This window comes from Duganella kummerowiae (genome assembly GCF_053572355.1).
Map to the genome: position 1 here is coordinate 339,344 of NZ_JBKFEH010000008.1, position 224,771 is coordinate 564,114.

General features: G+C 65.7%; 203 protein-coding genes, 5 tRNA genes and 2 riboswitches (2 of these 210 running past the window's edge). Of the genes, 71 read left to right on the plus strand and 137 right to left on the minus strand.

Annotation, left to right across the window (positions count from 1 at the left end):
* Positions 1-307 carry the 5' portion of a cytochrome c biogenesis protein ResB gene (locus tag ACLB1G_RS09300; RefSeq protein ID WP_491626921.1) on the minus strand. Its footprint begins 1,781 nt before the window's first position, so the window shows 307 of its 2,088 coding nt (coding positions 1-307); it begins with the start codon at positions 305-307; its stop codon lies off the left edge, out of view.
* A gap of 114 nt (positions 308-421) precedes the next feature.
* On the minus strand, positions 422-1,090 hold the full coding sequence (locus tag ACLB1G_RS09305; RefSeq protein ID WP_491626922.1) for a c-type cytochrome: 669 nt from the start codon (positions 1,088-1,090) through the stop codon (positions 422-424).
* A 177-nt stretch (positions 1,091-1,267) separates the two neighbouring features.
* Here ACLB1G_RS09305 and yihA point away from each other — a divergent pair, with 177 nt between their 5' ends.
* Both yihA and hemB read left to right on the plus strand, forming a co-directional pair.
* Positions 1,268-1,969 carry a ribosome biogenesis GTP-binding protein YihA/YsxC gene (gene yihA, locus ACLB1G_RS09310; protein ID WP_491626923.1) on the plus strand — a complete coding sequence of 234 codons (702 nt, stop codon included), beginning with the start codon at positions 1,268-1,270 and terminating at the stop codon, positions 1,967-1,969.
* A gap of 20 nt (positions 1,970-1,989) precedes the next feature.
* On the plus strand, positions 1,990-3,006 hold the full coding sequence (gene hemB / locus ACLB1G_RS09315) for a porphobilinogen synthase (protein WP_491626924.1): 1,017 nt from the start codon (positions 1,990-1,992) through the stop codon (positions 3,004-3,006).
* Positions 3,007-3,051: 45 nt separating this feature from the next.
* Here the strand turns inward: hemB and ACLB1G_RS09320 are convergent, their stop codons facing one another.
* From ACLB1G_RS09320 to ACLB1G_RS09345, 6 genes are all read right to left on the minus strand, one after another.
* A complete protein-coding gene (locus tag ACLB1G_RS09320; protein WP_491626925.1) occupies positions 3,052-3,651 on the minus strand; it encodes a class I SAM-dependent methyltransferase in 600 nt (199 codons plus the stop codon).
* A 17-nt stretch (positions 3,652-3,668) separates the two neighbouring features.
* Entirely contained in the window at positions 3,669-4,904 is a 1,236-nt protein-coding gene (locus ACLB1G_RS09325; protein WP_491626926.1) for an ABC transporter permease, read from the minus strand.
* On the minus strand, positions 4,901-6,085 hold the full coding sequence (locus tag ACLB1G_RS09330; RefSeq protein ID WP_491626927.1) for an efflux RND transporter periplasmic adaptor subunit: 1,185 nt from the start codon (positions 6,083-6,085) through the stop codon (positions 4,901-4,903). Before ACLB1G_RS09330 ends, ACLB1G_RS09325 begins: the two co-directional genes overlap by 4 nt.
* Positions 6,086-6,113: 28 nt before the next feature.
* Positions 6,114-8,228, minus strand: coding sequence for an HlyD family secretion protein (locus ACLB1G_RS09335; protein ID WP_491626928.1), 2,115 nt, complete (start codon positions 8,226-8,228; stop codon positions 6,114-6,116).
* Positions 8,225-8,908, minus strand: coding sequence for an ABC transporter ATP-binding protein (locus ACLB1G_RS09340; RefSeq protein WP_491626929.1), 684 nt, complete (start codon positions 8,906-8,908; stop codon positions 8,225-8,227). Before ACLB1G_RS09340 ends, ACLB1G_RS09335 begins: the two co-directional genes overlap by 4 nt.
* Before the next feature lie 90 nt (positions 8,909-8,998).
* Positions 8,999-9,898, minus strand: coding sequence for a hypothetical protein (locus tag ACLB1G_RS09345; protein WP_491626930.1), 900 nt, complete (start codon positions 9,896-9,898; stop codon positions 8,999-9,001).
* A gap of 236 nt (positions 9,899-10,134) precedes the next feature.
* Here ACLB1G_RS09345 and ACLB1G_RS09350 point away from each other — a divergent pair, with 236 nt between their 5' ends.
* Positions 10,135-10,266, plus strand: coding sequence for a hypothetical protein (locus ACLB1G_RS09350; protein ID WP_491626931.1), 132 nt, complete (start codon positions 10,135-10,137; stop codon positions 10,264-10,266).
* Positions 10,263-11,393 (plus strand): rod shape-determining protein RodA, encoded by a 1,131-nt coding sequence (rodA, locus tag ACLB1G_RS09355; RefSeq protein WP_491626932.1) that lies wholly within the window; start codon positions 10,263-10,265, stop codon positions 11,391-11,393. Before ACLB1G_RS09350 ends, rodA begins: the two co-directional genes overlap by 4 nt.
* Before the next feature lie 61 nt (positions 11,394-11,454).
* Here the strand turns inward: rodA and ACLB1G_RS09360 are convergent, their stop codons facing one another.
* From ACLB1G_RS09360 to ACLB1G_RS09375, 4 genes are all read right to left on the minus strand, one after another.
* Positions 11,455-14,625 (minus strand): efflux RND transporter permease subunit, encoded by a 3,171-nt coding sequence (locus ACLB1G_RS09360; protein ID WP_491626933.1) that lies wholly within the window; start codon positions 14,623-14,625, stop codon positions 11,455-11,457.
* Positions 14,622-15,812: an efflux RND transporter periplasmic adaptor subunit gene (locus ACLB1G_RS09365; RefSeq protein WP_491626934.1), complete on the minus strand. Its 1,191-nt coding sequence runs from the start codon at positions 15,810-15,812 to the stop codon at positions 14,622-14,624. Before ACLB1G_RS09365 ends, ACLB1G_RS09360 begins: the two co-directional genes overlap by 4 nt.
* 118 nt (positions 15,813-15,930) lie before the next feature.
* Complete coding sequence (locus ACLB1G_RS09370; protein ID WP_491626935.1) at positions 15,931-17,289, minus strand: ATP-binding protein; 1,359 nt, start codon at positions 17,287-17,289, stop codon at positions 15,931-15,933.
* On the minus strand, positions 17,286-18,014 hold the full coding sequence (locus ACLB1G_RS09375; protein WP_491626936.1) for a response regulator: 729 nt from the start codon (positions 18,012-18,014) through the stop codon (positions 17,286-17,288). The genes ACLB1G_RS09370 and ACLB1G_RS09375 overlap by 4 nt, the downstream gene beginning before the upstream one ends.
* A gap of 199 nt (positions 18,015-18,213) precedes the next feature.
* Here ACLB1G_RS09375 and ACLB1G_RS09380 point away from each other — a divergent pair, with 199 nt between their 5' ends.
* Positions 18,214-18,690, plus strand: a complete 477-nt coding sequence (locus ACLB1G_RS09380) for a Spy/CpxP family protein refolding chaperone (protein WP_491626937.1) — start codon at positions 18,214-18,216, stop codon at positions 18,688-18,690.
* A gap of 91 nt (positions 18,691-18,781) precedes the next feature.
* Here ACLB1G_RS09380 and dsbD read toward each other — a convergent pair whose 3' ends face one another.
* The 29 genes from dsbD to rplC all read right to left on the minus strand — a co-directional run bounded on the left by dsbD (position 18,782) and on the right by rplC (position 35,011).
* Positions 18,782-20,665 carry a protein-disulfide reductase DsbD gene (dsbD, locus tag ACLB1G_RS09385; RefSeq protein WP_491626938.1) on the minus strand — a complete coding sequence of 628 codons (1,884 nt, stop codon included), beginning with the start codon at positions 20,663-20,665 and terminating at the stop codon, positions 18,782-18,784.
* A gap of 185 nt (positions 20,666-20,850) precedes the next feature.
* Entirely contained in the window at positions 20,851-21,246 is a 396-nt protein-coding gene (gene rplQ / locus ACLB1G_RS09390) for a 50S ribosomal protein L17 (protein ID WP_491626939.1), read from the minus strand.
* A 225-nt stretch (positions 21,247-21,471) separates the two neighbouring features.
* Positions 21,472-22,449 carry a DNA-directed RNA polymerase subunit alpha gene (locus ACLB1G_RS09395; RefSeq protein WP_491626940.1) on the minus strand — a complete coding sequence of 326 codons (978 nt, stop codon included), beginning with the start codon at positions 22,447-22,449 and terminating at the stop codon, positions 21,472-21,474.
* 107 nt (positions 22,450-22,556) lie between these two features.
* A complete protein-coding gene (gene rpsD, locus ACLB1G_RS09400) occupies positions 22,557-23,180 on the minus strand; it encodes a 30S ribosomal protein S4 (protein WP_491626941.1) in 624 nt (207 codons plus the stop codon).
* 217 nt (positions 23,181-23,397) lie between these two features.
* Positions 23,398-23,802, minus strand: a complete 405-nt coding sequence (rpsK, locus tag ACLB1G_RS09405; protein WP_072786827.1) for a 30S ribosomal protein S11 — start codon at positions 23,800-23,802, stop codon at positions 23,398-23,400.
* Between the two features lie 14 nt (positions 23,803-23,816).
* The gene (gene rpsM / locus ACLB1G_RS09410; protein WP_155436377.1) at positions 23,817-24,182 is read right to left on the minus strand and encodes a 30S ribosomal protein S13; all 366 of its coding nucleotides are present in this window, start codon (positions 24,180-24,182) and stop codon (positions 23,817-23,819) included.
* A gap of 26 nt (positions 24,183-24,208) precedes the next feature.
* On the minus strand, positions 24,209-24,322 hold the full coding sequence (gene rpmJ, locus ACLB1G_RS09415) for a 50S ribosomal protein L36 (RefSeq protein WP_005663407.1): 114 nt from the start codon (positions 24,320-24,322) through the stop codon (positions 24,209-24,211).
* Between the two features lie 30 nt (positions 24,323-24,352).
* Complete coding sequence (gene infA, locus ACLB1G_RS09420; RefSeq protein WP_005663428.1) at positions 24,353-24,571, minus strand: translation initiation factor IF-1; 219 nt, start codon at positions 24,569-24,571, stop codon at positions 24,353-24,355.
* An 18-nt stretch (positions 24,572-24,589) separates the two neighbouring features.
* Positions 24,590-25,924: a preprotein translocase subunit SecY gene (gene secY, locus ACLB1G_RS09425; protein ID WP_491626942.1), complete on the minus strand. Its 1,335-nt coding sequence runs from the start codon at positions 25,922-25,924 to the stop codon at positions 24,590-24,592.
* A 27-nt stretch (positions 25,925-25,951) separates the two neighbouring features.
* Positions 25,952-26,383 (minus strand): 50S ribosomal protein L15, encoded by a 432-nt coding sequence (gene rplO, locus ACLB1G_RS09430; protein WP_491626943.1) that lies wholly within the window; start codon positions 26,381-26,383, stop codon positions 25,952-25,954.
* Between the two features lie 25 nt (positions 26,384-26,408).
* Positions 26,409-26,591, minus strand: a complete 183-nt coding sequence (gene rpmD / locus ACLB1G_RS09435) for a 50S ribosomal protein L30 (RefSeq protein ID WP_491626944.1) — start codon at positions 26,589-26,591, stop codon at positions 26,409-26,411.
* A gap of 10 nt (positions 26,592-26,601) precedes the next feature.
* Positions 26,602-27,120: a 30S ribosomal protein S5 gene (gene rpsE / locus ACLB1G_RS09440; RefSeq protein ID WP_491626945.1), complete on the minus strand. Its 519-nt coding sequence runs from the start codon at positions 27,118-27,120 to the stop codon at positions 26,602-26,604.
* A 10-nt stretch (positions 27,121-27,130) separates the two neighbouring features.
* Positions 27,131-27,493, minus strand: coding sequence for a 50S ribosomal protein L18 (rplR, locus tag ACLB1G_RS09445; RefSeq protein WP_107144084.1), 363 nt, complete (start codon positions 27,491-27,493; stop codon positions 27,131-27,133).
* Between the two features lie 13 nt (positions 27,494-27,506).
* Positions 27,507-28,040: a 50S ribosomal protein L6 gene (gene rplF, locus ACLB1G_RS09450; RefSeq protein ID WP_491626946.1), complete on the minus strand. Its 534-nt coding sequence runs from the start codon at positions 28,038-28,040 to the stop codon at positions 27,507-27,509.
* Between the two features lie 12 nt (positions 28,041-28,052).
* On the minus strand, positions 28,053-28,448 hold the full coding sequence (gene rpsH, locus ACLB1G_RS09455) for a 30S ribosomal protein S8 (RefSeq protein WP_491626947.1): 396 nt from the start codon (positions 28,446-28,448) through the stop codon (positions 28,053-28,055).
* A gap of 14 nt (positions 28,449-28,462) precedes the next feature.
* Positions 28,463-28,768 (minus strand): 30S ribosomal protein S14, encoded by a 306-nt coding sequence (gene rpsN / locus ACLB1G_RS09460; RefSeq protein ID WP_491626948.1) that lies wholly within the window; start codon positions 28,766-28,768, stop codon positions 28,463-28,465.
* Positions 28,769-28,772: 4 nt separating this feature from the next.
* Complete coding sequence (gene rplE, locus ACLB1G_RS09465; RefSeq protein ID WP_491626949.1) at positions 28,773-29,312, minus strand: 50S ribosomal protein L5; 540 nt, start codon at positions 29,310-29,312, stop codon at positions 28,773-28,775.
* A 2-nt stretch (positions 29,313-29,314) separates the two neighbouring features.
* Positions 29,315-29,629 (minus strand): 50S ribosomal protein L24, encoded by a 315-nt coding sequence (gene rplX / locus ACLB1G_RS09470; RefSeq protein WP_491626950.1) that lies wholly within the window; start codon positions 29,627-29,629, stop codon positions 29,315-29,317.
* 9 nt (positions 29,630-29,638) lie between these two features.
* Complete coding sequence (gene rplN / locus ACLB1G_RS09475; protein WP_050409761.1) at positions 29,639-30,007, minus strand: 50S ribosomal protein L14; 369 nt, start codon at positions 30,005-30,007, stop codon at positions 29,639-29,641.
* A gap of 257 nt (positions 30,008-30,264) precedes the next feature.
* Complete coding sequence (gene rpsQ, locus ACLB1G_RS09480) at positions 30,265-30,531, minus strand: 30S ribosomal protein S17 (protein WP_491626951.1); 267 nt, start codon at positions 30,529-30,531, stop codon at positions 30,265-30,267.
* Positions 30,528-30,719: a 50S ribosomal protein L29 gene (rpmC, locus tag ACLB1G_RS09485; RefSeq protein ID WP_491626952.1), complete on the minus strand. Its 192-nt coding sequence runs from the start codon at positions 30,717-30,719 to the stop codon at positions 30,528-30,530. The genes rpsQ and rpmC overlap by 4 nt, the downstream gene beginning before the upstream one ends.
* 12 nt (positions 30,720-30,731) lie before the next feature.
* Positions 30,732-31,151, minus strand: coding sequence for a 50S ribosomal protein L16 (gene rplP / locus ACLB1G_RS09490; RefSeq protein ID WP_491626953.1), 420 nt, complete (start codon positions 31,149-31,151; stop codon positions 30,732-30,734).
* A gap of 2 nt (positions 31,152-31,153) precedes the next feature.
* Complete coding sequence (gene rpsC / locus ACLB1G_RS09495) at positions 31,154-31,966, minus strand: 30S ribosomal protein S3 (RefSeq protein ID WP_491626954.1); 813 nt, start codon at positions 31,964-31,966, stop codon at positions 31,154-31,156.
* A gap of 9 nt (positions 31,967-31,975) precedes the next feature.
* Entirely contained in the window at positions 31,976-32,308 is a 333-nt protein-coding gene (gene rplV / locus ACLB1G_RS09500) for a 50S ribosomal protein L22 (RefSeq protein WP_174864456.1), read from the minus strand.
* Positions 32,305-32,580: a 30S ribosomal protein S19 gene (rpsS, locus tag ACLB1G_RS09505; protein WP_050409767.1), complete on the minus strand. Its 276-nt coding sequence runs from the start codon at positions 32,578-32,580 to the stop codon at positions 32,305-32,307. Before rpsS ends, rplV begins: the two co-directional genes overlap by 4 nt.
* A 9-nt stretch (positions 32,581-32,589) precedes the next feature.
* A complete protein-coding gene (gene rplB / locus ACLB1G_RS09510) occupies positions 32,590-33,420 on the minus strand; it encodes a 50S ribosomal protein L2 (RefSeq protein WP_491626955.1) in 831 nt (276 codons plus the stop codon).
* The gene (gene rplW / locus ACLB1G_RS09515) at positions 33,420-33,734 is read right to left on the minus strand and encodes a 50S ribosomal protein L23 (protein WP_491626956.1); all 315 of its coding nucleotides are present in this window, start codon (positions 33,732-33,734) and stop codon (positions 33,420-33,422) included. The genes rplB and rplW overlap by 1 nt, the downstream gene beginning before the upstream one ends.
* On the minus strand, positions 33,731-34,351 hold the full coding sequence (gene rplD / locus ACLB1G_RS09520) for a 50S ribosomal protein L4 (RefSeq protein WP_491626957.1): 621 nt from the start codon (positions 34,349-34,351) through the stop codon (positions 33,731-33,733). Before rplD ends, rplW begins: the two co-directional genes overlap by 4 nt.
* Before the next feature lie 3 nt (positions 34,352-34,354).
* Positions 34,355-35,011, minus strand: coding sequence for a 50S ribosomal protein L3 (gene rplC, locus ACLB1G_RS09525; protein WP_491626958.1), 657 nt, complete (start codon positions 35,009-35,011; stop codon positions 34,355-34,357).
* A gap of 243 nt (positions 35,012-35,254) precedes the next feature.
* Here rplC and ACLB1G_RS09530 point away from each other — a divergent pair, with 243 nt between their 5' ends.
* Positions 35,255-36,067 (plus strand): PEP-CTERM sorting domain-containing protein, encoded by an 813-nt coding sequence (locus ACLB1G_RS09530; RefSeq protein WP_491626959.1) that lies wholly within the window; start codon positions 35,255-35,257, stop codon positions 36,065-36,067.
* Here the strand turns inward: ACLB1G_RS09530 and ACLB1G_RS09535 are convergent.
* The 8 genes from ACLB1G_RS09535 to rpsL all read right to left on the minus strand — a co-directional run bounded on the left by ACLB1G_RS09535 (position 36,003) and on the right by rpsL (position 42,371).
* A complete protein-coding gene (locus ACLB1G_RS09535; protein ID WP_491626960.1) occupies positions 36,003-36,215 on the minus strand; it encodes a type II toxin-antitoxin system HicA family toxin in 213 nt (70 codons plus the stop codon). The two genes, ACLB1G_RS09530 and ACLB1G_RS09535, sit on opposite strands and share 65 nt — an antisense overlap.
* A gap of 4 nt (positions 36,216-36,219) precedes the next feature.
* Positions 36,220-36,417, minus strand: a complete 198-nt coding sequence (locus tag ACLB1G_RS09540) for a type II toxin-antitoxin system HicB family antitoxin (RefSeq protein ID WP_491626961.1) — start codon at positions 36,415-36,417, stop codon at positions 36,220-36,222.
* A gap of 75 nt (positions 36,418-36,492) precedes the next feature.
* Positions 36,493-37,335 carry a DUF817 domain-containing protein gene (locus ACLB1G_RS09545; RefSeq protein ID WP_491626962.1) on the minus strand — a complete coding sequence of 281 codons (843 nt, stop codon included), beginning with the start codon at positions 37,333-37,335 and terminating at the stop codon, positions 36,493-36,495.
* A gap of 148 nt (positions 37,336-37,483) precedes the next feature.
* Positions 37,484-37,801 carry a 30S ribosomal protein S10 gene (rpsJ, locus tag ACLB1G_RS09550; RefSeq protein WP_072786805.1) on the minus strand — a complete coding sequence of 106 codons (318 nt, stop codon included), beginning with the start codon at positions 37,799-37,801 and terminating at the stop codon, positions 37,484-37,486.
* Positions 37,802-37,926: 125 nt separating this feature from the next.
* Positions 37,927-39,117, minus strand: a complete 1,191-nt coding sequence (gene tuf / locus ACLB1G_RS09555; RefSeq protein ID WP_491626963.1) for an elongation factor Tu — start codon at positions 39,115-39,117, stop codon at positions 37,927-37,929.
* A gap of 71 nt (positions 39,118-39,188) precedes the next feature.
* Positions 39,189-41,294 carry an elongation factor G gene (fusA, locus tag ACLB1G_RS09560; RefSeq protein ID WP_491626964.1) on the minus strand — a complete coding sequence of 702 codons (2,106 nt, stop codon included), beginning with the start codon at positions 41,292-41,294 and terminating at the stop codon, positions 39,189-39,191.
* A gap of 111 nt (positions 41,295-41,405) precedes the next feature.
* On the minus strand, positions 41,406-41,876 hold the full coding sequence (rpsG, locus tag ACLB1G_RS09565; RefSeq protein ID WP_491626965.1) for a 30S ribosomal protein S7: 471 nt from the start codon (positions 41,874-41,876) through the stop codon (positions 41,406-41,408).
* Positions 41,877-41,990: 114 nt separating this feature from the next.
* Entirely contained in the window at positions 41,991-42,371 is a 381-nt protein-coding gene (gene rpsL, locus ACLB1G_RS09570) for a 30S ribosomal protein S12 (protein ID WP_072789456.1), read from the minus strand.
* 278 nt (positions 42,372-42,649) lie between these two features.
* On the opposite strand from rpsL, the gene ACLB1G_RS09575 reads away from it, so the two are divergent.
* Positions 42,650-44,515: a phosphoethanolamine transferase gene (locus ACLB1G_RS09575; RefSeq protein ID WP_491626966.1), complete on the plus strand. Its 1,866-nt coding sequence runs from the start codon at positions 42,650-42,652 to the stop codon at positions 44,513-44,515.
* Positions 44,516-44,533: 18 nt separating this feature from the next.
* Here the strand turns inward: ACLB1G_RS09575 and ACLB1G_RS09580 are convergent, their stop codons facing one another.
* The 4 genes from ACLB1G_RS09580 to ACLB1G_RS09595 are packed head-to-tail and all read right to left on the minus strand — an operon-like array spanning position 44,534 to position 48,524.
* Positions 44,534-44,998 (minus strand): DUF2269 family protein, encoded by a 465-nt coding sequence (locus ACLB1G_RS09580; protein WP_491626967.1) that lies wholly within the window; start codon positions 44,996-44,998, stop codon positions 44,534-44,536.
* Between the two features lie 3 nt (positions 44,999-45,001).
* Positions 45,002-46,294 carry an SDR family oxidoreductase gene (locus ACLB1G_RS09585; protein ID WP_491626968.1) on the minus strand — a complete coding sequence of 431 codons (1,293 nt, stop codon included), beginning with the start codon at positions 46,292-46,294 and terminating at the stop codon, positions 45,002-45,004.
* Between the two features lie 58 nt (positions 46,295-46,352).
* Positions 46,353-46,892 (minus strand): GbsR/MarR family transcriptional regulator, encoded by a 540-nt coding sequence (locus ACLB1G_RS09590; protein WP_491626969.1) that lies wholly within the window; start codon positions 46,890-46,892, stop codon positions 46,353-46,355.
* A gap of 54 nt (positions 46,893-46,946) precedes the next feature.
* Positions 46,947-48,524, minus strand: a complete 1,578-nt coding sequence (locus ACLB1G_RS09595; RefSeq protein WP_491626970.1) for a MutS-related protein — start codon at positions 48,522-48,524, stop codon at positions 46,947-46,949.
* 193 nt (positions 48,525-48,717) lie between these two features.
* On the opposite strand from ACLB1G_RS09595, the gene ACLB1G_RS09600 reads away from it, so the two are divergent.
* Genes ACLB1G_RS09600 through ACLB1G_RS09630 form a run of 7 tightly spaced genes read left to right on the plus strand, consistent with a single transcriptional unit; the run spans position 48,718 to position 56,840 of the window.
* Positions 48,718-49,986: an efflux RND transporter periplasmic adaptor subunit gene (locus tag ACLB1G_RS09600; RefSeq protein WP_491626971.1), complete on the plus strand. Its 1,269-nt coding sequence runs from the start codon at positions 48,718-48,720 to the stop codon at positions 49,984-49,986.
* Positions 49,987-50,002: 16 nt separating this feature from the next.
* On the plus strand, positions 50,003-50,710 hold the full coding sequence (locus ACLB1G_RS09605) for an ABC transporter ATP-binding protein (protein WP_491626972.1): 708 nt from the start codon (positions 50,003-50,005) through the stop codon (positions 50,708-50,710).
* A gap of 12 nt (positions 50,711-50,722) precedes the next feature.
* On the plus strand, positions 50,723-52,036 hold the full coding sequence (locus tag ACLB1G_RS09610) for an ABC transporter permease (RefSeq protein WP_491626973.1): 1,314 nt from the start codon (positions 50,723-50,725) through the stop codon (positions 52,034-52,036).
* 11 nt (positions 52,037-52,047) lie between these two features.
* Positions 52,048-53,283 carry an FtsX-like permease family protein gene (locus tag ACLB1G_RS09615; protein ID WP_491626974.1) on the plus strand — a complete coding sequence of 412 codons (1,236 nt, stop codon included), beginning with the start codon at positions 52,048-52,050 and terminating at the stop codon, positions 53,281-53,283.
* 47 nt (positions 53,284-53,330) lie between these two features.
* Positions 53,331-54,677, plus strand: a complete 1,347-nt coding sequence (locus ACLB1G_RS09620; RefSeq protein ID WP_491626975.1) for a sigma-54-dependent transcriptional regulator — start codon at positions 53,331-53,333, stop codon at positions 54,675-54,677.
* Positions 54,678-54,683: 6 nt separating this feature from the next.
* Entirely contained in the window at positions 54,684-56,039 is a 1,356-nt protein-coding gene (locus ACLB1G_RS09625) for a sensor histidine kinase (RefSeq protein WP_491626976.1), read from the plus strand.
* Between the two features lie 33 nt (positions 56,040-56,072).
* The gene (locus tag ACLB1G_RS09630) at positions 56,073-56,840 is read left to right on the plus strand and encodes a spermine/spermidine synthase domain-containing protein (protein ID WP_491626977.1); all 768 of its coding nucleotides are present in this window, start codon (positions 56,073-56,075) and stop codon (positions 56,838-56,840) included.
* On the opposite strand, the gene pdxR is transcribed toward ACLB1G_RS09630, so the two are convergent.
* On the minus strand, positions 56,803-58,332 hold the full coding sequence (gene pdxR, locus ACLB1G_RS09635; protein WP_491626978.1) for a MocR-like pyridoxine biosynthesis transcription factor PdxR: 1,530 nt from the start codon (positions 58,330-58,332) through the stop codon (positions 56,803-56,805). The genes ACLB1G_RS09630 and pdxR overlap by 38 nt on opposite strands.
* 89 nt (positions 58,333-58,421) lie before the next feature.
* On the opposite strand from pdxR, the gene ACLB1G_RS09640 reads away from it, so the two are divergent.
* Positions 58,422-59,093, plus strand: coding sequence for a pyridoxamine 5'-phosphate oxidase family protein (locus ACLB1G_RS09640; RefSeq protein ID WP_491626979.1), 672 nt, complete (start codon positions 58,422-58,424; stop codon positions 59,091-59,093).
* Between the two features lie 31 nt (positions 59,094-59,124).
* Here the strand turns inward: ACLB1G_RS09640 and ACLB1G_RS09645 are convergent, their stop codons facing one another.
* The 12 genes from ACLB1G_RS09645 to ACLB1G_RS09700 form a co-directional block, all read right to left on the minus strand.
* Positions 59,125-59,736 carry an HNH endonuclease family protein gene (locus tag ACLB1G_RS09645; RefSeq protein ID WP_491626980.1) on the minus strand — a complete coding sequence of 204 codons (612 nt, stop codon included), beginning with the start codon at positions 59,734-59,736 and terminating at the stop codon, positions 59,125-59,127.
* Positions 59,733-61,031, minus strand: coding sequence for an AAA family ATPase (locus ACLB1G_RS09650; protein WP_491626981.1), 1,299 nt, complete (start codon positions 61,029-61,031; stop codon positions 59,733-59,735). The genes ACLB1G_RS09645 and ACLB1G_RS09650 overlap by 4 nt, the downstream gene beginning before the upstream one ends.
* A 122-nt stretch (positions 61,032-61,153) precedes the next feature.
* Positions 61,154-62,788 carry a hypothetical protein gene (locus ACLB1G_RS09655; protein WP_491626982.1) on the minus strand — a complete coding sequence of 545 codons (1,635 nt, stop codon included), beginning with the start codon at positions 62,786-62,788 and terminating at the stop codon, positions 61,154-61,156.
* On the minus strand, positions 62,785-64,821 hold the full coding sequence (locus ACLB1G_RS09660; RefSeq protein WP_491626983.1) for a hypothetical protein: 2,037 nt from the start codon (positions 64,819-64,821) through the stop codon (positions 62,785-62,787). The genes ACLB1G_RS09655 and ACLB1G_RS09660 overlap by 4 nt, the downstream gene beginning before the upstream one ends.
* A complete protein-coding gene (locus tag ACLB1G_RS09665; RefSeq protein ID WP_491626984.1) occupies positions 64,805-65,962 on the minus strand; it encodes a hypothetical protein in 1,158 nt (385 codons plus the stop codon). The genes ACLB1G_RS09660 and ACLB1G_RS09665 overlap by 17 nt, the downstream gene beginning before the upstream one ends.
* Complete coding sequence (locus ACLB1G_RS09670; RefSeq protein ID WP_491626985.1) at positions 65,956-66,861, minus strand: DUF58 domain-containing protein; 906 nt, start codon at positions 66,859-66,861, stop codon at positions 65,956-65,958. The genes ACLB1G_RS09665 and ACLB1G_RS09670 overlap by 7 nt, the downstream gene beginning before the upstream one ends.
* Before the next feature lie 3 nt (positions 66,862-66,864).
* Positions 66,865-67,860: an AAA family ATPase gene (locus ACLB1G_RS09675; protein WP_491626986.1), complete on the minus strand. Its 996-nt coding sequence runs from the start codon at positions 67,858-67,860 to the stop codon at positions 66,865-66,867.
* Entirely contained in the window at positions 67,860-68,480 is a 621-nt protein-coding gene (locus ACLB1G_RS09680) for a DUF4159 domain-containing protein (RefSeq protein WP_491626987.1), read from the minus strand. The genes ACLB1G_RS09675 and ACLB1G_RS09680 overlap by 1 nt, the downstream gene beginning before the upstream one ends.
* 14 nt (positions 68,481-68,494) lie before the next feature.
* Entirely contained in the window at positions 68,495-69,832 is a 1,338-nt protein-coding gene (locus ACLB1G_RS09685; protein WP_491626988.1) for a TldD/PmbA family protein, read from the minus strand.
* A gap of 14 nt (positions 69,833-69,846) precedes the next feature.
* Complete coding sequence (locus ACLB1G_RS09690) at positions 69,847-71,484, minus strand: TldD/PmbA family protein (protein ID WP_491626989.1); 1,638 nt, start codon at positions 71,482-71,484, stop codon at positions 69,847-69,849.
* Between the two features lie 125 nt (positions 71,485-71,609).
* Positions 71,610-72,947, minus strand: a complete 1,338-nt coding sequence (locus ACLB1G_RS09695; protein WP_491626990.1) for a TldD/PmbA family protein — start codon at positions 72,945-72,947, stop codon at positions 71,610-71,612.
* A 12-nt stretch (positions 72,948-72,959) separates the two neighbouring features.
* Entirely contained in the window at positions 72,960-74,597 is a 1,638-nt protein-coding gene (locus ACLB1G_RS09700; RefSeq protein WP_491626991.1) for a TldD/PmbA family protein, read from the minus strand.
* A 467-nt stretch (positions 74,598-75,064) separates the two neighbouring features.
* Between ACLB1G_RS09700 and ACLB1G_RS09705 the strand changes: the two genes are divergently transcribed.
* Entirely contained in the window at positions 75,065-75,874 is an 810-nt protein-coding gene (locus ACLB1G_RS09705) for a class I SAM-dependent methyltransferase (RefSeq protein WP_491626992.1), read from the plus strand.
* Here the strand turns inward: ACLB1G_RS09705 and ACLB1G_RS09710 are convergent.
* Positions 75,861-76,967: a protein-glutamate methylesterase/protein-glutamine glutaminase gene (locus ACLB1G_RS09710; RefSeq protein WP_491626993.1), complete on the minus strand. Its 1,107-nt coding sequence runs from the start codon at positions 76,965-76,967 to the stop codon at positions 75,861-75,863. The two genes, ACLB1G_RS09705 and ACLB1G_RS09710, sit on opposite strands and share 14 nt — an antisense overlap.
* A gap of 288 nt (positions 76,968-77,255) precedes the next feature.
* On the opposite strand from ACLB1G_RS09710, the gene ACLB1G_RS09715 reads away from it, so the two are divergent.
* Positions 77,256-77,882, plus strand: a complete 627-nt coding sequence (locus tag ACLB1G_RS09715; protein ID WP_491626994.1) for a Crp/Fnr family transcriptional regulator — start codon at positions 77,256-77,258, stop codon at positions 77,880-77,882.
* 219 nt (positions 77,883-78,101) lie between these two features.
* Here ACLB1G_RS09715 and ACLB1G_RS09720 read toward each other — a convergent pair whose 3' ends face one another.
* Both ACLB1G_RS09720 and ACLB1G_RS09725 read right to left on the minus strand, forming a co-directional pair.
* Positions 78,102-79,700, minus strand: coding sequence for a serine hydrolase (locus tag ACLB1G_RS09720; RefSeq protein WP_491626995.1), 1,599 nt, complete (start codon positions 79,698-79,700; stop codon positions 78,102-78,104).
* Between the two features lie 16 nt (positions 79,701-79,716).
* On the minus strand, positions 79,717-81,564 hold the full coding sequence (locus tag ACLB1G_RS09725; protein WP_491626996.1) for a M1 family metallopeptidase: 1,848 nt from the start codon (positions 81,562-81,564) through the stop codon (positions 79,717-79,719).
* 67 nt (positions 81,565-81,631) lie between these two features.
* Positions 81,632-81,811, plus strand: a riboswitch (yybP-ykoY riboswitch).
* 13 nt (positions 81,812-81,824) lie between these two features.
* On the opposite strand from ACLB1G_RS09725, the gene ACLB1G_RS09730 reads away from it, so the two are divergent.
* Together ACLB1G_RS09730 and ACLB1G_RS09735 are read left to right on the plus strand one after the other, a co-directional pair.
* Positions 81,825-82,394, plus strand: a complete 570-nt coding sequence (locus ACLB1G_RS09730) for a TMEM165/GDT1 family protein (RefSeq protein WP_491626997.1) — start codon at positions 81,825-81,827, stop codon at positions 82,392-82,394.
* Between the two features lie 95 nt (positions 82,395-82,489).
* Complete coding sequence (locus tag ACLB1G_RS09735; protein WP_491626998.1) at positions 82,490-82,855, plus strand: hypothetical protein; 366 nt, start codon at positions 82,490-82,492, stop codon at positions 82,853-82,855.
* Positions 82,856-82,914: 59 nt separating this feature from the next.
* Here ACLB1G_RS09735 and ACLB1G_RS09740 read toward each other — a convergent pair whose 3' ends face one another.
* The gene (locus tag ACLB1G_RS09740; protein WP_491627269.1) at positions 82,915-91,578 is read right to left on the minus strand and encodes a GH36-type glycosyl hydrolase domain-containing protein; all 8,664 of its coding nucleotides are present in this window, start codon (positions 91,576-91,578) and stop codon (positions 82,915-82,917) included.
* Between the two features lie 208 nt (positions 91,579-91,786).
* The gene (locus tag ACLB1G_RS09745; protein WP_491626999.1) at positions 91,787-93,874 is read right to left on the minus strand and encodes an aminotransferase class V-fold PLP-dependent enzyme; all 2,088 of its coding nucleotides are present in this window, start codon (positions 93,872-93,874) and stop codon (positions 91,787-91,789) included.
* 100 nt (positions 93,875-93,974) lie between these two features.
* Between ACLB1G_RS09745 and ACLB1G_RS09750 the strand changes: the two genes are divergently transcribed.
* The 3 genes from ACLB1G_RS09750 to ACLB1G_RS09760 all read left to right on the plus strand — a co-directional run bounded on the left by ACLB1G_RS09750 (position 93,975) and on the right by ACLB1G_RS09760 (position 97,594).
* Positions 93,975-94,454: an Lrp/AsnC family transcriptional regulator gene (locus ACLB1G_RS09750; protein WP_491627000.1), complete on the plus strand. Its 480-nt coding sequence runs from the start codon at positions 93,975-93,977 to the stop codon at positions 94,452-94,454.
* 53 nt (positions 94,455-94,507) lie between these two features.
* Positions 94,508-95,692: an HPP family protein gene (locus tag ACLB1G_RS09755; RefSeq protein ID WP_491627001.1), complete on the plus strand. Its 1,185-nt coding sequence runs from the start codon at positions 94,508-94,510 to the stop codon at positions 95,690-95,692.
* A 93-nt stretch (positions 95,693-95,785) separates the two neighbouring features.
* Entirely contained in the window at positions 95,786-97,594 is a 1,809-nt protein-coding gene (locus ACLB1G_RS09760; protein WP_491627002.1) for a DUF885 domain-containing protein, read from the plus strand.
* 39 nt (positions 97,595-97,633) lie between these two features.
* Here the strand turns inward: ACLB1G_RS09760 and ACLB1G_RS09765 are convergent, their stop codons facing one another.
* Positions 97,634-98,080 (minus strand): acyl-CoA thioesterase, encoded by a 447-nt coding sequence (locus tag ACLB1G_RS09765; RefSeq protein WP_491627003.1) that lies wholly within the window; start codon positions 98,078-98,080, stop codon positions 97,634-97,636.
* Between the two features lie 74 nt (positions 98,081-98,154).
* Between ACLB1G_RS09765 and ACLB1G_RS09770 the strand changes: the two genes are divergently transcribed.
* Positions 98,155-99,600 carry a sensor histidine kinase gene (locus tag ACLB1G_RS09770; protein ID WP_491627004.1) on the plus strand — a complete coding sequence of 482 codons (1,446 nt, stop codon included), beginning with the start codon at positions 98,155-98,157 and terminating at the stop codon, positions 99,598-99,600.
* On the opposite strand, the gene ACLB1G_RS09775 is transcribed toward ACLB1G_RS09770, so the two are convergent.
* From ACLB1G_RS09775 to ACLB1G_RS09840, 14 genes are all read right to left on the minus strand, one after another.
* Positions 99,601-100,197: an ArsR family transcriptional regulator gene (locus ACLB1G_RS09775; RefSeq protein ID WP_491627005.1), complete on the minus strand. Its 597-nt coding sequence runs from the start codon at positions 100,195-100,197 to the stop codon at positions 99,601-99,603. It lies immediately after the preceding gene.
* A 132-nt stretch (positions 100,198-100,329) separates the two neighbouring features.
* Positions 100,330-104,559 (minus strand): DNA-directed RNA polymerase subunit beta', encoded by a 4,230-nt coding sequence (gene rpoC / locus ACLB1G_RS09780; protein ID WP_491627006.1) that lies wholly within the window; start codon positions 104,557-104,559, stop codon positions 100,330-100,332.
* 135 nt (positions 104,560-104,694) lie between these two features.
* Positions 104,695-108,804 (minus strand): DNA-directed RNA polymerase subunit beta, encoded by a 4,110-nt coding sequence (gene rpoB, locus ACLB1G_RS09785; protein WP_491627007.1) that lies wholly within the window; start codon positions 108,802-108,804, stop codon positions 104,695-104,697.
* 245 nt (positions 108,805-109,049) lie between these two features.
* Entirely contained in the window at positions 109,050-109,427 is a 378-nt protein-coding gene (gene rplL, locus ACLB1G_RS09790) for a 50S ribosomal protein L7/L12 (RefSeq protein ID WP_491627008.1), read from the minus strand.
* 67 nt (positions 109,428-109,494) lie between these two features.
* The gene (rplJ, locus tag ACLB1G_RS09795; protein ID WP_491627009.1) at positions 109,495-110,031 is read right to left on the minus strand and encodes a 50S ribosomal protein L10; all 537 of its coding nucleotides are present in this window, start codon (positions 110,029-110,031) and stop codon (positions 109,495-109,497) included.
* A 308-nt stretch (positions 110,032-110,339) separates the two neighbouring features.
* On the minus strand, positions 110,340-111,035 hold the full coding sequence (rplA, locus tag ACLB1G_RS09800) for a 50S ribosomal protein L1 (RefSeq protein WP_491627010.1): 696 nt from the start codon (positions 111,033-111,035) through the stop codon (positions 110,340-110,342).
* Positions 111,036-111,037: 2 nt separating this feature from the next.
* The gene (rplK, locus tag ACLB1G_RS09805) at positions 111,038-111,469 is read right to left on the minus strand and encodes a 50S ribosomal protein L11 (RefSeq protein WP_491627011.1); all 432 of its coding nucleotides are present in this window, start codon (positions 111,467-111,469) and stop codon (positions 111,038-111,040) included.
* Between the two features lie 111 nt (positions 111,470-111,580).
* Positions 111,581-112,195, minus strand: a complete 615-nt coding sequence (nusG, locus tag ACLB1G_RS09810) for a transcription termination/antitermination protein NusG (RefSeq protein WP_491627012.1) — start codon at positions 112,193-112,195, stop codon at positions 111,581-111,583.
* Entirely contained in the window at positions 112,195-112,578 is a 384-nt protein-coding gene (gene secE, locus ACLB1G_RS09815) for a preprotein translocase subunit SecE (protein WP_491627013.1), read from the minus strand. Before secE ends, nusG begins: the two co-directional genes overlap by 1 nt.
* 31 nt (positions 112,579-112,609) lie before the next feature.
* A tRNA-Trp gene (locus tag ACLB1G_RS09820) sits at positions 112,610-112,685 on the minus strand.
* Between the two features lie 68 nt (positions 112,686-112,753).
* Positions 112,754-113,944 carry an elongation factor Tu gene (gene tuf, locus ACLB1G_RS09825; RefSeq protein WP_491626963.1) on the minus strand — a complete coding sequence of 397 codons (1,191 nt, stop codon included), beginning with the start codon at positions 113,942-113,944 and terminating at the stop codon, positions 112,754-112,756.
* 100 nt (positions 113,945-114,044) lie between these two features.
* Positions 114,045-114,119 (minus strand) — tRNA-Thr (locus ACLB1G_RS09830).
* A gap of 46 nt (positions 114,120-114,165) precedes the next feature.
* Positions 114,166-114,239 (minus strand) — tRNA-Gly (locus ACLB1G_RS09835).
* Between the two features lie 44 nt (positions 114,240-114,283).
* Positions 114,284-114,368: transfer RNA gene (locus ACLB1G_RS09840), tRNA-Tyr, on the minus strand.
* A 205-nt stretch (positions 114,369-114,573) separates the two neighbouring features.
* On the opposite strand from ACLB1G_RS09840, the gene ACLB1G_RS09845 reads away from it, so the two are divergent.
* A complete protein-coding gene (locus ACLB1G_RS09845) occupies positions 114,574-117,846 on the plus strand; it encodes a bifunctional diguanylate cyclase/phosphodiesterase (protein ID WP_491627270.1) in 3,273 nt (1,090 codons plus the stop codon).
* Between the two features lie 50 nt (positions 117,847-117,896).
* Here the strand turns inward: ACLB1G_RS09845 and ACLB1G_RS09850 are convergent, their stop codons facing one another.
* On the minus strand, positions 117,897-119,477 hold the full coding sequence (locus ACLB1G_RS09850; protein WP_491627014.1) for a DUF3369 domain-containing protein: 1,581 nt from the start codon (positions 119,475-119,477) through the stop codon (positions 117,897-117,899).
* Between the two features lie 146 nt (positions 119,478-119,623).
* Between ACLB1G_RS09850 and ACLB1G_RS09855 the strand changes: the two genes are divergently transcribed.
* Positions 119,624-120,106: a chemotaxis protein CheW gene (locus tag ACLB1G_RS09855; protein ID WP_491627015.1), complete on the plus strand. Its 483-nt coding sequence runs from the start codon at positions 119,624-119,626 to the stop codon at positions 120,104-120,106.
* A 100-nt stretch (positions 120,107-120,206) separates the two neighbouring features.
* Here the strand turns inward: ACLB1G_RS09855 and ACLB1G_RS09860 are convergent, their stop codons facing one another.
* Entirely contained in the window at positions 120,207-121,208 is a 1,002-nt protein-coding gene (locus tag ACLB1G_RS09860; RefSeq protein ID WP_491627016.1) for a J domain-containing protein, read from the minus strand.
* Between the two features lie 135 nt (positions 121,209-121,343).
* Positions 121,344-122,495: a class I SAM-dependent methyltransferase gene (locus tag ACLB1G_RS09865; RefSeq protein WP_491627017.1), complete on the minus strand. Its 1,152-nt coding sequence runs from the start codon at positions 122,493-122,495 to the stop codon at positions 121,344-121,346.
* Between the two features lie 92 nt (positions 122,496-122,587).
* Between ACLB1G_RS09865 and ACLB1G_RS09870 the strand changes: the two genes are divergently transcribed.
* Genes ACLB1G_RS09870 through ttcA form a run of 3 tightly spaced genes read left to right on the plus strand, consistent with a single transcriptional unit; the run spans position 122,588 to position 124,709 of the window.
* Entirely contained in the window at positions 122,588-123,364 is a 777-nt protein-coding gene (locus tag ACLB1G_RS09870; RefSeq protein ID WP_491627018.1) for an SDR family oxidoreductase, read from the plus strand.
* A 38-nt stretch (positions 123,365-123,402) separates the two neighbouring features.
* Positions 123,403-123,792 (plus strand): dihydroneopterin aldolase, encoded by a 390-nt coding sequence (locus ACLB1G_RS09875; protein ID WP_491627019.1) that lies wholly within the window; start codon positions 123,403-123,405, stop codon positions 123,790-123,792.
* Positions 123,789-124,709 carry a tRNA 2-thiocytidine(32) synthetase TtcA gene (ttcA, locus tag ACLB1G_RS09880; RefSeq protein ID WP_491627020.1) on the plus strand — a complete coding sequence of 307 codons (921 nt, stop codon included), beginning with the start codon at positions 123,789-123,791 and terminating at the stop codon, positions 124,707-124,709. Before ACLB1G_RS09875 ends, ttcA begins: the two co-directional genes overlap by 4 nt.
* Positions 124,710-124,736: 27 nt before the next feature.
* Here ttcA and ACLB1G_RS09885 read toward each other — a convergent pair whose 3' ends face one another.
* Positions 124,737-126,518, minus strand: a complete 1,782-nt coding sequence (locus tag ACLB1G_RS09885) for a M14 family metallopeptidase (protein ID WP_491627021.1) — start codon at positions 126,516-126,518, stop codon at positions 124,737-124,739.
* 237 nt (positions 126,519-126,755) lie between these two features.
* On the opposite strand from ACLB1G_RS09885, the gene ACLB1G_RS09890 reads away from it, so the two are divergent.
* Entirely contained in the window at positions 126,756-127,007 is a 252-nt protein-coding gene (locus ACLB1G_RS09890) for a hypothetical protein (RefSeq protein ID WP_491627022.1), read from the plus strand.
* A gap of 215 nt (positions 127,008-127,222) precedes the next feature.
* Here ACLB1G_RS09890 and ACLB1G_RS09895 read toward each other — a convergent pair whose 3' ends face one another.
* Positions 127,223-130,807, minus strand: coding sequence for an indolepyruvate ferredoxin oxidoreductase family protein (locus tag ACLB1G_RS09895; protein ID WP_491627023.1), 3,585 nt, complete (start codon positions 130,805-130,807; stop codon positions 127,223-127,225).
* A gap of 64 nt (positions 130,808-130,871) precedes the next feature.
* Entirely contained in the window at positions 130,872-131,990 is a 1,119-nt protein-coding gene (hppD, locus tag ACLB1G_RS09900; protein ID WP_491627024.1) for a 4-hydroxyphenylpyruvate dioxygenase, read from the minus strand.
* Positions 131,991-132,117: 127 nt separating this feature from the next.
* On the opposite strand from hppD, the gene ACLB1G_RS09905 reads away from it, so the two are divergent.
* The 4 genes from ACLB1G_RS09905 to ACLB1G_RS09920 all read left to right on the plus strand — a co-directional run bounded on the left by ACLB1G_RS09905 (position 132,118) and on the right by ACLB1G_RS09920 (position 135,909).
* Positions 132,118-132,645: an Lrp/AsnC family transcriptional regulator gene (locus ACLB1G_RS09905; protein WP_491627025.1), complete on the plus strand. Its 528-nt coding sequence runs from the start codon at positions 132,118-132,120 to the stop codon at positions 132,643-132,645.
* Positions 132,646-132,800: 155 nt separating this feature from the next.
* On the plus strand, positions 132,801-134,363 hold the full coding sequence (locus ACLB1G_RS09910; RefSeq protein ID WP_491627026.1) for a methyl-accepting chemotaxis protein: 1,563 nt from the start codon (positions 132,801-132,803) through the stop codon (positions 134,361-134,363).
* Between the two features lie 24 nt (positions 134,364-134,387).
* Positions 134,388-134,792, plus strand: coding sequence for a hypothetical protein (locus ACLB1G_RS09915; RefSeq protein ID WP_491627027.1), 405 nt, complete (start codon positions 134,388-134,390; stop codon positions 134,790-134,792).
* Between the two features lie 13 nt (positions 134,793-134,805).
* A complete protein-coding gene (locus ACLB1G_RS09920; protein ID WP_491627028.1) occupies positions 134,806-135,909 on the plus strand; it encodes a porin in 1,104 nt (367 codons plus the stop codon).
* 16 nt (positions 135,910-135,925) lie between these two features.
* Here the strand turns inward: ACLB1G_RS09920 and ACLB1G_RS09925 are convergent, their stop codons facing one another.
* From ACLB1G_RS09925 to ACLB1G_RS09940, 4 genes are read right to left on the minus strand one after another with little or no spacing between them, the layout of a single operon-like run.
* Positions 135,926-136,612 (minus strand): GNAT family N-acetyltransferase, encoded by a 687-nt coding sequence (locus ACLB1G_RS09925; protein ID WP_491627029.1) that lies wholly within the window; start codon positions 136,610-136,612, stop codon positions 135,926-135,928.
* Positions 136,609-137,886, minus strand: a complete 1,278-nt coding sequence (locus tag ACLB1G_RS09930) for a multifunctional CCA addition/repair protein (RefSeq protein WP_491627030.1) — start codon at positions 137,884-137,886, stop codon at positions 136,609-136,611. The genes ACLB1G_RS09925 and ACLB1G_RS09930 overlap by 4 nt, the downstream gene beginning before the upstream one ends.
* Positions 137,887-137,890: 4 nt before the next feature.
* Positions 137,891-138,607: a glutathione S-transferase family protein gene (locus ACLB1G_RS09935; protein ID WP_491627271.1), complete on the minus strand. Its 717-nt coding sequence runs from the start codon at positions 138,605-138,607 to the stop codon at positions 137,891-137,893.
* A gap of 30 nt (positions 138,608-138,637) precedes the next feature.
* On the minus strand, positions 138,638-140,653 hold the full coding sequence (locus ACLB1G_RS09940) for a lytic transglycosylase domain-containing protein (RefSeq protein ID WP_491627031.1): 2,016 nt from the start codon (positions 140,651-140,653) through the stop codon (positions 138,638-138,640).
* Positions 140,654-140,683: 30 nt separating this feature from the next.
* Here ACLB1G_RS09940 and ACLB1G_RS09945 point away from each other — a divergent pair, with 30 nt between their 5' ends.
* Entirely contained in the window at positions 140,684-141,262 is a 579-nt protein-coding gene (locus tag ACLB1G_RS09945) for a 5-formyltetrahydrofolate cyclo-ligase (protein ID WP_491627032.1), read from the plus strand.
* 100 nt (positions 141,263-141,362) lie between these two features.
* On the opposite strand, the gene metF is transcribed toward ACLB1G_RS09945, so the two are convergent.
* From metF to ACLB1G_RS09965, 4 genes are all read right to left on the minus strand, one after another.
* Positions 141,363-142,190 carry a methylenetetrahydrofolate reductase [NAD(P)H] gene (gene metF / locus ACLB1G_RS09950; protein WP_491627033.1) on the minus strand — a complete coding sequence of 276 codons (828 nt, stop codon included), beginning with the start codon at positions 142,188-142,190 and terminating at the stop codon, positions 141,363-141,365.
* Positions 142,177-142,533: a phage holin family protein gene (locus tag ACLB1G_RS09955; RefSeq protein ID WP_491627034.1), complete on the minus strand. Its 357-nt coding sequence runs from the start codon at positions 142,531-142,533 to the stop codon at positions 142,177-142,179. The genes metF and ACLB1G_RS09955 overlap by 14 nt, the downstream gene beginning before the upstream one ends.
* Before the next feature lie 57 nt (positions 142,534-142,590).
* On the minus strand, positions 142,591-144,018 hold the full coding sequence (gene ahcY, locus ACLB1G_RS09960) for an adenosylhomocysteinase (protein ID WP_491627035.1): 1,428 nt from the start codon (positions 144,016-144,018) through the stop codon (positions 142,591-142,593).
* A gap of 29 nt (positions 144,019-144,047) precedes the next feature.
* Positions 144,048-144,118, minus strand: a riboswitch (S-adenosyl-L-homocysteine riboswitch).
* A 57-nt stretch (positions 144,119-144,175) separates the two neighbouring features.
* Positions 144,176-144,925 (minus strand): hypothetical protein, encoded by a 750-nt coding sequence (locus ACLB1G_RS09965; RefSeq protein ID WP_491627036.1) that lies wholly within the window; start codon positions 144,923-144,925, stop codon positions 144,176-144,178.
* Positions 144,926-145,034: 109 nt separating this feature from the next.
* Here ACLB1G_RS09965 and ACLB1G_RS09970 point away from each other — a divergent pair, with 109 nt between their 5' ends.
* The gene (locus ACLB1G_RS09970; RefSeq protein WP_491627037.1) at positions 145,035-146,180 is read left to right on the plus strand and encodes a helix-turn-helix domain-containing protein; all 1,146 of its coding nucleotides are present in this window, start codon (positions 145,035-145,037) and stop codon (positions 146,178-146,180) included.
* A gap of 51 nt (positions 146,181-146,231) precedes the next feature.
* The gene (locus ACLB1G_RS09975) at positions 146,232-146,777 is read left to right on the plus strand and encodes a hypothetical protein (RefSeq protein WP_491627038.1); all 546 of its coding nucleotides are present in this window, start codon (positions 146,232-146,234) and stop codon (positions 146,775-146,777) included.
* Between the two features lie 3 nt (positions 146,778-146,780).
* Here the strand turns inward: ACLB1G_RS09975 and metK are convergent, their stop codons facing one another.
* Entirely contained in the window at positions 146,781-147,947 is a 1,167-nt protein-coding gene (gene metK, locus ACLB1G_RS09980; RefSeq protein ID WP_491627039.1) for a methionine adenosyltransferase, read from the minus strand.
* A gap of 191 nt (positions 147,948-148,138) precedes the next feature.
* Here metK and ACLB1G_RS09985 point away from each other — a divergent pair, with 191 nt between their 5' ends.
* Genes ACLB1G_RS09985 through dapF form a run of 3 tightly spaced genes read left to right on the plus strand, consistent with a single transcriptional unit; the run spans position 148,139 to position 150,734 of the window.
* Entirely contained in the window at positions 148,139-148,987 is an 849-nt protein-coding gene (locus ACLB1G_RS09985; protein WP_491627040.1) for a lysophospholipid acyltransferase family protein, read from the plus strand.
* Positions 148,984-149,865 (plus strand): LpxL/LpxP family acyltransferase, encoded by an 882-nt coding sequence (locus ACLB1G_RS09990; protein WP_491627041.1) that lies wholly within the window; start codon positions 148,984-148,986, stop codon positions 149,863-149,865. The genes ACLB1G_RS09985 and ACLB1G_RS09990 overlap by 4 nt, the downstream gene beginning before the upstream one ends.
* A gap of 5 nt (positions 149,866-149,870) precedes the next feature.
* Positions 149,871-150,734, plus strand: coding sequence for a diaminopimelate epimerase (gene dapF, locus ACLB1G_RS09995; RefSeq protein ID WP_491627042.1), 864 nt, complete (start codon positions 149,871-149,873; stop codon positions 150,732-150,734).
* A gap of 12 nt (positions 150,735-150,746) precedes the next feature.
* Here dapF and ACLB1G_RS10000 read toward each other — a convergent pair whose 3' ends face one another.
* Complete coding sequence (locus ACLB1G_RS10000; protein ID WP_491627043.1) at positions 150,747-152,228, minus strand: tetratricopeptide repeat protein; 1,482 nt, start codon at positions 152,226-152,228, stop codon at positions 150,747-150,749.
* 422 nt (positions 152,229-152,650) lie between these two features.
* On the opposite strand from ACLB1G_RS10000, the gene ACLB1G_RS10005 reads away from it, so the two are divergent.
* The 8 genes from ACLB1G_RS10005 (at position 152,651) to ACLB1G_RS10040 (ending at position 159,439) form a co-directional block, all read left to right on the plus strand.
* Positions 152,651-153,730, plus strand: coding sequence for a porin (locus ACLB1G_RS10005; RefSeq protein WP_491627044.1), 1,080 nt, complete (start codon positions 152,651-152,653; stop codon positions 153,728-153,730).
* A 104-nt stretch (positions 153,731-153,834) separates the two neighbouring features.
* Complete coding sequence (locus ACLB1G_RS10010) at positions 153,835-154,503, plus strand: DUF484 family protein (protein ID WP_491627045.1); 669 nt, start codon at positions 153,835-153,837, stop codon at positions 154,501-154,503.
* Positions 154,504-154,505: 2 nt separating this feature from the next.
* The gene (locus ACLB1G_RS10015) at positions 154,506-155,447 is read left to right on the plus strand and encodes a tyrosine recombinase XerC (RefSeq protein WP_491627046.1); all 942 of its coding nucleotides are present in this window, start codon (positions 154,506-154,508) and stop codon (positions 155,445-155,447) included.
* A 113-nt stretch (positions 155,448-155,560) separates the two neighbouring features.
* Positions 155,561-156,619, plus strand: a complete 1,059-nt coding sequence (locus tag ACLB1G_RS10020) for a CobW family GTP-binding protein (protein ID WP_491627047.1) — start codon at positions 155,561-155,563, stop codon at positions 156,617-156,619.
* Between the two features lie 117 nt (positions 156,620-156,736).
* Positions 156,737-157,183: an RNA polymerase-binding protein DksA gene (gene dksA / locus ACLB1G_RS10025; RefSeq protein WP_491627048.1), complete on the plus strand. Its 447-nt coding sequence runs from the start codon at positions 156,737-156,739 to the stop codon at positions 157,181-157,183.
* 165 nt (positions 157,184-157,348) lie between these two features.
* Positions 157,349-157,885, plus strand: coding sequence for an ATP-dependent protease subunit HslV (gene hslV / locus ACLB1G_RS10030; RefSeq protein WP_491627049.1), 537 nt, complete (start codon positions 157,349-157,351; stop codon positions 157,883-157,885).
* A gap of 10 nt (positions 157,886-157,895) precedes the next feature.
* Entirely contained in the window at positions 157,896-159,236 is a 1,341-nt protein-coding gene (gene hslU, locus ACLB1G_RS10035; protein WP_491627050.1) for an ATP-dependent protease ATPase subunit HslU, read from the plus strand.
* On the plus strand, positions 159,236-159,439 hold the full coding sequence (locus tag ACLB1G_RS10040) for a hypothetical protein (RefSeq protein WP_491627051.1): 204 nt from the start codon (positions 159,236-159,238) through the stop codon (positions 159,437-159,439). Before hslU ends, ACLB1G_RS10040 begins: the two co-directional genes overlap by 1 nt.
* 41 nt (positions 159,440-159,480) lie before the next feature.
* Here ACLB1G_RS10040 and ACLB1G_RS10045 read toward each other — a convergent pair whose 3' ends face one another.
* Positions 159,481-160,020, minus strand: coding sequence for an outer membrane beta-barrel protein (locus tag ACLB1G_RS10045; protein WP_491627052.1), 540 nt, complete (start codon positions 160,018-160,020; stop codon positions 159,481-159,483).
* 141 nt (positions 160,021-160,161) lie between these two features.
* Between ACLB1G_RS10045 and ACLB1G_RS10050 the strand changes: the two genes are divergently transcribed.
* Positions 160,162-160,899, plus strand: coding sequence for a helix-turn-helix domain-containing protein (locus tag ACLB1G_RS10050; RefSeq protein ID WP_491627053.1), 738 nt, complete (start codon positions 160,162-160,164; stop codon positions 160,897-160,899).
* Between the two features lie 167 nt (positions 160,900-161,066).
* Here ACLB1G_RS10050 and ACLB1G_RS10055 read toward each other — a convergent pair whose 3' ends face one another.
* The 18 genes from ACLB1G_RS10055 to gpmA all read right to left on the minus strand — a co-directional run bounded on the left by ACLB1G_RS10055 (position 161,067) and on the right by gpmA (position 181,709).
* Entirely contained in the window at positions 161,067-163,556 is a 2,490-nt protein-coding gene (locus tag ACLB1G_RS10055) for a patatin-like phospholipase family protein (protein WP_491627054.1), read from the minus strand.
* 12 nt (positions 163,557-163,568) lie between these two features.
* Positions 163,569-164,132 (minus strand): type II secretion system protein N, encoded by a 564-nt coding sequence (locus ACLB1G_RS10060; protein ID WP_491627055.1) that lies wholly within the window; start codon positions 164,130-164,132, stop codon positions 163,569-163,571.
* An 11-nt stretch (positions 164,133-164,143) separates the two neighbouring features.
* Positions 164,144-165,364: a type II secretion system inner membrane protein GspF gene (gspF, locus tag ACLB1G_RS10065; RefSeq protein WP_491627056.1), complete on the minus strand. Its 1,221-nt coding sequence runs from the start codon at positions 165,362-165,364 to the stop codon at positions 164,144-164,146.
* Positions 165,365-165,367: 3 nt separating this feature from the next.
* A complete protein-coding gene (gene gspE, locus ACLB1G_RS10070) occupies positions 165,368-166,801 on the minus strand; it encodes a type II secretion system ATPase GspE (protein ID WP_491627057.1) in 1,434 nt (477 codons plus the stop codon).
* The gene (gene gspD / locus ACLB1G_RS10075; protein ID WP_491627058.1) at positions 166,798-169,062 is read right to left on the minus strand and encodes a type II secretion system secretin GspD; all 2,265 of its coding nucleotides are present in this window, start codon (positions 169,060-169,062) and stop codon (positions 166,798-166,800) included. Before gspD ends, gspE begins: the two co-directional genes overlap by 4 nt.
* A complete protein-coding gene (locus tag ACLB1G_RS10080; protein WP_491627059.1) occupies positions 169,062-169,835 on the minus strand; it encodes a type II secretion system protein N in 774 nt (257 codons plus the stop codon). The genes gspD and ACLB1G_RS10080 overlap by 1 nt, the downstream gene beginning before the upstream one ends.
* Positions 169,832-170,350 (minus strand): type II secretion system protein M, encoded by a 519-nt coding sequence (locus ACLB1G_RS10085; protein WP_491627060.1) that lies wholly within the window; start codon positions 170,348-170,350, stop codon positions 169,832-169,834. The genes ACLB1G_RS10080 and ACLB1G_RS10085 overlap by 4 nt, the downstream gene beginning before the upstream one ends.
* The gene (gspL, locus tag ACLB1G_RS10090; protein ID WP_491627061.1) at positions 170,347-171,591 is read right to left on the minus strand and encodes a type II secretion system protein GspL; all 1,245 of its coding nucleotides are present in this window, start codon (positions 171,589-171,591) and stop codon (positions 170,347-170,349) included. The genes ACLB1G_RS10085 and gspL overlap by 4 nt, the downstream gene beginning before the upstream one ends.
* A gap of 38 nt (positions 171,592-171,629) precedes the next feature.
* Positions 171,630-172,679 carry a type II secretion system minor pseudopilin GspK gene (gene gspK / locus ACLB1G_RS10095; protein ID WP_491627062.1) on the minus strand — a complete coding sequence of 350 codons (1,050 nt, stop codon included), beginning with the start codon at positions 172,677-172,679 and terminating at the stop codon, positions 171,630-171,632.
* Positions 172,676-173,326: a PulJ/GspJ family protein gene (locus ACLB1G_RS10100; RefSeq protein ID WP_491627063.1), complete on the minus strand. Its 651-nt coding sequence runs from the start codon at positions 173,324-173,326 to the stop codon at positions 172,676-172,678. Before ACLB1G_RS10100 ends, gspK begins: the two co-directional genes overlap by 4 nt.
* The gene (gene gspI / locus ACLB1G_RS10105; RefSeq protein WP_491627064.1) at positions 173,323-173,703 is read right to left on the minus strand and encodes a type II secretion system minor pseudopilin GspI; all 381 of its coding nucleotides are present in this window, start codon (positions 173,701-173,703) and stop codon (positions 173,323-173,325) included. Before gspI ends, ACLB1G_RS10100 begins: the two co-directional genes overlap by 4 nt.
* 2 nt (positions 173,704-173,705) lie before the next feature.
* Positions 173,706-174,182 (minus strand): type II secretion system minor pseudopilin GspH, encoded by a 477-nt coding sequence (gene gspH, locus ACLB1G_RS10110; protein ID WP_491627065.1) that lies wholly within the window; start codon positions 174,180-174,182, stop codon positions 173,706-173,708.
* 14 nt (positions 174,183-174,196) lie between these two features.
* Positions 174,197-174,640 (minus strand): type II secretion system major pseudopilin GspG, encoded by a 444-nt coding sequence (gene gspG, locus ACLB1G_RS10115; RefSeq protein ID WP_491627066.1) that lies wholly within the window; start codon positions 174,638-174,640, stop codon positions 174,197-174,199.
* A 179-nt stretch (positions 174,641-174,819) separates the two neighbouring features.
* Positions 174,820-176,952: an amidohydrolase family protein gene (locus ACLB1G_RS10120; RefSeq protein WP_491627067.1), complete on the minus strand. Its 2,133-nt coding sequence runs from the start codon at positions 176,950-176,952 to the stop codon at positions 174,820-174,822.
* Between the two features lie 30 nt (positions 176,953-176,982).
* Entirely contained in the window at positions 176,983-177,738 is a 756-nt protein-coding gene (locus ACLB1G_RS10125; RefSeq protein WP_491627068.1) for a HesA/MoeB/ThiF family protein, read from the minus strand.
* Positions 177,739-177,752: 14 nt separating this feature from the next.
* Positions 177,753-179,303: a S41 family peptidase gene (locus tag ACLB1G_RS10130; protein ID WP_491627069.1), complete on the minus strand. Its 1,551-nt coding sequence runs from the start codon at positions 179,301-179,303 to the stop codon at positions 177,753-177,755.
* Between the two features lie 119 nt (positions 179,304-179,422).
* On the minus strand, positions 179,423-180,886 hold the full coding sequence (locus tag ACLB1G_RS10135) for a murein hydrolase activator EnvC family protein (protein ID WP_491627272.1): 1,464 nt from the start codon (positions 180,884-180,886) through the stop codon (positions 179,423-179,425).
* A gap of 76 nt (positions 180,887-180,962) precedes the next feature.
* The gene (gene gpmA, locus ACLB1G_RS10140) at positions 180,963-181,709 is read right to left on the minus strand and encodes a 2,3-diphosphoglycerate-dependent phosphoglycerate mutase (protein WP_491627070.1); all 747 of its coding nucleotides are present in this window, start codon (positions 181,707-181,709) and stop codon (positions 180,963-180,965) included.
* Positions 181,710-181,825: 116 nt separating this feature from the next.
* Here gpmA and ACLB1G_RS10145 point away from each other — a divergent pair, with 116 nt between their 5' ends.
* From ACLB1G_RS10145 to ACLB1G_RS10165, 5 genes are all read left to right on the plus strand, one after another.
* On the plus strand, positions 181,826-182,227 hold the full coding sequence (locus ACLB1G_RS10145) for a rhodanese-like domain-containing protein (protein WP_491627071.1): 402 nt from the start codon (positions 181,826-181,828) through the stop codon (positions 182,225-182,227).
* Positions 182,228-182,238: 11 nt separating this feature from the next.
* Entirely contained in the window at positions 182,239-182,496 is a 258-nt protein-coding gene (grxC, locus tag ACLB1G_RS10150) for a glutaredoxin 3 (RefSeq protein WP_491627072.1), read from the plus strand.
* A gap of 121 nt (positions 182,497-182,617) precedes the next feature.
* Positions 182,618-183,091 carry a protein-export chaperone SecB gene (gene secB / locus ACLB1G_RS10155; RefSeq protein ID WP_491627073.1) on the plus strand — a complete coding sequence of 158 codons (474 nt, stop codon included), beginning with the start codon at positions 182,618-182,620 and terminating at the stop codon, positions 183,089-183,091.
* 168 nt (positions 183,092-183,259) lie between these two features.
* On the plus strand, positions 183,260-183,703 hold the full coding sequence (locus ACLB1G_RS10160; protein ID WP_491627074.1) for an SH3 domain-containing protein: 444 nt from the start codon (positions 183,260-183,262) through the stop codon (positions 183,701-183,703).
* A 23-nt stretch (positions 183,704-183,726) separates the two neighbouring features.
* A complete protein-coding gene (locus ACLB1G_RS10165) occupies positions 183,727-184,767 on the plus strand; it encodes an NAD(P)H-dependent glycerol-3-phosphate dehydrogenase (RefSeq protein WP_491627075.1) in 1,041 nt (346 codons plus the stop codon).
* Positions 184,768-184,773: 6 nt separating this feature from the next.
* Here ACLB1G_RS10165 and ACLB1G_RS10170 read toward each other — a convergent pair whose 3' ends face one another.
* Genes ACLB1G_RS10170 through mscL form a run of 3 tightly spaced genes read right to left on the minus strand, consistent with a single transcriptional unit; the run spans position 184,774 to position 187,111 of the window.
* Entirely contained in the window at positions 184,774-185,460 is a 687-nt protein-coding gene (locus ACLB1G_RS10170; RefSeq protein WP_491627076.1) for a DUF2461 domain-containing protein, read from the minus strand.
* Between the two features lie 28 nt (positions 185,461-185,488).
* Positions 185,489-186,649, minus strand: a complete 1,161-nt coding sequence (locus tag ACLB1G_RS10175) for a Do family serine endopeptidase (protein WP_491627077.1) — start codon at positions 186,647-186,649, stop codon at positions 185,489-185,491.
* A 27-nt stretch (positions 186,650-186,676) separates the two neighbouring features.
* On the minus strand, positions 186,677-187,111 hold the full coding sequence (gene mscL / locus ACLB1G_RS10180; RefSeq protein WP_491627078.1) for a large conductance mechanosensitive channel protein MscL: 435 nt from the start codon (positions 187,109-187,111) through the stop codon (positions 186,677-186,679).
* Between the two features lie 273 nt (positions 187,112-187,384).
* On the opposite strand from mscL, the gene petA reads away from it, so the two are divergent.
* The 6 genes from petA (at position 187,385) to ACLB1G_RS10210 (ending at position 191,598) form a co-directional block, all read left to right on the plus strand.
* Complete coding sequence (petA, locus tag ACLB1G_RS10185; RefSeq protein WP_491627079.1) at positions 187,385-187,993, plus strand: ubiquinol-cytochrome c reductase iron-sulfur subunit; 609 nt, start codon at positions 187,385-187,387, stop codon at positions 187,991-187,993.
* Positions 187,994-187,995: 2 nt separating this feature from the next.
* The gene (locus ACLB1G_RS10190; protein ID WP_491627080.1) at positions 187,996-189,408 is read left to right on the plus strand and encodes a cytochrome b; all 1,413 of its coding nucleotides are present in this window, start codon (positions 187,996-187,998) and stop codon (positions 189,406-189,408) included.
* Between the two features lie 35 nt (positions 189,409-189,443).
* A complete protein-coding gene (locus ACLB1G_RS10195) occupies positions 189,444-190,208 on the plus strand; it encodes a cytochrome c1 (protein ID WP_491627081.1) in 765 nt (254 codons plus the stop codon).
* Positions 190,209-190,321: 113 nt separating this feature from the next.
* Complete coding sequence (locus ACLB1G_RS10200; protein WP_017877976.1) at positions 190,322-190,933, plus strand: glutathione S-transferase N-terminal domain-containing protein; 612 nt, start codon at positions 190,322-190,324, stop codon at positions 190,931-190,933.
* A 78-nt stretch (positions 190,934-191,011) separates the two neighbouring features.
* Positions 191,012-191,491, plus strand: coding sequence for a ClpXP protease specificity-enhancing factor (locus ACLB1G_RS10205; protein WP_491627082.1), 480 nt, complete (start codon positions 191,012-191,014; stop codon positions 191,489-191,491).
* Between the two features lie 31 nt (positions 191,492-191,522).
* Positions 191,523-191,598 (plus strand) — tRNA-Thr (locus tag ACLB1G_RS10210).
* A gap of 311 nt (positions 191,599-191,909) precedes the next feature.
* Here the strand turns inward: ACLB1G_RS10210 and ACLB1G_RS10215 are convergent.
* Entirely contained in the window at positions 191,910-192,404 is a 495-nt protein-coding gene (locus ACLB1G_RS10215) for a HipA N-terminal domain-containing protein (protein ID WP_491627083.1), read from the minus strand.
* 28 nt (positions 192,405-192,432) lie between these two features.
* Complete coding sequence (locus ACLB1G_RS10220; RefSeq protein WP_491627084.1) at positions 192,433-192,774, minus strand: helix-turn-helix transcriptional regulator; 342 nt, start codon at positions 192,772-192,774, stop codon at positions 192,433-192,435.
* Positions 192,775-192,987: 213 nt separating this feature from the next.
* Between ACLB1G_RS10220 and ACLB1G_RS10225 the strand changes: the two genes are divergently transcribed.
* The 3 genes from ACLB1G_RS10225 (at position 192,988) to ACLB1G_RS10235 (ending at position 194,557) form a co-directional block, all read left to right on the plus strand.
* Positions 192,988-193,869 (plus strand): dienelactone hydrolase family protein, encoded by an 882-nt coding sequence (locus ACLB1G_RS10225; protein ID WP_491627085.1) that lies wholly within the window; start codon positions 192,988-192,990, stop codon positions 193,867-193,869.
* 128 nt (positions 193,870-193,997) lie between these two features.
* Entirely contained in the window at positions 193,998-194,240 is a 243-nt protein-coding gene (locus tag ACLB1G_RS10230; RefSeq protein WP_491627086.1) for a type II toxin-antitoxin system CcdA family antitoxin, read from the plus strand.
* Positions 194,240-194,557, plus strand: coding sequence for a CcdB family protein (locus ACLB1G_RS10235; protein WP_491627087.1), 318 nt, complete (start codon positions 194,240-194,242; stop codon positions 194,555-194,557). Before ACLB1G_RS10230 ends, ACLB1G_RS10235 begins: the two co-directional genes overlap by 1 nt.
* A 9-nt stretch (positions 194,558-194,566) precedes the next feature.
* On the opposite strand, the gene ACLB1G_RS10240 is transcribed toward ACLB1G_RS10235, so the two are convergent.
* The 3 genes from ACLB1G_RS10240 to ssb form a co-directional block, all read right to left on the minus strand.
* A complete protein-coding gene (locus ACLB1G_RS10240) occupies positions 194,567-194,800 on the minus strand; it encodes a hypothetical protein (protein ID WP_491627088.1) in 234 nt (77 codons plus the stop codon).
* 30 nt (positions 194,801-194,830) lie between these two features.
* A complete protein-coding gene (locus tag ACLB1G_RS10245; protein WP_491627089.1) occupies positions 194,831-196,321 on the minus strand; it encodes a S8 family serine peptidase in 1,491 nt (496 codons plus the stop codon).
* A gap of 238 nt (positions 196,322-196,559) precedes the next feature.
* The gene (gene ssb / locus ACLB1G_RS10250; RefSeq protein ID WP_491627090.1) at positions 196,560-197,057 is read right to left on the minus strand and encodes a single-stranded DNA-binding protein; all 498 of its coding nucleotides are present in this window, start codon (positions 197,055-197,057) and stop codon (positions 196,560-196,562) included.
* A gap of 219 nt (positions 197,058-197,276) precedes the next feature.
* Here ssb and uvrA point away from each other — a divergent pair, with 219 nt between their 5' ends.
* The 5 genes from uvrA (at position 197,277) to ACLB1G_RS10275 (ending at position 204,063) form a co-directional block, all read left to right on the plus strand.
* Complete coding sequence (gene uvrA, locus ACLB1G_RS10255) at positions 197,277-200,129, plus strand: excinuclease ABC subunit UvrA (RefSeq protein WP_491627091.1); 2,853 nt, start codon at positions 197,277-197,279, stop codon at positions 200,127-200,129.
* A gap of 10 nt (positions 200,130-200,139) precedes the next feature.
* Positions 200,140-200,472 carry a P-loop NTPase family protein gene (locus ACLB1G_RS10260; RefSeq protein WP_491627092.1) on the plus strand — a complete coding sequence of 111 codons (333 nt, stop codon included), beginning with the start codon at positions 200,140-200,142 and terminating at the stop codon, positions 200,470-200,472.
* Complete coding sequence (locus tag ACLB1G_RS10265; protein WP_491627093.1) at positions 200,469-201,407, plus strand: AraC family transcriptional regulator; 939 nt, start codon at positions 200,469-200,471, stop codon at positions 201,405-201,407. Before ACLB1G_RS10260 ends, ACLB1G_RS10265 begins: the two co-directional genes overlap by 4 nt.
* 58 nt (positions 201,408-201,465) lie before the next feature.
* Positions 201,466-202,899 (plus strand): aldehyde dehydrogenase family protein, encoded by a 1,434-nt coding sequence (locus ACLB1G_RS10270; RefSeq protein ID WP_491627094.1) that lies wholly within the window; start codon positions 201,466-201,468, stop codon positions 202,897-202,899.
* Between the two features lie 96 nt (positions 202,900-202,995).
* Positions 202,996-204,063, plus strand: a complete 1,068-nt coding sequence (locus ACLB1G_RS10275) for a zinc-binding metallopeptidase family protein (RefSeq protein ID WP_491627095.1) — start codon at positions 202,996-202,998, stop codon at positions 204,061-204,063.
* A 184-nt stretch (positions 204,064-204,247) separates the two neighbouring features.
* On the opposite strand, the gene ACLB1G_RS10280 is transcribed toward ACLB1G_RS10275, so the two are convergent.
* Together ACLB1G_RS10280 and ACLB1G_RS10285 are read right to left on the minus strand one after the other, a co-directional pair.
* Entirely contained in the window at positions 204,248-204,865 is a 618-nt protein-coding gene (locus ACLB1G_RS10280) for a TetR/AcrR family transcriptional regulator (RefSeq protein WP_491627096.1), read from the minus strand.
* An 89-nt stretch (positions 204,866-204,954) separates the two neighbouring features.
* Positions 204,955-206,820 (minus strand): phosphoenolpyruvate carboxykinase (GTP), encoded by a 1,866-nt coding sequence (locus tag ACLB1G_RS10285; RefSeq protein ID WP_491627097.1) that lies wholly within the window; start codon positions 206,818-206,820, stop codon positions 204,955-204,957.
* A 345-nt stretch (positions 206,821-207,165) separates the two neighbouring features.
* On the opposite strand from ACLB1G_RS10285, the gene ACLB1G_RS10290 reads away from it, so the two are divergent.
* Entirely contained in the window at positions 207,166-208,161 is a 996-nt protein-coding gene (locus ACLB1G_RS10290; RefSeq protein WP_491627098.1) for a D-2-hydroxyacid dehydrogenase family protein, read from the plus strand.
* Here the strand turns inward: ACLB1G_RS10290 and ACLB1G_RS10295 are convergent.
* Entirely contained in the window at positions 208,158-208,907 is a 750-nt protein-coding gene (locus tag ACLB1G_RS10295; RefSeq protein ID WP_491627099.1) for an L-asparaginase, read from the minus strand. The two genes, ACLB1G_RS10290 and ACLB1G_RS10295, sit on opposite strands and share 4 nt — an antisense overlap.
* Positions 208,908-209,048: 141 nt before the next feature.
* Here ACLB1G_RS10295 and ACLB1G_RS10300 point away from each other — a divergent pair, with 141 nt between their 5' ends.
* On the plus strand, positions 209,049-209,534 hold the full coding sequence (locus tag ACLB1G_RS10300) for an asparaginase domain-containing protein (protein ID WP_491627100.1): 486 nt from the start codon (positions 209,049-209,051) through the stop codon (positions 209,532-209,534).
* 27 nt (positions 209,535-209,561) lie between these two features.
* Here the strand turns inward: ACLB1G_RS10300 and ACLB1G_RS10305 are convergent, their stop codons facing one another.
* The 3 genes from ACLB1G_RS10305 to dinB form a co-directional block, all read right to left on the minus strand.
* Positions 209,562-217,796, minus strand: coding sequence for a beta strand repeat-containing protein (locus ACLB1G_RS10305; RefSeq protein ID WP_491627101.1), 8,235 nt, complete (start codon positions 217,794-217,796; stop codon positions 209,562-209,564).
* Positions 217,797-217,952: 156 nt separating this feature from the next.
* Positions 217,953-218,852 (minus strand): recombination-associated protein RdgC, encoded by a 900-nt coding sequence (locus ACLB1G_RS10310; RefSeq protein ID WP_491627102.1) that lies wholly within the window; start codon positions 218,850-218,852, stop codon positions 217,953-217,955.
* A 170-nt stretch (positions 218,853-219,022) separates the two neighbouring features.
* A complete protein-coding gene (gene dinB / locus ACLB1G_RS10315; protein ID WP_491627103.1) occupies positions 219,023-220,171 on the minus strand; it encodes a DNA polymerase IV in 1,149 nt (382 codons plus the stop codon).
* Positions 220,172-220,555: 384 nt separating this feature from the next.
* On the opposite strand from dinB, the gene ACLB1G_RS10320 reads away from it, so the two are divergent.
* Both ACLB1G_RS10320 and ACLB1G_RS10325 read left to right on the plus strand, forming a co-directional pair.
* Positions 220,556-222,220, plus strand: coding sequence for a methyl-accepting chemotaxis protein (locus ACLB1G_RS10320; protein ID WP_491627104.1), 1,665 nt, complete (start codon positions 220,556-220,558; stop codon positions 222,218-222,220).
* A gap of 156 nt (positions 222,221-222,376) precedes the next feature.
* Positions 222,377-223,207, plus strand: a complete 831-nt coding sequence (locus ACLB1G_RS10325) for a substrate-binding periplasmic protein (RefSeq protein ID WP_491627105.1) — start codon at positions 222,377-222,379, stop codon at positions 223,205-223,207.
* A gap of 59 nt (positions 223,208-223,266) precedes the next feature.
* Here the strand turns inward: ACLB1G_RS10325 and ACLB1G_RS10330 are convergent, their stop codons facing one another.
* Together ACLB1G_RS10330 and ACLB1G_RS10335 are read right to left on the minus strand one after the other, a co-directional pair.
* Positions 223,267-224,529 carry a glycerate kinase type-2 family protein gene (locus ACLB1G_RS10330; RefSeq protein WP_491627106.1) on the minus strand — a complete coding sequence of 421 codons (1,263 nt, stop codon included), beginning with the start codon at positions 224,527-224,529 and terminating at the stop codon, positions 223,267-223,269.
* A protein-coding gene (locus tag ACLB1G_RS10335; protein ID WP_491627107.1) for an MFS transporter crosses the window boundary here: on the minus strand, positions 224,526-224,771 show its end. It continues 1,032 nt past the right edge of the window; the window shows 246 of its 1,278 coding nt (coding positions 1,033-1,278); its start codon lies beyond the right edge, outside the window; the stop codon is at positions 224,526-224,528. The genes ACLB1G_RS10330 and ACLB1G_RS10335 overlap by 4 nt, the downstream gene beginning before the upstream one ends.

Consider the following 224,771-nt stretch of genomic DNA (forward strand, 5'->3'; position numbering starts at 1 on the left):
GCGCGTTGCGGATGATGCACAGGCTGGTGGACAGCACCAAAAAGCCCATGATGGCCAAAAACCACCAGGCTGAATACACGGCATACAGGCCAAGGCGGGCAAACACCTCGTACCAGAACGGCCCGAACTGGTTGATGTAGTTCGGCATGGGCTCGTTCTGCTTCATCACCGTGCCGATGGTGGAGGCAATCGCGATCATGGCCAGCAGCGTGACCGCGAAGCGCATCGACGACAGCAATTCTACAAATTCCGCCACAACGGGGCGGCGGGTGCGAAGTTCGATGCCTGCGGTGCTGGGGCTGCTCATGCGTGACACTATCTCAAAAAAAATCGGCCGCACCATATCGGCGGCGGCATACCAGCGAAAAAGGCAGCCCGATACCGCGGCTGCCCTTTTTCGCGTAAATCAATCTGCTGCCGCTTACTTCAGGCCGGCCACGTAATCGGCCACGGCCTTCATTTCCTCGTCCGACATGCGCTTGGCGATGGTGCTCATCTGCGGGCTGTTGGCGCGGGCGCCAGTCTTGAACAGGCCCAGCTGGGCCACCGTGTAATCCTGGTGCTGGCCGCCGATGCGCGGATACTGGACCGGGATGCCGGCGCCGGACGCGCCGTGGCAGCTGGCGCAGGCAGGCACATTCTTCTCGGCGATGCCGCCGCGGTAGATTTTCTTGCCCAGGTCGATGGTGTCGCGCGATTTGGCCGCGCCCGGCTTGGAGGCCTGGGTGGCCAGGTAGGCCGCCACGTTGTGCTTGTCCTCATCGCTCAGCATCTTGGCGTAGGTCGACATCACCGGCTGGTTGCGCTCGGGGGTTGTGAAGTTCACCAGCTGCTTGTAGATGTAGTTTTCATGCTGGCCGGCCAGCTTGGGGTTGGCGACGATGGTCGAGTTGCCGGCGGCGCCATGGCAGGACACGCAGGCCGGCAGGCCGCGCGCGGCGTCGCCCTCGGCGTACAGGGTGCCGCCCTTGGCGGGATCCGCTTTGGGAGCTGCGGCGGCTTTCTTTTCTTCCGCCCCGGCGGAGAAGGCCGTGACGGCCAGGAGAGCTACAAACAAGGATTTGACCAGCGGCGAGCAAGCACGATTCATTAGGCACCCGTGACGAAAGAAAGTTATGTTTTTCCACTCCATTGTCGCCGGGCCCGCCCTGCACTCCTCCACGAGCCGCGCCCACGCTTGCGGCGCTGGGCAACAAGTGGTAACCCTCGGTATTGTACAATAGCCCCTTGGCGAAACCGCTCCTTATTGTTGCAATTTATCCCACCCATGTCCAAGCTCTGGCAAGCCCGCTTCTTCACCACCGTCAACCACCTGCGCGACCTGCCCGGCACCACCGTGCCGGAAATCGCGTTCGCGGGCCGTTCCAACGCTGGCAAATCGACCGCCATCAACCTGCTGTGCAACCAGAAAAACCTGGCCTTCGCATCCAAGACGCCGGGCCGGACCCAGCACATCAACTTCTTCTCGATCGGCGGCGCGCACGTGGCGCAGCACCGCAAGGACCCCACCATCGTCGAGGACATCGAAGCGCTGCTGGTCGACCTGCCCGGCTATGGCTACGCGGAAGTGTCGGGCAACGCCAAGCTGCACTGGCAGCGCCTGCTGGGCGACTACGTCCAGCGCCGCGAGCAGCTGGCCGCCCTGGTGCTGATGATGGACGCGCGCCGTCCCTTCACCGACCTGGACATCCAGATGCTGGAATGGTTCGCGCCCACCGGCAAGCCCATCCACTGCATCCTGACCAAGGTGGACAAGCTCAACCGCAATGAATCCGTCAACGTGCTGCGCCAGGCCAAGGCCAGGCTGGACAGCTACGTGGATGAGGATGGCGAAGGCTTCCCCTTCACCGTCCAGCTGTTCTCCGCCCTCAAGCGCATCGGCATCGAGGAGGCCAACGACAAGATCCTGGCCCTGGCCGGGCTGGCCCCGCCCGCTGCGGAGGAGGAAGCAGCACCACCCCAGGCATAACCTTTACAAGGAAATCCCCGATGCACACGCCTCACGCCTCCGCCCAGTTCCCGGGTATCCGCATGCGCCGCATGCGCCGCGATCCCTTCTCGCGCGCCCTGATGCGCGAAAATGTCGTCACCGCCGCCGACCTGATCTACCCGGTGTTCATCCTGGAAGGGACCGGGCAGCGCGAGCCGGTGCTGTCCATGCCGGGCGTGGAGCGGGTCTCGGTCGACCTGCTGCTGGGCGTGGCCGAGGAATGCGTGCGGCTGGGCATCCCGGTGCTGGCCCTGTTCCCCGTGATCGACGCCGCAAAAAAAACGCCGGACGGGGTCGAGGCCACCAATCCGGACGGCCTGGTGCCGCGCGCCGTGCGCGCCCTCAAGGACCGCTTCCCCGAGCTGGGTATCCTCACCGACGTGGCGCTGGACCCCTACACCAGCCACGGCCAGGATGGCCTGATCGATGACAACGGCTACGTGCTGAACGACGTCACCACCGCCATGCTGATACGCCAGGCGCTGGCCCAGGCCGACGCCGGGGTGGACGTGGTGGCGCCGTCCGACATGATGGACGGCCGCATCGGCGCCGTGCGCGCGGCGCTGGAAGAAAAAGGCCACATCCACACCCGCATCATGGCCTACTCGGCAAAATATGCGTCGGCGTTCTACGGCCCGTTCCGCGACGCGGTGGGCTCGGCCGCCAACCTGGGCAAGGGCGACAAGAACACCTACCAGATGGACCCCGCCAACAGCGACGAAGCCCTGCGCGAAGTCGGCCTGGACCTGGCCGAAGGCGCCGACATGGTGATGGTCAAGCCCGGCATGCCCTACCTGGACATCGTGCGCCGGGTCAAGGACGAGTTCAAGGTGCCGACCTTCGCCTACCAGGTCAGCGGCGAATACGCCATGATCAAGGCCGCCGCGCAAAACGGCTGGCTGGACCACGACAAGGTCATGATGGAATCCATGCTGGCCTTCAAGCGCGCCGGCGCCGACGGCGTACTGACCTACTTCGCGCTGGATATCGCCCGCAAGCTCAAGGCCCAGGGCTGATGGTTCAAGCGGCAGGCGCAGTCCTTGCGCCTGCCTATAGGCGCGTCATCGCTGCGGCGCAGTGCCACCCTGGCCAGCCAGTGTGGAGTCGAAGTAGTGATTGCCGCCTTCGTCCACGTGGATATCCACCAGACGCATGCCCGCCTCGGCAAGCAGGCGCTGATATCCGGCCTCGCCCAGGGAAATGGACGGGCGCCCGGTCTGCAGGTCATTCCATGCACAGGGGACCCGCGGGGCGCTGAACAGGAAACGTCCGCCTGGATTGAGGGCACGTCCGACACTGCGGATGACCTTGCCCTGATCTTGCTCGGCAAGCAGGAACAGCAGACCGATGGCCACCGCACCATCGAACTTCCGGCCAAACAGGGCGCTGTCCTGCGCCGCTTCGCAAGCTGCGGGCGCGCCGGGAAAGCGGGCGCGGAATGCCGACAGCAGTGTCGGCGATGCGTCTATCCCGGCCACCTTCAGTCCCTGTTCCACCAGCGCCACGGCCACCGGGACGCCGGACCCGCAGCCGATGTCGACCACCTCTCCGCCCGGCCGTACACATGCCGCCCAGCGCCGCACCACGCCAGCGCCTATACTTGATCGGGCAGCCATGAAATCGGCGGCAACCGATTCCCAGCCCGCAGACGGATCATGCATCCTATCCTCCAGAACAGTTAGCCATCGCTGCGCAAGGCGGCGATAGGGTCCAGGGCGGCGGCCTGGCGGGCCGGGAAGACGCCGAAGCCCAGGCCTACCGCCACGCACAGCAGCACCGCCAGGATCAGGCTCAGCGGCGACCAGGCCACCGACCAGCCCGCCAGCGCGGCAATGCTGTAGGCCGCCACCGCGCCCAGCAGCACGCCCAGCAGGGCGCCGCTGACAGCAATCACCAGGGCTTCGGCCAGGAACTGCTCCACCACATCGCGGCGGCGCGCGCCCAAAGCTCGTTTCAGCCCCACTTCGCGGCGCCGCTCCAGCACGTTGGCCAGCATGATGTTCATGATACCGATCCCGCCCACCAGCAGCGACACCGCCGCGATCGAACTCATCACGATGGTGAAAATCCGCTGGGTCTGCTGGTTCTGGCGGTACAAGCCCATGGGCACGATCAGGTTGGTGTCGTCGGCGCCGCCGTGGCGCTGGGTGATCAGCGCCTGCAGCACGCGCGCCGCCGCGTCCGGCGCGGCGCGACCGTCCAGGCGTATGCTGATGCCGTCCACTTCGTCCTCGATGCGCTTGAAGCTGAAGCGGGCACGGCCCGTATCCCAGGGCACGAACAAACGCTCGTCATCCAGCCCCAGCTTGACGCCTTCGAAATCGCTCTTGCTCTGGGCCCGGTCGCCCAGCACGCCCACCACTTCCAGCCACACATGGTTGACCTTGACCCGCTGGCCCAGCGGCGAGGCGTCCCCGAACAGGCTGTGCGCCAGGCGCGCGCCCAGCACGCATACGGGCGACAGGGTGGCGCCGTCGGCCGGCAGCAGCCAGCGCCCGGCCGCCACCCGCAGGCCGCTGTGCGCGGCGTACTCGGGCGAGACGGCGAAGGCACGCCCGCTGGATACCTTGTCGCCCACCAGCAGTTGATCGACCTTGATTTCCTTTTTCAGCGCCACCGAACGCGCGCCCGGCACCACGGCCAGCGCGGCGTCGGCATCGGCCGCCGACAGGCCCAGCGAGCGAGTGCGGATTTCCTTGAGCTGCTCGGCCTCGATGGACTTGCTCTCCAACAGGACGTTGTCCAGTCCCAGCTCGGCCACCAGCCGCAGCGCCTCGCGCCGGCTGCCCTCGCCCACCGCCAGCATGGCGACGATGGCGGCCACGCCGAAGATCATGCCCAGCAGTGTCAACCCGGTGCGCAGCTTGCGCCGCAGCAGTTCGGTGACGGCTTCGCGCAGCAGCGCCATGCTCATGTCTTGCTCTCCGCCTTGGGGGGCAGCAGCAGCACGCGCGCGCCTGCTTCCAGCCCGGATGTCAGTTCGGTGCGCACCGGGCCGCGCTGGCCCAGCTGCACCGCGTGCTTGACCGGCTTGCCATGCTCGTCGGTGTAGACGGCGTAGCTCGCGCCCTCCGGCACCAGCGCGATATTGGGCACGGTCAGGGCGGCCGGACGCGCCACCAGCCGCACCACGCCGCGCAGCGCCTGGCCCGGCTTGAGGCCCAGCTGGCGCGCCGCCTCGACGGGAATGGCGGCGTCGAAATCGCTGTACTTGACGGGCGACTCGGGCGAAATGGTGCTGGCGTTGCTGCCGACCCGCGTTACCTTGAGTTCCAGCGTGGTGCCGGTACCGGCCAGGCGCACCCGCACCGGCTGGCCTGGCTGCAGGCCGTAGGCCTGGCCCTCGGCCACGCTGAAGTGCGCCACCAGCTTTTCCAGGTCGGGCAGGCTGCCGAACTCCTGGCCCGGCCACTGGCTGGAACCGATGGTGGCCTTGGCGCCATCCCAGCGCGAGGCAAGCAGGAAAATGCCGTCATGCGGCGCCACCAGGTCCAGCTCGGCCAGGCTGGTGCGCTGTTGTTCGGCAGTCTTTTGCACGCTGTCACGCTGCGAGTGCAGCACCGCATCCTGGGCCGCCGTGCGCGCCTGGGCCTGGCCGCCCTTCCAGTCCAGGTAGCCGCGCTTGGTGGTCAGGAAGCCGACATCGGCCAGCGCATCCAGGATGGTGTTGCGGGCGAAGATGGACAGGTCGACATTGGCGTAGCGCTGGCTCAGTCCGAGGTCGTCCACCACCTTGGCGCGCTCGCCGGCCAGGGTGCTGCGCTCGACGGCGGCATTCTCGGCCGAGGCTTGCTCGGCCAGGGTCTTGCGCAGCAGTTCATATTCGGCCTGGGACAATTCCATGCGCGATTGCGGCGCATCGAAGCGTGCCACCACGTCGCCCTTGTGCACGGCACTGCCTTCGGCCACCATGGACACCAGCACGCGCCCGCCCCAGCCGCTGCCGGGCACGTTCAGCGGCGTGTTGGCGGCGGCCTTGATTTCGCCGTCCACCGTCAGCGTTTCGGTCCAGGGGCGGGCAGCCAGGGTTTCGATGGCGCCGCTGTTGGCGGATGGTTCGCCGCAGCCGGCCAGCAGCGCGAGCATGCCTGCCATGATTGCAGTCCTCATCGTTTTTTCTCCTCTACCGGGCGGCATCGGCCAGCAGTTCGGCCTGTACGGCGGCGCCCGGCTTGAGGCCCTTGGGCGGCGCATCGAACTGCAGCTCGATATCGCGCACGATGATGGATTGCGCGGCCGGCTTGCTGTGGAAGGTCTGGCCTATGCCGCTGACGCGCGCATTGAGCGCCTGGCTGGCGCCTGGCACCGCGACCCGCGCCCGCTGGCCGATGCGGATCCCGGCCGACTGCGCCTCCGGCACCATGGCGGCGACGTAGAGCTGGTCCGGGTCGGCCAGCGTGGCCACCGACAAGCCCACCCACACCTCGCTGCCGGGCGTGAATTTCTCGCCATTGAAGTTGGTACGGTACACCACCATGCCCTTGCGCCCGGCCTTGACCGTCAAGGCGGCCTGGCCGCGCCGCAGCACATCCACCTGCGCCTGCAGCTTGGCGATTTCGGACTGCAGTCCGGCCCGCTCGGCATGGCGCGCTCGCGCCTGGGCCATGCACAAGTCCTTGGCCAGCCTGGCCAGCGCCTGCTTTTCGGTGCGCTCGATCACCAGCTTGTCGTAATCGACTCGCCGTATCAGCTCCTTGGGCTGGGTGGCCTTGCGCTCGGCCTTGTCGGCGTTGCTGAGCGCTTCCGCCAGCGCCAGCTCGCCCGCCCGTTCGGCTTCGGCCTGGTCCAGGCGCAGCTTGTCCAGCGCGCGCTGTTTTTCCCGCAGATTACCGTCCAGCTGGCTGAGCTGGCTGGCAATCTCGCTGGCGTCGAAGCGCGCGATCACCTGTCCCGGTTCCAGCATGGCGCCTTCCGGCGCCATCTGTGCCAGCTTGTATTTCCACACATAGGGGATGGTGGGCGGCGCCACCGGCAGCTTGACGCGCGAAGCGACTTCGCCTTCCAGCGTCAGCGCATCGCCGCGCGACAGCGGCGCCAGCGCGGCCTTGCCCGGGGCCTGCGGTTCAGCAAACACGCTCATGCCGGCCGCCAGCGGCAGGCCGTGACGCTCGGGCAGGGCGATGCGCACGCGGAAATAGCGACCCTGGCCCCAGCGTGCGCGCGCCTCCGGTGCGCCGGTGATGGTCTCGACCGTGCCGGTCAGGGTGGCGCCGGGCAGCGCGTCGAAACGCAGGGTGAGCTGCTGGCCTTGGGACAGATAGGGCCGGTCGGCCTCCAGCACCCAGGCCGTCACCGCCATCTTGCCAGCGCCCAGTACCACGCCGGCCTCGTTGCCGGGCCAGGCCGAGGAGCCTTCGTCGACGCGCTCGCCCTTCCATGGACTGAAGCCGTGCACCACCACGCCGTCATGCCCGGCCCGCACTTCCGACAGCGCCTGCTCGGCAATCTGGAAGGCCAGGTTGACCTGCAGTTTTTTCACTTCCAGCTCGCCATCCTCATTGCGGCGGCGGACCGCCTGGCGCTGGTTGCGCTCGGTCTCCTGCTTGATGGCCAGGTCGCGCGTGGCGCGGTCCAGCTCGGCCTGGTAGCGGTCGTAGTTGAGGGCCGACACCTGGGCCTTGGGCAGCACGGCGTCGACCTTGGCCTTGGCCAGCGCGGCCTCGGCGCTGGCCAGCGCTTTCTGGCCTTCCACCAGGGCCGCTTCCAGGGTCGCCGCTTCGCGCTCGGCGCGCGAGCGGGCCTGGTCCAGTTCGATGCGCAGGCGGTCGATGTTGGTGGCGTTGCCGGAATCGATGCGCAGCACCACCTCGCCCGCCTTGACGTGGCTGCCTTCAGGGACGAAGGTGCGCAGCACCAGCGGCGAGCTGTTGGAACGCGGCACGATGATGGACTGCGAATCGAGGGCTTCCACTTCGCCGGACAGCAGCACAGGACGGCGCAGCGGCGCGGCCTTGCCGTCCGGCGTGGCGGCCGCTAACGGTGATGCAGCCTGCGCCGCCGAGGGCATGGGGGCGGCGGACGCCGGCAGGGCTGGTCCGGTCGAGGGCGTGGCGGGCGACGCGGCAGCGGCCGAGGTCGCGGACGGTACGGCGGCAGCGGCTGATGGCGCAGATGGCGTGACGCCGGTGGGCGCGGCAGCGGCTGCGGTGGTGGACGGCGTGCCAACGGCGTAGGCAGCGGCGATGGCCAGCGCCAGCACGGGCGCGCCGGCCAGCAGGATCAGGCGGCGGCGCGTCATGCGGCCGGTCTTTCGACGATCTCGGCCACGCGGCCATCGCGCAGGTGTATGGTGCGCTGGGCACCAGCCGCCACTGCCGGATCGTGAGTGACCAGCACCACGGTCTGCCCGCCCGCGTGCAGTTCGTGCAGCAAGGCCAGCACCTCGGCCGCGCTGCGCGAATCGAGGTTGCCGGTGGGCTCGTCGGCCAGCAGCAGTGCCGGCTGGTTGAGCAGGGCGCGCGCGATGGCGGCGCGCTGCAGCTGGCCGCCGGACAGCTGACCCGGCAAGTGATCGGTGCGCTCGCCCAGGCCGATGCGCTCCAGCAGCGCCACGGCGCGCGTCCGCGCCTCCGGGTCGGCCTGGGCCGCATAGCGCTGTGGCAGCAGCACGTTTTCCAGCACGGTCAGGCGCGGCAGCAAATGGAAGGACTGGAACACGAAGCCGATGCGGCGGTTGCGCACCTCGGAGGCGGCGTCGTCATCGAGGGCGCTGACTTCCTCGCTGTCGAGCAGGTAGCGGCCGGAATCGGGCCGGTCCAGCGCCCCCAGCACATTGAGCAGAGTGGATTTGCCGGAGCCGGACGGCCCCATGATGGCGACGAACTCGCCAGGCGCGACCCGCAGGTCTATGCCGTCCAGCGCGTTGATCTGGTTGCCGCCCTGGCGGTAGGTCTTGCGGATGTCGCTGAGCTCTATCATGCGTGGCAGTATTCCTGCCGCGCATCATTTTGTCAATTAAGCAATCATGAAGTTGAGCGCGCCCCCGGGACAGGCAGGCGCATGGGCCGGTCAGCGCCGGTACTCCGGGAACATCTCTTTCATGAGGAAGGCCTGCAGTTCCTTCTCGTCTTCCTTGCGGGCGCTCATGCGCACCACCTTGCCCAGGCGGTGCGAATCCCATTCGAAGTCGCCCGGCTTTTCCTGGCGTATCAGCTCGATCATTTTCTTCACCACGGCGGTTTCGATATCCTGCTCGGCGCCCTGCTCCACGTGCACCTGCTGCAGCCAGCGGCGCTTGAAGTTGGTGTTCCAGCCGCGGAACTTCAGCTCCGCGCTGTGGTAGCTCTTGTCGACCGAGAAGATACCGCCCGAGTCATCCTTTTCACCGCTGGTGCCGGCCTTGGCCTGTGCACCGGCGATGTTGGCGCGGGCGATGCGCAGTGCGCGGTCGTTGTCGCTCTCGGGCGCCGGCGGGGCTGGCGGGGCCGGATTGGCCGCCTCGCGCGCGGCGCGGCGCTTGGCGATCATTTCCGACATATCTTCCTCTGGCGGCGGCTTCATGGTGGCCTGCACCGGCGGCACGAAGGTCTCCAGCTTGGGCCGCTCTGCGGCCGGCGGCGTGATGGACTTGGGCGCCTGGCGCGGCGGCGGCGGCTTGGCGGCCTTGGGCTGCTGCTTGGCGACTTCCTTCTTCTGCGGCTTTTCCGGGGTTGGCTTGATCGGCAGCGGCGCGATATAGGTAATGGCGCCTTCCTTGCGCGGCGGCTTGATCTGGATATGCTCTGATGGTTTCAGGAAGTAATACAGCACCCCGATCAAGTGCAGCGCGATGGAGATGCCGATGCCGATGCGGCGCGACGTGGGGGTACGTTCCCAGGCACCATAGCCGGGATTCGCATCGGGTAGCTTTTGGCCGCAGGTTACGCAGTAACCGGTCTCCGCCGACAGAATGTGGGAATCGTGGTGCAAAATAAACCAGGCTTTCTTGCGGGAAGGTAATCAAATGCGCATCGAAATGCGGCCATACTGCCAGAGTAAACTACTTTTGGGAACGGTGTCACGGGCAGGCCGCCCATCTTTACAGTAGATTACAAGAGCTCGATATTAATGGGTGTTACGGTATGTATCAGTGAGTTTACACCACTCAAATAGCCCATTGGCAATGCTTTCCATTGTGCTATCATTTTGTCCCTGCCGAGGACATCATGACCCCACCCGATTTCGCCCCCGATAACAGCCAGCGCTTCCGCCGCCGGCTATACGTGCTGGCCGCGCTGGCCGCCGCCGGTATGCTGCTGCTGGGCGCCCGCCTGTTCTGGCTGCAGGCCCTGCAATGACGCTGGCGCAACGCCTGCGGCCCTGGCTGAAGGTGCTCGATCCCATCCTGCTGCTGCTGGTCTGCCTGCTGCTGGGCGTCGGGCTGTTCACCCTGTATTCAGCCAGCCTGGACTTTCCTGGCCGCTTCGCCCAGCAGCTGCGCCACGCCGTGGTTGCGCTGGGCGTGATGTGGCTGGTGGCGCGCATCCCGCCGCAGGCCCTGATGCGGCATGCAGCCAAGGTGTACGCCATCGGCGTGGCGTTGCTGGTGGCCGTGGCCCTGTTCGGCATCGTCAAGAAGGGTTCGCGGCGCTGGCTGTACCTGGGCACCGACATCCAGCCGTCCGAACTCATGAAAATCGCCATGCCGCTGATGCTGGCCTGGTTCTTCCATCACTACGGCCATCTGAAGCGCTGGCAATCGTACGCCATCGCCGCCCTGCTGCTGCTCGCGCCCGTCGCCCTGATCGCCAAACAGCCCGACCTGGGCACGGCCCTGCTGGTGCTGGCGGCCGGCTTCTACGTGATCCTGCTGGCCGGACTGCCGTGGCAGGCCCTGGCCGCGCTGGCGCTGGCGGCGGCCATCGCGGTCCCGGCGGCTTGGCCCTTCCTGCACGACTACCAGCGCCAGCGCGTCGAAACCTTTCTCGATCCCACTGCCGATCCATCCGGCAAGGGCTTCCAGATCCTGCAGGCCGGCATCGCCATCGGTTCCGGCGGCGTGACCGGCAAGGGCTGGCAGGAAGGCACGCAAGGGCGGCTGGGCTACATCCCGGAGCGCAGCACGGACTTCATCTTCTCGGTGTATGCGGAGGAATTCGGCTTGGCCGGCAACCTGGTGCTGCTGGTGCTGTACCTGCTGCTGATAGGGCGCGGCTTGGTGATCAGCGCCCGGGCCGCGACACCGTTCTCGCGCCTCCTGGGCGGCGCCATCACCATGATTTACTTCACCTATGCCTTCGTCAACCTAGGCATGGTGAGCGGCGTGGTGCCCGTGGTGGGCGTGCCGCTGCCCTTCATCAGCTACGGCGGCACCGCCCTGGTCACGCTGGGCATAGGCGCCGGCCTGCTGATGGGCATACGACACCAGCAGCGCCAGCTGGGCGGCCGGCTGGCCGGCCCGCTGAGTGCCCGCTTGGCCAGCTGAGCGCCCGCCTAGCCCTGCTGGCCCGCTTGGCCGGTTTGGTGGCCCGCCTTAGTGGCCCGCCTTAGTGGCCCGCCTGGTGCTTGGCCAGGTTGACTGCTTTCAAGGGCGCCGGCTGTGCTTCGCCGTGCGCGGCTTGCGCGGCCACCGCCTTGTCGGCCGCGATCTGCTCATCCGACATGGGACCGGTGCCGCTGTACTTGTCCAGGAACAGGTAGATCACGGGCGTGATGTAAAGCGTGATCACCTGCGAGAAGATCAGCCCGCCCACCACGGCCAGGCCCAGCGGCTGGCGCAGCTCGGCGCCGGCGCCCAGGCCCAGGGCGATGGGCAGCGCGCCCATCAGGGCCGCCATGGTGGTCATCATGATGGGACGGAAGCGCAGGATGCAGGCTTCGCGGATGGCCTGGGCCGGCGTCATGCCCTCGGTGCGCTGGGCATGCAGGGCGAAGTCGATCATCATGATGGCGTTCTTCTTGACGATACCGATCAGCATCAGGATGCCGATGATGGCAATCATGGTCAGGTCCAGGTTGAACAGCCACAGCGTCAGCAGCGCGCCCACCGCCGCCGACGGCAGACCCGCCAATATCGTCAGCGGGTGGATATAGCTTTCGTACAGCACGCCCAGCAGCACGTAGATCACGCCCAGCGCGGCAATGATGAGGATCAGCTGGCTGCCCTGCGAACTCTGGAACACGGCCGCGTCGCCGCCATAGCTGGTGATCACGGTGGCCGGCAGCTTCATGTCGGCGCCCATCTGGTCGATCTTGGCCGTGGCCGTGCCCAGCGGCACGTCCGGCGCCAGGTTGAAGGACAGCGTGATGGCCTGCAGCTGGCCCTGGTGGTTGACGGCCGTCGGGCCTATGGTGCGCTCCACCGTGGCAAAGCTGGACAGTTTGATCAGGTTGCCGGCCTTGTTGCGCACCGATATTTTGGTCAGCGCATCGTCGAACTGGCGGTCCTGGTCGGCCGCTTCCAGTATCACGTAGTAGCTGGCGGCCGGCGCGTAGATGGTCGACACCTGGCGTTCGCCAAAGGCCAGGTAGAGCGCGGTGCGGATGTCGCCAATGGCCACGCCAAGGTTGTTGGCCTTGTCGCGGTCGATGCGCAGGGAGGCCTGCAAGCCCTTTTCCTGCGAATCGCTGGTGACGTCGCGGAAGTCCGGATCGGCGCGCATCCGCTCCACGAACTTGGTGGCCCATTCATTCAGGGCGCCGGCGCTGACCGACTGCAGCGTGTACTGGTAGCGGCTCTTGGACTGGCGTCCGCCCAGCTGCAGGTTCTGCACCGGACTCAGGTAGACGGCAATGCCGGGCACGGCCTTGGTGGCCTTGCGCAGGCTGTCCAGCACCTGCGGCATGGGCTTGCGCTGGCTGCGCGGTTTTAGCACCAGGAACATGCGGCCGCTGTTGCCGCCGCTGACGAAGGAAGTCACGTCCTGCACGTTGGGGTCGGCGCGTATCACGTCCACCACCCGCTCCTGCAGTTTCAGCAGGGCGGCCGAGGAAATGTCTTCCGAGGCTTCCGTGTTGACGCGGATCTGGCCCAGGTCTTCCTCGGGGAAGAAGCCTTTGGGAATGGTGGCGTACAGCACCGCGGTCAGCACGAAGGTGCCGAGCGCGGCCACCAGCACCACGTAGCGGTGGCGCAGCGCCACGTCCAGGGTGGCGGCGTAGCCGTTGCGCAGCCGGGTGAAACCGGCCTCGAACCAGCGGCCGATGAAGCTGCCCTTGTCGTGCTCGGGATCGATGGCGTCGGCCGGCAGCAAACGGCTGGCCAGCATGGGCACCAGCATCAGCGACACGGCCGCCGACACCAGCACCGACAAGCCCACCACCACGGCGAATTCGTGGAACATCAGGCCGATCACGCCCGGCATGAAGAAGATGGGAATGAATACCGCCACCAGCGACACCGAAATCGAGATGATGGTGAAGCCCATCTCCTTGGCGCCCACCAGCGACGCTTCCAGCGGCCGCTTGCCCATCTCGATGTGGCGTACGATGTTTTCCAGCACCACGATGGCGTCGTCCACCACCAGGCCCACGGCCAGGGTGATGCCCAGCAGGGACACGTTGTCCAGGCTGTAGCCGAAGGCATACAGCAGGGCCAGCGCGCCCAGCAGCGAAATCGGCATGGTGATGGCCGGGATGAAGGTGGCGGCGGCGCGGCGCAGGAACAGGAAGATCACCATCACCACCAGGAAGATGGTCAGCAGCAGGGTCAGGTTGACGTCGTGGATGGCCTCGCGGATGGAGACCGAACGGTCGTTGACCAGGTTGATGTTGATCGAGGCCGGCAACTCGGCCTTGAAGCGCGGCAGCAAACGGCGCACGCCGTCCACCACCTGCACCGTGTTGGCGTCCGGCTGGCGCTGCACCAGCAGCACGATGGAGCGCTCGCCGTTGTAGCTGCCGGCGGTCTTGACCGACTGGAAGCTGTCCTCCACCGTGGCCACGTCGCGCAGGCGCACCGGTTCGCCGTTGCGCATGGCGATGATGAGGTCGGCGAATTCGGACGCGTGCATCATCTGGGCGTTGCCCTGGATGGTCAGGGTCTGGCTGGGGCCGTCCAGGATGCCCAGCGGGGTGTTGGCGTTGGCCGACTTGAGCGCCTGCTGCACCTCATCCAGCGTCAGGTTGCGCGCGTTCAGCAGGTCGGAGCGGGCCCGCACCCGTACCGCGAAACGCTTCTGGCCGTTGACCGTGACCTGGGCCACGCCCGGCAGGGTGGACAGGCTGGGGGCGATCAGGTTTTCCGCGTAGTCGTTCAGTTCAGCCAGGGTCAGCGAGGGCGAGGTCATGGTCATGAACAGCACCGGCGCGTCGGCCGGGTTGACCTTGCGGTAGGACGGCAAATCCGTCATTTCCACCGGCAGCTGGCGCTGGGCCCGCAGCAGGGCCGCCTGCACGTCCACGGCAGCCTCGTTGACGTTGATGCTGGGGTCGAACTCCAGGGTCAGCGAGGAATTGCCCAGGGTGTTGGTCGAGGTCACCAGTGACAGGCCGGCAATGGTGGAGAACTGCTTTTCCAGCGGCAGCGCCACCGAGGACGCCATGGTTTCCGGCGAGGCGCCCGGCAGGTCGGCCGACACGTTGATGACCGGCGTGTTATAGCTGGGCAGGGCCGCCACCGGGATGTAGAAATAGGCCAGCACGCCGGCCAGGATCAGGCTCAGCGACAGCAGCACCACCATCACCGGGCGGCGTATGCACAGTTCGGAAATGTTCATTCCACTTTGCCCTTGCCGGTTTCCGCGTTAGCCGAGGCGGATTTATCGGCCGCGCCAGCCTTGTCGCCCTTGTCGGACCGGGCCAGGCGGACCTTGCCGCCCGGGCGCAGGTTCTGCTTGCCGTCCACGATGACTTGCTCGTTGCCGGACAGGCCCAGGACGGCGGCCTGGTCGCCGAAGGAATGCAGGCGCTGGATGTTGACCACCTTGGCGCTCTGCTCCCCGTCCACGGCGTAGACGAAGGTGCCGCGCGTGTTGCTGATGATGGCGGCCTGCGGGATCACGGTGGCGGCCTTGATCACCTGGCTGGTCAGGCGGGTGTTGACGTACTGGCCCGGCCACAGGTTGGTGTCCCTGTTGTCGAACTGGGCCTTGACGCGGATCACGCCGGCCACCGGGTCCACCGTGTTGTCGATGAAGCTGAGCTTGCCGTTCAGGACCTTGTCGCTGGCGCCCAGCGCCACCTGCACCGGCACCGGGCCGGCCTTTTGCGCCTGCAGCAGTCCGGCCAGGGCCGCTTCCGGCAGGGTGAAGGCCACCGTGATCGGGTCGAGCTGGGTCACGGTGGTGAGCGAGGTGGTGGGCTGCACCAGGCTGCCCGGATACACGTTGATGGCGCCGGCCCGGCCCGCCATGGGGGCGCGGATCACGGTGTAGCTGGCGTCCACGCTGACGGCGCGGGCGGCGGCGATGTCGGCGTTCAGCAGGGCGCGCGCGGCATCGACCTGGGCCTTGAGGGTGTCGACCGCGCTGGCGGCGATGAATTTTTGCGCAAACAAATCCTTGCTGCGCTGGTACTGGCGCTCCAGGTCGGCCAGGCTGGCGCGGTCGCGCTCGACCTGGGCCTTGGCTTTCTCCAGGTTGGCCTGTTCGCTGCGGTCGTCCAAAGTGAAGATCAGCTGGCCGGCCTTGACGTAGTCGCCTTCCTTGATGTGCACCTTGGCGATGGTGCTGGTGGTCTGCGGGTGCAGGTCCACGGTGCTGATGGGGGTCACGGTGCCGTTGGCCTGCAGTATCACCGGCACGTCCTGGCGCAGCGGCGCCACCACGCTGACCGTGGTCGGTCCCTGGCCCTTGCCGGCCTCCTTGCCCTTGGCCTGGCCGGCGCCCTGGTGGTTGACGTACCAGATGCCGCCCAGCGCAAGCGCCACGGCGACAGCCACGATTCCCGAAGTAGTCTTTTTCATTATGGTTTGGTCTCGTAAACGACACTATCCGCCGCACGGGCGGAATATTGTCGCATAGTATTTCTCTCAAAAACTGCCGCCCGCTGTGTCGCGGGTCGAATTTTTCCTCAGAGGGTAATTAAGAGCCGGCGTAGTATTCGGGCACTACCAGTGTCACCTCCAGGCCGCCCTCGGGGTGGTTGGCCAGCGTCACGGTGGCGCCGTGCTGCTCGGCGATGTTGCGGGCGATGGTCAGCCCCAGGCCGGTGCCGCCCGACTCGCGCGAGCGCGAGGTCTCGATGCGGTAGAACGGCTCGAACACGCGCGCCATCTGGTCCTGGGCGATGCCGGGGCCGCCGTCGCGGATGCGGATGCGGGCCGAGCCCACCATGCGCTCCACCGTCACCTGGGCGTAGTGGCCGTATTTGACGGCGTTGTCGATCAGGTTGACCAGGCAGCGCCGTATCGCCAGCGGCCGCCCCATCAGGGCCATGCCGGCGCGGCCCTTGAGCTCGACCTGCTGGCCGGCGTCGGAGGCGTCCGAGCACACGCTGTCGAGCAGGGAATCGACATCCAGCGCCTGCATGGTTTCCGTGGTGTCCATGCTGCGCGCCAGGTCCAGGCCCTCGCGCACCATCTGCTGCATGGCCGACAGGTCGCCGATCAGGCGCTCCTGTAGTTCATGGTCTTCCACCTTTTCCAGGCGCAGGCGGATGCGCGTGAGCGGGGTCTGCAGGTCGTGGGTGATGGCGGCCAGCATTTCGGTGCGCTGCGCGATGTGCTGGCGTATGCGGGCCTGCATGGCGTTGAAGGCGGCGCTGGCCTGGCGGATTTCGGCCGCGCCGTTCAGGGCCAGCGGCGGATGGTTGATGTCGTTGCCCAGGTCCTTGGCGGCCTGCGCCAGGACCTTCAGCGGCCGGATGGCCATGCGCGTGACCAGGTAAGCCAGCACGGTGATGCACAGCAGGAAGGGAACCAGGGTCAGCCATTCATTGCGGCCGGCCGGCGGGCCGGCGCGCGGCGGCAGCACGGACAGCTTCATCATCTGGCCATCCTCCATGCGCACCGTCATGGCTTCGCACACGCCGCGCCACTGGGTGGGCGCGAACATATTGTAGGCGGGACGCGGGCGGCTGCAGGCGGCCGGCCGTTCCGCCAGCGGCTGCAGCTTGTAGTTCTGGCCCAGGCGCTGCTGCAGGGCGGACGAGAATTCAGTGGGCGGCAGCGGGCTGCTGCCCACCGGCTGCTCCAGCGGCTCCAGGCGCACGCTGCCCAGGCTGGCCACATTCAGGTAGGCGGCGCGGTCGGCGGCCGGCACCACGTTGGAGGTCGTGATCAGCTGCTCGGCCCGCTCCAGCGCGTGGAAGTCGCGGTAGCGCTCCAGGGTGCGGCTGCGCTCATTGGTGGCCAGCCACTGCGTGAGGGCGGCCGAGGCCACGATGCCCAGCAACAGGACCAGGAACACACGGCCGGTCATGGAGCCGAGGAACGCTTTCACGCGTGCGGCTCCACCGACACCTGTCCGGCCAGGACATAGCCGCCGTTGCGCACCGTCTTGATGATCTGCGGCACGCGGGCGTCCTCGCCCAGCTTCTGGCGCAGGCGGCTGATCTGGATGTCGATCGAGCGGTCGAAGGGGTCGGCGTCGCGGCCCTGGGTCAGGTTCAGCAGCTGGTCGCGGTTGAGCACGCGGTTGGGATGTTCCAGGAACACTTTCAGCAGGCGGAATTCGGCGCCCGACAGCATGATCACCACGCCGTCCGGATTGAGCAGGTGGCGCGCGGTCAGGTCCAGGGTCCAGCCCGAGAAACGCATCTGCTGCGCCTTGTCGGCGCCGGCGCTGGCCGGCATGGTGTTGGCGCGGCGCAGCACGCTGCGGATGCGCGCCAGCAGTTCGCGCGGCTCGAACGGCTTGGGCAGGTAATCGTCGGCGCCCATTTCCAGGCCCAGGATGCGGTCCAGCGGCTCGCTGCGCGCGGTCAGCATGATGACCGGCAAGGTGGACGTGGCGCGCAGCTTGCGGCACAGGGTCAGGCCATCCTCGCCGGGCAGGTTGAGGTCCAGCACCACCAGGTCCGGCTTGCTTTCTTCCAGCAGCTTCCACATGGCTACGCCGTCGGCCGCGCACAGGGCGCGGTAGCCGTTGGACTCCAGGTAATCGGCCAGCAGGGTGCGGATGTCGCGATCGTCGTCGACGATCAGAATAGTCGATGTAGGTTCCATGGCCTCAATTATCCTTAGTTCGGGAACGCCTGACCAACCACTTATTGTATCGTCTTGTATATGCCTGTAGAGCGCCTGCTGGGGCGAAACAAATGGATACAAAAACCGATTTCAGGGAAACGAGAGGGAAATGTGGGACTGCGATGATGTTTCCATGGACCACAGGGTTGGTCCCGCAACATCAACCTAGGAGATCGCCATGAATACCATCCGTAAAACCGCACTGGCCGCACTCGTGCTGGCCCTCGGCACCACCTTTGCCGCCCAGGCCCAGACCCAGGACAACGCGGACCGCCGCGCCAAGTTTGAGGCGCGCGTCGCCGAAATGACCGCCAAGCGCGAAGCCAAACTGCACGACGCCCTCAAGATCACGCCCGCCCAGGAACCGGCATGGGCTGCCTACGTGACCGCCATCAAGCCGGTTGCGCCCACCGGCACCCCGCCGGCGCCCGGAACCAAACTGAGCGCACCGGAGCGCCTGGCCAAGGCCATCGACTTCAGCAAGCAGCGCACCGCCCGGCTGGAAAGCGTACAGCCGGCGCTGACCGCCTTCTACGGCCAGCTGACAGCCGAACAGAAAGCCATCTTCGACAAGCGTGGCGGCGGCTTTGGCGGCCCGGCCCGTGGTCCGCGCGGCCACGGCTTCCACGGCGGCTGGGGCGGCCACCACGGCTAAAACTGCGGCACCGGATTACCCTCTCAGTTGGACTTGGCCGCGCCTTCGCAGGAGGCGCGGTTTTTTTTCGCCTGTCGATGCCGTGCCGCGCCTATTGCAGGCGTGACAGGGACCCCAGGAAAGTGGGCGCGTTCTGGAAGCCGATCACGCGCGCATTCGGGATTTCCCTGCCCTGTGCATCGAACAGGATGATGCCCGGCGGCCCGAACAGCTTGAAGCGCTTCAGCAGCGCCTTGTCATCCTCGTTGTTGGCGGTCACGTCGGCCTGCAGCAGGATGGTGTTGGCCAGCCGCGCGCGCACCTGGGGATCGACAAAGGTCAGCTTCTCCATCTCCTTGCAGGACACGCACCAGTCGGCATAGAAGTCCAGCAGCACGGTCTTGCCGCCGGTGCGCGCCAGCACGGCGTCCAGCTCGGCCACGCTCTTGATGCGCTGGAAGGCCAGCGGCGTTTCGGCGGCGCCGCCGCGCAGCCGGGCCAGCGGCGCCAGCGGATCGCGCGCCCCGCTGACCATGCCCACCAGCTGCACCAGGCCCAGCGCGGCCAGCAGCAGTCCGGCCGCCTTGGCTGCCCACTGTCCGCCGTTCAGCAGCAGGTAGACGCCATAGCCGGCCAGCAGCGCGGCCCAGCCCAGCATCTGCACGGCGCCCGGCAGCACCGGCGACAGCAGCCACCAGGCCATGGCCAGCATCAGCACGCCGAAGAAGCGCTTGACCGATTCCATCCAGCGCCCGGCCCTGGGCAGCAGGGCGCCGGCCGAGACGCCCACCAGCAGCAGCGGCACGCTCATGCCCACCGCCATGGCAAACAGGGCGCCGCCGCCTATCAGTACGTCGCGGGTCTGGCTGATGTACAGCAGCGCGCCTGCCAGCGGCGCCGCCACGCAGGGGCCCACGATCAGGGCCGAGATGGCGCCCATCACGAACACCCCGGCCAGCTTGCCGGCAGCCTGGCGGTTGGACGCTGCGCTCAAGCGCGCCTGCAGCGCGGCTGGCACCTGCAGCTCGTACACGCCGAACATGGACAGCGACAGCGCCGCCATCAGCAAGGCAAAGGCGCCCAGCACCCAGGGATTCTGCAGGGCGGCCGCCAGGCCCTCGCCGATCAGGCCGGCCGCCACGCCCAGCGCCGTGTAGACGATGGCCATGCCCAGCGAGTACGAGACCGACAGCGCCAGTCCCCGCCCCCGGCTGCTGCGCTCGCCCTCGCCCACGATGATGGACGACAGGATGGGCACCATGGGCAGCACGCAGGGCGTGAACGACAGCCCCAGGCCGAGCAGCGCGAACAGCGGCAGGATGGCCAGCAGGCGGCCGCTGCGCAGTGCGGCCTCGATGCGGCCCATGTCGTCCGCCGGGGCGGCGGTCGGCGGCTTGGGCTGCACCTGGGGAATCATGTCCACCTTGGGCGTGGGTACACTGTACACGGTGACACCGGGCGAGACCGGTGCGGATTTTTCCGGAACGGCCGGCGAGGCAGGCGCAACCGGCGTTGCGGCGGCGGCCGGGATGTCTGCGGCGGGCGTGGCCGACAGCGGCGCGGCGGCCGGCAGCGGCACCGAGCCGCTGCCTACCAGGGTGGCGCGCGCATCCTGGGGCGAATAGCACAGGCCCTTGTCCGAGCAGCCCTGGCTGGTGGCGGTCAGGGTGAAGGGGCCGGCCGCGTCCACCGGGATGGTGATGGTGACCATGCGGCGGTAGGTCTCGACATTCTTCTGGAAGGTATCGTCGAAGTGAACCTTGCCAGGCGGGATTTCGGGCGCGCCCAGCTTGGCGCCGCTGGCCGCGAACTTGAAGCGCTCGCGGTACATGTAGTAGCCGTCGGCGATCTGGTAGCTGACCGCGATGGTGTGTCCATCCACCATGCGGGCCGAGAACTTGAAAGCTTGGTCGGGTTCGAGGAAATCGTCGGCGGCCCAGGCCGGGCGCAGGGCCAGCAGGACCAATAGCAGAAATCGTAAGGCGGTACGCAGCATGACAACTTTCAATATGGGAGAGCAAGCGCATAGTACACCGAACCCCGGGGTCAGATCTGCCATTGGTACATGAGTTCGCTTCTTCAGGGCGAGCCCATGTACCAATGGCAGACCTGACACCAATAAAAGATGCCAATAAAAAAAGCCAGGCTGGGCCTGGCTTTCTTCATCCTTGCGGCTGGTTCTTACTCAGCGGTCGGAGCGGCTTCGATGTCGGTCGCTTCCGGACGGTCCAGCAGCTCGACGTAGGCCATGGGGGCATTGTCACCCACGCGGAAACCCATTTTCAGGATGCGCAGGTAGCCGCCGTTGCGGTTGGCGAAACGCGGGCCCAGTTCGGAGAACAGTTTGCCCACGATTTCACGGTCGCGCAGACGCGAGAAGGCCAGACGCTTGTTGGCCAAGGTATCGGTCTTGCCCAGGGTCAGGATGGGCTCGACAACGCGGCGCAGTTCCTTGGCTTTCGGCAGGGTGGTCTTGATGGCTTCGTGACGCAGCAGGGAAACGGTCATGTTGCGCAGCATGGCCAGACGGTGGGACGAGGTACGGTTCAGCTTACGGAGGCCGTGACGGTGACGCATGGTACTTCCTTTCGATAATGTTTAAATCCGAGCTCTTCGATCGTCCGGGGACGCGGGCCGGTTCAAGGTGAATACGCCTATGGCGACATGCCATGGACGGGTGCTGCTGATCATTTGGTGGCAGGGCAGAATACCGCTTTGCGGTAGCTCGCTCTGTCACCCATCTAATCAGTTGGCGACAGAGCATAACATCGCCTTGCGATGTCCAGCACTGTCACCAATTTGTTACTTCTCCAAACCAGCCGGCGGCCAGTTTTCGAGTTTCATGCCCAAGGTCAGGCCGCGCGATGCCAGCACTTCCTTGATTTCGTTCAGCGACTTGCGGCCCAGGTTCGGGGTCTTCAGCAGTTCGTTTTCGGAACGCTGGATCAGGTCGCCGATGTAGTAGATATTTTCCGCTTTCAGGCAGTTGGCCGAACGGACGGTCAGCTCCAGGTCGTCCACCGGACGCAGCAGGATAGGATCGACCAGCGGCGCGCGCGACGGTGCTTCGGCGGCGGCTTCGGTGCCTTCCAGGGCGGCAAACACATTCAGCTGGTCCACCAGCACGCGAGCCGACTGGCGGATCGCTTCCTCGGGCGAAATCACGCCGTTGGTTTCGATGTTGATGATCAGCTTGTCCAGGTCGGTACGCTGTTCGACACGGGCCGATTCCACGGCGTACGACACGCGGCGCACCGGCGAGAACGAGGCGTCCAGGATGATGCGGCCGATGGTCTTGTTGGTGTCTTCCGACAGGCGGCGCACGTTGCCCGGCACATAGCCGCGGCCTTTTTCCACTTTGATCTGCATGTCCAGCTTGCCGCCGGCGGTCAGGTGGGCGATCACGTGATCCGGGTTGATCAGCTCCACGTCGTGCGGCAGGTCGATGTCCGAAGCCAGCACGGCGCCTTCGCCCTCCTTCTTCAGGGTCAGGGTGACGGCGTCGCGGTTGTGCACCTTGAACACCACGCCCTTCAGGTTCAGCAGCAGGTCAACCACGTCTTCCTGCACGCCGTCCAGCGAGGAGTACTCGTGCACGACGCCGGCAATGGTCACCTCGGTCGGGGCGTAGCCCACCATGGACGACAGCAGCACGCGGCGCAGGGCGTTGCCCAGGGTGTGGCCATAGCCGCGCTCGAACGGCTCCATCACCACCTTGGCGTGGCCGGCGCCCAGCGCTTCGACGTCGATGATACGGGGCTTCAACAAACTGTTTTGCATGTAAATGTCCTTTTCAATACCCTCGGCGCGTTAGGCCGATAAGGCTGATGGCATTAGTGAAAACGCCCACTCGCAGGGAGTGGGCGGGGGAACGGCTCAACTACCGATTAACGCGAGTACAGTTCGACGATCAGCGATTCGTTGACGTCGGCAGCGATCTCGTTACGCTCCGGCAGGGACTTGAAGGTGCCTTCCATTTTCTTGGAATCCACCGACACCCAGGCCGGCATGCCGACTTGCTCGGCCAGCGACAGCGCTTCGATGATACGGGTCTGCTTTTTCGACTTTTCGCGCACGGCGATCACGTCGCCCACTTTCACGGCGTAGGAAGCGATGTTCACCACCTGGCCGTTCACGGTGAAGGCCTTGTGCGACACCAGCTGGCGTGCTTCGGCGCGGGTCGAACCGAAGCCCATGCGGTAGGCCACGTTGTCCAGGCGCGATTCCAGCAGTTTCAGCAGGGTTTCACCGGTGTTGCCCTTGCGGCGGTCGGCTTCAGCGAAGTAGCGGCGGAACTGACGCTCCAGCACGCCGTAGATACGCTTGACTTTCTGCTTTTCGCGCAGCTGGTTGCCGTAGTCCGAGGTACGGGCGCCGGATTTGACGCCGTGCTGGCCGGGCTTGACGTCCAGTTTGCATTTGCTGTCCAGCGAGCGGCGGGCGCTCTTCAGGAACAGGTCGGTGCCTTCACGGCGGGAGAGTTTGGCTTTAGGTCCGATATAACGTGCCACAATGCTTCCTTTTTAAAATAATAACGCCCCAGCCGCATCGGTATGCGGTTAGGCGCTAGTCTGGTCCGCGTTTGGCCAGACGTGGCTGAAACGACAAAAAACCTGCCAGCGCGCGGCCGACAGGCAATAACAGCCGGGCAGTATAACCGTTTCCAGCTGCCTGCTCCAGCGTTTTATGGCGGGAGGACGGGTTGCCCCACCCTGCCCGCATACCGCATTAGATGCGGCGGCGCTTCGGCGGACGGCAGCCGTTGTGCGGAACCGGGGTCACGTCCTGGATCTCGGTGATCTTGATGCCCAGGTTGTTCAGGGCGCGCACAGCCGATTCACGGCCCGGGCCGGGGCCCTTGATACGCACTTCCAGGTTCTTCACGCCGCACTCGATCGCCACCTTGCCAGCCGCTTCGGCTGCCACCTGGGCTGCGAACGGGGTCGATTTGCGCGAACCCTTGAAGCCGGCGCCGCCCGAAGTCGCCCACGACAGGGCGTTGCCCTGGCGGTCGGTGATGGTGATGATGGTGTTGTTGAAGGAAGCGTGCACGTGGGCGATGCCCTCGGCGACGTTCTTCTTGACTTTCTTGCGCACGCGGGCTGCTGCGGCGCTGCTCTGTTGCTTAGCCATGTGATTTCCCTAGATTATTTCTTGAGCGATTGAGCAGCCTTGCGCGGACCTTTGCGGGTACGGGCATTGGTGCGGGTACGCTGGCCGCGGACCGGCAGGCCCTTGCGGTGACGCAGGCCGCGGTAGCAGCCCAGGTCCATCAGACGCTTGATGTTCATCGACAGTTCGCGGCGCAGGTCGCCTTCGACGATGAACTTCGCTACTTCGTCACGCAGCTTTTCCAGTTCGCTGTCGTCCAGGTCCTTGACCTTCTTGTCGGTCGCGATACCGGTGGCGGCGCAGATGAACTTGGCGCGGGGACGGCCAACACCGTAGATGGCGGTCAGGCCGATGACGGTGTGTTGATGATTGGGGATATTAACCCCTGCGATACGTGCCATTCGTTATTCCTCGATAAGAACGGTTATTAACCTTGACGCTGCTTGTGACGCGGTTCGACGCAGATGACGCGAACCACACCCTTGCGCTTGATGATCTTGCAGTTGCGGCAGATGCGCTTGACTGAGGCGTTAACTTTCATAATGAACTCTCTTGTTGGTTCGATTGTTTTTTACTTGGTCCGGAACACGATGCGGGCACGGGACAGGTCGTAAGGTGTCAGCTCTACCGTCACCTTGTCGCCAGGGAGGATGCGGATATAGTTCATCCGCATTTTACCCGAAATGTGCCCGAGCACCACGTGCCCGTTTTCCAGTTTTACTCGAAATGTTGCATTTGGGAGATTTTCCAGGATCTCGCCCTGCATTTGTATGACGTCGTCTTTTGCCATTCGGTTTGCTTGCCGCGCTTATCGCGTCGGAATTCCGCCCTTGAAGTTAGCTTTGCGCAGCAGCGATTCATATTGCTGCGACATCACGTAGTTTTGTACCTGGGCCATGAAGTCCATGGTCACCACGACAATAATCAACAGAGAAGTGCCGCCAAAATAGAACGGTACTTTCCACTCGGCTTGCATGAATTCCGGCAGCAAACACACCAGGGTGATGTAGATGGCGCCTGCCAGGGTCAATCGGGTCAGGATCTTGTCGATGTAGCGGGCGGTCTGTTCGCCGGGACGGATCCCGGGCACAAAGGCGCCGCTCTTCTTCAAGTTGTCCGCAGTCTCCTTGCTGTTGAACACCAGAGCGGTGTAGAAGAAGCAGAAGAACACGATTGCGATGGCATACAACAATGCGTGGATAGGCTCACCTGGTCCCATCGATGCAGCCAAATCTTTCAGGAACCGGATCGCCGGGTTGGCCGTATCGGCGCCCGTCGTAAACCAGCCCACGATGGTGGCCGGGAACAAGATAATCGACGATGCGAAGATGGGCGGTATCACGCCAGCCATGTTGAGCTTCAATGGCAGGTGCGAGGTTTGACCACCGTAAATCTTGTTACCAACCTGACGTTTCGCATAGTTCACCAGGATCTTGCGCTGCCCACGTTCCACGAATACCACCAGGAAGGTGACCAGTGCCACCAGGAGCACAATGATGATCGCCGAGAAGCTGCCGATGGCGCCGGTGCTGACCTGGGAGAACAAGCCTCCCAGCGCGCCCGGCAGACCGGCGGCGATACCGGCGAAAATAATGATCGAAATGCCGTTGCCCAGACCGCGCTCGGTGATTTGCTCACCCAGCCACATCAGGAACATGGTGCCGGTCAACAGCGTTACGACCGTGACGAAACGGAAAGCCAGGCCCGGGTCCAGCACCAGGCCCGCCTGCGACTCAAGGGCAACCGCAATGCCCAGCGCCTGGAAGGTCGCCAGCGCCACCGTGAAGTAACGGGTGTACTGGGTGATCTTGCGCCGGCCTGCTTCGCCTTCCTTCTTCAGCGCCTCCATCTGCGGCGACACGATCGACAGCAGCTGCATGATGATCGAGGCCGAGATGTAAGGAGTGATGCCAAGTGCGAAGACGGTGAAGCGCGCCAGTGCGCCACCACTGAACATGTTGAGCATGCCCAGGATGCCGCCCTCTTGCGACTTGAACAGGTCGGCCAGGCGCGCTGGATCGATCCCGGGCACCGGCACGTGCGCGCCGATGCGGTACACCACCAATGCGCCCAGCAGGAACCACAGCCGGCCCCAGGGGAAGCCGGCTGCCGCGCTTTTCGCCAATTGCGGATTAGTCGCCAATTTTCGCTCCGATCAGCGCGGGGGGGCTCAGGCTACCGAGCCGCCGGCCGCCTCGATGGCAGCCTTGGCGCCGGCGGTCACTTTCAGGCCTTTGAGGTTCACCGCTTTGGTGATCTCGCCGGACAGGATGACGCGCACGTCGCGTGCCAGCACGCTCAGAACACCAGCTTGCTTCAGCACCAGGATGTCGACATCGCCCACAGCCAGGTTGTTCAGGTCGGACAGGCGCACTTCAGCTTTGAAGGTGGCGTTGAGCGACTTGAAACCGCGCTTGGGCAGACGGCGTTGCAGGGGCATCTGACCGCCTTCGAAGCCGACTTTGTGGAAGCCGCCCGAACGCGATTTCTGGCCCTTGTGGCCGCGGCCCGCGGTTTTACCCAGGCCGGAGCCGATACCGCGACCGACGCGACGCTTGGCGTGCTTGGCGCCGTCGGCGGGTTGAATGGTATTGAGTTCCATGATTTCTCCGTGAGTAAGCCGGGGCTTACGCAACTACTTTAACGAGATACGAGACTTTGTTGATCATGCCACGCACGGCCGGGGTGTCTTCCAGCTCGCGCACGGAGTTCACACGGCCCAGGCCCAGGCCGCGCACGGTGGCGCGGTGGTCCTGGCGGGTGCCGATCAGGCCTTTGACCAGTTGTACTTTGACGGTTTTGGTAGTCATGTCGTTCACCTTAGCCCAGGATCTCTTCAACCGACTTGCCGCGCTTGGCAGCGATGTCGGCCGGGGTGCTCATTTTCGCCAGGCCGTCCAGGGTGGCGCGGACCAGGTTGTACGGGTTGTTCGAACCGGTGGATTTGGCCACCACGTCGGTCACGCCCATCACCTCGAAAATGGCGCGCATTGCGCCGCCGGCGATGACGCCGGTACCGGGCTTGGCCGGGCTCATCAGGACGCGCGAGGCGCCATGGCGGCCGGACACGGTGTGCTGCAGGGTGCCGTTCTTCAGCGGTACCTTGATCAGGTTGCGGCGCGCTTCTTCCATCGCCTTCTGCACACCGACCGGTACTTCCTTCGACTTGCCCTTGCCCATGCCGATGCGGCCATCGCCGTCACCTACCACGGTCAGCGCGGCGAAGCCCATGATGCGACCACCCTTGACCACTTTGGTCACGCGGTTGATCGCGATCATTTTTTCGCGCATGCCGTCATCCGGCTTGTCGCTTGCCATTTTTGCTTGCATTTTTGCCATGATCGTTTCCTTAGAACTTCAGACCGGCTTCACGCGCGGCTTCAGCCAGCGCCTTGACACGGCCGTGGTAACGGAAACCGGAACGGTCGAAGGCGACTTCGGTGATACCGGCTTTCAGTGCTTTTTCTGCGACGCGCTTGCCGACCAGAGCGGCAGCGGCGGCGTTGCCACCCTTGCCCGACTTACCAGCCAGCTCGGCGCGCACTTCCGCTTCCACGGTCGAGGCCGAAACCAGTACTTTGGCATCCGGGGAGATCAGGTTCGCGTAAATGTGCAGGTTGGTGCGGTGCACCGACAGGCGGTTTACTTTCAGTTGCGCGATCTTGATACGGGTTTGACGTCCGCGGCGCAGACGAGATTCTTTTTTATCCATCGTCAGCCCCTAATTACTTCTTCTTGGTTTCTTTGATCTTGACCACTTCGTCCGAATAACGGACGCCTTTGCCCTTATAAGGCTCAGGAGCGCGGTAAGCACGCACTTCAGCGGCCACCTGGCCGACCTTTTGGCGATCGATACCGCTGATCACGATTTCGGTCGGGGTCGGGGTGGCGACCTTGACGCCTTCAGGCATCGCGTGCACGACCGGGTGCGAGAAGCCCAGCGACAGGTTCAGCTTGTCGCCCTGGGCTTGGGCTTTGTAGCCCACGCCAACCAGGTTCAGCTTTTTCTCGAAACCTTTGGTGACGCCGGTGACCATGTTGTTGACCAGGGCACGCAGGGTGCCGGACATGGCGTTGGCTTCACGCGAGTCGTTGGCCACGTCGAAGGTCAGGGTGCCAGCGTTGTTTTCGACTTTCACCTGGCCGGTCAGTGCCTGCGACAGCACGCCCAGCGGGCCCTTGACGGTGATCGCTTGTGCGGAGATGGCGACTTCGGCGCCGGCCGGCACTGCGATGGGCATTTTAGCTACACGAGACATAGTGTTAACTCCTTAAGCGACGTAGCAGATGACTTCGCCGCCGACGCCGGTGGCGCGGGCTTTGCGGTCGGTCATCACGCCTTGCGGGGTCGACACAATGGCCACACCCAGGCCGTTCATGACGGTCGGGATCTCGTCCTTGCCCTTGTAGACGCGCAGGCCCGGACGGGACACGCGCTCAAGGCGCTCGATGACGGGACGGCCCACGTAGTACTTCAAACCGATCTTCAGTTCCGCTTTGCCATCAGCTTCGGCAACAGCGAAATCTTCAATGTAACCCTCGTCCTTCAGGACGTTGGCAATCGCTACTTTGACTTTCGACGATGGCATGGCCACGGTCGTTTTTTGCACGCCCTGGGCGTTGCGAATGCGGGTCAGCATATCGGCGATAGGATCGCTCATACTCATTGCTTATTCTCCTATTACCAGCTAGCTTTAGTCATACCAGGAATCTCACCACGCATGGCGAATTCACGGAGCTTGATACGGCCCAGACCGAATTTACGGAAGGTGCCGCGCGGACGACCAGTGACGGCGCAACGGTTGCGCTGACGGGTGGGAGCCGAGTTACGGGGCAGGGCCTGCAGTTTCAGGCGCGCTTCGTAACGCTCTTCTTCCGACTTCGACTGGTCATCAATGATGGCCTTCAGCGAGGCGCGCTTGGCGGCGAATTTGTTCGCCAGGGCCACGCGCTTCTGCTCACGGTTAATCAGTGCGAGTTTTGCCATGATCTCAGTTTCTGAACGGGAATTTAAAGGCGGCGAGGAGCGCTTTGGCTTCGTCGTCGGTCTTGGCGGTGGTGGTGATCGAAATGTTCAGGCCACGCAGCGCATCAATCTTGTCGTACTCGATCTCGGGGAAGATGATCTGTTCCTTGACACCGATGTTGTAGTTGCCGCGACCATCGAAGGCACGGCCGTTCACACCACGGAAGTCACGCACGCGCGGCAGGGCCACGGTGATGAAACGGTCCAGGAACTCGTACATGCGGGCGCCGCGCAGGGTCACCATGGTGCCGATCGGATAGCCTTCGCGGATCTTGAAACCGGCGATAGCTTTACGGGCCTTGGTGGTGACCGGCTTCTGGCCGGCGATCTTGGTCAGGTCGCCCACAGCGTGCTCGAGCACTTTCTTGTCGGCGATGGCCTCACCCACACCCATGTTCAGGGTGATCTTGGTCAGACGGGGGACTTCCATCACCGATTTGTAACCGAATTTCTCGGTCAGGTCGGCGACGACCTTGTCTTTGTAGAATTGTTGGAGACGGGCCATTTTTATACCTTCACTACTTCGCCGGAGGACTTGTAGACGCGGACTTTTTTGCCATCCACTTCCTTGAAGCCCACGCGGTCTGCTTTGCCGGTCGCGGCGTTGAACAGCGCGACGTTGGACACGTGAATCGGCATGGTCTTATCGACGATACCACCAGTGACGCCGGTCATCGGGTTCGGTTTGACGGCCTTCTTGGCCACGTTCACACCTTCCACCACGACGTGCTCGGCGTCGACGCGACGCGACACGACGCCGCGCTTGCCCTTGTCTTTCCCGGTCAGCACGATGACTTCGTCGTTTTTACGAATCTTATCCATTACGACTCCTTACAGGACTTCAGGTGCCAGGGACACGATCTTCATGAACTTCTCAGTGCGCAGTTCGCGCGTGACAGGTCCAAAGATACGGGTACCGATCGGCTCCAGCTTGGCATTCAGCAGCACGGCGGCGTTGCCGTCGAACTTGACCAGGGAACCATCCTGGCGACGCACGCCCTTGGCGGTACGAACCACCACGGCGTTATAAATTTCACCTTTTTTGACACGGCCGCGCGGCTGGGCCACCTTTACGGTGACCTTGATCACGTCGCCAATGCCAGCATAACGGCGCTTGGAGCCGCCCAACACCTTGATGCACATGACTTCCTTGGCACCAGTGTTGTCGGCTACTTCGAGCCGGCTTTCAGTTTGAATCATAGTATTCTCTTTCCCAACTTAAGCCGAAGAATCCACACAATGTGAACCCGCGGTCAGTCTTGGTCCCGCCAGAGCGCCCTGCTGGGCCCACTGTTTGGGTGCTTGACCTTCGTACTGCCTTCGACCGCGGATCCGCGTCTGTGGACAGACACTTAGCGGCGATACATGAACGAAGCCCGCAAGTATGTCATACAACCTGCGGGCCTGCAAGAACTAATTGAAAAATGATCCGCCGTTGCCGGCGGACCACACTTCAATTAAACGATTTGTGCGGCTTGCACCACACGGGTCACGGTCCATGCCTTCGTTTTCGAGATCGGACGGCCTTCCACGATTTCCACCGTGTCGCCGGCTTTCACCTGGTTCGACTCGTCATGCGCGTGGTATTTCGCGGAGCGCACGATGATCTTGCCGTACAAAGGATGTTTCACGTGACGTTCGATCAGCACGGTAACGGTCTTGTCCATTTTGTCGGACACCACTTTGCCGATCAGAGTCCGCTTGTTTTTCACTGCGTCGGTCATTTGGCTTCCTTGGTGTTCAGTACCGTCTTCACGCGCGCGATATCGCGGCGCACCTTTTTGAGCTGCGAAGTATTGCTCAGTTGCTGCGTCGCGACTTGCATACGCAGGCCGAACTGGGCCTTCAGCAGATCGTTCAGCTCTTTTTGCAGAGCTGCCTGGTCTTTGCCGCGGAGTTCAGATGCTTTCATATTTCACTCCTGTTATTGGCCGACCTGGCGTACCACGAAGGTGGTGGCCAGGGGCAGTTTGGCGGCAGCCAGGCGGAATGCTTCGCGCGCCAGTTCTTCTGCGACGCCGTCCATCTCGTACAGGACCTTGCCCGGACGGATTTCAGCGACGTAGTACTCGGGATTACCCTTACCGTTACCCATACGGACTTCGGCAGGCTTGTTCGAGATCGGCTTGTCGGGGAACACGCGGATCCAGATACGGCCGCCACGTTTGATGTGACGGGTCATGGCGCGACGTGCTGCTTCGATCTGGCGCGCGGTGATACGGCCGCGGGCCACGGCCTTCAGGCCGAATTCGCCGAACGACACGGCGGTGCCGGTGCCGTGAGAAATGCCGGTGTTACGGCCTTTCTGCTCTTTACGATACTTTCTGCGTGCTGGTTGCAGCATGGTTATTCTCCTGCTTTCTCAGCTGGCGCAGCGGCGGCCGGCTTAGCCGAGCGCACGCGGGCAGCACCTGCCGGGGATGGTTTAGCACCGGCGGGACGGGGGCGGCCGGAAGGCTTGCCATCGTCGCGGCGCGGGCCACGGCTCTTCTTCTCGTCCGGCGGGGTGTCGATCACGGGCGCGTCGCCGTTGGGCGCGCGGTCACCCTTGTAGACCCACACCTTGACACCGATGATGCCGTAGGTGGTCGAGGCTTCCGAGGTGCCGTAGTCGATGTCGGCGCGCAGGGTGTGCAGGGGCACACGGCCTTCGCGGTACCATTCGGTACGGGCGATCTCGATGCCGTTCAGACGGCCCGAGGACATGATCTTGATGCCCAGGGCGCCCAGGCGCATGGCGTTCTGCATGGCGCGTTTCATGGCGCGGCGGAACATGATGCGCTTTTCCAGCTGCTGCGAGATGGAGTCGGCGATCAGCTGCGAATCGATTTCCGGCTTGCGGATCTCTTCGATGTTGACGTGCACGGGCACGCCCATGATCTTGGTCAGGGCCGACTTCAGCACTTCGATGTCTTCGCCTTTTTTACCGATCACGACACCAGGACGCGAGCTGTAGATGGTGAAGCGCGCGTTCTTGGCCGGACGCTCGATGACGATGCGGCCGACCGAAGCGTTTTTCAGCTTGGTCTTCAGGAAAGCGCGGGCTTTCAGGTCTTCGTTCAGCATGGCGGCAAAGTTGCCGTTGCCAGCGTACCAGCGCGACGCCCAGTTACGGGTGACGGCCAGGCGGAAGCCGGTTGGATGTATCTTCTGTCCCATCGTGACTCCTTAGTTGCCAACAGTCACGTAGATGTGACAGGATTGTTTCGAGATACGATCACCCCGGCCCTTGGCGCGTGCAGTGAAGCGCTTCAGGATCGGGCCCTTTTCGACGTAGATCGTTTTCACGAACAGTTCGTCGATGTCGGCGCCGTCATTGTGCTCGGCGTTGGCGATGGCCGACTCCAGCACTTTCTTGATGATGGTGGCGCCTTTTTTCGGGCTGAACTGCAGAATGTTCAGCGCGGCGTCAACCTTCTTGCCACGGATCAGGTCAGCCACCAGGCGGCCTTTTTGATCCGACAGGCGCACGCCTTTGAGGATAGCTTTGGTTTCCATTATTTCTTCGCCTTCTTGTCAGCGGCATGGCCCTTGAACGTGCGGGTCAGCGCGAATTCGCCGAGCTTGTGACCAACCATGTTCTCGGAAACGTACACAGGCACGTGCAGCTTGCCGTTGTGGACAGCGATCGTCAGGCCGATGAAGTCAGGCATGATGGTCGAACGACGGGACCAGGTTTTGATGGGCTTTTTGTCCTTGGTCGCTTGCGCGGCTTCGACTTTTTTCACCAGGTGGGCGTCGCAGAACGGCCCTTTTTTCAATGAACGAGTCATGATTTATCCTTATTTCTTGCCGCGGCGCGAGACGATCATGGAAGAAGTACGCTTGTTGCTGCGGGTCTTCTTGCCCTTGGTCTGTTGACCCCATGGCGACACGGGGTGGCGACCGGCGGCGGTACGGCCCTCACCACCACCGTGCGGGTGGTCGATCGGGTTCATGACCACACCACGCACGGTCGGGCGGACGCCGCGCCAACGCATGGCACCGGCTTTACCGATCTTGCGCAGGCTGTGTTCAGCGTTGCCGACTTCACCGACGGTGGCGCGGCACTCGATGTGCACGCGGCGCACTTCGCCGGAGCGCAGGCGGACCTGGGCGTAGGTGCCTTCGCGGGCCATCAGCACGACGCCGGCGCCGGCGGTACGGGCCATCTGGGCGCCCTTACCTGGCAGCATTTCGACGCAATGGATCACGGTACCGACCGGGATGTTGCGGATCGGCAGGCAGTTACCCGGTTTGATCGGGGCTTCCGAACCGGCCAGCAGGGTATCGCCCACCGCCACGTTTTTCGGGGCGATGATGTAGGCGCGCTCGCCGTCGGCGTAGCACAGCAGGGCGATATGGGCGGTGCGGTTCGGATCGTATTCGATGCGTTCCACTTTGGCCGGGATGCCGTCCTTGCTGTTGCGTTTGAAGTCGACCAGGCGATAGTGCTGCTTGTGGCCACCGCCGATGTGGCGGGTGGTGATGTGGCCGTTGTTGTTACGGCCGGCGGTCTTCGACTTTTTCTCGACCAAGGCGGCGAACGGACGACCCTTGTACAGGTCGGCGTTGACCACTTTCACCATGCCGCGACGGCCTGGCGAAGTCGGTTTCATCTTAACGAGTGCCATTATTTAGCCTCCTCGGAGAAATTGATTTCCTGGCCGGGCTTCAGGCACACGAAAGCGCGCTTGGTATGGTTGCGGCGGCCGATACGGGCGCCGGAACGCTTTTCCTTACCTTCGCGGTTGACGGTCTGCACCGATTCCACTTCGACCTTGAACAGCAGTTCAACGGCGGCCTTGATTTCCGGCTTGGTTGCGTCGGTGGTGACACGGAACACGATCTGCTCGTTCTTTTCCGCCACCAGGGTGGCTTTTTCGGAAATGACGGGAGCCAGCAGCACCTTCAGCAGGCGCTCTTCGCTAATTTTCGCTGCGCTCATGCCAGCATCTCCTCAATCTTGGCCAGGGCAGCCTTGGTCACCAGGATCTTCTTGTAGAAGACCAGCGACATCGGGTCTGCGTGACGCGGTTCAACCACCAGCACGTTCGGCAGGTTGCGCGAAGCCAGCAGCAGGTTTTCGTTGATGGTGTCGGTGATGATCAGGACCGAGTCAAAGCCCAGGCCGGTCAGCTTTTGCGACAGCAGCTTGGTTTTCGGGGCTTCGATGGCCAGGTCTTCGATCACGACCAGACGGTCTTCACGGGCCAGTTGCGACAGGATCGAGCAGATACCTGCGCGATACATCTTCTTGTTGACCTTGTGGGTGAAGTTCTCGTCGGGCGAGTTCGGGAAGGTACGGCCGCCGCCGCGCCACAGAGGCGAGGACGACATACCGGCACGGGCGCGGCCGGTGCCTTTCTGGCGCCATGGCTTCTTGGTCGTGTGGTGGACTTCTTCACGGTCTTTTTGCTTGCGGTTGCCGCTACGGGCGTTGGCAGCATAGGCGACCACGATCTGGTGGATCAGCGCTTCGTTGTAGTCGCGGCCGAACACGGTGTCAGCAGCAGCCACGTTGGAGGCGGCTTGACCTTGGGCGTTCAAGAGCTTGAGTTCCATGAATTAAGCTCCCTTCTTAGCTTTGACTTTAACGGCGGGCGATACCACGACCTGACCGTTTTTGGCGCCAGGAACGGCACCCTTCACCAGCAGCAGCGAGCGCTCGGCGTCGATGCGGGCGATTTCCAGGTTCTGCACGGTGACGGTGACGTCGCCCATGTGACCGGTCATGCGCTTGCCGGGGAACACGCGGCCCGGATCCTGGGCCATACCGATGGAGCCAGGAACGTTGTGCGAACGCGAGTTACCGTGGGTCTGGCGACCCGAGGCGAAGTTGTGACGCTTGATGGTACCGGCATAGCCTTTACCGATGCTGACGCCTTGCACGTCGATCTTTTGACCGACCTCAAACAGCGACACGGCGACGACTTCGCCGGCTTTCAGTTCGGCAGCTTTAGTGGTGTCAACGCGGAACTCTTTCAGCAGAGTACCAGCTTCGACGCCAGCTTTGGCGTGGTGACCAGCGACGGCTTTGGTCACGCGGGAAGCGCGACGTTGACCGAAAGCGACCTGAACAGCGGAGTAACCATCCACTTCAGGGGTTTTGATTTGCGCAACACGGTTGTTCGACACGTCCAGCACGGTGACAGGAATCGAATCCCCGTCATCGGTGAAGATACGCATCATGCCAACCTTGCGACCGAGGAGGCCAAGGCTCATTTTTTCTCCATTCCCACCTACGATTGGGCGGGGATATGTTGAACTACTAAAAAAGTACGGACCATAAAAAGACGTATCCATACCGAAGCCGGCTAGTTTAGCGTGAAAAGACCCTTGACGCAACAACTAAATACGAGGTATGTCGTGGTCTGTTGCACAAAGTTTGCACAGCCGCTGCGCCGCCTCAAGGGGCACCTGGAGACCGGCCGCTAGCATGGCTGTTCCACCACTACCGGAGCTCCCATGAAAGCCCTCTTCCCCGCCCTGCTGCTGGCCCTGGCCGTCCATGGCGGCGGCGCCCAGGCCGCTGCCCAGGCCAGCGCCGGCATCAGCGCCGTCACGCTGGGCGTGATCGACCTGACCCCGGACGACGGCCGCGCCGCCGCCTACCGCATCGACTCGTTTAACAGCCGGCTGATTGCCTACACCGACACCCGCAACAGCGGCGGCAGTTTCGAGCGCGAGATCAGCTACCCGGCGCCATCCACGGCCAGCCGGATCGAGGCTGCGCTGGGTTCCACGCTGGCCGGCGCCGGCGTGACGGGCGCCCTGGGCGCAGTATCGGCCTGGACGGCGGCCAACGCCAGCCTGGGCCTGGACAACGCGGCCAGCGGTGAAAGCGAGCAGCGCCTGTGGCTGACGCTGGCGCCGCACACGCTGCTGACGGTGGGCGGCCAGGTCTGGACCGAGGCCAGCCGCAGCCTGGACGGGGCCGGCTACCGGGTGTTCACCTGGGCGGCGGTCGACATCAGCGACCGCAACATGACCACGGTCAGCTACCTGACCCGCGAGAGCACCCTGGTCTGGGGCGAGAATACGACCTGGGCCGGCAGCGACGACGCCTTCCTGCTGGCCTTTGCCAATCCCGGCAACACCAGCCTGGCGGTCAGCCTGAACTTCTTGGCATACACCGACGTGGCGGTGGCCGCCGTGCCCGAACCGGCCACCTGGGCCATGCTGCTGGCCGGCCTGGCGCTGGGGGCGCTACGCCTCACAGCAAGTCGAGGAATTGCCGTGGCGTCAACCCGGCATCCTTGGCGATACCTGCCCTCGTAAAGGCATGGATGGGGTTATGCCGGGGAATGACAACAACGCGGGCGCCATTGCTCATGATGATATGGCGCCCCTGGCGCTCGATACGGAACCCTGCCTTTTGCAACGCACGCACGGCGTCCAGATGGTTGATCCCGGGGATCTTGACCACGGCCTCACACCAACACTTCCACTTCCTTCACGTCCGGATCGCGGAACTGCTCCTCGATCACGGACAAATACTCCTGGATGGCAATCTTGATGTTTTCAATCGCCTCTTCTTCCGTCGCCCCCTGCGACCAGCAGCCCGGCAAGGCTGGTACGCCCACGCTGTAGCCCTCTTCTGTATATCTCAACAAGACACGGTAACGCATGGCACCTCCTGCAAAACGGCCATTGTACGCCCGCTCCATGGCTGGTCATTTTGCGGCGTATCAGTACCGGCGCCATCACTCGGGCACGTGGATGCTGGCCTTGATGTGCTTGAGGTGGGCCACGATGGTGAAGGTCATCACCACCAGCAGCGACCACGAGCTCCATTTGCTGACGTGGACCGCCGACCAGGCGCCCAGCTGGTTGGGGTAGCTCCACACCTGCCAGAAGGTGCTGATGTTTTCCGCCAGCCAGATGAAGAAGCCGATCAGCACGAAGGACAGCGCCAGCGGCATGCCTCGTTCGCGGTCCAGCGGCCGGAACACCACCGTGGTGCGGGCGTACAGGCCCAACGCACAGGCCGCCAGATACCAGCGGTAGTCGCCGATATAGTGATGGGTGAAGAAGTTGGCGTAGATCAGCAACGCGATCAGCACCGCCATCCAGTACGGCGGGTGATGGCGGATACGCAGATCGAACAGACGCCAGGCCTGGATGATGTAGCTGCCCACGGCCGCGTACATGAAACCGGAGAACAGCGGCACTCCCAGCACCTTGGTGTAGGCGAAGTCGGGATAGCTCCAGGACTGGATGGCGCCCGAGACCTTGAACGCCTCCAAGGCGAAACCGACCAGGTGGAACAGGGTCACGGCCTTGAGCTCGTCGATGGTTTCCAGCCTGGCCCACACCATCCAGGCCTGTATCGCCAGCGCCACCGCCAGCAGCACATCGTAGCGTGGCAGGCCGAACAGGCCGGTGCGCGGCACCAGGAACACGGCGCCGAAGAACAGGCCGGCAAACAGGCAGGCGCGCGCCTCCTTGATGCCGAAGTACAGGAACTCCAGCACAAAGCGCGGCAGGCCGCGCAGCCCGGGCCGGGCGGCGCCGTTCAAGAGATGGAGATCCAGGGCTGCCAGCATGGCGCGGTCCAAGGTGTTGTGAAGCGCCCTACGATAAGGCAGCGTCTGCCGGATGGCAAGCACCCCGGCGCCAACAAAAAAGCCGGTCCGCGCGAGCGGTACCGGCTTCCTGGGGGAGGATGGCGTTGCCGCCACCCAGCCATGAAACTTATTGCAGCTTGATTTCGACGTCCACGCCAGCGGGCAGGTCCAGCTTCATCAGGGCGTCAACGGTCTTGTCGGTCGGATCCACGATGTCCATCAGGCGCTGGTGGGTGCGGATTTCGAACTGGTCGCGCGAGGTCTTGTTCACGTGCGGGGAACGCAGCACGTCGAAACGCTGGATGCGGGTCGGCAGGGGAACCGGGCCTTTGACCACGGCGCCGGTGCGCTTGGCGGTATCCACGATTTCCAGGGCGGACTGGTCGATCAGCTTGTAGTCGAAAGCCTTCAGGCGGATACGGATTTTTTGATTGGTAACGGTCATGATATTTCCTCAAAGAGCGAACTGGCAACTTTGTAGCGCCAGCATTTTTAAAAAGAACGATCTTCTACAGCAAGGGCCGACATGGTAACACACCATGCCAGCCCTTGAACATCAACGCTTAAAAATTAGGCGATGATCTTGGCAACCACGCCGGCGCCGACGGTACGGCCGCCTTCGCGGATAGCGAAGCGCAGGCCTTCTTCCATGGCGATCGGGTTGATCAGCTTGACGGTGATCGACACGTTATCGCCAGGCATCACCATTTCTTTGTCGGCCGGCAGCTCGATCGAGCCGGTCACGTCGGTGGTGCGGAAGTAGAACTGCGGACGGTAGTTGTTGAAGAACGGGGTGTGACGGCCACCTTCGTCTTTCGACAGCACATAGATCTCGCCGGTGAAGTGGTTGTGCGGCTTGATCGAACCCGGCTTGGCCAGCACCTGGCCACGCTGCACGTCTTCACGCTTGGTGCCGCGCAGCAGCAGGCCAACGTTGTCGCCGGCTTGACCCTGGTCCAGCAGCTTGCGGAACATTTCCACGCCGGTGCAGGTGGTTTTCACGGTGTCGGTGATGCCGACGATTTCGATCTCTTCGCCGACCTTGATCACACCGCGCTCGACACGGCCGGTCACCACGGTACCGCGGCCGGAGATCGAGAACACGTCTTCCACTGGCATCAGGAAGGCGCCGTCAACGGCACGTTCCGGGGTCGGGATGTAGGAATCCAGGGCGTCGGCCAGGCGGATGATGCAGTCTTCGCCCAGTTCGCCTTGCTGGCCTTCCAGGGCCATACGGGCCGAACCCTTGATGATGGGCAGGTCGTCGCCGGGGAACTCGTATTTCGACAGCAGTTCGCGCACTTCCATTTCCACCAGTTCCAGCAGCTCGGCGTCGTCCACCAGGTCGCACTTGTTCAGGAACACGATGATGTAGGGAACACCCACCTGGCGGGCCAGCAGGATGTGCTCACGGGTCTGGGGCATCGGGCCGTCGGCGGCCGAGCACACCAGGATCGCGCCGTCCATCTGGGCCGCGCCGGTGATCATGTTCTTGATGTAGTCGGCGTGGCCGGGGCAGTCCACGTGGGCGTAGTGGCGGGTCGCGGTTTCGTACTCGACGTGGGCGGTGTTGATGGTGATGCCGCGTGCTTTTTCTTCAGGAGCAGCGTCGATCTGGTCGTAGGCCTTGGCTTCGCCGCCGAATTTTTTCGACAGCACGGTTGCGATAGCGGCGGTCAGGGTGGTCTTGCCGTGGTCGACGTGACCGATGGTGCCTACGTTGACGTGCGGTTTAGTCCGCTCGAACTTTTCTTTTGCCATTTTGATTCTTCCTTAGAACTATGATTTAAGGTACGCCAGGCCGGGAGGATCTCCCCCGGCCGGTTTAACAATTACTTCGCTTTAGCGGTGACGATCGCGTCGATCACGTGCTTGGGCGCTTCGGAATAGTGCTTGAATTCCATGGTGTAGGTCGCACGGCCCTGGGTTGCGGAACGCAGGGTGGTCGAGTAACCAAACATTTCCGACAGCGGAACTTCGGCCTTGATGATCTTGCCGCCGCCGCCAGGGATTTCGTCCATGCCTTGCACCATGCCGCGGCGGGACGACAGGTCGCCCATCACGGTACCGGCGTAGTCTTCCGGCGTTTCCACTTCCACGGCCATCATCGGCTCCAGGATCACGGGGCTGGCGCGCTTGCAAGCCTCTTTGAAGGCCATCGAGCCAGCCATGCGGAACGCGTTTTCGTTCGAGTCCACGTCGTGGTACGAACCGAAGGTCACGGTCACTTTCACGTCCACCACCGGGTAGCCGGCCAGCACGCCGGTGCTCAGGGTTTCACGCACGCCTTTTTCCACTGCGGGGATGTATTCACGGGGAATCACACCGCCCTTGATGGCGTCCACGAACTCGAAGCCCTTGCCCTGCTCCTGCGGTTCGACGGTCAGCACGGCATGGCCGTATTGGCCGCGGCCGCCGGACTGCTTGACGAACTTGCCTTCGACGTCGGACACACCCTTGCGGATGGTTTCACGGTAGGCCACCTGCGGCTTGCCGACGGTGGCTTCCACGCCGAATTCGCGCTTCATGCGGTCCACGATGATTTCCAGGTGCAGCTCGCCCATACCACCGATGATGGTCTGGCCCGACTCTTCGTCGGTCTTGACGCGGAACGACGGATCTTCCTGTGCCAGGCGGTTCAGCGCCAGGCCCATTTTTTCCTGGTCGGCCTTGGTTTTCGGTTCCACGGCCTGCTGGATCACGGGCTCGGGGAAGACCATTTTCTCCAGGGTGATGATGGAGGCCGGGTCGCACAGGGTTTCACCGGTGGTGACGTCCTTGAGGCCCACGGCGGCGGCGATGTCGCCGGCGCGCACTTCCTTGATCTCTTCACGCTGGTTGGCGTGCATCTGCAGGATACGGCCCAGGCGTTCCTTGCGGCCCTTGACCGAGTTGTAGACGGTGTCGCCGGCGTTGATCACGCCCGAGTACACGCGGAAGAAGGCCAGCTGGCCGACGAACGGGTCGGTCATGATCTTGAAGGCCAGCGCCGAGAATTTCTCGTCGTCGGCTGCCTTGCGGGTGGCCGGCTGTTCGTCTTCATCGGTACCGGCAACGGCGGCGATGTCCACCGGCGACGGCAGGTACTCGATCACGGCGTCCAGCATGGCCTGCACGCCCTTGTTCTTGAAGGCGGTGCCGCACATCATGGGGACGATTTCCGAGGCGATGGTACGGTCGCGCAGGGCTTTCTTGATCTCGGCTTCGGACAGTTCGCCCTCTTCCAGATACTTGTTCATCAGCTCTTCGTTCGCTTCAGCGGCGGCTTCGACCATCTTCTCGCGCCACTCGGCGGCGGAATCGGCCAGCTCGGCCGGGATGTCCACGTAGTCGAACTTCATGCCCTGGGAAGCGTCGTCCCAGATGATGGCTTTCATCTTGACCAGGTCGATCACGCCCTTGAAGTTGTCTTCGGCGCCGATCGGGATCTGGATCAGGACCGGGTTGGCTTTCAGGCGAGCGCGCATCTGCTCGTAGACCTTGAAGAAGTTGGCGCCGGTACGGTCCATCTTGTTCACGAAGGCCAGGCGCGGCACTTTGTACTTGTTAGCCTGGCGCCACACGGTTTCCGACTGCGGCTGCACGCCGCCCACGGCGCAGTAGACCATGCAGGCGCCGTCCAGCACGCGCATGGAACGCTCCACCTCGATGGTGAAGTCCACGTGGCCGGGGGTGTCGATGATGTTGATGTGGTGCTCGGGGAAGTTGTTCGCCATGCCCTTCCAGAAGCAGGTGGTCGCTGCGGAAGTGATGGTGATGCCGCGTTCCTGTTCCTGCTCCATCCAGTCCATGGTGGCGGCGCCGTCGTGAACCTCACCGATCTTGTGGTTCACGCCAGTGTAGAACAGCACGCGCTCGGTGGTGGTGGTCTTACCTGCATCGATGTGAGCGGAGATACCGATGTTGCGGTAGCGCTCGATGGGAGTCTTGCGGGCCATAATTAATCCTAAATCTTTGAATGGACAAAACCGAGCACCATTTTTTTCAGTGAAAAAATGAGCCCGGCCTCGAACAACAGATGACAGCCGGGCACGCCCGGCCGATTTTTATTAGAAGCGGAAGTGCGAGAACGCCTTGTTCGCTTCTGCCATGCGGTGCACTTCATCACGGCGCTTCATCGCGCCGCCGCGGCCTTCAGCCGCTTCCATCAGCTCACCGCCCAGGCGTTGAGGCATGGATTTTTCGCTGCGCTTGTTGGCAGCTTCACGCAGCCAGCGCATCGACAGGGCCATGCGGCGCACCGGACGCACTTCGACGGGCACCTGGTAGTTGGCGCCGCCGACGCGGCGGGATTTCACTTCGACCAGCGGCTTGGCGTTGTTGATGGCGGTGGCGAACACTTCCAGCGGATCTTTGCCGGACTTGGCGGCGATGTGCTCGAAGGCACCGTAGATGATGTTCTCGGCGACCGATTTTTTACCGGACAGCATCAGAACGTTCACGAATTTGGCGACATCAGTGCTGCCGAATTTCGGATCAGGCAGGATCTCGCGCTTGGGTACTTCACGACGACGTGGCATGTTAATTCCTTTATCTTCAGTTGAGTGCTTCTGTTCGGCACTCGCGGGAGGCCATCATAGCCTTCCACTTACTCGGCCTCGCGGCCGGCTCAACTCAATATTTAATGTGCAAGATTACTTCTTGGCCTTGGCGCGCTTGGCGCCGTATTTCGAACGCGCCTGCTTACGGTCTTTGACGCCCTGGGTATCCAGTGCACCGCGAACCATGTGGTAACGCACACCCGGCAAGTCTTTGACACGGCCGCCGCGCAGCAGCACGACACTGTGTTCCTGCAGGTTGTGGCCTTCACCGCCGATGTACGAAATCACTTCGAAACCGTTGGTCAGGCGCACCTTGGCGACTTTACGCAGTGCCGAGTTAGGCTTTTTCGGGGTGGTGGTGTACACACGGGTGCATACGCCACGTTTTTGCGGGCTGTTTTCCAGCGCCGGCGATTTGCTTTTCACGACCAGCTTGGTGCGTGGTTGGCGAATCAGTTGATTGATGGTTGGCATCGTTCTAAATCCAACAAAATTACAACGTTAATAACCCGGACTACCATCCGGGGGCGAAATCTGATTCCCGATTCATGCCCAGCGCAGGCGCGAAAAGCCGCTCTCCAGAGGGAGCGGCTACGATGCGTATACGATGCGCAGAATAAATTGAGAACTCGCGAGTATAGACGGGTGTCAAAAGTCCGTCAATCACTTTTGCCGCTTGTGGCGGCTGGAATACTGGCTGAAAGGGCAAGAAACGACCGATAATAGCAGGCAATCCCATCCTGACAGTAATTATGCGATCCCTGCTGCGCCCGGCCTCCCTGTTCCTGCTGTTGAGCTATCTGCTGCTGTCCGCCGTGCCCTATGTGCCGCTGCTGCTGGGCGGCCACGTCGAGCAACCGTGGCGCATCGCCGCCGCCAGCGCCCTGCTGTGGCTGGCAGTGTGGGCCGTGTTCCAGCGCCCGGCCTGGTTCCATTGGCTGCTGCTGCCGGCCTTCCTGGCCCTGCCGACCGAGCTGTACCTGTTCAAGTTCTACGGCCAGGGCATCAGCACCCACCACCTGGGCATCATTGCCGAGACCAGTCCCAAGGAGTCCATGGAATTCCTGGGCGGGAAAGTGTGGTGGATGGCGGCCGTGATGCTGGCCGTGCTGGCGTGGTGGGCGCTCACCTGGCGCCTGGCCTGGCGCGGCAGCCTGCTGGCGTGGCGCGGCTGGACCCGCTGGGCCGCGCTGGGCGTGCTGCTGGTGCTGGCCGGGGTGCTCGCGTATGGCTGGGAATTCGGGGTGGCGGCCAGGCCGGCCTTTCATGCTTCGGCATCCTCGGCGGCGTCCTCGGCGGCTTCCGCTTCGGCCTCGGACGAGGAGGAGGAAGACGAGGCGCCCTCGGTGCCGGCCATCGCCGCCGCCGGCCATCTGGGCTGGCACTGGACCGCCCTGCCCTGGTGGGCCCGCTCGCCGCTGGACGCCGGCGCCTACAACAGCGCCTGGCCGTTCGGCCTGATGGGACGCGGTTACGACTTCTACAAGGAGCGCGTCTACCTGGCCGACCTGGGCCGGCGCAGCAGCAGCTTCCGTTTCAACGCCCGCCAGGCCGAACCCAGCGAGGAACCGGAAGTGGTGGTGATGGTCATCGGCGAATCGTCGCGCTACGACCGCTGGAGCCTGAACGGCTACAAGCGCGACACCAATCCGCTGCTGAAGAACGAGGCCAACCTGATCACGCTGGCGGACATGATCACCCCGGTATCGGCCACCCGGCTGTCGGTGCCGGTCATCATCTCGCGCAAGCCGGCCATGCAAAGCCTGAAGGATGGCTTCTACGAGAAATCCTTCCTGACCGCCTACAAGGAGGCGGGGTTCAAGACCTGGTGGCTGTCCAACCAGATCTCCTTCGGCCAGTTCGACACGCCGGTGTCGGTGTTCGCCAAGGAAGCCGACGTGATCCAGTTCATGAACCTGGGCGGCTTCACCAACAACTCCAACTTCGACCAGATCCTGCTGGACCCGCTGCGCCTGGCCATGGCCGATCCGGCCAAAAAGAAACTGATCGTGCTGCACACCCTGGGCAACCACTGGAACTACAGCCAGCGCTATCCCAGGGAGTTCGACAAGTGGCAGCCCTCGCTGTTCGGAGTGGACAAGCCGGTCTACACCGACCTCAAGATCAAGCCGCAGCTCAACAACAGCTACGACAATTCCATCCTGTACACCGACTGGTTCCTGTCCCGGGTGGTGGGACAGCTCAAGGATAGCAATCAGCTGGCCGCCATGATGTACGTGGCCGACCACGGCCAGACCCTGTACGACAACAGCTGCAACCTGGCCTTCCATGGCCACAACACGCAGTTCGAATTCCACGTGCCGGCGCTGGTGTGGTACTCCGACCAGTACCGCGAGCGCTATCCCGGCAAGATCGAACAGCTGCAGCGCCACCGCAAGGCGCGCCTGGCCACCGAGAACATCTTCCACACCCTGCTGGACCTGGGCGACATCGTGTATCCGGGCCAGAAGCTGGACTGGAGCTTCGCCAGCGCCGCTTTCAAACCGCACAAGCGCTACGTCGACAGCTACGGCTGGACCAACTACGACAACGCCAGCTTCAAGGGCGACTGCCGCGAAGTCATCGACCGCGCCAAGCCGCTCAGGCAGGAGAAGTAAGCGGGGTCATAAGCCGGATCAGGCCGGCTTGTGCACCATCAGCCAGTACACCACGACCAGCGCGAAGAAGGCCGGGAAGCCCAGCGCGGTCCAGATCTTCTCGTAGCGCCAGTAGCGCGCCGGCAGCGCCTGGCCTTGCGCCGCCGCCAGCCGCGCCATGTCGCGCATGCGCAGCTGCAGCCACACCACCGGCAGCCAGCAGGCGCCGGCCAGCAGGTACAGGGCGAACGACCACATGATCCAGGGCGTGTGCATGGGGTAGCCGGCCAGCCGCATCATCCAGTAGCCGGATAGCGGCTGCAGGATGATGGTGGGCGTGGTGAAGCACCAGTCGGCCAGCGCCACCAATCTCGTCACCACCGAAATGGCCTGCACGTTCCTGCTGCGGTTGGTGAAGAACATGAAAAAGGCCGTGCCCAGGCCGGTCCCGAACAGCAAGGTCGAGAACAGGATGTGGGCCCATTTGATGGCGAGATATTCCATGCTTCAGCTCCTGCGCGCACTCACGCGCCACATGACCGCCATCAATGCCAGCAGCGGCAGGTTTTTACTCAGCGGCCCGAAGGGATGCAGCCAAAAGTCCGGCAGGAAGGCGCTCAGCAGCAGCGTGTACACACCGACCAGCAGCAGCTGCAGCGCCCACACCCAGCTGCGCGGCCGCAGCAGTGAGGCCAACAACAACAGGCCCAGCGCCGCATCGGCCAGGGTCGCGCCCAACAACACCGGCTCCTGCAGCGCGGCCGGGATGCCGCAGGCCGCCAGCCAGGCGCGGCTCTGCTCATGTGGCCAACCGAACCAGGACACATACGCGGTCCACAGCCACAATACTGCCATGGCCAGCGTGAGCAGCGGCGCGCCCCAGGCCAGCACCGCGTCGGCGCGCTGGGACGGCTGGGTGAAACTGCCGGGATCGCGCAGCGGGCGCCCCAGCAGGGCGCGCGCCGGCGCGGCGTCGGCCGTGTTGCTGCCGTCGGTACTGCGCTCCAGCATCAGCTGCGCGTCCGGGGTCAGCGCGCTGGACGGGATCAGCGCCGCCAGCCGCGCGGTCAGGCGGGCGATGGGCAGCGGCAGGTCCAGCACCAGCGCCGCTGGCGCGCGCATGCCGCGCCGCAGCGAGGCCAGATAGCCGGCCATGGTATCGGCGCGCGGCCCGACCAGGGCCAGCTCAGTGGATGCGGCATCCGGCGCCAGCACCAGCTTGACCAGCGCCTCGGCCAGGTCGTCGACATGGATGGGTTGCACCCGCGCGGTATGCGCCACCGGCATGGCCAGCAGCGGCAGCGTGGCCAGGGTGCGGAACATCACGCTGCTGGCGCCATCGTCGCCATACACCAGCGAAGGCCGCACGATGGCGTAGCTGAGGCGGCGCCCGCGCAGGTCGGCCTCGGCCGCGCCCTTGGTGCGCCAGTAGCCGGTCTCCGCGTCCGGATGGCTGCCCAACGCAGACACCTGCACTACGCGCCGCACACCCAGCCGCTCGCAGGCCGCGAACAGCGCCACCGGGGCGGCGCGGTGCAGGCGGTCGAAATCGCCCTCGCGCGCCTCGCGGATGATGCCCACGCAATTGACCACGGCGTCCACGCCGGACAGCACGCCATCCCAGTCACTGGTGTCGGTCATGGCGCCGAAGTCCAGCGCATGCCAGCTGTCCGGCGTTTCGCCCTCGGGCCGGCGCCGGCTGGCGCCCACCGCCACGCAGCCCGCCGCCCGTAATGCCCGCAGCACGTGGCTGCCTATCAGTCCTGTCGCTCCCAGCACCAGCACCTTCAGCACCTTCATATGGCCTCCGAATTCATCTGTAATTTCTGTCGAAACAGAAATTGGTGGGTAAAAAAAATCAGCGTTTGTCGTCGTCGCCCCCCAGCAGGCGCGCCACCTTGCCGCCCATTTTCAGGAAGCGCTGCATGGTGGCGGGCGGCAGGTGCTTGTAGTCGCCATAGGTTGCGGTCAGCATTTCCATGAAGGCCAGCACCTGCTCCATCTTGGCCTTGGTGGCCGCTTCCATGGCGCCATCGTGCTCGGCGTCCTGGGCGCACTCGCGCAGCACGGTCAGGGTCGGGTCGATCTCGCGTTTCTTGCGCTCTTCCACGATGATGCGGAAGATTTCCCAGACATCCTGCAGCGCCACGAAATGGTCGCGCCGGTCGCCCGGCAGGTGCACGATCCGCGCCAGGCCCCAGCTTTGCAGTTCCTTCAGGCTGTTGCTGACGTTGGAGCGGGCTACGCCCAGGGTCTCGGCGATTTGCTCGGCCGGCATGGGCGCGTTGGCCAGGAACAGCAACGCATGGATCTGCGCCACGGTGCGGTTCACGCCCCAGCGCGTACCCATTTCGCCCCAGTGCAGGATGTATTTCTGGATGGTGGGGGTGATGACCATGTCAAGTCCTTATTTCTCTCTTTACAGAAATAATAGAACTTCAGGAGTGCGGCGTCAATCAGATGGAGCGGCAGCCAGCACGTCCCGGCAATCCGCAGGATGGGCGAGGTAGTCGCTCAGCCAGTCATGCACGCGGCGGGCCTTGGACTGGATTCCGGGGTCGAAACCGCGTGTGGCCAGCAGCGCCAGGCCGTTGGTGTCCTGCAGGACGCCGGGCCGCAGCTGCAGGCGGCCGCGGTCGCCGTCCGGGGCGGACACGCACCACGGCTCCAGGCTGTCCGCCAGCAGGGAGGCCAGCACCAGGTTGTGTGAGGACACGATCACCCGCCCCGACTGCGCCAGCGTATCCAGCACGGCGGCCGCCGCCGACACCGATTCCAGGTGATTGGTGCCCCGGAAGATCTCATCAATCAGGAATAGCGCCGCTCCCTGCTGGGACAGCGCCAGCAGTTCCTGCGCGCGCCGCAGTTCGGCCAGGTACAGGCTCTCGCCGCCGCCCAGCGAGTCTTCCGGCTGCATGCTGGAATACACGGGCAGCAGCGGCGTGACCGCCGATTGCGCGTAACAGAAACCGAAGGCGCGCGCCGCCACCAGGTTCAGGCCCACCGTGCGCAGCAGCGTGCTCTTGCCGATGCCGTTCTGGCCCGAGATGAATACGCCCTGGCGCCCGGGCGCGAAGGTCAGCGGCGCGGCCTGCTCCAGCAGCGGATGCACCACCTGCTCCAGCCTCAGCTCCTCGCCCGCCTCGGCCCAGCACCAGCGCGGCGCGGACGACAAATGGCGCGCCAGCGCCAGGTCCGCCTCCAGCCCGGCCACCAGGCGGAAGCTGGCGCGCAGCGATGCAATCTCGCGCCGCACCAGGGCGCGGCTGGCGAAGTAATGGCGGGTATCGGCCAGCATGATCCAGTCCGCATACTCCTTGATCAGCGGTAGCTGCAGGACCGGGTTGACCGGCAAGGCGCGGTTGATACGCCCCACCTGCTCGGCCCCGGCGCGGAAAGGCTCGGCCAGCGCATCGTCCAGCCGCGCCAGCAGGCTGTGGGCGCGCAGCTGCTGCTGCAGCGTGGCGACAATGGGCTTCCAGCCGCTGACCGCCTCATGCCAGCGCGCCTGTATCCCCATCAGCACCAGCCAGACCGCCAGCGCCACGCCCCACAAGGGCAGGAAGCCGGTCACCAGCGCCGCCACGGCGGACAGCAGGAACAAATGCGGGAACCAGGCCAGGGTGGCAACCCAGCCCGGCGTGGCCGGCAGCTCCGGCCCGAACAGGGTCTCGCTGACTTCGCGCTCGGTACGGCGCAGGCCGAGGCAAGCCTGGCGCAAGACTTCCTGCCGCTGCGGGTCCGCCACCAGCTCACGCACCCTCTGCGCCGATGCGGCCACCGTGTCGGGACCGTCGCCGCCATGCAGGCGCCGGTGCAGCTCCTGCTGGCCGTGGATACCGGTCTGGCGCGCCAGCACGGCGCTGTAATCCTGCAGCAGCATATCGTCCCAGGTGGCGGCGTCGACCAGCTGGCGATCCGGCTGCGCGATGCGCCGGTACAGGGCGACGTCGCTGGGCACGAAGGGGAAATCGATGGGTTCGGGCTGCGCGGGGGGCAGAAGGGCGATCAGGCGCGAGGACAGGGACATGCGGGGAGCCGGTGATGGGTATGGCCCCCGACATGGGAACGATTGTGCAATTCACAAGTCCGGCGCCGCCGCGCGGACACGGCCACGGACACTGCGGACAGCGTACACACTCGCCGGCCGCCTTTAAAAATCAATGACTTAAGCGTGGCACGCTTCCTGCATAACGTTGCGCATCCGACCACCACTGAAGATCATGATACGCGACACCTCCCATCAAGACCAGGTCATCGCCGCGCCGCCAGGCCAGCGCACCCGACGCCGCCTGCTGTGGGCCGCCGGCGCCGCCGCCGTGCTGGCCGTGGCGGCCTACCTGGTGCACACCTACCGCGCCAGCGACCACTCCGTGAACATCTCGCGCCTGCGCATCGCCGAGGTGGCACGCGGCACCCTGGTGCGCGACGCCGCCGTCAACGGCCGCATCGTGGCCGCCGTCAGCCCCACCCTGTACGCGCCCTCGCTGGCCACCGTCACGCTCAAGGTCAACGCCGGCGACACGGTCAAGAAGGGCGACGTGCTGGCGGTGCTGGAATCGCCCGACCTGTCCGACGCGCTGAAGAAGGAGCAAGCCGCCTACGCCCAGATCGAGGCCGACGTGGCGCGCCAGCGCATCCTGGCGCGCAAGCAGAAGCTGCTGGCGCAGCGCGACGCCGACACCGCCGAAATCGAACGCCTGTCGGCCCAGCGCACGCTGGAGCGCTACGACGCCGTCAGCAACGAGGGCATCATCGCCAAGATCGAATACCAGAAGGCCAAGGACGCGCTCAATTCGGCCGCGATCCGCGCCAAACACGCGGAGCAGGCTTCCACCCTGGAAGGCGACAACGTGGCGCTGGAACTGGAATCGAAGATCAAGCAGTTGGAGCAGCAGCGCAGCACCCTGGCCAACGCCCAGCGCCGGGTCGACGAGCTGACCGTGCGCGCGCCCGTGGATGGCTTCATCGGCACCCTGTCGGTGGCCAACCGCAGCGTGGTGCCGGCCAATACCCCGCTGATGACGCTGGTCGACCTGTCGCGCCTGGAGGTGGAGCTGGAAGTGCCGGAAACCTATGTGTCCGACCTGGGCCTGGGCATGACGGCGGAAATCAACTATGGCACCGGCACCGCCAGGGGCAAGCTGTCGGCCCTGCCGCCGGAAGTGGTCAAGAACCAGGTGCTGGCGCGGGTGCGCTTTAACGGCGAGCAGCCGGCCGCGCTGCGCCAGAACCAGCGCGTCACGGCGCGCCTGCTGATCGATGAGAAGCCCAATGTGCTGATGGTGCAGCGCGGCCCCTTCGTCGAGTCCGAGGGCGGCCGCTACGCCTATGTGGTGCGCGACGGCCTGGCGGTGCGCGTCCCGGTCAAGCTGGGCGCCACCAGCGTTTCCGCCGTCGAGATCCTCGGCGGGCTGAAACAGGGCGACAGGATAGTCATCGCCGGTACCGAAACCTTTGAGAACGCCGAACGCGTCTCGATCAACCAGTAAACTCCGAGAGGCCCTTATGCTGCGCATGAAAAACCTGAGCAAGGTGTACCGCACCCACATGATCGAGACCCACGCGCTGCGCGGCTTCGAGATCGACGTCAAGCAGGGCGAGTTCGTCACCGTCACCGGACCATCCGGCTCCGGCAAGACCAGCTTCCTGAACATCGCCGGCCTGCTGGAGGAATTCACCGATGGCGAATACGTGCTCGACGGCGTCAACGTCAAGGGCATGGACGATAACGCCCGCTCGCGTCTGCGCAACGAAAAGCTGGGCTTCATCTTCCAGGGCTTCAACCTGATCCCCGACCTGTCGCTGTTCGACAATGTCGACGTGCCGCTGCGCTACCGCGGCTTCAACGCGGCCGAGCGCAAGGAGCGCATCGAGGATGCGCTGGCCAAGGTCGGCCTGTCCTCGCGCATGAAGCACTACCCGGCCGAGCTGTCCGGCGGCCAGCAGCAGCGCGTGGCCATCGCCCGCGCCCTGGCCGGCTCGCCCAAGCTGCTGCTGGCCGACGAACCGACCGGCAACCTGGATACCCAAATGGCGCGCGGCGTGATGGAGCTGCTGGAGGAGATCAACGCGGCCGGCACCACCATCCTGATGGTGACCCACGATCCCGAGCTGGCCGTGCGCACCCAGCGCAATGTGCACATCATCGACGGCCAGGTGTCGGACCTGGTGCGCAAGCCGTCCTCGCTGAACACCGTGGGCCAAGTGGCATAAGGAGATCCCGGCATGTTCCAATACTACTTCCTACTGGGTGTACGCAGCCTGCGCCGCAACCCGGCCCTGACCGCGCTGATGGTGCTGACCCTGGCCATCGGCGTGGCGGCCAGCGTGTCGACCCTGACCATCCTGCACGTGATGTCCGGCGACCCCATACCCGACAAGAGCAGCCGCCTGCTGGTGCCGCTGATCGACAACGCCCCGGCCGACGGCTACAAGCCGGGCGACGAGCCCAACGACGACCAGATGAGCTATCCGGACGCCATGAATCTGCTGGGCAGCCAGGCCGGCCAGCGCCGCACCGCCATCTACGGCATCGCCCAGTCGGTCGAGCCGGAACGCAAGGACCTGGGCGCCTTCATGGCCCAGGGCCTGGCGCCGACCAGCGACTTTTTCAACATGTTCGACGCGCCCTTCCTGTATGGCCAGGGCTGGACCCCGTCCGACGACAAGACCGGCAACGACGTGGTGGTGCTGAGCCGCCGGCTGTCTGAAAAACTGTATGGCAGCACCAATCCGGTGGGGCGGCGCATGAAGATGGGCGGCTTCCAGTTCCAGATCGTGGGCGTGCTCGATACCTGGACCGTGGTGCCGCGCTTCCACCGCATCATCGGCAACGACGACGGCGCCTTCGTCGACGAGGATGAAATGTACATCCCGTTCGCCACCGCCATCCGCCACGAGATGCAGCGCAACGGCAGCACCAGCTGCACCGGCAACGTGGCGCCCGGCTTCAAGTCCTTCCTGGAGTCGGAGTGCACCTGGATACAGTTCTGGTTCGAGATCCGCGCCGGCGGGCGTGCCGAACTGCAAAGCTTCCTGGACAGCTATGCCAACGAACAGCGCAAGCTGGGCCGCCTGAAACGGGCCGCCCCCAACCGGCTGTATGACGTGCGCGAATGGCTGGATCACCTCAAGGTGGTCGGCAACGACAGCAAGCTGTCGGCCTGGCTGGCGTTCGGCTTCCTGGTCCTGTGCCTGGTCAACACCATCGGCCTGCTGCTGGCCAAGTTCTCGGTGCGCGCGGCGGAAGTCGGCATACGCCGCGCGCTGGGCGCCTCGCGCCGCGAAATCTTCACCCAGTTCCTGATCGAGACCACGGTGGTCGGCCTGGTCGGCGGCGTGCTCGGGCTGGCGCTGGCGTTTGGCGCGCTGGCCCTGATCGGCACGCAGTCGAAAGCGCTGACCATGGTGGCGCACATGGATTGGATCATGCTGCTGACCACCTTCGCCATGGCGGTGGCCTCGGCGGTGCTGGCCGGCCTGCTGCCGACCTGGCGCGCCTGCCAGGTCACGCCGGCGCTGCAACTCAAATCCCAATAAGCGAGATCACCATGGAAATCCGTCCCATCCTGTCCGCCCTGTTGCGCAGCAAGACCGGTCCCTTGCTGGTGGCCGTGCAGGTCGCCCTGAGCCTGGCCATCCTTGCCAATGCCCTGTACATCGTGCAGGTGCGGCTGGCCGTCTCGGCGCGCGACAGCGGCCTGGCCAACGAGCAGGACGTGTTCGCGCTGCAGGTGCGCCAGCTCGAAGCCGGCACCCACGAGCAGCAGCTGGCCATCCAGCGGCGCGACACCGCCACCCTGCGCGCCGTCCCCGGCGTGCTGTCCGTGGCCAGTTCCTGGCAAATGCCGCTGTCACGCTCCGGCAGTTACACCAGCATGGCCACCAGCCGCAAGCAAGACAGCGAAACCACCACCGCCAGCATCTACCGCAGTGCCGATTCGCTGGTCAAGACCTGGGGCCTGCAGCTGGTGGAGGGCCGCGACTTCCTGCCCAACGAGGTGCCGGAGATCGACCAGAACATCACCCAGGACGGCGACGGCATCGCCATCGTCACGCGCAAGCTGGCAGCCAAGCTGTGGCCCGGCGCCACCAGCTACGTGGGCAAATCCATGTACTTCGGCACCGGTGAAAAGGCGCGCGAAGCCCGCATCGTCGGCGTGGTCGAGAAGCTGCAGACGCCGAACGCGCAAATCACGGAAAGCGGCGAATACTCGGTGCTGATCCCGCTGCGCGCCACCGGCGGCAGGTCGTTCAACTACACCCTGCGCGCCGAGCCCGGCCAGCTGGACCGCGTGATCAAGGAGGCCGAAGCAGCCATCCGCGCCAACTCCACGCTGCCGGTGATCGTCAAGGTGCGCACCATGAACGAGCTGCGGGCCACCCGCTACCGCGCCGACAAGGGCCTGGCCTGGATGCTGCTGACCGTCAGCGTGCTGCTGCTGCTGGTGACCGCCAGCGGCATCGTCGGCATGGCCAGCCTGTGGGTCACCCAGCGCCGCAAGCAGATCGGCGTGCGGCGCGCCCTGGGCGCGCGCCGCATCGACATCCTGCGCTACTTCCTGACCGAGAACTTCATGATCACCAGCGCCGGCATCGCCGCCGGCGTGCTGCTGGCGCTGGCCCTGAACCAGCTGCTGGTCAGCCAGCTGGAATTGACGCGCCTTCCGCCCGCCTACCTGCTGGGCGGGGCCGGCGTGTTCTGGCTGCTGGGCGTGGCCGCCGTGTACGGCCCGGCGTGGCGCGCCGCCAGCATTTCGCCGGCCACCGCCACCCGCAGCGCATGATGGCGCAACCCGGCCCCGGTCCGGCGCGACAATGCTATGCTAACGGCATGCCTACTGTACTGATCATCGACGACAACGCGGCCGTCTCCGTGGCGCTGGAAGTGCTGTTCTCGCTGCACGACATTGCCGCGCTGTGCGCCTCCTCGCCCGAAGCCGGGCTGGAACTGCTGGAGCGGCACAGCGTCGACCTGGTGCTGCAGGACATGAACTTCACGGCCGACACCACCTCGGGTGAGGAAGGCACGGCCCTGTTCCGCGCCATCCGCGCCCGCCATCCGGAGCTGCCGGTGATATTGCTGACGGCCTGGACTCACCTGGACGCGGCGGTCGACCTGGTCAAGGCAGGCGCCGCCGACTACCTGGCCAAGCCCTGGGACGACAACAAGCTGATCGCCACGGTGCGCAACCTCATCGAGCTGGGGCAGGCCCGGCGCGCACTGCAGCAGCGGGTGCAAAGCGAGCAGCGCCAGCGCCACGAGCTGGAAAGCGGCTACGATTTGCGCGGCATGGTGTGGCAGGACCCGGCCACCGAGCGCGTGGTGCACCTGGCCTGCCAGGTGGCGCGCGCCGACGTGCCGGTGCTGATCGCGGGACCGAACGGCACCGGCAAGGAGCGCATCGCGGACATTATCCAGGCCAATTCCTCGGTGCGCGACGGCCCCTTCGTGGTGCTCAACTGCGGCGCCCTGCCCTCCGAATTGATCGAGGCCGAGCTGTTCGGCGCCGACGCCGGCGCCTACACCGGCGCCTCCAAGGCGCGCGAAGGCAAGTTCGAGGCGGCCGACGGCGGCACCCTGTTCCTGGACGAGATAGGCAATTTGCCGCTGGCCGGCCAAATGAAGCTGCTGCGGGTGCTCGAAACAGGCCGCTTCGAGCGGCTCGGCTCCAACCGCGAACGGCAGGTCAAGGTGCGCGTGATCAGCGCCACCAACGCCGACCTGCAAGCCATGATACGGGCCGGCAGCTTCCGCGAGGACCTGTACTACCGCCTCAACGTGATCGAGCTGCGCCTGCCGGCGCTGGCGGCGCGCCCGGCCGACATCCTGCCGCTGGCTGCCAGCTTCCTGGGGCCGCAAAAGAGCCTGCACCCGTCGGCGCAGGCGGCCCTGCTGGCCCATCCCTGGCCCGGCAACGTGCGCGAGCTGAAGAACGTGATGGCGCGCGCCTCGCTGCTGGCCGGCGGCGATGTGATCAAGGCCGCCGACCTCGGGCTGCCACCCGCACCCGCGCCGCAGGCAGTTGCGGCCGAACCGGAGCGTGAGCTGGACCGCGACACCGTGGCGCGCGCCCTGGCGCGCAGCGGCGGGGTGGTGGCGCAGGCCGCCGCCGAACTGGGATTGTCGCGCCAGGCCCTGTACCGCCGCATGGAGCGGCTCGGCATAGCGCGGCAGTGAAGCGCCATGCCTGACCGCAGCCTCGGCATCCGCCTGTCGCTGCTGACGCGCTGGACGGCGCTGATCGGCACCCTGGTGGCGGTCGGCATCCTGATCGCGCTGGCGCTCACGCACTTCTTCCCGGCCCATCCCGGCTACGTGCTGGCGGTATGCCTGCTGTGCGTGCTGCCGCTGTCCATCATCACCATCCGCGCCCAGCTGGAGACCATGCTGTCGCTGTTCCGCGCCCTGACCGGCACCGTCACCAGCTACCAGGATGGCGACTTTTCCTTCAGCCTGCACTGGCCGCAAAACGATGAACTGAGCGACCTGGTGGCAGCCCACAACAAGCTGGGACAGGTGCTGCGCCAGCAGCGCCTGGACCTGGTGCAGCGCGAACTCCTGCTCGACACCATGGTGCAGAACACCCCGGTGGCCATGCTGCTGACCGGCGAGAACGGCGCCGTGGTGTACGCCAACGTGGCCGCGCGCCAGCTGCTCAACGAGGGCCGCCGCCTGGAAGGCCATCGGCTGGGCGAGATCCTGGAGCACACCGCGCCCGCCCTGCGCGAAGCGCTGGCGCGCGGCGGCGACGGCCTGTTCACCACGCCCTCCACCGGCGAAGGCGCCGAGGATGGCGAAGAAGTGTTCCACCTGGCGCGGCGCCGTTTCAACCTGAACGGACGCCGCCACGAACTGCTGTTGCTGCGCCAGCTGACGCAGGAATTGCGGCGGCAGGAGGTGCAGACGTGGAAAAAGGTCATCCGCGTGATCAGCCATGAACTCAACAACTCGCTGGCGCCCCTGACCTCGCTGGCCCACTCCGGTGCGGAGCTGGTGCGGCGCGGCCAGACCGAACGCCTGCCGCAAATCCTGGCCACCATCGAGGAACGCACGCGCCACCTGGAGAGCTTCATCCTGGGCTATGCCCGCTTCGCCAAGCTGCCCGCGCCGCGCCTGGAGCTGCAGGACTGGCAGCGCTTCCTGGCGCGGCTGTCGGGCGAGGTCGTCTTCACCGTGGCCGGCGAACTGCCGCAGGAACCGGCCCTGTTCGATCCGGCCCAGCTGGAACAGGCCCTGCTCAACCTGCTCAAGAACGCCCATGAATCGGGCTCGCCCGCCGACCAGGTCAGCCTGGAGGTACGCCGCCTCCAGGGCGCGCTGCGCATCGACGTGGCCGACCGCGGCCCGGGCATGAGCGAGGCGGTGCTGACCAATGCGCTGGTGCCGTTCTACTCCACCAAGCGCAGCGGCACCGGTCTGGGACTGGCGCTGGCGCGCGAGATTGCCGAGGCCCACGGCGGCCGCATACACCTGGCCAACCGCGACGACGGCGGCCTGCTGGTCAGCCTGATCCTGCCGGTGGAGCCGGCCACCAACTGACCCCCTTCCCGGCCGGGCTGGTAAACTGGCGCCATGTCCAAGACCTCCCAACTCCGTTTCGACCAGCCCGGCCACCCGCCCGCCACCATCACCGAATTCGAGGGCGTGCGCAGCCTGCACCTCGGCACCTCCTGGGTGCAGGGCGCGATGCGCCTGTCGCGGCCGGACGCCATCGAACTCGAATACGTGCAAATGATGATGATGTGGATGCTGTTCATCGAGCAGCCGCGCCACATCGTTCAGCTGGGACTGGGCAGCTCGGCCCTGACCAAGTTCTGCTACCACCGCTTCCCCGAGGCGCGCGTGACCGCGGTGGAGCTCAATCCCAACGTGATCGCCATCTGCGGCGCCCTGTTCGGCCTGCCGCCCAACGACGCCCGCCTGGACGTGCGCGAACAAAACGCGCTGGATTTCGTGATGGACCCGGCCAACCATGGCAGCGCGGACGTGCTGCAAGTCGACCTGTACGACGAGGAGGCGCGCGGCCCGGTGCTGGACTCGCCCGAGTTCTACCAGGCTTGCTACGACACCTTGCGCGACGGCGGCATCATGACCACCAATGTCTTTGGCGAATTCTCCAACTACGACAAGAACCTGCAGCACATGGAACTGGTGTTCGACGCCGTGGTATGGCTGCCCGAGGTGCACGACGCGAACATCGTCGTGATCGCCTTCAAGCACGCGCCCTCGATCGATTTCAGCGTGCTGTACGAGCGCGCCGGCGCCATCAAGCGGCGCTACAACCTGCCGGCCAAGAACTGGGTCAACGGCTTGAAGGAGTGGATGCAGGACCACCAGTAGGCGGGCGGCGGCGCCTGCCGTCCAGGGCCTCCCGCACCAGCGCCGCCAGCCGGCGCACCGGCTCCTCCATGTATTCTACCGGCACCTGCGCGTAGCCCAGCACCAGTCCCTTCCAGCCAGAATCGCCCTGCACGTCGTGGCGGCTGAGCGGATTGGCCACGATGCCGTAGTCGCGCGCCTGTGCGCTGATGGCGGCATCGTCCAGGCGCGCATCGTCGAAGGCCAGCACCAGGTGCATGCCGGCCGAGCCGCCACGCACCGTCGCCATGCCCGCCATATGGACATGCAACAGCGCTTGCAGCGCATCGCGACGCTGGCGGTACAGGCGGCGCATGCGGCGCAGGTGCAGGGCGAACTGGCCGCTGCGCAGGAATTCGGCCAACGCCAGCTGTTCCGCCACCCGGCCGCGTGCATGCGATTGCGCGCGCATACGCGCCAGCGGCACCGCCAACGCCTCGGGCACCACCACGAAACCGATGCGCAGCGATGGGAACATGGTCTTGCTGAAGGTTCCCAGGTAGAGCACAGGCGCGTCCGGCGCCAGGCCCTGCATGGCGGGCAGCGGCGGACCGTCGTGGCGGAACTCGCTGTCGTAATCATCTTCCACTACCAGGGCGCCGGCCGCGCGCGCGGCCTCGATCAGGGCCAGGCGCCGCCGCAGGCTGAGCACCGTCCCGGCCGGGTACTGGTGCGAGGGCGTGGTGTAGATCAGGCGCGGCGGCCGTTCCATCCAGTCCTGCCGGGTCGGGGCCAGGCCATCGTCGTCGACCGCGATGCCCGCCACCTGCAAGCCGCCGGCGCGGCTGGCCGCCAGGGCGCCCGCGTAGCCGGGATTCTCGATCCAGATGGTGTCGCCGGCATCGGCAAAGGCCTGTACGCACAGATCCAGGCTGCTCTGCGTGCCGTCCGTGATGAACACCTGGCTGGCCGTGCACAGCACGCCGCGCGCGGCGCGCAGGTAATCGGCGATGGCGTCGCGCAGCAGCGGCTCGCCGGCCGCATCGCCGTAGTTCAGCTGCGCCGGCGTCAGGCTGCGCAGGGCGCGCTCCAGCATGCGCCGCCACAGGGTCAGCGGAAAGCGGTCCAGCGCAGGGACGCCGGGTACGAAGGCGCCCATCTGGCCGCCGTTTTCCGAAGGAGGACGCAGGGCACGGGCCCGGCGCGAGAGGCCCGGCGCCGTCACTTCGTCGTTGGCAGCCGCGAGTGGAGTGGCGCCGCGCTGGCGTTCGGGCGCCAGCGCGGCCACCACCGTGCCCTGGCGGTCGGTGTGCAGATAGCCTTCGGAGGCCAGTTGTTCATAGGCGTACAGCACGGTGTTGCGCGACACGCCCAGCTCTTCCGCCAGCGCGCGGGTGGCGACCAGGCGCGATCCGGAGGCCAGCACACCGTCCCGGATCGCGGCGCGCAGGCATTCGTGCAGCAGGCGCTGGCGCGGCCAGCCGGGCTGGCCGTGCTCACGGGCATAGCGTTCCAGCATCAGGACGTAATCCATCGTGGCTCCATGAAATCTTTCATCGCTGGACCTTTTTGCAGGGCCAGCATCGCATTATATTGGCATCTCACACATACCGGATGGAGATCATGAACGAAGCAGCCACCGCCCCCACGGCCCCCAGCGCACGCACCCGTATACGCCGCGTCGCCAAGAACGCCAATTACGACGGCGCCACCTTGCACGCCATCATCGATGCGGCCTACCTGTGCCACATCGCCTTCGGCGACGAGCAAGGCATGCACTGCATCCCGACCGCCTGCTGGCGCCAGGGGGACCATCTGTACATCCACGGCTCCAACGGCAGCCGCATGCTCAAGCGGCTGGCTGAGAGCCAGGCCTGCGTGACCATCACGCACCTGGACGGCCTGGTGATGGCGCGCTCGGCGTTCAGCCATTCGATGAACTACCGCTCGGCCATGATCTACGGCCGGTTCGAGGTGGTGCGCGACGAGGCCGAGCGGCGCCGTGCGATGGAGACGTTCATGGAGCAGCTGGTGCCGGGCCGCCAGGCCGAGGTAAGGCCGGGGAATGACAAGGAATACGCCGCCACCACGGTGCTGCGCATTGCGCTGGATGAAGCGGGCTGTAAATGCCGCAGCGGCGGCCCGAACGACGATGAGGAAGACCTGGCCTGGCCGGCGTGGGCGGGCGTGCTGCCCTTCGCCCAGCAGCGCCAGCCTGCGGTGACGGACCCGCGCTGCGGGCTGGCGGTGCCGGGCTATGTTGAAGCTTGGATAGGCAATAGAACTATGCTATGAACAGTTCTATCCAGAACATCATGAAGCCGGCTCACTGCCGTCCTTGCCTGACAATCTCCGACCAGACAAAGGGATGATATTTCTGCATCAACCAAGCAGAGCGATGGCCATTTTTATATTCGACAAACAATGTCGCCCTCTCATCCCGATTTACCTTGGAGTCCAATTTCAACCGCGAAATTGTTTCTTCCGCCTCGGCCCCGACAACTGTTTTGGCATATATTGGATTAGTCTGGATTTTACCTGTCGCGAGCACGAGGTGAAACACTTCAGGCGGCATGGAAAATGGATCAAGAATCCCGGAAAAATTATTTTTCCTCGAATTCATTAATAAACACGCCAAACGGAAATTGTCCCACTCATATGCAAGGCCTGCCGCTCTGGACTTTGGCGCAAAATGATCCATGCTGGCAGCGCCACCCCCCAGGTTTATGTAAGTTCCCAGATATGCACAGATTCCTCCATAGGCATCGTGAAATTCAGAAAGCACCTTGGTCCAATGAGAGGGGAATCTTGTCCTGGAAGGCGCAGGCAGATTGAGTGGTTGATGCGGATATATTTTTTTAAATAACCACTTCTGCCCTGGCCTTCTAACTTTCTTATCAAAATCAAGAGGCTCAGGCTGCGGCAAGACTGGAATCATTGCCGCTCCAACGCAAGGCGCCATCGAGACCAGAAAATATCTGTGTCGGACAATGCGTTTTCCAATTTTTTTTCGGCAGCCATTATCCTACCCTTGGCCACTGGCTGATTATTTCCAAGTGAATTCATTATTTCGGTAGCTTCGACAAGTGCATCTTCCGCTTCCAGCGAGCGGGCAGCCTCGAGGTCAAACGCTTCACTCACCAGCCATCGGGAAGCATCTCCCATTTTGGTGAAGTGGCGCTCGGTTATCTGGACGTCATTGACGCTACCTGCATGCCTCACCAGATCCAGGTCGAACCAGCCATCGAGATCCTCCTCGAAATGAGGTTCCATGGATGCCATCACCAAGGGCGAATGTGTGGCCACTAGCAGTTGAACCTTGGCAGCCTTACCAAGTACGCTCGCAACGTCTAGCAGGGTACGGACAATAGTGCGTTGCCATCGAGGATGCAAATGCGCCTCAATCTCATCAATGAGAAATATAATCTGCTGAGCGGTATCTTCTTCCAGCAGCCCTGCAGCATTCTTGTGCTCCTGCCAACTCCATACCATTAAGTAGGCAAGAGCAACAATCCTACGGACGCCTGACGAGGCATGGAGAATGCGAACGGGCTTTCCTAGTGGACTGATTAATGTAGGTATATCCCTGACATCATCGATACTCATCCGTTCAAGCGGCCCAGGCCTGAGTAGCTCATCCTTTGATGGAGATAAGCGTGCCAATACCCTGCACAGCAGCTCAAACGTCTCGCCACCTTCCTTCTGCCAGCCAGCCCAATCCTGAATTAGTCCGTTGCACAGTCTTCCTTTCTCACTACTTTGCAGACCATCCCATACATCCCCTGGACTGAACACATACGCGGGAACCCTATCCTGCACATCCACATTCCCTACTTTTTTCCAATAATTCCGTGCAGGATCCCACACCGCAAACCCACCATCGGCCATGGCATATAAAACCAAGCCAGGATTGTGAGGGCGCCCGGACTTTCCTATCCATGCTTCATCTGGCGCAGAGAAAATACTCTTATAGCGGACATCCTTCTTGGTCTTTCCTCCGACTACGAATTCAATGCTGGCCTCTTTCGCCGAAACCGGCCTTGCTATATAACCGCTTACCAGTTCCTTGTTCAGGTCACGCGGCCATCGTCTAGTTAGTGACCACCACGCTATGTCAAGCAGAAAGCTTTTTCCCAGGCCGTTGTCGCCAGTTAAGAGATTAAGCCTGGGCTTGAAGTGAACGTCTAGCGTCTCTGAAGGACCAACCTTTTTAAGATGCAATTCTTTTAACATTTTTCAAGCTTTCTCAAGCGTAGTCGCTTACCTAATCTGATAGTGTCGCATATGTTAGTTGTACATGGCGATTCAGGGAAGATACATACACTTGGCCAACCGTGGCCGTTGCAGGCCGGGGTTTAACGCTGTTCGCGCCACCACAGCGCCAGCATCAGCGCGGCGAAGGCCAGCACCCACGGGGTGGTCGGCATGGGGCGGTCGCCGGCCGGGGCGGCGGCTCCCGCTGCGGCGCGGGCCGCGTATAGTGCAGTCGCTTCGCGGCGCAGGGCGCGCTGCCAGGCCGGCCAGTCGCTGGCCGCGTACACGTATTCCCTGCCTCCCTCCGCCACGCCGGCGCTGCTGAAGTCCAGCCAGCCGGCGCGCTGCGGCCAGATCGCGGCGCAGACCGCGTCGGCCTTGTCGGCGCGCGCCAGCAGCACACTGTCCGGCATGCCGGACACCTGCAGCGCCGCGCCCGGCTTCACGCCCTGGGCGCAGATTTCGCTGCGCAGCCCCGGCACCGGGAAGGGATCGGGCAGGCGCCAGCCGGCCTTCTGCTCGCTGGCCAGCGCAATCTGGTCCATCGCGCCCTGCCACCATGCGGCCAGCGCCTGCGGCGCGCTGATGGCGTAGCGGTGCCAGTCCGCCACGCCTATCCAGAACACCTTGCCCTGCTTCCAGTCGCGCTGCCACAACCAGGGGAGCTTCCTGCTGTTGCGCGCCAGCACGCTCCACGGCGGCGCCGCCTTGTCGTCCGGGTTCAGGCCGGCCGGCGGCAGCGACAGCGCGCCGAAGCTGCGCATGTCTTCCTTCTCCGTGGTGGCAGATTGCGGCTGCAGGCGCAGCCCGAATTCGCCTTGCCACAAGCCGGCGTTGGCGGCGTTCCCGCCCAGCACCACCAGCGGCAATCCTTGCGCCACCCGGGCCAGCAGCGCGGCGCGGCCGGACGGCGCCAGGTGCTCGACATAGGCGGCGTCCACGAACAGGGCGTTGGGCGCGGTCAGCGGCGCGCGCGCCGTCTCGCTGCGGGACACGGCCTTGCCCAGCGTGACTTGCCAGTCGAGGATGGCGCCGCCATCGGCCAGCAGCTGGTTGAGCGTGCGCGCGTCGAATGAGGGCGCGTCGAAGCGGCCCTGGATTTGCAGCGGCAGCGGCTCCTTCACCTGCAGCGGCACCGGTCCCTGGGCCATGGTCTTGCCCCCTGCATCGAGCAGGCGCGCCTGCAGCACCAGGGCTTCGGCCACCGGCGGCAGCCATTGCACCGACAGCTGCGTGGTCGGCGGCAGGCCCTTCCCCGGAGCGATGCTCTCGGCGATGACTTGCTTGTTCTCGGCCAGCAGCTGCAGGCGCCAGCCCACCTGCGGCTGGCCCAGGCGGGCCGTCAGCGTGAACTGGCGGCCCAGCGACATGGTGCGCGGGAAGTCCAGCCACAACAGGTCGGCCTGGCCCGGCTGCCAGTTCAGCGGACGCGCCGGCAGGTCGCGCCATTGCGCCTCGCGCAGGCCGTCGCCGCTCAGGGTGATGGAACCGGCCTGCGGCACGGCCAGCAGGGCCGCCTCGCTGGCGTTGCCGGACGCGCCGGTGGCCAGCGCCACGCTGGGGGCGCCGGCCAGCGGCAGGCGCACGCCGGCCAGCACCACGGCCAGTGCGCAGCCTGCTGCAGCGGCCAGCAGCGCGTCTATCCAGCGCCGCTTGAGCGCGTACAGCAGTGCGCCCAGCAGGCCGGCAGCCAGTACCGACAGCGGCAGCATCAGATGAACGGGATGGTAGATCATGGTCCTTCCTTGCCGCGCCAGGCCTGGCGGAATGGGGTGTCGGCCGATGGCCGGGCTTGCAGCAGCAGCGGGGTATCGGTCAGGGTGCCGCGCAGCCAGGCGCGCAGTTCGCCACGGCAGGCGGTGCAGCCGTCCAGCACATCCTGCACGGCGCGCTGGGCGGCCAGCTTCTGTTCCTGGTCGCTGATGCGGGCGGCGATGGCGTCGCGCGCTGACTTGCTCCATAGCGCGGGCAAGGCGCCCTCCCCGGCCAGCGCCTGCAGCAGCTCGCGCACCTCGGCCGGGGCGCTATCGCTGGCCGCGCCCTGGGCGCGCTTGTAGCTCATCACGCCGACGATGTCGCCGGACAGGCGCTTTTCCTCCTTCAGCGCGGGCGGCACGAAGGCGGTGCGGTGCAGGTACACGCGTTCGGCCTGCTGCAGCTCCTTGATGGCGTCCAGCGCCTTGTATTCAGGCGGCAGCGCGTTTTTCGGGGCGATGGCGCGCAGCGATTTTTCGGCGTCCCACATGGCGGCCAGGGCGCGCTTGAGCACCGCCTTGGTCTGCGGGTCGAAGATGGTGGCGTTGTCTTCCTGGTCGTGGGCGTGGCCGAATTCGGCCAGCACATTGACGGCGCCGGACTTGTCCCCGCGCTTGCCTTCCTGCTCGTGCTCATGTTCGTGCTCATGCTCGTCGCCGAACAGGCTGGATTCCTCGCCCAGGAACTGGCCGTAGCGCAGGCGCAGCTGGGCCTGGTCGGCGGCAATGCCTTCGCTGCGCTGGCGCAGGGTGGCGGCCGGCATGCGCGGGTTGGCCTGCAGGTCTGCCACCAGCTGTTCGGTGTCGATGATGATCTGACGCTGGCTGCGCAGGTTTTCGGGCTTGACCATGGACGGCAGCGCGGTCGAGTCCAGGCTTTCCGCTTCCGGACCAGGCAGGCGCAGGGTATAGGTGGGCGATTGCGCCGTGTGCGGATGTTCCGGCGCGTTGTCGGTGGCGCGCACGAAGAAGTACAGGTCGTCGCCCGGCTCCATGCCCAGTTCGGCCAGGGTCCATTGCTTTTGCCAGCTGCGGCTGCGCGGGTCGGACGATTGCGGCAACGGCACTTCCTTGTCGGTGAAGCGGATGTTTTCGCCGCTGCCGCGCGCCAGGGTCAGGTGCAGGCTGGCGCGCACGATGGCGTAGTCGTCGCGCGCGGACACGCTGAGCTGGACGGTCCTGGCATCCTTGGCCAGCACGTGTATCAGCTCATTCGGCGCGACGATGGCGACCTGCGGCGCCTGGTCGGGCGTGACGCGCACATTGTAGCGGGCGCCGTTACGGCTCCTGGCGCGCCAGAAGATGGATTCGTTGGCCCGCCACGTCGCGCATTCGGACGTGACCGGCAGCACCTGGCCGTCACTGAGCTCCACCTCCGGCGTGGCGCCGCGCGGGTTGCGCACGCACCAGCGCACCTCGGCGTATTGCGGCACCTGGATGTCGCGCGCGGCGGTGTCGAAGGCGGCCACGCCGGTGTAGGCGGGCGGCTTGACGCTGAGGTAGATTTCGCCGTCCACGATGGGTTTGTTGACGGCGCCGGCCGCCGCCGGTGCGGCGGCCGGCTGGCGGCTGCTTTGCCAGCCCCAGGCGGCGCCGGCGGTGGCCAGGCTAAGCAGCAGCGGCGCCACGGCGAAGCGCACGCGCTGGCGGGCAATGGCGCGATAGTCGTCCGGACCGAGTATCTCCATCAGGCGCGCTTGCAGGCGTTGCTGCTGCAGGCGGGCGATCACGCTGGCCGGTTCCGCCGCCAGCAGGGCGCTGCTGTCTTCCAGCCGGGGCACGGCGGCGTCCAGCCAGGAAGCCCAGTGGCGCTCGATGCGGCGCCGCCAGCGCTGGATGTCGATGGCGATCCATACCGCCCAGGCAACCATTGCGGCCAGGGCGGCGGGACGGGCCGACGGCAGCAGCACGGCGGCCAGCACCAGCGGCAGCAGGGCCGCCAGCCAGGCCGGCAGGCGCTGGCGCAGGACGGCGTTGCGCAGCCGGGCGCAAAGCAAATCAGGTTCGCCGTGCATGGGTCAGTATCCGTTCGAGCATGAAGAGCACGGCCAGGGCGTAGGCCAGCCAGGGCGCCGGTTCCGGTGCGTCCATGGGCGGCACGACGCTGCGGGCGGCGGCTAAGGTTTGCGATGGCGCGGGATAGGGCTGTGCGGCGCGTGTCAGGGCCTGCCAGCTTTCGAAGATGGCGCGGGCGCCGTCGGCGTCATGCAGCGGCCAGTTGGCGGACCACAGCCGGCCGCGCGGGCTGTCCGCGTATTGCAGGGTGATGCCGTTGATGACCAGCGTGACCAGCGTGGCTGGCTTGGCCAGTTCGGGCAGCGCGGACACGCTGGCGGCGCCCAGCCACCAGAGCGGGGCGCGCCAGTCGGCAGGCGGACTGCCCGGCTGGTCCCAGATGATGAGTTCCGTGGCGGCGTCGGGCGCCTCGGTCAGTTCGTAGCGTTCGGCGCCGGCGCCCGCCACGGCGAAGGCGGCGAACAGGGCGCGCCAGGCAGGCAGGCGGGCTTCCGGCGCGGCGATGGCGACGTGGTGCGGCTTGCTCGCGGCCGCTGCAGCGGCGGACGGCGCGGCCGGCTGCAGGCGCAGCTCGACCAGGTGCGCGAACTGCGGCACGCGGGCCGGCATGGCGATGCGGTCGGCGCGCGCCACCACCATCAGCCGTGCGCTCGGGTTCCAGTCGCGCTCATTGCGGCGCAGCCAGGACAGGACCGGTACCGGCGCGCTGTCATCGGCCACGCGTAGCGACCTGGCGGCGCCCGCAGGTGTGCCGGCCGCGCGTCCAGTGGCCGCGGCGCGGTCCAGCGCGCCGATCTCGTCCAGCGTGATGCGGCGGGCGCCGCCCATGCCGGCGGCGGCGATCTGTTTTTCGGCCCAGGCGGGCTCCAAGCCACTGTCGAGCAGCACGGTGTCCCCGCGCCAGGGGAAGACCACCAGCGCCAGCCACGCCACCAATGCAATCAGCAGCAGACAGCGCACCAGCAGCAGGATGCGGTCGCGCCACTGCCATACGCGCAGCTGCTCCGGCGGCGCAGAGGGCAGGAAGCGCGCCGTCGCCAGCGGTTCGGCCTTGATGCGCTGGCGCTTCTGGCGGTGCCACCACACGGGCAGCAGCAGCACCGGCAGGGCCAGCAGCCAGACAGGGAAATAACTCAGCATCGCGGCCGCGCTCCCGCCTGTTGCAGCCAGCCGCGCAGCACGCCGGCCAGCGGCTGTTCGACACAGGCTTGCATCTGCACCACGTTGTTCTGGCGGCAGGCCGCCGCCACGCCGGCAAAGTGGGCGCGGCTGCGGCGCAGGTATTCTTCGCGGTCGGCATTGCTCATGCGGTGCAGGCCGTCGGCCTGTTCCGGATCGCGGTAGGCCGAGCCGGATTTGAAGGTGGCGTTGACCTCGGCCTCGGTGCGCACCGTCAGCAGGCGCACGTCATGCCGCATGCGGCGCAGGCGCAGCAGCGCCTCGCCCAAGGCAGAAGGCCAGTCGAGGAAATCGCTGGCGGCAAACACCATGCTGGGCGAGCCGGCGAAGTGCAAATTCGATTTCAGCGTGTCCGCGTCCGGCAGCACGCCTTCCGGCCTGGCGGCCTGCAGCCGGGCCAGCACCCGCTGCAACTGGCGCGGTCCGCGCGAGGCCGGCGTGAACTCGGCCTTGCCGCCACTGAGCACCACCAGCCCGAAGGCGTCGCCCTGGCGCTGCGCCAGCGCCGCCACGCAGGCCAGCGCGGTACGCGCGAACCACAGCTTGTCGACGCCATTGATGTCGCGGCTGGGCTCGGCCATGGAGGCGCTGGCGTCCAGCACCAGCCACACCGCCACATGGCTGTCGCGCTCCGCCTCGCGCACATAGTAGCGGTCCACGCGGGCCAGCAGCTTCCAGTCCACGCGGCGCCATTCGTCGCCCGGCGCATAGGCGCGGTATTCGGAGAATTCCACGCCCGCGCCGCGCTCGCGGCCGGCGTGGATGCCGTGTCCGAGGCCGGCCAGCACATGGCGTATCACCAGGTCCAGGTCCTTGGTCTGCGCCATCAGCGCCGTGGTGGCCTTCGCTTGATCTTGCATCGCTCAGTCTGGACGCACGTGGTCGCGCAGGGCCTGCAGGATGTCGGCAATGGCGATGCCATCGGCCTCGGCCTCGAAATTGCGCAGCACGCGGTGCGCCAGCACCGGCAGCAGCATTTCCGCGATGTCCTCGCGCGTCACGGCCAGGCGGCCGTGCATCAGGGCGCGCGCCTTGGAGGCCAGCACCAGTGCCTGTCCGGCGCGCGGGCCGGCGCCCCAGCCGATATGCTTCTTCACGGCCGGCACGTCGGTGTGGGCCGGCCGGGTGGCGCGCACCAGGCGCGTCGCATACTTGAGCAGGTGTTCGCCGATCTCGATGTCGCGCACCAGCTGCTGCAGGCGCAGCAGGGTGGCCACGTCCATCACCGGTTCGGCATCCTTCAGGCCGCCGTGGGTGGTGGCCGACACCATCTGGACTTCCTCTTCCTCGGTCGGATACACCACGTCGATGCGCAGCAGGAAGCGGTCCAGCTGCGCCTCCGGCAGCGGATAGGTGCCGGCCTGCTCGATCGGGTTCTGGGTCGCCAGCACGAAGAAGGGGCGCGGCAGCGCGTGGGTCTGCCCGGCAAAGGTCACCGAACGTTCCTGCATGGCTTCCAGCAGGGCGGACTGGGTCTTGGGCGGGGCCCGGTTGATCTCGTCGGCCAGCAGCACCTGGGTGAACACCGGCCCTTTCTGGAAGTGGAACTCGCGCTTGCGGGTGGCCGTGTCCTCCTCCAGGATTTCGGTGCCGACAATATCCGACGGCATCAGGTCCGGCGTGAACTGCACGCGGTGGAATTCCATCTCGGTGGCCTGCGACAGCGACTTGACCAGCAGCGTCTTGCCCAGTCCCGGCACGCCCTCGACCAGCGCATGGCCGTTGGCCAGCAGGCAGATGATGAGCGAATCGATCACATTTTCCTGGCCAATGATCACGCGCGCCATGCTGCGCTTGAGCGCCGCCACCTTGGCCGTCAGCTCACCGATTTCCTTTTCACTCCAGTCCTGAGACACCATCACGCTCCCAACGCATATTGAATGATATTGACCGCAAAGCGGGTGTTGTCGACCGCCAGCCAGCGCTTGTTGCGGAAGTCGTAGTCCCACTCGCAGCCGTAGTCCTTGTTGCTGTACAAAAGCCTCACGCGCCCGCCGAACTCCACCGCCTTGAGGTAGTCGTGCACCAGGTCGTCGCCCCAGCCGTTCAGCTCCACGCTGGTGTTGGGCGGGCCGTCGAACTTGAAGAAGCTGGTGTACACCGGATGGTTGTTGGGGATCTTGTGCAACGCCCGGGGGCCGAAGATGCGCGCGATCTCGGCCTCGAAGGACTTGGCGAACAGCCCGTCGATGTCGTGGTTGCAGTCGTCCACGAACAGGAAGCCGCCGCCCTTCACATAGCGCTCCAGGTTCTTGCGCTCGGCCGCCGTGAACTGCACCAGCTTGTGGCCGGCAAAGTAGCAGAACGGCGCCTCCAGCATCTTGGGGTCCGACAGCGCCACGATGCGTTCGACGGGATCGACCCGCAAGGTCGTGTACTCGACCAGCGAGTTGAGCACGTTGCTGGGCATGCGCACATCCACGTCCCAGTCGCCCGACTCGTAGGTCAGGCGGGTGAAATAGAAGTCGTAGCTGGCCATGCCCCTCCCTGCCCTTACACCGCGTCCGACAGCGAGGTGAAGTTGAAGTCGCGCACCTTCATGGGCGGTATCATCATCTGGTACTGCACCTCGTCGCCGCCGATGATCTCGGACTTGCCCAGTTCATCGATGTTGTTCAGCATGGCCACCGGGCTTTCGTTGAAACGGAAGTTCTTGATCGGATGCTTGATCTTGCCGTTCTCGATGTAGAAGGTGCCGTCGCGGGTCAGCCCGGTCAGCAGCACCGACTGCGGATCGACCATGCGGATGTACCAGGTGCGCGTCACCAGGATGCCTTTCTTGGTGCTGGCGATCAGCTCCTCGGTGGACTTGCTGCCGCCGGCGATGATCATGTTGCCGTGGCGCGCAGTCTCCTTCTTGCCCTGCTTCTGGGCCCAGAAGCGCGAATAGTCGAGCGAGACGATCCTGCCATCCTTGACCACGTCGGTGCGCTGGCGCGGCAGCATGCTCTGGCCATCCCAGGGCAGCACCGGCACGTTGGCATCCCAGGGGTCGGCCCAGATGTTGACCTGTTCATCGAACAGCTTCTCGCCCAGGCGGTTGCCGCCGCCCTTCTTGGACAGGAAGCTGCGGCCCTCGTCGGCGCGGCGGGCGTCGAAGCCGCCGAACATGCGGCCGATCAGCTCCGAGGTGGCGGCCGGTTCCAGTATCACGGTGTAGCGGCCCGGCTCCAGCGCCTTGGCGTCCACCGAGCGCAGCGCCTTTTCGATCGCCACTTCGGAGGCGGCGCGCGCATCGAAGCGCTTGGCGTCATAGGCGGAGCGGGTGACCCAGCCGGAGCCACGGCCATCTTCCGTGCGCACGGTGACGGTGAAGTTCAGGTCGTTCAAGGCCTGGTAGCCGAACACGCCGTTCGAATTGGCGATGACCTCGAAGCCGGTGGAGTCGGTGAAGAAGCCGGCCGCCACCAGCTTGTTCTTGCGCGCGGCCAGGATGCTGTGCGACGCCACCTCGGCCCGGAACTCCGGATCGATGGCGGCCACGCTCTCGTTGTAGGTATTCGAGGGGCGGTATTCCTGTTTGCCTATGGCGGGCACGAATTCCGGATTGTCCGGCGCCAGGCGCGCCATTTCCTCGGCGCGGCGCACGGCCTTTTCCAGCGACTTGTCGTCGAACTCGTTGATCGAGGCCGTGCCCTGCTTCTTGCCGAAGGCGACCGACACATTGAGCTGGGTGTTTTCCACCAGCCCGGCGGTGGACACGCTGTTGCGCGCATAGCGGATATTGCCGGTGCGGCTGCCGCTCAGCGACACGCGGCACTCATCGGCCTTGGACAGCGAGATCACCTTGTCGGTGATGCGTTTTGCTTCTTCCTGGTTCAGCAGTTTCATCTGGTCCGTCTCCCTTAGCCGATCTTGCGGCCGGTGTTGATCACATTGATGCCATTGAAGCGCGTGGTGCTCGATCCGTGCGAGACCGCACTGACCTGGCTGGGCTGTCCCTTGCCATCGAAGAAGGAGCCGCCCATGCGCCAGTCGCGCTCATCGCACATGGCGCTGCAGGCGTTCCAGAATTCCTGGGTGTTGGACTGGTAGGCCACATCCTCCAGCATGGCGCCGATCTTGCCATCCTTGATTTCGTAGTACAGCTGGCCGCCGAACTGGAAGTTGTAGCGCTGCTGGTCGATGGAATAGGAACCGCGTCCCAGGATGTAGATGCCCTTCTTGACGTCCTTGACCAGTTCGTCCGGGGTCAGCTTCTTCTTGCCCGCCTCCAGCGACACATTGGGCATGCGCTGGAATTGCACGCTGCTCCAGCTGTCGGCATACGAGCAGCCCTGCGATTCCTTCTCGCCGATGATGTGGGCCTGGTCGCGCGTGGCCTGGTAGTTGACCAGGATGCCGTTGCGTATCAGGTCCCAGCGCTTGGACGGCACGCCCTCGTCGTCGTAGCCGACGCAGCCCAGCGAACCGGGCGTGGTCTTGTCGGCCACGAAGTTGACGATGTCGGAACCGTACTTGAATTTCTTGGACTGCCACTTGTCCAGGGTGGCGAAGCTGGTGCCGGCATAGTTGGCCTCGTAGCCCAGCACGCGATCGAGCTCGGTGGCGTGGCCCACGGATTCATGGATGGTCAGGAACAGGTGTTCGGGCGACAGCACCAGGTCGTACTTGCCCGGCTCGACCGACTTGGCGCCCAGCTTTTCCTTGGCCTGGCGGCCGGCCGCGCGCGCATCCTCGACGATGTCGTAGGCGCCTTTGTACAGCGGGGTGACCTTGCCGGCGGCCGCCACCCGGTGCATGGGCGCCGCCTCGAAGAATTCGTAGCCCATGCTGGCCGGCGAGGACAGGCCGTCGCGGGTGCGGAACTTGCCGCTGGTTTTATCCACGGCGGTGGCGGTCAGGGGCGACCACAGGCGGTGGATGTCCTGGTCGATGTAGGAACCGTCGGTGGAGGCGAAATACTTTTGCTGGTTGACCTGGAACAGGTTGGATTGCATGAAGCTGGCCCCAGCCTCCATGCCGGCCTTGTTGGCGGCCAGCAGCATCTCGGCCTTGTCCTTGATGGGCACCGTTCGCCAATCCTTCTTGAATGGCGTGGCCCAGGCCACCTCGCCCACGCCCTTGACGGGCGCCAGCTGCACCGGCTCGGTCTGCAATTTGGCGTTGGCCCTGGCGATGGCCACGGCCTGGCGCGCGGCGTCGGCAACGGCGTCGGCCGTCATCACGTTGGTCGAGCAGAAGCCGTAGGCGCCGCCCGCGATCACGCGCACGCCGACCCCGCTGGACTCGGTGTTGACGATGTTTTCCACGTTCAGGTCACGGGTGGTGATGAACTGGTTGAGATAGCGGCCTATGCGCACGTCGCAGTAGCTGGCGCCGGCCTTGGTGGCGGCATTGAGCGCGGCGTCGGCCAGCGCTTTCTTGAATTGCACCGCCATGGGGTTGAGCAGCTCCTCGGCGGCGATGGCGTTGCCGAAGACCGGTACCAGCAGGGCGCCGCCGGCGGCCGCGCTGATTTTTAAGAATGAACGTCGTTCCAAATGCATACTCCCTGGTGTTAGCGGCGTCGCTCCTGCGAAGGCAGGAGCCCATGCTGAGTGCGAGTGTATGCGGCTTCAGCATGGACTCCGCAGTGGCGGACCACCGCCTGCGCGGGAGTGACGGCTCAGACTGCGTCGGACAGCGAGGTGAAGTTGAAGTCGCGCACCTTCATGGCCGGGATCACCAGCTGGAAGGGCGATTCGTCACCGGCCAGGATTTCCGGCTTGCCCAGTTCATCGATGTTGTTGAGCATCGTGACCGGGCTTTCATTGAAGCGGAAGTTCTTGATCGGGTGCTTGATCTTGCCATTCTCGATGTAGAAAGTGCCGTCGCGGGTCAGGCCGGTCAGCAGCACCGACTGCGGATCAACCATGCGGATATACCAGGTGCGCGTGACCAGCACGCCCTTCTTGGTATTGGCGATCAGCTCCTCGGTGGACTTGCTGCCGCCCGCCATGATGATGTTGCCCGGCGTGCCGATGGCGCGCTTGCCCTGCTTCTTGGCCCAGAACAGCGAGTAGTCCAGGTAGGCCACCTTGCCGTTCTTGATGATGTCGTGCTTTTCGCGCGCCAGGTAGGAGCCGCCATCCCAGGGCAGCACGGCCACGTCCTTGTCCCAGGGGTCGGCCCAGATGTTGACCTGTTCGTCGAACAGCTTCTCGCCCATCCGGTTGCCGCCGCCCTTCTTGGACAGGAAGCTGCGGCCCTCGTCGGCCGAGCGGGCGTCGAAGCTGCCGAACATGAAGCCCAGCAGGTCGGAGGTGGCGGCCGGCTCCAGTATCACGGTGTAACGGCCCGGCTCCAGCGCCTTGGCGTCCACCGACTTGAGCGCCTTCTCGATCGCGATGTCGGAGGCGGCGCGGGCGTCGAACTTGTTCACGTCGCCCACGCTGCGCTTGACCCAGCCGGAGCCGCGTCCATCCTCGGTGCGCACGGTCAGGGTGAAGTCCAGGCCGGTGTCGCGCTGGTAGCCGAACACACCCTTGGAATTGGCGATCGCCTCGAAGCTGCTGCTGTCGCTGAAGAAGCCGGCCGCGACCAGCTTGTTCTTCTTGCTGTTCTCGATGCTGTAGGCCGCCACCTGGGCACGGAACTCGGGATCGATGGCGTCGGTGGCGGCGTGGAAGGTCTGGGACGGCTTGTACTGCTGTTTCTCCGGGGTCGGCATGAATTCCGGATTTTCCGGCGCCAGGCGCGCCAGGTCCTCGGCGCGGCGCACCGCTTTTTCCAGCGACTTGTCGTCGAATTCATTGATGGTGGCGATGCCCTGCTTCTTGCCGAACGCGACGCTGACAACCAGCTGGGTATCCTCCACCAGGCCCGCGGTGGACACGGCGTTGCGCGCATAGCGCACGTTGCCGCGCCGGCTGCCGTTGATCTTCACTTCGCACTGGTCGCCGGTCGAATACGACAGCACCTTGTCCATTACGCGCTTGGCGTCGTCCTGGTTCAGTTGTTTCATCTGCGCTCCCCCTTAGCCGATCTTGCGTGCGGTGTTGATCACATTGATGCCATTGAAGCGCGTGGTGCTGGCGCCGTGCGACACCGTGCTGACCTGGCTGGGCTGGCCCTTGCCGTCGAAGAAGGAACCGCCCATGCGCCAGTCGCGCTCGTCGCACATGGCGGTGCAGGCATTCCAGAATTCCTGGGTGTTGGACTGGTAGGCCACGTCCTCCAGCATCTGGCCGATCTTGCCATCCTTGATCTCGTAGAACAGCTGGCCGCCGAACTGGAAGTTGTAGCGCTGCTGGTCGATCGAGAACGAACCATCGCCCACGATGTAGATGCCTTTCTTGACGTCCTTCACCAGTTCGTCCGGCGTGATTTTCTTCTTGCCGGCCTGCAGCGAGACATTGGGCATGCGCTGGAATTGCACGCTGCTCCAGTTGTCGGCATACGAGCAGCCATGCGACTCCTTCTCGCCGATGATGTGGGCCTGGTCGCGGGTGGCCTGATAGTTGACCAGGATGCCATCCTTGATGATGTCCCAGCGCTTGCACTTGACGCCTTCGTCGTCATAGCCGACGTAGCCCAGCGAACCGGGGGTGGTCTTGTCGGCCACGATGTTGACCAGGTCGGAGCCATACTTGAATTTCTTGGACTGCCATTTGTCCAGGGTGGCGAAACTGGTGCCGGCGTAGTTGGCCTCGTAGCCCAGCACGCGGTCCAGCTCGGTCGGGTGGCCCACCGATTCGTGGATGGTCAGCCACAGGTGCTCGGGCGACAGCACCAGGTCGTACTTGCCCGGCTCGACCGACTTGGCGGTCAGCTTTTCCTTGGCCTGCTTGCCGGCCGCGCGCGCATCTTCCACCAGGTCGTAGGACTTGGTGTACAGGGTGGTCACGCCGCCGGCCGCCTTGAGCTTGTGCTCGGGGCGGGCGTCCAGGTATTCATAACCCATGCCGACCGGGGCCGACAGGCCCTGGCGCGAACGGAACTTGCCGGACGTCTTGTCCACGGCGGTGGCGGTGACCGGCACCCACAGGCGGTGGATGTCCTGGTCGATATAGGAACCGTCGGTGGAGGCGAAGTATTTTTGCTGGTTGACCTGGAACAGCAGCGACTGCATGAAGTTGGCGCCGCCATCCATGCCGGCCTTGTTGGCGGCAATCAGCAGCTCAGCCTTTTCCTTGATGGGGACGGCGCGCCAATCCTTGGTGTAGGGCGTGGCCCAGCTGACTTCGCCCGCGCCCTTGACCGGGGCCAGCTGCACCGGCTCGCCGCCCAGCTTGGCGTTGGCCTTGGCGATGGCCACCGCCTGGCGGGCCGCGGCGGCCACGCCGTCGGGCGTCATGTCGTTGGTGGCGGCAAAGCCGTAGGCGCCGCCCGCGATCACCCGCACGCCGACCCCGGCCGACTCGGTGTTGACCACGTTTTCCACGTTCAGGTCACGGGTGATGATGAACTGGTTCAGGTAACGGCCGACGCGCACGTCGCAATAGCTGGCCCCGGCCTGGGTGGCCGCCGTCATGGCGGTATCGGCCAACTGCTTCTTGAATTTGGTTTCCACCGGCTTGAGCAGCTCTTCGGCCGCGATGGCGCGCCCGAAGGTCGGCAGCAGCATGCTGCCCAGGGCCAGGCTGCTCATGTTCAGAAATGCACGTCGTTCCATTGTCTCTCCAATCACTGACTTAAGGATCGCGGCTTGTGGCCGCACTGGATTCTTGCTCTGCACTGCAACGCTATCGTCCACCACGCAAGCCGTTTAGAACCCGTTCAAAATGACCATGGCGGCGTTGCGGCTCCTTGCCGTGCACGCGCACTGTCTTCGTCGCCGCGCCTTGCCCTGCTCATTTTAAAACGGGTTCTTAATCAATGTTGGTAGCCGAATAAGCCAGCTCTTAGGCAAAATGTGTGCCAATGCGCAACGATGGTGCAAAAACCAGGCAGGGCCGCCGCTGCAAGCCGTGCACCGCTGCCGCCGGTGTCCGCCAGTGTCCGCCAGTGTCCGGGCAGTGTCCGCGAGTTGTCCGGGGCCGGACAGGCTTGACCTGGTATCGCGCTTGGCCGATCATCGCGCAGGGCCGACGCCGTGACGGACGGCCCGCCACCATAACGACCACCCTTCAGGAGATCTGCATGAAACGATTGCTTGCGGCCGCACTGGCATCCACCCTGCTGCTGGGCGCCGCCCAGGCCGAGGACGCGCAGCTGCGCGCCGCCATCAGCGGCAGCGCCCGCACCCCGGCCAACGTCGAACGCGACGTCTACCGCCATCCCTACGAGACCCTGACCTTCTTCGGCATCCGCCCCGACATGACGGTGGTGGAACTGGCGCCGGGCGGCGGCTGGTACACGGAAATCCTGGCGCCCTACCTGCGCGAACGCGGCAAGCTGATCACCGGGGGCGCCGAACTGTCCGCCCCGGACGCCGGCGAACGGCGCAGCGCCGAGCGCTTCATGGCCAAGCTGAACGGCAACCCGGCCGCGTTCAACAAGGTGCAGCTGGGCGTGTTCGCACCACCGCGCAAGATCGAGCTTGCACCACCAAATAGCGTCGACATGGTGCTCACCTTCCGCAACGTGCACAACTGGATCCCCAACGGACCGGACAAGATGAAGGAATTGTTCGCCAGCCTGTACACCGTGCTCAAGCCGGGCGGCGTGCTGGGCGTGGAGGAACACCGCCTGCCGGCCGGGAAGATGCAGGACGCCACCGCCAGCACCGGCTACATGTCGGAGCAATATGTGATCGGACTGGCGGAAGCGGCCGGCTTCAAGCTGGCCGCCAAGTCCGAGATCAACGCCAATCCCAAGGACACGGCCGACCACAAGGGCGGCGTGTGGGCCCTGCCGCCCACCTATGCCAACAAGGACGTGGACCGCGCCAAATACCAGGCCATCGGCGAGAGCGACCGCATGACCCTGAAGTTCGTCAAGCCGAAGTAAATTGCTCTATCTCGCGGTGGATAGCCTGCAGCGGCAGCTGTTTCTCCACCGCGCCCAGTTTCATGGCCTCCTGCGGCATGCCGTACACCACGCAGCTGGCTTCGTCCTGGCCCACGGTGCGGGCGCCGGCCTGCAGCATTTCCAGCAGGCCGGCGGCGCCGTCGTCGCCCATGCCGGTCAGGATGACACCCAGGGCGTTGGCGCCGGCGCAGCGCGCCACCGAGCGGAACAGCACGTCCACCGAGGGCCGGTGACGGTTCACCAGCGGCCCCTCCACCACGTCCACCACATATTCGCCACCGTCCCGGCGCAGCAGCATATGGCGCCCGCCGGGCGCGATCAGCGCCAGGCCCGGCTGCACGCGGTCGTTGTGGGCCGCTTGCTTGACGCGGATGCGGCAGATGCTGTCCAGGCGCTCGGCGAAGGCGCCGGTGTAGCGCTCCGGCATGTGCTGCACGATGACGATGCCGGGCGCGTCGATCGGCAGCATGGCCAGCACCTCCTCCAGGGCCTGGGTGCCGCCGGTGGAAGCGCCTATCGCCACCACCGGCGCCGTGGTGCGGGCTGGCGCACGCGGGCCGGCGGGCGGCAGCATGGCGTCCGCATCGAGCACGGCCGCCGCCCCGGGCGCAGGCGCCTCCAGGGTCACGGGTGAGGTGCCGGCCGTGTTCGCGTGCATGGGCTTGGGCGCGCTCCTGCGCGGGCTGGCGGCAGCGCGCACGGCGGCCACCAGGGCGGCGGCCAAGTCCGGCGGGCACACGGACAGGTCCGCGCGCGGCTTGACGATGACGGCGGCGCCCGCAGTCAGTCCTTCCACCGAGGACAGCGCCTTGCCGGACAGCGCCGAGCAAACCACCACTGGCGCCAGACGCTCCAGCATCAGGGTACGCAGGAAGCCCAGGCCGTCCGTGTGCGGCATATCCACGTCCAGCACGATCACGTCGGGGCGCTGGACCTTGATGCGCTGCATGGCCAGTTGCGGATTGGCCAGCGCATGGCTGACCTGGATGCCGCCAGCGCCATTGAGCAGGCCGGCCAGCACCTGGCGCGCCACGGCGGAATCATCGACGATCATGACCTGTATCGAGCTCATCCATTTAATGTAGCCGAAGTCCGGGAACGCTTCCAGTGCGCTGCTGTTTTGGCGGGGGCGTTAGTATAGGAAGGACAAAATGGGAACGATATCAACTAGTTTAAATATCAAGATTTTTGCCTCAAAAAAACAGAGTGTTAATTCTAATTTGCAACATACGTATCAAATGTTACAAATACTTGTTGAGGAAAGCCAGGTAACCGGATATATTTATTGGATACAATTTCCAACAGGAAATCACTCTTTCCTTATCCAGGGTTTGCCGAGCCGGTAGCCTGGCCCAGCACCATGACGCAAGAATTTCTAAGCCACCGAGCCAAATACCGCTCCATCATTGCCCGCCGCTATAACGTCAGCGAAGACGTGTACGACGAGATCACGCGCCTGCTGGCCCCGCTGGCCGAGCCCGTCCACCTGCGCAAGGGCGAATACCTGCAGCGCATCGGCAGCGTGGCCCAGACCTTCTGCTGGCTGCACAGCGGCGTGGCGCGTTCCGGCTTCATCACTGAAAGCGGCAATGAAGTCACCCTGCACTTCATGGTGGATGGCGAGACGGCCGCCTCGCACGGCGACCTGCTGCGCGCCCGCAACGGCGAACCGGCCATGCATTTCGTGGTGGCGGAAACGGCGCTGCGCGGCTACCGCATGGACTGGCTGGAAGTGAGCCGCCTGACCGAAACCAACAACACCCTGCGCGACTACTACCTGCGCGTGTCCGAGCGCGGCATCCTGCTGCAGGGCCGCCGCCTCTACATCAGCGCCGCCTCGGCCCAGGGCCGGCTGGCGGCCTTCCGGCGCGAGTATCCTGGCCTGGAGGCGCGCATCTCGCAGAAGGTGATGGCCTCCTTCCTCGGCATCACCCCCCAATACATGTCGCAGCTGCTGCGCCTGGACGGCGAAGCCAAGCCTGAATAATCAATTTCCGGTGCCTGTCTACCCGGTGTCAGGTCTGCCAAGGGTCTACCCGGTGTCAGGTACCCGGTGTCATACCCGGCATACCCGGTGTCAGGTCTGCCATTAGTACATGAGCTCGTCTCTAAGGCGAACTCATGTACCAATGGCAGATCTGACACCAGGTTGCCAGGTTGGACACCAAGTTGGACAGACACCAGGTTGGTTGGACACCAGGTTGGTTTATGGGGTTTTCGGCTTGACCGGCGTGAACAGCAGGTCGGCGAAGTCGTAGCTGAAGTCGGTCTCCTTCGAGACGGGGGCCATCTTCATGCGTTCTATGCTGCCGTCCGGATTCAGGGCGAAGGTCACGTAGGCGTCGGCGTTGAAATTGCGCTCTTTCCAGCGCACGATGAAGGTGTCGTGCTGGAAGTGCTCCAGTTCCCCTTCCAAGTCGGGGGTGCGGCTGAACGCGAACACCTGCTTGCCGCCTTCGCTGCGTATGGTGGCCGTGCCATACCAGGGGTCGCTGTACTCGCCCTCGTAGGCGGCCAGCGGCAGCGAGGGCTGCGAGGCGGCAGCGCGCGCCGCGCCTTCCTTGCCCTGGCGCGCCAGTTCCTCCTGGTGGTCGGCCGCTTCCTGTTCCGCATACAGCCGTATCCAGTCGGACGGCGCCACCTTCAGGTAGTGGTCCAGGATGCGCCACTGCAGCGCCGTCATGGCCGGCCCGTTCTCGGCATTGGTGAGTATCGCGATGCCCAGTTTTTCTTCCGGCACCATCACCACCCGCGAGTAAAAGCCCTGCAGCGCGCCGCCGTGCATGGCCAGCTTGCGGCCGCGGTAGTCGCGCAGCTGGAAGCCCAGGCCATAGCCCATGAAATTCGGACGGGTGGCCGCCAGCGCCGGCTTGGGCTCGCTGATCTTCATCGGGGTCTGCTCGGTCCACAGCTCGCGCGACTGGGCCGCGCTCAGCAAGCGGCTGCCGTCTTCTTTCACGCCGCCGTTCAGCAGCAGCGCCATCCAGCGCGCCATGTCCTCGGCATTGGTATTGATGCCCACCGCACCCACCGCGTTCGGCACCGGCATGGGCTTGACCACCGTCACCTGCTCGCCGACCTTGCTGTGCGGCGCCGCATAGTTGCTGCCGGCCGTCATCTCGGCCACGCTGGTGACCGTGCCATTCATGCCCAGCGGCGCCAGGATGCGCTCGCGGATGGCCGCCCCCCAAGGCTGGCCCGCGTACTTGGCGACGATCTTCCCGGCCACGATGTACAGCAGGTTGTCGTAGGCGTAGCTGTTGCGGAAGCTGGTGGCCGGCTTCACGTAGCGCAGCCTGGCGATGATCTCGTCGGTGCTGAAGATGGTGCTCGGCCACCACAGCAGGTCGCCGGCGCCCAGGCCCAGGCCGCTGCGGTGGGTCAGCAGGTCGCGCACCGTCATCACGCCGGTGACGTAGGAGTCATACATCTGGAAGTCCGGCAAGTGCTTGGTGACCGGATCGTCCCAGGCGATCTTGCCCTCGTCGACCAGCATGGCCAGCGCGGCCGCCGTAAAGGCCTTGGAATTGGAGGCCACCTCGAACAGGGTCTTGCCGTCCACCGGCGCCGGCTGGCCCAGGCGGCGCACCCCATAGCCTTTGGCGGCCAGCACCTTGCCATCCTTGACGATGGCGATCGCCATGCCGGGCACGCCAAAGGCCTTGAGCGCCTGGTTGACGTCGGCGTCGAGGTTGAAGGCTGGCACGGCCGCCGCCGCCGGGGCGGCCAGGGCGGCGGAAACATGGCCCGCGCCCAGCACGGCGCAGGCCAGCAGCGCGGCGGCTGCGAGTCTGGATAATGTCATAAACTATATAAACGATTTATTTTTTGAACAAGCGGTCCACGGATTTCTGCGTCTCGGGGTGGTAGTGCGGCCGCGCCTTCACGTACAGCGCCTGGGCCCAGGCCCGTTCGTTCGGATGGTCCAGCAGCGCCTTGTACAGCGGCACCACGAACTTCTGCCGTCCCACGCTCATGAGGAAACTTTCCAGCGGGGCGCGCACGCCGTAGCCGGCCTTCACCGAGGCCAGGTAGTAGCGGTAGGCGATTTCATTGTTGCCGGTCTTGCCCAGGCCGAATGCCTGATCCAGCTCCGCCATTTTCGCGGCCGTGGCCTTGCCATCGATATCGTTGAGGAAGTGCATCCACTCCAGCGCGATCCAGTTCTTGCCGTTCAGCTCGGCCGTGGGCAGCTCGCCCGCCAGCCAGGCCGTGCGCTGCTGGTCCAGCGCGGCCAGGCGCGCCGATTGCGCATGCACGGCGCTGGCCGGGATGCCGGGGCCGTACAGCCACTCGTCCAGCTCGGCGTCGCTCATCAGGCCGGGCTGCTGGGCCAGCAGGTTCTGCTTCAGGTAGGCCACGAATTCTTCAGAGGTGGCCGACTTGAAGGCGTGCTGGTCGAACCAGCCGCGCAGGAAGGGATCGAAGCGCTCGCGTCCGGCGCGCTGCTCCAGGGTGCGCAGCAGCCAGGCGCCTTTCGGGTAGACCAGGCCGCTGTCGGTGTACAGCTTGGGATCGGTGTCCGGACCGCGCGGGATCAGGGCCTGCTTGGCGGGCGCGATGCCGGCCAGCGAGGCCATGGCTTCCTCCTGCTCGACCTGCAAATTCATCTCGGCCACCTCAGCGCCGTACAGGCTTTCCACGATGCGGGTGGTGACGTAGGTGGTGAAGCCCTCATTGAGCCAGAAGTGTTTCCAGGAGGCGTTGGTGACCAGGTTGCCGGACCAGGAATGCGCCAGCTCGTGGGCGATCAGGTCCACCAGGCTGCGGTCGCCCGCGATCATGGTCGGGGTGACGAAGGTCAGGCGCGGGTTTTCCATGCCGCCGATGGGGAAGGACGGCGGCAGCACCAGCATGTCGTAGCGCTCCCAGCGGTACGGGCCGTACAGCGATTCGGCTGCCGCGATCATCTTCTCGGTGTCGGCCATCTCGCTGGCGGCGGCCTCCAGGCGCGCCGGTTCCGCGTACACGGCCGAACGCGGGCCCACGCTGCGCACGCCGATCTCGCCGATGGCAATGGCCAGCAGGTAGGACGGGATGGGCTGGTTCATGCGGAACTTCCAGCCGCCGGCGCCGGTGGCGCCGGGATCGTTGTCGGCGCTCATCAGCACCCGCAGGCCGGCCGGGGCCTCGATCCGGGCGCCATAAGTGAAGCGCACCGCCGGGGTGTCCTGCAGCGGGGCCCAGGAGCGGGCGTTGATTTCCTCGGACTGGCTGAACATGAAGGGGCGCTTGCCGGACAGGGTCTGCTGCGGCCCCATCCACTGCAGCGCGGCCGCCGTGGGCGCGGTGCGGTAGTAGATGCGTACCTTGGCCGGCTGCACCGGGGTGGCGATGCGCAGCGCGCGGCCCTTCTCCGGATCGGCCTTGTCCAGCATGTAGGAGGCGGGGCGCCAGTTGCCGGCAGCGTCCTGCAGCTGGACGCGGGCGATGGCCAGGTCCTTGGTGTCGAGCACCAGGCTGCGGGCCGACTTGTCCAGCCAGTCCAGGGTCAGTTCGGCATAGCCGGACAGGGTCTTGCGGCCGAAGTCGGCCTTGAGGTCCAGGTACAGGTCCGTGGTGCGGACCTGGTCGTAGCGCGCATAGCTGAGCGGATCGGCGTGGACGGCGGCGCACCACAGTGCAGCCAGCGTCCCCAGCGCGGCGCGCATGGAGCTTGGTGTGGTCATTGTTATCCTTCCGAGTGACAGGGGCCGGCCGGAGCAGGCGTTGCAGCTTAGCACATGTGTTATGATACGCGCCGTTATTGGGGAGTAGTCAGCCCGCGCATCCCCGCGCGGGAACCTGCGTCAACATGATCGGTCCGCAGACCGTGGTGCAGGTGGCCGCCAGGCTAGACGAGACCATGACCAGAGGGCGGCCTGTACGGGCTGGAGCCGCGCTCGGGTCATTGTTTCCGATCCGGCCCGCGTCCTTTTTGAAACTACCCATGGAAGCTTTCCTCGTCTCCACAGGCATCGTCGCCCTCGCCGAAATCGGCGATAAAACCCAGCTGCTCGCCTTCGTCCTGGCCGCCAGGTTCCGCAAACCCCTGCCCATCGTGGCGGCCATTTTTGTCGCCACCATCGCCAACCACGCCTTCGCGGCCGCCATCGGCACCTGGATCACGGGGCTGCTGGGCCCGGACCTGCTGCGCTGGGTGCTGGGCGCCTCCTTCCTGGCCATGGCGGCCTGGACCCTGGTGCCGGATGAAATCGACGAGGACGAGACCCCGGCCGCCAAATACGGCGTATTCCTGACCACCCTGGTGGCCTTCTTCGCGGCTGAAATGGGCGACAAGACCCAGATCGCCACCGTGGCGCTGGCGGCGCGCTACCATGGCCTGGCCGCCGTGGTGGCCGGCACCACCTTCGGCATGATGCTGGCCAACGTGCCGGCGGTCTACCTGGGGGACCGCATTGCCGGCCGCGTCAACCTCAAGCTGGTGCACGGCATCGCCGCCGTGATTTTTGCAGTCCTGGGCGTGCTGACCCTGATTGGTGACGGAAAAATCGTATAAGCACCGTACAAAATATTCGTGCGGCACTGCACAATAATGTGTAAAATTGCTACTTGTACAGTGTTACCTATCCACCAATCTTGCGGAGATCGCCCATGACCCAGTACTCCCGGCTCGCGCTGGCCCTGCTTTGTGCCAGCGCGGTTTTCCAGGCTGACGCCTATGCCAAGGTAGAAGTTGCAGCGCAACATGATTCCCCTGCTCAAGCCCGTTCCGGCGGCGCCGAGGGCAAAGTGCAGAACGCTTCCTGGAGCCAGGGCGGCATGGGCGACAATGGCGATGGTATCGCCCGCGCCAGCGACGAGGTCCCGTCCCGCGCCAAGCCGGCCGCCGCCTCCAGCGCGCAGGAAGGCCCGTCCTACCTGCTGCTGCTGGGCGCCGCCGGGGCCCTGCTGGTGTTCGGCCGCCGCCGCCAGAACAACGACCGCTGGCGCACCATCAAGGTCGAGCACCAGGACTGATTGCAGCTCCCCTAGAAAAAAGCCCCGCGAACACTGCGGGGCTTTTTTTACGTCCGGCCTCAGGCCACGCGCAGCTCCACCAGGTGGTGGGCGCCGCTGTCGTCCAGCGCCAGCGACATATCGGGCTGGGGCACGCCGTCCAGCGCCAGGCCAGGGGCGCCGCGCGAGACGCGGATCTCGTAGCTGGAGGCGCCGTGGCGGTAGGTCAGGGTGTAGCCGTCCCAATCCGAGGGCAGGCGCGGCGCCAGCAGCAGCTGGCCGGCCTGGCGCGTCACGCCCAGCAGCGATTCCACCACCAGGCGGTACATCCAGCCCGAGGAACCGGTGTACCAGCTCCAGCCGCCCCGGCCCACGTGCGGCGGCACGGCGTACACGTCGGCCGTGATCACGTACGGCTCCACCTTGTAGCGCGCGCAGTCCTGCGCAGTCTCGGCATGGCGCACCGGGTTGATCATGCGCGCCAGCTCCCAGGCCTTGTCGGTCTCACCCAGGCGGGCGAAGGCCATGGCGGTCCAGATCGCGGCGTGGGTGTACTGGCCGCCGTTCTCGCGCACGCCCGGCACGTAGCCACGGATGTAGCCCGGATTGGGTCCGGCCTTGTCGAACGGCGGGTCGAGCAGCTGGATGATGCCGGAATCGCGCCGCACCAGGCGCTGGTCGACCTGCTCCATGGCGCCGCGCACGCGCTGCGGATCGGCGGCGCCGGACAGCACGCCCCAGCTCTGCGAGATGGAATCGATCTGGCATTCCTCGTTGGTGTGCGAACCGAGCGGCGTGCCGTCGTCGAAATAGGCGCGCCGGTACCACTCGCCATCCCAGGCGTGTTCCTCGACGTTGGCGGCCAGCTTGCGCGCCTCCTCGCGGCACTCGGCCGCGAATTCCGCATCCTGGCGCAGCTCGGCCACCTCGGCAAAGCGCAGCAGCACTTCGTACAGGAAGAAAGCCAGCCATACGCTCTCGCCCTTGCCATGCTCGCCGACCTTGTCCATGCCATCGTTCCAGTCGCAGGAACCGATCAGCGGCAGGCCGTGGGCGCCGAAGCGCAGGCCGTGGCGGATGGCGCGCACGCAGTGCTCGTACAGGCTGCCGCTTAGGCCCGAGCGGGCCGGCAGGTCGTAATAGGAATCCTCTTCCGGCTTGACCGGGCGGCCTTCCAGGAAGTGGGTCACCTCGTCCAGCACGGCCAGGTCGCCGGTGGCGCTGACATAGCGCCAGGCGCCCAGCGGCAGCCACAGGTAGTCGTCCGAGCAGTGCGTGCGCACGCCGCGGTCGGCCGGCGGATGCCACCAGTGCTGCACGTCGCCTTCCAGGAACTGGTGCGCGGCGCACAGCAGCAGCTGCTCGCGCAGCAGCCTGGGCTGGGTGTGGATGGTGGCCATGGCGTCCTGCAGCTGGTCGCGGAAGCCGAACGCCCCGCCCGACTGGTAATAGCCGCTGCGGGCCCAGATGCGGCAGGCGATGGTCTGGTACATCAGCCAGCCATTGACCAGCACGTCCAGCGACGGCTCCGGGGTGCGCACCTGGACCGCGCCCAGGGTCTGCTCCCAGTACGCGTGCACGGCGGCCAGCGCTTCCTGGGCCGCGCCGGCGCCACGGTGTTTCTGCACCATGGCGCTGGCATCGGCGTTGCGGCGGCCAGCCACGCCCAGCACGAACACGATCTCGCGCTCCTGGCCCGGCAGCAGCTCGACCGGGACCTGGATCGCGGCGCAGGCGTCCAGCCCGGCGCCGACCTTGCCGGCCAGGCGCGCGCGCCGCAGCGCGGCCGGATTCGCCAGGCTGCCGTTACGGCCCAGGAATTCGGTGCGGTCGGCCGTGAGGGTGCGCACCGTGGCGTCGCTGTTGAAGAAGGCCACGCGCCCGGTGAACTCGGTGTTGTAGGCGTTGCGGGCGAACAGGGCGCCGCTGGCCGGATCGACCTCGCTGACGATGTGCATGCCGGACTTGGAGCGCAAGTCGCCCAGCACCCATTCCACATAGCCGGTGACGGACAGGCGGCGCGCCTCGGTGCTGTCGTTGCGCACCTTGATGACGGTGTACTTGATGGGCGCGTCCGGCGCCACGAAGGTGGTCATGCTGCTGGCGATGCCGGCCTCGCTGTGCTCGAACACGCTGTAGCCGAAGCCGTGCCGGGTGACATAGGCGCCAGTGCCGCGCGCCGGCAGCGCCGAGGGCGACCAGAACTGACCGCTCTGCTCGTCGCGCACATAGTAGGCTTCGCCGCTGGCGTCGCTGACCGGGTCGTTGTGCCAGGGCGTGAGGCGGAATTCATGCGCATTCTCGTGCCAGGTGTAGGCCTGGCCGCTTTCCGAGATCACGCTGCCGAACTGCGGGTTGGCCAGCACATTGGACCACGGCGCCGGGGTGCGCTGGCCCTCGTCGGTGACGATCACGTATTCGCGCCCGTCCGGGCTGAAGCCGCCAATGCCGTTGGCCAGTTGCAGGGCCGGCTGCGGACGCGGCGCAGGGGCAGGCGGCTGGCTGTCGGCGCGGCTGTCGGGCAGCAGCGGCGGCATGCGCAGCGGGGATGGTCCCAGGCGCTTGATCTGCTCGGCCAGGGTGCCGCGGCTGTCGGACAGGATGGCGCGCGCCACCGACTGCAGCAGGACGCGGTCCTCGTTGGCGATCTGGTCGGCCAGGCGCACGAAGATGCCGCCCGGACGGTCGATGGCCTGGGCGTCGATGCCGGAAGCGATCAGGCCCATGATCTGCTCGTGCAGCAGCTGGCGGTAGCCGGACTGGTCTTCGTACCAGATCACCAGGTCCACCACCAGGCCCTTCAGGCGCCAGTAGGCGTGGGCCTGCACCAGCTGGCGCGCCAGCTCGATGTTGGCCGGGTCCTTGATCTGCAACAGCACGATGGGCAGGTCGCCCGAGATGGCGTAGGCCCACAGGCCGGACTGGCCGCGCTGGTTGCGTATCAGGATGGCCGGGTCGGCGCGCAGCGCGTTGTTCGGGTAGATCACCGAGTTGCCTAGGCGTGCGTACAGCTGGGCGTCGGCCTCGCTGGCGTTAAGCTGGCGCAGCACCACCTGGCTGTGGGTCCAGGCCAGCTCGAACACGCGGTCGGCCAGGTGGCGGTCCTGGTATTTGTCGACCAGGTGCAGGGCCGCCTCGCGCTGCTCGGTCATGCCGGTCACCACGTCCACGGTGGCGGTCTGGTCGGGCTGCAGCACGATCACGTGGCGTATCGCCACCACCGGGTCCAGCACCGAACCCTGGCCGCCGCCCAGCGCGCCCTGCTCCTGCATGGCGCGCGGCGCCTGCACCGTGTTGCCGCGCCCGATGAATTGCGAGCGGTCGGTCTCGAACGAGATGTCCAGCACCCTGGCGTCGTGCACCGACATGGAGTGCATCAGCCACGGCATCTGGTCATCCTTGCCGCGCGGGCGGCGCGTGCACAGGATGGCGCGCTCGCCCTGCAGGATCTCAGTCTGCACGAACAGCTTGCTGAAGGCCTGGTGCGCGTTGTCGGCGGCGGCCGGCGCCATCACCACCTCGGCGTAGCTGGTGAATTCGATGGTGCGCGGACGGTCCGACTTGTTGGTGATGCGGGTGCGGCGCAGCTCGATGTCGTCTTCCGGCGAGACCACGATCTCGGTGTACAGCTCGATGCCGCGGTCGTGGCGGCGGAACTCGGCCCGGCCCTCGGAGAAGATCACCTCGTACTTGCGCGGCTCGGCCAGGGTGGGCTGGTAGCTAGTGGACCAGTAGGCGCCGTCCTCCAGGTCGCGCACATAGCCATAGCTGCCCCAGTTGTCGCGGGTGGCGTCCTCGCGCCAGCGGGTCACTGCCAAGTCGCGCCAGCGGCTGTAGCTGCCGCCGGCGTTGCTGACCATGACGTGGTAGCGGCCATTGGACAGCAACTGGGTTTCCGGCACCGGCGTGGAGGGCTGGGTCAGGATGCGCATGGGCGACGCCTGCTCCGGCGCGCTGCTGCGGATGGCGGCCTGCTCGGCCGTGTTGGAATAGAAGGCCCCGGCCTGCGGGCTGCGTTCCTGCAGCACCAGCAGGGTCGATTGCAGCAGCGGATCGGACTCGAAGCGGCGCTGCATGGGGCGGTCGTGCAGCAGGTAGCTGAGCGAGAGCAGGCCCATGCCCTGATGGTGCACCATGAAGGAACGGATCACGGCATGGCTCTGGCCGCGCGGCAGGCGCGCCGGGGTGTAGTCGATGGCCTCGTAGAAGCCGTAGCGGCCCATGAAGCCCAGGCCGGCCATCTTCTGCAGGTTGGCGCAGGCCGCTTCCGGCTGCACCATCAGGCCCATCATGGTGGCGTAGGGCGCGATCACCAGGTCGTCGGCCAGGCCGCGCTTGAGGCCCACGCCCGGCACGCCGAAGGCGCGGTACTGGTAATTCAGGCTGGCGTCCACCGTGTTGTAGCCGGATTCGGAGATCCCCCACGGCACATTGCGGCGGCGGCCGTAGTCGATCTGGGCGTCGATCACCGCATGGTAGGTCTGGTCCAGCAGGGTGCTGGGATAGGTCGGCATGACCAGCAGCGGCATCAGGTACTCGAACATGGAGCCGCTCCAGGACAGCAGCACCGGCTTGCCGCCCACGATGCACAGCTGGCGGCCCAGCGCGAACCAGTGTTCCTGCGGCAGCTGGCCCTGGGCGATGGCGACGAAGCTGGCCAGGCGCACCTCGGAAGCCAGCAGGTCGTAGTAGCTGGCGTCCAGGCGGCGTTCGCTGACGTTGTAGCCGATGGCGAGCAGGCTGGTGGTGGGGTTGTACAGGAAGCGGTATTCCATCTGGGCGAAGGCCACCACGCGGCGCGCCAGCTCGGCGATGGCGTCCATGCGGGCCTGGGCGGCGGCGGCGCCCCGCGCCACCAGTTCGGCCACATGCAGCTGGCGGGCACGCTCGTCCGGCGCCAGGTCGGTGGCGGCCACCGCGCCCATGGCCGCAGGCAGCTGGGCCAGCTGGCGCAGGGTGGGCACGCGCGCCAGGCTGGCGTCGAACACGGCGCCGGCGCCCAGCGCCAGCCATGGCGCAAAGCGTTCCAGCTCCTGCAGCGCGGCCTGGCACTGGGCCAGCAGGGAGGCGCTCCACGGCGCCGCGTGCGGATCGGCGTCCAGCTGCGGGTGCAGGGCCTCGGCTGCCTGCGCCACGCGCAACAGCCAGGCTTGCAGCGGCGCCAGCTGGCTGCGGTCGGCCAGTGGTTCCAGGGTAGCCAGCAAGGCCTGCAGGGCTGCGGTCACGGCGGCCGGCGGCGGCGCCGCCTCGGCGCCGGTGGGTGGCGCGATGATGCTTTCCTCCAGCACGCGGCAGGTGGTAACGATGCCGTCCACGATCTGCGGACCCAGGATGGGCTGGTCGCACAGGGCCGACAGGCCGGGCTGCAGGGTCAGCAAATGGCCGGCCAGGTTGCCGCTGTCCACGGTGGAAATGTAGATGGGGTGCAGGGGCTGCAGGGTCAGGGTGTCGTACCAGTTGTAGAAGTGGCCCTGGTGGCGCTCCAGCTTGTCCATGGCGTCCAGGGTCAGGCCGGTGCGCTCGACCAGCTGGCCGGCCGTCACGTAGCCGAAGTCCCAGGCGGTCAGGTTGGCCAGCAGCGCCATGCCGATATTGGTGGGCGAGGTGCGGTGCGCCACCACCTGGGCCGGATGCTCCTGCATGTTATCGGGCGGCAGCCAGTTGTCTTCCGGGCCGACGAAGCGGTCGAACCAGGCCCAGGTGCGGCGCGCCAGCTTGTGCAGGAATTGCAGCTGCTCGGCCGACAGCTCGGCGTGGCGCCGCTCGATGGGCCGGCTGATCCAGGTCGCCACGGCCGGCGCGATCAGCCAGGCCAGCAGGAACAGGGCGGCCGGCGCCAGGCTGGCCGGGCGCCAGCCCCACAGGGCGCCGGCCACGAACAGGGCCAGCACCGGCGACACACCCATGCGGCGCCAGGCGCTGCCGCCGGCGTTGCGCGCCAGGGCCGAGGCGCGCCACTCCAGCAGGTGGCGGCGCGTGACCAGCATGCGCCAGCAGCTGCGCACGATGGCGTCCAGGCTGAACCAGGCTTCGTACGGCAGGAAGGCCAGCATCAGCAGCGCGTGCGAGAACTGCAGCCCGGCGCGGCGCATGGCGGCGCGCAGGTGCTGGCTCCACAGCGTATCCGGCGTGCGGTGCGACAGGTCGTACAGGGTGCTGGCCAGCGGCGGCACGAAGATCACGCACAGCACGGCCAGGGTCCAGGTCCACGGGTTGGGCAGGAAGCGCCAGGCCACGATCAGCGACAGCACCAGGGCCGGCGCGGTCAGGCTGCGGCGCAGGTTGTCGAACAGCTTCCAGCGCGACAGGGCCGACAACGGATTGCGTTCGCGCTTGCGATGGGCCCCGGGCACGCGGCCGAACAGCCAGGACACCAGCTGCCAGTCGCCCCGTATCCAGCGCTGGCGGCGGCTGACGTCGTCGCTGTAGCGGGCCGGGTACTCCTCGTACAGCTGGGCGTCGCTCAGCAGGCCGGCGCGCAGGTAGCAGCCTTCCAGCAGGTCGTGGCTGAGGATCTGGTTGTCCGGCAGCCTGTCGCCCAGCACCTGCTCGAACACGTCGACATCGTAGATGCCCTTGCCGATGAAGGAGCCTTCCGCAAACACGTCCTGGTAGACGTCGGACACGGTGCGGGTGTAGGGGTCGATGCCGGGTTCGCCGCCGCACAGCTTCTCGTAGCGCGAGGCGTTCGCGCTGGGCAGGGCCACCGCCACGCGCGGCTGCAGGATGCCGTAGCCGGCCACCACCCGGTTGCTGCGCGGGTCAATGCGCGGCCGGTTGAGCGGATGCTCCATGGTGGCGATGAACTGCAGGGCGGCGTCGCGCGGCAGCTGGGTGTCGGTGTCCAGCGTGATGACGTACTTGATGCTTTCCAGTTCGGAGGTGTCGCCCACCACCAGCGAGAAGCGCTCGCGCGCGCCGCCGCGCAGGTAGCGGTTCAGGTCTTCCAGTTTGCCGCGCTTGCGCTCGCGGCCCATCCACACGCCCTCGTTGGGGTTCCACAGGCGCGGCCGGTGCAGCAGCAGGAAGGGCTCGCGCGCGCCGCTGCCGGCCGGCGCGTACTTGCGGTTGAGGCGCTCGACGCAGTGCTGCAGCTGCTGCAGCAGGGCGGCGTCGGTGGGCAGGGTCTCGGCGGGGGCGTCGGCGAAGTCGGTCAGCAGCGCGAACACCAGGTTGGGATCGCGGTTGGCCAGGAAGCGCACCTCCAGCTGCTCGCACAGCTGGGAGATGTTGTCGTGGCTGTAGGCCAGGGTCGGCACCACCACCAGGGCGCGCGCGTCGGCCGGCACGCCGTCGCGCAATTCCATGCGCGGCAGCGGGTGCGGACGGGTCACCAGGGTGGCGACCCAGTTCACCAGGCTCAGGGCCAGCTGGCTGCTGCCCAGCAGCGCCAGCAGGCCCAGCGCCCACAGCACCCAGCCATGCACGCCGGCGCGCGCGGCCCAATCCAGCAGCAGCGCCGTGGTGACGCCGGCAATGGCGGCAATGGCGCCCAGGTAGGAGGTCAGCGGCGAGGCGCCGCAGGTCTGCTTGAGCGCCTCCAGCCAAGGCAGGCGCATCCTGGCGCAGCGTTCCAGCGCGGCCAGGCCGTCGCCGATCAGGTAATAGCCGACGTGGCCGTGGCGGGCCGGGTCGCCATGCGCCTCGGCGTTGTCGCGCGCCAGCTGCACGGCCATGCGCGCCACCTCGGTCTCGCTGTGCGGCGAGTGCTTGGCGATTTTCTCGATCACGTGGCGGTACTGGTCGCGGGTGGCGAATTCCATCCTGCCATACACGCCCGACGGATCCCCGCGCAGGGTCTGCTCGACCACGCTCATGCTCTCGACGAATTCCTGCCAGTCCATGGTGCCCAGGAAGCGCAGGCTGCCGATGCTGTTGGCGATGGAGACCTGCTCGGCGGCCTGGTTCTGGATCTCGGCCTGGATCTGCTGTTCGATGGTGAGGCCGGACTCGGCCAAACGGTGCGTGACCCAGGTCAGGGCCAGGGTCAGGTTGGGGCTCTGGCCCTGCAGGCGGCGCGCCAGCTCGGCGACGAAGGCGCTGGTGACGGGCGGATTGGAGCGCGCCATGTCGGCCACTGTCAATATCAGGCCGCTGGGATTTTTTTCCGCCACCTCGGTCATGTTGTCGGCCCAGGTGTTGGCCAGGTCGCGCTGGGCGCGGTTGTCGGCCACCCGCGCCGCCACCCGGCGCAGGTTCTCGATCAGGGCCAGGCGCAGCATGATGGGGATGGCCCACAGTTCGCCCAGTTCCAGGGTGGCGATTTCCTGGTAGGCATCGACGAAGCGGCACAGGCTTTCCGGATCGACCCGGCCATCGCCGTGCGAGATGATTTCCAGCGCCAGCTTGTAGACGCGCGGGCAGCCATCGGAGGCGCCGCGCGCCAGGCGCGGCAGCTGCTTGCTGTAGCCCTTGGGCAGGTGGCGCTTGGCAATGCGGATCTGCTCTTCGATCAGGTAGAAGTTATCCAGCAGCCATTCGGACGCGGGCGTGACCTGGCGCCCGCTCTTGACGGCCGTGGTCAGCCCGTCGCAGGTGGCGCTGATGACGGCGGCGTTTTCCGCCAGGCGCGACAGCAGGCGGTCGCGGCCGCCCTGCTTGCTCAATTCGTGGTGGGCGGCCAGGGTCTTGCCATGGGCCGCCATCTGGGCCGCGCTGAACAGCTCGGCCCGCAGCGGTAAATCTTCTTCCTCGTTATCGGCCAGCGGGGCGCCGGTTGCCGACTCGCGCAAATGAAGTGGCAACAGGTGCTGCAGGGAAAAAGGTGCTTTCAAGTGGGGCCTCGCGTGTCTTGGACGTGCAAAGACACGGCCGCACTTTTACCGATGAGTGTGGCGTGTCTCCGGGAGTAGTATGTTCCAAGGAATGTTACGAGGGCGCACGGCAGTGGACCGTACGTTAGCGTACATAGGCAGCATGCGGCTCATCCATTTGCGCGCCGCGCGACGCCCCTTACGCTGCCGGCGGGACCGAGGCCAGCGCCATGGCGCCGCCCAGGCTGTATGCCTGGCCGTAGCCCAGCGAGCGCAGGCATTGCGTGGCGCGGCTGCTGCGCTTGCCGCTGCGGCAGAAAAACAGCAGCGGCGCCGGCTCGGTGCGCAGCCAGTGCGCGGCCTGGCCGGCCAGTTGGCTCAGCGGCACGCTGTGCACCGGCCTGCCATGCAGCATGCCCCATGGTGCTGCGGCATGCTCATGCGGTTCGCGTACATCGACCAGCATGGCGTCCGGATGGACGCGCAGGAAGTGGTCCAGGGCGGCGGCGTCCAGGACGGCCGCTTCCGGCCGCGGCGCAGCCGCTGCCGGCTGGGCCAGCGCGCGCACGCTGGTGCACACGGTGATTGTGTGATCGCGGCTGGCGCACAGCACGGCGTCGCCGGCCACGCCGGCCAGCCAATCGCGTCCGGCCTGGAACTCGCGCAGCGTGGCGGCAAACGCGTGGCGCACGCCGGCGGACGGCAGCCGCTTGCCGTCCGCCTTACCCAGCAGGTAGGCGCGCTGGCCATCGCGCTGCACGCAGGCCAGCACTTGGGCGCCGAGATGCAAACAGTCGGCGCTGGCGCCATCCTCCAGGGTGATGCTGGCGCCAGCCTGCGGCCAGCCGTACGCATCGATACTGGCGGCAGTATCGGGCAAGACGGCGGGCAGGCCGGCCAGCGCGGCGCCCGGCGCCGTGCCCAGCACCGCCAGCACGCGGCAGCCATGGCGCTTGATGGTGGCCGTTATGCCGTCCACCAGTTCCGGCCGCGCATCGATCACCACGCAGGCGCTGCTGGCGGCGTCAAGCAGCAACCAGGCGCAGGCGCCGTCCGGGCCGATCTGCACCACGCCATCGTGCGCGGCCACGGGCGCACCACCGGGCAGCATCCCGGCCGTGCGCAGGGCCGCGCCACAGCGCGCGATGCAGGCACAGGCGGCGTCCACCGTGGCATCGTCGATCAGGGCGCCGAAGGACAGGCGGATGGAGGCGCTGCTGCGCCATTCCGGCAAGCCCATGGCGTCCAGCACGGCGCTGGGCTTGGCCTTGGCCGCCGAGCAGGCGCTGCCGGCGCTGAGGCTGATGCCGGCCGCGTCGAACACATCCATCAGCTCGCTGCTGGACAAGCCCGGCACGGAAAAATTCAGGGTGGTGGGCAGGCAGCCCTGGGCCGGCTGGTTGAAGCGCACCTCGGGCAAGGCGGCGCGCAGGCTGGCGGCGATGCGCTGGCGGTAGCTTTCCAGCGTGGCGTGGCTGGCGAATACCTGGCCGCTTTCCAGCGCCTCCAGCACGGCGCCCAGGGCGGCGATGCCAGCCATGTTCTCGGTGCCGGAGCGCAGGCCGCCTTCCTGGCCGCCGCCCATGACCAGCGGCGTGTACGGCGCGCCGGCCCGCACGTACAGCATGCCCACACCCTTGGGGGCATACAGCTTGTGGCCGGAGAAAGGAGCGTAATCGATGCGGCTGGCGCCCAGTTGCAGGGGCAGCTTGCCCAGCGCCTGCACGCAGTCGACCATCCACAGGGCGCGCGAGCCGCACTCCGCCAGCACGGCGGCGATGCCGTCCAGGTCGCTGATGACACCGGTTTCATTGTTGGCGGCCATGGTGCACACCATGGCGGCGCGCGGCGCCAGGGCGCGCAGGGCGGCCAGGTCGTGGCAGCCGTCCGCGTCGACCGGAATGGCGCACAGCGGCAAGTCCAGGCCCAGCAGCCGGTTCCAGTGGGCCAGCGCTTCCGGCACCGCCTTGTGCTCGGTGGCGCCGTACAGCAGCAGTTCGCCCGCAGGCTCGCCGCGCGCGCGGCGCTCGCGCACGGCGCACAGGGCCGACAACACGGCCGTCTGTATGCCTTCGGTGGCGCCGCTGTTGAACATGAGTTCGCCGGTATCGGCGCCCAGCACCCGGCGCGCGGCCTGGCGGGCGCGCTCCAGCACCTCGCGGGCCTGCAGGCCCATGCTGTGTGTGCTGCTGGGGTTGCCGTAACGTTGGCCCATGGTGTCCATGGCGGCGGCCATGGCGGCGGGCAGGACGGGGGAAGTGGCGTTGCTGTCGAGATAGATATTCATGTGGAATAGCTTACCCATTGCCATCGAAACAGTTATCCCAAAATACCTGCTTTTGCCGTACTATTTAGCACATTCATCCTATCCTTCTTCCATTTACAGCATGAACTCTCTAGACCGCTACGATTACGCTATTCTGGATGCCCTGCAACACGATGGCACCCTGTCCGTGGCCCAGCTCAGCGACAAGGTCGGCCTGTCCAGCACGCCCTGCTGGAAGCGGCTGCGCCGGCTGGAGGAGGAGGGCTATCTCCAGCACCGGGTGGCGGTGGTCGACCGGCGCAAGGTGGGCTTGCCAGTGACGGTGTTCGTCAGCGTGCGCACCAGCCAGCACGACGAAAAATGGCTGGACCGTTTTGCCGCCGCCGTGACGGCCTTGCCGGAGGTGCAGGAATTCCACCGCATGAGCGGCGACGTGGACTATCTGCTCAAGGTGGTCACGACGGATATCGAAGGATATGACAGCTTTTACAAGAAGTTGATCAAGGTTGCCCAGCTCAACAACGTGTCCTCGGCATTTTCCATGGAACAGATCAAGTCCACCACGGCGTTGCCCCTGGACCTCATCGCACACCGTGGCTGACGGGAATCCCTCACAATGTGATATGGTTTCTCCTCTTCCCGATGAGAATGCCTATGCCGCCTTTCCTGCAACGCTGGCTGCCTGGACCGGCCACCGCCAACCCGCGTGAACAAATGCGCGCCGCCGCCGGCGCCCTGCTGGGACTGGTCTTCACCGGCCTGGTGGGCCATTTCCTGCTGGCCAGCCACGACGCCACCGCCCTCTATCTTGTCGCCCCCATGGGCGCCTCCTCGGTGCTGCTGTTCTGCGTGCCCGCCGGGCCGCTGTCCCAGCCCTGGTCTGTGATCGGCGGCAATGTGGTGAGCGGGCTGGCCGGCACCGCCTGCGTCCAGGTCTTCGGCGACCTGCTGGGCTGGCCGGTGCCGGCCGTGGCCGGCATGGCCGGCGGCTGCGCCATTGCCGCCATGTTCGCCCTGCGCTGCCTGCATCCGCCCGGCGGCGCCGTGGCCCTGACCACCGTGATCGGCGGTCCGGTGGTGCACGCCATGGGTTTCAGCTTCCCGCTAGTGACGGTGCTGGCCGATTCCTGCCTGCTGGTCGGCGCGGCCGTGGTGTACAACAACCTGACCGGGCGCCGCTACCCGCACATGCAGAAGGCGGCCGAGCCGCGCCCGCACGCCACCGCCGACGCCCAGCCCACTTCCCGCCTGGGCTTCACCTTGGGCGACCTGGACGCCGCCCTCAAGCAGTACAACCAGGTGCTGGACATCAGCCGCGACGACCTGGCCGCCCTGTTCATGCGCACCGAACAGCGCGCCTACGAGCGCCGCTTCGGCATCATCGGCTGCGCCGACATCATGTCGCGCGACGTCATCACGGCCGAGTTCGGTACCGGCCTGAACGAAGCCTGGCAGCAGATGCGCGAACACCGCGTGACCGTGCTGCCAGTGCTGAACCGGGCCAGGCGCGTGATCGGCATCGTGACCCAGACCGATTTCCTGGAGCACGGCGGCCTGGACGATTACGGCAGCATACGCCGCCAGCTGCGCCGCTTCCTGCGCCGCAGCGGCATTTCGCACACGGAAAAAGCCGAGGTGGTGGGACAGATCATGAGCACCCGCCCGGCCACGGCCCGCGTCGATACCCCCATCGTGGACCTGGTGCCGCTGATGGCCAATTCCGGCTTCCACCACATCCCCATCGTCGATGCGGAGCAGCGCCTGGCCGGCATCGTCACCCAATCCGACCTGGTGGCGGCCCTGTACGAAAGCCGCTTCGCGGAAGCCAGCGCGGCCTGATACAAAAAAGCTTCCCAAAATAGCTTCCGGCAGGGCGGCGCCTTGACGTATGCTGTGGCCCGATTTGTTCCAACCACCAATCGGGAAACAGACATGACGCACCACCGCACCACCCTGGCGGCCCTGGCCGCCGCCATCGCCCTGGCTTTTGCCCCGGCCACCCAGGCGGCCGCCCCAAATACTGAACCGGCGCCGGCAGTGAGCGCCGCCCCGGCCCACAAACAGCTGCTGGCCCTGGCCGACGCCTATTACGACGCCGTGGCCCGCTACGACCCCATCAGCGCGACCGAGAATGGCGACAGCCGCTACGACGCCCAGCTGGGCCTGTCCATCGCGCCGGCCCGACGGGCCGCCCAGTTCCAGCGCTACCGCCAGTTCAGCAAGCGCCTGCACGCCATCCCGCGCGCCCAGCTGAGCCGCGCCGACCGCGTCAACTACGACATCCTGGCCTACGAACTGCACGGCCTGCTGGCCATGGAGCCCTTCCCCGAGCACCTGCTGCCCATCAGCCAGATGGACAGCGTGCCGGTCACCCTGGCCAACTACGCCAGCGGCCAGGGCTCGCAGCCGCTGACCACGGTCAAGGAATACGAGGCTTACCTGAGCCGCATCTCGCAGCTGCCGGCCTGGATAGACCAGGCCATCGCCAACATGCGCCAGGGCGTGAAACAGGGCGTGACCCAGCCCAGGTCCATCATGGTGTCGGCCCTGCCCCAGTTCCAGAAGCTGGTCAGCGCCACGCCGGAAAGCAATATCTTCTACACCCCGGCCGGCAAGTTCCCGGCCACGTTCTCCGACGCGGACCGACAGCGCCTGGCGGCGGCCTACCGCAAGGTGGTCGGCCAAAAGCTGATGCCTGCCCTGGCCCGCCTGGCCGCTTACCTGGAGCAGGAATATGTGCCGGCCTGCCGCAGCACCAGCGGCCTGGGCGCCCTGCCCAACGGCGCCGCCTGGTACCAGGCCCGGGTTGCCAACGCCACCACCACCTCGCTCAAGCCCGATGAGATCCACGCCATCGGCCTGAAGGAAGTGGCGCGCATCCAGGGCCAGTTTGCCGTGCTCGGTCCCAAGCTGGGCTATGACGGCCCGCCAGCCGGGCTGCCGGTCTGGGTGGCGCAGCAGGCCAAGTTCCGCCCCTTCAAGACCGAGGACGAAGTCCAGGCCGTGTTCCACAAGCTCAACGACGTGCTGGACGCCAAGCTGCCGCAGATGTTCACCCTGGTGCCCAAGTCCAAGCTGGACCTGCGCCTGGAGCCCGAACTGAGCCGCGCAACCGCCTCCGACCACTACACCCCGCCGGCAGGCGACGGCTCGCGTCCGGGGGTATTCTGGTCGGTGGTCAACGATCCCACCAAGTACGGCAGCACCGGCATGACCACCCTGTTCCTGCACGAAGGCAAGCCGGGCCACCACTTCCATATCGCCCTGACGCAGGAATTGAACCTGCCCGACTTCCGCAAGTATGGCGGCAACAATGCCTTTACCGAAGGCTGGGCCTTGTATGCGGAAACCCTGGGCAAGGAAATGGGCTTGTTCGACGACCCGGCCCAGTACTTCGGCCATTTGAACGATGAATTGCTGCGCGCCACCCGTTTGGTGGTGGACACCGGCCTGCACGCACAGGGCTGGAGCCGCGAACAAAGCATCCAGTACATGCAGGACACCCTGGGCTATGACGACTACGCCAAGAGCGAAACCGAGCGCTACATGGCCTGGCCGGGCCAGGCCCTGGGCTACAAGATAGGGTCGCTGAAAATCCAGGAACTGCGCCGCCGCGCGGAGCAGGCCCTGGGGAGCAAGTTCAGCCTGCCGGCCTTCCACGCCGTGGTGCTGGGCGACGGCACCCTGCCGCTGGCACTGCTGGAAGCCAAGGTGGACCGCTGGATCGCCGAACAGCAATGAGTCCGCAGGGCGGGAGCGCGCTCCCGCCCATCCTCTGCCTTAGTTCAGGGCACCGCGCTCATAGCGCCTGATCCGCGCCATGGCCTCGGCCGGCAGCGCGCGGATGCGCTTGTCATGGCCGGCAAACACGATCTGCTGGCGCCCGGTGGAAATCAAGACCTCGCCCGCATAAAAGCGGAATTCCAGCCAGAACGAGCACTTCTTCACCTCCAAGGTGTTCAGCTCGCAGCGCACTTCCTGGAACGGGAAGCTCTCGCGCAGGTAGTCCTGCTCGGCGTGCTTGGTGATGAAGACGCCCTCCCCCTGCAGCATGTCGGGCGAGACGCAATCGTAAAACCATTTTTCGCGGCAGATGCCCTGCCACTCGAAATAGCGGGCGAAATAGGTATTCCCGTAGGCATTGGAATCCTTGAGGTAGATGGTCCAGGCGTGGCTGAAGGTCAGGGCGGCCGCGCTGCTGGCGTGCTGGATGTCGTGCATGTGCATGATGATTTCCTCGAAATGATGGACAGCCGGAAGTCCCGGCCTTCCCACTACAAGCAGCTTGGTCAGCAGAACAATTGATCAAACGCAAAACGTGTGGCGATTCCAAGGCGCAAGGTGTGCATATCGCCAACCACACCGGAGCCAGCGCCGCCATGCACGCCCTTCCGCCAGCCATCGTCTCCCTGCTGTTCCTGTGCTACGGCGGCTACGTGCTGTTGTCGCGCGGGGTCAGCCGCATCAGCCTGACCTTTTTCCTCCTGTGCTGTACCACCTTCTGCTGGCAATTCACCTGGGCCCTGCTGTACCAGTGCACCGACCCGCAGCAAGCGTACGCGCTGGCCAAGACCGGCTATCTGCTGATACTGTTCCTGCCCACCACCCTGTACCATTTCATCACCGAGCTCACCATGCGGCCCGAGGAGCGGCGCCGGGTGCAGCTGTCGTACGCGGTGGCCGCTGTGCTGGGCTGGCTGCTGCTGACCACGGACTGGCTGGTGGCCGGCCTGCACAGTTATTTCTTCGGCTACTATCCGCGCGCCGGCGTCCTGCATCCGCTGCACCTGCTGCAGACGGCGGCCGTGGTGGCGCGCGGCCTGGCCCTGCTGTACGCCAGGCAGCGAGACGCCGTCTCCACCGAGCGCACCCGGCTGCGCTTTTGCCTGGTCAGCGTGCTGATCTATGTGTTTGCCGCCGTCGATTACCTGTGCAACTACGGCTGGGAGTTCTACCCGCCGGGCGCCCTGTTCGTGCTGGCCAGCCTGGGCCTGATCGCCCAGGCCATGGTGCGCCACAACCTGCTGGCCGACCCCATCGAGGTGGCAGCCACCATTGCCCACGAGATGCGTACACCGCTGGCCACCATGCGCAACCAGTCGCGCGCCCTGGCGCGCTGCCTGCCCGGCTTGCTGGGCGCCTACCGCCACGCCCTGGAGCACGGCTACGAGCCGGTGCTGCAGCCGGCCCAGCTGGCCTACCTGGAGCAGCTGGGCCGGCACATCGAGGCCGAGGTCAACCGCGCCAATTTCATCGTCGACATGATGCTGGCTTCGGCCCGGGGCGGCGCCCTGTCGCGCGAGGAATACGCTCACCATTCGGTGCAAAAATGCGTGGAAGAAGCGCTGGCCTGCTATCCATTTGACACGTCCATGCGCGCCAGGGTCACGGTGCGGGCCGGCGAGGACTTCGTGTTCTACGGTTCCGATATATTGCTGGTCTACGTGCTGTATAACCTGTTCAAGAATGCCCTGCAGGCCATTCATGCGGCCGGACGCGGAGAATTGGAAATTGCATTTTTCAGGCGCGGCGATCGGCGCCAGCTGGAAGTGATAGATACCGGCGCCGGGATACCAGCCCATGTATTACCGCATATATTCGATCCGTTTTATACCACACGCCAGCAAGGCGGCGGTACCGGCATGGGATTGGCATTTTGCCGCCGGGTGATGCTATCCTTTGGCGGGAAAATCATGTGCGAATCGCAGGATGGATCATATACCCGGGTAATGATGTTATTTCCCTGATCAGGCGGTATCGATCAATTTATTCAAATCTTCCTCATCGCCCCACACATAGATTTTATCCTCCCTTAATACCTGGAGGATAAAAGCTTGCTGTTCGCGGTAGCGGCGCTTGAAATCGGTGACGGAATACAGATTGGGATTGATCTTGCGCCGTAAAATACGCTCGGCCACCGGCATACGCGACAGCAATTCACCATAGCTCGTATTATCACCGACCAGCATCAATTCCACCGGCGTATCCATGCCCTCCTGCTCCTTGGCGGTGGCGCCGTAGACAAAGGCCACGATCAGCGCATGCTGCAGCGGCGCCAGCGCCGAGTTCAGCACACTGACCAGGCCGAAGGTTTTCTTCACCAGGCCGGCCAGTTCGCCGTACACGATGCAATCCTGGTTGGGCCGGAAGCGGCGCACATTGCCGATGCGCTCGGAGACAATCACGCCGGAGTCGTGCAGGCGCTTGAGTTCACGCTGGGCCGAGGCGCTGCCCAGCCCCGTCAGGCGCATGATCTCGTTCAGGTGGAAGCCCTGGTTGACGCGCACGAACAGCAAACCCAGCAGCTTTTGCTGGGCAGGGGTGAAGAGGGCTTGAGCAATCATGGGCCAGATCTTAGCATGAACGAACTACAAGCTGGCATGAAATACCCGGCGCCGGCAGTGCAGGACGCATGCTGACATCATAAAAAAAACGGCACCCGAAGGTGCCGTTTTGTGTTGCGTGCGACGCTGAGCTTACGCTTCGTCGCCGTGCGGAGCGGCCTGCTCGATGCTCTCCAGCTCGCTGGCCATGGCAGCCTTCTCGGCCGCCAGCAGGGCTTGGCGTTCTTCCACTTCCCACAGTTCTTTCTCTTTGCGGGCGCGGTGGAAGGCCAGGCCGGTACCGCCAGGGATCAAACGGCCCACGATCACGTTTTCTTTCAGGCCACGCAGACCATCGCGTTTGCCCATGATCGCAGCTTCGGTCAGCACGCGGGTGGTTTCCTGGAACGATGCGGCCGAAATGAAGGAATCGGTCGACAGCGAAGCCTTGGTAATACCCAGCAGTACGTTTTCGTAAGTGGCCGGCAGTTTGCCTTCCGCAATCACGCGGTCGTTTTCTTCCAGCAGTTCCGAACGTTCCACCTGCTCGCCAACGATATAGTTGGTGTCGCCGGCATTAACGATCTGCACGCGGCGCAGCATCTGGCGCACGATCACTTCAATGTGCTTGTCGTTAATCTTCACGCCCTGCAGACGGTACACGTCCTGCACTTCGTCGACGATATAACGGGCCAGCGCTTCAATACCCAGCAGACGGAGAATATCCTGCGGATCGGCCGGGCCGTCCACGATCATTTCACCTTTATTCACCACCTGGCCGTCGTGGACCAGCACTTGTTTATCCTTGGTAATCAGGAACTCGTGCTTATTACCGTCCATGTCGGTAATTTCCAGACGCTGCTTGCCCTTGGTTTCCTTACCGAAGGCCACGGTACCGGTGACTTCCGCCAGCATGCCGGCATCTTTCGGCGAACGGGCTTCGAACAGTTCGGCCACGCGCGGCAGACCACCGGTAATGTCACGGGTTTTCTGCGACTCGGTCGGGATACGCGCCAGCACTTCACCGACGGACACTTGCTGGCCATCCTTCACCATGATCAGCGCGCCGACCTGGAAGCCGATCGACACGGCGTGCTCGGTGCCGGCGATCTTCACTTCATGGCCGTCGTCGTTCAGCAGTTTCACCTGCGGACGCATGGTCTTGGTCAGCGAGCCACGGCGCTTCGCATCGATCACCACCAGGGTGGCCAGGCCGGTCACATCGTCCACCTGACGGGCCACGGTCACGCCTTCCTCGACGTTCTCGAAACGCACCGTACCGGCATACTCGGTAATGATAGGACGGGTCAGCGGGTCCCAGGTCGCCAGCGGGGCGCCGGCTTTCACCGACATGCCATCCTTGACGATCAGGGTGGCGCCGTACGGCACCTTGTGGCGCTCGCGCTCGCGGCCGTGGTCGTCCGTGATCAGCACTTCGCCGGAACGCGAAATGACGATCTGGGCGCCCTTGCCGTTGGTCACGTAACGCATGGTCGCGGTGAAGCGGATCACGCCGTTGGACTTGGCTTCCACCGACGATGCCACTGCCGCACGCGACGCCGCACCACCGATGTGGAAGGTACGCATGGTCAGCTGGGTACCGGGTTCACCGATCGACTGCGCCGCCACCACACCGACTGCTTCGCCGGCGTTCACCAGCAGGCCGCGGCCCAGGTCGCGGCCGTAGCACTTGGCGCACAGGCCATAGCGGGTGTCGCAGGTCAGCGGGGTGCGGACCTTGACTTCGTCGATGCCCAGGCGTTCGATCTCCTCGACCATGTCCTCGTCCAGCAGGGTGCCGGCTTCGTACAGGGTGGCCTGGGTTTCCGGATTGACCACATCGGTACCGGCCACGCGGCCCAGGATACGGTCGCGCAGGGCTTCGATCACTTCACCACCCTCGACCATCGCCTTCATCAGGGTGCCGTTGGAGGTGCCGCAATCGTCCTCGATCACCACCAGGTCCTGGGTCACGTCGACCAGGCGGCGGGTCAGGTAGCCCGAGTTCGCGGTCTTCAGCGCGGTGTCGGCCAGACCCTTACGGGCGCCGTGCGTCGAGATGAAGTACTGCAACACGTTCAGGCCTTCGCGGAAGTTCGCGGTAATCGGCGTTTCAATGATGGAGCCGTCCGGCTTGGCCATCAGGCCGCGCATACCGGCCAGCTGGCGGATCTGGGCTGCCGAACCACGGGCGCCCGAGTCGGCCATCATGTAAATCGCGTTGAACGATTCCTGGGTGGTCTGGGTGCCGTCGCGCTTGGTGACGTCTTCCACTTTCAGCTGGTCCATCATGGCCTTGCCGACTTCGTCGGAGGTCTTGCCCCAGATGTCCACCACCTTGTTGTAGCGCTCGCCGGCGGTCACCAGACCGGAGGCGTACTGCTGCTCGATCTGCTTGACTTCCGATTCGGCGGTCGAGATCAGGGTGACTTTCTGCGGCGGTACCAGCATGTCGTCCACGCAGATCGAGATGCCGGCGCGGGTCGCCAGGCGGAAGCCCGACTGCATCAGCTGGTCGGCAAACACCACGGTGGCGCGCAGGCCGCACTTGCGGAACGAAGTGTTGATCAGGCGCGAGATTTCCTTCTTCTTCAGGGCGCGGTTCAGCACCGAGAAGGGCAGGCCCTTGGGCAGGATCTCGGACAGGATGGCGCGGCCGACCGTGGTTTCATAACGGGTCAGGGTGCGCACGAACTCGCCGGTGGCCGGATCTTTCGGATGCTCGACGATACGCACGGTGATGCGGGTCGCCAGTTCCACTTCCTTGTTGTCGTAGGCGCGGATGACTTCCGACACGTCCGGGAACAGCATGCCCTCGCCCTTGGCGTTGATGGCCTCGCGGGTGGCGTAGTACAGGCCCAGCACGATATCCTGGGACGGCACGATGGACGGTTCGCCGTTGGACGGGAACAGGATGTTGTTGGAGGCCAGCATCAGGGTGCGGGCTTCCATCTGCGCTTCGATCGACAGCGGCACGTGGACTGCCATCTGGTCGCCGTCGAAGTCGGCGTTGAACGCCGCGCACACCAGCGGGTGCAGCTGGATGGCCTTGCCTTCGATCAGGACCGGCTCGAACGCCTGGATACCGAGACGGTGCAGGGTAGGTGCACGGTTCAGCATGATCGGGTGTTCGCGGATCACTTCTTCCAGGATGTCCCACACCACCGGTTCCTGGATTTCGACCAGCTTCTTGGCCGCCTTGATGGTGGTGGCCAGGCCCATCAGCTCCAGCTTGTTGAAGATGAAGGGCTTGAACAGCTCCAGGGCCATCAGCTTGGGCAGACCGCACTGGTGCAGTTTCAGCTGCGGACCCACCACGATCACGGAACGGCCGGAGTAGTCGACGCGTTTACCCAGCAAGTTCTGGCGGAAACGGCCGCCCTTGCCCTTGATCATTTCGGCCAGCGATTTCAGCGGACGCTTGTTGGCGCCGGTCATGGCCTTGCCGCGGCGGCCGTTGTCGAGCAGCGAGTCGACGGCTTCCTGCAGCATGCGTTTTTCGTTGCGCGTGATGATTTCCGGAGCGCGCAGCTCCATCAGCCGTTTCAGGCGGTTGTTACGGTTGATGACGCGGCGGTACAGGTCGTTCAGGTCCGAGGTCGCGAAACGGCCGCCGTCCAGCGGCACCAGCGGACGCAGCTCGGGCGGCAGCACCGGCAGCACTTCCATGATCATCCACTCGGGCTTGATGCCCGAGCGCTGGAACGCTTCCAGCACTTTCAGGCGCTTGGCGTATTTCTTGATCTTGGCTTCGGACTTGGATTCCTTCAGTTCCACGCGCAGGGTTTCGGCATCGCGGTGGATGTCGATCGAGCGCAGCAGTTCACGGATACCTTCCGCGCCCATGAAGGCGGTGAAGTCGTCGCCGTACTCTTCGTACTTGGCGGCGTAGTCGTCTTCCGACATGATCTGGCACTTCTTCAGCGGGGTCATGCCGGGATCGGTCACCACGTACGCTTCGAAGTACAGCACGCGCTCGATGTCGCGCAGGGTCATGTCCAGCACCATGCCCAGGCGCGACGGCAGGGACTTCAGGAACCAGATGTGGGCGGTCGGCGAGGCCAGCTCGATGTGGCCCATGCGCTCGCGGCGCACCTTGGCCAGCGTCACTTCGACGCCGCATTTTTCGCAGATCACGCCGCGGTGTTTCAGGCGCTTGTACTTGCCGCACAGGCACTCGTAGTCCTTGATCGGGCCAAAGATCTTGGCGCAGAACAGGCCGTCGCGCTCGGGCTTGAAGGTGCGGTAGTTGATGGTTTCCGGCTTCTTGACTTCGCCGTAGGACCAGGAACGGATTTTCTCAGGCGAGGCGAGGCCGATCTTGATGGCGTCAAAGGTCTCGTTCGTCTGTACTTGCTTGAATAGATCGAGCAGGGCTTTCATGTATCACTCCAGGTAGTGATTAAATTCTACAAAGCGTCATCCCCGCGAAGGCGGGGATCCATGCTGAGCCGGCGCTACGACAGCTCGGGCCCGGCATGGGCTCCCGCGCAAGCGGGAGCGACAGCGGCCAGTGTCTTAGTTGCGTTCCAGGTCGATATCGATACCCAGGGAACGGATCTCTTTCACCAGCACGTTGAACGATTCCGGCATGCCAGCATCGATCACGTGGTCGCCCTTGACGAGGTTTTCGTACACTTTGGTACGGCCGTTCACGTCGTCGGACTTCACGGTCAGCATTTCTTGCAGCACGTACGATGCGCCGTACGCTTCCAGTGCCCACACCTCCATCTCACCGAAGCGCTGGCCGCCGAACTGGGCCTTGCCGCCCAGCGGCTGCTGGGTCACCAGCGAGTACGGACCGGTGGAACGGGCGTGCATCTTGTCGTCGACCAGGTGGTGCAGTTTCAGCATGTGCATCACGCCCACGGTGACCTTGCGCTCGAAGGCTTCGCCGGTGCGGCCGTCGTACATGGTGACCTGGTTCTTGGACGGGGTCATGCCCAGGTGGGCGGCGATATCGTCCGGATAAGCCAGGTCCAGCATGCGGCGGATTTCCGATTCGTGGGCGCCGTCGAACACCGGGGTGGCAAACGGCACGCCGCGCTTCAGGTTGTTCGCCAGCTGCATCACTTCCTCGTCGCTGAAGGTGTTCAGGTCGTGGGTGCCATGCTTGTCGGCGTAGATGGTGGACAGGAACTTGCGCAGTTCCTCGACCTTGGCTTGCGCCTTCAGCATTTCGCCGATGCGGATGCCCAGGCCCTTGGCTGCCCAGCCCAGGTGGGTTTCCAGGATCTGGCCCACGTTCATACGCGAGGGCACACCCAGCGGGTTCAGCACCACGTCGGCCGGGGTACCGTCCGCCATGTAGGGCATGTCTTCCACCGGCACGATGCGCGACACCACACCCTTGTTGCCGTGGCGGCCGGCCATCTTGTCGCCCGACTGCAGGCGGCGTTTCACGGCCAGGTAGACCTTGACCATCTTCTGCACGCCAGGCTGCAGCTCGTCGCCCTGGGTCAGCTTCTTGCGCTTCTCTTCGAAGGCCAGGTCGAACTGGTGGCGCTTCTCGTTGATGGATTCCTTGATGGCTTCCAGCGCGGTGGCGGCGTCGTCCTCGGCCGGACGGATGTCGAACCAGTGGTACTTGTCCAGGTCGTCCAGGTATTCCTTGGTGATCTTGGCGCCCTTGGCCAGCTTTTTCGGACCGCCGTTGACGACTTTACCGATCAGCATTTTTTCCAGACGCTGGAAGGCGTCGCCCTCCACGATACGCATCTGGTCGTTCAGGTCCAGGCGGAAGCGCTTGAGCTCGTCGTCGATGATCTGCTGGGCGCGCTTGTCGCGCGGGATGCCTTCGCGGGTGAACACTTGCACGTCGATCACGGTGCCGACCATGCCCGAAGGCACGCGCAGCGAGGTGTCTTTCACGTCCGACGCTTTTTCACCGAAGATGGCGCGCAGCAGCTTCTCTTCCGGGGTCAGCTGGGTCTCGCCTTTCGGGGTGACCTTGCCGACCAGGGTGTCGCCGGCCGTGACTTCGGCGCCGATGTACACGATGCCGGACTCGTCCAGACGGGCCAGCTGGTTTTCCGCCAGGTTGGAGATGTCGCGGGTGATTTCTTCCGCGCCCAGCTTGGTGTCACGCGCGACCACCGACAGTTCCTCGATGTGGATCGAGGTGTAGCGGTCGTCCTTGACCACGTTTTCCGAGATCAGGATCGAGTCTTCGAAGTTCAGGCCGTTCCACGGCATGAAGGCCACGGTCATGTTCTGGCCCAGCGCCAGCTCGCCCAGGTCGGTCGAGGCGCCGTCGGCAATCACGTCGCCCTTGGCCACGCGGTCGCCCACTTGCACGATGGGACGCTGGTTGATGTTGGTGTTCTGGTTGGAACGGGTGTACTTGATCAGGTTGTAGATGTCCACGCCGACTTCGCCGGCTTGCGCCTCTTCGTCGTTGACGCGGATCACCACGCGGCCGGCGTCGATGTAATCGACCACGCCGCCGCGCAGGGCTTGCACGGTGGTGCCGGAGTCGACCGCCACGGTGCGCTCGATACCGGTGCCGACCAGGGCTTTCTCGGGACGCAGGCAGGGCACGGCCTGGCGCTGCATGTTGGCGCCCATCAGTGCACGGTTGGCGTCGTCGTGCTCCAGGAACGGAATCAGCGAGGCCGCCACCGACACGATCTGGCCCGGGGCCACGTCCATGTACTGCACGCGCTCGGGCGAGACCAGGATGGTTTCGCCGGCTTCACGGGCCGACACCAGTTCGTCCGACAGCTTGCCTTCATCATCGATGGTGGCATTGGCCTGGGCGATGATGTAGCGGCCTTCTTCGATGGCCGACAGGTAGTCGATCTGGTCGGTCACCTTGGAGTCCACCACCTTGCGGTACGGGGTTTCCAGGAAGCCGTATTCGTTCAGGCGGGCGTACAGCGCCAGCGAGTTGATCAGGCCGATGTTCGGGCCTTCAGGGGTTTCGATCGGGCACACGCGGCCGTAGTGGGTCGGGTGCACGTCGCGCACCTCGAAGCCGGCGCGTTCGCGGGTCAGGCCGCCCGGGCCCAGGGCCGAGACGCGGCGCTTGTGGGTGATTTCCGACAGCGGGTTGGTCTGGTCCATGAACTGCGACAGCTGCGACGAACCGAAGAACTCGCGGATGGCGGCCGAGATCGGCTTGGAGTTGATCAGGTCGTGCGGCATCAGGTTGTCGGCTTCGGCCTGGCCCAGGCGTTCCTTGACGGCGCGCTCGACGCGCACCAGGCCGGCGCGGAACTGGTTCTCGGCCAGCTCGCCCACGCAGCGCACGCGGCGGTTGCCCAGGTGGTCGATATCGTCCACTTCGCCACGGCCATTGCGCAGCTCGACCAGGATCTTGATCACGGCCAGCACGTCTTCGTTCGACAGGGTCATGGCGCCGGTCAGTTCGTCGCGGCCGATGCGGCGGTTGAACTTCATGCGGCCCACGGCCGACAGGTCGTAGCGCTCGGGGCTGTAGAACAGGCCGTTGAACAGGGCTTCCACCGACTCTTCGGTCGGCGGTTCGCCAGGACGCATCATGCGGTAGATGGCGATGCGGGCGGCGGTCTGGTCGGCGGTGTCGTCGATACGCAGGGTTTGCGAGATGTAGCCGCCCTGGTCCAGGTCGTTGGTGTACAGGGTCTGGATGTCGGCGATATTGGCTTCGCGCAGGCGGCCCAGCAGCTCTTCGGTCAGCTCGTCATTGGCCAGGGCCACCACTTCACCGGTGTCCTGGTCGACGATGTTCTTGGCCAGCACGCGGCCCAGCAGGTAGTCTTCCGGCACGGAGATGTGCTTCAGGCCGGCGGCGTCGATGTCGCGCACGTGCTTGGCGTTGATGCGCTTGTCCTTCATGACGATGGTCTTGCCGGTCTTCGGGTCGACGATGTCGAAGCGAGCGACTTCACCGCGCAGGCGCTCGGCCACGAATTCCATCTCGGCGCCTTCCGAGCGCAGGTGGAAGTTGTCGAACACGAAGAAGTTGGCCAGGATTTGTTCCGGCGTCATGCCGATGGCCTTCAGCAGGATGGAGACCGGCATCTTGCGGCGGCGGTCAACGCGGAAGTACAGGATATCTTTCGGGTCGAACTCGAAGTCCAGCCAGGAGCCACGGTAGGGGATGATGCGGGCCGAGAACAGCAGCTTGCCGGAGGAGTGGGTCTTGCCGCGGTCGTGCTCGAAGAACACGCCAGGCGAGCGATGCAGCTGAGAAACGATCACGCGCTCGGTGCCGTTGATCACGAACGAACCGGTGGAGGTCATCAGGGGCAGTTCGCCCATGTAGACTTCCTGTTCCTTCATTTCCTTGACCACGGGCTTGGTCGGCGATTCCTTGTCCAGGATCACCAGACGCACCTTGGCGCGCAGCGGCGAGGCAAAGGTCAGGCCGCGCAGCTGGCATTCCTTGACGTCAAACGCGGGGTCGCCCAGCACGTACGACAGGAATTCCAGGCGGGCGAAGCCATTGTGCGACACAATGGGGAAGATCGAGGTGAAGGCCGACTGCAGGCCATCGTTCTTGCGCGCGGACGGAGGCACGTTCTCTTGCAAGAAACTGTGGTAGGACTCGAGCTGGGTAGCCAGCAGGAACGGAACGTTGTGGACGTTGGCGCGTTTCGCGAAGGATTTGCGAATGCGTTTCTTCTCAGTAAATGAGTAGTGCATGGACACTCCGTGAGTGACAGAAAGGATAAAAACTTCAGGTTTTGCCAGTGGGCGCGCGGTCTGTTGTCACACAGACGAAACCTCAAGCTTCTACCATTCCAGCGGATCGAAAAAACAGCAGCGTGTGTGGTACAGGTGCTACAAATACGACAAAGACGACAAAGGAGCCAAAGCCGGATTCCCCCCTTTCAGAGGGCATCCGCAACTTTGGCTCGGGGCGTTCAACAACTACGCCGTACTACAGATTACTTCAGATCGGCCTTGGCGCCAGCTTCTTCCAGCTTTTTCTTGGCGGCTTCAGCGTCAGCTTTCGACAGGGCTTCTTTCACGGTCTTCGGAGCGCCATCGACCACGTCTTTGGCTTCTTTCAGGCCCAGACCGGTGATTTCGCGCACGGCCTTGATGACGCCGACCTTGTTGGCGCCGACTTCGGTCAGGACCAGGTTGAACTCGGTCTGCTCTTCAGCAGCAGCTGCACCAGCAGCGGCGCCGCCAGCAGCCGGAGCTGCCATGGCAGCGGCCGACACGCCGAATTTTTCTTCGAAAGCTTTGACCAGGTCGTTCAGTTCCATGACGGACAGTTCAGCGACTGCGTTCAGGATGTCTTCTTTGCTAATTGCCATTTGAAACTCCAATAATTTTTTTGATACGTTAATTCAGATCGGTACTGAGGAAAAAATCGGGACGCAATCAAGCGGCCGGGGCTTCTTCGGCGACAGCTTCTGCTGCGGCCGGAGCGCCTTCGGATTTTTTCGCTGCCAGGGCAGCCAGACCACGTGCAAAGCCCGAAACAGGAGCCAGCATAACGCCCAACAGCTGCGAGATGAGGACTTCACGGCTCGGAATGCTCGCCAACGCGGCAACACCAGCTTTATCCAGCTGTTTGCCTGCGTAGTTACCAGCCTTGATGACCAGTTTGTCGTTGGTTTTGGCGAAATCAGCAATGATTTTCGCTGCAGCAACGGCGTCGTCCGAGATCGAGTAGATCAGCGGACCGGTCATTTCATCGGCCAGGTTGGCGAATTGCGTACCTTCAACGGAACGGCGGGCCAGGGTGTTTTTCAACACACGCAGGTACACGCCTTGGGCACGCGCTTTGGCACGAAGTTGCGTCAAGTGACCAACCTGGATGCCACGGTACTCGGCCACGACGATGGTTTGCGCAGTTGCTACTTTTGCGGAAACTTCGGCGACGACGGCCTTTTTGTCATTCAGATTGAGACCCACGGTCAACCTCCTTAAATGATGCGCAGCTAATGCCTTGCATCGGTTCGAACAACGGCGTCCGAGGTTTAGGAGTCCTATGGACTACGAAACTTGATCGGGTACACCATCTGCGTTGGGTGAGAACTTTCAATTAACCCCGCGCCTGCCTGATGCGCGGAGCCCAACGGTCTTTGATTGTTGGCTGTCCGGTTTATGGCCGGACAACCACCCCAAAGATGCGCCCCGCGCTACACTGCGGGGACTTGATTCAGTCAGCGGTGCCAGGGACCAACACGCTGCGCGTGTCAGCACCTGGACACCGGAGGTTGTTACGCTGCCAGGGTAGCCTGGTCCACGCGGACACCGGCGCCCATGGTCGAGGACAGCGAGACCTTGCGCAGGTACACGCCTTTGCTCGAGGCAGGCTTGGCTTTGTTCAGGGCGTCGATCAGGGCGACCAGGTTGGTCTTCAGATCCGCATCGCTGAACGATTTACGGCCGATGGTGGCGTGGATGATACCAGCCTTGTCGGTACGGTACTGGACTTGACCGGCTTTGGCGTTTTTCACGGCGGTAGCCACGTCAGGGGTCACGGTGCCGACTTTCGGGTTCGGCATCAGGCCGCGCGGGCCCAGGATCTGGCCCAGGGTACCGACGATACGCATGGTGTCGGGCGAAGCGATGACGATGTCGAAAGGCATGTCGCCGGCTTTGACGCGCTCGGCCAGGTCTTCCATGCCGACCACGTCGGCGCCAGCCGCTTTGGCGGCTTCAGCCTTGTCGCCGGAGGCGAACACGGCCACGCGTACGGTTTTGCCGGTGCCGGCGGGCAGCACCACGGAGCCGCGAACGACCTGGTCCGATTTCTTCGGATCCACGCCCAGCTGGACGGACACGTCGATCGATTCATTGAACTTGGCGGTGGCCAGTTCCTTGATCAGGGCGACGGCGTTGTCGAAGCTGTAGTTCTTGGTGCTATCGACTTTGGCCTTGATGGCTTGTGCGCGTTTGGACAGTTTTGCCATGATTACAGGCCCTCCACCGTGATGCCCATCGAACGTGCGGAACCGGCGATGGTGCGCACGGCAGCATCCAGGTCGGCAGCGGTCAGATCGGGGGTTTTCAGTTTAGCGATTTCTTCCGCTTGAGCGCGGGTCAGCTTGCCGACCTTGTCGGTATGCGGCTTGGACGAACCCTTGGTCACACCCGAGTGCTTCTTGATCAGGTAGGTGGCCGGAGGAGTCTTCATCACGAAGGTGAAGGACTTGTCGGCAAAGGCGGTGATCACCACCGGGATCGGCATGCCGGGTTCCATACCCTGGGTCTGGGCGTTGAAGGCCTTGCAGAACTCCATGATGTTCAGGCCGCGCTGGCCCAGTGCCGGACCGATCGGCGGGGAGGGGTTTGCTTTACCAGCTGGCACTTGCAGCTTGATAAAACCAATGATTTTCTTTGCCATGATGGCTCCTGTCTTGGATTTGAGTAGTAGCGCCCCGCGCGGCTGACTGCCAGGCGGGGCTCCTCTGGTACCGGATTCGCGTTCGCCCGTTCCGGCGAACGGTGGTACTGCTTAAACTTTTTCGACCTGGCCGAACTCGAGTTCCACCGGGGTGGCGCGGCCAAAGATGGTGACCGACACGCGCACCTTGGATTTCTCGTAGTTGACTTCCTCGACATTGCCGTTGAAATCGGTGAACGGGCCATCCTTGATGCGGACTTGCTCGCCCACTTCGTACAGCACTTTGGGCCGCGGCTTTTCCACGCCTTCCTGCATCTGCTGCATGATCTTGTCGATCTCGCGCGCGGGAATCGGGGTCGGCTTGTTCGACTTGCCGCCGATAAAACCGGTGACCTTGCTGGTGTTTTTCACCAGGTGCCACGTTTCATCCGTCATTTCCATTTCAACCAGCACATAGCCAGGGAAGAAACGGCGCTCGGTGACGGACTTCTGGCCATTGCGTACTTCCACCACTTCTTCGGTGGGCACCAGGATCTGGCCGAACTGGTCCTGCATGCCGGCGCGCTCGACGCGTTCCATCAGGGCGCGCTGCACGCTTTTTTCCATGCCGGAGTATGCATGCACTACATACCAGCGCTTGTTGCTTACTGGCGTGCTCAGCGGTGCTGCGCCAGCATCTTGCGCCGGCACTTCGCCGGACACGTCGTCTTGCACATTTTCGCTCATTATTTTCGTATACCCAGGATGACGTCGTACAACAGGAATTCCAGCGTCTTATCCGTGCCCCACAGGAAGATCGCCATGATCAGAACAAAGGCAAACACGATGCCGGTGATCTGGGCCGCTTCGCGGCGGGTCGGCCACACGACCTTCTTGGTCTCGCGTACCGATTCTTTGGCAAAATTCAGGAAATCACGGCCAGTGGTCGAGGTCCACAAGATCAGGACTGCAAAAGCTAAACCAGCTACTAGTGCGCCTGCGCGTACCAGAGCTGGTTTGTCTGCCAGGAAATAAAAGCCTACTACTCCTGCGATCGCGGCGACTATCGCCAGCACGACCTTGATCTTGTCATTCGACGTGCTGACGGTCTGCACGGATTGATTTGACATGTTCTACTTTCGGTGCCCTGCACCAGGATGGTGGCAGGGGCGGAGGGCATCGAACCCCCAACCTTCGGTTTTGGAGACCGACGCTCTGCCAATTGAGCTACGCCCCTTTAAAACTTACAGCAAGGATCTATCATACCACCCGGGAGGCCCGGGCGGTAGTCAGAATCGGTGTTACTTAAGCGATGATCTTGGCAACCACGCCGGCGCCGACGGTACGGCCGCCTTCGCGGATGGCGAAGCGCAGGCCTTCTTCCATGGCGATCGGGTTGATCAGCTTGACGGTGATCGACACGTTATCGCCAGGCATCACCATTTCTTTGTCGGCCGGCAGCTCGATCGAGCCGGTCACGTCGGTGGTGCGGAAGTAGAACTGCGGACGGTAGTTGTTGAAGAACGGGGTGTGACGGCCACCTTCGTCTTTCGACAGCACATAGATCTCGCCGGTGAAGTGGTTGTGCGGCTTGATCGAACCCGGCTTGGCCAGCACCTGACCACGCTGCACGTCTTCACGCTTGGTGCCGCGCAGCAGCAGGCCAACGTTGTCGCCGGCTTGACCCTGATCCAGCAGCTTGCGGAACATTTCCACGCCGGTGCAGGTGGTTTTCACGGTGTCGGTGATGCCGACGATTTCGATCTCTTCGCCGACCTTGATCACACCGCGCTCGACACGGCCGGTCACCACGGTACCGCGGCCGGAGATCGAGAACACGTCTTCCACTGGCATCAGGAAGGCGCCGTCAACGGCACGTTCCGGGGTCGGGATGTAGGAATCCAGGGCGTCGGCCAGGCGGATGATGCAGTCTTCGCCCAGCTCGCCTTGCTGGCCTTCCAGGGCCATACGGGCCGAACCCTTGATGATGGGCAGGTCGTCGCCGGGGAACTCGTATTTCGACAGCAGTTCGCGCACTTCCATTTCCACCAGTTCCAGCAGCTCGGCGTCGTCCACCAGGTCGCACTTGTTCAGGAACACGATGATGTAAGGAACACCCACCTGGCGGGCCAGCAGGATGTGCTCACGGGTCTGGGGCATCGGGCCGTCGGCGGCCGAGCACACCAGGATCGCGCCGTCCATCTGGGCCGCGCCGGTGATCATGTTCTTGATGTAGTCGGCGTGGCCGGGGCAGTCCACGTGGGCGTAGTGGCGGGTCGCGGTTTCGTACTCGACGTGGGCGGTGTTGATGGTGATGCCGCGTGCTTTTTCTTCAGGAGCAGCGTCGATCTGGTCGTAGGCCTTGGCTTCGCCGCCGAATTTTTTCGACAGCACGGTTGCGATCGCAGCGGTCAGGGTGGTCTTGCCGTGGTCAACGTGACCAATGGTGCCGACGTTGACGTGCGGCTTGGTCCGCTCGAATTTCTCTTTTGCCATTTTAGACTCCTAACGATTTTGATGTGATTGCCCGGGCAACGCCCGACTGTCTTAACTGATGCTCACTGCGCCGCGCGCAGGGCGCGGGTACTGCGAATTCTGGTGCCCTTGACGTGGATTGAACACGTGGCCTCTCCCTTACCAAGGGAGTGCTCTACCACTGAGCTACAAGGGCTTATTTGGAACAGCTAATCGATGCTTGCGCATCTGCATTGCAACTTTGGAGCGGGTGAAGGGAATCGAACCCTCGTCTTAAGCTTGGAAGGCTTCAGCTCTACCATTGAGCTACACCCGCGAGGTCCGTCTTCACTTTATACCACTCAGTCCTGCTGCAAAACTTGGTGGAGGGGGCTGGATTCGAACCAGCGTACTCATAGAGAACGGATTTACAGTCCGTCGCCTTTAACCACTCGGCCACCCCTCCGCGAGGAACCGCAGAGTATGAAGCAACTTTCTTAGACTGTCAACTCTTTTTCACCGCTTTCGCTTTGATGAAGAGCAACGTCTTGCTTCGGGACGAGATTCTAACTGCACGGACTGCAAAAGTGCAAGTGTTGTTTTTGTGTTGAAAAAAATCCTATACAATCGGCCGCACATCATCGACCGGGGAGCGTGGGATTTTGAAGCATGTGTACGCGGGCCCGAGGGGCTGGGGCCAGGTGCTGCTGGCCAATCTGGGCCTGTGGCTCCTGTATTTCGTGGTGGGCCGTTTGAGCCTGCTGCTGGCCCTGCCGCCCAGCTACGCCTCGCCCCTGTTCATGCCGGCCGGGGTGGCGCTGGCGGCCTGCGTGGCGGCCGGGCCGCGCCTGCTGCCGGCCGTGATGCTGGGCTCACTCAGCACCAACCTGGTCTATCCCTTCCTCAGCCCGCAGGGCGTGACCCTGGCCACCTTCCTGGGCGCCTGCGCGCCGGCCCTGGGCGCCGCCCTGCAGGCCTGGCTGGGCAGCCGGCTGTTCCTGCGCCATATCGACCCGGCCATCGGCTCCGGACGCGACGTGGTGCGCTTCCTGCTGCTGGCCGGCGGCGTCACCGTCACCAGCAGCAGCGTGTCGCTGGCCGGCATGCTGGCCGTGGGCGTGATAGCCTGGAGCGACTTGCCCATCAGCTGGCTGGCCTGGTGGATGGGCGACACCATCGGCATCCTGCTGGCCGGGCCACTGACCTGGATCGCGCTGGGCCGGCCACGCGCCCTGTGGTGGCGGCGCCGCTACCTGGTGGGATTGTCGCTGCTGCTGTCGGCGGCCGCCTTCATCACCATCTTCCTGCAGGCCCAGCGGTGGGAAACCAGCCAGCAGCGCCAGGCTTTCCTGCTCAAGGCGCAGCAGGCCGGCGACCTGCTGCAATCGCAGTTCAGCGAACACGAACGCTTCCTGTACGCCATGGCCCAGACCCTGGGCGGGGCCCGCCGCACCCTGGACCCGGACGACTTCGGCAGCATGGCGCACGGCTACCTGGACCAGCGTCCCGAGCTGCTGTCCATGGCCTGGCTGCGCCCGGTCGGGCATGGCCAGCGCGCGGCCTACGAGGCGGCCATGGCCGGCCGCGGCGGCCGCCCCTACGCCATCCTGGACCTGCACGATGGCGTGTTGGCGCCGGCCCCGGCGCGGCAGCACTACTTCGTCGCCACCCTGGTCGAGCCGCCGGCGGCGCGCGCCTATCAGGGCCTGGATTTTGAATTCGACCCGCAGCGCAGCCCGGCCCTGCAGCAGGCCCTGGCCTCCGGCAAGCCGACCGTGACGGCGCCGCTGCGCCTGCTGATGCGTCCGCAGAACGCCGGCCTGCTGCTGATACAGGCCATCCCCGGCGCCGAGGGCGGCGCGGCGCGCGGCGCCCTGATGATCGGCCTGCAGGTGGATGGCTACCTGGACCAGGCCTTGCGCCGGGTCGACTTCCCGCACTTCCGGGTGCGCCTGGCCGACAGCGCCGGCCAGGGTGCGCTGGCGGTGCTGCGCGACACCCTGCGCCGCCCACCCGGCGGCAACGATTACCGCCGTGTGCTGCACTTCGGCGGCCGCCAGTTCGAACTGGTGCTGGCGCCCACCCGCGCCTACCTGATGCAGCAGCGCGGCTGGCAAAGCTGGACCGTGCTGACCTGCGGCCTGCTGCTGACCGGCCTGCTGGGCGCGCTGATGCTGCTGATCAGCGGCGAGCGCGCCCGCATCCAGGCCCAGGTCAAGGACAGCACCGCCCGCCTGCGCGAGCGCGAGGCGCGCCTGCAGGCCATCCTGGACAAGGCGGCCGACGCCATCCTCACCATCGCCCACGATGGCCGCCTGGTATCGGCCAACGCCGCCGCCGGCCGTTTGTTCGGCTATCCGCCCGAGCAGATGGCCGGCCTGCCGCTGGCGCGCCTGCTGCCGGTGGACGGCGGCGCCGATACGGCGCGCCTGCTGCGCGGCATCGCCGCCGGCGCCAGCCACGAGCACCAGTCCGAGGGCTGGCGCAGCGACGGCAGCGCCTTCCCGCTGGCGGTCTCGGTCAGCGAGGTGGAACTGCCGGACGAACACCTGTTCGTGGCCATCCTGCACGACCTGACCGAGCAGCGCCGCGCCCAGGAACACATCCACCGCCTGGCCCACCACGACACCCTGACCGGCCTCGACAACCGGCTCTCGCTCAACCTGCGCCTGGAACTGCTGCTGGCCCAGACCCGCCGCAGCCAGGCCCGCGCGGCGGTGCTGTTCATCGACCTCGACCACTTCAAGAAAATCAACGACACCCACGGCCACCAAGTCGGCGACCTGCTGCTGCAAGCCGTGGCCCGGCGCCTGCAGGACTTGCTGCGCGAGGTGGACACCATTGCCCGCCTGGGCGGCGACGAATTCATCGTGGTGACCTCGGGCGACATCACGCCGGACGAGACCAGCGCCATCGCGGTGCGCATCGTCGAGGCCCTGGGCGCGCCCTACCAGCTGGACGGCAAGACCGTGCACAGCGGCGCCAGCGTGGGCGTGGCCATGTTCCCCGACGACGGCCAGGACAGCTCCACCCTGCTGCGCCACGCCGACACCGCCATGTACGCGGCCAAGAGCCAGGGACGCGGCAACTTCCAGTTCTTCTCGCCGGCCATGAACGCCGCCACCCATGAGCGCCTGCTGCTGGAAAACCGCTTGTGGCAGGCGCTGGAGCAGCACGAGTTCGAGCTCTACCTGCAACCGCAGGTGGAGCTGCACAGCCAGCGCATCATCGGCGCCGAGGCCCTGCTGCGCTGGCACCATCCGGAGCTGGGCATGGTGGGGCCGGACCGCTTCATCCCGATCGCCGAGGAATCCGGACTGATACTGCCGCTGGGCGACTGGGTGCTGCAGCGCGCCTGCGTGCTGCTGGCAGGGTGGCAGGACAGCGGCCTGGCCCACCTGCGCCTGGCGCTCAACCTGTCGGCGCGGCAGTGCCACGGCGCCGGCCTGCTGCCGCAGCTGGACAAATTGCTGCAGCAGCATGGCGTGGCGCCGGCCCGCCTGGAACTGGAGATCACGGAATCGGCCGCCATGCAGGACCCGGAACGCAGCCGGGTGCTGCTGCGCGAACTGCGCTCGCGCGGCATCAAGGTCGCCATCGATGATTTCGGCACCGGCTATTCCTCGCTCAGCTACCTGAAGCTGTTCGAACTGGACCGCATCAAGATAGACCGCGGCTTCGTCAAGGATATCGAGAGCGATCCCAACGATGCCGTGATCGTGGCGGCCACCATCGCGCTGGCCCATTCGCTGGGACTGGCGGTGGTGGCGGAAGGGGTGGAAACGGCGGCCCAGCGCGACTTCCTGCGCGCCAAGGGCTGCGACGAGGCGCAGGGCTACCTGTACGCGCGGCCGCTGCCGGTGGCCGAGTTCGAGGCCATGGCGCGCGCCGGGGCGGACTTGGCGGCGCCGGACCAAGGGCGCACCGGCGCCGGCGGCGCCTGAGCGACACCTGAGCGCAGCCGGGCGCGGTCTGAACGGCCCGGCCGACTTCCTCAGTCCGGGGTATGGCCCACCGAGGGATCGCGCTCGATCACGTCCAGCAGGGCCGCCACCACCTCGGGGTCGAACTGCTTGCCGGCCCGCTCGGTGATGTAGCGCATCACCTCCGTATGCGGCCAGGGGTCCTTGTAAGGCCGCTCGTGCAGCAGCGAATCGAACACGTCCACCACCGCCACGATACGGGCCGACAGCGGGATCTGGTCACCCCTGAGCTGGTTGGGATAGCCGTTGCCGTCGTAGTGTTCGTGGTGGGCGCCGGCGATCTCGGCGCCGTAGGTCAGGTAGCTGACCCCGTCCACCATGTTGGCGGCGCGCTCCAGGATGGTCCGCCCCACCGCCGCGTGGGCCTGCATCTGGCTGCGCTCCTCGGGCGTGTGCAGGCCGGGTTTGAGCAGGATGTGGTCGGGCGTGGCCACCTTGCCGACGTCATGCAGGATGCTGGCCAGGCCTATCATGTCCAGCAGCTGGGGACTGAGCTGGGAGGCGTAGTTGCCGCGCTCGTGCAAGCGCTGCGCCAGTGCGCTGGAGAGTTGCTGCACGCGCCGCACGTGGCCGCCGGTGCCGCTGTCGCGGAACTCGGCCAGGTCGGCCAGCGCCACCACGGTGGCTTCCTGGGCCTTGCGCAGCTGGCCAAAGATGTACAGGTTGTCGAAGGCGGCCGCGATGCGCTGGCAAAACACTTCCAGCAAGTCGCGCTGGATTTGCGCCAGCGGCCATGGCGGCGTGACGGAGATGGCCACCTCGCGGTTTTCCTGGGTGTGGATGAACAGCACGTTGGCCGGATGCTCGAACTGGCTTTTCTTTTCCGCGAAAGCCTTGGCGATGGTGGGCCATAGCGGATGGCTGGAGGGCATCTGCTCGCTTTCGCCCAGGGCCGCGTAATGGCCGGTGGCGGCCACCACCGTGGTGTGGCCGGTATCGCCCTGCATCAGGCACAGCACGCCGTCGGCGCCCACGTCGAGGATGGCGCTGACCTGGTTCAGCACGCCGGAGGCGAACTCGCGCAGCGAATGGATCTGGTACAGGTTGGTGGCCCCGGCCAGTATCTTGCCCAGCCCGATGCGGCTGCGCTCGAGCATGTTCAGGCTTTCATACGCGCGCAGGGCCGAGATCACGGTGGTGAACAGCTTTTGCGTGGTCAGCTCGGTCTTGGCCTTGTAGTCGTTGATGTCGTACTCGATGATGACGCGCTGCTCGGGCGCCTGGCCGGGCTGGCCGGTGCGCAGCACCACGCGCACGATGCTGTTGTGCAGTTCCTCGCGGATGCGGCGCGCCAGGATCAGGCCGGCATCATCGGTTTCCATCACCACGTCCAGCAGCACCAGGGCGATGTCGGGGGTGTCGCGCAGGATCTCGTAGGCTTCGCGCCCGCTGTGGGCGGAATACAGCTCCAGCTCGCGGCCCTTGAAGCTGACGTTGCGCAGCGCCAGGCGGGTGACGGCGTGCACGTCGGCGTCGTCGTCCACGATCAGGACACGCCACAGGCGCTGGTCGGGCGCGCCCGGGACGGGCTCCGGCTGTTCGTCGTCTTCCTCGATCAGCCAGTCATCGTCCGAGGCGGGGGTAGCGGTCATGCTGTCTCCTGAAGGGGCTGCTGGGGCTAGCATAATCAGAATGCCCTCCAGTGACAACCCCCATGGAAACGATCGTTGCCGCGCTCGTCAGCGCGGCCCGACTCTGATACTCTTTCACCACAAATCGGCACACCAAGGATCACATCATGCAAGAGACGGCATCCGGCAACGACATCGCAGGCCGAGAATTCCTCGCCTTCACCCTGGGCAAGGAAGAATACGGCATCGACATACTCAAGGTGCAGGAAATCCGCGGCTACGAGACCGTGACCCGCATCGCCAACGCGCCCGAGTTCATCAAGGGCGTGATCAACCTGCGCGGCATCATCATCCCGGTGGTGGACATGCGCATCAAGTTCAAGCTGGGCGAGGCCACCTACGACCAGTTCACGGTGGTGATCATCCTGAACATCGGCGGCCGGGTGGTGGGCATGGTGGTCGATTCCGTGTCGGACGTGACCACGCTGACCCCGGACCAGGTCAAGCCGGCGCCGGAGATGGGCACGGCCTTCAGCTCCGACTACATCATCGGCCTGGGCACCATAGCCGAGCGCATGCTGATCCTGGTCGACATCGACCGGCTCATGTCCAGCCCGGACATGGGCCTGAACGATATCGCGGCGGAATAGCCCCTGCGCCACAGCGGGCAGGCCTCGTTGAGGCTCCTCGCCGTAAACAGGAGCACGAGGAGTACGAGAAGTACGAGGAGTACGGCGCAGGGGTACGGCGCTAGCGCACCGGGGCGCCGGTACCGGCGCTGGCCTGGCGGCGCGGGCAGCCGGCCTGGTTGGCGGCCACGTCGATGTTCTGGTAGCGGATCTCGTAGCGGCCGCTGGCCAGCTTGTCGACCACCAGCTTGTCGTGCGCCTGCACAAAGGCATAGCGCACGTTGGAATGGCGCTCCATGTCGTACACCTTGATGAACACGGCCGAGGCATTGCCGGCGTTGTCCAGGGTCAGCTGCATGTCCTCGCCCTTGTTGGCCACCGGGAAACCCTCGACATAGCCGGATTCGGTCGGCCACGGTTCGCCATTGGGCGCGGTCAGGGTCTGGCTTTCGCTGTCGCAATCGGGCAGCACGCCCGGCAGCACCACCTGCGACAGGGCCAGCACCTTGATGGGCGCCTTGGCCGGGACTGCATCCGGGTACGAGGCGCGGCTGGCGGCCCAGCCGTCGGCGGCGCTGTCGGTCTTGGACTTGCCCGGTTCGGGCGCGCGCGCGGCGGGCTCGGTCAGGTCGCCCTTGCCGCCCCATGCGGAGGCCAGCATGGAGGACAGCAAATGCGGCTCGGCCACCATGGTCACGCCGCCGGCCCAGCCCAGCAGCAGACAGGCGGCCATGCCGCCCCACAGGCGCCAGCCGCGCCGGCGCGGCCGCACGGCCGGCTCCTCGGCGTGGTCCCAGGCCTGATGCGGCGCCTCGGGACGGCGCTCGTGCTTGTCGCGGGCGGCCGCATGGCCGTGGGCATCCTCGTGGCGGGTGCTTTCCAGCCACTCGACTTCCCACTCCTCGGCCGCGATCCACTCGTCGTGCTCCTTGCGGCGCTGCGGATCGGACAGGGTCAGGTAGGCGCTGTTGACGATGGCCATGATGCGCGCGGCTTTTTCATCGCCCGGATTCTTGTCCGGGTGATACTTCTGGCTGAGCGCCTTGTAAGCGGCACGTATGACCTCCTGCGGCGCCATGCGCGACACTTTCAGGTTGTCATAGTGAGTGTGTATCTTTGCCATCGTTACGAAAATGTTTGCCGGGCCGGGCGCCATCGTTTTCCACGCCGAATAGGCCATGATATCCGATCTTCTGCCGTAAATTGCGGCAAGCATGCAGGAATATCCATGCCTGTTCCTGCATTGTTGCTTTTTTATCTATAAACGATGGCTGCGATCCTGGGCCAGTATGGCGTCCGGCAATTGCACGCCCTTGCCCACCACCAGGACCTTGAACAATTCGCCCATCTCGGCCGGCGAGACCAGCTTGTGCACCGCCTTGGACTGCGGCAGATAGGCCCTGGCGTCGTCCGGATCGGTGCGCAGCAGCAGCTCGCCGATGCCGGCGCCCAGCAGGAACCCGGCCTGGCTGAAATAGCCGAGCACCTCGGCGCCGTGGTCCTGGGCCGCCAGCGCCGCCGCCGTGAAATCCACGTGGGCGGTCACGTCCTGCAGGCCGGGGTAATAGAAGGGATCGGCATGCGCGTGGTGGCGGTAGTGGCACATCAGGGTGCCGCCGTCGCGCTGCCCCAGGTAATACTCGTGGGCCGGGAAGCCGTAATCGATCAGGATGGCGGCGCCGCCCCGGCCGCGCTCGAGCATGCGCGCCAGGCTGGCCATGAAGCCGCAGGACGGGCCGTGCACTTCGCTGGTCCAGCCGTCCGGCAGGTAGTCCGGCTCGGGGATCTGGCGCGCAACCTGGGCCAGCAGCTCGGCGCCGGCCGGCAGCGGCTCCCAGGCGAAGCGGCCGTCGCGCACCGTCACGTGCAGTTCCTGCCAGCCGCCCTCGTGCTTGCGCACCAGCTGCACCGGCATGGCGTCCAGCACCTCGTTGCCCAGCACCACGCCATCCCAGGACTCCGGCATGCGGTCCAGCCATTCGACCTGGGGGAAGGCGGCCAGCTTGTCCTGCTGGCGTGCGCGCAGTTCGCCGGACAGGTCGACGATGGCGTAGCGCTGCACCTGCACCCCGGCGGCGCCCAGCTCGGCCAGCACATCATGGGCCAGCTGGCCGCTGCCGGCGCCGAATTCGAGGATGTTGGGCGCGCTTTGGGCGATAATAGCGGCTGCAGCCTGCGCCAGCGCAGCGCCGAACAGGGGCGTCAACTCCGGCGCGGTAGTAAAATCGCCGTCCGGGCCCAGCTTGGCGGAGCCGCCGCTGTAATAGCCCAGGTCGGGGGCGTACAGCGCCAGTTCCATGTAGCGGGCAAAGGAAATGGCGCCGCCGTGACGGGCGATGTCGTCGGCGATCAGCTGCTGCAGGGCGTGGGACGCGGCCAGGGCGTCGCTGGAAGGTGCGGGTAGTGTCATACCCGGCATTGTAGCGAATCGCGGCGCGGCCCCGCCAGCAAAGGACATCCTGTACAAAACGGCAAACCGGCCAATTCGACCATCCTGACAGCATGAGCACAGCACAGCAAGCGGGCGCCCCGGTGGCGCTCATCACCGGCGCCGGACGGCGCATCGGCCGCGCCATCGCGCTGGCCATGGCGCGCGCCGGCTGGGACGTGGCGCTGCACTACCGCGCCTCCGCCGCCGAGGCGGCACAGGCGGCGGCCGATATCGAAGCATTGGGGCGGCGCGCCGCCACCCTGCCGTGCGACCTGGCCGACGCGCAGGCCGTGCGCGAACTGCTGCCGCGCGCGGTCGCGGCCCTGGGCCGGGTCGATTGCGTGGTCAACAACGCTTCCCTGTTCGAATACGACAGCGCCACCGGGTTCAGCCCGGAACTGCTGGAGCGCCACATGCGCGCCAACGTGGCGGCGCCGCTGCTGCTGGCCCAGGCCCTGCACGCGGCCACCCCGGCCGGCAGCCAGGCCGTGGTGGTCAACCTGCTGGACCAGAAGCTGTACAATCTTAACCCTGATTTTATGTCGTACACGCTGTCCAAGGCCGCCCTGCACACCGCCACCACCATGCTGGCGCAGCAACTGGCGCCCACGGTGCGGGTGGTTGGCGTGGCCCCAGGCATCACCCTGGTGTCCGGCGACCAGAGCGAAGCCGGCTTCCAGCAGGCCCACCGCCAGACCCCGCTGGGACGCTCCAGCACCCCCGAGGACATCGCCGCCGCCGTGCTGTACGCGGCCACCGCGCGCGCCGTCACCGGCACCACCCTGCTGGTCGATGGCGGCCAGCACCTGATGCCGCTGGCGCGCGACGTGATGTTCCTCACCGAATAAAATATTTATACCGTTTAGCTTATTTTAGAGAGTAGCCCATGCTGACCCACCCCCGCCTGGCCGATTGCCGGCGCCTGTTCCTGCGCAACTACGAAGTGCTGATCAACATCGGCGTGTACGAATTCGAGAAAAAGGGCGAACAGCGGCTGCTGATCAATGTCGACCTGTACATCCCGCTGGAAGTCTCGACGCCCAGCCACGACCAGCTGGAGGAAGTGGTGGACTACGACTTCATCCGCGACACCATCGCCAGGCGCATGTCGCAAGGCCATGTGCAGCTGCAGGAAACCTTGTGCGACGACGTGGTGCGCGCCATGCTGGACCACCCGCGCGTGCGCGCCGTGCGCGTCTCGACCATGAAGCCCGACGTCTATCCAGATTGCGAAGGCGTGGGCGTGGAAGTATTCAAGATCAAGGACAACGTATGAACGCCGTCATCGACACCCCGGGCCTGAACGCCAAGTCGGCCGAGAAGATCGCGCTGGAAAACAACAAGCTGCACAAGCGCCTGTGCCGCCTGGTGGGCCAGGCCATCGGCGACTTCAACATGATAGAGGAAGGCGACAAGGTCATGGTCTGCCTGTCCGGCGGCAAGGACAGCTACGCCCTGCTGGACATCCTGATGACGCTGCGCGAGCGCGCCCCTATCCATTTCGACATCGTGGCCGTCAACCTGGACCAGAAGCAGCCCAACTTCCCGCCCGAGGTGCTGCCGGCCTACCTGGCCGAACTGGGGGTGGCCTTCCACATCGAGAACCAGGACACCTACAGCATCGTCAAGCGTTTGATCCCGGAAGGGAAGACCACCTGCTCGCTGTGCTCGCGCCTGCGCCGCGGCATCCTGTACCGCGTGGCGGACGAGCTGGGCGCGACCAAGATCGCCCTGGGCCACCACCGCGACGACATCCTCGAGACCTTCTTCCTCAATATGTTCTTCGGCGGGAAGCTCAAGGGCATGCCGGCCAAGCTGGTCTCGGACGATGGCAAGCACGTGGTGATACGCCCGCTGGCCTATGTGAAGGAAGCGGACACCGAGCGCTACGCCGAAGTGAAGAACTTCCCCATCATCCCCTGCGACCTGTGCGGCTCGCAGGAAAACCTGCAGCGCAAGCAGATCAAGGCCATGCTGCGCGAGTGGGAGAAAAAGCATCCGGGCCGGGTCGAGAACACCTATGCGGCCCTGTCCACCGTGGTGCCCTCGCACCTGATGGACCGCTCGCTGTTCGGCTTCACGGAACTGAAGGCGGACGGCCTGGCCAACCCGCTGGGCGACATCGCCTTCGACGAGGAACCGTGTTCGACCCCGGCCACGCTGCCGGGCATCATCCCGCTGCAGCAGGAATGAAAAAAGCCGGCTGCTGCCGGCTTTTGTTCAATACACCTTGGCGCTGCGCAACACCGGGTACAGGTTGAAACGCTCGTCCCACGAGGCGTGGCGGCGGGCGAAGAATTCCAGGCGCTTGGCCGGGCTCTGGCTGAATTCCGGATCGGTGTTCAGCTTGCGCTGGAATTCCGCGCGCAGGGCCGGGTCGGCTTCCAGCTGGGCGCGCGCCACTTCCTCGGCCACGTAATCCTCCATGTATTCCTTGCGCTCGAAGGCGTTGTTGAATTCGCCCCAGGCCAGCAGGCCGTCGGCGCCGCGCGGCTCCAGCAAGGTCATCACCAAACGCGCCTTGGGCTGGGCGATGGGCACGAACAGCGCGCCCTTGGCCAGCGGACGGCGCTCGCGCGCCCACTCGCCTTCCACCGCCAGCGACTGGTGGCCCTCGAACGATTGCGCGCCGAATTTGGTTTTGGTGGCGCGGAAGGTCTCCACCTCGGCCGCCATTTGCTCATCCTTGAGTACCTTGAACTCGACGCCGTGCTGTTTCAGCTTGGGGCCCACCCAGGCGGCGTGCGCCACCGGCACGATATAACCGCCCAGCGGCGCCGCCACCTTCAGGTCCGGCACGATCTCGTCGCGCAGCGGCACGGTCCACATTTGCGGCTTGGTCTCGTCATAGCGCGTCCACAGGCCGCCCGACACTTCCGAATGCTCGCGCGTGTAGGCGTACCCGGGGAACTGGATGGTCCTGGCGTTGTAGGTGGTGCGGTAGCTGAGCGGCACTTCCGAGCCGGCCAGCTTGAGGGCGCGGGCATCGGCTTCGCGCGTGGCGGCCAGCCAGTCCTTGCCGTGCGCGGCCACGTTGTTCAGCAGCGAGATGATGGTATTGTGGGTGATGCGCACCCGGGTCGGGTAATCCTTCCACGAGTGGGTTTCGACCAGCATGGCGAAACGGTTACGCAGCTGGAAGTAGCCGGTCGAAAAGCGCGGCGTGGCCATGCTGTCCTCGAAGCCGGACATCGGATCGTCTTCCTTGGCAAACGAGATGTAGAAGGACTTGGGATCGGCCCCCTGCTTGCGCAAGTCGTCCATCACGTTGTCGCGCAGGACGGTGCCGGCCTGCTTCAGGGCTTCGTCGCCGCCGTGGATGGGTTCGACCTGGATCGAGACGTCGGGCTGGAACTTGGCGCCGTCGGTCACGTGCAGGTCGATATAGGCCAGCGGGTCCCAGGCGTTGACCAGCGCCAGCATGGCCTGCATCTCGGGCGCATCGGCCTTGATGTAGTCGCGGTTCAGGTTGTAGTTTTGCGCCGTGGTGCGCCAGCCCATCTCCACCGGGCCGCGCTGGTTGGGGCGGTTCCACTGGCCGTAGCGCTCATGGCCGTCGACATTGAAGACCGGGACGAACAGCAGCACCTGCTTGTCCAGCGCGCCGGGCGCCAGCTTGTTGTCCAGCGCCTCGCGCAGGGCCAGGAAGCCGGCATCCTTGCCATCGATCTCGCCGGCGTGGATGCCGCCCTGCACCAGCAGCACCGGCAGGCCGCGTTTTTTTGCCGCCTCGGCCGTCAGCGCGCCGGTGCGAGAGACGGCCAGCGCCATCATCGGGCGGCCTTCCGGCGTGCGGCCGAATTCAAAGCAGCGCACCGCCTTGGGATAAGCCTTCTGGAACTGGGCGCACAGCGCGATCACCTCGTCGTAGCGGCCGGTGCGTTCGAAGCCCGAGCGCTCGGCAATGGTGGTGAGGGGTGCGGTTGCGGGGGAAGCGGCGGCGGGGGCCGCCTGCGCCAGCGGAGCGGCGGCGAGGGCAAGCAGTAACGCGGTACGTATCATCGGGGAGGGCTCCGGCAAAGGGAATAAAGTTCGCGCCCGGACGGCTATGGCATCCATCCAGGTTGCCGGAAATTATAGACGGACATGAGCTGCGTATCCATGTCGGGCCAGGCTATCGCATCTATTTCGCGTACGTGGGCGGCGCTATCATTTTATTGACGTGCGCTGGAAGCAAGACATCGCAATCGCGCGACGTTACACTCGCCATCAAGTTATTTCAGGATTGGAAAAGACGCCATGGACCAGCCTCACCGTGACCATGACGAAGCCACCACGGAGATGTTCCAGCGTGACCCCGCGCTGGCTATCGCTTACATAAATGATGTTCTCGCCGACGGCGACTACATGGATCTGCTGTCGGCCTTGCAAAGCGTAGGGTTGGCGTTTGGCCGCGAACAGCAGCTACCAGATCCGCATCCCTCTCTTGAAACCGTGCGCGCCATGCTGCGCGAGATGGCATCGAAGCTTAGCGCGCTCGTCCACAGCTGAACGATCGAAGGCGCGGCCTTGTGGGCCGCGGCCAGACCGGCGGGCCGGTGTGCGGATCCGCCGGGTTAAACACGCCGTGTACCGGAGGATGTCCGGAGCAAGGCGAAGGCGCCACCTTAGCAAGTTGGGAGCGCTACCGGAAGGAAGGATTTCGCGTTTGCTTATGCATAAAAAAGGCGGCCACGGAAGGCCGCCAAGGCGTGAGCGACGCGTGCCTACACCAGTATGGGCACGGGCCGCTCCGGCGCAGGAGCCGTGGCCGGCCTGGCCGCATGGAAGGCCTCGACCAGCGCGGCCTCCTTCTGTTTGGCCGCCTGCAGGTGGCGCTCCTTCACATGGCCATAGCCGCGTATGTCCTCCGGGATGCTGGCGATGGCCACCGCCTGGCCCAGGTTGTCCGTGCTCAGCTTGGGCAGCAGGGCCGACACGGTGGCGCGGTATTCGGCGATCAGCGCGCGCTCCATCTTGCGCTCGGCCGTATGGCCAAAGATGTCGAAGGCGGTGCCGCGCAAGCCCTTGAACCTGGCCAGTACGCCGAAAGCCTTCATCATCCAGGGCCCGAACTCGCGCTTGACCAGGTGGCCCTGGGCGTCGCGCCTGGCCAGCAGCGGCGGCGCCAGGTGGAACTTGAGCTGGATGTCGCCCTCGAACATGGCGGCCACCTTTTGCTGGAAGGCGCCATCGCTGTACAGGCGCGCCACTTCATACTCGTCCTTGTAAGCCATCAGCTTGTAGTAGTAGCGCGCCACGGCCTCGGTCAGGCGCGTGCCCTTGCCCAGGCGGGCCTCGGCCGTGCGCACCTGTTCGACAAAGGAGCGGTACTGCTCCGCATAGGCGGCGTTCTGGTAGGCGCGCAGCAGTTCGACGCGGCGCGCCACGATGTCGTCCAGCGAGATGGCGCGCTTGAACTCCACTACCTGCGTGGGCGCGGTCAGCCTGAGCACCACCTGCAAGTCGTGCGCCGCCACCCGGCCCCAGTGGAAGGCGGCCTTGTTGAAGGCCACCGACACGCCATTGAGTTCAATGGCCTTGACCAGCGCCGCCTCGCTCAGTGGCACGTGGCCTTTCTGGTAGGCGTAGCCCAGCATGAACATATTGGTGGCGATGGAGTCGCCCATCAGCGCGGTGGCAATGCGGCCGGCGTCGACGAAGTCCACGTGCTCACTGCCGCAGGCGCGCACGATCTCGCCGCGCGAGGATGAATCCGGGAATTGCCAGTCCGGGTTCTTCACGAAGGCCGCCGTGGTGGCGCCGGTGGAATTGATGGCGGCATAGGTGCGGCCGGAGTCCATGCGCGACAGGGCGTCCCGGCTGGCGGTCACGATCTGGTCGCAGCCTATCACCAGGTCGGCGTTGCCGGTGCCGACCCGGGTCGAGTGCAAATCCGCTTGATGGTCGGCCAGCTTCACGTGCGACATCACCGGGCCGCCCTTCTGTGCCAGGCCGCTCATGTCCAGCACCACCGCGCCCTTGCCCGCCACGTGGGCTGCCATGGCCAGGATCTGGCCCACGGTGACCACGCCGGTTCCGCCTATGCCGGTGATCAGGATGCCGAAGGGCTGCGCAGTCGAGGGCAGCACGGGCGTGGGCAGCGCCGGCAGGTCGGCGCCCTCGCCTGCGGCGGCCTTCTTCGGTTTCTTCAGCGCGCCGCCTTCCACCGTCACGAAGCTGGGGCAGAAGCCGGTGGTGCAGGAAAAGTCCTTGTTGCAGGACGACTGGTTGATCTGGCGCTTGCGCCCCAGCTCCGTCTCCAGCGGCTCCACCGACAGGCAGTTGGACTGCACCGAGCAGTCGCCGCAGCCTTCACACACGGCCTCGTTGATGACGGCCCGCTTGGCCGGATCGGGATACTCGGCGCGCTTGCGGCGCCGCCGTTTTTCGGAAGCGCAGGTCTGGTCGTAGATCATGGCCGACACGCCGGGCTGGTCGCGCAGCTCGCGCTGCACGTCCATCAATTCGCTGCGGTGGCGCACCGTGACGCCGGGCGCCCAGTTATAGTCGGACGGGTACTTGGACGGCTCGTCGGTCACCACGATGATGGGCGACACGCCCTCGGCCGCGATCTGGCGCGAGATCATGCCCGGGTCCAGCGGACCGTCGAAGGCCTGGCCGCCGGTCATGGCGACGGCGTCGTTGAACAAAATCTTGTAGGTGATGTTGACCTTGGCCGCCACCGCCGCCCGTATCGCCAATATCCCCGAGTGGAAATAGGTGCCGTCGCCCAGGTTGGTGAACACATGCTTTTCGTTGGTGAACGGCGCCTGCCCGACCCAGGTCACGCCCTCGGCGCCCATGTGGGTGAAGGTCGAGGTCTCGCGGTCCATCCACAGCACCATGTAGTGGCAGCCGATGCCGGCCAGCGCGCGCGAACCTTCCGGCACCTTGGTCGAGGTGTTGTGCGGACAGCCCGAACAGAAGAAGGGCGTGCGGTCGGTCTGCGGATTGGCCTTGGCCGGCACGGAGTTCAGCAGCAGCTCCTTCTGCTCCAGGTAGGCGATGCGCTCCTTGACGCGCTGGGCCACCGGATGGCCGTCGCAGTAGTGCATGATGCGGCTGGCGATGGCGCGCGCGATCTGCGCCGGGTTCAGCTCATAGGTGGCCGGCAGCAGCCAGTCGCCGTGGCCGGTGCGCGGATTGTTGCTCCATTCACCAGTGTCATCGAACTTGCCGACCACGCGCGGGCGCTGGCCGTCCGGCAGGTTGTACAGCTCTTCCTTGAGCGCGTACTCCAGGATCTGGCGCTTTTCCTCCACCACCAGGATCTCGTCCAGGCCGCGCGCGAATGCCTGCACGCCCTCGGCCTCCAGCGGCCAGGTCATGCCGATTTTGTACAGGCGGATGCCGATGTCGGCGGCGGCCTGCTCGTCTATGCCCAGGTCGGCCAGGGCCTGGCGCGTATCCAGGTAGGATTTGCCGGCCGTGATGATGCCGATTTTCGGCCTGGGGCTGTCCCAGATGATCTTGTTGAGCTTGTTGGCGCGCGCATAGGCCAGGGCGGCATACCATTTGTAGGTATTCATGCGCGCTTCCATGTCCAGCACCGTGTCCGGCCAGCGGATATTCAGGCCGCCTTCCGGCAGTTCGAAGTCGGCCGGGATGATGGTCTGCACCCGGTCCTGGTCGAAGTCCACCACGGCGCCGGACTCGATGATGTCGGTCACGCACTTCATCGATACCCACAGCCCGGTGTAGCGGCTCATGGCCCAGGCATGCAGGCCGTAGTCCAGGTATTCCTGCACCGAGGAGGGATACAGCACCGGGATGCCGCAGGCGTTCAGGATGTGGTCCGACTGGTGCGCGGTGGAGGACGACTTGGCCGCGTGGTCGTCGCCGGCCAGCACCAGCACCCCGCCATGCCTGGCGCTGCCGGCGTTGTTGGCGTGCTTGAACACGTCGCCGCAGCGGTCCACTCCGGGCCCCTTGCCGTACCACATGGCGAACACGCCGTCGTACTTGGCGTCCTTGAACAAGTTGGTCTGCTGGGTGCCCCATACGGCGGTGGCGGCCAGGTCCTCGTTCATCCCGGGATGGAACTTGATGTGGTGGGCGTCCAGGTGCTGCCTGGCCTTCATGGCCGTCATGTCGACCGAGGTGACCGGCGAGCCGCGGTAGCCGGTGATGTAGCCGGCCGTGTTCAGGCCCGCCTTCAGGTCGCGCTCGCGCTGCATCATGGGCAGGCGTATCAGGGCCTGGGTGCCGGTCATGAAGGCGCGGCCGCGTTCCAGCGTCCACTTGTCTTCCAGCGAGATATCGTCCTGGAATAGCTCGGGTCCCAGCATGCCCTGTTGAGGTGCAGTCATTGTTGTCTCCAGTTTTTGTAAAAGCCCGGTCCCTGGTAGGGCCCGGGCGTGCCGGCGCGTCGTCTTATGCGTTGCTGCCGGCTGGGTCCTTGAGTACCCCGCGTTTGATCTGGTCCAGCTCGATGGACTCGAACAAGGCGCGGAAATTGCCTTCGCCGAAGCCCTGGTCGCCCTTGCGCTGGATGATTTCGAAGAAGATCGGTCCGATCACGTTCTGGGTGAAGATCTGCAGCAGCAGCTCGCGCTCGTTCTCGGTGCTGTGGCCGTCGATCAGGATGCGCAGGCGGCGCAGGTCGTCCAGCCGTTCGCCGTGGTGCGGCAGGCGGCGGTTGACCAGTTCGTAGTAAGTCTCGATCGTATCCTGGAAGGCGATTCCGGCGCCCTTCATGCCTTCGATGGAGGTGTAGATATCGCCGGTGCCCAGCGCGATGTGCTGTATGCCCTCGCCGTGGTACTGGTCCAGGTATTCGGCGATCTGCGACTTGTCGTCCGAGGATTCATTGATGGGGATGCGGATCTTGCCGCAGGGCGAAGTCATGGCCTTGGATTTGAGGCCGGTCAGCTTGCCTTCGATATCGAAGTAGCGCACTTCGCGGAAGTTGAACATCTTCTCGTAGAAGTCGGCCCACTCCTTCATGCGGCCACGGTGCACATTGTTGGTCAGGTGATCGATATAGGTCAGGCCATGGCCCACCGGATTGGCCACGGCGCCGGGGATGGCCACGAAGTCCACATCATAGATGCTGATGTCGCCGATGGCGCCTTCCGCTCCACCATGCTTGCCGCGCCAGCGGTCCACCAGGTAAATCAGCGAATCGCCCACGCCCTTGATGGCGGGGATGTTCAGTTCCATCGGGCCGGTGCGGTTGTCAAAGCCCCAGGCGCCCTTTTCCAGCGCGCACTGGTAAGCGTAGGCAGCATCCTGCACCCGGATTGCGATGGCGCACACGGACGGCCCGTGCTGGCGCGCAAAGCGCTGGGCAAACGAATCCTGCTCGGCGTTGATGATGAAGTTGATCTCGCCCTGGCGGTACAGCGTCACGTCCTTGTGGCGGTGGCGGGCGATGGCGGTGAAGCCCATGCTCTCGAACAGCGCGCCCAGCGCTTTCGGTTCGGGTGCGGCGAATTCGACGAACTCGAAACCGTCGGTTCCCATCGGGTTGTCCCAAGGCTGAAATTGCATGCCTGTCTCCTGGTTATGGTTTTGAACCAGTATAGACCCCTGAGGCCAGCATTAAATTGCAAACAGTTCCTGCGCACTCCTGATTTGCGCAATAATATTGCTCTTATTTTGAATATTTGAGGTATTTATGACCAAAATTGCGCTCGACAAAACCGACCGCAAGATCTTGTCCATCTTGCAATCGGATGGCCGGCTGTCCAACCAGGACGTGGCCGAACTGGTCTCGCTGTCGCCCTCGCCCTGCCTGCGCCGCATCAAGCGCCTGGAGGAAGCGGGCGTGATACGCCAGTACGTGGCCCTGCTGGACCCGGACAAGATAGGCCTGGGCCTGCTGGCCTACGTCAACGTGCGGCTGGAAAAGCACAGCGACGGCGCCGCCATCAGCAATGCGCGCGCGCTGGGCGCGGCGGCGGCGCCGGCGGCGGTCTCGCCCCGGGCCGACTTCGCGGTCTCGGTGGAGCAGTGGCCGGAAGTGGTGGCCTGCTATGCCATGACCGGCGAGATGGACTACCTGCTGCGCGTGCACGTGGAGGACATGGAGCATTTCTCGCGCTTCATGATGGCCACCCTGCTGCGCCATCCGGCCGTGCTGGACGTGAAATCCTCGTTTGCCCTGCAGCGCATCAAGGACACTACCGCCTTGCCGTTGGTATAAACGTATCCGTAACGCAACAACTCGCCACCCCGATCGGCCATTTCCGGTCAGAAATATCGATCATTTGGGCTTTGGGAAGCCTTGCGTGAGAATATGTGAGAATTTCCCGGCGGACATACTATATGATGGGCAACACATCGTATGGGATGACGGAAATGCAATTGTCTTTCAAGCTACGGATCTGGGCCATCCCGGTCCTGGCCGGCCTGCTGTTCGCCACCGGCCTGGTGATCAACCAAAGCTACACCTCCTCGGCCCAGGCCCACATCGCGCGCGCCGGCGCCACTGACTATCCGGCGCTGGACCAGCTCAATTCCATGATACGCGACGTGCAAGCCATTTCCGAAGGCATGCAGCACGCGGTGGCCGATGGCGAGCAGGATGGCTTGACGGCCATCCAGGCCTCGGCCCAGCGCATCCGGGCCACCCTGTCGCGCTTAGGCCAGATCGAGGGCCATGGCCCGGCCGCCGCGCGCCTGGCCGGCGAATTCGACGCCTACCTGACACCCACCCTGAAAGCCGGCAAGATCATGCTGGGCCTGGACAGCGGCGACGCCCCCGCCACCATCGCCGCCATGCAGGCGGCGCTCAAGGTGCTGGACCAGGATCTGCACGCCAGCTACGGCGCCGAAAGCCGCCAGCTGACCGCCACCCTGGAAGACAGCGCGCGCGACGTGCGCCTCGTCATGCGGCTCAATATCGTGGTGGCGCTACTGACCGTGGCCTGCCTGGCGCTGGTGTCGCACTTCATCATCCGGCTGCTGTGGCGCCAGCTGGGCGGCGAGCCGGAATACGCGATCCGCATCGCCCGCACCATCGCCGAGGGCGACTTCAGCAGCCAGGTGCGCACCGCGCCCGGCGACCGGGGCAGCCTGCTGCTGAGCCTGCGCGAGATGCAGGACAAGCTGGGCGCCACCATGGCGCGCATCCGCGCCGCCGGCCAGACCATTGCCGGCGCCGCGCAGGAAATCGAATCGGGCAACGCCGACCTGGCCCGGCGTACCGAGCACGGCGCCGGCGCGCTGGACCAGACCGTCGAATCGATGCGCCAGCTGACCGCCACCGTGCGCCAGAATACCCATAGCGCGCTGCAGGCCAACCAGCTGGCCGAGGCCGCCTCCGGCGTGGCGCAGCAAGGCGGCGCCGTGGTGACCCAGGTGGTGGACACCATGGGCGCCATCAATGCCTCGTCGCGCAAGGTGGTCGATATCATCAGCGTGATCGACGGCATCGCCTTCCAGACCAACATCCTGGCGCTGAACGCGGCCGTGGAAGCGGCGCGCGCCGGCGAACAGGGCCGTGGCTTTGCCGTGGTGGCCAGCGAGGTGCGCAACCTGGCCCAGCGCTCGGCCGCCGCCGCGCATGAGATCAAGGCCCTGATCGACGCCTCGGTGGAACGGGTGGACGCCGGCGCACGCCTGGTCGACCAGGCCGGCGCCACCATGCAGGACATCGTGGCCAGCATCGCCCGCGTCACCGCCATCATGGGCGCGATCACCCAGGCCAGCCAGGCCCAGGGCGAGGACCTGGAACAGATCCAGTCGGCGCTGGGCGAGATCGACCAGGATACGCGGCAGAACGCGGTGCTGGTCGAGCAAGCCTCGACCACGGCGGTCTCGCTGCTGGACCAGGCCACCACGCTGGCCCAGGCGGTCAGCGCGTTCAGGCTGGATGCGCCGGGCGCCACGCCGCCGCGCCTGGCCGCCCCTTCCCCGTAATTTTTCGCCCCTCTCCTTTTGCCTATGAAACAGAAACTCCTTGCCGGCGGCAGTGCGCTGCTGCTGGCCGCCCTGGCCATGCCGGCCCACGCCGAACTGGTGGTGATCGTCTCGGCCAAGGCCAGCGCGCCCGCCAATGAGCTGATTTGCCAGGCCTACCTCGGCAAGACCAAGCAGCCGGTCCCGGTCAACCTGCCGGAGAAGAATCCGGTGCGCGACCAGTTCTATGCCAAGGCCTGCCACAAGGACCCGGCCCAGGTGCGCTCGATCTGGTCCAAGCTGATCTTCACCGGCGGCGGCACCCCGCCGCAAGAGGTCGATAGCGAGCAGGACATGAAAAAGACCGTTGCGGCCGATCCCAGCCGCATAGGCTACATCGACAAGAAAGACGTGGACGCCAGCGTCAAGATCATCGCCACCCTGAATTAACCCGAGCCTAACCATGAAGAAACTGATTTCCGTCCTGCTGCTGGGCGCCGCCAGCCTGTCCGCCGCGCATGCCGATGACCTGACCGTGTCCGGCTTCGCCACGCTGGCCGCCGGCAAAGCGTATGGCGGCAGCAGCGGCCAGTGGAACGCCTTCGACTGCCCCTGCTACATCGCCAACTACGAGCACGGCGCCGTGTACAACAAGAACCGCGTCAGCATGTCCGAAGAATCGCTGGCCGGCCTGCAGCTCAAGTACAAGATCAACGAACAGTGGTCGGCCACCGCCCAGGTGGTCAGCCGCGCGTCGGAAAACATGAAGGCCGACGTGGACTGGGCCTACCTGACCTGGGACATCACGCCCAGCACCACGCTGCAGGCCGGGCGCCGCCGCCTGCCGATCTACGCCTACTCCGACAGCGTCTATATCGGCTACACGCTGCCCTGGATACGGGTTCCGCAAGACATCTACGGCTGGGAAATCGGCGCCTACAACGGCGCCAACCTGAGCCACCGCGAAACGCTGGGCGACTGGGCCGTGATCGGTAACCTGTTTGCCGGCCAGGAAGTCAGCAAGAACAACAAGGAAATGGAGCGCATCTATTACGGCGCCAAGGTGGACGACGCCTGGAAGCACATCCTGGGCGGCTACCTCGACGTCTCCAACGACTACCTGGGCGTGCGCCTGATCTACATGCAGAACAGCATCCACCTGACCAGCTTCCCGGCCGACCCGGCGGACGCGGTCAGCATGCCCGGCGTGCGCCAGCGCATCCTGGGGCTGTCGGCCAGTCTCGACTACAACAACTTCCTGCTGCGCGGCGAAGCCAACACCTTCCGCCGTCCGGCCCTCGACTACAAGGCCACCAGCTGGACCGCCAGCGCCGGCTACAAGATCGGCGACGTCACCGCGCTGGCCGGCTATTCGCACTACACGGAAAAGCTGACCCCCACCTACCACGATCTGCAGATCGACAACACGCGCTTCGTCGCGCTGCGCTGGGACTTCCGCAAGAACATGGACCTGAAGCTGCAGTTCGACAAGGTGGTGGACCGCAGCGCCATCCCGTTCAGCGGCAACGCCAAGCTGGTGAGCGTGGCCATGGACGCCGTGTTCTGAACCCCGCCGGGGTACCTTATTTGCGGCCCAGCAGCTTGCCCAGCCACTTGACGGCGGCGCGCTTGTTGGCCTTGAGGGTGTAGTCGATCACTGCGAACTGCTCCTGCATGGCTTCCTGCAGCACGCTGGCCGGATTGGGCGGGGCCAGCTTCAGGTAGGCGTCCGACTCGCCATAGTCGCGGTGGATTTCCATGCCGGCCTTGCGCGCGATGTGCATCATGGCGGCGTTGGAGGACAGGCAGTGCATGAACAGGGTGTCGACATCGTTGTTGCGGCAATAGATGGCGGCGCGCTCGAACATGCGCGTGCCCACGCCCATGCCGCGCACCGACTTGCTGACCGAGACCCCGAACTCCGCCACCTTCTCCTTCTCGGTGACGGCGCCGTTGCCGGGCGCCTGTTCCTTGGGCGCGAAAGCCAGGTGGCCGACCGCCACCAGCTTGAAGGCGCCGCTGTAGACGCCGAACACCATGTCGTTGGAAAAATCGATCTTGTTCACATAGGCCACCACCTGCTCGTCCGGCAGGATGGTGCCGAAGCGCAGCAGGCGGTCGCGGTTTTCCAGCCCGAGGAAGTGCTTGATCATGCGGCGCCGGTCGCGCTCGCGCAGCTCCTTGACCGGCACCACGGGACGCTCCGGCTTGCCGTCCTTGTTTTTTCGCCAGCGGCGGAACGGGTTGGGGAACAGTTCGATCGAACTCATGGCGCCGCCTCCAGCGGCACCCCATCGCCATCCTCGCCGTCCGCGTCGCCGGCCCGGAGCGCGGCCTTGACGGCGCAAACGCGGGCGCGGTGCACCAGCTCCGGGATGCGTTTGGGATCGCTGGCTTTCTTGGCCACCTCGCCCGCGTTGACGCCGCGCGCGGCCGCCATGGCCGCCTCCAGGTGCGCCAGCTGCGGATAGGGTTGGTCGCGGAAGCTGGCCGTGGGGCCGCTGCGGCCGCGCGCATCGCACTGGGCCGCCAGCAGCAGCTGGGAGAAGCGGGCCGGCTTGCGGAAGGCGTCGCAGCGCTCCAGCAGCGATACGATGGTGCTGGGACGCAGCACCAGCGCGCGCGAGACATTGCCATGCTCGCGCGCCGTCATCACGGCCAGGTCGCGGCACTCGGCCGGCACCCGCAAGCGCTGGCACACCTGTTCGACCAGCTTGACGCCCAACCCTTCATGGCCGTGGTGCGCCGGCCATTGATCGGACGGCGTAACGCCCTTGCCCAGGTCGTGCATCAGACAGGCGAAGCGGGTCGGCAGTTCCAGCCCGGCTTCGGCGGCGCAGTCGATCACCTGCAGGATGTGGATGCCGGTGTCTATCTCAGGGTGCCATTTTTCCGGCTGCGGCACGCCCCACAGCGCGTCCAGCTCGGGCAGGATGCGGGCCAGGGCGCCGCAACCACGCAGCACCTCGAGCATGCGCGACGGCCTGGCTTCCATCAGCCCGCGCGACAATTCCTGCCATACGCGCTCGGGCACCAGGGCATCCACCTCGCCCTGCTCCACCATGCGGCGCATCAGCGCATTGGTTTCCGGCGCCACCGTGAAGTCGGCAAAGCGGGCCGCGAAGCGCGCCAGGCGCAGGATGCGCACCGGGTCTTCGGCAAAGGCGTCGGAGACGTGGCGGAACACGCGCAGCTGCAGGTCGCGCTGGCCGCCGTGCGGATCGACCAGGGTGCCGTCATCGGCGCGGGCAATGGCGTTGATGGTCAGGTCGCGCCGCACCAGGTCCTGCTCCAGCGTGACTTCGGGCGCGGTGTGGAAGGTGAAGCCCTTGTAGCCGGGCGCGGTCTTGCGCTCGGTGCGCGCCAGCGCGTATTCCTCCTGCGTGCGCGGATGCAGGAACACGGGGAAGTCCTTGCCCACCGGGCGGTAGCCCTGTTTCACCATGTCTTCCGGCGTGGCGCCCACCACCACGTGGTCGTGGTCCTTGACCGGCAAGCCTAGCAAGGCATCGCGGACGGCGCCGCCGACGACGTAGGTCTGCATCAGATCAATCCGGCATGTCGGCGTCGTGCCGGGGCGCCGTTTCGGTTTCGGCCAGCGCTTCCTGTACCCAGCGCGCCACGGCGGGATGGGACTCGACCCGGCGGCTATAGGCTTCCAGCGCCGGCGCCAGCGCCACGCCGTAGGTACGGAAACGCATCACCACCGGGGCGTAATAGGCGTCGGCAATGGAGAATTCGCCAAACAGGAACTGGTGGTGGCCGAAGCGCGCCAGGCATTCCTCCCAGATTTCGCTGATGCGGCCGATGTCGGCCTGCGAGCCATTGGTGCGGCCCTTGCCCGGATGGCTGGCGCGGATGTTCATGGACATGGCGGTGCGCAGGTCGGCAAAGCCGGCGTGCATCTCGGCGCAGATGGAGCGCGCCATGGCGCGCGCCGCCACGTCCTGCGGCCACATGTGCAGTTCCGGGAATTGCTCGGCCAGGTATTCGCAGATGGCCAGGCTGTCCCAGATGGTCATCTCGCCGGCCAGCAGCACCGGCACCCGGCCGCAGGCGGAATAGTCGGCGATGCGGGTGGCGGTGTCCGGCTGGTCCAGCAGCACCCGCACTTCCTGGAACGGGATGCCGAAGGCGGTCATGGCCACCCAGGGCCGCATGGACCAGGACGAGTAGTTCTTGTTGCCGATGACGAGGGTCAGGCCGGGCTCGCGCGCGGCGGCCAGCGCTTGCGTCAGGCTGGGATCGAGTTGAGTCTGCATGATGCGTCCGTAAAGTGGGTTGCGGTGGCGCCGCTAGCGGGAGCCAAAAGTGGTTTCCTGTTCTTCCTGCAGGGTGTAGCCCTTGGGTGTGACCACGCCCAGGCGCGCCTTGAGCGACTGCGGCCGGCCTTCGAACAGCACGGCGTAATACGTCGCGTTGGACATCACGTTCTTGACGTAGGTGCGGGTCTCGACAAAGGGAATGGATTCGATGAAGACCGCGCTTTCCATGGGCTTGGTGAGCGCGGCGCGCCAGGTGCGCAGCCGGCCCGGCCCGGCGTTGTAGGCGGCCGTGGCCAGCACTTCCGAGCCATCCATATTCCCCAGCACCATGTTCATGTAGTTCGCGCCCAGCAGGATGTTGGTGCGCACGTCGCTCAGCATGTCCTGCACGAAGTCAGTCAGGCCGATTTTCTTGGCCACCCAGCGCCCGGTGGACGGCATCACCTGCATCAGGCCGGAGGCGCCGGCATGCGACTGGGCGTCCATGATGAAGCGCGATTCCTGGCGTATCAGGCCGTACACCCAGGCCTTGTCCAGGCCCAGGGTGCGCGTGGTGGGATGCATGATGTCGTCATGCGGGGCCGGGAAGCGCTGGTTGTAATCGACCTGGATGCGGGTGCGTTCCGAGGTGTTGACCATGCGGTCCAGGATGTTGTTCTGGCGTGCGAATTCTGCCGCCGCCAGGTGTTCGCGCTCGCTCAGCCCGCGCAAGCCCCAGTTCCATTCGCGCGTGCCCTCGAAGCGCAAGCGCATGGAAAAGAACTTGAGCGCGCGCTGGAAGTTGGGGTTGGCGGCAATCGGCGCGATCTCGGCCTGGCTGATGGGCGCGCCCGGCGCCGGGATGGTGATCAAGCGGCCCAGCTCTTCGCTGGCCAGCTGGCCGTAGTAGTTGGACTGGTCGGCGATGCTGCGCAACAGCTGCTGCGCCTCGCCCAGCGGCTGGCCGGAACTGCCGTACTGGCTGGACGATTCGGCCATCAGGGCGCGGCCCAGCCAGTAGGTCCAGGCCGGGTCGTTGCGCAGGCTGGCCGGCATGGCGCGGATATTGTTGCGCACCTGCTTCCAGTCGCCGTCGCGCAGGGCGAAACGGGTTTTCCATTGCTGCTGGTCGATGGACAGCGGCGCGCCGTTGGACTTGCGCCAGTAGTCGGAGGTTTCCGGCGCCAGGGTGTAGGACGATTGCAGGGCGATGTTGGCCCAGCCGATCTGGCGTTCCTGCTCGCTCAGCCTGGGCGCGGCCTTGTTCAGCGCCAGCACGGCCAGCTTGACGCTGGTCTTGGCCAGGCGGCCCACGGCCACCAGGTAGATTTCATGCTCGGTGCGGCCGGCGCCAGGTCCCTTGGCCACGGCAATGGTGGGCAGGTCCACGGCCTGCGCCGCCTTCTTGTCGTTCCCGCCCAGCAGGGCCACGATGCGGCGCGCCTGGCCGGTGGCATTGAATTCTCCGGACAGGCGCAGCTGGGTGTACAAATCGTCCTGGCCGAACTGGCCGGCCTGGTACAGGGTGGCGATCAGGCCGGCGCACGGTTCGCCGTAGACGCTGGGCGCCACCAGCAGGGCGCGCGCCTCCTCGGCCACTTTCTGGCCCTTCACGGCGCGCGACTGCAGGGCATAGCACTTGACCTGGGTGTCGTCGTTCAGCACGAACAGCGGCAGCTGCTCGTCGAAGGTGGCCCAGTCGCGCTTGCGGCCCAGGTCCAGCAGCCAGTCGTTGCGCAGGCGGTCGGCGATGGCGTAGCCGTCGTAGCGGCGCAGGAAGTCGCGGATCTCGGCCTGGCTGGCGTCCTTGAAATGCGATTTCAGCCGATAATAATCGACGTAGGATGGAATCGCGTAGTTGGACAGGCGCGCGGCGTAGAAGTCGGCCTTGGCCGGATCGTCCGAACGCACCGCTTCGCGCAGCAGCAGGAAGGCATCGTCATCCTTGCGGCTGTCGGCGCCCGCTTGGGCGGCCAGGTCGTCGGCGCGGGCCGCCGGAGCCAGGCCACAGCCCAGGAACCCGGCCAGGACGATGGCGCCGGCTATCCATTTCGAAGCGTAAGTCAAAGTGCAACTCTCTTTAAGTCTGAACCAAATATGACCAGCGACCCTAGAATACCATGCGGCACCTCCAACCCACCAGCCAAGGCCGAGCTGCGGCGCCGGCTGCTGGCGGCGCGGCGCGGGCTGGATGCGGACACGCGGGCGGCCTGGGACCACGCCATCGGCGAACAGGTGGTGGCGTGGTGGCAGGCGCACCAGCCGGCCGCGCTGGGCGTGTACTGGCCGCTGCGCGACGAGCCCCAGCTGCACGCGGCCTACGCCCGGCTGGAGCGCCTGGGCGCGCGGCTGCTGCTGCCGGTCGTGGTGCAAAAAGACGCGGCGCTGGAATTCGCCGACTGGCGCATCGGCGAAGCGATGGTCAAGGATGGGATGGGGGTGGCGGTGCCGGCCGGGCTGCGCCTGCAGCCCTATCCGCCAGCCCTGCTGATACCGTGCCTGGGATACAACAGCGGCGGCTACCGGCTGGGCTACGGCGGCGGATTCTACGACCGCACCCTGGCGCGCGGCCCGCGTCCGCAGACGGTGGGCGTGGCCTACAGCTGCCTGGAGGTGGATTTCGCCAGCGACACGCACGACGTGCCGCTGGACGCGATCATTACGGAGGCCGCATAGCAGGACGTTCAGTATGGGCTGCCGCTTGCGCGGCAGCGACGTGCGCGCCGTGTCGCCCCCGCGCAGGCGGGGGCCTATGCTGAGCCTGCAGTATGGCGGCCTAGGCCAGCCGTTCCCACAGCGCCTTGGTCGGGCCGACCTGGTTCATGCTGTAGAAGTGCAGTCCGGGCGCGCCGCCGTCCAGCAGGCGCTGCGCCAGCGCCGTCACCACGTCCAGCCCGAAGGCCTTGATGGAGGCCGTGTCATCGCCGAAGCTGGCCAGCTTGAGGCGCACCCAGCGCGGGATCTCGGCTCCGCACATGTCGGAAAAGCGCATCAGCTGGGTGTAGTTGGTGATCGGCATGATGCCCGGCACGATGGGCACGGCGATGCCCAGCTTGTGCGACTGCTCGACAAACTGGAAATACGCATCCGCATTGTAAAAATACTGGGTGATGGCGGCATTGGCGCCGGCCTTCACCTTGCGTTCGAAGGCCAGCAGGTCGTCCTGCGGCGAACGGGCTTGCGGGTGCACCTCGGGATAGGCAGCCACCTCAATGTGGAACCAGTCGCCGGTCTCGGCGCGGATGAATTCCACCAGCTCGTTGGCATAGCGGAATTCGCCGGCTGCGCCGTAGCCGCTCGGCAGGTCGCCGCGCAGGGCCACCAGGCGCTTGATGTCGTGCGACTTGTATTCCTGCAGGATGGCGCGGATGGACTCGCGCGTGCCGCCCACGCAGGACAGATGCGGCGCCGCGTCCTGGCCGGCGGCCAGGATTTCCAGCACCGTGTCCAGGGTGCCGCGCTGGGTGGTGCCGCCGGCGCCGAAGGTCACGGAAAAATATTTGGGATGCAGTTCGGACAGCTGGGCGCGCGTGGCGCGCAGCTTGTCCGCCCCCTCCGCCGTCTTGGGCGGAAAGAATTCGATACTGAAATTAGGATTGCCCATCGTCGTTCTTCAAAAGTAAGGTGGACAGGGCCCAGGAAATCACGCTGTACAGGATGGCGCCGCCGATCGCCGCCCAGAAGCTGTCGACATGGAAGCCGTCCACCCACTGCGCCACCAGCCAGAACATGAAGCCGTTGACGACAAAGATGAACAGGCCCAGCGACAGAAAGGTCACGGGCAGGGTCAGGAGCAGCAGCACCGGCCGCACCAGCGTGTTTACCAGGCCCAGTATCAAGGCCGCGATCAGGGCCGCGCCTATGCTCGTGACATCGACGGAATGCATCAGGTAGGGCACTGCGAACAGGGCAGCCGCATTGATTAACCAGGTAAGGACCAAACGCATAAGATGGCTCGCTGATAAAAACAGGGCCGGCACTGCGCCGGCCCCGCTCATGGTGAATTAGTAGCGGTAGTGCTCCGGCTTGTACGGGCCTTCCTTGGTCACGCCGATGTAGGCGGCCTGCTCGTCGGTCAGCTCGGTCAGCTTTGCGTTGAGCTTCTTCAGCTGCAGGCGCGCGACTTTCTCATCCAGGTGTTTCGGCAGCACGTACACGCCGACCGGGTACTTGGCGGTGTTGGCGTACAGCTCGATCTGGGCGATGGTCTGGTTGGCAAACGAGGACGACATCACGTACGAGGGGTGGCCGGTGCCGCAGCCCAGGTTCACCAGGCGGCCTTCGGCCAGCAGGATGATGCGTTTGCCGTCCGGGAAGATCACGTGGTCGACCTGGGGCTTGATGTTTTCCCACTTGTATTTCTTCAGCGAGGCGACGTCGATCTCGTTGTCGAAGTGGCCGATGTTGCAGACGATGGCCTGGTCTTTCATGGCCAGCATGTGCGCTTCGGTCAGGATGTGGTAGTTGCCGGTGCAGGTGACGAAGATGTCGCCGTGTGCGGCGGCCTCGTCCATGGTCACCACGCGGTAGCCTTCCATGGCGGCCTGCAGGGCGCAGATCGGATCGATCTCGGTCACCCACACTTGCGCCGACAGTGCGCGCATGGCCTGGGCCGAACCCTTGCCGACGTCGCCGTAGCCAGCGATCACGGCGATCTTGCCGGCGATCATGACGTCGGTGGCGCGCTTGATGCCGTCCACCAGCGATTCGCGGCAGCCGTACAGGTTGTCGAACTTGGACTTGGTGACGGAATCGTTCACATTGATGGCGGGGAAGGCCAGCTTGCCTTCCTTGTGCATCTGGTACAGGCGGTGCACGCCGGTGGTGGTTTCCTCAGTCACGCCCAGGATGTGCGGCAGGCGCTTGGAGTACCAGGCCGGATCGATGGCCAGGTGGGCCTTGATGGCGTTGAACAGGCAGATTTCCTCTTCTGAGCCGGGGTTGGCCAGTACCGAAATGTCTTTCTCTGCACGGGCGCCCAGGTGCAGCAGCAGGGTGGCGTCGCCGCCGTCGTCCAGTATCATGTTGGAGTACACGGCGTTGCCGGCGGCGTCGGCCGGCCACTCGAAGATGCGGTGGGTGTAGTCCCAGTATTCATCCAGGGTTTCGCCCTTGATGGCAAACACCGGGGTGCCGTTGGCGGCGATGGCGGCGGCGGCGTGGTCCTGGGTCGAGTAGATGTTGCACGAAGCCCAGCGCACTTGCGCGCCCAGCGCTTCCAGGGTCTGGATCAGCACGGCGGTCTGTATGGTCATGTGCAGCGAGCCGGTGATGCGGGCGCCTTTCAGCGGCTGGGTGGCGGCGTATTCCTCGCGGATCGCCATCAGGCCCGGCATTTCGGTTTCGGCAATCTTGATTTCTTTGTTGCCCCAATCGGCCAGGGAAATGTCGGCGACCAGGTAGTCTTGTGCGGGTTTGAGTGCGGCGTTCATCACGCCCTCCTTTCAATTGATCGAAAAAAGTAACGTGAGCGCGGTTGCAGATGTCCGAGCCTGGCGAATCGGGCGATTCGTCGCAACGCTCCTCGGGAGGTGCATTTTAGCATCGTTGCGGGCGGATGGCGACGGCGTGCGCAAAATGCGACAGCGTTCAGGGCCGGGCGCCCTCCCCGGCCGCTCCCATGCGCAGGTAGACCAGGGTGTGGTCAGGCCAGCTGGCGTCGTCCAGCGGCACGGCAATGGAGCGGTCGGCACGGACGGCGCCGCTGGGGCTGAGGGCCACACGATCGCCGTCGCGCAGCTCGTAGGCGGTGTAGGCGCGCGTGGTGTCGACCAGCCTGAAACGCATGGCACCACAGCCCGTCGGCAGTACCGCGGCCAGGGTACGCTGGAAGAAATGCATGCCCGCAGCGCGCATTGCGTTCTTGACCTGGCATTCGAGGCGCAAGTCGCCCAGGCGCCGGGCGCCCTGCGGCAAGCCGGGCGTGTCGACCGACGGCTCGATGGCCACGGCGCCCTTCCTGCGATTGATGAGCACGTCGGCGTCGTCCTCCAGCGCGGCCGGGTCGCGCGCTATCGCTACCCGGCCGTTGGCCGACAGCGTCAGCGGTGCGCGATACCCGCGCCCGGCCAGCTCCAGCTGCACGCCCTGGGTTTTCACCCCGGGCAGCAGGCGGTACAGGCGGAAGGTCAGGCTGGACTCCGGCGCCAGCGCCAGGTGCTGCTGGTAGGCGTCCAGGCCTGCCGCCACGTGGGCGTAGCGCATCAGGACGGTACTGGCCTGGCCCGTGATTTCGACGGCGGGCAGGGCGGAATAGTCGTCGCCATCCTGGGCCGCCACCGGCCCCGGCCAGCAAGCCAGTCCTATCGCCAGTGCCATCGCCACGCAGCGCTGCCCCATGCCATCCTCCGCTTGCAGGAATATTAACTCGTGGCATTATATTCATGCCTGCCCGCGCGCCGGAGACGCAGCGCCAGGCACTTTCACACGCCACCCAAGGGAGCAGCGCTTGATACGATATGGTCCGTGGAGCACCACGCTGGGCCTGGCCGCCGGTTTCGGCGCCCTGGTGGCGCTGCTGTTGCTGCGCGCCGGCGGCAACCGGGCGGCGCAGCGCCTGCTGGCCGCCCTGCTGGGCGTGGCCGTGCTGCGCCTGATGCCCTATGTGCTGGGCTTTGCCGGGTTTTACGATGCCTATCCCTGGCTGTCGTTCGCGCCCTTCGACCTGGCGCTGGCCACCGGTCCGCTGCTGTACCTGTATGTGACGCGGCTGTCGGCGCCGCGCCTGCCCGCTGGCTGGGGCTGGCACTTCCTGCCTGCCGCCATCGACCTGGTCTACATGCTGTGGGCCTTCCAGCTGCCACTGGCGGACAAGCTGCGCTGGAACGATGGCGTGCACGAACCGTGGATCTCGCCGCTGCGGGATGCGGCCGGCCTGCTGTCGCTGGCCGTGTACCTGGGGCTGTCCTTCCGGCGGCGGCGGCGCTACCTGCGCTGGCTGCGCGAGCACCTCAGCGACCAGGACGCCTGGCGCCAGCCCTGGATCGCCAGCGTGCTGGCCGCACTCGGCCTGTGGCTGGCGGTGGCGGCCGGCTTCGACGCGGCCAGTTTGCTGGTTCATAAACTCAGCTATTACGAGCGCTACGGCCAGTATCTGGCGTTTTCCGCCATCATCCTGTGGCTGGGCCTGGAAGGCTGGCGGCACGCCGGACGTCCCTTCCCGCAGATGGCCCCGCCTGTACCGCCGCCGGCAGCGCCGGGACGCGACCGGGACGCCAGCGCCGCCCTGTGGCTGGAACGCATACGTCAGGAAGGCTGGTGGCGCCAGCCCGGATTGACGCTGGCCGAGGTGGCGGCCCGCCTGGGCACCAACGAAAGTTATGTGTCGCGCGCCTTCAACCAGGGCCTGGGCCGCAACTTCAACGCCGCCATCAACGCCATGCGGGTGGAAGCCGTGCAAAGCGCGATGTTGGCGGGAGATCAGCGCGACCTGCTGTCCCTGGCCCTGGATTGTGGTTTCTCGTCCAAGTCCAGCTTCAACCGCGTGTTCAGTGAACAGGCCGGGATGCCGCCGTCGGCCTGGCGCAAGGCCCATATCATGAAAACCACCGAAAATCCGGCTTCCGGGACGACGGCGGCAGGGGGCGGCGCCTAAGCTGGACCGGCACGGCGGGGATGGGCCCGGCCGGCATCACCGGAGTGTTTCATGTACCGCATCATCTTCAGTATCGCCCTGCTGCACGCCAGCGCCGCCCTGGCCGCCTGTCCCGCCCTGCCGCTGCCCGACGAGGAGCAGCCGGCCACGCCCGGTACGCCGGTCCCGTCCCTGGCGGCGGCGCTGGCGGGCGACTGGAAAGGCAGCCTGCAATACCGCGATTTCGGCAACGACAAGCAAGTCACCCTGCCCACCCTGGCCAGCTTCGACAGCGAAGGCACGGTCAGCTTCACCTACGACGATGGTCCGGGCAAGACGGTGCGCTCGACCGAGCAATGGCAGCTCGGCGCCGACGGCAAGACCTTCAACATGGGGAAATCGGCCCAGCCCATGCAGGTGAGCGTGCTGCGCGCCGGTCCGCAGGCGGACTTCACCCTGGTGGCGGTGGGAACGGGGGAGGAAAACGGCGCACCGGTGCTGGTGCGCGAGATGCTGGCCCGGCGCGCCGGCTGCCTGCTGATCAGCCGGCAGACGCAGGGCCTGGGCCAGCCGCTGCGCACCAGGCATAGCTACCGCCTGGAGCGCCAGCAGCCGTGAGGCTTACTTCAGGCCGGCAGCGGCGCGCAGGATGGCGGCCTTGTCGGTGCGTTCCCAGGTGAACTCGGGTTCTTCGCGGCCGAAGTGGCCGTAGGCGGCCGACTTGGTGTAGATGGGACGCAGCAGGTCCAGCATCTGCACGATGCCTTTCGGGCGCAGGTCGAAGTGTTCCTGCACCAGCTTGGCGATCTGTTCGTCCGGAATCACGCCGGTGCCTTCGGTATAGACCGTGATGTTGATCGGCTTGGCCACGCCGATGGCGTAGGACACCTGCACCTGGCACTGGCGCGCCAGGCCGGCCGCCACCACGTTCTTGGCCACGTAGCGGGCCGCATAGGCGGCCGAACGGTCAACCTTGGACGGGTCCTTGCCGGAGAAGGCGCCGCCGCCGTGCGGCGAGGCGCCGCCGTAGGTGTCGACGATGATCTTGCGGCCGGTCAGGCCGCAGTCGCCCTGCGGGCCACCGATGACGAAGCGGCCGGTCGGGTTGACCAGGTAGCGGGTCTCCTGCAGCCATTCCTTGGGCAGCACCGGCTTGATGATTTCCTCGATCACGGCTTCTTCGATCTGCTTGTGCTGCATTTCCGGCGCGTGCTGGGTCGACAGCACCACGGTGTCCACCGCCACCGGGCGGCCGTTCACGTAGCGCAGGGTGACTTGCGACTTGGCGTCCGGACGCAGCCAGGGCAGGCGGCCATCCTTGCGCAGCTGCGACTGGCGCTCGACCAGGCGGTGCGCGTAGTGGATGGCGGCCGGCATCAGCTCGGCGGTCTCGTCGCAGGCATAGCCGAACATCAGGCCCTGGTCGCCGGCGCCCTGGTCCAGGTCCAGGCCGGCGCCTTCGTCCACGCCCTGGGCGATGTCGGGCGATTGCTTGTCGTAAGCGACCAGCACGGCGCAGCCTTTGTAGTCGATGCCATAATCGGTGTTGTCGTAGCCGATGCGCTTGATGGTTTCGCGCGCCACCTGGATGTAATCGACGTTGGCGTGGGTGGTGATCTCGCCAGCCAGCACCACCAGGCCGGTGTTGCACAAGGTTTCAGCGGCGACGCGGGCTTTCGGGTCCTGGGCCAGGATGGCGTCCAGGATGGCGTCCGAAATCTGGTCCGCTACCTTGTCCGGGTGGCCTTCCGATACCGATTCGGAAGTAAAGAGATAGTCATTTGACATTGCAAGCTCCTGATACTGGTTTGTAAACTTGTCGCACAACCAATACGGCCTGCGACGCTTTAGCGATACTTATATTCCGCTTCGCAAGTTGTCTGTTAACTCAGCGGCTACTGCATACGTGTTATTTTACGCTTCTTAAAAAATTTTGGTTAGGCAATGGCACTTGCGCCAGAACGTCTGACCCCGATTCCATGCTTGTTTCACTGTTCCGTATCCTATCCATTTTCCCCCTGCCGCTGCTGCACGCCATGGGCGCCGCCCTCGGCTGGCTGGTGTACCTGGCCTCGCCCTCCTACCGCCGCCGCATGCGCGGCAACATGGAACGCGCCGGCTACTCTACCCATTTGTCCGCTGCTGTGGCCGAGGCCGGCAAGAGCATGTTCGAGCTGCCCTTCATCTGGTGCGCCGCCCCGGAGCGCGTGTCGCGCCACGCCAGCCTGGAGAACTGGCAGCTGGTGCAGGACACGCTGGACGCCGGGCGCGGCATTGTGTTCCTGACGCCACACTTGGGTTGTTTCGAGATCGTGGCGCAGGAAATCGCCCTGCGCACCGAGCTGATGGTAATGTACCGTCCGCCCAAGAAAGAAGCGCTGAAACCGCTGATCGAGGGCGCCCGCGCCCGCCACAACCTGCTGTTGGCTCCAGCCAACATGTCCGGCGTGCGCATGCTGGCCAAGACCTTGAAAAAAGGCAAACCCATCGGCCTGCTGCCGGACCAGGTGCCGCAGGAAGGCGAAGGCGTGTGGGCCGATTTCTTCGGCCGCAGCGCCTACACCATGACCCTGCCCGCCAAGCTGGCCCAGCTCGGTGACGCCGTCGTCATCGTCACCTACGCGGAACGGCTGCCGGGCGGACGCGGCTACGTGATCCGCTTCGTGCCCTTCGAGGCCAGCCTGGACGGCGACGCCGCCGCCCAGGCGCGCGCCATCAACGCCGCCATGGAACAGCTGATCGGCCGCGCCCCATCGCAATATTATTGGAGCTACAACCGCTACAAGGTGCCGGACGGCATAGCCGCACCGGACCAGGAGGCAGCATGAGACTGGTACTTGGCTTCATGTGGCTGCTGCACTGGCTGCCCCTGCCCGTGCTAGGCCGTTTCGGCAGCCTGGTCGGCAGCCTGCTGTTCCTGGTGCTGCGCAAGCGGCGCCATATCGCCCTGACCAATTTGCGCCTGTGTATGCCGGAGCTCACCGAGGCCCAGCGCGTGGCGCTGGCGCGCCAGCACTTCCAGGCCTATTCGCGCAGCGTGTGGGAACGCGCCATCCTGTGGTGGGCGCCGGAGTCGCGCCTGCGGCGCCTGATGACCATCGAACCGGGCCCGGAAGTGCCGGTGGCCGCGATGACGGAACGGCCGACCATCCTGCTGTGCCCGCACTTTGTCTGCCTGGACGTGGCCGGCGCCTCGATCGCCATGGTGGCCAGCGCCTCGTCCATGTACGTGACGCAGAAAAACGCCGCCTTCGACGCCGTGCTGCGCGCCGGCCGCGCCCGCTTCCGCCCGGTAAAACTGTTCACGCGCCAGGACGGCATCAAGCCCATCCTGCGCGCCCTGCGCGACAAGCTGCCCTACTTCATGCTGCCGGACATGGACTTCGGCGACAAGGATGCCGAATTCGTGCCCTTCTTCGGCATCGACGCCGCCACCCTTACCGCCACGGCCCGCATCGCGGCCGCAACCGGGGCCCAGGTGATGCCGGTGATCGCCACCTTCCTGCCCAATTACCAGGGCTGGCGTGTCAAGTTCTACCCGGTGTGGGACAATTACCCCGGTACCGACATGGTGGCCGCCACCCGCCGCATGAACGCCTTCATCGAAGACGCCGTGCGCGAGGCCCCGGCCGAGTATTTCTGGACCCACAAGCGCTTCAAGACCCGCCCGCCGGGCCAGCCCTCGCTCTACGATAAAAAACAATAGCAAGCATGAAACTCAAATTCACCAAGATGCACGGCGCCGGCAACGACTTTGTCGTGATCGACGCCATCCACCAGCACATCGACTTCACGGCCGAGCAATGGCGCCGCCTGGGCGACCGCCGCTTCGGCGTGGGCGCCGACCAGATCCTGCTGGTGGAAAAGTCCGAAGTGCCGGGCTGCGACTTCCGCTACCGCATCTTCAACGCCGACGGCGGCGAGGTGGAACAGTGCGGCAATGGTTCGCGCGCCTTCGTCAAGTTCGTGTCCGAGAAAGGCTTGACCGATCAGTCGCGCATCACGGTGGAAACCAAGGCCGGCGTGATCGCGCCGCGCCTGGAGGCCGACGGCAGCATCACGGTGGACATGGGCGCGCCCATCCTGGAACCGGGCCGGGTGCCGTTCGACGCCGAGGGCCTGCAGGGCATCACCCAGGGCCGCGACACGCTGTGGCCGCTCACGCTGGAGCTGGCCGGCAGCAAGGAGACGGTGCTGGTGTCGGCGGTATCGATGGGCAATCCGCACGCGGTGCAGGTGGTGGCCGATGTGGAGACCGCGCCGGTCGAGCTGACCGGCCCGCTGATCGAGCACCATGCGCGCTTCCCCAACCGGGTCAACGCCGGCTACATGGAAATCGTCACGCGCCAACACGTCAAGCTGCGCGTGTACGAGCGCGGCGCCGGCGAAACCCTGGCCTGCGGCACCGGCGCCTGCGCGGCGGTGGTGGCCGGCATCCGCCGCAGCCTGCTCGATTCGCCGGTGCGCGTCGATGCGCGCGGCGGCCAGCTGTCCATCGCCTGGGAGGGCGAAGGACAGCCGGTCTGGCTGAGTGGTCCGGCCGTCACCGTGTTCGAAGGCGAGATCGAGATCTGAGCACCTGGCCGGTCACGCCGCCAGGCAGGTCTTGAGCCGGTACAGGCGCTGGCGGTAATTGCCTTCCCATCCTTCCTGGCCGCCAGCGGCATCGAAGCGGCGCTGCACACGGTCCAGCAGCTGGCGCTCGCGCGCCGTGCCGAGCAGGATCAAACGGCGCTTGCTGCGCCCATAGCTGGCGCGGATATCCACCACCAGGCAATGGCCCTGATCGGCCGCCTTCACATCCAATAACAAGGCTTCGGCCCGGCTCAGGCCGAACGCGGCCGCCAGCTCCAGCCGTGCCGCCAGCAGCGGCCGGCTGGCGGCGGCATCCGCCGCCAGCGCGCGCAGCGCCTCGGCGGCCCAGGCTCGCGGCTGCGGCGCAGAGGCCACCCGCGCCAACGCATGCACGGCCTGGTCGCAGCCCTGGGCCGCCGCCTTCTGCAGCCAGTACGCCGCGCGCACGTCGCCCTCAGGCTCGGTGCGGCGCGAACGCCACGCGTGCAAGCCGCATTCGAGCTGCGCGTCGCAATGGCCCAGTTCGGCCGCACGCTCCAGGTGGCGCTGCGCCTCGGCCACGCATCGCTGCGAAAATTCCGGCTTCAGATAGATACGCGAGAGCGCATACCAGGCTTCCGCCAGCCCCTGCCCGGCCGCCAGCGTGAGCCAGCGGATGGCACGCTTGAAGTTGACGCTGGCCACGCCATGCGGCAACCGGCTGCCGTCGCTGCGCATGCGCGCCAGCCACAGGCCCAGCGCCAGCTGGGCGTGGCGGTCGCCGCCATATGCGGCCAGCTCACGGCACTGGTGCAGCTCGGCGTCGTGCTGCGGCAAGGAGGACAGCACGGCCGAGCAGCGCGCCAGCAATTCCAGCTGCGCCGGGAGCACGCTCCAGCCCAGCGTGCGCGCGGCGTCGGCATCGGGCGGCGCGCCGTGCAGCAGTTCGCGCACCAGCGGCATCACCTGCGGCAGATAGGCGCGCAGGCCGGCCCGCTCCCAGTCGCGGAACAGGGATGCATAGGGCGAGTCGTCGCCCCCCCCGCCCGCCTTGGCGGCCGGCAGCGCGCCGCCCTCCGCCGACGCGGATGGCAGCGTACTGGACGGCGCCGTGCCGGACTGCTGCGCCAGCAAGGTGCGGGCCTCGCTGCAGCCAGTACGGGCGGCGTCGGCCAGCGCATCGAGCGCCTTGCTGCGCAGCTGGGCGTCGGCCTGCTCCGGGGACTGCTCCAGCACCAGCCGGGCCAGCACCAGGCCGGCGCGCGCCACCCCGGCGTCGTAGGCGCGGTCGTACCATGGCAGCACGGCCGAATGGCAGTGGCGTGCATGTTCGTAGGGTATGTAGCGGCCGATCAGCATCCAGGCTTCGTCCTGCTGCTGCAGGGCGGCCCGGTTCAGCCAGTGCAAGGCGGTGGGCATGCTGCGCGGCAGGCTGGCGCCGCCGAACAGGTACAGCTTGCCCAGCGCCAGCTGGCATTGCGCGTCTCCAGCGCGTGCCCCCCGGATGATTCCCAACTCTTCCCGATTAGCCATCGTTGGTGGTGATGTTAAGAAGCTATGAGTCGGCCCATCTTGCCATGAAAAAAATTGCTCAGTCCGATCGAAATCGCTTACCTGCCCGCATTCGGCGGCCAGGCGTGCGTTTCGCGCCACACCGCGCACCCGAACCGGCGACGCGCTTGATGTTTCACAAATCGGGTGCCCCGTCCCGCCTTGTAACCTAGAGCTGCTTTGTAACCGCAAGGCAACGAAAGCGGCCTCAGGCACGGGAACCTGGGCAACCGTTACAAAAAAACCACATTGGGCCGGGGTTCCGCAGCTTTCGACCATCACAGCTGCCCGGAATCGACCATACCCGCAAGATGGCCGCGCCCTGCCAGTAAGGTTCGAGTCATCCCAGCTTCAGTAGTCCGACTCACTTTTAAAGGAAATACGCGATGAAAAAATCTTTAGTGGCCCTGGCCGTCATGGGCGCGGCGTGCAGCACCGCCCTGGCGCAATCCTCCGTCGCCATCTACGGCGTGGTGGACGTCGGCCTGTACAAGCGCAGCGGCGGCACCCTGTCGGAAGGCAAGCGCGACAACAACCGTATCGGCTTCCGCGGCACCGAGGATCTGGGCGACGGCCTCAAGGCCCTGTTCCAGCTGGAAATCCGCTTCGAGCCGGACACCGGCACCAACGAAAGCACCACCCGTCCGCTGTTCCAGGGCCAGAGCCGGGTCGGCCTGCAGGGCGGCTTTGGCACCGTGCGCCTGGGCCGCGGCCTGACCGCCTTCCAGGAAACCAGCCTGGCCTTCGAGCCGTGGGCCGGCATTCCCGCCGTGGCCGGTTTCCAGACCGACCTGCAGGTGGCCGGCTTCCAGACCGCCTTCGGTTCCGGCTCCGACCCCCTGGGTCCGGCCGGCAATTCCGGCAACCGCATGGCCAATGCGGTGTTCTACAACAGCCCGGTGATGAGCGGGTTCCAGTTCAACGCCACCGTCGGCACCAAGGAAAACAATGGCCTGGCCACCGCCATCATCGGCAAGGGCACGGCCGCCGCACCGCAGTATCCGGTGGGCGCCCAGGCCAGCGCCAATCCGTTCTCGCTGTCCGGCACCTACACCAACGGCCCGTTCGCCGGCATGCTGGCCTATGAGCGCAACGCCATCGAATCGAAGGTGTGGGCAGTGGGCGCCACCCTGGCGCCGGTGCAGGAATGGAAGCTGTTCGCCAACTACATCAGCCAGGACCAGAGCCACACCAAGTTCACCGATACCGACACCAAGGCCTGGGTGCTGGGCGCCAACTGGCTGGTCGGCCCCGGCAAGGTGCTGCTGGGCTACGGCCAGAAGAACCCGGACGGCTACGTGAAGACCAAGCAGGCCTCGGTGGGCTACGAGTACGACCTGTCCAAGCGCACCATCATCTACGTGGACGCTTCCAACCGCAAGCAGCCGCTGGCCCAGACCGGCGCCGGCATGAAGTCGGAAACCTCCGTCAACTACTACGACCTGGGCATCCGCCACATCTTCTGACGGGCTTGTAAGCAACAAAGGGCGGCCATGCGTGCATGGCCGCCTTCTATTGTGCGCGGGGTCGGTTAGAATGCCAGTTGCTTTCCCCTCACAGAACACATTCAATGAGCACCCAACTGGATTCCAACCTCGTCGCCCAATACCTGACCGAACATCCGCAGTTTTTCGACGAGCACGCCAGCCTGCTGGCCGACTTCAAGCTGGCCAGCGCCCTGACCGGCCGCGCCGTTTCGCTGCAGGAACGGCAGATGGAAGTCATGCGCGACAAGTACAAGGCGCTGGAACTGCGCATGTCCAACCTGATGCGCCTGGCGTCCGAAAACGAAGCCATCGCCAACAAATTCCACAAGTGGACCCAGATCCTGCTGCAATGCGAGGACGAGGGTTCCATGCCGCATGCGGTCGCCAACGGCCTCAAGGTGGCGTTCGAGGTGCCGCAAGTGACCGTGCGCATCTGGGGCGTGCAGCCCGACTACACCAGCGAGTGGTTTGCCAGCGGCGTATCGGACGACGCCCGCCTGTTCGCCAACAGCCTGCGCGCGCCCTACTGCGGCGACAACAAGGAATTCGAGGCGGTGCGCTGGCTGGACGACGCCAGCGGCGTCAGCTCCATCGTCATGATCCCGCTGCGCAAGCCGGGCGACAAGCAAGCCTTCGGCCTGCTGGTGATGGGCTCGGCCGATCCGGCCCGCTTCACCTCGCTGATGGCCACCGACTTCCTGGTCCACATGGGCGAGACCGCCAGCACGGCGCTGGCCTGGCTGCTGGCCTGAGCATGCAAAGGGCGGACACCCAGCTGGACGCCTACCTGGAGCATCTGCGCGCCGAGCTGCGGCTGGCGCCGCTGACCATCGCCGCCTACCGGCGCGACCTGCTGCAGCTGGCCAGCCTGGCCGGCGAAGGCGACTGGACCACACTATCCCAGCATGACATCCGCCGCCTGGCGGCGCGCCTGCACGCCCAGGGCCTGGGGCCGCGCAGCATCGCCCGCAAGCTGTCGTCCTGGCGCGGCTTCTTTGCCTGGCAAGGACGGCAAGGGACGCTGGCCGCCAATCCGGTCCAGGGCGTGCGCGCGCCGCGCCGTCCAAGGGGCCTGCCGCGCGCGCTGCCGGTGGACGACGCCATGCGCCTGCTGGACGCGCCGCGTCCGCACGCCGGCGACGCGCCCGAGGCCGACCAGCTGTGCAGCCTGGCCATGTTCGAGCTGCTGTATTCGAGCGGACTGCGGGTGTCCGAGCTGGCCACGCTGGACACCCACCACATGCCGGCCGGCCCGCACGGCAAGGCATCGGCCGGCTGGATAGACCTGGAGCAGAACGAGGTGCGCGTCACCGGCAAGGGCAGCAAGGTGCGCACAGTCCCGGTCGGCAAGGCCGCGGCCGCCGCCCTGCGCGCCTGGCTGGCCGTGCGGCCGGCGCCGGCCGACGGCTCGGCCGCCCTGTTCCTGTCGTCCAGGGGCACGCGGGTCTCGGTGCGCACCATCCAGCAGCGCCTGAAGGCGCATGCGATCGCCAGCGGCATGCCGGTGCACGTACACCCGCACATGCTGCGCCACTCCTTCGCTTCCCATGTGCTGCAATCGTCGGGCGACCTGCGCGCCGTGCAGGACATGCTCGGCCACGCCAGCATCGCCTCGACCCAGATCTATACCCAGCTCGACTTCCAGCACCTGGCCCAGGTATATGACCAGGCCCATCCACGCGCCAAATTAAAATAGCGGCGCCTTGATACGCCTCAACAGGCAATTTGCTAGCGTGCGCGAAATTCCGGCATAATCGACCGGTTACAGGGCCTGCCCTGACTTTCCCCCCAAGCTGACTGCACTCGCCTATGGCACTGATACCCACCACCATCCTCACCGGCTTCCTCGGCGCCGGCAAGACCACCCTCCTGAACCGTATCCTGCAGGAGCAGCACGGCCAGCGCATTGCCGTGATCGAAAACGAGTTCGGCCAGGAAAACATCGACAATGAGATCCTGGTGCAGGACAGCAGCGAGCAGATCGTGGAAATGAACAACGGCTGCATCTGCTGCACCGTGCGCGGCGACCTGATCGTGGCGCTGTCCGGCCTGGCCCGCAAGCGCGAGGCGGGCGAGCTGCAGTTCGACCGGGTGGTGATCGAGACCACCGGCCTGGCCAATCCGGGCCCGGTGGCGCAAACCTTCTTCATCGACGAGGAAGTGGGCACTCACTACATGCTGGACGCCGTGGTCACCGTGGTGGACGCCCGCCACGCCATGGAACAGCTGGACCAGTACGAGGAAGCCCAGCGCCAGGTCGGGTTCGCCGACAAGATCCTGCTGTCCAAGACCGACCTGGTCACGGCGGAACAGCTGGATGCGCTGCGCCACCGCCTGGCCCGCATCAACCCGCGCGCGCCGGTCAGCGTGTCCGACTTCGGCAAGGCCCCCATCACCGAGGTGCTGGACCTGCGCGGCTTCAACCTCAACGACAAGCTGGAACTGGATCCGGATTTCCTGGCGGCCGAGGAGCACGAACACCATCACCACCACGACCACGAGCATGGCGAACACTGCGACCACCCCAGCCACCGCCATGATCACCACGACCACCACCACGGCCACCACACCGACGAAGTGGCGGCCTTCGTGTTCAAGAGCACCCGTCCCTTCGACACCGCCAAGCTGGACGAGTTCCTGGGCGGCCTGGTCAACGTCTACGGACCGCGCATGCTGCGCTACAAGGGCGTGCTGCTGATGCGCGACGCCGACCGCAAGGTGGTGTTCCAGGGCGTGCACCAGATCATGGGCACCGACCTGGGCGCCAAGTGGGGCGAAAACGAAGTGCGCGAGAGCAAAATGGTATTTATAGGTAAAAATCTGCCCAAAGACATCTTTATTAGCGGATTAGAACAATGTCTGGTATAAACTAACCCGGCTTTTTTGTAGGGTTGGCAATGCGAGGCAAAAAGTGCCACAATCAGATCGACCTGCAACACCCCGGCAAGCAATTTGACAACTCGTCGTACGAAGGTAAGCGAAGTGATGACTAAAACCAACAAATCGACCCCCGCCGCCAGCGAACGCATTCTGACCGAGGAAGAAATCCTGGCGATGGATGAGAAGGATTACATGAATCCTGCTCAGATGGCCTTCTTCAAAGCCAAGCTGCAGGCGCTGGAGAAAGAACTGCTGAAAAACGCCGGCGAAACCACCGAGCACCTGCGCGAAACCGTACTGGTCCCCGATCCGGCCGACCGCGCCACCATCGAGGAAGAGCATGCGCTGGAACTGCGCACGCGCGACCGCGAACGCAAGCTGCTGAAGAAAGTGCAGCAATCCATCGTCGCCATCGATGGCGGCGACTATGGCTGGTGCGAGGAAACCGGCGAACCGATCGGCATCCCGCGCCTGATCGCCCGTCCCACCGCCACCCTGTCGCTGGAAGCCCAGCAACGCCGCGAGCTCAAGCAGAAGCTGTACGGCGACTGAGTCGCCGGCCACGCCGACACCGAAAGCACGCCTGTTGCAGGGCGTGCTTTTTTTACGCCGTTTTACGTCCGGCATGCTCTTGATGGGGTCGCTTCCATCGCCCTTGCCCGCCTTGCAATCGCCCGCCCCGTCCCCATGTTGGGCGGACACCATTGAGGAGTTTGTATGGAACAATTTCACGGCACCACCATCCTGAGCGTGCGCCGCGGCAACCAGGTGGCACTGGGCGGCGACGGCCAGGTCACGCTGGGCAATATCGTCATGAAGGGCTCGGCGCGCAAGGTGCGCAAGCTGTACCAGGGCAAGGTGATGGTCGGCTTTGCCGGCGGCACGGCCGACGCCTTCACCCTGCTGGACCGCTTCGAGGCCAAGCTGGAAAAACACCAGGGCAATCTGCTGCGCGCATCGGTCGAGCTGGCCAAGGACTGGCGCACCGACCGCGTGCTGCGCCGCCTGGAAGCCATGCTGCTGGTGGCCGATGCCCAATCGACGCTGGTGATCACGGGGAATGGCGACGTGCTGGAACCGGAGGATGGCATAGGCGCCATCGGCTCCGGCGGCACCTATGCCCAGTCGGCCGCCAAGGCGCTGCTGGAGAATACGGAACTGTCGCCCGCCGAGATTGTCAAAAAATCACTGACCATCGCCGGCGAACTGTGCATCTACACCAATCTGTCGCACATCATTGAAACCCTGGACTGACGGACCCCCCATGAACATGACACCGCTGGAAATCGTCGGAGAACTCGACAAGCATGTGGTCGGCCAAGGCAAGGCCAAGCGCGCCGTCGCCATCGCCCTGCGCAACCGCTGGCGCCGCCAGCAGGTCGAGGAACCGCTGCGCCACGAGATCACCCCCAAGAACATCCTCATGATAGGCCCGACCGGGGTCGGCAAGACCGAGATCGCGCGCCGCCTGGCCAAGCTGGCCGACGCCCCCTTCATCAAGATCGAAGCCACCAAGTTCACCGAGGTCGGCTACGTGGGCCGCGACGTGGACACCATCATCCGCGACCTGGTCGACATCGGCGTCAAGCAGACCCGCTCGGCCGAGGTGGCCAAGGTGCGCGCGCGCGCCGAGGATGCCGCCGAGGACCGCGTGATCGACATCCTGGTGCCGCCGGCGCGCGACTTCGGCTTCGGCAGCGGCACGCCGACCACCGAATCGGGCAGCGCCAACGCCACCCGACAGACCTTCCGCAAGCGCCTGCGCCAGGGCGAGCTGGACGACAAGGAAATCGAGATCGAGCTGGCCGAGCAGGCCCCGCAAATGGAAATCATGGCCCCGCCCGGCATGGAGGAAATGACGGAGCAGATCAAGTCCATGTTCTCCGGCATAGGCGGCAACCGCAAGAAGGCGCGCAAGATCAAGATCAAGGAAGCCATGAAGATCCTGGTCGAGGAGGAAGCCGCCAAGCTGGTCAATGAAGAAGAGATGAAGCAGAAGGCCATCCAGAACGTGGAGCAGAACGGCATCGTGTTCCTGGACGAGATCGACAAGATCGCCTCACGTTCGGAGATCGGCGGCGCCGACGTCTCGCGCGCCGGCGTGCAGCGCGACCTGCTGCCGCTGGTGGAGGGCACCACGGTCAACACCAAGTACGGCATGATCAAGACCGACCACATCCTGTTCATCGCCTCCGGCGCCTTCCACCTGGCCAAGCCGTCCGACCTGATCCCGGAGCTGCAGGGCCGCTTCCCGATCCGGGTCGAGCTGGAATCGCTGTCGATTGCCGACTTCGAGCGCATCCTGACCAGCACCGACGCCTGCCTGACCAAGCAGTACGAAGCCCTGCTGGCCACCGAGGACGTGAAAGTCGAATTCGCCCAGGAAGGCATACACCGCCTGGCCGAGATCGCGTTTTCCGTCAACGAGCGCACCGAGAACATTGGCGCGCGCCGCCTGTACACGGTGATGGAAAAGCTGCTGGAGGAAATCTCCTTCACGGCCAGCGAGCAGAGCGGCCAGACCATCGTGATCGATGCGGCCTACGTCAACCAGCGGCTCGATGCGCTGTCGGTCAACGAAGACCTGTCGCGCTACGTACTGTAATGGCAAACAAGGCGCTGGCCACGCGGCAGAAGATGCGGATACGGGTGGAGCCGTCGCAAAAGCCGCCGCGCAACCCGGTGGCGCTGGCGGCCAGGCTGCGCGCCGGCGGCGCCGGTCCGCACGCCAAGCCGCAAGCGTCCGAGCGCCAGGCCGCCAAGCGGGCCCTGGCCAAGGCCAGTCTTAAGCCCGATCCGGACGAATAAAAGGCGGGCGCCGTTGCTGGCGCCCGCTCCTGGCTTGATCTTCAGAATGCCACGCCGACGCCGGTTGACAGCATGGTGTGGTGGACCCGGTCATCGCGCCCCAGCTTGACGGGCGTGTAGCTGAGGTCGGTGCGCAGCCTGATCCTGTCGTTCACGGCGTACGACAGGCCTACGCCGGCCAGCAGGTTGCCGTAGTCCCTGCTTTGTCCACGCAGGTCGGCGCGGGTGTAGCCTGCGCCCAGGCGGGTGTGCAGCGCCGCCTTGCCGCCCAGGTTCAGCGCGGTGGCCCAGGCTAGTCCCACGCCCTCGGCGCGGATATCGTCCCGCGTACGGTAGCCGCTGAAATTGTTCTCGCGGCGCACGCCCAGGCTGTAGCCGACCAGTTCCAGCGACTGCACCTGCTGCATCTCCAGCGCCTGTACCGTGCCCAGCTCGTAGCCCAGATAGGCGCGGCCGCTCTGGCCGTTGCTGGCGTAATTGGACGCGACCCCGATATCGACGCCGGCATACCACGGCGACTGCTCCGCCGCACCGGCCATGCCGGCCGCCAGTGCCAGCAATCCTGCGTACAGTGTTTTCATGCTGCGCTCCCGTTTGGTGTTGATATGCGGCAGAGTTTGCTACAGCAGCGCACCTTGTACTACCGGATTATGCCAAATCCGATCTGCCACCCCGGCGGGTATCGTGCTACGATACCTTTGTTTATTTACCAAGCACATCCCATGAGCTCTCCCGAACTGCTGCTGCAGGTGCTGCGCACCCAGATGCGCGCCGCTGGCGTGACCTACAAGATGCTGGCCGAGCGCATCAGCATGAGCGAGTCCAGCGTCAAGCGCATGTTCGGGCAGCAGGACATGACCTTGTCGCGGCTGGCGCAGATCTGCAAGGCGGCCGGCATTGCGCTGGAGGACGTGCTGCGCGGCGCGGCCGACGCCACGCCGCACGCCGACACCCTCACCCTGACGCAGGAAAAGTCGCTGGTGGCCAATCCCCGATTGCTGCTGATGGCGATCTGCTGCCTGGGGCACTGGAGCGTGGAGCAGGTGCTGGAAACTTACCAGTTGAGCGAGACCGACTGCATCATGCTGCTGGCCGAGCTGGACCGCCTGGGGCTGATCGAGCTCAAGCCGCTGAACCGCTACAGCCTGCGGGTCTCGAACGCCTTCCGTTGGCTGGCGGACGGCCCGGTGCAGCAATTCTTCCGCGCCCACGTGGTGGACGACTACTTCAGCGGCGCCTTCAACGGCGGCGGCGAGACCCTGCTGTGTTTGCCAGCGCGCCTGTCGCAAGCCAGCGCGCAGGAGCTGCAGGGGCGCATACAGCAGCTGGCGGCCGAGCTGGCGCGCCTGCACCAGAACGACCGCCGCCTGGCGCCATCCGAGCGCGACGGCTTCACCCTGCTGGTGGGCTTCCGCTCCTGGGAATTCGCCGCCTTCACCGCCCTGCGCCGCCCCAAATAAACCCGATGTCCCCCGCCGGAAACCCTGGTGTAAATCCCAGTGTCCAACCCCAACCCCGGTGTCAGATCTGCCAATAGTACATGAGCTCGCTTTTTAAGGCAGACCCATGTACCAATGGCAGACCTGACACCCGGGGGATGGACACCTGGGGAGCGTTTAAGCCGTCTCTACCAGATGGGGCCGAGGAACATGTACAGACTGCTGGTGCTGCCCTTGGTCGTGCCGGCGCCGAAGTACAGTGGGCCGAAGCGGGTGTCGACCGCCACGAAGCCGCTGGCGGCCTGGCGCAGCGAGCCCCAGTGCAGCGGATTGCCGGGGCCGTAGCCGCCGCCCGCTTCCAGCGAAAAGCCCAGCCGCACCTGGCCACCCAGCGTGGCCGGCATGGCGCCTATGCTGCGCGCCATCACCACCCGCCCCAGCACCACGCGGTTGCCGGCGATCGATTCCGGCGCCGTGCCCGACAGCCGCAGGAAGCCGCCCAGCGACAGCGGCGCCGGCCCGCTCTGGCTGCGCGCCCATTCGGCATACACGTGGCCGGCCCAGCGCCCTGTATGGAAGGCTTCCAGCCCCTGCACGCTCTGCTGCGACAGCGGAATCGCGGAGCCGCCATTGCTGGATGAGCGCGCCCAATCCAGGCTGAACAGCGTGCCACGCGTGGGGAAGGCGATCGAGTCCAGGGTGTCCACATTGAACGCCAGCTCATGCACCGTACGACGCACCTTGGCGACGCTCAGGTCTTCCGGAATGCTCAGGTGCGAACTGACGCTCTCGCGCCCCACCGACAGCCGCAGGTCGCCCCAGTTGCCCAGCTGGCGCCCGAAGCCGATGCTGCGGGTGTTGTAGTTGTAGCGCTGGCGCGCGCGCCGGAAACCGCTGTCGCTGAACAGGTCGGCCGAGGCCGCGCCATATTGCAGCGCCGGGGTCAGGTACCACTGCGACCCCGGCCCCAGCGGCTGCCACCACTGCACACCCAGGGTGCGATTGGTGCCTATGCTGGCGCCCAGGCGCAGCTCGCCATCCCAGTCGTTCAGCGAGGACCGCACGTAAAGCCCCTTGAGCTCGAAATCACTGTTGTCGCTGAAGTCGCTGCTCAGCTCCAGGCCCAGGCGCAGCCGGCTTTGCGCCCACTCGGCCTCGGTCGGCTTGATCACCACGCTGCGCCCCGAAGCACCGTCATACACCTCGGTTTCGACCCGCGCCAGGTCGCCGCGCGCGAACAGCGAGGCACCAGCCTCCTGCGCCTGCTCCACCGTGACCGCCTGCCCCACCTTGAGGCCGGACTGCACTTCCAGCACCGTGGGATTGATATTGCCGCTGGGTTCGACCCGCACACCCACCAGGGTGCGGGCCTGGTCGGCCGCCGGCGGCGCCGCCAGGCGCGACTGTTCATAGGCAATGTAGTCCGCTTCCGGCAACGCCAGCTGCAGCAGCCGGGCGCTGGCGCCGCGCGCGGCCGCTTCGCCGGCGCGGATGGCGCGGTCGTGACGCGAGAAGTCGAGGAAGCTGATGCCGTCCAGGTTAGGCGCCAGCAAGATGTCCTTGGGCCCCAGCTCGCGCAGCGAGCGCTGCACGTTCTGCTCGGTGAGGATTTGCAGCATCTGCTGCGCCACGCCGATGGCGCTGCCCAGCTCCTTCTCCGGCGCCAGCGGGGTGCCGACGTTGACGGCGATGACCACGTCGGCGCCCATGGCGCGCGCCACGTCCACCGGCAGGTTGCGCACCAGGCCGCCATCGACCAGCAGCCGCTGCTTGACCCGCACCGGCGCGAACACGCCCGGCACCGCCAGCGAGGCGCGCATGGTCTGGAACAGCGGGGTGTCGCCCAGCTCCACCAGCTCGCCCGTGACCAGGTCCGAGGCCACCGATCGGAACGGCAGCTGCAGCTGGTTGACCGGCTTGTCGCGGGTGCCGGCCGGCAGCACGCTGGTCAGGGCCAGTTCCAGCGCCTCGTTCCCGGCGGCGGCGGGCGGCAGGGTCAGGCCATCCGGCTCGACCCCGAATTCGATGCGCGAGGGCAGCAGACGGTCTTCTTCGCGGCGGCGGTAGGCCAGCTGGTCGCGCGGCGGACGGTCGGCGATGACGGCATTCCAGTCGGTGCGCCGCACCAGCTGTTCCAGCCGCGCCACCGAGCTGCCGGCAGCGTAGGCGCCGCCGACCACGCTACCCATGCTGGTCCCGACCACGAAGTCGACCGGGACATGCAGCTCCTGCAGCACGCGCAGCACACCGATGTGGGCGAAACCGCGCGCCCCGCCGCCGGACAGCACCAGCGCCACCTTGGGCCGGTGCGGCGCGCCCAGCGGCGCCTGTGGCGGCAGCGGCAAGAGCTTGGGGGGTGGCGCCATCAGCGGACGCAGGGCGCCAGCCTCCGACGCAGCAGCGGCCTGCGCGGCGCCCTCCTGCGCGGCGGTCGCCTGTCCGGCAGGAAGCTGCATGGCGCTGCCCCCTGCGGCGCCGGCATGCGCAGCGGCCTGTTCTGGACTGTCCTGCGCGGCGCCGGCCTGCAAACCGCCAGCCTGAGTTGAGCCGGCCTGAGCGACGCCGGACTGCCCCGCCGCTTCCGGCGCCGGGGCGGCCCTGCCGGCGCCATGGCCGGGCAGCGCGGCCAGCAAGAGGACGGCGCCGCAGGCCGCCAGCCATCGGTGCCGGGTGCGCATGGCCGGCCTCACTTAGTTGTCGTTGCCGGGGGCAGGAGCGCCCGGGCGCGGGTTCTGGGCCGGCGGATTCTGCGGCGGCTGCACCGGCTGGGCCGGCGCCGTCTGCGGCGCGGCCGGGGGCTGCACATTGGCGGGCGGCGCCATGCCGGGCGTCATGCCGCCCTCGCTGCGCGCGCCCTGGTCGCTGGCCAGGTCCACACGCTTGACCACGCCGCCTTCCGACAGCAGCACATACTTGGGATGGACTTCCTTGACCGTCACGCCGGGCGCCACTTCGCGTCCCACGCCCAGGGCCACGGCCGGCTTGTTGTCGGCCGACAGGATGGCGGCGCTGGCGCCGCCGCCGCGCACCGAGGCCACCACACCCTTGAGCTGGTAGTTGCTGACCTGGGCCACGGCGATCTGGCCGCCAAACAGCCCCTGGGCCGCCGCGATGCCGGGCTCCGGCGGCCCCAGCATGGGCGGCGGCGCTATCGGGCGCTGCGGCGGCTTGAACAGCTGCAGTCCCCAATACGCCAGCGAGGCGGACAAGGCCACCACGGCGGCGATCGATACGAATAAGGGCAAACGCTTCATGGCTTCCTTTGTCAGCGCACCAGCTGGTTGATTTCTATGATGGGCATCAGCACCGCCAGCACGATCAGCAGCACCACCACGCCCATGGCCAGGATCAGCACCGGCTCCAGCAGGCCGGCAATGGTCAGGGTGCGGCGCTCCAGGTCCTGCTCCTGGGCGGCGGCGGCGCGGTCCAGCATGGCCGGCAGCTCGCCCGTGATTTCGCCGGCCCGTATCATGTGGATCAGCATGGGCGGAAAATGCTTTTGGGCCGACAGCGCGCGCGCCAGGCTGACGCCCTCGCGTACATTGTCGGTGGCCTGGTCGACGAGATCAGCCATGGCCACGTTGGACAGGGTGTCGCGGCTGGTCTGCAGCGCGCGCAGGATCGGCACGCCGGAACCGGAGGTGATGGCCAGGGTGCTGGCGAAGCGCGAAGTGTTCATGCTGCGCTCGAACTTGCCGTACAGCGGCGCGTCCAGCAGCCAGGTATGCCAGCGCCGCTTGAGCGCCGGGTTCTGCAAGGCCCTGCGCCAGCCGAACCAGGCGCCCACCAGCGCCACCGCCAGCACGATGCCGTAGTGGCGCACGAAGTCCGACACGGCCAGCATGACAATGGTCAGCAGCGGCAGCTTCTGCTTGGTGTTGGCAAACACCGAGACGATTTGCGGCACCACATAGGTCAAGAGGAAAATCACGATGGCAAACGCCACCACGCTGACGATGGCCGGATACAGGAAGGCCAGCCGCACCTTCTGCACCAGCGCGTTGCGGCGCTCGATGTAGTCGGCCAGGCGCGACAGCACGCGCGACAGCTGGCCGATCTGCTCGCCCGAGGCCACCAGGGCGCGGTAGATCTCGGCAAAGTCACGCGGATGGCGCGCCAGCACGTCCGACAGCGCGGCCCCGCCTATCACTTCGGAGCGGATCGAGGCGATCAGGTCGCGCACATAGGCCCGCTCGGCCTGCTCCAGCAGGGCGGTAAACGCCTGCTCCAGCGGCAGCCCCGCTTCCAGCAGGCTGGCCAGCTGGCGCGTGAACAGGGCCAGTTCCACCGTGGACAGGCGCTCGCCCAGGCCGCGGCGGCGGGTGGCGCCGCTGGCGTCGACCTGGGCCGCGATGGCGTCCACCTTGAGCGGCACCAGGCCCAGGCTTTTCAGCTCGGCGCGCGCCGAGCGCGGACTGTCGGCGTTCAGCACGCCCTTCTTGGTGGCGCCGCCGGCATCGACGGCTTCATAACGGAAGGCCGGCATGGCTTAATCCTTGGCCACGCGCAGCAGCTCGGCGCGGGTGGTGACGCCCTCGCGCAGCCAGCGCTCGCCATCCTCGCGCATGGTCTGCATGCCGGTGGCCAGTGCGGCCGCCTTGACCTCGGCTTCGGAAGCGCGGTCGTGGATCTGGGCCCGGATCTGCTCGGTCGTCTGCAGCAGCTCGTAGATGCCGACCCGGCCCTGGTAGCCCGTATGGCCGCACTGCTCGCAGCCGACCGCGTGCCACTCCTGGCCGTCGTAGCGCTTGCAATTGCCGCACAGCTTGCGCACCAGGCGCTGCGCCAGCACCCCCAGCAGGGTGGATGACAGCAGGAACGGTTCTATGCCCATGTCCAGCAAACGGGTGACGGCGGCGGCGGCGTCGTTGGTGTGCAGGGTGGCCAGCACCAGGTGGCCGGTCAGCGAAGCCTGCACCGCGATCTGCGCCGTTTCCAGGTCGCGGATCTCGCCTATCATGATCACGTCCGGGTCCTGGCGCAGGATGGCGCGCAGGGCCTTGGCGAAGGTCATGTCGATGCGCGCGTTGACCTGGGTCTGGCCCACGCCGGGCAGGTCGTACTCGACCGGGTCTTCCACCGTCATGATGTTGGTGGTGCTGGCGTTCAGCAGCGACAGCGCCGCGTACAGGGTGGTGGTCTTGCCCGAGCCGGTGGGTCCGGTGACCAGCACGATGCCGTGCGGCTGGTTGATCAGGCCGTTAAACTGCGGCAGCATGGCCTCGCTCATGCCCAGGTGCTGCAGGCTGAGGCGCCCGGCTTCCTTGTCCAGCAAGCGCAGCACGGCGCGCTCGCCATGGCCGGTGGGCAGGGTGGAAACGCGCACGTCGACCGGCTTGCCGCCTATGCGCAGGGTGATGCGGCCATCCTGCGGCAAGCGCTTCTCGGCAATGTCCAGCTGGGCCATGATCTTGATGCGCGACACCAGCGAACCGTGGATGGCCTTGCGCGGCCGCACGATGTCGCGCAAGGTGCCGTCCACCCGGAAGCGCACCACCGAGGTTTGCTCGAACGGTTCGATGTGGATGTCGGAAGCGCCGTCGCGCAGGGCCTGGGTCAGGAGCGCGTTGATCATGCGTATCACGGGCGCATCGTCGGACGATTCCAGCAAGTCCTCGATGGCCGGCACGTCCTGCAGCAAGCGGGTCAGGTCGAGGTCGGCGTCGAATTCGTCGGCCACCAGCGAGGCGTTGCCGCCGGCATTGGCATAGGCCGCCGCGACCGCCTCGTCCAGCTCGGCGCGCGGCAGGGTGTGCAGGCGTATGCGGCCGTAGCGGCGCGACACCTCGGCAATGGCGGACGGCGCGGTGGCGGCGCACACCAGCACCTCGACCTCGCCGTGGGGGGAGGCGTCGGCCGTGTCGCCGGCCCGGGCCAGCAGCAAGTGGTCGCGCGCGTAGGCGTAGGGCAGCAGGTTGTTCATTGCTGCGGCACGCCTTGCGGGGGCACGTTCTCGGCCGCGCCCGGCGCCTGGCGCTGGGCCGGCAGCGGCGCCGGCGGCACCGGCTTGGCCGTGACCGGGCTGTTGACCGGCTGGCCGTTCTTCAGCTCCGGCAGCACCGGCTGGCCGAAATCCGACAGCAGCGCGCTGGGCTTGGGCTGGATGGCTTGCTGGCCGGCGCGCATGTAGTCGTAGCGGTCGGCCGCCAGGCTGGAGCTCTGCTCCTTGGTGCGTATCACCACCGGGCGCAGGAACACCATCAAATTGGTTTTCTTGCGGGCGCGCGACTGCGACTTGAACAGGTTGCCCAGCACCGGAATGTCGGCCAGGCCATGCACGCCGTCGGTGGAGTCGCTGGTGCTGTCCTCGATCAGGCCGCCCAGCACGATGATCTGGCCATCGTCGGCCACGATGTTGTTCTCGATCACGCGGGTGTTCAGGGTCACGCCCGAGGTCGAGCTGATGGTCGACTTGTCCACGCTGGAAGTCTCGTGGTAGATCGCCATCTTGATGGTGCCGCCTTCCGAGATCTGCGGCCGCACCTTGAGCATCAGGCCCACGTCCTTGCGGTCGTAGGTCTGGAACGGATTGCTGCTGGTGGTGCTGGTGGTGCTGTACTGGCCGGTCAGGATGGGCACGTTCTGGCCCACCTTGATGGAAGCCAGTTCATTGTCCAGCGTGATCATGTTGGGCGTGGACAGGATGTTGGCGTTGCCGTCGCTTTCCAGCGAGTGCGCCAGCGCGCCCAGGCCCAGGCCGCCCGCGACCTGCTTGAACAGGCCGATCGAGAAGCCGTCGCCCGGCAGCGTGGTGCTGGTCGAGCTGGACAGGGCCGAGGTGGCCAGGCTGGTGATGCTGCCGCCGCTGCCGTTCGAATAGGACGACAGCCCGCCGATGCGGTAGGTGCTGTTGCTGTTGCCGGTGGCGCCTATCCACTGCACGCCGAATTCCGAGGCCTTGTCCGAGGTCACTTCCACGATCAGCGATTCGATGTAGACCTGGGCACGGCGCACGTCCAGCTGGTCGATCACGGCGCGCAGGTTGCGGTACACGGCATCGGGCGCGGTGATGATCAGGGTGTTGGTGGTGGCGTCGGCCTGGATGTAGCCGGCGCCGCCGCCAGCCTGCTGGTTGCTGGCGCCGCTGCCGGTCAGCAGCGGATTGGTCGGGCCGCTGGACGAGCTGCCGCTGCCGCTGGAGTTGCTGTTGGCGCTGTTGCCAAAGCCGCCGCCGGTGTTGCTGCTGCTGCCGCCCTGGCTGTTCTGGCTGCTGGTGCCGCTGGCGGAACTGCCGCCGCCGGAGGAGTCGCCGGTCATCACGGAACGCAGGGTGGCGGCCAGCTTGGTGGCCTCGGCATTCTTCAGGTACACCACGTGCACATTGCCCAGCTCGGTGGTCGGCTGGTCCAGCTTGGCGATCAGCGACTTGGCCAGGTTGGAACGGGCTTGCGAGGGTGCGCGCAGCACCAGCGAATTGGTGCGCGGGTCGGCCAGCACGCTGACCTTGGAATCGCCGCCGCCGGCGCCGCCGCTGCCGCCGGTGGAATCCATGAGCTTGTTGAGCATGGCGGCCAGGTCGCTGGCGATGGCGTAGCGCACCGGGATCACGTCCAGCTCGGAGGTGGCCGGGGCGTCCAGGGCGGCAATGATCTTGGCCAGGCGCGCCAGGTTGTCGGCGTAGTCGGTGATCACCACCGAGTTGTTGCCGGGGTTGGCGTTGATGGTGTTGTTGGGCGAGATCAGCGGGCGCAGCACGGTCACCACGTTGGCGGCCGACTCGAAGTTCAGGTGGAAGACCTGGCTGACGATCTGGTCGCCCTTGATCTTGGTGGGCGCCGAGCCCACCGTGATCGGCCCCGACTGCAGCTTGGCGTCCGCCTCCGGCACCACCTTGGCATAGCCGTCGCCGCTGACCACGGCATAGCCCTGCAGGCGCAGGGCGGTGGTCAGCAGGCTGAAGGCCTGGCTCTTGCTGATCGATTTTTCCGACACCAGGGTCAGCGTCCCTTTCACGCGCGGATCGATCACGAAGGTGATGTTGGTGTAGTGGCCCACCGCCTTGATCACCGATTCGATGTCGGCGCCGACGAAGTTGAGGGCGGCCTCGTCGCCGGCCTGGGCCAGCGCCGGCAGCGGCGCCACGATGGGGACGGCGGCCAGCGCGCCGCACAGCATGGCGCCTGCGCCCAGGCGGCGCAGGGCGGGAACGGCGGTGTGGGAGGACTTCACGGACGGTTTTTTCATTATCTGAACTCTAAGGCGATGATGTTCTTCTCGCTGTTGGCACGGCGCTGACCCAGCAAATTCAACAGATTGGCCAGCGTATCTTCAAACCCGGCGGCGGCCTCGGCCTGTCCGGAAAACTGCAAACGGCCTTGATTCAGGCTGCCGGACCCGCTCAGCAGCAGCGGGCCTTTGATCGAACTGAGCGTCAGGCCGGCCTGCTGCCCATGCCAGTCCAGCGCCAGCGTGTAGCTGCCAAGCGGACGCACGGGCGACAGGCGCGAACCCATGTCCGCCATCTCCAGCGTGGTGCGGCCGTTGACGGCCAGCGCGCCTTGCTCCAGCACCAGCTGCAGCCCGGTCCACGACAGGCGCATGCTGCCGCTGGGCGCCAGCGTGTTCAGCGGCGCGCCCAGCCCGGCCAGGCCATCGGCCGGCAGCAGCAGGGCCGAGGGGCTGACCTGCCACTCGCGCCAGCCGCCCTTGAGCAGCACCGGCTGGGCCAGGGCGTCGGGATTGTCCAGCTGCACCTCAACCATACCCAGCAGCGCCAGCGGCGAAATGCGCCACTGGAAGCGCCCCGGCAAGAGCGGCGTCACCGGTCCATTGCCGCTGGCGGCGCCGCCGATGAAGGCCGAACCCCGCCACAGCGTACCCTGCGCGTCGCCCAGGGTCAAACGGCCGCCAGTGCGGTTTTCCACCGCGGACGCCACCCAGGTGGCCGGCAGGAACACCAGCAGGGTCAGCAGCGCAGTCAGCAGCGCCAGCAGCAGCCAGGACAGCTTGCGCCTCATGGGCGGCCCTGTCCCTGGTGCAGCGTCAGGATGGCGTCCACCTGGCCCTCCGGGCTTTGCGCCGTGAACGACGCTTCCTGCACGGCGATGCGGTAGTCGCGCCGCTGCACGTCCAGCCAGTCCACCAGGCCCGCAAAGGATACGCCTTTCAGCTGCAGCTTGGCGTATTCGCCGGTCAGGGCGATCGACTGCGCCGTGAGGCTGCGCGCCGCCAGGCTGGCGGTCAGGCTGTCCTTGCTCATGGGCGGCGGCGCGATGGCGGGCTGGCTGTTCAGGGCCGAGGCCTGCATGGCCAGGGCCTGCATTTCAGCGGCGTCCTGGCGCAGCTGCGGCAATTCCTTGCGCAGGCGCTCGCGTCCGCTCAGGGCCGGGTCCAGCAGCACCAGATAGAACAGCACCAGCGCCAGGAAGACGCCGCCCAGCGCCAGCATGCGGCGCTCCTGTTCGCTGCGGGCCTGCCACCATTGCTGGCCGCGCGCCTGCTGCGCGGCCAGGGTTTGCTTGAACTTGTTCATGCCTTTCCTCCGGCCAGGCTGATGCGCCAGGAGCCCGGTTGCGGCTCGGACAGCTCCAGCTTGCGCGCCGCCAGGGCGCTCCTGACCTGGGCCTGGGCCGCCGCGTCGACCACGTTGGGTTTGAGTTTGACCAGCAATGCGCGTTCCTTGTATTCCAGGGTATCGATCACATCCTTGCGGGGCAGCACCGACAGCGCTTCACCCAGGGCCGCTCCCAGGGCGGTGAATTCATCGGGGGCCAGCTGGCCGCTGTTGCCCTTGGCCGTGGCCAGGTTGCGCCGCATCTGCTCCAGCGGATACAGCGGCGCGTCGTTGGGGTAGGCGGCCTTGAAGGTGCGCAGCATGGCCAGGCGCACGGCGTCGGCCTCGCGCTTCATGCGCAGCCATTCGATGTTGAGGCCGGCCACGTTGACCAGCAGCGCCAGCAGCGCCAGCCGGACCGGCCAGCGCCATTGCTGCCAGCGGCGCGCCGTGGTGCCCAGCGCGCCCAGGCCGGCGGCCAGGTCGGGCTGGGCCGCGCGCGCGGCCGATATCCAGTGCGCCCAGTTATCCTCCGCCAGGGCGACGCCGTGCAGCTGGCCGGCGTCCGCCAGGCGCGCCAGCACCGGGGCGAACTGGGCCGCCAGCGCTTGCGGCAGGTACAGGGTGACCGGCTCGCTGCCGGCCAGCGCGCGCACGGTGTGCAGGGCTGCTTCCGGATCCAGCGCCAGGCTCAGGCCCACGCCCTGGAAGGGCGACTGGCGCATGGCCAGTTCATAGCCGCCCTCCCCGGCCGTGATGGCGGCGGATACGGCGCCGGGCTGGAACGGCAGGCACAGCTGGGCCGGCACGGCTGCCACCCGGTGCGCGCCCTGCGCCACCAGGGCCTTGACCAGCACTTCCAGCCAGGCGCGCTGGACCACGGCCACGGTACGCACGCCGTCGTCCTCGGCCGGGGCCGCGCCCAGCACGCAGTCGGCCGGATCGCCCAGCAGCTGGTCTTCCACCAGGGCCGGCAGGGCCGCCTTCAGGCGCGCGCCGGACAGCGGCGGCGCCGCCACGCGCAGCAGGCTGACGTCGGCCGCGGCCAGTATCAGCACCACGCGCTGGGCGCCGGCCACCAGCTGGCCCAGGTTGCCGAGCGCGTCCGCGCCCTGCTGCTGCAGGTGGCCGCCGTCGCCCACCAGCGCATAGGGGCAGGTCTGGGCCGCCCCGCTGTCGACGCTGGCACGGGCCGGATAGCGGATAAATAAGGTAGTCAAAGGAACTCGCTTTCGTTATGGCCGTTCAGTATCACCGTTCAGTATTCCCTTATCCACAGCACCGTGGTGCGGTAGCTTTGCGCGGCGTCGCCGCGCCGCAGCAGCGATACGGTGTCGAGCGCGGCGCGGTCCAGCCGTACGCTGCTCTGCACCAGGAAATAATTGCTGCGCACATCGATGGACACCCCGGCCGGCACCACCCGCCCGTTGAGCGCGGTGGTGAAATCGGCCGTGTTGCGATAGTAAATGCGCTGGCGCGTATTGACCAGCGCCGCCGCTTCCGATACCGACATATTCGGCACCAGCGCGGCCAGCACCTCGGCCGGCGCCGTGTTCACGTTGAGCGGGGTCTGCTCGGGCAGCAGCACCACCAGGTCGCGCAGCTTTTCGATGCTGTCGGCGGTAAAACCTGTGGTGGCCAGCAAGTCCTCGACCCTCTGCAGGGGCATGGGCTCGCTGCCGCCGCTGCCGGACGCGCTGGCGGTGGCGCCCGTGGTGGTGCCGGTGGTGCCCGTGGTGGTGGTGACGGCGCCGCCGCTGGTATGGGTCACAGTGGAGGTGCCGCCCGGCGGCAGGGCCGGGGTGGAGGCTACCTGGGTATTGGCCACCTGCTGGGCCACTACGGCGGCCAGGTTGGGGTCCAGCTGCACATAGCCCAGCAGGCGCTGCAACACGGCCAGCTGGGCCGGCTGCACGACGCGGTTCCTGGCCAGGTTATTCAGGTTGAAACGCCCGGCCGCATCCTGGATCTGGCCCGACAGGGTGGCGTTGTAATCCTCGCCGTCAGTGCGCTCGCGTTCGATGTACTGGTCGAGCCGGGTTTCGGCCAGGGGCGTGGCCCAGACCCCGCTGGCCGTGGTCAGGCCGGCCAGGTCGAGGCCGCTCTGGGTCAGTATCAAGCGGGTCCAGTCCAGCGCGCCGCGCAGTATCCAGCGCGTCTGCAGCTGCAGGCGCTGGTTTTCCATGGTGCGCACCTGCACCTGCTGCTGCCAGAACAGGCTGGCGACGATGGTCACCGCCAGGGTGGTCAGCAGCAGCGCCGTGATCACGGCCACGCCGCGCTGGCGGGTTTTCAGGGCCGGCTTCATATGGCCCCCAGCAGCAGGGCCTTGACCAGCGGGACCTCCTGGCCCTGCAGGCGCAGCGACACTTCCAGCCCGGTCGGCACGGCGCTGGCGGCGGGATTGACCAGCAGCGGCCCCTGGGCCTGGGCCGCCTGGGCCTGGCTTTGCTGCTGGGTGCCGTTGACGCTGCTCCAGCTGCCGTTGCGCCACAAGCGCATGCTCATGCCAGCCACGCCGCCCTGCAGCGCCACCGTGGGCGCGGCGTCGGTGTCGCCCAGCGCGGCTTGCCACAGGGTGTCGAGCTGGACCAGGTCGCGGGTGGCCTGCGATTCGCGCCGCAGCAGCACGCCGTCGCGCAGGCGGTAAGACACCACCTGCAGGCGCGACGGCTGGTTCTCGTTGAGCACCATGCGCACCAGGGTCAGGCGGTCGTCCTCGGCCTGCAGGTAGGCATGGGTGCCCATGACGCTGGTGCTGGCCAGGTTCTCGCAATCGTTCTGCATCTGGGCAAAGGCCAGCTGCATGCCGCGCGTCTGCTCCATCTGCAGGGTCAGGTTCTGGCGCGAGCGGATGATGCCGTCCAGCCCGCGCCAGCCCAGCACGGCGACGATGGCCAGGATGGTGATGGCCACCAGCAGCTCGATCAGCGTGAACCCGGATGCGCGCTTCATTGGTTGAGCACCAGCTGCACCAGCTTGATGATGCGCCGTTCCGGCTGGGCCTGGTCATACACGCTGACCTCGATGCGGCGCAGGCGCGGATTCGGGCTGACGATGACTTCCTCCTCGCACATCAGGGCCAGGTCGCCCTGCGGGCAGGCTACCGTGGTCTTGCCCACGCTGGGGAAGGTCTTGGACAGGCGCATCTGCACCAGGCGGTTCTCGGCCGACCAGGTCGCCATCATGGAGGCGCGCAGGCCGTCGCTGTTCTGGGTCAGGCTGCCGACCGCGCGCAGCGAGGCGCCCAGCGCGGTGCCGACGATGACCAGGGCCACCAGCACTTCCAGCAGGGTGAAGCCGGCGCTGCGGTTGGGGAAACGGGTAGCCATGCTCAATCGACCGTGAAATGGCCGACCCCGTCGGCGCGGATGGCGACGCTGCCGCCGTCGCCCGCCAGGGTCAGCACAAAGGGTTTGTCCACCGGCTCGCGCCCGAACACGATGCGTACGGTTGGACCGGGAATCTCGGGCTGGGGTTCCAGCATCAGGGTCAGCGGGCCGCGCTGGAACTGGCGCTCGCGCAGCAAATCGTCCTGCACCATGACCTGCCAGCGGCGGTCGTTGCGCACCAGGAAGCGGTAGCTGTCGGCCCCGGCCTCGAAGGCCACCAGGCGGTTGCGCACGATGGCCTCGTCGCGCGCCAGCTGCAGCAGCAGGGCGATGCGCTGGGCTTCCTGCTGCAGGCTCTGGCGCTGGTCCGGCATGGCGTTCAGCGACACCAGTCCCAGGGTGATGCCAAAGATGACCATCACCACCAGCACTTCGATCAGCGTGAAGCCGCGGGCGCCACGCTCAGGGCCGGCGCGCATGCCAGCTGCTCCGCTCAGTTATCCCAGGAGCCGATGTCGGCATCCTCGCCGGTGCCGCCGGGCTGGCCGTCGGCGCCCAGCGAGAACACATCGACCTCGCCCTTGAGGCCGGGCGACAGGTACTGGTACGGATTGCCCCAGGGATCCTTGGGCATCTTTTCCAGGTAGCCGCCGGCCTTCCAGCCGTTGGCGGCCGGGCCGCTGGTGGGCTTGGTCAGCAGCGCCTGCAGGCCCTGCTCGGTGGTCGGATAGCGCTGGTTGTCCAGCTTGTACAGCTTCAGGGCCTGCATCACGGTGGCGATGTCGACCTTGGCGGCCGCGATCTTGGATTCGCCGGTACGGCTCAGCAGCTTGGGCACCACCAGCGCCGCCAGCACGCCCATGATGACCACCACCACCATGATTTCGATCAGGGTGAAGCCGCGCTGGACACGGTGGGGGATGAAACGATTTTTCATGACACGCTAACCAAATGAGAAAGTGCAGAGTATAAGGCCGAAACGCCGCTGGTGACAGCTTGCGATTGGACCGGGCAGGGCTTAGCCGCCGCTTAAGCCAGCGGGTGGGCAACGCCGCTTTACGCTTCTTTACACCATGTTGATGACAGGGTGATTACTCTTGAGCATTACTGTGTGAATTACTCATGCCGGTGCGCGCTGGCCGCGATACGGCTGCGCGCTCCCTCGTTGCCGCCGGCCGCCTGCGAGCTGGACACCGGCGCGAGCGCCTTGAGCCGTGGCGCATCCGGTACGAACGGCGCGATGCCGAGCTCGGCGTCGACTTCGCGCGGATAGATCAGGTAGCCGCGCGTGATCACGGCCGCCACCTTGCGCACGTCCTCGATATTCCTGGTCGGGTCGCCGTCCACCAGCACCAGGTCGGCCAGCTTGCCGGGCGCGATGCTGCCGCGCTCGTGGCTGGTGCGCGTGTAGCGCGCCCCGTTGCGGGTAGCCACCTGCAGGGCCTGGACCGGGGTCAGGCCGGCCTTGACCAGCAGTGCCAGCTCGGAATGCAGGGTGAAGCCGGGCAGGTCGTCGGTGCCAGCCACGATGGGCACGCCGGCGCGGTACAGAATGCCGACGAATTCCACCATCCTGGCGTAGGATTTCTCGTAGCGCTTCTGGGTAGCGGCATCCGGAATCTTCATGCTGCCGACCGCGAAGCCGCGCGCCACGTCGGGCGGCATGTGGGACGCCACCGCCGCGTAGGGCTCGTTGATGTCGCCGTCGCGCTGCTTGAGGAAGGCGAAGGTGGCCAGGGTGGGGTCGATGGAAATCTGCTTCCTGGCCAGGTAGGCCACGAAGTCCTTGACCGGCCTGGAATTGAAATCGAGCCCGGCCACCTGCTCGGCCGGCAGCACGAAGCGGTTCAGGTTGCGGGTTTCCGTGTCAGGCTTGACGAGGAAGTTGAGCAGCACCTGGTTGATGTGCTGGATTTCGTCGTAGCCGGCGTCCAGCGCCTGCTGGGCGCGCAGCCCGGCAGGGATGTGGCCGGACACCCGCATGCCGCGGCTGTGGGCGTAGGCCACGGTCTCCTTCAGGATGGCTTTCGGGAAGGAATTGTAGATCTTCAGCTGCGGATAGCCGTGCTCGGCGTACCAGTCGATGGCGTTTTTGGCCTGGGCCAGGTCCTTGATGACGAAACCGCCATTCGAGCTGAAGGCGCTTTCGCCTTCCAGGAAGCCGGCCGGCACCACCTGCGGCATCAGCAGCTTGCCGGCAGCGGTTTCGTCCAGCATCAGCTGCAGCTGCTCGTTGTCGTTGCCCATGTCGCGCACGGTGGTGACGCCGGCCGCCAGGTGCAGTGCGCCGCCCCAGCGGTCCACGTGGCCGTGCAGATCGAACAGGCCAGGCAGCAGCACGCGGCCGCCGGCGTCCAGCTCCTGGACCGCGCCGCGTACCGGCGCGCCGGCCGGCAGCACGGCCGTGATGCGGCCGCGCAGCACATACACGTCGGATGGCGCGCCCAGGCTGGCCTTTTCGCTGTCGAACACGCGCGCATTGCGCACCACGGTCAGGCCGGGAAGCGGATGCTGCAGTTTGGCGGCCGCGTCTTCCAGCATCCTGGCTTCCGCCACTTTCTGGCGCGCGGCCAGGGTCTTGGCATTATCCTGCCAGCCTTCCGGCAGCATGCTGGCGAAGCCGGGAATGATGACGCCGAACAGGCGCGGCGCGTCGCCGGTGGTGGCCCAATAGAACGCGGGCGACAGGCCGACTCCGGTCTGCGCCACCAGCTGCACGGTTTGTTTTTCGCCGCCCTTGCGGACTTCCACCATGTCCAGCGCCTGCTGCGACAGGGTGCCGGAGGGCAGCAGCGGCAGCTTGCCGCCCGGCGTCCTGGCCAGCGCGGTGATGGCCGCCGACACCACTTCGAAGGAGTTGTTCAGCGGCAGGTAAGCAGCCGCACCGTTGACTGTCTTGCTGCCTTGCTCGGTGGTGGAACGCCAGCTGGCCTGGTCGCCCTTGCGCTCGAAATGCTCGTCGACCACGGCGCCGTAGGTGGAGTTGCCCTTGACCCGGTACTCGGTCATAGTGCCGTCGGGGCCGATGCGGAATTCTTCCTTCAGGTCGGGCCCGCGGCCGTTGTCCTTGAAGCTGAAGTCGACCTTGGTCAGGCCGTCGTCGCTGCGTTCGACCACTTGCTGCCCGAGGGTCTTGCCGTTTTCGGCGACGATCACGAAGGTGCTGGTGGTGCTGGCGGCCAGGGCCGGTGCGATCAACCCGGCCCATGCAGCGGCCAGCGGCAGGACGAACAATCGGTGCGGCTTCAAGGCTCTCTCCTCGGGTGACGAACGGTGGTTTTATGCGTGGCGGCCAGCGCACACCGGACAGGCCGGGTTGCGCGCCACCTTGATGCTGGTCCATTCCATGCGCAGGCCGTCCAGCATCAGCAGCCGTCCCGCCAGCGGTTCGCCCACGCCCATCAGCAGCTTGAGCGCCTCGGCGGCCTGGGCCGCGCCGACCACGCCCACCAGTGGCGCAAACACGCCCATGGTGGCGCAGGCCACTTCCTCGAAGCGCTGGTCCTCCGGGAACAAACAGGCATAGCAGGGCAGCTGGCCGCCGCGCGGATCGAACACGCTGAGCTGGCCGTCGAAGCGGATCACGGCGCCCGACACCAGCGGCTTGCCATGCTGCTGGCAGGCGCGGTTGACGGCGTGGCGGGTGGCGAAGTTGTCGCTGCAATCGAGCACGACGTCGGCCGTGGCCACCAGTTCCGCCAGGCGGGCGGCGTCGGCGCGCTCCTGCAGGGCGGTCACCTCGATGTCCGGATTGAGTTCCAGCAGCGCCTGTCTGGCCGACACTGCCTTGGGCTGGCCGACCCGTTCCGTCGTGTGGGCGATCTGGCGCTGCAGATTGGTGAGGTCGACCGTGTCGTTATCGACCAGGGTGATGCGGCCGACACCGGCCGAGGCCAGGAACAGGCTGGCCGGCGAACCGAGGCCGCCGGCGCCTATCACCAGCGCGTGCGCGTCCAGCAGGCGCTGCTGGCCTTCGATGCCGATTTCGTCGAGCAGGATGTGGCGCGAGTAGCGCAACAGTTGCGAGTCGTCCATCGGCGGCGGCGCGGCTATTTCACGGCCGGGGCGGCGGGCCTGGCGGGAGCCTTCTTGTCCCCCTTGGGCTCGGCCTTGGACGGAGGAGAGGCATCGGTCTTGCTGTCCGACTTGATCTCGCCCACCGCGGCGCCGGCGGCTGGCGCCGCGTCGCCCCGGGCCAGCTTGACCGGCAAGCCCTTGAAGTGGTTGAGGGCCTGGGCCAGCTGGAAGTCGTCCCTGGAGCCGAATTCCACCGGCTTGTACTTCTTGGCCATCTGCACCAGGCGCTCCTCGTCCGCTTCGCGGCGGGCGTTGCGCGCCGCCTCGGCGGCGGCGTCGGCGGCCTGGGCGGCCGAGTCTTCCTTGTCGTTGCCCAGGTGCTTCTGCAAGTCGGCCTCGCGCACGCGCAGGGCGTTCAGGCCGTCGCCGTCCGCATATTCATCGACCAGCAGGTCGGGCATGATGCCCTTGGCCTGGATGGCGCGGTTGTGCGGCGTGTAGTAGCGCGCCGTGGTCAGCTTGACGGCGGTGTCGGCCGACAGCTGGCGCAGGGTCTGCACCGAACCCTTGCCAAAGGTCTGGCTGCCCATGATGGTGGCGCGCTTGTAGTCCTGCAGGGCGCCGGCCACGATTTCCGAGGCCGAGGCGGAACCGCCGTTGACCAGCACCACCAGCGGCACGTCCTTGAGCGCGGCCGGCAGCTTGGCCAGCGGATCGCCGCCGCCATGGGTGGTGTAGAACTCGCGGCGGGCGTAGAAGGTCTGCTTGGATTCGGGCAGCTGGCCATTGGTGGACACCACCACCGCATCCTTGGGCAGGAAGGCGGCCGAGACGCCGATGGCGCCCGGCACCAGGCCGCCCGGATCGTTGCGCAAGTCCAGCACCAGGCCCTTGAGCTTGGGATCCTGGCGGTACAACTCGTTGATCTTCTTGACCATGTCCTCCACGGTAGGGTCCTGGAACTGCGCGATGCGCAGCCAGCCGTAGCCGGGCTCGACAATCTTGGCCTTGACGCTCTGGACCCGGATTTCCTCGCGCGTGATGGTCAGGTTGATGGGCTTGTCCTCATCCTTGCGCATGATGGTGAGCGCCACCTTGGAGTGCGGCTCGCCGCGCATCTTCTTGACCGCCTCGTCCAGGCTCTGGCCCTTGATCAGGGCGCCGTCGATGCGGGTGATCTGGTCGCCGGCCTTGATGCCGGCCTTGAAGGCGGGCGAGTCCTCGATGGGCGAGACCACCTTGATGTAGCCATCCTCCATGCCGACCTCGATGCCGATGCCGACGAACTTGCCGGATACGGTCTCGCGCATCTCGCGGAAGGCTTTCTGGTCCAGGTAAACCGAGTGCGGATCGAGCGAGGCCACCATGCCGGAAATGGCTTCCGTCAGCAGCTTCTTGTCGTCCACGCTTTCCACGTAGTCGGTCTTGATCAGGCTGAACACGTCCGACATCTGGCGCAATTCGTCCAGCGGCAGCGGCGCGGCGCCCAGGCGCTGCGCGATCGCGGAATATTGCAGCGACACGGCGATGCCGGCCACCATGCCCAGGCCGACCAGGCCCATGCTCTTGAGTTTTTTGCCCATGTAGGATCCGTAAATCTTGAGGCCGTTTCAAAATGGCCGTGGCGAGGCGCGGCGACGAAGACAGTGCGCCTGCACGGCAAGGAGCTGCAACGACGCCATGGTCATTTTGAAACGGCCTCTTAGAACCTGACCCAGGTCGCGGGGTCAAATGCCCGGCCCTGATGGCGAAGTTCGAAGTATAGCCCCGATTCCTCGTTGCCGCCGCTGTTTCCGGCGCTGGCGATGGTGTCACCTGCCTTGACCACGTCGCCGGCCCGCTTCAGCAGGGATTGGTTATTGCCGTAAATACTCATGTACTGCCCGCCATGGTCGACGATGATCAGGTTGCCGAAGCCGCGCAGCCATTCGGCAAACACCACCCGGCCGCCGGCAATGGCGTGGATCTCGGTGCCTTCGCCGGCACGGATGAACATGCCTTTCCAGGTGGGGCCGTCGCCGCGCTTGGCGCCGAAGCGGGCCGCCACCTTGCCCGACACGGGCGCGCGCAGCTGGCCGCGCAGGCTGGCAAACGCGCCGTCCGGTGCGGCCGGGGCCAGCGCCACGTCGGCCGGACGCGGCGCCGGCCGGGCTTGCAGCTCGGCCACGCTGGGCTGGGCCGGCTCCGGCTTGGGCGCAACGACGGCCGGCTGCTGCGCCACCTTGGGCGGCTCGATGGCGTCGGCCGGGGCCGGCTTGGGCGGCGGCTTGATGGTGCCGGACGTCGACTGGCCAGCCTTGGCCAGGCGCTCCTGCTCGGCTTTCAGGCGCGCTTCCTCTTTTGCACGCGCCTTGGCCGCGGCGAGCGCCCTGGCCTTCTCCTCGGCCTCGGCCTTGCGGGCGGCGGCCAGCTGCTCCTGGCGTTTTTTCTCGGCGGCGGCAGCGGCCGCCTGCTCGGCGATCAGCTTGTTGAGCTTGTCGATCAGGCCGCTCATGCGCTGTTCGTCGCGCTCCAGGTTGCCCGCTTCCTTGCGCTGGGCCGCCAGCTTGGTGGACAACGAAGCCAGCAGCGCGGCGCGGCGCGCCTTTTCCTTCTCCAGCAGGGCTTTCTGCTGCAATTGTTCCTGGGCTATTTCTTCCAGCTCGTCTTTCGCGTTCTGGGTCGCGGCCTGGTTGGTTTCCACCGCCGCCAGGTTGGCGCGCAGCGAGGCCAGCAGGCGCGCCTGGGCCTGCGACACATAGGCCAGCAGTTGCAGGTCGCGGTTGATGCGGTTGGGATTGTCGCCGGACAACAGAAGCTTGATGCGGTCTTCGTTGCCGGCCACGTAGTGCTCCCGCAGCAGCTGGGCCAGCTGCTTTTTCTGCTGCTCGACCACGGCGGCCAGGCGCTCGTGCTCGGCGGACAGCTGCTTGAGCTTGTCGTTGGTATCGCCCTGCTCCTGCTGCAAGTCGCGCAGGGCGCGGTTGGCGTTGGAAATGGCTTCCTCGGACTCGGCCAGGGTGTCGGCCGCGTCCTCGCGCGCGCTCTCGGTCTTGCCGATGTCGCGTTTCAGGGCCGACAGCTTTTGCTGCAGGCCCGAGCGCTCGGCTTCGGCCTGCAGCTTCTGCTTGCTGCGCTCGGTGGGCTTGGCCGGCGCCGCCATGGCGGGCGCGGCAGGCGCGCCCATGGCCAGCAGCAGGCCCAGCGCCAGACCGGGGACCCTGCCGCGCCGTATCAGCCGTCTTACCACGCCAGAAGTCAAATTACTTGGCCTTTCCCTGGTTGGCCACGGCGGCCTGGGCCGCTGCGATGGCGTCGGCGTCGCCCAGGTAATAGTGGCGGATGGGCTTGAGGTCGGCATCGAGCTCGTACACCAGCGGCTGGCCGTTGGGGATGTTGAGGCCGACGATTTCCTCGTCGCTAATGCCGTCCAGCATCTTGATCAGGGCGCGCAGGCTGTTGCCGTGGGCCGAGATCAGGATGTTCTTGCCGGCGCGGATGGCCGGGGCGATTTCCTCGTTCCAGGCCGGCAGCACGCGGGCCACGGTGTCCTTCAGGCACTCGGTCAGCGGGATGGACGACTTCGGCAGGCCCGCGTAGCGCGGATCGTTGAAGGAGGTGCGGTCGTCGCCCTCTTCCAGCGCCGGCGGCGGGGTGTCGTAGCTGCGGCGCCAGACCAGCACCTGCTCGTCGCCGTACTTGGCGGCGGTTTCGCCCTTGTCCAGGCCCTGCAGGGCGCCGTAGTGGCGCTCGTTCAAACGCCAGTCATGCTTGATCGGCAGGTACATCAAGTCCATGGAATCCAGGGTCAGCCACAGGGTGCGGATGGCGCGCTTGAGCACCGAGGTGTAGGCCAGGTCGAAGGTGTAGCCCGCTTCCTTGAGCACGGTGCCGGCCGCCTTGGCCTCGGCCACGCCCTTGTCGGTCAGGTCCACGTCGGTCCAGCCGGTGAAGCGGTTGGACAGGTTCCAGGTGGATTCGCCATGGCGCATGAATACGATTTTGTACATAGGATATTCGCAAAATAGTGGGTAGACAGGGCAGAGGCCAGGACGCGGCGGGCACCCGGGAACTCTTTCAGCTTCTATTTTATAATGCGCGGAATCACTTCAACCATTGGAACGCCGTGAAATTCTTCATTGACAATATTTTCCTGATCGCCATCGTCCTCGTGTCCGGCGGCGCCCTGCTGTGGCCGGCCCTGACCCAGCGCGGCAAGCGCGCCACCCCGCAAGAAGTCACGTTGTTGATTAATCGCGGCAAGACCACCATCTTGGACGTACGCGACGCCCAGGAGTTCAGCGCCGGTCATTTGCCCGACGCCAAGAACATTCCGCTCAAGGACTTGCCGCAGCGCGTGTCCGAGCTGGACAAGCTGAAGAACCGCGCCGTGGTGGTGGTGTGCCAGAAGGGCACGCGCGCCTTCGCGGCCTCCGCCCTGCTGCAGAAAGCCGGCTTCGCGGACGTGGTGAACCTGGAAGGCGGCATCGCTGCCTGGCAAAAAGCCGGCCTGCCGCTGGCCAAATAAGGGAGATTCGTATGACCGCACCTGTAATCATGTACACCACGGCCGTTTGCCCGTATTGCGTGCGCGCCGAGCGCCTTCTCACCGCCAAGGGCGTGAGCATCGAAAAGATCCGGGTCGACCTCGATCCGGAACAGCGCGTCCTGATGATGCAAAAGACGGGCCGCCGCACCGTGCCGCAAATCTACGTGGGCGACACCCACGTGGGCGGTTTCGACGACTTGTATGCGCTGGATCAAGCGGGACGCCTCGACCCCTTGTTAAATGCCTAAGTGTCGCCAAATATGGTGATGCGGCCGCAAAGGGGTTTCCAACCAAATTGGTTTTGATACAATGGCTGCCCACCATGCCGGGCGGCCCTGCCGCTCTTTGACACCATAACGAAAGCGTTCCATGTCTGACGAAAACCTGCAACCCGTGTTCCAAATTCAACGTGTCTACCTGAAAGACCTGTCGCTGGAACAACCGAATTCGCCCGCCATCTTCCTGGAGCAGGAAGCCCCGACCATCGAGGTGGCCCTGGACGTGGGCGCCGAGCCCCTGGCTGACGGCATCTATGAATCGACCGTGACCATCACCGTGACCGCCAAGGTCAAGGACAAGGTCGCTTTCCTGGTGGAAGGCAAGCAGGCCGGCATCTTCGAAGCCCGCAACATCCCTGCTGAACAGCTGGATCCGCTGCTGGGCATCGGCTGCCCCAACATCGTCTACCCCTACCTGCGCGCCAACATCGCCGACGTGATCACCCGTGCCGGCTTCCCGCCCGTGCACCTGGCCGAGATCAACTTCGAGGTGTTCTACCAGCAGCGCCTGGCCGCCATCGCCGAAGCGGCCCAGAACGCCCCGACCACCGACGCCACCCAGTAAGCGGGTCGCAGTAGTGCAATCCTGCCCAAAGGCCCTCCGGTCTTTGGGCTTGAGGCTGCTTTAAACTGGCCGTGGCGCCGCCGCGCCTCGCCGTGCAGGCGCAGTGTCTTTGTTGCAGCGCCACGCACCGGCCAGTTTAAAACACCCTCTTTTTATTTCTAGGACGGTATGAGCATACCCCGTTTGATCGCAGGCCTGGCCATGGCGCTGGCAGCGGCCGGCAGCCAGGCATTCGACTTCAAGACGGTGGGCGCCGCGCCCGTCATCCTGTACGACGCCCCCTCCACCAAGGGCAGCAAGCTGTTCGTGGTGCCGCGCGGCGCGCCGCTGGAAGTGGTGCTGACCTATGGCGAGTGGGTCAAGGTGCGCGACGTGACCGGCGAACTGGCCTGGACCGAGGCCAAGGGCCTGAGCGCCAAGCGCAACGTCATCGTGCGCACGCCCAACCTGAAAATCCGCGCCACCCCGGACGACAACGGCGCCATCGCCTTTGCCGTCGACAAGGGCGTGCTGCTGGAGGCGGTGGAAGCGGCGGCCGGCGGCTGGGTCAAGGTGCGCCACCGCGACGGCAGCGCCGGCTACGTCAAGAACGCCGATATCTGGGGCATCTAGTCCCGCATCCAGCCCCCCTTCCCATGCAAGAGCAACAGAATTCCTCCCCCGCCCGGCGCGCCGTGACGGTGCTGGGCGCCGGCGCCTGGGGCACGGCCGTGGCCATCGCCCTGGCGCAGCGCCACGACGTGCTGCTGTGGGCGCGCAATCCGGACGCCGTGCGCCAGATGGCCGCCGAGCGCGACAACCGCCCCTACCTGCCCGGCCATCCCTTCCCGCCCGGCCTGCACGTGACGGCCGACTTCGGGGCGGCCCTGGCCCACGTGGCCGCGCCGGGCGCCCTGCTGGTCGCGGCCAATCCGGTGGCCGGCCTGCGGCCGCTGCTGCAACAATTGCGCGGGCGCGCCATCCCCAACCTGGTGTGGCTGTGCAAGGGCTTCGAATACGAGACCGGCCTGCTGCCGCACCAGATCGTGCGTGAGCTGCTGGGAGACACGGTGCCGTGCGGCGCCCTGTCCGGCCCCTCGTTCGCGCAGGAAGTGGCGCGCGGCCTGCCGTGCGCGCTGACCATTGCGTCGGCCTCGGCGGCGCTGCGCGATTGCGTGGTGGGCGCCGTCCATGGCGGCAGCCTGCGCGTGTATTCCAGCACCGACCTGGTCGGGGTGGAAGTGGGCGGCGCCGTCAAGAATGTGCTGGCCATTGCCACCGGCGTGGCGGACGGCCTGGGACTGGGCCTGAACGCGCGCGCCGCGCTGATCACGCGCGGCCTGGCCGAAATCACGCGCCTGGGCATGGCCCTGGGCGGACAGGCCGAGACCTTCATGGGCCTGGCCGGCATGGGCGATTTGATACTGACTTGCACCGGCGACCTGTCGCGCAACCGGCGCGTGGGCCTGGGCCTGGCCGAGGGCAAGCCGCTGGCGCAAATCGTGCAAGAGCTGGGCCACGTGGCCGAGGGCGTGCCCTGTGCCAAGGCGGTGCGCGAGCTGGCTGCCAGGCTGGGCGTGGACATGCCGATCACCAATGCGGTGGCCGGGGTGCTGTTCGACGGCCACCCGCCCAAGGCCATGGTGACCCAGCTGCTGGCGCGCGACCCGCGCGAGGAACTGGCGCGTCGCGCCTGAGCGGCCTTATTCTTCCGCTTCTTCTTCTTTCGCGCCGCGCATCCACTGCACCAGCGGGTAGGCGTCGCGCCAGCCCGACACGATGGTCGGCACCAGCAGCTCCGGCTTGTTCAGGTCGGGCTTGACCTCGGTCCACACGAAAAAGCTCTTCAGCTTGATGTACTCGATATGCTCGGCCTCGGGATCGAAGCCCTTGGGCGGGCGCTGCAGCTTGCCCTCGTTCTGGATGTCGCCATAGGTGGCGCGCAGCTTCTTGTTCCTGATCGCCTTGGTGAAGCCGGCCGCATCGTCCACCAGGTGCTGGCGCAGCGCCTTCAGGCGGCCCGGCGGCGGCATGTATTCGCCGGCGCCGAACAGCAGCATGCCATTCTCGATGTGCATGTAGTAGGTGGGACCGCCCGCCTTGCTGGGCCGCCGCATGTCGTTGGGCGCGATGGCGGCCGAGAAGCGCGTCTTGTACGGACTCTTGTCATGGGCGAAGCGCACGTCGCGGTTGATGCGGAACATGGCTTTCTTGGGATTGCAGAACTTGACCGCCGGATCGGTCTTGCCCAGCTCGGCAATGAGCTCGGTCACCAGTTGCAGGAATTCCTCGCGCAGGATGTCGTAGCGCGGCTTGTTCATGATGAACCAGGGGCGGTTATTGTTCTCGGCCAGTTCGGCCAGGTATTGGGTCAGGTCGCGCAGGTGCATGGCTATGGTCGGTTGGGGGCGCGGAGGCTCAGCGGATATTGGACGGGCGCTTGCCCACCTTCAGCTCCAGCTTGGCTTCCTTGTTCTTGCGCAGGATGGTCATGGTGGCCGCTTCGCCCGGCACCAGCTGGGCGATCAAATTCATCATCTGGTTGGTGTCGGCCACCGGCTTGCCATCCACCGCCACCAGGATGTCGCCGGGACGGATGCCGCCCTTGTCGGCCGGGCCGTTGCGCACCACGCCGGCAATGATGGCGCCGCTCTGGCGCGTCAGGCCGAAGGTGGCCGCCAGCTCGGGCGTGATTTCCTGCGACTCCACGCCTATCCAGCCGCGCACCACGTGGCCGGACTTGATGATGGCTTCCATCACGGTCTTGGCGGTGGAAACAGGAATGGCGAAGCCGATGCCGACCGAGCCGCCGGTCTGCGAGTAGATTGCCGAGTTAATGCCCAGCAGGTTGCCGCTGGTGTCCACCAGCGCCCCGCCCGAATTGCCGAAGTTGATGGCGGCGTCGGTCTGGATGAAATTCTCGAAGTGGTTGATGTGCAGGTTGTTGCGGCCCAGGGCGGAAATGATGCCCATGGTGACGGTCTGGCCCACGCCAAAGGGGTTGCCGATGGCCAGCACCACGTCGCCCACCTGGGCCTGCTCGGCCTGGCCCAGCACGATCACCGGCAGCTTGTCCAGGGTAATCTTGATCACGGCCAGGTCGGTCTCGGGATCGGTGCCGACCACCTTGGCGGCGGCCTTGCGGCCATCGGTCAGTACCACCTCGATCTCGTCGGCCGCCTCCACCACGTGGTTGTTGGTGAGGATATAGCCTTCGGGCGAGACGATAACGCCCGAACCCAGGCTGGATTCCTCGTCGCTTTCCTCGTCGCGTTCGCCGAAAAACCGCTTGAAGAAGGGATCGCGCAGCAGCGGATGCTTGCCGCGCTTGGGCTTCTTGCTGGTGATGATGTTGACCACGGCCGGCATGGCGCGCGCGGCCGCGGTCCGGTAGGACTGCACCGCCGGGGCCGGCGCCTTGCCGGGACCGGCCTCCAGCATGGGTGCCGGATGGTTTGCGTCGCCCAGCTGCTGGGTGCGCACCGGCGCCTGGCCCTGCGGCCCCACCGCCACGTACACGAAGTACAGGGCCAGCAGCACCGTGACGGTTTGCGCAAACAGGAGCCAGAGTCGTCGCATGGCGGGGCGCGCGGCCGTGTCCAGGATTTATTTCTTCAGGGAGTCGCGGATTTCGCGCAGCAGCACGATGTCTTCCGGGGTGGGCGGCGGCGGCGGGGCCGGCTCGGCCGCTTTTTCTGCGTGGCGCAGGTTGCGCGCCTTGTTCATCAGGCGCACCATCTGGAAGATGACGAAGGCGAGGATGACGAAGTTCAGCAGGATGGTGAAGAAATTCCCGTAGGCGAACACCGCGCCCAGCTTCTTGGCTTCCGCCAGACTGAGCCCGGCAGCCTGGCCGTTCAGGGGGATGTAGTAGTTGGCGAAATCGAGGCCGCCGAACAGCTTGCCGATGGGCGGCATGATGATGTCCTGCACCAGGGAATCGACGATCTTGCCGAAGGCGCCGCCGATGATGACGCCGACCGCCAGATCGACCACATTGCCCTTCATGGCAAATTCTTTGAATTCCTGCATCATTGTCATATAGGCATCCTCGCTATGTGGTCATTTGTAAACAAAACTGCTGGTGGATCATACTATTTTTCCAATTAGAATCCAAACACGCTTGCCAGCTGCGCAATTGGAGGCCGTTTTTTGCTATAAGTTGCATAGGCATGCGCGGGGATACTACTTAATGACTAGTCAATGCATTTGCTTTAACTCGCATACCGCTTACTCTATAATTTCTGATTGCTAGTAATTAAGTTGTCGCCTCGAAAGTTTGGTTTCCTTTGGCACTTTGACTATGGGGTTAGTATGAGTATTGAAAAGCAAGTCGATCCCGGCCGCCGCGGTCTGCTCGTCGCGACGTGCGCGGCCGGCGGCGTGGTGGGTATCAGCACCGCCGGCGCACTGGTAAGCACCTTCCAGCCCTCCGAGCGCGCCAAGGCGGCCGGCGCCCCGGTCGAGGTGGATATTTCCTCGCTGCAGCCGGGCGAAATGAAGACCGTGGAATGGCGCGGCAAGCCGGTGTGGATACTCAAGCGCACCCCGGAAATGATCGCCTCGCTCAAGCAGACCGACGGCAAGGTGGCGGACGCCGAATCCAAGCGCAATCCCGATGAATTCACGCCCGAATACGCCCGCAACGAATGGCGCTCGCGCAAGCCCGAGCTGCTGGTGGCGGTCGGCATCTGCACCCACCTGGGCTGCTCGCCCTCCTCCAAGTTCACCCCGGGTCCGCAGCCCTCGCTGCCGGACGACTGGGCCGGCGGCTTCCTGTGCCCCTGCCACGGTTCCACCTTCGACCTGGCCGGCCGCGTGTTCAAGAACAAGCCGGCCCCGGACAACCTGCAAGTCCCCCGTTATATGTACCTGAGCGATAACAAGCTGCTCATCGGCAAAGACGAGAAAGGCGAGGCATAAACATGGCGGCGTTCAAGGAGACAAAATTCCCCCCCAACACACCGGCCGCGCAAAGAGCCCTGGGATGGGTGGATGACCGGTTCCCGCTGACCAAGCTGTGGAACGACCAATGGGGCAAGTACTACGCGCCCAAGAATTTCAATTTCTGGTACATCTTCGGCTCGCTGGCCATGCTGGTGCTGGTGCTGCAGATCGTCACCGGGATTTTCCTGACCATGCACTACAAGCCGGACGCCAACCTGGCCTTCGGTTCGGTCGAATACATCATGCGGGAAGTGCCGTGGGGCTGGCTGGTGCGCTATATGCACTCGACCGGGGCTTCCGCCTTCTTCATCATCGTCTACCTGCACATGACGCGCGGCCTGCTGTACGGTTCCTACCGCAAGCCGCGCGAGCTGATCTGGCTGTTCGGCTTTGCCATCTTCCTGTGCCTGATGGCCGAGGCCTTCTTCGGCTACCTGCTGCCCTGGGGCCAGATGTCGTACTGGGGCGCCCAGGTGATCGTCAACCTGTTCGGCGCCATCCCGCTGATCGGCCCCGACCTGTCGCTGTGGATACGCGGCGACTACGTGGTGTCGGACGCCACCCTGAACCGCTTCTTCGCCTTCCACGTGATCGCCATTCCGCTGGTCCTGCTGGGCCTGGTGGCGGCGCACCTGATCGCCCTGCACGAAGTCGGCTCCAGCAACCCGGACGGCATCGAAATCAAGGAAACCCCGGGCCCGGACGGCCATCCGCTGGACGGCATCCCCTCGCACCCCTACTACACGGTGCACGATTTGTTCGGCGTGTCGATCTTCCTGCTGATCTTCAGCGCGGTGGTCTTCTTCGCGCCGGAAATGGGCGGTTATTTCCTGGAATACAATAACTTCCTGCCGGGCGACCCGCTCAAGACCCCGCTGCACATTGCCCCGACCTGGTACTTCACCCCGTTCTACTCGGTGCTGCGCGCCACCACGGCCGACTTCATGTACGTGCTGATGTTCGCCGTGGCCGCCTACGTGGTGTTCATCTGGCTCAAGTCGCGCCTGCCCAGCATGGTCAAGACCGTGATTGCCGTGGTCGGCCTGGTGGCCATCGTCGGCATGCTGCCGCAAGTGCTGGACGCCAAGTTCTGGGGCGTGGTGTTCTTCGGTTCCTCGGTGGTGCTGCTGGCCTTCCTGCCATGGCTGGACCATTCGCCGGTGAAATCCATCCGCTACCGTCCGAACTGGCACAAATACGTGTACGCCGTGTTCGGCCTGTCGTTCCTGACCCTGGGCTACCTGGGCACCCAGCCGCCGACCGAGGCGAAAACCATTGTTTCCCAGGTTTGCACCTTGATCTACTTCAGCTTCTTCCTGCTGATGCCATGGTGGAGCGCCATGGGCACCTTCAAGAAAGTGCCCGACCGCGTCACCTTCCATGCGCACTGACAGTTGACTTAGCTCAAGCAAACAAAGGACAATACATGAATTTTCCGAAAAAAGTACTTGCCATCCTGGCATTGCTGCCCGGGATGGTGTTTGCAAACGAAGGCGGCATCGCCCTGGACAAGGCGCCGGACCGGTCGAACAACCTGGCGGCGCTGCAGCACGGCGCCAAGCTGTTCGTGAATTACTGCCTGAACTGCCACAATGCTTCGTCGATGCGCTATAACCGGCTGCGCGACCTGGGGTTGACGGAAGATCAGATTAAGAACAACCTCTTGTTCACCGGCGAAAAAGTCGGTGACATGATGACCACCACGATGAACCCCAAGGACGCGAAGGCCTGGTTCGGCGTGGTGCCGCCGGATTTGTCGGTGATCGCGCGCGCCAAGGCGTCGGGTGCGGGCACCGGGGGCGACTATCTGTACACTTACCTGCGCACCTTCTACAAGGATGACACCCGCCCGACCGGCTGGAACAACCTGGTGGTGGCCAATGTGGCGATGCCGCATGTGCTGTGGGAGCTGCAGGGGGTGAACAGAGCCAAGATGGAAGAAGTGGCCGATCCCCACGAGGAAGGCAAGAAGGTGCACCAGTTCGCCGGTTTCGAGCAAGTCGCGCCGGGTAAGCTGAAGCCGCTGGAGTTCGACAACGCCGTGGCCGACCTGGTCGGTTACATGGAATGGATGGCCGAACCGGCACAGCAGACCCGCAAGCGCCTCGGCGTGGTGGTGGTGCTCTTCATGGCCTTTTTTGCGCTGCTGGCCTGGCGCCTGAACGCATCGTTCTGGAAAGAGGTCAAATAAAGCGAGGGCGCCGGCTTGCCGGCGCTCGTTTCATGTTACCCGTGCTGGCGGGTAAGATTCAGGGTGAGCCGTTCGCGGCATCACCCTATATTTGTTTCTAAGGAACTATAAAGATGATGGTTCTCTACTCGGGCACCACCTGCCCATTTTCGCAGCGCTGCCGCCTGGTCCTGTTTGAAAAAGGCATGGACTTCGAAGTGCGCGACGTCGACCTGTTCAACAAGCCGGAAGACATCTCCACCATGAATCCCTACGGCCAGGTGCCCATCCTGGTCGAACGCGAACTGATACTGTACGAATCGAACATCATCAACGAGTACATCGACGAGCGCTTCCCGCACCCCCAGCTGATGCCGGCCGATCCGCTGATGCGCGCCCGCGCCCGTTTGATGCTGTTCAACTTCGAGAAGGAATTGTTCGTCCACGTGCACGTGCTGGAAAGCGAGCGCGCCAAAGGCAACGACAAGAGCCACGACAAGGCCCGCGCCGAAATCCGCGACCGCCTGACCACCCTGGCCCCGCTGTTCCTGAAGAACAAGTACATGCTGGGCGATGAGTTCTCCATGCTGGACGTGGCCGTGGCACCGCTGCTGTGGCGCCTGGACCATTACGGCATCGAGCTGTCCAAGACCGCCGCGCCGCTGATGAAATACGCCGAGCGCATCTTCTCGCGCCCGGCCTACATCGAAGCGCTGACGCCGTCCGAAAAGGTGATGCGCCGCTAAGCGGACGCTTCCCGCCCTGGGTGGCCGCCGTCCCGCACACGGGCGGCGGCCGGCCCGGTTTACGCAAGACCAGAACCTATGTCCGAGATCTCAACCAAGCCCTATCTGCTGCGCGCCATTTACGAGTGGTGCACCGATAGCGGCTACACGCCCTACCTGGCCGTCAAGGTCGACGCCGCCACGCAGGTGCCCATGGAATACGTCAAGAAGGGCGAAATCGTCCTCAACATCAGCTTCGGCGCCACTTCCGGCCTGAAGATGGACAACGACAGCATCCGCTTCCACGCCCGCTTCGGCGGCGTATCGCGCGAGATTTTCGTGCCCGTTAATAACGTGATGGCGATTTATGCCAGCGAGAACGGCCAGGGCATGGCCTTCGAGCCGGTGCTGGACGCCCCGCCGCCGCCGCGCGAACCGGAAGCGGCGCCCGCACCTGCGCCATCCCTGGCCGCCGTGCCGCCGCCGGCCCCGCTGGCCGACGAGCCGTCCGCCGGCCCCGACAACGACAACGAACCGCCGAAAAAGGGCGGACGCCCCACGCTGACCCGCATCAAATGACGTCAGATAGCGTATAATCAGCTTCGATCACGCCGGCTTAGCTCATTTGGTAGAGCAGTTGATTTGTAATCATCAGGTGGCCAGTTCGAAACCGGCAGCCGGCACCAATCAATTTAAGGGCTTACAGCAATGTAAGCCCTTCCTCTTGGTCCAGTGTCAACACACTATCAGCGACTCCTGACTGTACACTATTTCGGTTGAAGATACTTTGCAAGTCGATGTCTTCGACATGTCGGTGAAGTACCTTTACAAACGTCTTCAAAATCGACAAATGATTTTGATATGTCGATTTCTTGGATATGTCATCACAACATGTCCATTTTTACGGAAAAAATCGACATGTTCTCCCGATCTGTCGATTTGGACGACATGTCCTATCTGATCAGTTCGGCATATAATGCCATCAACAATCTCCCATTTACTTTAATATCATCCAACATACTGTTGCCATATCAGTACAGAAAACATAATTATGCCTGTTCGGGACTTCGTTGCCCTGCCCCAGCGCGACATCGGATACGGTGTGACGCAGCAGCATCGCCACGCCATGCTCGTCCAGCGGTTGGCCGTTGATCGAAAAAATGTCGCTGGGCGTTTCATCCGGCGGCAATAGCTGGATCGCGCCCACGCAGTCGCGCCCTACAGCCTCCAGCAACTGGTGTGGCGCGATGCCGTCTGTGCTGAAGTGCCGTGCTATTCGGCGGCGTATGGTATCGCTGTCGGGCAGCAGATTATCGAAGTAGTTCGCCACGACCTGTCCACGATGTGGCGCGTTGCCTGGCAAAAATGGCAGCGACAGTGATAGCGGCCTTCCCTGCTCGTCGTTCGCCCATTCGTCAAAGTAGGTCAGGGTATTATCGTTGGCCGCGGCATCCCAATAGCCGACCGGCGTGCCGTTGAGCCAGATATGCAAGCGCTGGGCGTGTGCGCGGCGTCCCGTGCTACCAGTCCTCTACGGTCTTGGAAGGGGGTTGTATCCTGGCTGGTGCGGCCACTCTTGCCTTGCGGCGCACACTGTCTGATGACGCCGAAACAACCGTTCCGGATGCCACCTCTTCACCAGATGCCACAACCTGGCTCACGCCTATTTCGACGCCGAGTAAGCGCAGAATGGTGAACAGCCGCTCGACACTGGTGGTGGCCGGGTTAGCCTCTATCTTGGCGTAACTCTGCTGGGTCACCCCGAGCAATTCGGCCACTGCTGCTTGCGACAGGCCCAAGCGCTTACGGAACCCAACCAGCAATGGTCGCAATTGCTGCACAGTTTGGATTGGATAATTCATGGCCGCCAATCTGGTAAATATCGAATACAGCTTTAAGGTTGTTTTTATATATCACAACCCAGAGGTTGTAAAATGATTTTACAACTTATAATCTGTTACAGCTACCATTGCCCCAGCCCGCCCATCAACATTTTGTATCGGCATATTTCACGGAGCCGACAGTGTCACGCCGCTGGGCTACACTGGCTTTTCAACCAACATGAGGGAGCCAACATGCCCCGTCCAACCGCTGCCGACTTTGACCCCGAAGTACTGAAACTGTTCGACCAGTATGTCCATGGCGGCATCAGCCGCCGCGATTTCCTGTCCTCGGCCACGCGCTACGCCGTGGGCGGCAGTACCGCCGCCGGTCTGCTGGCCTCACTCAGCCCCAGCTTCGCGGCGCCCCTGGTCAAGCCGGACGATAGCCGCCTCAAGGCGCGCTATGCCGAGCTGCCCTCGCCCGATGGCAATGGCAAGGTGCGCGGCTATCTGGTGTCGCCGGCCAGGGCCGAGGCCAGGCTGCCGCTGGTGCTGGTGGTGCACGAGAACCGCGGCCTGAACGCGCACATCGAGGACATCGCGCGCCGCCTGGCGCTGGACGGCTTTATCGCTTTCGCGCCGGACGCCCTGTACACGCTGGGCGGCTATCCGGGCGATGAGGACCAGGCTCGCACCCTGTTCAGCAAGCTGGACCAGAACAAGACGCGCGCCGATTTCGTCGCCGCCGCGCGCTGGCTGCAGCAGCTACCGGCAGGCAATGGCAAGCTGGGCGTGGTGGGCTTCTGCTATGGCGGCGGGATTGCCAACTATCTCGCCACCCAGCTGCCGGATCTGAAGGCGGCGGTGCCGTTCTACGGCGCCCAGCCCAGGAGCGGCATCGAAAATATCAAGGCCGCCCTGCTGATCCACGACGCCGGCAACGACGAGCGCATCCGCGCCGGCTGGCCTGCCTACGAGCAAGCCCTGAAGGCGGCCGGCGTGGCCTATGAATACCACGTCTACCCCGGCGTCGAACACGGCTTCAACAACGATACCACCCCGCGCTACGACGCCGCCGCCGCCAAGCTGGCCTGGCAGCGCACCACGGAGTTGTTCAAGGCCAGGCTGGCCTGAGAGGTAATGTGCCGGCCCGGCCGCAGCCGGATCCGGCCTTTTGATCTGATGTACATCAAGCAGCGCGCACACCACCGCAAGCTATAATGCGCATACTTCATCACATTTCTGATGCGCATCGCAACATCATGAAATCCCCTCAAAAACTCCCCGCAAAAAAGGCAACAAACATCACGCTGTCGCTTGATGTGTATCAAGCCGCAAAAAGCCTGGGTATTAACATTTCACAGGTTTGCGAACAGCGCTTGCGCGAAGAAATTCAACTGCGTAAAGAACAGCAATGGAACGTGGAGCATGCAGCGTTCCTGGCTGCTTACAACCGGCGGGTAGAGGAGGAAGGCCTGGCCCTTGAAGAGTGGCGGTCGTTCTGATGAGCCGCTTCGATATTTTCGCCAATCCGGGCAAGAACCGGCGCAACATTCCTTATCTGGTCGATGTGCAAAGCAACGTCATCAGCGGATTGGCCACCAGGATAGTTGTGCCGCTCCGTCCCTTGTCGGCGTTTTCATCCATGGCCTTACCACCAGATCTATTCCCCATCATCACGGTCCATGGGCAAGATCATGTCATGGACACCCCGCAACTGGGCGCTATCCCGTCAAGCGAGCTCAAAGTCCATATCGCTTCGGCGGGCATGCAGCAATTCGACATCTTGTGCGCCCTGGACAGGGTGTTCGGAGCGTACTGAGTCCCTTCCTTATCGCACGCCGCGCCGGGTATCCGGCACGGGAATGCGCTCCCCTTGCGGCGACACGATCCAGCCCGCCAGCTTGCCTTGCAGTGCGGCGAGCTCACCGTCAGCAATCTCGACCAGGAGATTGTCGCCGCTGTGATGGATGACGCGTCCGTGCCCGCTCGCGCCCACCAGGGCCAGCGCCTGTTCGGTGGACACGGTCGCATCAGGGGTGCGCCGCAGGATAACTTGGCTCATGAAACCAATATAGCACAAGCACCGCGCCGCTCAGGGCAGCATGCCCAATCCTTCCAGGTTCTTGGGGAAGCCCAGTGGCTGGGCCGCCGCGTTGATCACGGCCAGCATGGCGATGGCGCGGTCGCGGTTGCGCTTCATCTTGAGCACCTTGGGCTGGGCGGCCAGCAGCGCGGCGGCGGCGCCGGTGGCGGCCGGACAGGCCATGGAAGTGCCGCTCATCACGCCATACACGCCGCCCGGCAGGGTGGACACGATGCCGACACCCGGCCCGGTCAGGTCGATTTCCGGCCCCACATTGGAAAACTGCGCGATGAACAGCTGCGGGCTGCTGCTGGCCGCCGGCGGCACCACGTCCAGCGCCTCGGTGGAGTTGGCGGGGAAGGTGCCCTGCCGCCCGGCGGCCGAGACGGCGATGGATTCCGTCCAGGCGGCCGGATACGACACTGGCTGGCGTCCATCATTGCCTGCCGCGACGATGCACAGGGTGCCCTTGTCGTACGCGTCCTTGATGGCGTCGTGCACCGCCTCGTCCGGCGAAGCGCCGCCCAGGCTCAGGTTCAGCAAGTCGCACCGGTCCTGCACGCCCTGCTCTATGGCGCGCAGGATGTCGTAGTTGCTGGCGCCGCCGCCAGCATTCGGGAACACGCGGTAGCTGTACAGTTCCACCCCGGGCGCCACGCCCTGCTTGCCGGCCGGCGCCTTGCCGCGGGCGCTGATAATGCCAGCCACATGGGTGCCATGCTCGCCTTCCTCTTTGGCCGGTCCCCAGCCGCCGGCGTCGTTCTCGTCGGCGACGAAAGCGGCGCCGCCCAGCACCTTCAGGTCCGGATGCTTGCCATCGACCCCGGTGTCGATCACCCCGACCCGCACACCGGCGCCAGCATCGGCCGCGTGGGCGCCGTAGGCTGTATCGAGGAAGTCCGGCACGCCCAGGTCGACCGGCGCAATGCTGACGCTGCCGCCATTGCTGATTTTCACGGCGCGCTCGCACAGGCCCCAGTAGCCGGCCGGCCCATAGATGAGCAGCAAGTCCAGGGTCTTGCTGGAAGTGGAAAACTTCAGGGTGACCACCCCTTTGGCATTGGTGACGCCCTGCTCGCCCTGCCGCTTGTCGAAGCTGGTGAAGGCTACGACCTGGGCGCCGCGCACCGGCTTGCCGCTGGCGGCATCGACCACCTTGAGGTTGATGCCGGCGGTCTTGGCGGCAACCAGCTTGCCGCTGCCGGCGCGCTGTTCGATGGCCAGCCTGGGGCTGCGCGCCACCTGGTAGCGCACCAGCGGCACCAGCTTGACGCCGGCATTGCTGGCCTTCAAAGCGGTGGCGGCGGCATCGCTAAGCTCCACCAGCTTGGGGCCGGTGTCCGCGCTCGAATGCAGGATCTTGATGGCCGCCGCCGGCTTGACCGCGCCCTTGGCCAGCCCCTGCGCGCCCAGCCTGGCCGACAAGGCAGACGAAAAGCCAGCCTGCGGCGCCAAGGTCTCCCGCAGCGCCTCGGAGCGCAGGCCCCGGCTGGGCAGCAATACATAGCATTGAACAGGGACAGCCGTGTTGTGTGATTTTGTCGCCATCGGACTCCACCTTTGTTTGAAGGATAGGCGCTGCATGGTCCGCCGGGTCGCGCCTTGGCCGGTACGGCAATTATTGCCGCAAGGACGTTACCAAAATATCACCAAACATCACAACTGGCGAAAAATGTCCGCAGAAATAAAAAATCCCAGCCATGAAGGCTGGGATCTTTGCATTGGGCCCGTGACGGATTTAGAACGGAATATCGTCATCCATATCCGAAAAATTCGGCGCCGGCTTCGGTGCCGGGCGTGGCGCCGGAGCCGCTTGCTGCGGGCGCGGAGCCGGACGGCTAGGGGGCGCGTCGTAACCGCCGCCGCCCATGTCGTCCATGGAATCGCCGCCGCCCATGCCCTGGCGACCGCCCAGCATTTGCATGTTTTCCGCGATGATGTCGGTTGCGTATTTCTCGACGCCGTCCTTGTCGGTGTACTTGCGGGTCTGCAGGCGGCCTTCGACGTAGACCGAGGAACCTTTTTTCAGGTACTGGCTGACGATTTCCGCCAGGCGGCCGAAGAAGGAAATGCGGTGCCACTCGGTGAGCTCTTTTTGCTCGCCGGTGTTGCGGTCCTTGGACCGGTAAGAGGTCGCCACGGCAATGTTCGCGATCGCGTCGCCGCTGGGCATGTAGCGGACTTCGGGGTCGCGGCCCAGATTGCCGACGATGATGACTTTGTTGACTGATGCCATGAGAGAAAACTCCTGAGTTCGCGCTTGAAAAATGCTCAAACGGGGATTATATGCCAAGCCTGCGCGCCTTCCCCACTTTTGAATGCACGCAACCAAATACTGGTATTATATACAGTGTCTCGCCATGCGAACACGAGATAGCTCAACACCTGCGCTCGCGTTTGCAAACCCGGCTATAGTATCGGGTTGGCCCCCGCTCCTATTGAAAGCAAGGATTCCATGGAACAGATCCGCATCCGCGGCGCTCGCACGCACAACCTGAAAAACATCAATCTCGACCTGCCGCGCAACAAGCTGATCGTGATTACCGGCCTGTCCGGCTCCGGCAAGTCGTCGCTGGCTTTCGATACCTTGTATGCGGAGGGCCAGCGCCGCTACGTGGAGTCGCTGTCGGCCTATGCGCGCCAGTTCTTGCAGCTGATGGAAAAGCCGGACGTGGACCTGATCGAGGGCCTGTCGCCGGCCATCTCCATCGAGCAGAAAGCCACCTCGCACAACCCGCGCTCGACGGTGGGCACGGTGACCGAGATCCACGACTACCTGCGCCTCTTGTACGCGCGCGTGGGCACGCCGTATTGCATCAACCACCCGGACCAGGCCCTGGCTGCCCAGACCGTGTCGCAAATGGTGGATGCCGTGCTGGCCATGCCCGAGGGCACCAAGCTGATGGTACTGGCGCCCGTGGTGGCCAACCGCAAGGGCGAGCATTCCGACCTGTTCGAGCAGATGCAGGCCCAGGGCTTCGTGCGCTTCCGCGTGCAGAGCGGCACCCACGACGCCAAGATCTATGAAGTGGACGACCTGCCCAAGCTGAAGAAAACGGAAAAGCACACCATCGACGTGGTGGTGGACCGCATCAAGGTCACGCCCGACCTCAAGCAGCGCCTGGCCGAAAGCTTTGAAACCGCGCTGCGCCTGGCCGACGGCCGCGCCGTGGCGCTGGAGATGGATACCGGTGCAGAGCACGTGTTCTCCAACAAGTTCGCCTGCAACACCTGCGGCTACTCGCTGCAGGAGCTGGAGCCGCGCCTGTTCTCGTTCAACAACCCCATGGGCGCCTGCCCCGAGTGCGACGGCCTGGGCCATATCGAATTCTTCGATCCCAAGCGCATCGTGGCCTTCCCCAACCTGTCGCTGGCCTCGGGCGCCGTCAAGGGCTGGGACCGCCGCAACCAGTTTTATTTCCAGATGCTGTCCAACCTGGCGGCCTATTACGGCTTCGACCTGGACCTGCCCTTCGAGAAGCTGCCGAAATCGGCCCAGGACGTGATACTGAACGGTTCCGGCAAGCAGAACATCCCCTTCACCTATGTCAACGAGCGCGGCCGCGCCGTGGTCAAGGAACACACCTTCGAAGGCGTGGTCAACAACCTGGCGCGGCGCTACCGCGAAACCGATTCCATGGCGGTCAAGGAAGAGCTGGCCAAGTTCATCAACGAGAAGAAATGCCCGTCCTGCGAGGGCGCACGCCTGCGGGTGGAAGCGCGCTATGTCAAGGTCGGCACCGGCAAGCAGGAAAAAGCCATTTACGAGATTGCCGAGAAGCCGCTGCGCGAAACCCTGAGCTTCTTCGAGCAGCTCAAGCTGCGCGGCGCCAAGAAGGATATCGCCGACCGCGTGGTCAAGGAAATCGTCTCGCGCCTGCAGTTCCTCAACAATGTCGGCCTGGACTACCTGTCGCTGGACCGCAGCGCGGATACCCTGTCGGGCGGCGAGGCGCAGCGCATCCGCCTGGCTTCGCAGATCGGCTCCGGCCTGACCGGCGTCATGTACGTGCTGGACGAGCCTTCCATCGGCCTGCACCAGCGCGACAACGACCGCCTGATCGACACCCTCAAGCACCTGCGCGACATCGGCAACAGCGTGCTGGTGGTGGAGCATGACGAGGACGCCATCCGCACCGCCGACTACATTGTCGACATGGGCCAGGGCGCCGGCGTGCACGGCGGCGACGTGATCGCGGCCGGCCCGCTGAAGGACATCCTGAAGAACAAGCAGTCGCTGACGGCCCAGTACCTGAATGGCACCAAAAAGATCACGGTGCCGGCCAAGCGCCATGAGGCCGATCCGGACAAGCAGCTGGTCATCACCGGCGCCACCGGCAACAACCTGAAGAAAGTGACCCTGTCGCTGCCGGTGGGCCTGATGACCTGCGTGACCGGCGTGTCCGGCTCCGGCAAGTCGACCCTGATCAACGACACCCTGTTCCCGGCCCTGTCGCGCCACCTGTATGGTTCACAGACGGAGCCGGCGCCGCACGACAGCATCAGCGGCCTGGAACACTTCGACAAGGTGATCTCGGTGGACCAAGCGCCCATAGGCCGCACCCCGCGCTCGAATCCGGCCACCTATACCGGTTTGTTCACGCCCATCCGCGACCTGTTCGCCACCGTGCCCACCGCCAAGGAGCGCGGCTACAGCGCCGGGCGCTTCTCGTTCAACGTCAAGGGCGGCCGCTGCGAAGCCTGCCAGGGCGACGGCGTGCTGAAAGTGGAAATGCACTTCCTGCCGGACGTGTACGTGCCCTGCGACGTGTGCCACGGCAAGCGCTACAACCGCGAAACGCTGGAAGTGCAGTACAAGGGCAAGAACATCACGGAAATCCTGGACATGACGGTGGAGGACGCGCACGAGTTCTTCAAGCCGGTGCCGCTGATCGCCCGCAAGCTGCAGACCCTGCTGGACGTGGGCCTGGGCTACATCAAGCTGGGGCAGAGCGCCACCACCTTGTCGGGCGGCGAGGCGCAGCGCGTCAAGCTGTCGCTGGAGCTGTCCAAGCGCGACACGGGACGCACCCTGTACATCCTGGACGAGCCCACCACCGGCCTGCACTTCCACGATATCGACCTGCTGCTGAAGGTGATACACCGCCTGCGCGACCAGGGCAATACCCTGGTCATCATCGAGCACAACCTGGACGTCATCAAGACCGCCGACTGGGTGGTGGACCTGGGTCCGGAAGGCGGCGCCGGCGGCGGCCAGATCATCGCCACCGGCTCGCCGGAAACCGTGGCCAAGAATGCCGCCAGCGTGACCGGCAAATACCTGGGGCCGCTGCTCAAGCAAAAATAAGGAGTGCATCATGCGCGTGCTCGTATTCGGCAATTCCGGTTCCGGCAAGTCGCACTACGCGATCGGACTGGCGCGCGAATACGGGCTGGCGCGGCTGGACCTGGACACCGTGGTGTGGGAGCCGGGCCGGGAAGCCTGTTTGCGCAACAATGCGCGGCGGCCGTGGGAGCGGCACAAATACGCTTCCATGGAAGCGCAGCAAAGCATGCTGCCGGTGCTGACCAACTGGGTCGAGATGTATTACGAGCGCAGCGACAACTGCTCCTACGTGTGGCACCGCAGCGTGTACGACGGCTTTGAGGGCAGCAAGCGCGAAATCACGGCGCTGGAAGAACGGCCATGAGGCGCGATCCGACTCCGTCCACCCTGGACCGCATGGTGGACCTGGCGGCCGGCCGGCTGCCGCAGGACGGGCGCAGCGGCACCAGCATACCCTTTTTGTCCCTGATACGCTCGTCGCGCGTGACGCCGGTCTCGCGCGGCGTGCTCAAGCCATCGTGCTGCGTGATCCTGCAGGGCGGCAAGCAGGTGCAGCTGGCCGACGAGGTGCTGCACTACGGTCCCGGCGAATTCCTGGTGGTGACGGTGGACATGCCGGCTGCAGGCAGCATCGTCAACGCCAGCCCGGACCAGCCCTATCTGCTGATCAACGTGGAGCTCGATCCCAACGAGATCGCGGCCGTGGTGCTGGAGGCGAAAATCGATTTGTCGCGGCCCGGCGAGCCGGTGCGCGGCGCCTTCGTCGGCCGTGCGGACGAGTCCATGCTGGACTTGCTGCACAAGCTGCTGCGCCTGCTGGACGCGCCGGCCGCCGAAGCGGCTTTCCTGGCCGTGGGCCTGAAGCGCGAGCTCCTGTACCGGCTGCTGGCCGGCCCTTACGGCCCGCAGCTGTACCAGAACGTGGTGCTGGACCAGCAAGACCAGGGCATCAGCAAGGCCATCGCCTGGCTCAAGGAGAACTACGCGCGTACGGTGCGGGTGGAGGAACTGGCGGCCGCCACCAACATGAGCGTGTCCAGCCTGCACCACCGCTTCAAGGCCGTTACCACCATGGGGCCGCTGCAGTACCAGAAGCAGCTGCGCCTGCAGCAGGCGCGATTGCTGTTGCTCAATGGCGCCGCCGACGCCAGCACGGCGGCCTACAGCGTGGGCTACGAGAGCCCCTCGCAATTCAGCCGCGAATACCGGCGCCTGTTCGGCGCCCCGCCCATGCAGGACGTGAAGCAGCTGCGCGGGCAAATGCAGGATCGGGCAAACATCGTGCAGGAAACGCCCTGATACGGGCCGGACGGTTTTCCTAGAATGGCTGCACCTCAACGCCAACTGGAGAACCACCATGCGCACCATAGAGCATATCTACGTCAACGGTGAATTCGTCACCCCGCACGGCACGGAATTGGCCGACCTGATCAATCCTTCCACCAACCAGCTGCTGGGCCAGGTGCGCCTGGGCGACGCCAAGGATGCGGAGCGCGCCATTGCGGCCGCCAAGGCCGCCTTCCCGGCCTGGTCGCGCACCACCATCGCCGAGCGCGCCGTCTACCTGCAGCGCCTGCACGACGCCGTGTCGGCCCGTGCCGACGATGCGGCCCAGGCGCTGGTGCAGGAATACGGCGGCGCCGCCAACGCCAGCCTGGCGCGCGCCCGCCTCACGGCCCAGAACTTCCTGCTGATGAAGCAGACCATGGAGGAATACGCCTTCGAACGCACCGTGAACAGATCGAAAGTGGTGATGGAGCCGCTGGGCGTGGCCGGCATCATCACGCCATGGAATTCCAACGCCCACTTCATCGCCAGCAAGGTGGCGGCCGCGATTGCGGCCGGCTGCACGGCCGTGGTCAAGCCCAGCGAGCTGAGCGCGATCCAGACCCAGGTGCTGCTGGAAGCCATGCACGAGGCCGGCCTGCCGCCGGGCGTGTTCAACGTGGTCAATGGCCGTGGCGACACGGTGGGCGCCGCCATCGCGGCGCATCCGGACGTGGCCAAGATGTCGTTCACCGGCTCCACCGCCGTTGGCAAGGGCATCGCCCGCGCCGCCGCCGAGACCCTGAAGCGCGTCACCCTGGAGCTGGGCGGCAAGGGCGCCAACCTCATCCTGGACGATGCGGACTTCGAGCATGCCATCCCGGCCGCGCTGCGGGCCTGCTACCTGAACAATGGCCAGGCTTGCATCGCCGGTTCGCGCCTGCTGGTGCCCGCGAACAGGCTCGATCAGGTCAAGCAGCTGGCGGCCGAGGCCGCGGCCACCTTCAAGGTCGGCCATCCGGCCGACCCCAGCGTGAACATCGGGCCGCTGGTCAACCGCAAGCAGTACGAGCGCGTGCAGCGCTACATCGCGCTGGGGCTGGAGCAGGGCGCCGAGCTGGTGGCGGGCGGACTCGGGCACCCGGAGGGACTGGAACAGGGCAACTTCGTGCGCCCCACCGTGTTTGCCGGGGTGACGCCGGACATGGCCATCGCCCGCGAGGAAATCTTCGGCCCGGTGCTGTCCATCCTCACCTACCGCGACGAGGAAGAAGCCATCGCCATCGCCAACGCCACCAGCTACGGCCTGCAATCGTACGTGAGTTCGCGCGACCTGGCGCATGCCGGCCGCGTGGCGGCGCGGCTGCAGGCGGGCCGGGTCCACATCAACGGCATGCACGACGACATGCTGGCGCCCTTTGGCGGTTTCAAGCAATCCGGCCTGGGCCGCGAGTTCGGACCCTTCGGGCTGGAAGCCTACCTGGAGCCGAAAGCCATCCTGGGGGCGGAGGTGCAATACGCCTGAACAGGCCGCGCACGATATGAGGCGTAGTCTTACACGGAACTCGTGCGCATGGGTTTGATGTTAGATTGGCAAATAAACCTTCTACCTACCCATGCCATGAAAACCTTCCACTGCGACCGCTGTGCACAGCAAATCTTTTTTGAAAACACCCTCTGCTTCAACTGCGGCAGCACGCTGGGCTACCAGCCGGCCCAGCGTACCGTCAACAGCTTCGAGCCGGCCGGCGAGGCCGGCAATCTATGGCGCAGCCTGAACCGCAAGGATGAAGGCAAGCTCTATAAAAAATGCATCAACTACGTGGAGCACGATGTGTGCAACTGGATGCTGCCGGCCGACGATCCGCATGAGCTGTGCGCGTCCTGCCAGCTGACCGTGGTCATCCCGGCCCTGTCCACTGAAAAGAACCGCATCCTCTGGTCGCGCCTGGAGGCGGCCAAGCGCCGCCTGCTGTTCTCGCTGGCGGCCTTGAACCTGACCCCGGCATCCAAGGAAGACCAACCGGAGACCGGCCTGGCCTTCCAGTTCCTGGAGGATGGTGTGACGGACGAGTGCGTCATGACCGGCCACGCGGACGGGCTGATCACGCTCAATATCGCCGAGGCCGACCCGGCCGAGCGCGAGCGCACGCGCGAGCAGATGCACGAGCGCTACCGCACCCTGCTGGGACACTTCCGCCACGAAAGCGGCCACTATTATTTCGACCGGCTGGTAGCCGGCAGCCCCTGGCTGGAAGGCTTCCGCGCCCTGTTCGGTGACGAACGCGAGGATTATGGCGAAAGCCTGAAGCGCCACTACAGCGACGGCCCGCCAGCCGACTGGGAGGCGCGCTACGTCAGCAGCTATGCCAGTTCCCATCCCTGGGAAGACTGGGCGGAAACCTGGGCTCACTACCTGCACATGCTCGACACGCTGGAAACGGCGCATGCCTGCGGCCTGTCGCTGCACCCGGCCAAGCCGGACGAGCCGTCGCTGGACCGGGTCACTCTGCCCACCCGTACCGATACCTTCGAGGACACCCTCAGCGACTGGTTCGCCCTGACCTACGTGCTCAACAGCCTGAACCGCAGCATCGGCATGCCCGACTCCTATCCGTTCAAGCTCAGCACGCCGGTGTGCGACAAGCTGGCCTTTGTGCACCGGGTGGTGCGGGCGCAGCTGGCTTGAATCAAAACGGCAGGAAGTCGTCGTTGCAATCGGGCAGGGAGCGCAGCAGGGCCAGCACGCCACTGCGGTGGAGCAGCCAGGCGGCGGAGGGGATGAGTAGCAGCAGGGCGAGCATGGCGAACTCCTCTTTCGCACATGCGTGCGAAACTTGGTCAAAAAAAACCGTGGCTTAGAACCGGGGTTCTTAAACGGTGTCGTTGAAGCTCTTGTAAGTCGAGATCAGGCGGTTGAAGGCGCGCTGCATGTGCTTGAGCGCCTCGTCGTCATGCAGGAAGCGGGCGTCGTGCAGCAGGCCGACCACCAGGCTGTAGATTTCGTACACCAGCTGGCCAGGGTCCGTGTCCGGCCGCAAATGGCCCACTTCCATCGCTTGCAATATCGTGCGGCGCAGGGTGGCGCGCCAGCGGTTGACGCCCTCCATGATGCGGTCGCGCAGGGCGCCGCTCTGGTCGTCGTACTCGAAGGCGCCGGCCGTGTACAAACAGGTGCAGCGCAGCGCCTCATTGGCGGCGCGCCTCGCCCAGTTGTTCACCATGGCCTGCAGGCGCGGCAGGCCGCGCGGCTGCTGCAGGGCCGGCAGCAATATTTCTTCGTTGAAGCGGCGGTCGTACTCGTCCAGCACAGCCTGCTGCAGGGATTCCAGCGAGCCCACGCGCGAGAACACCCCGCTCTTGCTGATGCCAGTGCGCTTGGACAGCTCGCCCAGCGACAGCTTGCCGATGCCGTCGGCATAGGCCATGTCCATGGCGGCCGCCAGGATGATGGCGTAGGTCGCTTCGCTCTTCGCAGTCAGGGTATCCATGGGGCTTACTTTAGCACAGGTGTGCGAAATGTAAACCAAAAAATGGCGCGTATCGCTACGCGCCATTGTTATCCTGGATCAGGGCTGGATCAGCGCGCCAGGCGGCTTTCCAGTTCGGCTTTCACCGCAGTCAATTCCTTGGGCAGGTGGTAAGCCAGCTTGTCGAACAGTTCGCCATGCAGCTTCAGCTCTTCGCGCCATGCATCCTTGTCAATCGAGGTGATGGTCTCGAACTCTTCCTCGGTGAACGGCAGGCCGTCCCAGTTCAGGTCGCCGTAGCGCGGGGTCAGGCCGAAGATGTTTTCCACGCCGCCGGCCGTGCCTTCGATGCGTTCCAGCATCCACTTCAGCACGCGCATGTTGTCGCCGAAGCCGGGCCACACGAAGTGGCCGTTCTCGTCGGTGCGGAACCAGTTCACGCAGTAGATCTTGGGCAGGGCGGCGGCGTTGGCCTTGCCGATCTTTTCGCCCAGGTTCAGCCAGTGCTGGAAATAATCGCTCATGTTGTAGCCGATGAAGGGCAGCATGGCGAACGGGTCGCGGCGCACCACGCCCTGCTGGCCGGCGGCGGCGGCCGTGGTTTCGGAACCCATGGTGGCGGCCATGTACACGCCTTCGACCCAGTTGCGGGCTTCGGTCACCAGCGGCACCGTCGTGGAGCGGCGGCCGCCGAAGATGAAGGCCGAGATCGGCACGCCGGCCGGATCGTCCCAGGCCGCGTCGATCACGGGGTTCTGGGTGGCGGCCACGGTGAAGCGGGCGTTCGGGTGCGCGGCCTTGGTGCCGGAGGCCGGGGTCCAGTCCTTGCCCTGCCAGTCGATCAGGTGCGCGGGAGCCTGCTTGCTCAGGCCTTCCCACCACACGTCGCCGTCATCGGTCAGCGCCACGTTGGTGAAGATCACGTTTTCGCGCAGCGAGGCCATGCAGTTGAAGTTGGTCTTCTCGTTGGTGCCGGGGGCCACGCCGAAGTAGCCCGCTTCCGGGTTGATGGCGTACAGGCGGCCGTCCGCGCCCGGCTTGATCCAGGCGATGTCGTCGCCGATGGTGGTGATCTTCCAGCCGTTGAAGTTGCCCGGCGGGATAAGCATGGCGAAGTTGGTCTTGCCGCAGGCCGAGGGGAAGGCGGCCGCCACGTAATGCTTCTCGCCCTTGGGCGATTCCACGCCCAGGATCAGCATGTGTTCGGCCAGCCAGCCGGGGTTGCCGGCCTGGGCGTCCTGGTGGCCCATGTTGGAGGCGATGCGCAGGGCGAAGCACTTCTTGCCCAGCAGGGCGTTGCCGCCGTAGCCGGAGCCGTAGGACCAGATTTCGCGGGTCTCGGGGAAGTGCACGATGTATTTGGTGGCGTTGCAAGGCCACGGCACGTCCTGCTGGCCGGCCGCCAGCGGCGCGCCCACGGTGTGCACGCAGGGCACGAATTCGCCGTCCGTACCCAGCACGTCGTACACGGCGCGGCCCATGCGGGTCATGATGCGCATGTTGACGGCCACGTAGGGCGAGTCGGACAGTTCCACGCCGATGTGGGCGATGGGCGAACCCAGCGGGCCCATGGAGAATGGCACCACGTACAGGGTGCGGCCCTGCATGCAGCCGTCGAACAGGCCGTTCAGGGTGCTGCGCATTTCCGCCGGGGAGATCCAGTTGTTGGTCGGGCCGGCTTCTTCCTTGGTGGCCGAGCAGATGAAGGTGCGGTCTTCCACGCGCGCCACGTCGGTCGGGTCGGAGCAGGCCAGGTAGGAATTCGGACGCTTTTCCTGGTTCAGCTTTTTCATGGTGCCGGCGGCAACCATCTCGGCGCACAGGCGGTCGTATTCTTCCTGGGAACCGTCGCACCAGTAGATGCGTTCCGGCTTGGTGAGGGCGGCGATTTCGGCCACCCAGTTGATCAGCTTCTGCTGTTTGACGTAAGCTGGGACGTTCAAAGCGGCAATGCCACCCATGACGGGTTGGTTCATACTACCTCCAATGCTAATTAAGAATTCCGCAGGTTCCCTGGCAGGATCGTCGTCAGCCTCGTGGCTCGCTCGGCTCTGCATGCGACATGCGGCGGCGCTACGGCGGTCTTGCCGTGATGCCCGGATAACCCACAGGCATCAACTTTAACTATGTAGTAATAGTGAGGGAACATGAACCAAGGCGTTACGTTGCCACACCCTGATTTTCCGGCCGATTGTACACCTGTCCGCCTTTGCTTCCGACAGAAATGTAGGAGAAATGTCCCAGTAATGTAGTAGGCTATTCCGATCTTTTCCCAACGTGTTATTTCGCTACGAAATAATGTGTCAACTCTGACTACGCCGATGAAAATAGCGATACTTGACGATTACCAGAACGCAACCCCGGCCCTGTCCTGCTATGCGTTGCTGAAAGACCACGAGGTCAAGGTGTTCAACAGCACCACGCGTGGCCTGGGCCAGCTGGCCATCCGGCTGGCGCCCTACGACGCCCTGGTGCTGATACGCGAACGCACCCATCTCAACCGCGCCCTGCTGGCCCGGCTGCCCAACCTGAAATTGATCTCGCAGACCGGCAAGCTGGCCGGCCATGTGGACGTGGCGGCCGCCACCGAGATGGGCATCGCGATCGCGGAAGGGATAGGCTCGCCCACCGCGCCGGCCGAGCTGACCTGGGCCCTGATCATGGCGGCCGCGCGCCGCATCCTGCCTTATGCCAGCAACCTGAAGGACGGGCTGTGGCAGACCGCCTCCATCAATCCGGCGCTCAACGGCCTGGGCTTCGTGCTCAAGGGCCGCACCCTGGGCATCTGGGGCTATGGCAAGATCGGCAAGCTGGTGGCCGGCTACGGCCGCGTGTTCGGCATGCAGGTGCTGGTGTGGGGCAGCCAGGCCAGCCGCGACGCCGCCGTGGCCGACGGTTACCTGGCGGCCGCCTCGCGCGAGGCCTTCTTCGAGCAGGCCGACGTGCTGAGCCTGCATTTGCGCCTGAACGCCGCCACCCGCGGCATCGTCAAGGCGGCCGACCTGGCGCGCATGAAGCCGGAAGCCCTGTTCGTCAACACCAGCCGCGCCGAACTGGTCGAGGACGGCGCGCTGGAGCACGCCCTGCAACAAGGGCGCCCGGGCCAGGCTGCGCTGGATGTGTTCACCTCGGAACCGCTGGCGCCCGACTCGCCCCTGCTGCGCATCCCCACCGTGCTGGCCACGCCACACCTGGGCTATGTGGAGCGGGACAGCTACGAGCTGTATTTCCGGCACGCATTCCAGAATGTGGTGGATTTCTTCAACGGCAGTTGCGGCGCCATCCACAACCCGGATTATGCGGCGCGAGTCCGTTAATTCTCGGGCACGCCGAGCTTGATGGCCGGCGTGGGCATGACGTGCACCTTGGACCAGAGGCCATGCCAGCCGGGCGGCCAGGTGACGTCCGGACCGGAATACGCTGGAAGGCCGGCGCGCACCGCCACCACCGGCACCGGCGGCATGTCGCGCAGCGGGCCGCCATCCGGACGCTGCATGTCCAGGCTGTACATATAGCCGGGCAGCAAGGCCTGGCACACGCTGTCGAACCAGGCCGTGTGGTCCTCGTCGCGCCCCAGGGCCTGGGCCAGGCCTTGCGGGTCGAACTTGGCCAGGGCGTGTATCAACTCCTCGGTGCTGGCGCCGGGACTGTCGCCCCAGCCCATGACGGGATTGACGTTGTAGTCGGCGCCCGAGCCATACCAGCCCTCGCGCCAGGAGCGCTGCATCCAGTCGCGCTGGCCGGTGAACAAATGCCAGCGCCAGTGCAGGCCGGACGGCTTGGGCCAGGAATACAGGTACAGGCGCTGGTAGCCGGCCCGGTGCAGCTCGCGCACCACGGCCATCAGGCGCGCGTGCGGCATGCGGTCGGGCGGGGCGCGCCGGAACAGGATGGCCTCGCCGTCGGCAAACTGCACCTCGTCGGTGGACAGGTTCAGGTCCAGCGCGCGCGCCTCGTTGCCGAAGCGGGCCGCGATCCAGCCGGTCAGCAAATTGACCGACGTGATGACGCCATAGCCGCGGTGGCGATGGAAGATGACGGTTCCTGGAGCGAGCGCTTTCATGGCGGGACGGGATGCACAAAGATCACAGTGTAGGCATAGTTTGCCTCGTTTTCCAGTCCAGCGCGGCAAACTTTTTTGTGCCTGAGGCGCCAACGGTTTGGGTTATGATGCAGCTCATTTTACTCGCACTATCCCGACATCATGACCTTACGTATCATCGCCACCGGTGGCACCTTCGACAAGCATTATGACGAAATCAACGGCAAGCTGGGCTTCGCCGACAGCCACGTGCCGGCCCTGCTGGCGCGCTGCCGCCTGACGGTGGACGTGGCGCTGGAACAGCTGCCGCTGATGGATTCGCTGGACATGGTGGATGCCGACCGCGAACGCATCCTGGCTTCCTGCCGCGCCGCCAGCGAAAACGCCATCGTCATCATCCACGGCACCGACACCATGCCGCAGACCGCCGGCGTGCTGGGCCCGGCCAAGCTGGGCAAAACCATCGTGCTGACCGGCGCCATGATTCCTTACGAAATCGCCAATTCGGACGCCATGTTCAACCTGGGTTTCGCGGCCGGCGTGGCGCGCACCCTGCCGCCCGGCGTGTACGTGGCCATGAACGGGCAGATCTTTGCCTGGGATAATGTACAGAAGAATAAGGCGGCCGGGGTGTTCCAGCCGCTGTAAAGAACAAGGGGGCCGTGGCCCCCTTGCTTATTTTGGCGCGGCCAGCAGGCCGTGTCCGGCGCCCGATTGCAGGGCGCGCAGCTTGAGGCCGGGGTCGGCCTCGCCCGATGCGGCGGACCAGGCGTGGCCGTCGGCGCCGAATTGCAGCAGGGCGCCGGCCAGGCGGCTGACGCTGGCGGCCAGTGTGCCCGCAGGCTGGCCTTGCTGACCTTGCTGCCCCGGCTGCGTCAGGCCGCCCGCACCGGTCGGCAGTGCCATATCCTGCGCGCCGTAGGCCGCAATCGCCTGCGACAGGGCGCTGACCTTGCCTGCCGTGCCCTGGGCGAACCAGACGTCGGCCGCCGCGTGCTGGCTGCCGTCCGCCGTCTCGTAGGTCGAGGTGATGCCGATGATGTTCCCATGGTCGGTCCCGCCGCCCACCCGCATATCCAGGTTCAGCTGCGTGATGCCCAGCGCCGACAGGCTGTTGAGCTCACCGGCTTGGCTGACGCCATCGGCATTGGCGTCCACCCACACCCGCAGGCTGCCGTAGGCGGCGTCCTGGGCGTTGATGACGCCGTCGCCATTGCTGTCCAGCTCGGCCAGGGCCTGGTAGCCGTTGTCGGCCTTGCTACCATTGGCCAGCGTGGCGCCGGAACCAAACAGCTCGCTGCCATCATTGATCCGGCCGTCGCCGTTGCGGTCCAGCGCCAGCAGGCCGTCTCCCTTGCCGACCCAGCCGGTGGCGCCTCGCTGGCCGCTGGCGGCTACATCGAACTGCACGCCGGCCGACAGGCCCAGGGTGGTGATGCCATTGCCGTCCAGGTCCAGCACGATGGGGGTGGCGAACGGCATGGCGCTGGTCTGGGCCGTGGTCAGGGCATCCTTCTGTTCCTGGCGCATGGCGTCGTACTGGGCCTGGACGAAGGCCTTGGCCTGGGTGGTAGTGATGGCCATGGTCTGGGCCACGGTCAGGCTGCTCATCTGGGCCGTGCTGATGGCCTTGATCTGGCCTGCGGACAGGGCCGCAATGTCGGCCGCGTCGATGGCGGCGATGTTGGCCGTGCTGAGGTCGGCAATCAGGGCCGTGCCCAGTGCCGCCACTTGCCTGGACGACAGGGCCGCCATTTGCGCGGCCGTGAACTGGCTGGTGGCCGCGCCCAGGTGCTCCGGCGCCAGCGCCGCGATCTGGCGCGTGCTCATGGCGGCAATCTGGTTGTCGGTCAGGGCCAGGGTCTGGGCCGAGGTCAGTCCGGCAATCACGGCCACATTCAGGGCGGCCACATCGGCGATCTCGATGGAGCTGATCAGGCTGGCGCTGATACGGCTGAAGGAAGCGCTGCCCAGCGCGGCGGCCTGGGCCGTCGTCAGGGCCGCCAGCTGGCTGGCGTCCAGGGACGACAGCACATAGCCCACCCGCCCGGCCGCGTTCAGCGCGGCCGCGTTCAGGGCCGCCACATCGGCTTCTTCCAATCCCGCCACCTGGGCCGTGCTCAGGGAGGCCAGCTGGTTGCTGGTCAGCGCCGCCGCCTGTGCCGTGCCCAGGGCGGCAATGTGGCCCGGGGCCAGGGCCGCGATCTGGCTGGTCTTGAGGGCGGCGATGGCGGCCGTCCTGAGCGCGGCCAGGTCGGCTTCCTCGATGGCCGAGATCAGCCCGGTGGACAGGGCCGCCACCTGGGCCACGCTCAGCGACGCCGCCTGCTGGGTGGTCAGGGCTTGCAGCTGGTCAGTGCGCAAACCGGCCAGGGCGGCGGTGGACATGGCCGCCACCTGCGCCGTGCCCAGCAGCTCGAAGTGGGTGGCGCCGGTCAGCGGGTCCATCGCCAGCCGGGGCAGCTGGGCCGAGTTCAGGGCCGCGATGGCGGCGGTACGGATGGCGCGCAGGTTGTCGTCTGCAATGCTGCCCACATCGGCCGCCGACAGCGAGGCGAACTGCACCGCGCTCAGCGCCGCCACCTGCTGCGAAGTCAGGCTGTACAGCTGGGCCGTGCTCAGGCCATTGAGTTGCAGGGTGCCGAGGGCGGCAATCTGGCGCGTGGCCATGCTGCTGAGCTGGTCCGTGCTCAGCTGCGACAGCAGGGCGGTCGGCAGCGAGGCCACCGCGCCCACGCTCAACGCCGCCAGGTTGGCGGTGGTGAAGCCGGACAGGGTGGAGGTCGACAGCGCGCCGATCTGGGCGCTGTTCATGGCGCCCAGCTGGGACGTGGTCAGCACCGCCAGCTGCGCGCTGGTGAGGGCCGCCACCTGCGCGGTGCGCAGGCCGGCAATGGCCGAGCTCTTGAGCACAGCGAAGTCCTCGGCCTCGATGGCGGCGATCAGGGCCGTGCTGAGCGCGCTCAGCTGGGCGCTGCCCAGCACCGCGGCCTGGGACGTGGACAGGGCTTGCACCTGGGCCGTGCCCAGGCCGACGATGGCGGCCGTGCGCAGCGCCGCGATCTGGGCCGTGGTCAGGGCATCGATACGGCTGTCGCCGCTGCCAAGTGCATCCTTGCCCAGCACCGCCACCTGGTCGGAATTGAGGGCGGCGATGGCGGCCGTCTTCAGCGCCGACAGGTTGGCGCTGGCCAGGGCCGCCACGTCGGCGGTGGACAGGCTGGCTACCTGCGCCGCGCCCAGGGCCGCGATCTCGGCCGAGGTCAGGCTGTAGATCTGGCTGCTGTCCAGGGCGTTCAGCTGGGCCGTGGTCAGGGCCGCCACCTGGCGCGTGCCCAGGCTGGACAGCTGCAGGGTGGAAAGGCCGGCCAGCACCTCGGCGCGCAGCCCGGCCACGGCACTGGTGGCCAGGGCCGAAATGTCCTCGGCCTGCAGGCCGGCCAGGGCGTCCGTGCCCAGCGCGGCCAGCTGGCGGCTGCTCAGCATGGCGATCTGGGACGTGCTCAGGGCCGCCACCTGGGCGCTGTCCAGCGCCTGCATCTGGGCCGTGCCCAGACCGGTAATGGCGGCCGCGCGCAGGGCGGCGATATCTTCCGTTTCCAGCGCGGCAATGGCGGCCGTGGACAGCGCGGACAGCTGCTGGCTGGCCAACACGGCGGCCTGGGCCGTCGTCAGGGCCACGGCCTGGGCCGTGCCCAGTCCCAGCAGGGCGCTGCTGCGCAGGGCGGCCACCTGCGCCGTGGTCAGGGCCGAGAAGGCATCGCCGCTGGCCGCCAGGGCGGACAGCTGCACCGACGTCAGGCCGGCCACGGTGGCGGTTCGCAGGGCGGAAAGATCGTCGCTGGCCAGCGCCGCCAGGTCGGCCGTGGACAGGCCGCCCAGCTGGGCGGAACCGAGCGCGTTCAGCTGCGCCGTGCTCAGCAACTGGACCTGGGCCGTGGTCAGGGCCGCCAGCTGCTTGCTGGTCAGGGCAGCTACCTGGCGCGTGTTGAAGCTGCCCAGCTGGGTCGCGTTCAGCTGCGAGAGCAGACTGGTGGTCAGGGCCGCGATGGCGTTCGGGCTGAGCGCCGCCAGTACGCTGGTGGGGAAGCCCATGATGGTGGCGCTGGCCAGTGCCCCCACCTGGCTGCTGTTCATGGCGGCGAACTGGGCCGTGGTCAAGGCCGACAGCTGGGCGCTGTCCAGCGCCGCCACCTGCGCCGTTTTCAGGCCGGCGATGGCGCCGGCCTTGAGCGCGGCAATATCTTCCGTCTCCAGCGCCGCCACCTGTTCGGTGCTGAGCGCGCCCAGTTGGGCGCTGCTCAGGGTGTTGGCCTGCAGCGTGGAGAGGGCCGCGATCTGGGTCGTGCCCAGACCGGCCAGCGCGCTGGTGCGCAGTGCGGCGATCTGGGCCGTGGTCAGGGCCGCGATGCTGCTGTCGGCGCTGCCCAGCGGGTCCTTGCCCAGCACGGCCAGCTGCTCGGAACTGAGCACGGCGATGGCGGCCGTCTTGAGGGCGGACAGGTTGGCCGTGGCCAGCGCGGCCAGGTCTTCGGCGCCCAGGTTGTCGAGCTGGGTGGCGCTCAGGGCCGCCACCTCGGCCGAGGTCAGGGCGTAGATTTGCGCGCTGCTCAGGGCGTTCAATTGCAGGGTGGACAGCGAGGCCACCTGGCGCGTGCCCAGGCCGGCAATCTGCGCCGTGCTCAGGCGCGCGATCGCCTCCGTCGACAGGCCGGCCACGGCCAGCGTGCCGAGGGCGGAAATGCTATCGCCGCGCAGGCCGGCCAGGGCCGCGCTATTCAGGGCGGCCAGCTGGCGGCTGCTGAGCGCGGCCAGCTGCGCCACCGTCAAGGCTGCTACCTGGCTGCTGTCCAGGGCCGCGACCTGGGCTGTGCCCAGGCCGGCAATCGCCGCAGTGCGCAGGGCGGCGATATCTTCCGTCTCCAGCACGCCGATGGCCTCGGTGGACAGGGCGGACAACTGCTGGCTGCTGAGTACGGCAGCCTGGGCCGTGGTCAGGGCCACGGCCTGTTCCGTCGTCAGGCCGCGCAGCGCGCTGCTGCGCAGGGCCGCAACCTGGGCCGTGCCGAGGACACCGATAGGGCTGGCGCCGGCCGATCCGCCCAGCGCAGCCAGCTGGTCCGAGCTGAGTCCGGCGATGGCGGCGGTGCGCAGCGCGGCCAGGCTGTCGCTTTCCAGCGCATACACGTCGGCGGTGGACAGGCCCACGATTTGCTGCGAGCCCAGCGCGCCGATTTGCTGCGAACCGAGCTGGCGGATCTGGGTGCTCGACAGGCCGGCCAGCTGGGTGCTGGACAGGGCCGCGACCTGGCGCGTGGTCAGGCTATCGAGCTGGGCCGAACTCAGGGCCGACAGCAGCCCCGTGCCCAGGGAGGCCATGGCGGCCGGGCTCAGGGCCGCCAGCACGGCGGTGGGGAAGCCGGCGATGGTGGCGCTGGACAGGGCGCCCACCTGGCTGCTGCTGAGCGCCGCGAATTGGGCCGTGGTCAGGGCCGACAACTGGCTGCTGGTCAGGGCCGCTACCTGGGCCGTCTTCAGGCCGGCAATGGCGCCGGCCTTCAGGGCGGCGACGTCGGCCGTCTCCAGCGCCGCCACTTGCGCGGTGCCAAGCGCGCCCAGCTGGGCGCTGCCCAGGGTGGCGGCCTGCAGCGTGGTCAGGGCCGCGATCTGTTCCGTGCCCAGGCCGATGATGGCGGCGGTGCGCAGGGCGGCGATCTGCGCCGTGGTCAGGGCGCCGATGCTGCTGGCGGTGCTGCCCAGCGGATCGGCGCCCAGGGCGGCCAGCTGGTCGGAATTCAAGGCGGCAATCGCGGCTGTCTTGAGCACCGCCAGGTTGGCGGTGGCGATGGCGGCGATGTCTTCGGTGCTCAGGCTGCCCAGCTGCTGCGAGCTGAGCGTGGCCAGCTCGGCCGAGGTGAGGGCGTAGATCTGGCTGCTGTCCAGGGCGTTCAGCTGCGCCGATCCCAGGGCGGCGACCTGGCGCGTGCCCAGGCCGGCCAGCTGGGCGGTGCTGAGGCTGGCGAAATAGTCGCTGGACAGGGACGCCAGCGCGGCGGTGGCGATGGCGGCCATGTCCTCGGCCTGCAGGCCGGCCAGGGCGGCCGTGCCCAGCGCACCCAGCTGGCGGCTGTTCAGGACCGCGATCTGGGCCGTGGTGAAGGCGGCCAGCTGGGCGCTGTCCAGTGCGGCCACCTGCGCCGTGTTCAGTCCGGTAATCGCCGCCGTGCGCAGGGCGGCTATGTCTTCCGTCTCCAGCGCGCCGATATTGGCGCTGGACAGGGAGGCCAGCTGGGCGCTCCCCAGTGCGGCGGCCTGGGCCGTGGTCAAAGCCACGGCCTGGGCCGTCGTCAAGCCTTGCAGGGCGCTGCTGCGCAGGGACGCCACCTGGGCCGTGCCCAGCCGGGCAAATTGGCTATCGGCATCGAGAGCGGCCAGCTGGCCGGAACCCAGGGCCGACAGGGTGGCGGTGCGCAGCGCCGCCAGGGTATCGGTGGCCAGCGCCGCCATGTCGGCCGTGGACAGGCCACCCAGCTGCTGCGAACCGAGCGCGCCGACCTGGGCCGAGGACAGGCTGTGGATCTGGCTGGTGCCCAGGGCGGCCAGCTGGTTGCTGGTCAGGGCCGCGATCTGGCGCGTGCTGAAGCTGGCCAGCTGGCCGGCGCTCAGCTGCGACAGCAGCACCGTGCCCAGGGCCGCCACCGCGGCCGGGCTCAGGGCCGACAACACGCTGGTGGGGAAGCCGATCAGGTTGGCGGTGGACAGGGCGCCCACCTGGGCGCTGTTCAAGGCGGCGAACTGGGCCGTGCTCAGCGCGGCCAGCTGGCTGCTGGACAGGGCCGCCACCTGGTCAGTGCCCAGGCCGGCCAGGGCTGCTGTTTTCAGGGCCGCCACATCGGCGCTTTCCAGCGCCGCGATCACGGACGTGCCGAGCGCGCGCAGCTGGCTGCTGTTCAAGGCGGCGGCCTGGGCCGTGGTCAGGGCCACGGCTTGTTCAGTGGTCAGCCCGGCCAGTGCGGCACTGCGCAGAGCGGCGATCTGGGCCGTGGTGAGGGCGTCGATGCGACTGGCGCCGCTGCCCAGCGGGTCATTGCCGAGGGCGGCGATCTGGCTGGAGTTCAAGCCGGCAATGGCGGCCGTCCGCAGCGCCGCCAGGTTGGCGGTGGCAATGGCGGCCAGGTCTTCGGTGGACAGGGCGCCCAGCTGCAGTGAACCCAGGGCGGCAATCTCGGCCGAGGTCAGGTGATAGATCTGGGCGCTGTCCAGGGCGTTAAGCTGGTTGCTGCTGAGGGCCGCCACCTGGCGCGTGCTCAGGCCGGCAATCTGCGCCGTGCTGAAGCCTGCGAACAGGGAGGTCGACAGCGCGCCCAGGGCGCTGGTCGAGAGCGCGGCCAGATCTTCCGGCTGCAAGCCGGCCAGGGTGTCGCTGGACAGGGCGCCGGCCTGGCGGCTGTTGAGCGCGGCGGCCTGGGCGGTGGTGAAGGCGGCCAGCTGGTCGCTGCCGAGGGCGGCCAGCTGGTCCGTGGTCAGGCCGGTGATGGCGGCCGTGCGCAGCGCGGCGATATCGACGGTTTCCAGCGCGGCCACGGCGTCGGTGGACAGGGCGGCCAGCTGGGCGCTGCCCAGCGCGGCGGCCTGGGCCGTGCCCAGGGCCACGGCCTGGGCCGTCGTCAGGGCCGCCAGCTGGTTGCTGCGCAGCGCGGCCACCTGGGCCGTGCGCAGGCTGGCCAGCTGGGCGGTGCTCAGCGAGGACAGCAGGGACGGCGCCAGCGACGCGATCACGCCGGTGTTCATGGCCACCAGGTCTTGCGACGGCAGGCCGATGAAGGCGGCCGTGGCCAGCGCGCCCACCTGGGCGCTGTTCAGTGCGGCGGCCTGGGCCGTGGTGAACGCGGCCAGCTGGGCGCTGCCCAGCGCCGCCACCTGGGCCGTCTTCAGGCCGGCCACGGCGGCCGTGCGCAGGGCCGCCACATCGTCCGTGCCCAGCACGGCAATGGCATCGGTAGCCAGAGCGGCCAGCTGGGCGCTGCCCAGCAGCGCGGCCTGAGCCGTGGTCAAACTGGCGATCTGCTCCGTGCTCAGGCCCTTCATTTGCGCCGTCGTCAGGGCCGCCACCACGCCGGTGGCCAGGGCGCGCAAGCCATCGCTGCCCAGGGCGGCCAGGTCCGATCCCTCCAGCCCCGCCACCTGGCGACTGGCCAGCGCGGCCAGCTGGGTGGTGGACAGCGCCGCCAGCTGGGTGCTGGACAGGGCCCGCAGCTGGGCGCTGCCCAGGCCGGCCATATCCTGGGTTTCCAGCGCCTGCAACTCATTGGCGCCCAGCACCGCCACCAGGGAGGTAGTGAGCGCCGCCACCTGTTTCGAGGACAGGGCGGCGATTTGCGCGGTGGTGAAATAGTCGGCGCCGGCGTGGGCCGTGCCCAGCGCGGCCATCTGGCGCGTGCTGAGCGCCGCGAGCTGGGCCGTGCCCAGGTCGCTCAAATGGGTGCTGCCCAGGGTGGCCATGACGGCGGTGGACAGCGCGGCCACGTCCACCGTCTGCAGCGCGGCCACGGCGGCGGCGCTGAGGGCGGCGAAGCTGCGCGAACCCAGCGCGCCAACCTGGGCCGAGGTCAGGGCCACGGCCTGGTCGGTGGTCAGGGCTTGCATGAAATCGGAGGACAGCAATCCGGCGCCGTTCAGGGCGGCGGTGCGCAGGGCGGCCACGTCGGCGGTTTCCATGGCGGCCACATTGGCGGTGGTCAGCGCCGCCAGCTGGGTGCTGGACAGGACCGACACCTGGGCCGTGGTCAAGGCTTGCAGTTGAGCCGAAGTCAGGCCCGCCATTTCGGACGTGGTCAATGCCGCGACGTCGGTGGTGGACAGGCGCGGGATTTCGGAGGCGGGGAGATTGGAGACCGGAATCAGGCTCATAACTGTTCCTTTTTTGCTAACACCCCACTATAGCAAAAAAAGGGCCTAATTTCTACAAGGCAACGAAAATATTTGATTGCCGGTAAACAAAGCATGCCGTCCAGCTAACTGCCGGGCGGCATGCGCAATCTTGCCAATACAGTCACAAATGCGGGCTCAGGCCTTCGCCTCTCCTCCGAGCGCCTCCACCACATCGGCCAGAAGCTTGCTCAATTCGCCAGTCATCAGCATGAAGTCGCCATCGAAGCGCTCCTCCTCATTGCGGTTGCTGGATGTCTCTTTTTCGTCCAATACGTCCAGCGGCTTGACGCCCTTGATGGCCAGCGCCTCGGTCAGCACGAAGGAAATCTTGCTATCCCAGGTCATCGCCAGCCGGGTGCACTGCTTGCCGGCCTTGATGTGGCGGCGCACTTCCTCCGGTTCCAGCGAGTGCTTGACGTAGCGCACGGCGGCCTTGCTTTCGCCGGTGGCGCGCAGTTCGGTGTCCATGTCCACGGTGAAGCCGGCCGGCGCCTCGTCATGCTCCAGCCAGCCCGTCATCACGGCCACCGGCGAGCGCTGCACGCGCAGCGATTCCAGCGGCATGCGGTCCACGGCCTTCAGCAGCAGCTTGATGACTTCGTCGGCCTTGGCCGGGCTGGCCGCATCCACCACCAGCCAGCCGTTGACCGGGTCTATCCAGGTCCAGACGTTGCTGCGGATGGAGAAGGCGCGCGGCAACAGCTCGTCGGCCACGCGCTCCTTGAGTTCCTTCATGGCTTTCTTGCCGGGGGCAAAGCCCTGCTGTTCTTCCAGCTCGGCGGCGCGCGCCTTGGCCACCTGGTTGATGACGGTGGCGGGCAGCAGTTTTTTCTCGGTGCCCAGCAGGATCAGCATTTGCTTGTTGACCACGTGCACCAGGCCACCGTTGGGACGCGGCTTGTCCCAGCCCTGGCGCAGCAGTTCATTGCTGCTGGCCGGGGTGAAGGCGTGGGGTTCCAGCGCCTGTTCCAGTTGTTCGGGGGTAAAGGCCCAAGGGGCCGGCAGACGGTAGATCTGGAGATTCTTGAACCACATGAATGTTAGCCTTGTTTTAAGATCGGGATTTGGGCGGGAGCGCCATTTTACACAAGCGGAAGGGCCGTAGAGGCCATTTCAAAATGAGCGTGGCTAGGCGCAGCGACGACGACAGTGCGCTTGCACGACGAGGAGCTGCAACGACGCCATGGTCATTTTCAAGTGTCCTCTCAAGCGAACAACTCGCCTTGCACCGGCAGTGCCTTCGCCGATACCGCGCCGGGCCGTTCCAGGGTGCTGGCGCGTACGCCCAGGAGGCGCAGGCGGCGCTGCAGCGGCACCCGTTTCAGGCATTCGCGCGCGGCCTGCAGGATGGCGGCGGCGTCCGCCACCGGCTGCGGCAGGGTCACGTTGCGGCTGACGATCTGGAAGTCGTCGTAGCGCAGCTTGATGCTGATGGTGCGGCTGACATAGCCCTTGCGCCGGATATCCTCGGCAAGCCGGCTGCACAGCGAGGTCAGGATGCCGGACAGGGTGTCGCGGTCCTGGCGCGCGTGCAGGTCGCGCTCGAAGGTGGTTTCGCGGCTGATGGACTTGGTCTCGGTGCGGTTGGCCACGGCGCGGCTGTCCACGCCATGCGCGGCCTCGGCCAGCCAGGCCGCATAGTGCAGGCCGAAATGCTGCTGCAGCAGGGCCGGATCGGCCTCGGCCAGCTGGCCTATGGTGTGGATGCCCAGGCCGGCCAGCTTTTCCGTGGCCTTGGGGCCGATGCCGTTCACCTTGCGCACCGGCAGCGGCCAGATGCGGTCGGGGATGTCCTGGTAGCCGAGGATGGTCAGGCCGTCCGGCTTCTGCAAGTCGGAGCAGATCTTGGACAGCAGCTTGTTCGGGGTGATGCCTATCGAGCAGCTCAGGCCGGTGGCGTCGCGCACGGCCTGCTTGATGCGCCGTCCCAGTTCCTCCGTTTCTCCCTCCACGTGGGTGAGGTCGATGTAGATTTCATCGATGCCGCGGTCCTCGAATTCCGGTGCGATGCTGGCCACGGCCTGCTTGAACAGGCGCGAATAATGGCGGTAGGCGTCGAAATTGACCGGCAGCAGGACGGCGTCCGGCGCCAGCCTGGCGGCCTTCATCAGGCCCATGGCCGAGCCCACGCCCAGCGCACGCGCCTCGTAGGTGGCGGTGGTGATCACGCCGCGCCCGGCATAGTCGCGCAGGCGGGCGAAAGTGCGGCTGCCGTCCGCGTTCACCACCGGTTCCGCATGGCGGCCGCCGATCACCACCGCCTGCCCGCGTAGCTCAGGGTACTGCAGCAGCTCCACGGAAGCGTAGAACGCATCCATGTCGAGGTGGGCGATGCGCCGGTGGTCGTCAAACATGGCGGGCTGGGATTTTACGTGAATTTCACTGTGATTCCATACAGTATCGCCGCAAACGGCTGGCGCCGCAAGCCCGGCCGCGAGCCTCCCGCCGGCCGGTACGCCAGTGCGTCCCGCCTGCGGCAGCGCGAAGTGTTGCAAATGCGCACAGCCGAGAATGCGTGGCGGCAGAGTGAGAATGTGTGAGTTTTTATTTTCCTGACCATTTTTTTGTATCCCATGATCAATATTTGTATTGATTTTGGAATGACGCTGTTACAGACTTGTTACAGATATGCGCCCAGCGGCACCACGACGTCGTGCCGTCGCCGGCGAACGAATTCACATTGCTGGCCCAACCTCCGCCGCTTCATCGTCACCACATTCATAAGGCGGAACAACACCATGCAATCACCCACGACTCCTGCGGCCACATCACATTTCGGCATCGGCACACGCCTGTATCTGGGCTTCGGTTCCATCGTCGCCATCATGCTGGTGTTGCTCACAGTGGCCTACAGCAACTTCTCAAAACTCAACCAGGCCAATGGCTGGAACGTGCATACCTACGAAGTGCTGGGCACCAGCCAGGAAATACTCGAGGGCCTGATCAACATGGAGACGGGTGAACGTGGCTTTGCGCTGACCGGCGCGACCGCGTCCCTGGAACCTTACAACGCCGGCAAGGCCTCGTTCCAGAAGAACCTGGCCAAGGTCAAGTCGCTGACCGCAGACAACGACAAGCAGCAAGCCCGCCTGAAAGCGCTCGAGCAGCTGGAACAGCAATGGCGCACCACCGCCGCCGAACCGGCAATCGCGCTGCGCCACGCCGCCAACGCCGACAGCAGCAAGATGGAGGCGCTGATCGTGTTCGAGCAAAGCGCCAAAGGCAAATCGCTGATGGACCAGATGCGCGACACGCTGAAGCAGCTGGCGGATGCGGAACAGTCGCTGCTCACCGAGCGCGCCAGGCATGCGGCATCCCTGCAGGCTTCCACCAATGCCACGCTGATAGGTGGCGGCGCGCTCGCGGTGGCACTGTCGGTCTTGCTGGCGATACTGCTGGCGCGCACGGTGCTGGTACCGCTACGGGCGATCTTGCGCGCCACGGAAGACTTGCGCAGCGGCGACGGCGACCTGACCTACCGCTTGCCGCCGCAACAAGCCGAGTTCGGACAGGTGGCCACGTCGCTCAATGGCTTCATCCAGAGACTGCATGACATCATCACCGATGTGCGCAACGGTACACTGACCATCGCCTCGGCCAGCCAGGAAATTGCGAGCGGCAACCTGGACCTGTCCTCACGCACCGAAGAGCAGGCCAGCTCACTGGAGGAAACGGCGTCGTCCATGGAAGAACTGACTTCCACCGTCAAGCAGAATGCCGACAACGCCCGCCAAGCCACCGGCCTGGCCACCAGCGCCGCCGACGTCGCGGTCCGCGGCAGCACCGTCGTGTCCGAAGTCGTACAAACGATGACAGCAATCAACGACTCCGCCCACAAGATTTCCGACATCATCAGCGTCATCGACGGTATCGCCTTCCAGACCAACATCCTGGCCTTGAACGCAGCGGTCGAAGCGGCCCGCGCTGGCGAACAGGGCCGCGGTTTCGCGGTGGTCGCCAGCGAGGTGCGCAACCTGGCGCACCGCTCGGCGACCGCAGCCAAGGAAATCAAGCTCCTCATCAACGATTCCGTCAACAAGGTAGAAAACGGGACCAAACTGGTGGGCGACGCCGGCAACACCATGGGCGAAATTGTCGCCAGCATACGCCGCGTGACCGACATCATGGGAGAGATCAGCGCCGCCAGCACCGAGCAGGAAGCCGGCATCATGCAGGTGAACCAGGCCATCAGTGAAATGGACAGCGTGACCCAGCAAAATGCCGCACTCGTCGAAGAAGCGGCAGCCGCCTCCCAATCCATGCAGGACCAGGCGCGCTACCTCGAGCAAGTGGTCGGCGTGTTCAAGCTCGACAGCACTGACAACGGCGCGGTCCACGGCATCCATAGCGGCGCCGCCAAGCCGGCCAAGCCAAGGCCGCGGCTGGCGCTGGCGTCGTCCTGACGGAGCAGCAGCGGCCCGTGGCGGCCGAGATGGAACAGGCGGCGGCCAGCGTGCAGCAGGCCCCCGTCGCGGCCGTCAGCGTATTCCGGCCATAAAGACCAGTTTCGGAAAGGCAATGTTACACTGACAAGGTCTGCCATCAGAGTCCAGTACGCCATGCGAGCACGCCTGACCGGAGTATCGATACTGCTGTTTGCCGCCCAGGCCGTCGCCGCCGGGTTACCTTGCCCCACCGTGCTGCGCGCCGGTGTCAGCGACCTGGGCTATGCTGCCTACCAGGAGAACGGCCAGCTCAGGGGGACCTCGGTGGACATCATCGCCGAACTGGGACGGCGCACCGGCTGCCGCTTCCAGGTCGACTGGTATCCGCGCAGCCGCCTCTACCTGCAGTACGAGGCCGGCCGCATCGACCTCGCCATGGCCTCCTCGCGCAATGAAGAACGCGACCACTACGGCCGCTTCATACCCTACACCTACACCACCTTCGAGCTGCTGCTGGAGCATCAGAAAGACTCAGGCCACTACACCAGCCTGGCCGATTTCGCCGAGCGCGGCAGCGGACGCCTGAACGTCACGCGCGGCATCTATTATCCGCCGGAGGTGGAGGCCCAGTTCGAGCGCCTGCGTCTGTCCGGCCGGCTGGAATACGTCAACGACTACGATATCGTGTTCAAGAAGATCAGCGCCGGCCGCGCCGAGGGCACGCTGGCGCCGCCCGTCATCAGCCTGCTGCATATGCAGCGCTACGGACTGGCGGCACGCATGGCGGCCATGCCGGTGGCGGAAACGCCGCGCCGCCTGATCGGCGTGTACGCGGCGCGCGCCACCGTGCCGGAACCGCTGTACCACGCCCTCGCCGGTGTGCTGCACGACATGGTGGTGGATGGCACGGTCCAGAAAATCCATGCGCGCCACCTGGGGGCGGAAGTCAGCAAGCGCATCTATGCGGGCGGCATAGGCGAGATCCTCGACGCGCTCAAGCCCTAGCAGCCATGCCGAGGCGCGCAGCCGATGCTGGCACGGCGCCACCATGTTGACATGCCCTGTCAGGCTTCGACCAGGATGGCTCGGAAGTCGTTGACATTGGTGCGCGTGGGGCCGGTGCACACCAGGTCGCCCAGGGCGGCGAAATAACGGTAGCCGTCGTTATTGGCCAGCAGCGCCTGCGGGTCCAGGCCCAGCTGCGCGGCGCGCGCCAGCGTGTCCGGGGCTATCAGGGCCCCGGCGTTGTCTTCGGTGCCGTCGATGCCGTCGGTGTCGCAGGCAATGGCGTGCACGCCGGGCGCGCCATTGAGCGCGATGGCCAGCGCCAGCAGGAATTCCGCATTGCGTCCGCCGCGCCCGTGGCCGCGCACGGTGACGCTGGTCTCGCCGCCGGACAGGATCACGCACGGCCTGGGCAAGGGCTGGCCGTGGGCCAGCACCTGGCGCGCGATGCCGGCGTGGACGATGGCCACCTCGCGCGCCTCGCCCTCCATGCTGTTACTGAGGATGAGCGGGGTGTAGCCGGCCGCGCGCGCGGCCTCGGCCGCCGCCTCCAGCGCCTGCTGCGCGCTGGCGATGATGGCCACGCTGTTGCCGGCCAGGCGAGGGTCGCCCGGCTTGGGCGTCTCCTGCGCAGGGTCGGCCAGCAGGGCGCGCACCGCGTCCGGCGCCGGGATACCGTACTTGTCCAGGATGCGGCGCGCCTCGGCCTGGGTGCCACGGTCGGCCAGGGTGGGGCCGGAGGCCACCACCGAGGGATCGTCGCCCGGCACGTCCGACACCACCAGCGTCGCCACGCGCGCCGGATGGCAGGCCAGCGCCAGCCGCCCGCCCTTGATGGCCGACAGGTGCTTGCGCACGCAATTCATTTCCGCTATGGGCGCGCCGCTATTGAGCAAGGCCTTGTTGATGGCGCGCTTGTCCTCCACCGTGATGCCGGGACCGGGCAAGGTCATCAGCGCCGAGCCGCCGCCCGAGATCAGACACAGCACCAGGTCGTCCGCCGTCAGGCCCCGCACCAGTTCCAGCATGCGGCGCGCCGCCACGTGGCCGGCATCGTCCGGGACCGGATGGCCGGCTTCGATCACTTCGATGTGGCGGGTGTCGGCGCCGTGGCCGTAGCGTGTGACAACCAGGCCGCTGAGCGGGCCTGGCCAGCTGCGCTCCACGCCTTCCGCCATGCGCGCCGCGGCCTTGCCTGCGCCTATCACCACGGTGCGTCCCCTGGGCGGGGGCGGCAGGTGCGGCGCGATGGCGTGCAGCGGGTCGACCGCCTGCACGGCGGCGCGGAACAGGTCCAGCAGGATGGTGCGCGGCTTGCTCATACGTGGTCTCCTTGTGGTTGGCCCGCCGCCAGCGCCAGCAAGGCGCCGAGCAGCAGGCTGGCGGCCAGCAGGACCATGCCGGCCGCCGTGCTGCCGGTGGCGTCACGGATGGCGCCCACCAGATACGGACTGGCGAAACCGGCCAGGTTGCCGACCGAATTGATCAGCGCGATCCCGGCCGCCGCCGCCGTCCCGCCCAGCATGGCCGTCGGCAGGCTCCAGAATATCGGGAAGGTGGTGAG

Excerpts from the sequence above, each read along its gene's own strand:
- ACLB1G_RS09925 (WP_491627029.1), bottom strand. The coding sequence starts at position 136,612 with ATGAGTTCGATCGAACTGTTCCCCAACCCGTTCCGCCGCTGGCGAAAA.
- ACLB1G_RS09380 (WP_491626937.1), top strand. The coding sequence starts at position 18,214 with ATGAATACCATCCGTAAAACCGCACTGGCCGCACTCGTGCTGGCCCTC.
- rplF (WP_491626946.1), bottom strand. The coding sequence starts at position 28,040 with ATGTCTCGTGTAGCTAAAATGCCCATCGCAGTGCCGGCCGGCGCCGAA.
- ACLB1G_RS10230 (WP_491627086.1), top strand. The coding sequence starts at position 193,998 with ATGAAATCCCCTCAAAAACTCCCCGCAAAAAAGGCAACAAACATCACG.
- ACLB1G_RS09625 (WP_491626976.1), top strand. The coding sequence starts at position 54,684 with ATGCCTGACCGCAGCCTCGGCATCCGCCTGTCGCTGCTGACGCGCTGG.
- rplK (WP_491627011.1), bottom strand. The coding sequence starts at position 111,469 with ATGGCAAAGAAAATCATTGGTTTTATCAAGCTGCAAGTGCCAGCTGGT.
- ACLB1G_RS09605 (WP_491626972.1), top strand. The coding sequence starts at position 50,003 with ATGCTGCGCATGAAAAACCTGAGCAAGGTGTACCGCACCCACATGATC.
- rpsK (WP_072786827.1), bottom strand. The coding sequence starts at position 23,802 with ATGGCTAAGCAACAGAGCAGCGCCGCAGCAGCCCGCGTGCGCAAGAAA.
- ACLB1G_RS09885 (WP_491627021.1), bottom strand. The coding sequence starts at position 126,518 with ATGATACGTACCGCGTTACTGCTTGCCCTCGCCGCCGCTCCGCTGGCG.
- dinB (WP_491627103.1), bottom strand. The coding sequence starts at position 220,171 with ATGTTTGACGACCACCGGCGCATCGCCCACCTCGACATGGATGCGTTC.
- tuf (WP_491626963.1), bottom strand. The coding sequence starts at position 113,944 with ATGGCAAAAGAGAAATTCGAGCGGACCAAGCCGCACGTCAACGTCGGC.
- ACLB1G_RS09610 (WP_491626973.1), top strand. The coding sequence starts at position 50,723 with ATGTTCCAATACTACTTCCTACTGGGTGTACGCAGCCTGCGCCGCAAC.
- gspD (WP_491627058.1), bottom strand. The coding sequence starts at position 169,062 with ATGAAAAAACCGTCCGTGAAGTCCTCCCACACCGCCGTTCCCGCCCTG.
- ACLB1G_RS10310 (WP_491627102.1), bottom strand. The coding sequence starts at position 218,852 with ATGTGGTTCAAGAATCTCCAGATCTACCGTCTGCCGGCCCCTTGGGCC.
- ACLB1G_RS09905 (WP_491627025.1), top strand. The coding sequence starts at position 132,118 with ATGACCAAAATTGCGCTCGACAAAACCGACCGCAAGATCTTGTCCATC.
- ACLB1G_RS10050 (WP_491627053.1), top strand. The coding sequence starts at position 160,162 with ATGAGCTCTCCCGAACTGCTGCTGCAGGTGCTGCGCACCCAGATGCGC.
- grxC (WP_491627072.1), top strand. The coding sequence starts at position 182,239 with ATGACCGCACCTGTAATCATGTACACCACGGCCGTTTGCCCGTATTGC.
- rpsJ (WP_072786805.1), bottom strand. The coding sequence starts at position 37,801 with ATGACCGTTACCAATCAAAAAATCCGTATCCGCCTGAAGGCTTTCGAC.
- ACLB1G_RS09955 (WP_491627034.1), bottom strand. The coding sequence starts at position 142,533 with ATGCGTTTGGTCCTTACCTGGTTAATCAATGCGGCTGCCCTGTTCGCA.
- rpsE (WP_491626945.1), bottom strand. The coding sequence starts at position 27,120 with ATGGCAAAAATGCAAGCAAAAATGGCAAGCGACAAGCCGGATGACGGC.
- gspH (WP_491627065.1), bottom strand. The coding sequence starts at position 174,182 with ATGCGCGCCGGCCCTGAGCGTGGCGCCCGCGGCTTCACGCTGATCGAA.
- ACLB1G_RS10205 (WP_491627082.1), top strand. The coding sequence starts at position 191,012 with ATGTCCGAGATCTCAACCAAGCCCTATCTGCTGCGCGCCATTTACGAG.
- ACLB1G_RS09735 (WP_491626998.1), top strand. The coding sequence starts at position 82,490 with ATGACCCAGTACTCCCGGCTCGCGCTGGCCCTGCTTTGTGCCAGCGCG.
- ACLB1G_RS09915 (WP_491627027.1), top strand. The coding sequence starts at position 134,388 with ATGAAACAGAAACTCCTTGCCGGCGGCAGTGCGCTGCTGCTGGCCGCC.
- ACLB1G_RS09930 (WP_491627030.1), bottom strand. The coding sequence starts at position 137,886 with ATGCAGACCTACGTCGTCGGCGGCGCCGTCCGCGATGCCTTGCTAGGC.
- ACLB1G_RS10325 (WP_491627105.1), top strand. The coding sequence starts at position 222,377 with ATGCGAGCACGCCTGACCGGAGTATCGATACTGCTGTTTGCCGCCCAG.
- ACLB1G_RS10160 (WP_491627074.1), top strand. The coding sequence starts at position 183,260 with ATGAGCATACCCCGTTTGATCGCAGGCCTGGCCATGGCGCTGGCAGCG.
- ACLB1G_RS10135 (WP_491627272.1), bottom strand. The coding sequence starts at position 180,886 with ATGGGCGCGCCTGCCGCGCCCGCCATGGCGGCGCCGGCCAAGCCCACC.
- ACLB1G_RS09855 (WP_491627015.1), top strand. The coding sequence starts at position 119,624 with ATGCAAGAGACGGCATCCGGCAACGACATCGCAGGCCGAGAATTCCTC.
- ACLB1G_RS10300 (WP_491627100.1), top strand. The coding sequence starts at position 209,049 with ATGACCTTACGTATCATCGCCACCGGTGGCACCTTCGACAAGCATTAT.
- ACLB1G_RS10170 (WP_491627076.1), bottom strand. The coding sequence starts at position 185,460 with ATGCACCTGCGCGACCTGACCCAATACCTGGCCGAACTGGCCGAGAAC.
- ACLB1G_RS09680 (WP_491626987.1), bottom strand. The coding sequence starts at position 68,480 with ATGGCCAGCTACGACTTCTATTTCACCCGCCTGACCTACGAGTCGGGC.
- tuf (WP_491626963.1), bottom strand. The coding sequence starts at position 39,117 with ATGGCAAAAGAAAAGTTCGAGCGGACTAAACCGCACGTCAACGTAGGC.
- gspE (WP_491627057.1), bottom strand. The coding sequence starts at position 166,801 with ATGAACAACCTGCTGCCCTACGCCTACGCGCGCGACCACTTGCTGCTG.
- ACLB1G_RS09630 (WP_491626977.1), top strand. The coding sequence starts at position 56,073 with ATGTCCAAGACCTCCCAACTCCGTTTCGACCAGCCCGGCCACCCGCCC.
- hppD (WP_491627024.1), bottom strand. The coding sequence starts at position 131,990 with ATGCAATTTCAGCCTTGGGACAACCCGATGGGAACCGACGGTTTCGAG.
- rpsM (WP_155436377.1), bottom strand. The coding sequence starts at position 24,182 with ATGGCACGTATCGCAGGGGTTAATATCCCCAATCATCAACACACCGTC.
- ACLB1G_RS10125 (WP_491627068.1), bottom strand. The coding sequence starts at position 177,738 with ATGGACGACTCGCAACTGTTGCGCTACTCGCGCCACATCCTGCTCGAC.
- rpmC (WP_491626952.1), bottom strand. The coding sequence starts at position 30,719 with ATGAAAGCATCTGAACTCCGCGGCAAAGACCAGGCAGCTCTGCAAAAA.
- ACLB1G_RS10235 (WP_491627087.1), top strand. The coding sequence starts at position 194,240 with ATGAGCCGCTTCGATATTTTCGCCAATCCGGGCAAGAACCGGCGCAAC.
- ACLB1G_RS10280 (WP_491627096.1), bottom strand. The coding sequence starts at position 204,865 with ATGGATACCCTGACTGCGAAGAGCGAAGCGACCTACGCCATCATCCTG.
- ACLB1G_RS09750 (WP_491627000.1), top strand. The coding sequence starts at position 93,975 with ATGAACTCTCTAGACCGCTACGATTACGCTATTCTGGATGCCCTGCAA.
- ACLB1G_RS09585 (WP_491626968.1), bottom strand. The coding sequence starts at position 46,294 with ATGAAGGTGCTGAAGGTGCTGGTGCTGGGAGCGACAGGACTGATAGGC.
- ACLB1G_RS10290 (WP_491627098.1), top strand. The coding sequence starts at position 207,166 with ATGAAAATAGCGATACTTGACGATTACCAGAACGCAACCCCGGCCCTG.
- ACLB1G_RS09890 (WP_491627022.1), top strand. The coding sequence starts at position 126,756 with ATGGACCAGCCTCACCGTGACCATGACGAAGCCACCACGGAGATGTTC.
- ACLB1G_RS10285 (WP_491627097.1), bottom strand. The coding sequence starts at position 206,820 with ATGAACCAACCCGTCATGGGTGGCATTGCCGCTTTGAACGTCCCAGCT.
- gspK (WP_491627062.1), bottom strand. The coding sequence starts at position 172,679 with ATGAAGCCGGCCCTGAAAACCCGCCAGCGCGGCGTGGCCGTGATCACG.
- metK (WP_491627039.1), bottom strand. The coding sequence starts at position 147,947 with ATGTCAAATGACTATCTCTTTACTTCCGAATCGGTATCGGAAGGCCAC.
- ACLB1G_RS10270 (WP_491627094.1), top strand. The coding sequence starts at position 201,466 with ATGCGCACCATAGAGCATATCTACGTCAACGGTGAATTCGTCACCCCG.
- ACLB1G_RS09360 (WP_491626933.1), bottom strand. The coding sequence starts at position 14,625 with ATGAACATTTCCGAACTGTGCATACGCCGCCCGGTGATGGTGGTGCTG.
- ACLB1G_RS10080 (WP_491627059.1), bottom strand. The coding sequence starts at position 169,835 with ATGAGGCGCAAGCTGTCCTGGCTGCTGCTGGCGCTGCTGACTGCGCTG.
- rplN (WP_050409761.1), bottom strand. The coding sequence starts at position 30,007 with ATGATTCAAACTGAAAGCCGGCTCGAAGTAGCCGACAACACTGGTGCC.
- ACLB1G_RS10195 (WP_491627081.1), top strand. The coding sequence starts at position 189,444 with ATGAATTTTCCGAAAAAAGTACTTGCCATCCTGGCATTGCTGCCCGGG.
- ACLB1G_RS09700 (WP_491626991.1), bottom strand. The coding sequence starts at position 74,597 with ATGGAACGACGTGCATTTCTGAACATGAGCAGCCTGGCCCTGGGCAGC.
- ACLB1G_RS09580 (WP_491626967.1), bottom strand. The coding sequence starts at position 44,998 with ATGGAATATCTCGCCATCAAATGGGCCCACATCCTGTTCTCGACCTTG.
- ACLB1G_RS10020 (WP_491627047.1), top strand. The coding sequence starts at position 155,561 with ATGGCACTGATACCCACCACCATCCTCACCGGCTTCCTCGGCGCCGGC.
- ACLB1G_RS09990 (WP_491627041.1), top strand. The coding sequence starts at position 148,984 with ATGAGACTGGTACTTGGCTTCATGTGGCTGCTGCACTGGCTGCCCCTG.
- ACLB1G_RS09985 (WP_491627040.1), top strand. The coding sequence starts at position 148,139 with ATGCTTGTTTCACTGTTCCGTATCCTATCCATTTTCCCCCTGCCGCTG.
- ACLB1G_RS09530 (WP_491626959.1), top strand. The coding sequence starts at position 35,255 with ATGAAAGCCCTCTTCCCCGCCCTGCTGCTGGCCCTGGCCGTCCATGGC.
- ACLB1G_RS09850 (WP_491627014.1), bottom strand. The coding sequence starts at position 119,477 with ATGACCGCTACCCCCGCCTCGGACGATGACTGGCTGATCGAGGAAGAC.
- ACLB1G_RS10220 (WP_491627084.1), bottom strand. The coding sequence starts at position 192,774 with ATGAATTATCCAATCCAAACTGTGCAGCAATTGCGACCATTGCTGGTT.
- gspI (WP_491627064.1), bottom strand. The coding sequence starts at position 173,703 with ATGGCTACCCGTTTCCCCAACCGCAGCGCCGGCTTCACCCTGCTGGAA.
- ACLB1G_RS10265 (WP_491627093.1), top strand. The coding sequence starts at position 200,469 with ATGAGGCGCGATCCGACTCCGTCCACCCTGGACCGCATGGTGGACCTG.
- ACLB1G_RS10275 (WP_491627095.1), top strand. The coding sequence starts at position 202,996 with ATGAAAACCTTCCACTGCGACCGCTGTGCACAGCAAATCTTTTTTGAA.
- ACLB1G_RS09705 (WP_491626992.1), top strand. The coding sequence starts at position 75,065 with ATGAAACGATTGCTTGCGGCCGCACTGGCATCCACCCTGCTGCTGGGC.
- ACLB1G_RS09655 (WP_491626982.1), bottom strand. The coding sequence starts at position 62,788 with ATGATCTACCATCCCGTTCATCTGATGCTGCCGCTGTCGGTACTGGCT.
- ACLB1G_RS09755 (WP_491627001.1), top strand. The coding sequence starts at position 94,508 with ATGCCGCCTTTCCTGCAACGCTGGCTGCCTGGACCGGCCACCGCCAAC.
- ACLB1G_RS09545 (WP_491626962.1), bottom strand. The coding sequence starts at position 37,335 with ATGCTGGCAGCCCTGGATCTCCATCTCTTGAACGGCGCCGCCCGGCCC.
- rplX (WP_491626950.1), bottom strand. The coding sequence starts at position 29,629 with ATGGATAAGATTCGTAAAAACGACGAAGTCATCGTGCTGACCGGGAAA.
- ACLB1G_RS09775 (WP_491627005.1), bottom strand. The coding sequence starts at position 100,197 with ATGATTGCTCAAGCCCTCTTCACCCCTGCCCAGCAAAAGCTGCTGGGT.
- ACLB1G_RS10040 (WP_491627051.1), top strand. The coding sequence starts at position 159,236 with ATGGCAAACAAGGCGCTGGCCACGCGGCAGAAGATGCGGATACGGGTG.
- dksA (WP_491627048.1), top strand. The coding sequence starts at position 156,737 with ATGACTAAAACCAACAAATCGACCCCCGCCGCCAGCGAACGCATTCTG.
- rpsN (WP_491626948.1), bottom strand. The coding sequence starts at position 28,768 with ATGGCAAAACTCGCACTGATTAACCGTGAGCAGAAGCGCGTGGCCCTG.
- ACLB1G_RS10045 (WP_491627052.1), bottom strand. The coding sequence starts at position 160,020 with ATGAAAACACTGTACGCAGGATTGCTGGCACTGGCGGCCGGCATGGCC.
- fusA (WP_491626964.1), bottom strand. The coding sequence starts at position 41,294 with ATGGCCCGCAAGACTCCCATCGAGCGCTACCGCAACATCGGTATCTCC.
- rplE (WP_491626949.1), bottom strand. The coding sequence starts at position 29,312 with ATGGCCCGTCTCCAACAATTCTACAAAGACAAGGTCGTCGCCGACCTG.
- ACLB1G_RS09335 (WP_491626928.1), bottom strand. The coding sequence starts at position 8,228 with ATGACGCGCCGCCGCCTGATCCTGCTGGCCGGCGCGCCCGTGCTGGCG.
- ACLB1G_RS10015 (WP_491627046.1), top strand. The coding sequence starts at position 154,506 with ATGCAAAGGGCGGACACCCAGCTGGACGCCTACCTGGAGCATCTGCGC.
- pdxR (WP_491626978.1), bottom strand. The coding sequence starts at position 58,332 with ATGGATTACGTCCTGATGCTGGAACGCTATGCCCGTGAGCACGGCCAG.
- ACLB1G_RS10055 (WP_491627054.1), bottom strand. The coding sequence starts at position 163,556 with ATGCGCACCCGGCACCGATGGCTGGCGGCCTGCGGCGCCGTCCTCTTG.
- rplB (WP_491626955.1), bottom strand. The coding sequence starts at position 33,420 with ATGGCACTCGTTAAGATGAAACCGACTTCGCCAGGCCGTCGCGGCATG.
- ACLB1G_RS09760 (WP_491627002.1), top strand. The coding sequence starts at position 95,786 with ATGACGCACCACCGCACCACCCTGGCGGCCCTGGCCGCCGCCATCGCC.
- ACLB1G_RS10005 (WP_491627044.1), top strand. The coding sequence starts at position 152,651 with ATGAAAAAATCTTTAGTGGCCCTGGCCGTCATGGGCGCGGCGTGCAGC.
- ACLB1G_RS09320 (WP_491626925.1), bottom strand. The coding sequence starts at position 3,651 with ATGCATGATCCGTCTGCGGGCTGGGAATCGGTTGCCGCCGATTTCATG.
- ACLB1G_RS09645 (WP_491626980.1), bottom strand. The coding sequence starts at position 59,736 with ATGATTCCAGTCTTGCCGCAGCCTGAGCCTCTTGATTTTGATAAGAAA.
- ACLB1G_RS10190 (WP_491627080.1), top strand. The coding sequence starts at position 187,996 with ATGGCGGCGTTCAAGGAGACAAAATTCCCCCCCAACACACCGGCCGCG.
- ACLB1G_RS10295 (WP_491627099.1), bottom strand. The coding sequence starts at position 208,907 with ATGAAAGCGCTCGCTCCAGGAACCGTCATCTTCCATCGCCACCGCGGC.
- rplC (WP_491626958.1), bottom strand. The coding sequence starts at position 35,011 with ATGAGCCTTGGCCTCCTCGGTCGCAAGGTTGGCATGATGCGTATCTTC.
- ACLB1G_RS10100 (WP_491627063.1), bottom strand. The coding sequence starts at position 173,326 with ATGAAGCGCGCATCCGGGTTCACGCTGATCGAGCTGCTGGTGGCCATC.
- metF (WP_491627033.1), bottom strand. The coding sequence starts at position 142,190 with ATGGGCAATCCTAATTTCAGTATCGAATTCTTTCCGCCCAAGACGGCG.
- ACLB1G_RS09730 (WP_491626997.1), top strand. The coding sequence starts at position 81,825 with ATGGAAGCTTTCCTCGTCTCCACAGGCATCGTCGCCCTCGCCGAAATC.
- rplR (WP_107144084.1), bottom strand. The coding sequence starts at position 27,493 with ATGGATAAAAAAGAATCTCGTCTGCGCCGCGGACGTCAAACCCGTATC.
- hemB (WP_491626924.1), top strand. The coding sequence starts at position 1,990 with ATGCACACGCCTCACGCCTCCGCCCAGTTCCCGGGTATCCGCATGCGC.
- ACLB1G_RS10330 (WP_491627106.1), bottom strand. The coding sequence starts at position 224,529 with ATGAGCAAGCCGCGCACCATCCTGCTGGACCTGTTCCGCGCCGCCGTG.
- ACLB1G_RS09695 (WP_491626990.1), bottom strand. The coding sequence starts at position 72,947 with ATGAAACAACTGAACCAGGACGACGCCAAGCGCGTAATGGACAAGGTG.
- ACLB1G_RS09340 (WP_491626929.1), bottom strand. The coding sequence starts at position 8,908 with ATGATAGAGCTCAGCGACATCCGCAAGACCTACCGCCAGGGCGGCAAC.
- ACLB1G_RS09710 (WP_491626993.1), bottom strand. The coding sequence starts at position 76,967 with ATGAGCTCGATACAGGTCATGATCGTCGATGATTCCGCCGTGGCGCGC.
- ACLB1G_RS09965 (WP_491627036.1), bottom strand. The coding sequence starts at position 144,925 with ATGGGGCAGCGCTGCGTGGCGATGGCACTGGCGATAGGACTGGCTTGC.
- secB (WP_491627073.1), top strand. The coding sequence starts at position 182,618 with ATGTCTGACGAAAACCTGCAACCCGTGTTCCAAATTCAACGTGTCTAC.
- ACLB1G_RS09620 (WP_491626975.1), top strand. The coding sequence starts at position 53,331 with ATGCCTACTGTACTGATCATCGACGACAACGCGGCCGTCTCCGTGGCG.
- ACLB1G_RS09725 (WP_491626996.1), bottom strand. The coding sequence starts at position 81,564 with ATGACCACACCAAGCTCCATGCGCGCCGCGCTGGGGACGCTGGCTGCA.
- rpoB (WP_491627007.1), bottom strand. The coding sequence starts at position 108,804 with ATGCACTACTCATTTACTGAGAAGAAACGCATTCGCAAATCCTTCGCG.
- ACLB1G_RS09540 (WP_491626961.1), bottom strand. The coding sequence starts at position 36,417 with ATGCGTTACCGTGTCTTGTTGAGATATACAGAAGAGGGCTACAGCGTG.
- ACLB1G_RS09670 (WP_491626985.1), bottom strand. The coding sequence starts at position 66,861 with ATGCAAGATCAAGCGAAGGCCACCACGGCGCTGATGGCGCAGACCAAG.
- ACLB1G_RS09325 (WP_491626926.1), bottom strand. The coding sequence starts at position 4,904 with ATGAGCATGGCGCTGCTGCGCGAAGCCGTCACCGAACTGCTGCGGCGC.
- ACLB1G_RS09865 (WP_491627017.1), bottom strand. The coding sequence starts at position 122,495 with ATGACACTACCCGCACCTTCCAGCGACGCCCTGGCCGCGTCCCACGCC.
- ACLB1G_RS10320 (WP_491627104.1), top strand. The coding sequence starts at position 220,556 with ATGCAATCACCCACGACTCCTGCGGCCACATCACATTTCGGCATCGGC.
- ACLB1G_RS09365 (WP_491626934.1), bottom strand. The coding sequence starts at position 15,812 with ATGAAAAAGACTACTTCGGGAATCGTGGCTGTCGCCGTGGCGCTTGCG.
- ACLB1G_RS09860 (WP_491627016.1), bottom strand. The coding sequence starts at position 121,208 with ATGGCAAAGATACACACTCACTATGACAACCTGAAAGTGTCGCGCATG.
- rplO (WP_491626943.1), bottom strand. The coding sequence starts at position 26,383 with ATGGAACTCAATACCATTCAACCCGCCGACGGCGCCAAGCACGCCAAG.
- rplP (WP_491626953.1), bottom strand. The coding sequence starts at position 31,151 with ATGCTGCAACCAGCACGCAGAAAGTATCGTAAAGAGCAGAAAGGCCGT.
- ACLB1G_RS09715 (WP_491626994.1), top strand. The coding sequence starts at position 77,256 with ATGACGCAAGAATTTCTAAGCCACCGAGCCAAATACCGCTCCATCATT.
- rplA (WP_491627010.1), bottom strand. The coding sequence starts at position 111,035 with ATGGCAAAACTGTCCAAACGCGCACAAGCCATCAAGGCCAAAGTCGAT.
- hslV (WP_491627049.1), top strand. The coding sequence starts at position 157,349 with ATGGAACAATTTCACGGCACCACCATCCTGAGCGTGCGCCGCGGCAAC.
- ACLB1G_RS09765 (WP_491627003.1), bottom strand. The coding sequence starts at position 98,080 with ATGCACATGCACGACATCCAGCACGCCAGCAGCGCGGCCGCCCTGACC.
- rpmJ (WP_005663407.1), bottom strand. The coding sequence starts at position 24,322 with ATGAAAGTTAACGCCTCAGTCAAGCGCATCTGCCGCAACTGCAAGATC.
- rodA (WP_491626932.1), top strand. The coding sequence starts at position 10,263 with ATGACGCTGGCGCAACGCCTGCGGCCCTGGCTGAAGGTGCTCGATCCC.
- hslU (WP_491627050.1), top strand. The coding sequence starts at position 157,896 with ATGAACATGACACCGCTGGAAATCGTCGGAGAACTCGACAAGCATGTG.
- rpmD (WP_491626944.1), bottom strand. The coding sequence starts at position 26,591 with ATGACTACCAAAACCGTCAAAGTACAACTGGTCAAAGGCCTGATCGGC.
- ACLB1G_RS09350 (WP_491626931.1), top strand. The coding sequence starts at position 10,135 with ATGACCCCACCCGATTTCGCCCCCGATAACAGCCAGCGCTTCCGCCGC.
- dapF (WP_491627042.1), top strand. The coding sequence starts at position 149,871 with ATGAAACTCAAATTCACCAAGATGCACGGCGCCGGCAACGACTTTGTC.
- gspG (WP_491627066.1), bottom strand. The coding sequence starts at position 174,640 with ATGAAAAATCGTTTCATCCCCCACCGTGTCCAGCGCGGCTTCACCCTG.
- ACLB1G_RS09640 (WP_491626979.1), top strand. The coding sequence starts at position 58,422 with ATGAACGAAGCAGCCACCGCCCCCACGGCCCCCAGCGCACGCACCCGT.
- rpsQ (WP_491626951.1), bottom strand. The coding sequence starts at position 30,531 with ATGACCGACGCAGTGAAAAACAAGCGGACTCTGATCGGCAAAGTGGTG.
- rplW (WP_491626956.1), bottom strand. The coding sequence starts at position 33,734 with ATGAGCGCAGCGAAAATTAGCGAAGAGCGCCTGCTGAAGGTGCTGCTG.
- ACLB1G_RS09575 (WP_491626966.1), top strand. The coding sequence starts at position 42,650 with ATGCGATCCCTGCTGCGCCCGGCCTCCCTGTTCCTGCTGTTGAGCTAT.
- infA (WP_005663428.1), bottom strand. The coding sequence starts at position 24,571 with ATGGCAAAAGACGACGTCATACAAATGCAGGGCGAGATCCTGGAAAAT.
- ACLB1G_RS09660 (WP_491626983.1), bottom strand. The coding sequence starts at position 64,821 with ATGCACGGCGAACCTGATTTGCTTTGCGCCCGGCTGCGCAACGCCGTC.
- rpsL (WP_072789456.1), bottom strand. The coding sequence starts at position 42,371 with ATGCCAACCATCAATCAACTGATTCGCCAACCACGCACCAAGCTGGTC.
- ACLB1G_RS09975 (WP_491627038.1), top strand. The coding sequence starts at position 146,232 with ATGTACCGCATCATCTTCAGTATCGCCCTGCTGCACGCCAGCGCCGCC.
- ACLB1G_RS09395 (WP_491626940.1), bottom strand. The coding sequence starts at position 22,449 with ATGCAAAACAGTTTGTTGAAGCCCCGTATCATCGACGTCGAAGCGCTG.
- ACLB1G_RS09590 (WP_491626969.1), bottom strand. The coding sequence starts at position 46,892 with ATGGTCATCACCCCCACCATCCAGAAATACATCCTGCACTGGGGCGAA.
- ACLB1G_RS09595 (WP_491626970.1), bottom strand. The coding sequence starts at position 48,524 with ATGTCCCTGTCCTCGCGCCTGATCGCCCTTCTGCCCCCCGCGCAGCCC.
- ACLB1G_RS09650 (WP_491626981.1), bottom strand. The coding sequence starts at position 61,031 with ATGTTAAAAGAATTGCATCTTAAAAAGGTTGGTCCTTCAGAGACGCTA.
- ACLB1G_RS09305 (WP_491626922.1), bottom strand. The coding sequence starts at position 1,090 with ATGAATCGTGCTTGCTCGCCGCTGGTCAAATCCTTGTTTGTAGCTCTC.
- nusG (WP_491627012.1), bottom strand. The coding sequence starts at position 112,195 with ATGAGCGAAAATGTGCAAGACGACGTGTCCGGCGAAGTGCCGGCGCAA.
- rplQ (WP_491626939.1), bottom strand. The coding sequence starts at position 21,246 with ATGCGTCACCGTCACGGCCTCCGTAAGCTGAACCGTACCTCGTCCCAC.
- ACLB1G_RS09685 (WP_491626988.1), bottom strand. The coding sequence starts at position 69,832 with ATGAAACTGCTGAACCAGGAAGAAGCAAAACGCATCACCGACAAGGTG.
- secE (WP_491627013.1), bottom strand. The coding sequence starts at position 112,578 with ATGTCAAATCAATCCGTGCAGACCGTCAGCACGTCGAATGACAAGATC.
- ACLB1G_RS10085 (WP_491627060.1), bottom strand. The coding sequence starts at position 170,350 with ATGAACAAGTTCAAGCAAACCCTGGCCGCGCAGCAGGCGCGCGGCCAG.
- ACLB1G_RS10060 (WP_491627055.1), bottom strand. The coding sequence starts at position 164,132 with ATGAAGCGTTTGCCCTTATTCGTATCGATCGCCGCCGTGGTGGCCTTG.
- yihA (WP_491626923.1), top strand. The coding sequence starts at position 1,268 with ATGTCCAAGCTCTGGCAAGCCCGCTTCTTCACCACCGTCAACCACCTG.
- ACLB1G_RS09945 (WP_491627032.1), top strand. The coding sequence starts at position 140,684 with ATGACCAGCGACCCTAGAATACCATGCGGCACCTCCAACCCACCAGCC.
- rpsS (WP_050409767.1), bottom strand. The coding sequence starts at position 32,580 with ATGACTCGTTCATTGAAAAAAGGGCCGTTCTGCGACGCCCACCTGGTG.
- ACLB1G_RS10130 (WP_491627069.1), bottom strand. The coding sequence starts at position 179,303 with ATGGGCAAAAAACTCAAGAGCATGGGCCTGGTCGGCCTGGGCATGGTG.
- rplD (WP_491626957.1), bottom strand. The coding sequence starts at position 34,351 with ATGGAACTCAAGCTCTTGAACGCCCAAGGTCAAGCCGCCTCCAACGTG.
- ACLB1G_RS09665 (WP_491626984.1), bottom strand. The coding sequence starts at position 65,962 with ATGCTGAGTTATTTCCCTGTCTGGCTGCTGGCCCTGCCGGTGCTGCTG.
- ACLB1G_RS10010 (WP_491627045.1), top strand. The coding sequence starts at position 153,835 with ATGAGCACCCAACTGGATTCCAACCTCGTCGCCCAATACCTGACCGAA.
- ACLB1G_RS10260 (WP_491627092.1), top strand. The coding sequence starts at position 200,140 with ATGCGCGTGCTCGTATTCGGCAATTCCGGTTCCGGCAAGTCGCACTAC.
- gspF (WP_491627056.1), bottom strand. The coding sequence starts at position 165,364 with ATGCCGGCCTTCCGTTATGAAGCCGTCGATGCCGGCGGCGCCACCAAG.
- mscL (WP_491627078.1), bottom strand. The coding sequence starts at position 187,111 with ATGACAATGATGCAGGAATTCAAAGAATTTGCCATGAAGGGCAATGTG.
- ACLB1G_RS09600 (WP_491626971.1), top strand. The coding sequence starts at position 48,718 with ATGATACGCGACACCTCCCATCAAGACCAGGTCATCGCCGCGCCGCCA.
- petA (WP_491627079.1), top strand. The coding sequence starts at position 187,385 with ATGAGTATTGAAAAGCAAGTCGATCCCGGCCGCCGCGGTCTGCTCGTC.
- rpoC (WP_491627006.1), bottom strand. The coding sequence starts at position 104,559 with ATGAAAGCCCTGCTCGATCTATTCAAGCAAGTACAGACGAACGAGACC.
- ACLB1G_RS09870 (WP_491627018.1), top strand. The coding sequence starts at position 122,588 with ATGAGCACAGCACAGCAAGCGGGCGCCCCGGTGGCGCTCATCACCGGC.
- ACLB1G_RS09330 (WP_491626927.1), bottom strand. The coding sequence starts at position 6,085 with ATGGCAGGCATGCTCGCGCTGCTGGCCGGCTGCGGCGAACCATCCGCC.
- dsbD (WP_491626938.1), bottom strand. The coding sequence starts at position 20,665 with ATGCTGCGTACCGCCTTACGATTTCTGCTATTGGTCCTGCTGGCCCTG.
- ACLB1G_RS09875 (WP_491627019.1), top strand. The coding sequence starts at position 123,403 with ATGCTGACCCACCCCCGCCTGGCCGATTGCCGGCGCCTGTTCCTGCGC.
- rpsH (WP_491626947.1), bottom strand. The coding sequence starts at position 28,448 with ATGAGTATGAGCGATCCTATCGCCGATATGCTGACCCGCATTCGCAAC.
- ssb (WP_491627090.1), bottom strand. The coding sequence starts at position 197,057 with ATGGCATCAGTCAACAAAGTCATCATCGTCGGCAATCTGGGCCGCGAC.
- ACLB1G_RS09675 (WP_491626986.1), bottom strand. The coding sequence starts at position 67,860 with ATGGTGTCTCAGGACTGGAGTGAAAAGGAAATCGGTGAGCTGACGGCC.
- ACLB1G_RS09745 (WP_491626999.1), bottom strand. The coding sequence starts at position 93,874 with ATGAATATCTATCTCGACAGCAACGCCACTTCCCCCGTCCTGCCCGCC.
- ACLB1G_RS09910 (WP_491627026.1), top strand. The coding sequence starts at position 132,801 with ATGCAATTGTCTTTCAAGCTACGGATCTGGGCCATCCCGGTCCTGGCC.
- ACLB1G_RS10225 (WP_491627085.1), top strand. The coding sequence starts at position 192,988 with ATGCCCCGTCCAACCGCTGCCGACTTTGACCCCGAAGTACTGAAACTG.
- ACLB1G_RS09720 (WP_491626995.1), bottom strand. The coding sequence starts at position 79,700 with ATGACATTATCCAGACTCGCAGCCGCCGCGCTGCTGGCCTGCGCCGTG.
- ACLB1G_RS10200 (WP_017877976.1), top strand. The coding sequence starts at position 190,322 with ATGATGGTTCTCTACTCGGGCACCACCTGCCCATTTTCGCAGCGCTGC.
- gpmA (WP_491627070.1), bottom strand. The coding sequence starts at position 181,709 with ATGTACAAAATCGTATTCATGCGCCATGGCGAATCCACCTGGAACCTG.
- ACLB1G_RS09615 (WP_491626974.1), top strand. The coding sequence starts at position 52,048 with ATGGAAATCCGTCCCATCCTGTCCGCCCTGTTGCGCAGCAAGACCGGT.
- ahcY (WP_491627035.1), bottom strand. The coding sequence starts at position 144,018 with ATGAACGCCGCACTCAAACCCGCACAAGACTACCTGGTCGCCGACATT.
- uvrA (WP_491627091.1), top strand. The coding sequence starts at position 197,277 with ATGGAACAGATCCGCATCCGCGGCGCTCGCACGCACAACCTGAAAAAC.
- rplL (WP_491627008.1), bottom strand. The coding sequence starts at position 109,427 with ATGGCAATTAGCAAAGAAGACATCCTGAACGCAGTCGCTGAACTGTCC.
- ACLB1G_RS09375 (WP_491626936.1), bottom strand. The coding sequence starts at position 18,014 with ATGGAACCTACATCGACTATTCTGATCGTCGACGACGATCGCGACATC.
- ACLB1G_RS10305 (WP_491627101.1), bottom strand. The coding sequence starts at position 217,796 with ATGAGCCTGATTCCGGTCTCCAATCTCCCCGCCTCCGAAATCCCGCGC.
- ACLB1G_RS10240 (WP_491627088.1), bottom strand. The coding sequence starts at position 194,800 with ATGAGCCAAGTTATCCTGCGGCGCACCCCTGATGCGACCGTGTCCACC.
- rpsC (WP_491626954.1), bottom strand. The coding sequence starts at position 31,966 with ATGGGACAGAAGATACATCCAACCGGCTTCCGCCTGGCCGTCACCCGT.
- ACLB1G_RS10175 (WP_491627077.1), bottom strand. The coding sequence starts at position 186,649 with ATGCGACGACTCTGGCTCCTGTTTGCGCAAACCGTCACGGTGCTGCTG.
- ACLB1G_RS09895 (WP_491627023.1), bottom strand. The coding sequence starts at position 130,807 with ATGACTGCACCTCAACAGGGCATGCTGGGACCCGAGCTATTCCAGGAC.
- ACLB1G_RS10165 (WP_491627075.1), top strand. The coding sequence starts at position 183,727 with ATGCAAGAGCAACAGAATTCCTCCCCCGCCCGGCGCGCCGTGACGGTG.
- rpsG (WP_491626965.1), bottom strand. The coding sequence starts at position 41,876 with ATGCCACGTCGTCGTGAAGTACCCAAGCGCGAGATCCTGCCTGATCCG.
- ACLB1G_RS09920 (WP_491627028.1), top strand. The coding sequence starts at position 134,806 with ATGAAGAAACTGATTTCCGTCCTGCTGCTGGGCGCCGCCAGCCTGTCC.
- ttcA (WP_491627020.1), top strand. The coding sequence starts at position 123,789 with ATGAACGCCGTCATCGACACCCCGGGCCTGAACGCCAAGTCGGCCGAG.